The 223,354-nt window shown below is 68.8% G+C and carries 204 protein-coding genes and 1 pseudogene (1 of these 205 cut by a window edge); 105 read left to right on the top strand and 100 right to left on the bottom strand.

Annotated elements, in window-relative coordinates; all coding sequences use genetic code 11:
- Positions 1 to 571, bottom strand: the 5' portion of a protein-coding gene (locus tag RZE77_RS02530; RefSeq protein ID WP_319440555.1) for a M14 family metallopeptidase. Its footprint begins 437 nt before the window's first position; the window shows 571 of its 1,008 coding nt (coding positions 1–571); the start codon lies at positions 569 to 571; its stop codon lies beyond the left edge, outside the window.
- Between the two features lie 192 nt (positions 572 to 763).
- Between RZE77_RS02530 and RZE77_RS02525 the strand changes: the two genes are divergently transcribed.
- Entirely contained in the window at positions 764 to 1,036 is a 273-nt protein-coding gene (locus RZE77_RS02525) for a hypothetical protein (RefSeq protein WP_319440554.1), read from the top strand.
- 16 nt (positions 1,037 to 1,052) lie between these two features.
- Here RZE77_RS02525 and rpe read toward each other — a convergent pair whose 3' ends face one another.
- Positions 1,053 to 1,748: a ribulose-phosphate 3-epimerase gene (rpe, locus tag RZE77_RS02520; RefSeq protein WP_319440553.1), complete on the bottom strand. Its 696-nt coding sequence runs from the start codon at positions 1,746 to 1,748 to the stop codon at positions 1,053 to 1,055.
- 71 nt (positions 1,749 to 1,819) lie between these two features.
- Between rpe and apaG the strand changes: the two genes are divergently transcribed.
- The 4 genes from apaG (at position 1,820) to RZE77_RS02500 (ending at position 6,779) form a co-directional block, all read left to right on the top strand.
- On the top strand, positions 1,820 to 2,215 hold the full coding sequence (gene apaG / locus RZE77_RS02515; protein WP_012745656.1) for a Co2+/Mg2+ efflux protein ApaG: 396 nt from the start codon (positions 1,820 to 1,822) through the stop codon (positions 2,213 to 2,215).
- A gap of 126 nt (positions 2,216 to 2,341) precedes the next feature.
- Positions 2,342 to 4,315: a site-specific recombinase gene (locus tag RZE77_RS02510; RefSeq protein WP_319440552.1), complete on the top strand. Its 1,974-nt coding sequence runs from the start codon at positions 2,342 to 2,344 to the stop codon at positions 4,313 to 4,315.
- Positions 4,312 to 5,583 (top strand): cation:proton antiporter, encoded by a 1,272-nt coding sequence (locus RZE77_RS02505; protein WP_012745654.1) that lies wholly within the window; start codon positions 4,312 to 4,314, stop codon positions 5,581 to 5,583. Before RZE77_RS02510 ends, RZE77_RS02505 begins: the two co-directional genes overlap by 4 nt.
- 8 nt (positions 5,584 to 5,591) lie before the next feature.
- Positions 5,592 to 6,779 (top strand): YbdK family carboxylate-amine ligase, encoded by a 1,188-nt coding sequence (locus tag RZE77_RS02500; RefSeq protein WP_405546877.1) that lies wholly within the window; start codon positions 5,592 to 5,594, stop codon positions 6,777 to 6,779.
- Here the strand turns inward: RZE77_RS02500 and RZE77_RS02495 are convergent.
- Complete coding sequence (locus tag RZE77_RS02495) at positions 6,776 to 7,753, bottom strand: GlxA family transcriptional regulator (RefSeq protein ID WP_319440550.1); 978 nt, start codon at positions 7,751 to 7,753, stop codon at positions 6,776 to 6,778. The two genes, RZE77_RS02500 and RZE77_RS02495, sit on opposite strands and share 4 nt — an antisense overlap.
- Positions 7,754 to 7,856: 103 nt before the next feature.
- Here RZE77_RS02495 and RZE77_RS02490 point away from each other — a divergent pair, with 103 nt between their 5' ends.
- Together RZE77_RS02490 and thiL are read left to right on the top strand one after the other, a co-directional pair.
- Positions 7,857 to 8,486: an isochorismatase family protein gene (locus tag RZE77_RS02490; protein ID WP_319440549.1), complete on the top strand. Its 630-nt coding sequence runs from the start codon at positions 7,857 to 7,859 to the stop codon at positions 8,484 to 8,486.
- Between the two features lie 25 nt (positions 8,487 to 8,511).
- Positions 8,512 to 9,471, top strand: a complete 960-nt coding sequence (gene thiL, locus RZE77_RS02485) for a thiamine-phosphate kinase (protein WP_319440548.1) — start codon at positions 8,512 to 8,514, stop codon at positions 9,469 to 9,471.
- Between the two features lie 125 nt (positions 9,472 to 9,596).
- Here the strand turns inward: thiL and RZE77_RS02480 are convergent, their stop codons facing one another.
- Positions 9,597 to 10,307, bottom strand: coding sequence for a DUF3053 domain-containing protein (locus RZE77_RS02480; RefSeq protein ID WP_319440547.1), 711 nt, complete (start codon positions 10,305 to 10,307; stop codon positions 9,597 to 9,599).
- An 87-nt stretch (positions 10,308 to 10,394) separates the two neighbouring features.
- Positions 10,395 to 11,879: an MFS transporter gene (locus RZE77_RS02475; protein WP_319440546.1), complete on the bottom strand. Its 1,485-nt coding sequence runs from the start codon at positions 11,877 to 11,879 to the stop codon at positions 10,395 to 10,397.
- A gap of 166 nt (positions 11,880 to 12,045) precedes the next feature.
- Here RZE77_RS02475 and RZE77_RS02470 point away from each other — a divergent pair, with 166 nt between their 5' ends.
- From RZE77_RS02470 to RZE77_RS02455, 4 genes are read left to right on the top strand one after another with little or no spacing between them, the layout of a single operon-like run.
- Positions 12,046 to 12,573, top strand: a complete 528-nt coding sequence (locus tag RZE77_RS02470) for a phosphatidylglycerophosphatase A family protein (RefSeq protein ID WP_319440545.1) — start codon at positions 12,046 to 12,048, stop codon at positions 12,571 to 12,573.
- Positions 12,567 to 13,121 carry a CinA family protein gene (locus RZE77_RS02465; RefSeq protein ID WP_319440544.1) on the top strand — a complete coding sequence of 185 codons (555 nt, stop codon included), beginning with the start codon at positions 12,567 to 12,569 and terminating at the stop codon, positions 13,119 to 13,121. Before RZE77_RS02470 ends, RZE77_RS02465 begins: the two co-directional genes overlap by 7 nt.
- 1 nt (position 13,122) lies before the next feature.
- Positions 13,123 to 13,626 carry a nuclear transport factor 2 family protein gene (locus RZE77_RS02460; protein ID WP_319440543.1) on the top strand — a complete coding sequence of 168 codons (504 nt, stop codon included), beginning with the start codon at positions 13,123 to 13,125 and terminating at the stop codon, positions 13,624 to 13,626.
- Complete coding sequence (locus RZE77_RS02455; RefSeq protein WP_319429067.1) at positions 13,623 to 13,937, top strand: GNAT family N-acetyltransferase; 315 nt, start codon at positions 13,623 to 13,625, stop codon at positions 13,935 to 13,937. The genes RZE77_RS02460 and RZE77_RS02455 overlap by 4 nt, the downstream gene beginning before the upstream one ends.
- On the opposite strand, the gene RZE77_RS02450 is transcribed toward RZE77_RS02455, so the two are convergent.
- The gene (locus RZE77_RS02450) at positions 13,927 to 15,114 is read right to left on the bottom strand and encodes an MFS transporter (RefSeq protein WP_319442289.1); all 1,188 of its coding nucleotides are present in this window, start codon (positions 15,112 to 15,114) and stop codon (positions 13,927 to 13,929) included. The two genes, RZE77_RS02455 and RZE77_RS02450, sit on opposite strands and share 11 nt — an antisense overlap.
- Positions 15,115 to 15,160: 46 nt before the next feature.
- On the bottom strand, positions 15,161 to 15,943 hold the full coding sequence (locus tag RZE77_RS02445; RefSeq protein WP_319440542.1) for a UPF0149 family protein: 783 nt from the start codon (positions 15,941 to 15,943) through the stop codon (positions 15,161 to 15,163).
- A 55-nt stretch (positions 15,944 to 15,998) separates the two neighbouring features.
- Between RZE77_RS02445 and RZE77_RS02440 the strand changes: the two genes are divergently transcribed.
- Together RZE77_RS02440 and RZE77_RS02435 are read left to right on the top strand one after the other, a co-directional pair.
- Positions 15,999 to 17,723 carry an FMN-binding glutamate synthase family protein gene (locus tag RZE77_RS02440; RefSeq protein WP_319440541.1) on the top strand — a complete coding sequence of 575 codons (1,725 nt, stop codon included), beginning with the start codon at positions 15,999 to 16,001 and terminating at the stop codon, positions 17,721 to 17,723.
- Positions 17,720 to 18,637, top strand: coding sequence for a BUD32 family EKC/KEOPS complex subunit (locus RZE77_RS02435; RefSeq protein WP_319440540.1), 918 nt, complete (start codon positions 17,720 to 17,722; stop codon positions 18,635 to 18,637). Before RZE77_RS02440 ends, RZE77_RS02435 begins: the two co-directional genes overlap by 4 nt.
- Here the strand turns inward: RZE77_RS02435 and RZE77_RS02430 are convergent.
- The 7 genes from RZE77_RS02430 to RZE77_RS02400 all read right to left on the bottom strand — a co-directional run bounded on the left by RZE77_RS02430 (position 18,634) and on the right by RZE77_RS02400 (position 22,881).
- Entirely contained in the window at positions 18,634 to 19,584 is a 951-nt protein-coding gene (locus tag RZE77_RS02430; RefSeq protein WP_319439115.1) for an IS481 family transposase, read from the bottom strand. The genes RZE77_RS02435 and RZE77_RS02430 overlap by 4 nt on opposite strands.
- A 112-nt stretch (positions 19,585 to 19,696) precedes the next feature.
- Positions 19,697 to 19,951, bottom strand: a complete 255-nt coding sequence (locus tag RZE77_RS02425) for a hypothetical protein (protein WP_319440539.1) — start codon at positions 19,949 to 19,951, stop codon at positions 19,697 to 19,699.
- A gap of 32 nt (positions 19,952 to 19,983) precedes the next feature.
- Complete coding sequence (locus tag RZE77_RS02420) at positions 19,984 to 20,229, bottom strand: hypothetical protein (protein ID WP_319440538.1); 246 nt, start codon at positions 20,227 to 20,229, stop codon at positions 19,984 to 19,986.
- Positions 20,230 to 20,261: 32 nt separating this feature from the next.
- On the bottom strand, positions 20,262 to 20,504 hold the full coding sequence (locus RZE77_RS02415; protein WP_319440537.1) for a hypothetical protein: 243 nt from the start codon (positions 20,502 to 20,504) through the stop codon (positions 20,262 to 20,264).
- Complete coding sequence (locus tag RZE77_RS02410) at positions 20,501 to 20,983, bottom strand: type VI secretion system amidase effector protein Tae4 (protein ID WP_319440536.1); 483 nt, start codon at positions 20,981 to 20,983, stop codon at positions 20,501 to 20,503. The genes RZE77_RS02415 and RZE77_RS02410 overlap by 4 nt, the downstream gene beginning before the upstream one ends.
- Positions 20,984 to 21,157: 174 nt before the next feature.
- Positions 21,158 to 21,601: a putative toxin-antitoxin system toxin component, PIN family gene (locus tag RZE77_RS02405; protein WP_319440535.1), complete on the bottom strand. Its 444-nt coding sequence runs from the start codon at positions 21,599 to 21,601 to the stop codon at positions 21,158 to 21,160.
- Positions 21,602 to 21,639: 38 nt separating this feature from the next.
- Positions 21,640 to 22,881, bottom strand: coding sequence for a THUMP domain-containing class I SAM-dependent RNA methyltransferase (locus RZE77_RS02400; RefSeq protein WP_319440534.1), 1,242 nt, complete (start codon positions 22,879 to 22,881; stop codon positions 21,640 to 21,642).
- A 787-nt stretch (positions 22,882 to 23,668) separates the two neighbouring features.
- Between RZE77_RS02400 and RZE77_RS02395 the strand changes: the two genes are divergently transcribed.
- The 4 genes from RZE77_RS02395 to RZE77_RS02380 are packed head-to-tail and all read left to right on the top strand — an operon-like array spanning position 23,669 to position 26,192.
- Positions 23,669 to 24,298 carry a cytochrome b gene (locus RZE77_RS02395; protein WP_319442288.1) on the top strand — a complete coding sequence of 210 codons (630 nt, stop codon included), beginning with the start codon at positions 23,669 to 23,671 and terminating at the stop codon, positions 24,296 to 24,298.
- A complete protein-coding gene (locus RZE77_RS02390; protein ID WP_319440533.1) occupies positions 24,295 to 24,867 on the top strand; it encodes a YceI family protein in 573 nt (190 codons plus the stop codon). The genes RZE77_RS02395 and RZE77_RS02390 overlap by 4 nt, the downstream gene beginning before the upstream one ends.
- Positions 24,868 to 24,907: 40 nt before the next feature.
- Positions 24,908 to 25,543 carry a YceI family protein gene (locus RZE77_RS02385; protein WP_319440532.1) on the top strand — a complete coding sequence of 212 codons (636 nt, stop codon included), beginning with the start codon at positions 24,908 to 24,910 and terminating at the stop codon, positions 25,541 to 25,543.
- A 4-nt stretch (positions 25,544 to 25,547) separates the two neighbouring features.
- Positions 25,548 to 26,192 carry a LysE family translocator gene (locus RZE77_RS02380; RefSeq protein WP_319440531.1) on the top strand — a complete coding sequence of 215 codons (645 nt, stop codon included), beginning with the start codon at positions 25,548 to 25,550 and terminating at the stop codon, positions 26,190 to 26,192.
- Positions 26,193 to 26,202: 10 nt separating this feature from the next.
- Here RZE77_RS02380 and RZE77_RS02375 read toward each other — a convergent pair whose 3' ends face one another.
- The 7 genes from RZE77_RS02375 to argS all read right to left on the bottom strand — a co-directional run bounded on the left by RZE77_RS02375 (position 26,203) and on the right by argS (position 34,297).
- Positions 26,203 to 27,807 (bottom strand): phospholipase D family protein, encoded by a 1,605-nt coding sequence (locus RZE77_RS02375; protein ID WP_319440530.1) that lies wholly within the window; start codon positions 27,805 to 27,807, stop codon positions 26,203 to 26,205.
- A 10-nt stretch (positions 27,808 to 27,817) separates the two neighbouring features.
- Positions 27,818 to 29,410 (bottom strand): RNA polymerase factor sigma-54, encoded by a 1,593-nt coding sequence (locus RZE77_RS02370; RefSeq protein ID WP_319440529.1) that lies wholly within the window; start codon positions 29,408 to 29,410, stop codon positions 27,818 to 27,820.
- Positions 29,411 to 29,427: 17 nt separating this feature from the next.
- On the bottom strand, positions 29,428 to 30,222 hold the full coding sequence (lptB, locus tag RZE77_RS02365) for an LPS export ABC transporter ATP-binding protein (protein ID WP_307656391.1): 795 nt from the start codon (positions 30,220 to 30,222) through the stop codon (positions 29,428 to 29,430).
- The gene (gene lptA / locus RZE77_RS02360) at positions 30,219 to 30,938 is read right to left on the bottom strand and encodes a lipopolysaccharide transport periplasmic protein LptA (protein WP_319440528.1); all 720 of its coding nucleotides are present in this window, start codon (positions 30,936 to 30,938) and stop codon (positions 30,219 to 30,221) included. Before lptA ends, lptB begins: the two co-directional genes overlap by 4 nt.
- 148 nt (positions 30,939 to 31,086) lie before the next feature.
- Positions 31,087 to 31,734 (bottom strand): thiol:disulfide interchange protein DsbA/DsbL, encoded by a 648-nt coding sequence (locus RZE77_RS02355; RefSeq protein WP_319440527.1) that lies wholly within the window; start codon positions 31,732 to 31,734, stop codon positions 31,087 to 31,089.
- Between the two features lie 144 nt (positions 31,735 to 31,878).
- Positions 31,879 to 32,604, bottom strand: coding sequence for an SPOR domain-containing protein (locus RZE77_RS02350; protein WP_319440526.1), 726 nt, complete (start codon positions 32,602 to 32,604; stop codon positions 31,879 to 31,881).
- 7 nt (positions 32,605 to 32,611) lie between these two features.
- Positions 32,612 to 34,297, bottom strand: a complete 1,686-nt coding sequence (argS, locus tag RZE77_RS02345) for an arginine--tRNA ligase (protein ID WP_319440525.1) — start codon at positions 34,295 to 34,297, stop codon at positions 32,612 to 32,614.
- A 131-nt stretch (positions 34,298 to 34,428) separates the two neighbouring features.
- On the opposite strand from argS, the gene RZE77_RS02340 reads away from it, so the two are divergent.
- Positions 34,429 to 34,761: a hypothetical protein gene (locus tag RZE77_RS02340; RefSeq protein WP_319429028.1), complete on the top strand. Its 333-nt coding sequence runs from the start codon at positions 34,429 to 34,431 to the stop codon at positions 34,759 to 34,761.
- 85 nt (positions 34,762 to 34,846) lie between these two features.
- On the opposite strand, the gene RZE77_RS02335 is transcribed toward RZE77_RS02340, so the two are convergent.
- The 5 genes from RZE77_RS02335 to RZE77_RS02315 all read right to left on the bottom strand — a co-directional run bounded on the left by RZE77_RS02335 (position 34,847) and on the right by RZE77_RS02315 (position 40,546).
- Positions 34,847 to 36,892 (bottom strand): spermidine synthase, encoded by a 2,046-nt coding sequence (locus RZE77_RS02335; protein WP_319440524.1) that lies wholly within the window; start codon positions 36,890 to 36,892, stop codon positions 34,847 to 34,849.
- Between the two features lie 6 nt (positions 36,893 to 36,898).
- Positions 36,899 to 37,351 (bottom strand): DUF2214 family protein, encoded by a 453-nt coding sequence (locus RZE77_RS02330; protein WP_047784255.1) that lies wholly within the window; start codon positions 37,349 to 37,351, stop codon positions 36,899 to 36,901.
- A gap of 62 nt (positions 37,352 to 37,413) precedes the next feature.
- Positions 37,414 to 38,385 carry a LysR family transcriptional regulator gene (locus RZE77_RS02325; protein ID WP_319440523.1) on the bottom strand — a complete coding sequence of 324 codons (972 nt, stop codon included), beginning with the start codon at positions 38,383 to 38,385 and terminating at the stop codon, positions 37,414 to 37,416.
- Between the two features lie 36 nt (positions 38,386 to 38,421).
- Positions 38,422 to 39,612: a CaiB/BaiF CoA transferase family protein gene (locus RZE77_RS02320; protein WP_319440522.1), complete on the bottom strand. Its 1,191-nt coding sequence runs from the start codon at positions 39,610 to 39,612 to the stop codon at positions 38,422 to 38,424.
- The gene (locus tag RZE77_RS02315) at positions 39,605 to 40,546 is read right to left on the bottom strand and encodes a hydroxymethylglutaryl-CoA lyase (RefSeq protein WP_319440521.1); all 942 of its coding nucleotides are present in this window, start codon (positions 40,544 to 40,546) and stop codon (positions 39,605 to 39,607) included. The genes RZE77_RS02320 and RZE77_RS02315 overlap by 8 nt, the downstream gene beginning before the upstream one ends.
- Positions 40,547 to 40,670: 124 nt before the next feature.
- Between RZE77_RS02315 and RZE77_RS02310 the strand changes: the two genes are divergently transcribed.
- The 4 genes and pseudogenes from RZE77_RS02310 (at position 40,671) to RZE77_RS02295 (ending at position 45,774) form a co-directional block, all read left to right on the top strand.
- Positions 40,671 to 41,411, top strand: coding sequence for an IclR family transcriptional regulator (locus RZE77_RS02310; RefSeq protein WP_319440520.1), 741 nt, complete (start codon positions 40,671 to 40,673; stop codon positions 41,409 to 41,411).
- 111 nt (positions 41,412 to 41,522) lie between these two features.
- Positions 41,523 to 42,200, top strand: a complete 678-nt coding sequence (locus RZE77_RS02305; RefSeq protein WP_319440519.1) for a haloacid dehalogenase type II — start codon at positions 41,523 to 41,525, stop codon at positions 42,198 to 42,200.
- 55 nt (positions 42,201 to 42,255) lie between these two features.
- The gene (locus RZE77_RS02300) at positions 42,256 to 44,430 is read left to right on the top strand and encodes a malate synthase G (RefSeq protein WP_319440518.1); all 2,175 of its coding nucleotides are present in this window, start codon (positions 42,256 to 42,258) and stop codon (positions 44,428 to 44,430) included.
- Between the two features lie 106 nt (positions 44,431 to 44,536).
- A pseudogene (locus tag RZE77_RS02295) lies at positions 44,537 to 45,774 on the top strand (MFS transporter).
- 22 nt (positions 45,775 to 45,796) lie between these two features.
- Here the strand turns inward: RZE77_RS02295 and RZE77_RS02290 are convergent.
- From RZE77_RS02290 to RZE77_RS02280, 3 genes are all read right to left on the bottom strand, one after another.
- Positions 45,797 to 46,588: a hypothetical protein gene (locus RZE77_RS02290; RefSeq protein WP_319440517.1), complete on the bottom strand. Its 792-nt coding sequence runs from the start codon at positions 46,586 to 46,588 to the stop codon at positions 45,797 to 45,799.
- A gap of 2 nt (positions 46,589 to 46,590) precedes the next feature.
- Complete coding sequence (locus RZE77_RS02285) at positions 46,591 to 47,052, bottom strand: hypothetical protein (RefSeq protein WP_319440516.1); 462 nt, start codon at positions 47,050 to 47,052, stop codon at positions 46,591 to 46,593.
- A gap of 76 nt (positions 47,053 to 47,128) precedes the next feature.
- Positions 47,129 to 48,064 carry a LysR substrate-binding domain-containing protein gene (locus RZE77_RS02280; protein WP_319440515.1) on the bottom strand — a complete coding sequence of 312 codons (936 nt, stop codon included), beginning with the start codon at positions 48,062 to 48,064 and terminating at the stop codon, positions 47,129 to 47,131.
- Between the two features lie 82 nt (positions 48,065 to 48,146).
- Here RZE77_RS02280 and RZE77_RS02275 point away from each other — a divergent pair, with 82 nt between their 5' ends.
- The 6 genes from RZE77_RS02275 to RZE77_RS02250 all read left to right on the top strand — a co-directional run bounded on the left by RZE77_RS02275 (position 48,147) and on the right by RZE77_RS02250 (position 53,294).
- A complete protein-coding gene (locus RZE77_RS02275) occupies positions 48,147 to 48,464 on the top strand; it encodes a DUF2917 domain-containing protein (protein WP_319440514.1) in 318 nt (105 codons plus the stop codon).
- A gap of 133 nt (positions 48,465 to 48,597) precedes the next feature.
- Positions 48,598 to 49,776 carry an acetyl-CoA C-acetyltransferase gene (locus RZE77_RS02270; protein WP_319440513.1) on the top strand — a complete coding sequence of 393 codons (1,179 nt, stop codon included), beginning with the start codon at positions 48,598 to 48,600 and terminating at the stop codon, positions 49,774 to 49,776.
- On the top strand, positions 49,776 to 50,582 hold the full coding sequence (locus RZE77_RS02265; RefSeq protein WP_319440512.1) for an enoyl-CoA hydratase-related protein: 807 nt from the start codon (positions 49,776 to 49,778) through the stop codon (positions 50,580 to 50,582). Before RZE77_RS02270 ends, RZE77_RS02265 begins: the two co-directional genes overlap by 1 nt.
- A gap of 4 nt (positions 50,583 to 50,586) precedes the next feature.
- Positions 50,587 to 51,750 carry an acyl-CoA dehydrogenase family protein gene (locus RZE77_RS02260; RefSeq protein ID WP_319440511.1) on the top strand — a complete coding sequence of 388 codons (1,164 nt, stop codon included), beginning with the start codon at positions 50,587 to 50,589 and terminating at the stop codon, positions 51,748 to 51,750.
- 46 nt (positions 51,751 to 51,796) lie between these two features.
- The gene (locus RZE77_RS02255) at positions 51,797 to 53,053 is read left to right on the top strand and encodes a 6-phosphofructokinase (protein ID WP_319440510.1); all 1,257 of its coding nucleotides are present in this window, start codon (positions 51,797 to 51,799) and stop codon (positions 53,051 to 53,053) included.
- Positions 53,054 to 53,057: 4 nt separating this feature from the next.
- Positions 53,058 to 53,294: a cysteine-rich CWC family protein gene (locus RZE77_RS02250; RefSeq protein WP_319440509.1), complete on the top strand. Its 237-nt coding sequence runs from the start codon at positions 53,058 to 53,060 to the stop codon at positions 53,292 to 53,294.
- Here RZE77_RS02250 and RZE77_RS02245 read toward each other — a convergent pair.
- Complete coding sequence (locus RZE77_RS02245) at positions 53,285 to 54,658, bottom strand: zinc-binding metallopeptidase family protein (RefSeq protein WP_319440508.1); 1,374 nt, start codon at positions 54,656 to 54,658, stop codon at positions 53,285 to 53,287. The genes RZE77_RS02250 and RZE77_RS02245 overlap by 10 nt on opposite strands.
- A gap of 132 nt (positions 54,659 to 54,790) precedes the next feature.
- Between RZE77_RS02245 and RZE77_RS02240 the strand changes: the two genes are divergently transcribed.
- The 5 genes from RZE77_RS02240 (at position 54,791) to RZE77_RS02220 (ending at position 62,012) form a co-directional block, all read left to right on the top strand.
- Positions 54,791 to 56,275 (top strand): DHA2 family efflux MFS transporter permease subunit, encoded by a 1,485-nt coding sequence (locus RZE77_RS02240; protein WP_319440507.1) that lies wholly within the window; start codon positions 54,791 to 54,793, stop codon positions 56,273 to 56,275.
- Positions 56,276 to 56,347: 72 nt separating this feature from the next.
- On the top strand, positions 56,348 to 57,487 hold the full coding sequence (locus tag RZE77_RS02235) for an ABC transporter substrate-binding protein (protein WP_319440506.1): 1,140 nt from the start codon (positions 56,348 to 56,350) through the stop codon (positions 57,485 to 57,487).
- Between the two features lie 50 nt (positions 57,488 to 57,537).
- Positions 57,538 to 58,305 carry a class II glutamine amidotransferase gene (locus RZE77_RS02230; RefSeq protein WP_319440505.1) on the top strand — a complete coding sequence of 256 codons (768 nt, stop codon included), beginning with the start codon at positions 57,538 to 57,540 and terminating at the stop codon, positions 58,303 to 58,305.
- Between the two features lie 138 nt (positions 58,306 to 58,443).
- Positions 58,444 to 60,711: a TonB-dependent receptor gene (locus tag RZE77_RS02225; protein WP_319440504.1), complete on the top strand. Its 2,268-nt coding sequence runs from the start codon at positions 58,444 to 58,446 to the stop codon at positions 60,709 to 60,711.
- The gene (locus tag RZE77_RS02220) at positions 60,711 to 62,012 is read left to right on the top strand and encodes a PepSY-associated TM helix domain-containing protein (RefSeq protein ID WP_319440503.1); all 1,302 of its coding nucleotides are present in this window, start codon (positions 60,711 to 60,713) and stop codon (positions 62,010 to 62,012) included. Before RZE77_RS02225 ends, RZE77_RS02220 begins: the two co-directional genes overlap by 1 nt.
- On the opposite strand, the gene gshB is transcribed toward RZE77_RS02220, so the two are convergent.
- The 5 genes from gshB to RZE77_RS02195 are packed head-to-tail and all read right to left on the bottom strand — an operon-like array spanning position 61,975 to position 68,826.
- A complete protein-coding gene (gene gshB / locus RZE77_RS02215) occupies positions 61,975 to 62,928 on the bottom strand; it encodes a glutathione synthase (RefSeq protein ID WP_319440502.1) in 954 nt (317 codons plus the stop codon). The genes RZE77_RS02220 and gshB overlap by 38 nt on opposite strands.
- On the bottom strand, positions 62,925 to 64,190 hold the full coding sequence (locus tag RZE77_RS02210) for a benzoate/H(+) symporter BenE family transporter (RefSeq protein ID WP_319440501.1): 1,266 nt from the start codon (positions 64,188 to 64,190) through the stop codon (positions 62,925 to 62,927). The genes gshB and RZE77_RS02210 overlap by 4 nt, the downstream gene beginning before the upstream one ends.
- Before the next feature lie 47 nt (positions 64,191 to 64,237).
- Positions 64,238 to 66,748: a branched-chain amino acid ABC transporter ATP-binding protein/permease gene (locus RZE77_RS02205; protein WP_319440500.1), complete on the bottom strand. Its 2,511-nt coding sequence runs from the start codon at positions 66,746 to 66,748 to the stop codon at positions 64,238 to 64,240.
- Entirely contained in the window at positions 66,745 to 67,620 is an 876-nt protein-coding gene (locus RZE77_RS02200) for a branched-chain amino acid ABC transporter permease (protein WP_319440499.1), read from the bottom strand. The genes RZE77_RS02205 and RZE77_RS02200 overlap by 4 nt, the downstream gene beginning before the upstream one ends.
- Positions 67,621 to 67,641: 21 nt before the next feature.
- Positions 67,642 to 68,826 carry an ABC transporter substrate-binding protein gene (locus RZE77_RS02195; RefSeq protein WP_319440498.1) on the bottom strand — a complete coding sequence of 395 codons (1,185 nt, stop codon included), beginning with the start codon at positions 68,824 to 68,826 and terminating at the stop codon, positions 67,642 to 67,644.
- Between the two features lie 230 nt (positions 68,827 to 69,056).
- Here RZE77_RS02195 and RZE77_RS02190 point away from each other — a divergent pair, with 230 nt between their 5' ends.
- The 3 genes from RZE77_RS02190 to RZE77_RS02180 are packed head-to-tail and all read left to right on the top strand — an operon-like array spanning position 69,057 to position 71,258.
- On the top strand, positions 69,057 to 69,497 hold the full coding sequence (locus RZE77_RS02190; protein ID WP_319428979.1) for a nuclear transport factor 2 family protein: 441 nt from the start codon (positions 69,057 to 69,059) through the stop codon (positions 69,495 to 69,497).
- 10 nt (positions 69,498 to 69,507) lie between these two features.
- Complete coding sequence (locus RZE77_RS02185; protein ID WP_319440497.1) at positions 69,508 to 70,431, top strand: polysaccharide deacetylase family protein; 924 nt, start codon at positions 69,508 to 69,510, stop codon at positions 70,429 to 70,431.
- A gap of 59 nt (positions 70,432 to 70,490) precedes the next feature.
- The gene (locus tag RZE77_RS02180) at positions 70,491 to 71,258 is read left to right on the top strand and encodes a GntR family transcriptional regulator (protein WP_319440496.1); all 768 of its coding nucleotides are present in this window, start codon (positions 70,491 to 70,493) and stop codon (positions 71,256 to 71,258) included.
- Between the two features lie 39 nt (positions 71,259 to 71,297).
- Here the strand turns inward: RZE77_RS02180 and RZE77_RS02175 are convergent, their stop codons facing one another.
- The 6 genes from RZE77_RS02175 to leuS all read right to left on the bottom strand — a co-directional run bounded on the left by RZE77_RS02175 (position 71,298) and on the right by leuS (position 80,495).
- Positions 71,298 to 73,166, bottom strand: coding sequence for a potassium transporter Kup (locus tag RZE77_RS02175; protein WP_319440495.1), 1,869 nt, complete (start codon positions 73,164 to 73,166; stop codon positions 71,298 to 71,300).
- Positions 73,167 to 73,339: 173 nt separating this feature from the next.
- On the bottom strand, positions 73,340 to 74,653 hold the full coding sequence (gshA, locus tag RZE77_RS02170; protein ID WP_319440494.1) for a glutamate--cysteine ligase: 1,314 nt from the start codon (positions 74,651 to 74,653) through the stop codon (positions 73,340 to 73,342).
- 121 nt (positions 74,654 to 74,774) lie between these two features.
- Positions 74,775 to 76,070, bottom strand: a complete 1,296-nt coding sequence (locus tag RZE77_RS02165) for a glutamate-5-semialdehyde dehydrogenase (protein ID WP_319440493.1) — start codon at positions 76,068 to 76,070, stop codon at positions 74,775 to 74,777.
- 134 nt (positions 76,071 to 76,204) lie between these two features.
- On the bottom strand, positions 76,205 to 77,293 hold the full coding sequence (gene holA / locus RZE77_RS02160; protein WP_319440492.1) for a DNA polymerase III subunit delta: 1,089 nt from the start codon (positions 77,291 to 77,293) through the stop codon (positions 76,205 to 76,207).
- 29 nt (positions 77,294 to 77,322) lie between these two features.
- A complete protein-coding gene (locus RZE77_RS02155; RefSeq protein ID WP_319440491.1) occupies positions 77,323 to 77,844 on the bottom strand; it encodes an LPS-assembly lipoprotein LptE in 522 nt (173 codons plus the stop codon).
- 20 nt (positions 77,845 to 77,864) lie between these two features.
- Positions 77,865 to 80,495, bottom strand: coding sequence for a leucine--tRNA ligase (gene leuS, locus RZE77_RS02150; RefSeq protein WP_319440490.1), 2,631 nt, complete (start codon positions 80,493 to 80,495; stop codon positions 77,865 to 77,867).
- A 159-nt stretch (positions 80,496 to 80,654) separates the two neighbouring features.
- On the opposite strand from leuS, the gene RZE77_RS02145 reads away from it, so the two are divergent.
- Both RZE77_RS02145 and RZE77_RS02140 read left to right on the top strand, forming a co-directional pair.
- Complete coding sequence (locus RZE77_RS02145) at positions 80,655 to 81,632, top strand: Bug family tripartite tricarboxylate transporter substrate binding protein (RefSeq protein WP_319440489.1); 978 nt, start codon at positions 80,655 to 80,657, stop codon at positions 81,630 to 81,632.
- The gene (locus RZE77_RS02140) at positions 81,625 to 82,698 is read left to right on the top strand and encodes an NAD/NADP octopine/nopaline dehydrogenase family protein (RefSeq protein ID WP_319440488.1); all 1,074 of its coding nucleotides are present in this window, start codon (positions 81,625 to 81,627) and stop codon (positions 82,696 to 82,698) included. Before RZE77_RS02145 ends, RZE77_RS02140 begins: the two co-directional genes overlap by 8 nt.
- Here RZE77_RS02140 and RZE77_RS02135 read toward each other — a convergent pair.
- The 3 genes from RZE77_RS02135 to RZE77_RS02125 are packed head-to-tail and all read right to left on the bottom strand — an operon-like array spanning position 82,693 to position 85,335.
- Positions 82,693 to 83,319 carry a peroxidase-related enzyme gene (locus tag RZE77_RS02135; RefSeq protein ID WP_319440487.1) on the bottom strand — a complete coding sequence of 209 codons (627 nt, stop codon included), beginning with the start codon at positions 83,317 to 83,319 and terminating at the stop codon, positions 82,693 to 82,695. The genes RZE77_RS02140 and RZE77_RS02135 overlap by 6 nt on opposite strands.
- A complete protein-coding gene (locus tag RZE77_RS02130) occupies positions 83,316 to 83,837 on the bottom strand; it encodes a CMD domain-containing protein (RefSeq protein ID WP_319440486.1) in 522 nt (173 codons plus the stop codon). Before RZE77_RS02130 ends, RZE77_RS02135 begins: the two co-directional genes overlap by 4 nt.
- A gap of 25 nt (positions 83,838 to 83,862) precedes the next feature.
- On the bottom strand, positions 83,863 to 85,335 hold the full coding sequence (locus tag RZE77_RS02125) for an NAD(P)/FAD-dependent oxidoreductase (RefSeq protein ID WP_319440485.1): 1,473 nt from the start codon (positions 85,333 to 85,335) through the stop codon (positions 83,863 to 83,865).
- Between the two features lie 141 nt (positions 85,336 to 85,476).
- Here RZE77_RS02125 and RZE77_RS02120 point away from each other — a divergent pair, with 141 nt between their 5' ends.
- The 6 genes from RZE77_RS02120 to RZE77_RS02095 all read left to right on the top strand — a co-directional run bounded on the left by RZE77_RS02120 (position 85,477) and on the right by RZE77_RS02095 (position 96,852).
- Positions 85,477 to 87,150: an alpha-amylase family glycosyl hydrolase gene (locus RZE77_RS02120; RefSeq protein WP_319440484.1), complete on the top strand. Its 1,674-nt coding sequence runs from the start codon at positions 85,477 to 85,479 to the stop codon at positions 87,148 to 87,150.
- Positions 87,151 to 87,158: 8 nt separating this feature from the next.
- A complete protein-coding gene (glgB, locus tag RZE77_RS02115) occupies positions 87,159 to 89,330 on the top strand; it encodes a 1,4-alpha-glucan branching protein GlgB (protein ID WP_319440483.1) in 2,172 nt (723 codons plus the stop codon).
- 4 nt (positions 89,331 to 89,334) lie between these two features.
- Positions 89,335 to 91,416 (top strand): glycogen debranching protein GlgX, encoded by a 2,082-nt coding sequence (gene glgX / locus RZE77_RS02110; RefSeq protein WP_319440482.1) that lies wholly within the window; start codon positions 89,335 to 89,337, stop codon positions 91,414 to 91,416.
- Positions 91,417 to 91,510: 94 nt separating this feature from the next.
- Positions 91,511 to 92,818, top strand: coding sequence for a glucose-1-phosphate adenylyltransferase (gene glgC, locus RZE77_RS02105; protein WP_319440481.1), 1,308 nt, complete (start codon positions 91,511 to 91,513; stop codon positions 92,816 to 92,818).
- Between the two features lie 17 nt (positions 92,819 to 92,835).
- On the top strand, positions 92,836 to 94,323 hold the full coding sequence (gene glgA / locus RZE77_RS02100; RefSeq protein ID WP_319440480.1) for a glycogen synthase GlgA: 1,488 nt from the start codon (positions 92,836 to 92,838) through the stop codon (positions 94,321 to 94,323).
- Positions 94,324 to 94,368: 45 nt separating this feature from the next.
- Complete coding sequence (locus tag RZE77_RS02095; RefSeq protein WP_319440479.1) at positions 94,369 to 96,852, top strand: glycogen/starch/alpha-glucan phosphorylase; 2,484 nt, start codon at positions 94,369 to 94,371, stop codon at positions 96,850 to 96,852.
- A gap of 18 nt (positions 96,853 to 96,870) precedes the next feature.
- On the opposite strand, the gene RZE77_RS02090 is transcribed toward RZE77_RS02095, so the two are convergent.
- The 4 genes from RZE77_RS02090 to RZE77_RS02075 all read right to left on the bottom strand — a co-directional run bounded on the left by RZE77_RS02090 (position 96,871) and on the right by RZE77_RS02075 (position 99,588).
- On the bottom strand, positions 96,871 to 97,341 hold the full coding sequence (locus RZE77_RS02090) for an ExbD/TolR family protein (RefSeq protein ID WP_319440478.1): 471 nt from the start codon (positions 97,339 to 97,341) through the stop codon (positions 96,871 to 96,873).
- Positions 97,342 to 97,363: 22 nt separating this feature from the next.
- Positions 97,364 to 98,074: a MotA/TolQ/ExbB proton channel family protein gene (locus RZE77_RS02085; RefSeq protein ID WP_319440477.1), complete on the bottom strand. Its 711-nt coding sequence runs from the start codon at positions 98,072 to 98,074 to the stop codon at positions 97,364 to 97,366.
- A 7-nt stretch (positions 98,075 to 98,081) separates the two neighbouring features.
- Positions 98,082 to 98,846 carry a 4-hydroxy-tetrahydrodipicolinate reductase gene (dapB, locus tag RZE77_RS02080; RefSeq protein WP_012745571.1) on the bottom strand — a complete coding sequence of 255 codons (765 nt, stop codon included), beginning with the start codon at positions 98,844 to 98,846 and terminating at the stop codon, positions 98,082 to 98,084.
- Between the two features lie 181 nt (positions 98,847 to 99,027).
- A complete protein-coding gene (locus tag RZE77_RS02075; protein WP_319440476.1) occupies positions 99,028 to 99,588 on the bottom strand; it encodes an outer membrane protein assembly factor BamE in 561 nt (186 codons plus the stop codon).
- A 91-nt stretch (positions 99,589 to 99,679) separates the two neighbouring features.
- Here RZE77_RS02075 and fur point away from each other — a divergent pair, with 91 nt between their 5' ends.
- Complete coding sequence (gene fur, locus RZE77_RS02070) at positions 99,680 to 100,099, top strand: ferric iron uptake transcriptional regulator (protein ID WP_012745569.1); 420 nt, start codon at positions 99,680 to 99,682, stop codon at positions 100,097 to 100,099.
- Between the two features lie 4 nt (positions 100,100 to 100,103).
- On the opposite strand, the gene hprK is transcribed toward fur, so the two are convergent.
- The 4 genes from hprK to RZE77_RS02050 all read right to left on the bottom strand — a co-directional run bounded on the left by hprK (position 100,104) and on the right by RZE77_RS02050 (position 104,586).
- On the bottom strand, positions 100,104 to 101,063 hold the full coding sequence (hprK, locus tag RZE77_RS02065) for an HPr(Ser) kinase/phosphatase (protein WP_012745568.1): 960 nt from the start codon (positions 101,061 to 101,063) through the stop codon (positions 100,104 to 100,106).
- Positions 101,064 to 101,157: 94 nt separating this feature from the next.
- Positions 101,158 to 101,625 carry a PTS sugar transporter subunit IIA gene (locus RZE77_RS02060; RefSeq protein WP_012745567.1) on the bottom strand — a complete coding sequence of 156 codons (468 nt, stop codon included), beginning with the start codon at positions 101,623 to 101,625 and terminating at the stop codon, positions 101,158 to 101,160.
- Between the two features lie 189 nt (positions 101,626 to 101,814).
- Positions 101,815 to 102,144, bottom strand: a complete 330-nt coding sequence (gene hpf / locus RZE77_RS02055) for a ribosome hibernation-promoting factor, HPF/YfiA family (RefSeq protein ID WP_012745566.1) — start codon at positions 102,142 to 102,144, stop codon at positions 101,815 to 101,817.
- A gap of 315 nt (positions 102,145 to 102,459) precedes the next feature.
- Complete coding sequence (locus tag RZE77_RS02050) at positions 102,460 to 104,586, bottom strand: ATP-dependent helicase (protein WP_319440475.1); 2,127 nt, start codon at positions 104,584 to 104,586, stop codon at positions 102,460 to 102,462.
- 229 nt (positions 104,587 to 104,815) lie between these two features.
- Here RZE77_RS02050 and corA point away from each other — a divergent pair, with 229 nt between their 5' ends.
- On the top strand, positions 104,816 to 105,802 hold the full coding sequence (gene corA / locus RZE77_RS02045; protein ID WP_124958484.1) for a magnesium/cobalt transporter CorA: 987 nt from the start codon (positions 104,816 to 104,818) through the stop codon (positions 105,800 to 105,802).
- Here corA and RZE77_RS02040 read toward each other — a convergent pair.
- The 10 genes from RZE77_RS02040 to RZE77_RS01995 all read right to left on the bottom strand — a co-directional run bounded on the left by RZE77_RS02040 (position 105,795) and on the right by RZE77_RS01995 (position 116,985).
- Positions 105,795 to 106,577 carry a 5'-methylthioadenosine/adenosylhomocysteine nucleosidase gene (locus RZE77_RS02040; protein WP_319440474.1) on the bottom strand — a complete coding sequence of 261 codons (783 nt, stop codon included), beginning with the start codon at positions 106,575 to 106,577 and terminating at the stop codon, positions 105,795 to 105,797. The two genes, corA and RZE77_RS02040, sit on opposite strands and share 8 nt — an antisense overlap.
- A gap of 3 nt (positions 106,578 to 106,580) precedes the next feature.
- Positions 106,581 to 108,221: an ABC transporter substrate-binding protein gene (locus tag RZE77_RS02035; RefSeq protein WP_319440473.1), complete on the bottom strand. Its 1,641-nt coding sequence runs from the start codon at positions 108,219 to 108,221 to the stop codon at positions 106,581 to 106,583.
- A gap of 30 nt (positions 108,222 to 108,251) precedes the next feature.
- Positions 108,252 to 109,298: a peptide ABC transporter ATP-binding protein gene (locus RZE77_RS02030; protein ID WP_319440472.1), complete on the bottom strand. Its 1,047-nt coding sequence runs from the start codon at positions 109,296 to 109,298 to the stop codon at positions 108,252 to 108,254.
- Positions 109,295 to 110,332 carry an ABC transporter ATP-binding protein gene (locus RZE77_RS02025; RefSeq protein WP_319440471.1) on the bottom strand — a complete coding sequence of 346 codons (1,038 nt, stop codon included), beginning with the start codon at positions 110,330 to 110,332 and terminating at the stop codon, positions 109,295 to 109,297. The genes RZE77_RS02030 and RZE77_RS02025 overlap by 4 nt, the downstream gene beginning before the upstream one ends.
- Positions 110,329 to 111,246 carry an ABC transporter permease subunit gene (locus RZE77_RS02020; protein ID WP_405547572.1) on the bottom strand — a complete coding sequence of 306 codons (918 nt, stop codon included), beginning with the start codon at positions 111,244 to 111,246 and terminating at the stop codon, positions 110,329 to 110,331. The genes RZE77_RS02025 and RZE77_RS02020 overlap by 4 nt, the downstream gene beginning before the upstream one ends.
- Positions 111,243 to 112,247, bottom strand: a complete 1,005-nt coding sequence (locus RZE77_RS02015) for an ABC transporter permease subunit (RefSeq protein WP_319440469.1) — start codon at positions 112,245 to 112,247, stop codon at positions 111,243 to 111,245. The genes RZE77_RS02020 and RZE77_RS02015 overlap by 4 nt, the downstream gene beginning before the upstream one ends.
- A gap of 50 nt (positions 112,248 to 112,297) precedes the next feature.
- Entirely contained in the window at positions 112,298 to 113,977 is a 1,680-nt protein-coding gene (locus RZE77_RS02010) for a long-chain-fatty-acid--CoA ligase (protein ID WP_319440468.1), read from the bottom strand.
- Positions 113,978 to 114,076: 99 nt separating this feature from the next.
- Positions 114,077 to 115,504, bottom strand: a complete 1,428-nt coding sequence (locus RZE77_RS02005) for an NAD(P)(+) transhydrogenase (Re/Si-specific) subunit beta (RefSeq protein ID WP_319440467.1) — start codon at positions 115,502 to 115,504, stop codon at positions 114,077 to 114,079.
- Positions 115,501 to 115,830: an NAD(P) transhydrogenase subunit alpha part 2 gene (locus RZE77_RS02000; protein ID WP_012745555.1), complete on the bottom strand. Its 330-nt coding sequence runs from the start codon at positions 115,828 to 115,830 to the stop codon at positions 115,501 to 115,503. The genes RZE77_RS02005 and RZE77_RS02000 overlap by 4 nt, the downstream gene beginning before the upstream one ends.
- Positions 115,831 to 115,854: 24 nt before the next feature.
- Positions 115,855 to 116,985, bottom strand: a complete 1,131-nt coding sequence (locus RZE77_RS01995; protein WP_319440466.1) for a Re/Si-specific NAD(P)(+) transhydrogenase subunit alpha — start codon at positions 116,983 to 116,985, stop codon at positions 115,855 to 115,857.
- A 418-nt stretch (positions 116,986 to 117,403) separates the two neighbouring features.
- On the opposite strand from RZE77_RS01995, the gene RZE77_RS01990 reads away from it, so the two are divergent.
- The 3 genes from RZE77_RS01990 (at position 117,404) to RZE77_RS01980 (ending at position 119,134) form a co-directional block, all read left to right on the top strand.
- A complete protein-coding gene (locus tag RZE77_RS01990) occupies positions 117,404 to 118,117 on the top strand; it encodes a response regulator transcription factor (RefSeq protein ID WP_319440465.1) in 714 nt (237 codons plus the stop codon).
- Positions 118,118 to 118,198: 81 nt separating this feature from the next.
- Complete coding sequence (locus RZE77_RS01985) at positions 118,199 to 118,633, top strand: DUF4019 domain-containing protein (protein ID WP_319440464.1); 435 nt, start codon at positions 118,199 to 118,201, stop codon at positions 118,631 to 118,633.
- 21 nt (positions 118,634 to 118,654) lie between these two features.
- The gene (locus RZE77_RS01980; protein ID WP_319428902.1) at positions 118,655 to 119,134 is read left to right on the top strand and encodes an NUDIX hydrolase; all 480 of its coding nucleotides are present in this window, start codon (positions 118,655 to 118,657) and stop codon (positions 119,132 to 119,134) included.
- A gap of 27 nt (positions 119,135 to 119,161) precedes the next feature.
- Here RZE77_RS01980 and mnmA read toward each other — a convergent pair whose 3' ends face one another.
- The 5 genes from mnmA to RZE77_RS01955 all read right to left on the bottom strand — a co-directional run bounded on the left by mnmA (position 119,162) and on the right by RZE77_RS01955 (position 122,734).
- On the bottom strand, positions 119,162 to 120,274 hold the full coding sequence (mnmA, locus tag RZE77_RS01975; RefSeq protein ID WP_319440463.1) for a tRNA 2-thiouridine(34) synthase MnmA: 1,113 nt from the start codon (positions 120,272 to 120,274) through the stop codon (positions 119,162 to 119,164).
- 49 nt (positions 120,275 to 120,323) lie between these two features.
- Positions 120,324 to 121,310, bottom strand: a complete 987-nt coding sequence (locus RZE77_RS01970) for an LLM class flavin-dependent oxidoreductase (RefSeq protein WP_319440462.1) — start codon at positions 121,308 to 121,310, stop codon at positions 120,324 to 120,326.
- Between the two features lie 82 nt (positions 121,311 to 121,392).
- Positions 121,393 to 121,992 carry a DUF6891 domain-containing protein gene (locus RZE77_RS01965; protein ID WP_012745548.1) on the bottom strand — a complete coding sequence of 200 codons (600 nt, stop codon included), beginning with the start codon at positions 121,990 to 121,992 and terminating at the stop codon, positions 121,393 to 121,395.
- A gap of 11 nt (positions 121,993 to 122,003) precedes the next feature.
- On the bottom strand, positions 122,004 to 122,297 hold the full coding sequence (locus tag RZE77_RS01960; protein WP_319440461.1) for a hypothetical protein: 294 nt from the start codon (positions 122,295 to 122,297) through the stop codon (positions 122,004 to 122,006).
- Between the two features lie 56 nt (positions 122,298 to 122,353).
- Positions 122,354 to 122,734: a hypothetical protein gene (locus RZE77_RS01955; protein WP_018903959.1), complete on the bottom strand. Its 381-nt coding sequence runs from the start codon at positions 122,732 to 122,734 to the stop codon at positions 122,354 to 122,356.
- 354 nt (positions 122,735 to 123,088) lie between these two features.
- On the opposite strand from RZE77_RS01955, the gene RZE77_RS01950 reads away from it, so the two are divergent.
- Positions 123,089 to 123,802: a YebC/PmpR family DNA-binding transcriptional regulator gene (locus RZE77_RS01950; protein ID WP_021005153.1), complete on the top strand. Its 714-nt coding sequence runs from the start codon at positions 123,089 to 123,091 to the stop codon at positions 123,800 to 123,802.
- 18 nt (positions 123,803 to 123,820) lie between these two features.
- The gene (locus RZE77_RS01945; protein WP_319440460.1) at positions 123,821 to 124,261 is read left to right on the top strand and encodes a GFA family protein; all 441 of its coding nucleotides are present in this window, start codon (positions 123,821 to 123,823) and stop codon (positions 124,259 to 124,261) included.
- Between the two features lie 12 nt (positions 124,262 to 124,273).
- On the opposite strand, the gene RZE77_RS01940 is transcribed toward RZE77_RS01945, so the two are convergent.
- Together RZE77_RS01940 and ssb are read right to left on the bottom strand one after the other, a co-directional pair.
- Positions 124,274 to 126,253, bottom strand: coding sequence for a sensor histidine kinase (locus RZE77_RS01940; protein WP_319440459.1), 1,980 nt, complete (start codon positions 126,251 to 126,253; stop codon positions 124,274 to 124,276).
- Positions 126,254 to 126,311: 58 nt separating this feature from the next.
- Positions 126,312 to 126,863, bottom strand: coding sequence for a single-stranded DNA-binding protein (gene ssb / locus RZE77_RS01935; RefSeq protein ID WP_319440458.1), 552 nt, complete (start codon positions 126,861 to 126,863; stop codon positions 126,312 to 126,314).
- Between the two features lie 150 nt (positions 126,864 to 127,013).
- Here ssb and uvrA point away from each other — a divergent pair, with 150 nt between their 5' ends.
- Together uvrA and RZE77_RS01925 are read left to right on the top strand one after the other, a co-directional pair.
- Complete coding sequence (uvrA, locus tag RZE77_RS01930) at positions 127,014 to 130,157, top strand: excinuclease ABC subunit UvrA (protein ID WP_319440457.1); 3,144 nt, start codon at positions 127,014 to 127,016, stop codon at positions 130,155 to 130,157.
- A gap of 51 nt (positions 130,158 to 130,208) precedes the next feature.
- Positions 130,209 to 131,099: a DMT family transporter gene (locus tag RZE77_RS01925; protein ID WP_319440456.1), complete on the top strand. Its 891-nt coding sequence runs from the start codon at positions 130,209 to 130,211 to the stop codon at positions 131,097 to 131,099.
- Positions 131,100 to 131,106: 7 nt separating this feature from the next.
- Here RZE77_RS01925 and RZE77_RS01920 read toward each other — a convergent pair whose 3' ends face one another.
- The 3 genes from RZE77_RS01920 to RZE77_RS01910 are packed head-to-tail and all read right to left on the bottom strand — an operon-like array spanning position 131,107 to position 135,112.
- Positions 131,107 to 131,862, bottom strand: coding sequence for a GntR family transcriptional regulator (locus tag RZE77_RS01920; RefSeq protein WP_319440455.1), 756 nt, complete (start codon positions 131,860 to 131,862; stop codon positions 131,107 to 131,109).
- A gap of 2 nt (positions 131,863 to 131,864) precedes the next feature.
- Positions 131,865 to 133,628, bottom strand: a complete 1,764-nt coding sequence (locus RZE77_RS01915; RefSeq protein WP_319440454.1) for a glycerol-3-phosphate dehydrogenase/oxidase — start codon at positions 133,626 to 133,628, stop codon at positions 131,865 to 131,867.
- The gene (locus RZE77_RS01910) at positions 133,625 to 135,112 is read right to left on the bottom strand and encodes an FGGY family carbohydrate kinase (RefSeq protein WP_319440453.1); all 1,488 of its coding nucleotides are present in this window, start codon (positions 135,110 to 135,112) and stop codon (positions 133,625 to 133,627) included. The genes RZE77_RS01915 and RZE77_RS01910 overlap by 4 nt, the downstream gene beginning before the upstream one ends.
- 177 nt (positions 135,113 to 135,289) lie before the next feature.
- Between RZE77_RS01910 and RZE77_RS01905 the strand changes: the two genes are divergently transcribed.
- From RZE77_RS01905 to RZE77_RS01850, 12 genes are all read left to right on the top strand, one after another.
- Positions 135,290 to 136,330 carry a substrate-binding domain-containing protein gene (locus RZE77_RS01905; protein ID WP_028259126.1) on the top strand — a complete coding sequence of 347 codons (1,041 nt, stop codon included), beginning with the start codon at positions 135,290 to 135,292 and terminating at the stop codon, positions 136,328 to 136,330.
- Positions 136,327 to 137,841, top strand: coding sequence for a sugar ABC transporter ATP-binding protein (locus RZE77_RS01900; RefSeq protein ID WP_319440452.1), 1,515 nt, complete (start codon positions 136,327 to 136,329; stop codon positions 137,839 to 137,841). Before RZE77_RS01905 ends, RZE77_RS01900 begins: the two co-directional genes overlap by 4 nt.
- A complete protein-coding gene (locus RZE77_RS01895; protein WP_319440451.1) occupies positions 137,838 to 138,854 on the top strand; it encodes an ABC transporter permease in 1,017 nt (338 codons plus the stop codon). The genes RZE77_RS01900 and RZE77_RS01895 overlap by 4 nt, the downstream gene beginning before the upstream one ends.
- A gap of 2 nt (positions 138,855 to 138,856) precedes the next feature.
- Positions 138,857 to 139,843, top strand: a complete 987-nt coding sequence (locus RZE77_RS01890; RefSeq protein WP_319442287.1) for an aldo/keto reductase — start codon at positions 138,857 to 138,859, stop codon at positions 139,841 to 139,843.
- A 47-nt stretch (positions 139,844 to 139,890) separates the two neighbouring features.
- Complete coding sequence (locus RZE77_RS01885) at positions 139,891 to 140,742, top strand: class I fructose-bisphosphate aldolase (protein ID WP_026283913.1); 852 nt, start codon at positions 139,891 to 139,893, stop codon at positions 140,740 to 140,742.
- A 126-nt stretch (positions 140,743 to 140,868) separates the two neighbouring features.
- Positions 140,869 to 145,602: a LamG-like jellyroll fold domain-containing protein gene (locus tag RZE77_RS01880; RefSeq protein WP_319440450.1), complete on the top strand. Its 4,734-nt coding sequence runs from the start codon at positions 140,869 to 140,871 to the stop codon at positions 145,600 to 145,602.
- A 436-nt stretch (positions 145,603 to 146,038) separates the two neighbouring features.
- The gene (gene atpE, locus RZE77_RS01875; RefSeq protein ID WP_319440449.1) at positions 146,039 to 146,278 is read left to right on the top strand and encodes a F0F1 ATP synthase subunit C; all 240 of its coding nucleotides are present in this window, start codon (positions 146,039 to 146,041) and stop codon (positions 146,276 to 146,278) included.
- 194 nt (positions 146,279 to 146,472) lie between these two features.
- The gene (locus tag RZE77_RS01870; protein WP_319440448.1) at positions 146,473 to 147,678 is read left to right on the top strand and encodes an ABC transporter substrate-binding protein; all 1,206 of its coding nucleotides are present in this window, start codon (positions 146,473 to 146,475) and stop codon (positions 147,676 to 147,678) included.
- On the top strand, positions 147,675 to 148,595 hold the full coding sequence (locus tag RZE77_RS01865) for a branched-chain amino acid ABC transporter permease (RefSeq protein ID WP_319440447.1): 921 nt from the start codon (positions 147,675 to 147,677) through the stop codon (positions 148,593 to 148,595). The genes RZE77_RS01870 and RZE77_RS01865 overlap by 4 nt, the downstream gene beginning before the upstream one ends.
- Complete coding sequence (locus tag RZE77_RS01860) at positions 148,592 to 149,572, top strand: branched-chain amino acid ABC transporter permease (RefSeq protein ID WP_319440446.1); 981 nt, start codon at positions 148,592 to 148,594, stop codon at positions 149,570 to 149,572. Before RZE77_RS01865 ends, RZE77_RS01860 begins: the two co-directional genes overlap by 4 nt.
- Positions 149,569 to 150,324 carry an ABC transporter ATP-binding protein gene (locus tag RZE77_RS01855; protein ID WP_319428847.1) on the top strand — a complete coding sequence of 252 codons (756 nt, stop codon included), beginning with the start codon at positions 149,569 to 149,571 and terminating at the stop codon, positions 150,322 to 150,324. Before RZE77_RS01860 ends, RZE77_RS01855 begins: the two co-directional genes overlap by 4 nt.
- Positions 150,321 to 151,040 (top strand): ABC transporter ATP-binding protein, encoded by a 720-nt coding sequence (locus RZE77_RS01850; RefSeq protein WP_319440445.1) that lies wholly within the window; start codon positions 150,321 to 150,323, stop codon positions 151,038 to 151,040. The genes RZE77_RS01855 and RZE77_RS01850 overlap by 4 nt, the downstream gene beginning before the upstream one ends.
- 11 nt (positions 151,041 to 151,051) lie before the next feature.
- On the opposite strand, the gene RZE77_RS01845 is transcribed toward RZE77_RS01850, so the two are convergent.
- The 10 genes from RZE77_RS01845 to gtdA form a co-directional block, all read right to left on the bottom strand.
- Positions 151,052 to 151,660 carry a class I SAM-dependent DNA methyltransferase gene (locus RZE77_RS01845; protein ID WP_319440444.1) on the bottom strand — a complete coding sequence of 203 codons (609 nt, stop codon included), beginning with the start codon at positions 151,658 to 151,660 and terminating at the stop codon, positions 151,052 to 151,054.
- 91 nt (positions 151,661 to 151,751) lie between these two features.
- Complete coding sequence (locus RZE77_RS01840; protein ID WP_319440443.1) at positions 151,752 to 153,209, bottom strand: SulP family inorganic anion transporter; 1,458 nt, start codon at positions 153,207 to 153,209, stop codon at positions 151,752 to 151,754.
- A 107-nt stretch (positions 153,210 to 153,316) separates the two neighbouring features.
- Positions 153,317 to 154,030 carry an SDR family oxidoreductase gene (locus RZE77_RS01835; protein WP_319440442.1) on the bottom strand — a complete coding sequence of 238 codons (714 nt, stop codon included), beginning with the start codon at positions 154,028 to 154,030 and terminating at the stop codon, positions 153,317 to 153,319.
- 359 nt (positions 154,031 to 154,389) lie between these two features.
- Positions 154,390 to 155,268, bottom strand: a complete 879-nt coding sequence (locus RZE77_RS01830; protein WP_319440441.1) for an acyl-CoA thioesterase — start codon at positions 155,266 to 155,268, stop codon at positions 154,390 to 154,392.
- A 106-nt stretch (positions 155,269 to 155,374) separates the two neighbouring features.
- A complete protein-coding gene (locus tag RZE77_RS01825) occupies positions 155,375 to 156,742 on the bottom strand; it encodes an FAD-dependent oxidoreductase (protein WP_319440440.1) in 1,368 nt (455 codons plus the stop codon).
- Positions 156,742 to 157,719: a Bug family tripartite tricarboxylate transporter substrate binding protein gene (locus RZE77_RS01820; RefSeq protein WP_319440439.1), complete on the bottom strand. Its 978-nt coding sequence runs from the start codon at positions 157,717 to 157,719 to the stop codon at positions 156,742 to 156,744. The genes RZE77_RS01825 and RZE77_RS01820 overlap by 1 nt, the downstream gene beginning before the upstream one ends.
- 46 nt (positions 157,720 to 157,765) lie before the next feature.
- Positions 157,766 to 158,755 carry a Bug family tripartite tricarboxylate transporter substrate binding protein gene (locus RZE77_RS01815; RefSeq protein WP_319440438.1) on the bottom strand — a complete coding sequence of 330 codons (990 nt, stop codon included), beginning with the start codon at positions 158,753 to 158,755 and terminating at the stop codon, positions 157,766 to 157,768.
- A gap of 59 nt (positions 158,756 to 158,814) precedes the next feature.
- Positions 158,815 to 160,098, bottom strand: a complete 1,284-nt coding sequence (locus RZE77_RS01810; protein ID WP_319440437.1) for a 3-hydroxybenzoate 6-monooxygenase — start codon at positions 160,096 to 160,098, stop codon at positions 158,815 to 158,817.
- A 25-nt stretch (positions 160,099 to 160,123) separates the two neighbouring features.
- Entirely contained in the window at positions 160,124 to 160,828 is a 705-nt protein-coding gene (locus tag RZE77_RS01805) for a fumarylacetoacetate hydrolase family protein (RefSeq protein ID WP_319440436.1), read from the bottom strand.
- A 73-nt stretch (positions 160,829 to 160,901) separates the two neighbouring features.
- Positions 160,902 to 161,987, bottom strand: coding sequence for a gentisate 1,2-dioxygenase (gene gtdA, locus RZE77_RS01800; RefSeq protein WP_319440435.1), 1,086 nt, complete (start codon positions 161,985 to 161,987; stop codon positions 160,902 to 160,904).
- Between the two features lie 144 nt (positions 161,988 to 162,131).
- On the opposite strand from gtdA, the gene RZE77_RS01795 reads away from it, so the two are divergent.
- The 6 genes from RZE77_RS01795 to RZE77_RS01770 all read left to right on the top strand — a co-directional run bounded on the left by RZE77_RS01795 (position 162,132) and on the right by RZE77_RS01770 (position 166,174).
- A complete protein-coding gene (locus RZE77_RS01795; RefSeq protein WP_319440434.1) occupies positions 162,132 to 163,031 on the top strand; it encodes a LysR family transcriptional regulator in 900 nt (299 codons plus the stop codon).
- A gap of 93 nt (positions 163,032 to 163,124) precedes the next feature.
- Positions 163,125 to 163,574, top strand: a complete 450-nt coding sequence (locus tag RZE77_RS01790) for an acyl-CoA thioesterase (protein WP_018903932.1) — start codon at positions 163,125 to 163,127, stop codon at positions 163,572 to 163,574.
- An 81-nt stretch (positions 163,575 to 163,655) separates the two neighbouring features.
- Positions 163,656 to 164,162 carry a phasin family protein gene (locus RZE77_RS01785; protein WP_319440433.1) on the top strand — a complete coding sequence of 169 codons (507 nt, stop codon included), beginning with the start codon at positions 163,656 to 163,658 and terminating at the stop codon, positions 164,160 to 164,162.
- A 126-nt stretch (positions 164,163 to 164,288) separates the two neighbouring features.
- Positions 164,289 to 165,005 (top strand): TetR/AcrR family transcriptional regulator, encoded by a 717-nt coding sequence (locus tag RZE77_RS01780; RefSeq protein ID WP_319440432.1) that lies wholly within the window; start codon positions 164,289 to 164,291, stop codon positions 165,003 to 165,005.
- 4 nt (positions 165,006 to 165,009) lie between these two features.
- On the top strand, positions 165,010 to 165,846 hold the full coding sequence (locus RZE77_RS01775; protein ID WP_319440431.1) for a tetratricopeptide repeat protein: 837 nt from the start codon (positions 165,010 to 165,012) through the stop codon (positions 165,844 to 165,846).
- A 70-nt stretch (positions 165,847 to 165,916) separates the two neighbouring features.
- Positions 165,917 to 166,174, top strand: a complete 258-nt coding sequence (locus RZE77_RS01770) for an acyl-CoA-binding protein (RefSeq protein ID WP_319428811.1) — start codon at positions 165,917 to 165,919, stop codon at positions 166,172 to 166,174.
- A 10-nt stretch (positions 166,175 to 166,184) separates the two neighbouring features.
- Here RZE77_RS01770 and RZE77_RS01765 read toward each other — a convergent pair whose 3' ends face one another.
- The 4 genes from RZE77_RS01765 to RZE77_RS01750 are packed head-to-tail and all read right to left on the bottom strand — an operon-like array spanning position 166,185 to position 171,002.
- Positions 166,185 to 167,423 (bottom strand): CaiB/BaiF CoA transferase family protein, encoded by a 1,239-nt coding sequence (locus tag RZE77_RS01765; protein ID WP_319440430.1) that lies wholly within the window; start codon positions 167,421 to 167,423, stop codon positions 166,185 to 166,187.
- 48 nt (positions 167,424 to 167,471) lie between these two features.
- Positions 167,472 to 167,789 carry a polyhydroxyalkanoic acid system family protein gene (locus RZE77_RS01760; RefSeq protein WP_319440429.1) on the bottom strand — a complete coding sequence of 106 codons (318 nt, stop codon included), beginning with the start codon at positions 167,787 to 167,789 and terminating at the stop codon, positions 167,472 to 167,474.
- Positions 167,782 to 168,915: an aminopeptidase gene (locus RZE77_RS01755; protein ID WP_319440428.1), complete on the bottom strand. Its 1,134-nt coding sequence runs from the start codon at positions 168,913 to 168,915 to the stop codon at positions 167,782 to 167,784. The genes RZE77_RS01760 and RZE77_RS01755 overlap by 8 nt, the downstream gene beginning before the upstream one ends.
- A complete protein-coding gene (locus RZE77_RS01750; protein WP_319440427.1) occupies positions 168,912 to 171,002 on the bottom strand; it encodes a molybdopterin-containing oxidoreductase family protein in 2,091 nt (696 codons plus the stop codon). The genes RZE77_RS01755 and RZE77_RS01750 overlap by 4 nt, the downstream gene beginning before the upstream one ends.
- Positions 171,003 to 171,059: 57 nt before the next feature.
- On the opposite strand from RZE77_RS01750, the gene RZE77_RS01745 reads away from it, so the two are divergent.
- Complete coding sequence (locus tag RZE77_RS01745; protein ID WP_319440426.1) at positions 171,060 to 172,184, top strand: ABC transporter substrate-binding protein; 1,125 nt, start codon at positions 171,060 to 171,062, stop codon at positions 172,182 to 172,184.
- On the opposite strand, the gene RZE77_RS01740 is transcribed toward RZE77_RS01745, so the two are convergent.
- From RZE77_RS01740 to RZE77_RS01730, 3 genes are all read right to left on the bottom strand, one after another.
- Positions 172,181 to 173,275 (bottom strand): M14 family metallopeptidase, encoded by a 1,095-nt coding sequence (locus tag RZE77_RS01740; RefSeq protein WP_319440425.1) that lies wholly within the window; start codon positions 173,273 to 173,275, stop codon positions 172,181 to 172,183. The two genes, RZE77_RS01745 and RZE77_RS01740, sit on opposite strands and share 4 nt — an antisense overlap.
- Positions 173,272 to 174,474, bottom strand: a complete 1,203-nt coding sequence (locus RZE77_RS01735; RefSeq protein ID WP_319440424.1) for a M20 aminoacylase family protein — start codon at positions 174,472 to 174,474, stop codon at positions 173,272 to 173,274. The genes RZE77_RS01740 and RZE77_RS01735 overlap by 4 nt, the downstream gene beginning before the upstream one ends.
- 78 nt (positions 174,475 to 174,552) lie before the next feature.
- A complete protein-coding gene (locus RZE77_RS01730) occupies positions 174,553 to 175,740 on the bottom strand; it encodes a glycerophosphodiester phosphodiesterase (RefSeq protein ID WP_319440423.1) in 1,188 nt (395 codons plus the stop codon).
- A 100-nt stretch (positions 175,741 to 175,840) separates the two neighbouring features.
- Between RZE77_RS01730 and argE the strand changes: the two genes are divergently transcribed.
- The 9 genes from argE (at position 175,841) to RZE77_RS01685 (ending at position 187,840) form a co-directional block, all read left to right on the top strand.
- The gene (gene argE, locus RZE77_RS01725; protein ID WP_319440422.1) at positions 175,841 to 177,007 is read left to right on the top strand and encodes an acetylornithine deacetylase; all 1,167 of its coding nucleotides are present in this window, start codon (positions 175,841 to 175,843) and stop codon (positions 177,005 to 177,007) included.
- Complete coding sequence (locus tag RZE77_RS01720; RefSeq protein WP_319440421.1) at positions 177,000 to 178,262, top strand: DUF445 domain-containing protein; 1,263 nt, start codon at positions 177,000 to 177,002, stop codon at positions 178,260 to 178,262. Before argE ends, RZE77_RS01720 begins: the two co-directional genes overlap by 8 nt.
- Positions 178,263 to 178,377: 115 nt before the next feature.
- Positions 178,378 to 180,033, top strand: coding sequence for an NHL repeat-containing protein (locus tag RZE77_RS01715; protein ID WP_319440420.1), 1,656 nt, complete (start codon positions 178,378 to 178,380; stop codon positions 180,031 to 180,033).
- A 146-nt stretch (positions 180,034 to 180,179) separates the two neighbouring features.
- Positions 180,180 to 180,953, top strand: coding sequence for an MHYT domain-containing protein (locus RZE77_RS01710; RefSeq protein WP_319428790.1), 774 nt, complete (start codon positions 180,180 to 180,182; stop codon positions 180,951 to 180,953).
- A gap of 72 nt (positions 180,954 to 181,025) precedes the next feature.
- Complete coding sequence (locus RZE77_RS01705) at positions 181,026 to 182,636, top strand: acyl-CoA carboxylase subunit beta (RefSeq protein WP_319440419.1); 1,611 nt, start codon at positions 181,026 to 181,028, stop codon at positions 182,634 to 182,636.
- Positions 182,633 to 184,582: an acetyl/propionyl/methylcrotonyl-CoA carboxylase subunit alpha gene (locus RZE77_RS01700; RefSeq protein WP_319440418.1), complete on the top strand. Its 1,950-nt coding sequence runs from the start codon at positions 182,633 to 182,635 to the stop codon at positions 184,580 to 184,582. Before RZE77_RS01705 ends, RZE77_RS01700 begins: the two co-directional genes overlap by 4 nt.
- Complete coding sequence (locus tag RZE77_RS01695) at positions 184,579 to 185,493, top strand: SDR family oxidoreductase (RefSeq protein WP_319440417.1); 915 nt, start codon at positions 184,579 to 184,581, stop codon at positions 185,491 to 185,493. Before RZE77_RS01700 ends, RZE77_RS01695 begins: the two co-directional genes overlap by 4 nt.
- Positions 185,494 to 185,507: 14 nt before the next feature.
- Complete coding sequence (locus RZE77_RS01690) at positions 185,508 to 186,668, top strand: acyl-CoA dehydrogenase family protein (protein ID WP_319440416.1); 1,161 nt, start codon at positions 185,508 to 185,510, stop codon at positions 186,666 to 186,668.
- A 5-nt stretch (positions 186,669 to 186,673) separates the two neighbouring features.
- The gene (locus tag RZE77_RS01685; RefSeq protein WP_319440415.1) at positions 186,674 to 187,840 is read left to right on the top strand and encodes an acyl-CoA dehydrogenase family protein; all 1,167 of its coding nucleotides are present in this window, start codon (positions 186,674 to 186,676) and stop codon (positions 187,838 to 187,840) included.
- Between the two features lie 15 nt (positions 187,841 to 187,855).
- On the opposite strand, the gene RZE77_RS01680 is transcribed toward RZE77_RS01685, so the two are convergent.
- A complete protein-coding gene (locus RZE77_RS01680) occupies positions 187,856 to 189,133 on the bottom strand; it encodes a DEAD/DEAH box helicase (RefSeq protein WP_319440414.1) in 1,278 nt (425 codons plus the stop codon).
- A 64-nt stretch (positions 189,134 to 189,197) separates the two neighbouring features.
- Here RZE77_RS01680 and RZE77_RS01675 point away from each other — a divergent pair, with 64 nt between their 5' ends.
- From RZE77_RS01675 to RZE77_RS01655, 5 genes are all read left to right on the top strand, one after another.
- Positions 189,198 to 189,572 (top strand): translation initiation factor Sui1, encoded by a 375-nt coding sequence (locus RZE77_RS01675; RefSeq protein WP_319440413.1) that lies wholly within the window; start codon positions 189,198 to 189,200, stop codon positions 189,570 to 189,572.
- Between the two features lie 5 nt (positions 189,573 to 189,577).
- Positions 189,578 to 189,811: a DUF3820 family protein gene (locus RZE77_RS01670; RefSeq protein WP_012745483.1), complete on the top strand. Its 234-nt coding sequence runs from the start codon at positions 189,578 to 189,580 to the stop codon at positions 189,809 to 189,811.
- 181 nt (positions 189,812 to 189,992) lie between these two features.
- On the top strand, positions 189,993 to 190,409 hold the full coding sequence (locus RZE77_RS01665) for an RNA recognition motif domain-containing protein (protein WP_319440412.1): 417 nt from the start codon (positions 189,993 to 189,995) through the stop codon (positions 190,407 to 190,409).
- Positions 190,410 to 190,604: 195 nt separating this feature from the next.
- Complete coding sequence (locus RZE77_RS01660; RefSeq protein ID WP_124958416.1) at positions 190,605 to 191,093, top strand: tripartite tricarboxylate transporter TctB family protein; 489 nt, start codon at positions 190,605 to 190,607, stop codon at positions 191,091 to 191,093.
- A gap of 13 nt (positions 191,094 to 191,106) precedes the next feature.
- A complete protein-coding gene (locus tag RZE77_RS01655; RefSeq protein ID WP_319440411.1) occupies positions 191,107 to 192,618 on the top strand; it encodes a tripartite tricarboxylate transporter permease in 1,512 nt (503 codons plus the stop codon).
- A gap of 217 nt (positions 192,619 to 192,835) precedes the next feature.
- On the opposite strand, the gene chrA is transcribed toward RZE77_RS01655, so the two are convergent.
- Positions 192,836 to 194,182: a chromate efflux transporter gene (chrA, locus tag RZE77_RS01650; RefSeq protein ID WP_319440410.1), complete on the bottom strand. Its 1,347-nt coding sequence runs from the start codon at positions 194,180 to 194,182 to the stop codon at positions 192,836 to 192,838.
- A 22-nt stretch (positions 194,183 to 194,204) separates the two neighbouring features.
- Positions 194,205 to 194,963: a sulfite exporter TauE/SafE family protein gene (locus tag RZE77_RS01645; RefSeq protein ID WP_319440409.1), complete on the bottom strand. Its 759-nt coding sequence runs from the start codon at positions 194,961 to 194,963 to the stop codon at positions 194,205 to 194,207.
- A gap of 406 nt (positions 194,964 to 195,369) precedes the next feature.
- Here RZE77_RS01645 and RZE77_RS01640 point away from each other — a divergent pair, with 406 nt between their 5' ends.
- A complete protein-coding gene (locus RZE77_RS01640) occupies positions 195,370 to 195,669 on the top strand; it encodes a hypothetical protein (protein WP_012745477.1) in 300 nt (99 codons plus the stop codon).
- Between the two features lie 8 nt (positions 195,670 to 195,677).
- Here the strand turns inward: RZE77_RS01640 and RZE77_RS01635 are convergent, their stop codons facing one another.
- The 5 genes from RZE77_RS01635 to RZE77_RS01615 form a co-directional block, all read right to left on the bottom strand.
- A complete protein-coding gene (locus RZE77_RS01635) occupies positions 195,678 to 197,351 on the bottom strand; it encodes a thiamine pyrophosphate-binding protein (RefSeq protein ID WP_319440408.1) in 1,674 nt (557 codons plus the stop codon).
- Positions 197,352 to 197,370: 19 nt separating this feature from the next.
- Complete coding sequence (locus RZE77_RS01630) at positions 197,371 to 198,597, bottom strand: pyridoxal phosphate-dependent aminotransferase (RefSeq protein WP_319440407.1); 1,227 nt, start codon at positions 198,595 to 198,597, stop codon at positions 197,371 to 197,373.
- A complete protein-coding gene (locus RZE77_RS01625) occupies positions 198,594 to 199,499 on the bottom strand; it encodes an amino acid ABC transporter substrate-binding protein (RefSeq protein WP_319440406.1) in 906 nt (301 codons plus the stop codon). Before RZE77_RS01625 ends, RZE77_RS01630 begins: the two co-directional genes overlap by 4 nt.
- Before the next feature lie 92 nt (positions 199,500 to 199,591).
- Entirely contained in the window at positions 199,592 to 201,130 is a 1,539-nt protein-coding gene (amaB, locus tag RZE77_RS01620) for an L-piperidine-6-carboxylate dehydrogenase (RefSeq protein ID WP_319440405.1), read from the bottom strand.
- A 171-nt stretch (positions 201,131 to 201,301) separates the two neighbouring features.
- Positions 201,302 to 202,162, bottom strand: coding sequence for an IclR family transcriptional regulator (locus RZE77_RS01615; protein WP_319440404.1), 861 nt, complete (start codon positions 202,160 to 202,162; stop codon positions 201,302 to 201,304).
- A 205-nt stretch (positions 202,163 to 202,367) separates the two neighbouring features.
- On the opposite strand from RZE77_RS01615, the gene RZE77_RS01610 reads away from it, so the two are divergent.
- Genes RZE77_RS01610 through RZE77_RS01580 form a run of 7 tightly spaced genes read left to right on the top strand, consistent with a single transcriptional unit; the run spans position 202,368 to position 209,022 of the window.
- The gene (locus tag RZE77_RS01610) at positions 202,368 to 203,438 is read left to right on the top strand and encodes an ABC transporter ATP-binding protein (protein WP_319440403.1); all 1,071 of its coding nucleotides are present in this window, start codon (positions 202,368 to 202,370) and stop codon (positions 203,436 to 203,438) included.
- Complete coding sequence (locus RZE77_RS01605) at positions 203,435 to 204,286, top strand: ABC transporter permease (protein WP_319440402.1); 852 nt, start codon at positions 203,435 to 203,437, stop codon at positions 204,284 to 204,286. Before RZE77_RS01610 ends, RZE77_RS01605 begins: the two co-directional genes overlap by 4 nt.
- 4 nt (positions 204,287 to 204,290) lie before the next feature.
- Positions 204,291 to 205,085: an ABC transporter permease gene (locus RZE77_RS01600; protein WP_319440401.1), complete on the top strand. Its 795-nt coding sequence runs from the start codon at positions 204,291 to 204,293 to the stop codon at positions 205,083 to 205,085.
- Complete coding sequence (locus tag RZE77_RS01595; RefSeq protein ID WP_319440400.1) at positions 205,086 to 205,391, top strand: (2Fe-2S)-binding protein; 306 nt, start codon at positions 205,086 to 205,088, stop codon at positions 205,389 to 205,391.
- Positions 205,388 to 206,806, top strand: coding sequence for an FAD/NAD(P)-dependent oxidoreductase (locus RZE77_RS01590; protein ID WP_319440399.1), 1,419 nt, complete (start codon positions 205,388 to 205,390; stop codon positions 206,804 to 206,806). The genes RZE77_RS01595 and RZE77_RS01590 overlap by 4 nt, the downstream gene beginning before the upstream one ends.
- Positions 206,803 to 207,933: an NAD(P)/FAD-dependent oxidoreductase gene (locus RZE77_RS01585; protein WP_319440398.1), complete on the top strand. Its 1,131-nt coding sequence runs from the start codon at positions 206,803 to 206,805 to the stop codon at positions 207,931 to 207,933. Before RZE77_RS01590 ends, RZE77_RS01585 begins: the two co-directional genes overlap by 4 nt.
- Positions 207,934 to 207,945: 12 nt before the next feature.
- Positions 207,946 to 209,022, top strand: coding sequence for an ABC transporter substrate-binding protein (locus tag RZE77_RS01580; RefSeq protein WP_319440397.1), 1,077 nt, complete (start codon positions 207,946 to 207,948; stop codon positions 209,020 to 209,022).
- Positions 209,023 to 209,332: 310 nt separating this feature from the next.
- Here RZE77_RS01580 and RZE77_RS01575 read toward each other — a convergent pair whose 3' ends face one another.
- Complete coding sequence (locus tag RZE77_RS01575; RefSeq protein ID WP_319440396.1) at positions 209,333 to 210,961, bottom strand: GMC family oxidoreductase; 1,629 nt, start codon at positions 210,959 to 210,961, stop codon at positions 209,333 to 209,335.
- A 138-nt stretch (positions 210,962 to 211,099) separates the two neighbouring features.
- On the opposite strand from RZE77_RS01575, the gene RZE77_RS01570 reads away from it, so the two are divergent.
- The 6 genes from RZE77_RS01570 to RZE77_RS01545 all read left to right on the top strand — a co-directional run bounded on the left by RZE77_RS01570 (position 211,100) and on the right by RZE77_RS01545 (position 216,074).
- Positions 211,100 to 212,002 carry a LysR family transcriptional regulator gene (locus tag RZE77_RS01570; protein WP_319440395.1) on the top strand — a complete coding sequence of 301 codons (903 nt, stop codon included), beginning with the start codon at positions 211,100 to 211,102 and terminating at the stop codon, positions 212,000 to 212,002.
- Between the two features lie 148 nt (positions 212,003 to 212,150).
- The gene (locus RZE77_RS01565; protein WP_319440394.1) at positions 212,151 to 213,317 is read left to right on the top strand and encodes an MlaE family ABC transporter permease; all 1,167 of its coding nucleotides are present in this window, start codon (positions 212,151 to 212,153) and stop codon (positions 213,315 to 213,317) included.
- Positions 213,314 to 214,135: an ABC transporter ATP-binding protein gene (locus RZE77_RS01560; RefSeq protein WP_319440393.1), complete on the top strand. Its 822-nt coding sequence runs from the start codon at positions 213,314 to 213,316 to the stop codon at positions 214,133 to 214,135. The genes RZE77_RS01565 and RZE77_RS01560 overlap by 4 nt, the downstream gene beginning before the upstream one ends.
- A 14-nt stretch (positions 214,136 to 214,149) precedes the next feature.
- The gene (locus RZE77_RS01555) at positions 214,150 to 215,121 is read left to right on the top strand and encodes an MlaD family protein (protein WP_319440392.1); all 972 of its coding nucleotides are present in this window, start codon (positions 214,150 to 214,152) and stop codon (positions 215,119 to 215,121) included.
- A gap of 14 nt (positions 215,122 to 215,135) precedes the next feature.
- Positions 215,136 to 215,807, top strand: coding sequence for an ABC-type transport auxiliary lipoprotein family protein (locus RZE77_RS01550; protein WP_405546821.1), 672 nt, complete (start codon positions 215,136 to 215,138; stop codon positions 215,805 to 215,807).
- Between the two features lie 45 nt (positions 215,808 to 215,852).
- Entirely contained in the window at positions 215,853 to 216,074 is a 222-nt protein-coding gene (locus RZE77_RS01545) for a hypothetical protein (protein ID WP_021005054.1), read from the top strand.
- A 10-nt stretch (positions 216,075 to 216,084) separates the two neighbouring features.
- Here RZE77_RS01545 and RZE77_RS01540 read toward each other — a convergent pair whose 3' ends face one another.
- Both RZE77_RS01540 and RZE77_RS01535 read right to left on the bottom strand, forming a co-directional pair.
- Complete coding sequence (locus tag RZE77_RS01540; protein ID WP_319440390.1) at positions 216,085 to 216,834, bottom strand: SIR2 family NAD-dependent protein deacylase; 750 nt, start codon at positions 216,832 to 216,834, stop codon at positions 216,085 to 216,087.
- Entirely contained in the window at positions 216,831 to 217,694 is an 864-nt protein-coding gene (locus RZE77_RS01535; protein WP_319440389.1) for an IclR family transcriptional regulator, read from the bottom strand. The genes RZE77_RS01540 and RZE77_RS01535 overlap by 4 nt, the downstream gene beginning before the upstream one ends.
- Positions 217,695 to 217,838: 144 nt before the next feature.
- On the opposite strand from RZE77_RS01535, the gene RZE77_RS01530 reads away from it, so the two are divergent.
- The 5 genes from RZE77_RS01530 to fahA are packed head-to-tail and all read left to right on the top strand — an operon-like array spanning position 217,839 to position 223,341.
- On the top strand, positions 217,839 to 218,798 hold the full coding sequence (locus tag RZE77_RS01530; RefSeq protein WP_319440388.1) for an MBL fold metallo-hydrolase: 960 nt from the start codon (positions 217,839 to 217,841) through the stop codon (positions 218,796 to 218,798).
- Positions 218,799 to 218,832: 34 nt separating this feature from the next.
- Positions 218,833 to 220,470 carry an FAD-dependent oxidoreductase gene (locus RZE77_RS01525; RefSeq protein WP_319440387.1) on the top strand — a complete coding sequence of 546 codons (1,638 nt, stop codon included), beginning with the start codon at positions 218,833 to 218,835 and terminating at the stop codon, positions 220,468 to 220,470.
- A gap of 8 nt (positions 220,471 to 220,478) precedes the next feature.
- On the top strand, positions 220,479 to 220,679 hold the full coding sequence (locus tag RZE77_RS01520; protein WP_319440386.1) for a DUF2783 domain-containing protein: 201 nt from the start codon (positions 220,479 to 220,481) through the stop codon (positions 220,677 to 220,679).
- A 42-nt stretch (positions 220,680 to 220,721) separates the two neighbouring features.
- A complete protein-coding gene (gene hmgA, locus RZE77_RS01515) occupies positions 220,722 to 222,035 on the top strand; it encodes a homogentisate 1,2-dioxygenase (RefSeq protein WP_319440385.1) in 1,314 nt (437 codons plus the stop codon).
- Positions 222,036 to 222,063: 28 nt separating this feature from the next.
- Complete coding sequence (gene fahA, locus RZE77_RS01510; protein ID WP_319440384.1) at positions 222,064 to 223,341, top strand: fumarylacetoacetase; 1,278 nt, start codon at positions 222,064 to 222,066, stop codon at positions 223,339 to 223,341.
- Positions 223,342 to 223,354: the final 13 nt, after the last annotated feature.

The raw sequence follows: 223,354 nt of genomic DNA, 5'->3' as shown, positions 1-223,354 counted from the left end.
TCGCGTCATCGCCCACCGCGATGCCCGCGGAGCGCTGCGCGAGCCCCGCGGCATAGATGTCGAGCCAGCCCTCCACCACGATGGGCGTGCCCAGGTGCAGCGCAAGCAGCCCCTCCTCGCTGGCGCGCGCAAAGGGCTCGAGCGAGCCGGTGTTGTCGCGCGGGCCGATCATTGCGAAGGCCTCGCCCTCGCTCTGGAAGGAATGCAGGTCGAGCAGCACGTCGTGCCGCTCGATCAGCGGGCACAGCACGTTGGTGACCCGGTCTTCGTAGTCCGCGGGCTCCGCGCTCGGCTTGAACAGGCGGTTGAGGTTGCGCTCGCCCTCGCGCTGCAGGCGCCGCCGCGCCAGCGGGTTGGCAACCGGCACCAGCGTGAGCTGCCCGCGCCGCAGCCGGAAAGTGCCGCCGTCGAGCTCGGCCAGCACGCGCTCGATGCCCGCGGTGCCGCAGGTTTCGTCGCCATGCACCCCGCCCATCACGAGCAGCCGCGGGCCCGGCTCCAGCGCGGCGAAGGTGTGGATGCGCAGGTTGTCGGTGGTGGCGGCAGCAGCGGCAAGAGGATCGGAGGACATCCGGGCGATTATTGCGGAGGCCTTCCCCTGTGCGCAAAGCCGCTACTCGTTTCATAGCAGCACATTGCGTGCGTGCGGCCCGGCGCGCCGTGCCTACAGGGCATGCCTGGGCTGTCCTACCGGCTGCGGCCGGCGCGCCATGCAGGCTCGTCGTGAATGCACACAGACACCGCGAAGAAGGAACCGAGCGCCATGAGCAGCACCAAGCCCCGTACCAAGGACCCGGCCGAACCGAGCGACCCGCTGCGGGACGCCGGCGGCGGCGACACCAAGACCCAGCAGGGCGGCGATTCGGCGCCGCGCCTGCCGCACGAGCGCGACGAGTCTTCCGACAGCCAGGAGACGCCGAACGGAAAGCCGCCCGAGATCGGCCGCAAGGGCCACGAGGACATCGAGCGCGGCGTCGTGGACACCGACCGCGGGCCGGTCACGGACCGCGTCTACAACGACAAGGTCAAGCGCTGAGCCGCGCCCTTGCTTCTTACTTTCGGGCCACGCCCGCCAGCTGGTCGCGCATCGACGAGATCACCGCCGCGTAGTCCTTGGCGTTGAAGATCGCGCTGCCTGCCACGAAGGTGTCGGCGCCGGCGGACGCCACGCGCGCAATGTTGTCGGCCTTGATGCCGCCGTCCACCTCCAGCCGGATGTCGCGCCCGCTCTGCTCGATGCGCTTGCGCGCGAGCTCGATCTTGCGCAGCGCCGAATCGATGAAGCTCTGCCCGCCGAAGCCGGGGTTCACCGACATGATCAGGATCAGGTCGATGTCGTCGATCGCCCAGTCGAGCGCCTCCAGCCCCAGCCCCGGATTGAACACCAGCCCCGCCTTGCAGCCCGCGGCCTTGATGGCCTGGATGCTGCGGTTCACGTGCGGCGAGGCATCGGGGTGGAAGCTGATGTAGTCGGCGCCCGCTTCGGCGAAGGAGGCGGCCAGTGCGTCGACCGGCTGGATCATCAGGTGCACGTCGATCGGCACCGCCTCGCCGTCGGCCGTCTTGGCGTAGGGCTTGAGGGCCTTGCAGATCATCGGGCCGAAGGTCAGGTTCGGCACGTAATGGTTGTCCATCACGTCGAAATGGATCCAGTCGGCGCCGGCGGCGATGACCTTGGCCAGTTCGTCGCCCAGGTGGGCGAAATCGGCCGAAAGAATGGAGGGGGCGATGCGGAACGGCGTGCTCATGCCCCGATTGTCGCAGCCGGCGGAAAACCCGGAAAGCAGTGCAAGAGAAGGCTCCAGTTACCATCGCGCGCATGCCGCACAGCCCCATCCGCGTCCAGGTCGAACCGCGCTATCTCGCAGACCAGTCCTCGCCCAAGGACAAGATCTACACCTTCGCCTATACCGTCACCGTGACCAACGAGGGCGAGACGAGCGCCCAGCTCATCGCCCGCCACTGGCTCATCAACGACGCCTCGGGCCATGCGCAGGAGGTCAAGGGCCTGGGCGTGATCGGCCAGCAGCCGCTGCTGGCGCCCGGCGAATCGTTCCGCTACACCAGCGGCTGCCGCCTGCAGGCGCCCAGCGGCACCATGCACGGCAGCTACTTCATGGTGACGGAAGACGGCGAGCGCTTCGACGTGCCGATTCCGATGTTCGTGCTGGAGGCGGACATCGGCGGGGCACCCGTTTCGCGCGTACTTCACTAGCACTCCCCCAGGCTTCGCGCACTTCGTGTCGCTTCTCCCTCCCCCTCGCCGGGGGCAACACCAGCGGCCCGGCAAAGCCGGTTCCGCGGTGTTTCTGGTATTTGGTTCTCCTTTTTGATTTTTTTCATGGCTGCTGCATCGCTTGACCTGCAGGGGCTGCTGGCCCGGCTCGATCCGACGGCGGATGTGGCGCAGCGCCACATCTGGCTGATCGACGTCTTCGACTGGCTGCGCGGCGACCGTGCGTCGCCGCAGGCCGCGGTGGGGCGCGTGTCGCTGCTGCTCGACGCGGTCGAGGCGCGGCCCGAACTGCGCGAGCGCCTGCGCGCGTGGTGGCGCGCCTTCACGCAGGCGGTCGACCTGACCACGCTGCTCGCGGACTACGGCTTTGCGCCGCGCACCGCCTTCGTGAGCGAGCTCACCGAACGGCTGCGCCGCAAGATCCTGCCTGGCACGCCTGAGACCACCGATGCCTCGGATCTGTTCCGCATGGTGTTGCCCGGCGCGTTCGACGCAGGCTGGATCGCATTGCTCGACGACGCACAGCTCGCGCGCATCGGCAATCTGCTGGCCGACGCCGCGCTCGACGACATCGACGGCGCCCCGCGCTGGCGCCACACCGTGATGGACGCCGTCACCTACTGCAGCAGCCAGGTGGTGGCGGCCGGCTTCTCGCCCGAATTGCGGCTGCGCATGAGCGCAGCGAGCGAGAGCCGCGCCTTCCATGCGCTGATGTCCGATCTCGACGCGTTGCGCGAACAGATGTTCCGGGCCCCCCGCGACGAAGACGCGCTGCAGGCCGCGTTCGTGGCCTTCCGCGACCGGCTCGACGCCTGCCGCGCCAGCGCCTCCTCGGTCTACACGCACCTGGAGGACAACGGCATCTCGGTCGGCCTGGTGTTCCGGCTGCGCCAGCTGCGCGAGCGGGTGCTGCGCATCCGCGAGCTGCTCGACTGCCTGATCTCGCCCGCACCCGCCCCCAGCGTGGCGCGGCTGGTGGGCCGGCTGGTGCTGGCCGGCGGCGAGCGCAACAGCATCCGCGCGCTGATCGCGTCGAACTCCTCGATGCTGGCGGCCAAGGTGACCGAGCGCAGCGCCGAGACCGGCGAGCACTACATCACGCGCGACCGCGCCAGCTACCTGCAGATGGTGCGCAAGGCCGCGGGCGGCGGCGCGCTCACCGCGCTGACGGTGCTGCTCAAGTTCGGCATCTATTCGCTCGCGCTGTCGGCCTTCTGGAGCGGGCTCTGGTCGGGCCTGATGTATGCCGCGAGCTTTGTCGCGATCCAGCTGCTGCACCTGACGCTGGCCACCAAGCAGCCCGCGATGACGGCGCCCGCCATGGCGGCACGGCTGCGCGACATCAAGACCGATGCCGCGGTGGCCGATTTCGTCGACGAAGTGGCCAATCTGGTGCGTTCGCAGGTGGCGGCCGTGCTGGGCAACGTGGGCCTGGTGGTGCCCGCGATGCTGGCGCTCGCCCTCCTGGTGCAGTTCGCGCTCGGGCGGCCGCTGCTGGACGCGGCGCATGCCGCGGCCACGCTGCAATCGCTCTCGCTGGCGGGCCCGACCGCGGCCTTCGCGGCCTTGACCGGCGTGCTGCTGTTCGCGGCCAGCATCGTCGCGGGCTGGACAGAAAACGCCTTTGTCCTGCATCGCCTGGACTCCGCCATGCGTTACAACCCTCGCATCGGCGCTTTTCTGGGTGCCGCCCGCGCCCGCCGCTGGGCCACCTTCATGCGCACGCACATATCGGGCTTTGCCTCCAACATCTCGCTCGGGCTCATGCTCGGACTGCTGCCCGCATTCGCGGGTTTCTTCGGGCTCGGGCTGGACGTGCGCCACGTGACACTGTCGGCCGGGCAGATCGCGGCGGCCGCGGCCTCCACGGGCATGGCGGTGCTCCAGCAGCCCGCGCTGTGGTGGGCGGTGGCGGCCATCCCGGTGATCGGCGCGCTCAATGTGAGCGTGAGTTTCTATTTCGCATTCCGGCTGGCGCTGCGCGCGCACAGCGTCAGCCTGGGTGACCGTGCACGCATCCGCAGCGCCATCTGGGCGCGCTGGCGCAGCCGGCCCATCAGCTTTTTTCTACCTGCATGAATTTGACGAATCTCATCAACGATCTGCTGGGCTTCTGGTCCGAATGGCTGCGCCCTTCGGCGGGCCTGCCCACGGTGCTGTGGTCGCTGCTGCTGGCGGCGGCGGCGGCCTCCGGCCACCTGGTGCAGCGCTACCTGGGCCTGCCCAAGGTGGTGGGCTATTCGATGGTCGGCGCGGTGGCCGGCCTGGCCGGTTTCGAAGGCGCGATCTGGCCGCTGCGCGGCATCAGCCTGTTCCTGCTGGAGCTCGGCGCGGCCGTGGTGCTGTTCGAAGCCGGCGGCCGGCTGCCGCTGCGCTGGTTCCGCCACAACCCGATGGTGCTGGTGCAGAGCCTGCTCGAAGCCACGCTCACCTACTTCGGCGTGTTCTGGATGCTGCAGCTGCTGGGCCTGCCCGATCCGGTGGCCAACCCCATCGCGCTGATGGCCATCGTCGCCTCGCCGGCGGTGCTGAGCCGCGTGATCATCGACACCCGCGCCTCGGGGCCGGTGACCGAGCGCGCCATGACGCTGGCCACGCTCAACACCTTCTATGCGCTGGCGCTCGGCTATGCGCAGGCCGGCCTGATCGAGCGGGCGCCGCAGACGCTGCTGCAGAAGCTCTATCCGGTGGCGGTGGTGCTGGGCCTGTCGTTCGTGGTCGGCGCCATCCTCGCACTGGCGCTGCGCACGGCGCTGCGCTTCATGAGCCCGACGAGCGAGAACACCTCGATCCTGCTGCTCGCGCTCATTGCGGCCGCGAGCGCGCTCACCGCCCACGTCGGCGGCTCCGCGCCACTGGCCGCGCTGATCGGCGGGGTGCTGCTCAAGACGCTGAATCCCAAGCCCTGGGCCTGGCAGCGGCAGCTCGGCACGGCCTCGTCGCTGCTCACCATGCTGATGTTCGTGCTGGTGTCCATCGTGGCGGCGCAGGCCGACTGGACGCTGCCCGTGGCCAGCGTGGTGCTGGCCGTGATCGGCATCCGCCTGTTCGCCAAGATCGCCGGCGTGGCCATTGCCAACCCGGGCAGCGGCGCGAGCTGGAATCAGGCCTTCTGGGTGGGCTGCGCGATGTCGCCGCTGTCGTCGATCGCGCTGCTCATCGCCTCGAACTTCACCACCGCGTCGCCGCTGCTCGGCACCATGATCACGCAGGTGGCCCTGCCCTCGATTCTCCTGATGGAAGTGATGGGCGCCGTGCTCGCCACCGTGGCCATCCACGCGGTGGGCGAAAGCTCGGTGCCCTGGACGCCCCAGGCCTTCAGCACCACGGAGGACACTCAGCGATGACCGCGGCCATGCCTTTGCCAGACAGCGACGACTTCCGCTCCGCCGCGCTGCCCGCGGACCCCGCGAGCCGCGTGGTCAAGCTCGAGCCCTTCAACCGCTCCGAAGCGCTGTCGCTCGGCGTGGAGCTCGAGCTGCAGCTCGTCAACACGCACGACTACGACCTCGCGCCCTATGCGGAAGACATGCTTCGGCTGATGGCGCAGACGCCGCTGCCCGGCAGCGTGGTGCCCGAGATGACCTCGAGCATGATCGAGATCTCCACCGACATCTGCCATTCGGCGCAGGACGTGATCACGCAGCTCTCGCCGATCCGCGAGGCGCTGATCAAGAACGCCGACAAGCTCAACATCGCGGTGGTGGGCGGCGGCACGCATGCCTTCCAGCAGTGGCACGAGCGGCGCATCTACGACAAGCCGCGCTTTCGCGAGCTGTCGGAGCTGTACGGCTACCTGAGCAAGCAGTTCACCATCTTCGGCCAGCACGTGCACATCGGCTGCCCCGATGCCGATTCGGCGCTTTTGATGCTGCACCGCATGTCGCGCTACATCCCGCACTTCATTGCGCTGTCGGCCTCGTCGCCGTTCGTGCAGGGGCAGGACACGCAGTTCGACTCGGCCCGGCTCAACTCGGTGTTCGCATTCCCGCTCTCGGGCCGCGCACCGTTCACGCTGAGCTGGAAGGAGTTCGAAGCGTACTTCGAGCGCATGACCCGCACCGGCGTCGTGCGCAGCATGAAAGACTTCTACTGGGACATCCGGCCCAAGCCGGAGTTCGGCACCATCGAGATCCGCGTGTTCGACACGCCGCTCACCGTCGAGCGCGCGGCCGCGCTCGCGGGCTACGTGCAGTCGCTGGCCGCATGGTTCCTGCAGGAGCAGCCCTTCGAGCCGACCGAGGACGACTACCTCGTCTACACCTACAACCGCTTCCAGGCCTGCCGCTTCGGGCTCGACGCGGTGTACGTGGACCCGGCCAGCGGCCAGCACATGCCGCTGCGCGACCACATCCTCATGACCATGACGCAGCTCGAATGGCACAGCGAGGCGCTCAACGCCACGCAGGCGCTCGGCGAGCTGCGCACCAGCGTGGAAGCCAACCGCAACGACGCGCGCTGGCTGCGCGAGAAGCAGGGCAAGGAGCGCCTCCTGGCCGAGGTGGTGCGGCAGGCAGCGCTGCGCTTTCGCGGCGGGGCCTAGGCCGCCACCGCCGCCTGCGAGAACTGCCTGCGGTAGGCCGTGGGCGACACCTTGAACGCCGCCGCGAAGTGCTTTCGCAGCGACACCGCCGAGCCGAAGCCCACGTCGGTGGCCACGCGTTCGACCGGCCGGTCGGTGGTCTCCAGCAGCCGCTGCGCCAGCGCAAGCCGCTGGTTCTGCAGCCATTGGCCCACGGTGGTGCCCGTGGCCTCGCGAAAGCGCCGCGTGAAGGTGCGCCGGCTCATCAGCGCGCGCCGCGCGAGGCTGTCGAGCTCATGCGGGCTCTGAAGGTGGCGGCCCATCCATTCGAGCAGCGGCGCAAGGCGGTCGCTCTCGGCCGCGGCGGGCATCGGCTGGCGGATGTACTGCGCCTGCCCGCCCTGCCGGTGCGGCGCCACGACCATGCGCCGCGCCGCAAGGTTCGCCGCCTCGGCGCCATGGCGCACGCGCAGCAGGTGAAGGCAGCAGTCGATGCCCGCGGCCGTGCCGGCGGAAGTGAGCACATCGCCATCGTCGACGTACAGCACCTCGGGCTGCAGCCTGACCTTCGGATATTGCCTGGCAAAGGCTTCGGCCAGGTTCCAGTGCGTGGTGGCCGGGCGGCCGTCGAGCAGGCCCGCCTCGGCCAGCACGAAGGCGCCCAGGCACAACCCGACCACGATGGCGCCGCGCCGGTGCGCCGCCTGCAGCGCGCGGATCAGCGCCGGCGGTGCGGGCCGGCCGTCGTCGCGCCATGAAGGCACGATCACGATCTGCGCGCGCCGGATCGCCTCGAGCCCGTGCGGCACCCCGAGCGTGAAGCCCGCATTGGTGTGCAGCGGGCCCGGCTCGGTGCCGCACACCAGCAGGCGAAAACGCGGGTCGCCCGCTTCCGTACGGTCTTCGCCGAAGACCATGCACGGCACCGACAGGTGAAAGGGGCTGATGCCGTCGAAGGCGATGACGGCGATGGTTTCCGCGGTTTTTCGAGCCATGGCCCGATTTTATCGATGAATGGCTTTCGGGCCACTTTCTCCCAAGGGCTCCAGCGCGAACAATCGCGCCATCCCAACCACTTGCAACACGGAGCCAACCACCATGAGCAACCACCCTGCCCCGCGCCGCGCCCTCGTCGTGATCGACGTGCAGAACGAATACTTCGAAGGCGGCGGCCTGCCCATCGAGTACCCGCCGGTCGAAAGCTCGCTGCCGAAGATCGCGCAGGCCATGGACGCCGCGCGCGCGGCCGGCACGCCGGTGGTCGTGGTGCAGCACCACGCACCCAAGGGCGCGCCGGTGTTCCAGGCCGACACGCACAACGGCCAGCTGCATCCGGAAATTGCCAGGCGGCCGCGCGACCAGCTGATCACAAAGACCTTCCCGAGCGTGTTCACCGGCACCGACTTTGCCGACTGGATCGCGCGCCACCAGATCGACACGCTCAGCGTGGTGGGCTACATGACCCACAACTGCGATGCGTCCACCGTGTTCGAGGCCATGCACCGCGGCCTCAACGTGGAGTTCCTGTCGGACGCGAGCGGCGCGCTGCCCTACTCGAATGCGGCCGGACAGGTCAGCGCCGAGGAGATCCACCGCGTCTTCAGCGTCGTGTTCCACAGCAACTTCGCGGCCGTGGCAAGCACCGAGGCCTGGATCGCGGCGCTGCAGGCTGGCCAGGCGATCGAGAAGGACAACGTGGTGATGTCGAACCGGCGCGCGCGGGGCTGAGCGGTTCAGCGCTTATGCTCGCCCCATGGGTGAATTCGACCTGATCACACGCTACTTCCAGCGCCCCGCCAAGCGCTCCCCGCTCGGCGTGGGCGACGACTGCGCATTGCTCGCGCCGGCGCCCGGCATGCAGCTTGCCGTGTCCTGCGACATGCTGGTCGAGGGCCGGCACTTTCTCTCGACCGTCGATCCCGCGCGGCTTGGCCACAAGGCGCTGGCGGTGAACCTCAGCGACCTGGCGGCCTGCGGCGCAAAGCCGCTGGCCTTCACGCTCGCGCTCGCGCTGCCCGGTGTCGACGAGCCCTGGCTCGAAGCTTTTTCGCGCGGCCTGTTCGCACTGGCCGACGAACACGGCTGCGAGCTCGTGGGCGGCGACACCACGCGCGGCCCGCTCAACATCTGCATCACGGTGTTCGGCGAAGTGCCGGCCGGTGCGGCGCTGCTGCGCTCGGGCGCGCACGCGGGCGACGACATCTGGGTCAGCGGCACGCTCGGCGATGCACGGCTCGCGCTCGAGATGTTCCGCGGCACGCTCACGCTGCCCGCCGATGTGTTCGCGCAGGCGCGCATGCGCATGGAGCAGCCCGCGCCGCGCGTGGCGCTGGGCCAGGCGCTGCGCGGTACCGCTTCCGCGGCGGTGGACGTGAGCGACGGCCTCGTGGGCGACCTGGGCCACATCCTCGCGTCGAGCAAGGTGGGCGCCACGCTCGATGCCGATGCGGCCACCGGCCTGATCGCCGTGGCCGCGTCCTGCGGCCTCGGCACCGAGATGCTGCGCACCTGCGCGCTTTCAGGCGGCGACGACTACGAGCTGGTCTTCACCGCACCGCCCGCGGCGCGCGCCGCGGTCGAACAGGCCGGCAGGGAAAGCGCCACGCGCGTGACGCGCATCGGCCGCATCGACGCCGAAGCCGGCCTGCGCATCGTGGACGCCGGCGGCGCGCCGGTGGCGCAGCGCTTCGGCTCCTTCGACCACTTCATATAAGCCTTCTTCAGGCCTAAAGGCTTATTCCAGAAACACCGCGGAACCGGCTTCGCCGGGCCGCTGGTGTTGCCCCCGGTAGGGGGTTGGCGTAGCGACACGAAGTGCGCGAAGACTGGGGGCGAGCCTCATCCTCCGCGGACCATCGCCTGCATCTTGGCTTGGGCGGCGTTGATGTCCTTCGAGTGGGCATTGAGCTCCTGTAGCATCTTGTTGAGCTGCGCCTGCACGGCCGGATCGCTCACGCTGACCGACGATCCCGAGACCTGGATCTTCGACTTGTTCTTCTCGAGGTAGTCGCCCACCGCGAGCGCGCCGTCGAACACCTTGTCGAGGGCCGGGAACACTTCCTTGAACGTGGCGGCCGGCGCCGAGACGGTCTTCTCGTAGGCCTTGTCGTAGACCTGCTTCAGGTCGTCGGGCTGCTTGAGCTTCGTGTGCGCGGCATCGGCCTTGGCCAGTTCCTGGTCGAGCGCGGTGCGCAGGCCGCCCAGGCCGTCCTTGGCGGCCTTGAGGTCGTCGCGGCGCGACCCCAGGTCGGCAATCGAGCGCAGCGCGCCCTTGGCCATGACCTGGCCCATCGGCTGGCTGACCGACTTGTTCATGCCCTCGTTGAAGTCGGCAATCACCGCGTAGTGCTGCGCATAGTCGCCGAAGGAGGCCTTCTCGTCGGCGGTGGGCGTGGGCACGCGCAGGCCGGGCTTGTCGAGCACGCGGGCCTGCAGGAAGCCGATGAAGGCGGTGCGCTGCTCGGCCTCCTTGTTGCCGCAGGCGGCGAGCAGAAGGCTGAACGCAAGGCACAACCACAATGCGTTGAAACGGACCATGGCTCTGTTCATGATGATGGGCTCTCGCGCTTGAATGGGCCACCAAGCATACGATGCGCATTGCCGCGGGCGAATACACCGGACGGCATGCAGGAAGGCCTAGAGCGATTGCTTGAGTGCGCCAGTCAGGCTGCGCGCGGCAACGAAGCGGGCCACCAGCCATGCCGCCAGCGCGGGCGCGAACGCGAAGCTCGCGAACAGCCAGGCCGCGGCCGAGCGCGCGCCCGCCGCGCCGCCGGGCTCGCTGAGGCCGGCCGCATTGGCCACCAGCCCCGCCACCGCCGCACCCACGGCCATGCCGTAGAGCTGCACGGTCGTGATCGAGGCCGAGGCCAGGCCCTCCTGCCCGGCCGGTGCGAGCGACATCACGCGCGTGACCAGGTGCGGCCATCCGATGCCAACGCCCAGCCCCACGGCCGCCAGCGCAATGGCGGCCAGCAGCATCTCGAGCCCCGGCGCGAAGCGCCCGGGCGCCGGCAGCAGCAGCGCGAGCGCGGCAAGCCCCAGCGTGCAGGCCACCGGCCCGGCGCGCAGCATGCGGTCGGCGCCCGCGCCGCTGCGCCCCGACGACAGCAGCGAGCCCGCGCTCCAGCCGCCGGCCATCGCGGCCGTGAGATAGCCGGCCGACAGCGGCGAATGGCCGTGCAGCAGCTGCAGGAAGTACGGCACGAAGATCTCGGTGGTGGTGCCGATCAGGAGCAGCACCACGCTCGCATAGATGGCGCCCATCGGCGTGCGCAGCGCATAGGCGCCGGCGGGCAGCAACCGCACCGCGGCATGCCGGTCGATGCGCGTGGCGGCCACGCCGAGCGCCAGGCCCAGCGCCACGCCGGCGGCCTGCCAAGCCATTGCCGACAAGAACTCGCTGGCCGCGATCACCAGCACCGAGGCCGCCAGCAAGCCGATCTGCAGCGCCGGGATGCGCGGCATGGCCGCCGGCCGTTCGTGCCGCACGCCGGCCGCGGGCCGCAACTGCACCGCGACCAGGAGCGCCTGCACCGCAGCCAGCGGCAGCAGCGACCAGAAGGCCCAGCGCCAGTGCCCCGCCTGCGCGAACAGGCCGCCGACCGCCGGCCCGCAGAGCGTGGCCACGCCCCACATGCCCGACACCAGCGCCACCGCGCGCGGCCACAGCCGCGGCGCGAACACCAACTGGATCAGCGCATAGCTCAGGGCCGCGAGCAGGCCGCCGCCCAGCCCCTGCACCGTGCGGCCCGCGAGCAGCCAGGGCATGGCCGGCGCCAGCGCGCAAGCCATCGAACCCGCGCCGAAGACCACGAGCGCCGCCAGGCAGGCGCCGCGCGGGCCCAGCCTCGCCAGCAGCCGCACCGACAGCGTGGCGCCGAGGATCGATCCCACCACGAACAGCGTGGTGCTCCAGGCATACCAGTCGAGCCCGCCGATCTCGTTCACCACCGAGGGCAGCACGGTCGTCACGATGTGCACGTTGACCGCATGCAGCGCAACGCCGCCCGTGAGCGCCAGCGCGCGCCAGCCGTTGCGGCCGCTGAACAGTTCGCTCCAGCCGGCGGCGGGCGAAGCGGGGTGGAGCGAGGCAGGGGCGTTGGATGAGGCAGCAGGCATATGGCGCGGTCCTTGGCGGACGACGGGTGGAAAGGCAAGGCCCGGATACTAGGCCGGCCTCGCGAATTAAACAAGCTATTGCTTTGATAAATAGAGGGTCTTGGACAGCCCCTCGAATGCGCGACACTCTGGCCTGATGCAAGCTGCTTCTTCCTCCGCAGGCCCCATGCCGCCAGCCACGCCCCGCCGCCCTTCGATCGCTTTCCTGTTGTCCCACCCGGCGCACTTCATCGCCATGGGCTTCGGCTCCGGCCTGCCGCGCGTGGCGCCCGGCACCGTCGGCACGCTCTGGGCCTGGGCCGCCTTTGCCGTGATGCAGCTGTGGTTCACGCCCGCCGCCATCGGCTGGATCATCCTGGCCTCGCTGCCGATCGGCTGGTGGGCCTGCAGCATCACCGCGCGCGACATGGGCGTGGCCGACCCGGGCAGCATCGTGTGGGACGAGGTGATCGCCTTCTGGATCGTGCTGTGGCTCGTCACGCCCGCGGGCCTGTTCGCGCAGGCCATCGCGTTCGGCCTGTTCCGCTTCTTCGATGCCGCCAAGCCGGGGCCGGTGGCCTGGGCCGATGCGCTGTTCAAGCAGCGCGACGCCGCCCAGGTGCGCTGGTGGCGCGCGGGCTTCGGCATCATCCTCGACGACCTGGTGGCGGCGTTCTGCACGCTCTTGGTCATCGCGCTCTGGCGCGCATGGTGAACTTGATGGAAGCTTCGACCCCTGCGAATTTTCTTGCCGACCAGGACACGCCCGCGCTCGTCGCGGCCTTGGCCGACCTGCTGCTGAAGAAGGGCTGGATGCTGGCCACCGCCGAAAGCTGCACCGGCGGGCTCATTGCCGGCGCATGCACCGAACTCGCGGGCTCCAGCGCATGGTTCGAGCGCGGCTTCGTCACGTATTCCAACGCCGCCAAGACCGAACTGCTGGGCGTCGATGCCGCGCTGATCGAAGCCCATGGCGCGGTCAGCGAGCCGGTGGCGCGCGCCATGGCCGAAGGCGCCGTCGCGCGTTCGGCAGCACGCGCCGCGGTGGCCGTGACCGGCGTGGCCGGCCCCACCAGCGGCAGCCCCGAAAAGCCGGTCGGCACCGTGTGGTTCGGCTGGTCGGTCGACGGGCAGGTGCGCACCGAGCGCCGCCGCTTCGACGGCGACCGCGCCGCGGTGCGCGCGGCCACGGTGCACTACGCGCTCCAGACACTGGTGGGCCTGCTCGGCCCGCACCTTGGCACCACAACAAAGGCCCCATGACATGACATCAGCAGCCGCAACCGCCAATGCCCAGACCATCGAGCGCTTCTACGAGGCCTTCTCCAGGCTCGACGCCCGCGCCATGGCCGCCTGCTACGCCAGCGACGCGGCCTTCGACGACGAGGCCTTCTCGCTGCGCGGCCGGCAACAGGTGGGCGGCATGTGGCGCATGCTCTGCGACGCCACGCGGGCCAAGGGCGCCGACGTCTGGCGGCTGACCTGGCGCGACGTGCAGGCCGACGACACCAGCGGCCAGGCCCACTGGGACGCGCACTATCGCTTCGGCGCCACCGGCCGCCTGGTCGACAACAGCATCGACGCACGCTTCGGCTTCACGCCCGACGGGCTGATTGCCACCCACCGCGACAGCTTTGCCTTCTGGACCTGGTCACGCCAGGCGCTGGGCGCGCCGGGCCTGCTGCTCGGCTGGACGCCGATGCTGCGCAACAAGGTACGCGCCACCGCGGCCGCCAATCTCGCCACTTATCTCGCACGCCAACCATGAGCAACAGCAACCTGATCATCACCAACAACGAAGCCCTGCACCGCTACGAAGCCGCGCTCGAGGGCCAGCTCGCGGCCTACGCCGAATACAACCTGCTGACCGACGCCATCATGTTCACCCACACCGAGGTGCTGCCCGAGCACGAGGGCAAGGGCGTGGGCTCGGGCATTGCACGGCATGTGCTCGACGAGGCGCGCGCCAAGGGGCTGCATGTGATTCCGGTGTGCCAGTTCATTGCGGGCTACATCCGCAAGCACCGCGAATACGCCGAACTCGTGCGGCCCGACATCCAGCGCGCCTTCAAGATCTGAGGGCGTCGGCCTTCGGCGCGGGCAGCCACGCGAAGGCCGCGATGCCGAGCAGCAGCAGCGCGGCAATGGTGGCCAGCACGGCCATGAGCGGATCGCCGCCATGCGCCGCGGCCACCGAGGCCGCCACGCCGGTGCCCCATTGCATGAGCGCGACGCCGAGGAACATCGCCATGGTGAAGACCGCCATCGCGCGGCCCGTGAGCGTGACCGGGTAGGCCACGCGCACGTCGGCGTACTGCCAGACAATGAAGCCCGAGAGCACGCCGATCAGCACCATGCCGCCGATGTCCAGCCAGGCCGAATGCGTGAAGGCGATGAGCGCGAACAGCGCCGCATAGCCGAGCGCGCACACCACGATCCAGCGCCGGCGCGCGGCACCGTCGCGGTCGAAGCGGCCGAACAGCGGCGCACCGAACAGCGAGATCACCGACACCGCGATGGCGACGTTGCCGCTCTGCACCAGCGAGTAGCCGTGGCGCTCCATCATGAGCGGCCCGAGCCAGAGCCCGCGCAGCGAGATGAAGGCGGCGTAGGTCACGGCCCCGAGCACCACGATGCCGAGCGTGTGCGGCATCGCGAGCAGTGCGCCGAACTGGCGGATGGCCTCGGGAATCGATTCGTTCGCCCGTGGAACGGCCGAAGCGGGCTCGCGCACCCAGCGCCAGATCGCGAGCCACGCCAGCGCCGAGGCCACGGCCAGCACCAGGAAGCCCGCGCGCCAAGAATACGCCTGCACCAGCCACGCGAGCGGCGTGCCGGTGGCCAGCATGCCGAGGCCGCCGATGGCCAGCACCAGGCCCGAGACGGTGGCAAAGCGCGCGGCGGGAAAGTGCCGCGCAATGAACACGGTGCACACCAGGAAGGCCGGCGCGCAGCCGATGCCGATCAGCGCCTGCCCCGCCACCAGCACCGCGTAGCTGGGCGCGAACGCCGACAGCAGCGCGCCCGCGATGGCGACCGGAAAGGCCACCAGCACCGTGCGCCGCACCCCATGCAGGTCGATGCCGATGCCCATGAAGAGCTGCATCGCACCAAAGGCGAAATGAAAGGCGCCCGAGAAAATGCCCAGCGCCTGGGCCGACAGCCTGAAGTCGGCCTGCAGCGGGCTCGCCATGATGGCGCCCACGGTACGGAAGGCCTGGCTCAGCGCCACGCCGGCGCACAGCGCCAGCACCATGACCCACGCCGCGCGTGGCGTCAGCGGTGCGCTGGCGGGGTCGCTGTCAGGCACCGTGGCACTTCTTGTATTTTTTTCCGCTGCCGCAGGGGCAGGGGTCGTTGCGGCCGGGCGTGGCTTCCTTGCGCACGGTCTCGACCTTCGGGCCCAGGCTCTTCCAGAGCTGGCGCAGGTCGTACACGGCCCAGATGGCGGCGCCGAAATCGTCCAGCCGCTGCTGGCTCACGCTCGGCGGGCCGTCGTCGCTGAACATCGAGAGCGTGGGCTTGGCCTTGTCGTCCTCGGTCAGCGCCACGATGTTGTCGAGCGCATCGTCCAGCATCTGGGCGGCTTCCTTGTCGCGCGGCGCGGCCCAGTCCTCGGGCCAGTTCTCGACCGCGTACATGAAGCCCAGCGCCCAGACCTGCGCGAACGAGGGAATCTCCTCGCCCGCCACCTCGGCGCGCTCTTCCTCGGGCAGCGAGGCAATGGCGCCGCGGGTGTCGAGCACCTCGGGCTGCCAGCTGCGCTCGTCGTCGAGCGACTGCACGTCGGCATCCAGGCCCTCCTCGATCTCGAGCCAGCGGCGCTTCCAGTTCCAGACGAACTCCATGTGCTGGGCCGGCACGAAGCCCTCGCCCAGCAGCACGGGCCAGTATTCGGCCGGCTCGATGGGCCGGCGGGTGCAGATCAGCGCGGCCATGAAGCCTTCGCAGAACTCCCACTGGGGAATTTCCTCGTCATGCTCGCGCATGGCGTCCAGCGCCTGGTCGAGGGCGTCGAAATCGTCGGGGCCGAGGGGGGCGGAAGCGGCCGCTTCGGCCTGGGGGGTGTCGTGGTTGTTGGTCATGGCAAGTTCGGGGCAGCCCTCTATGATGCAGCAGGCTCCGGTCGACACTATTTCTATGCCCACGATTATTCCGTTTCCGACGCGCTACAGCGCCTTCGCCCTGTGCGTGGTCGGCCTGGCGGCCTGCATCGCCCTGGTGCTGGTGTCGCCGCACCTGTGGCTGGCCTGGGTGGGCGTGGCCGTCTTCGCGGTGCTTTCGGGCACCGGCGTGCACGACCTGCGGCAGGCGCGCCATGCCATCCTGCGCAACTACCCCGTCATCGGCCACCTGCGCTTCCTGCTCGAATTCATCCGGCCGGAAATGCGGCAGTACTTCATCGAGAGCGATTCCGAGGCCGCCCCGTTCTCGCGCGCGCAGCGCTCGCTGGTGTACCAGCGCGCCAAGGGCGAGCCCGACAACCGGCCCTTCGGCACGCAGCTCGACGTGACCATTGCGGGCTACGAGTGGATCAACCACTCGATGCAGCCGACCAAGCTGGATAACCACGATTTCCGCATCGTGATCGGCGGCACGCCGCACACCGCCGACGCGAATCCACCGCCATCGGGCGCGGCCGGGACGTCGCACCATCCGTGCACGCAGCCCTACAGCGCGAGCGTGTTCAACATCTCGGCCATGAGCTTCGGCGCGCTGTCGGCCAACGCGATCCTCGCGCTCAACCAGGGCGCCAGGCTGGGCGGCTTTGCGCACGACACCGGCGAAGGCTCCATCTCGCAGCACCACCGCGTGCATGGCGGCGACCTGATCTGGGAAATCGGCTCGGGCTACTTCGGCTGCCGCAACGAGGACGGCACCTTCAACGCCGAGCGCTTCAGCGCCAACGCGCGCGATCCGCAGGTGAAGATGATCGAGATCAAGCTGAGCCAGGGCGCCAAGCCCGGGCACGGCGGCGTGCTGCCCGCGCCCAAGGTCACGCCCGAGATCGCGGCCGCGCGCGGCGTGCCGATCGGCATCGACTGCGTTTCGCCCTCGTCGCACAGCGCGTTCAGCACGCCCGTCGAGATGATGCATTTCATCGCGAAGCTGCGGGAGCTCTCGGGCGGCAAGCCGACCGGCTTCAAGTTCTGCCTCGGCCATCCGTGGGAATGGTTCGCGATCGTCAAGGCCATGCAGGCGACGGGCATCACGCCCGACTTCATCGTGGTCGATGGCGCCGAGGGCGGCACGGGCGCCGCGCCGGTCGAGTTCAGCGACCACGTGGGCGCGCCGCTGCAGGAAGGCCTGCTGCTGGTGCACAACACGCTCGTCGGCGTGAACCTGCGCCACCGCATCAAGCTGGGCTGCGCGGGCAAGGTGATCACGGCCTTCGACGTGGCGCGCATGATGGCGCTCGGCGCCGACTGGTGCAACGCGGCGCGCGGCTTCATGATGGCCCTGGGCTGCATCCAGGCGCAAAGCTGCCACACCGGCCACTGCCCCACCGGCGTGACCACGCAGGACCCGGTGCGCCAGCAGGCGCTGGTGGTGCCGACCAAGGCCGAGCGCGTGCGCAACTTCCACCGCAGCACGCTGCATGCGCTGCAGGAGCTGGTGCAGGCCGCCGGCCTCGACCATCCGCAGCAGATCACCGCGCACCACATCGTGCGGCGCATTTCGGACACCGAGGTGCGCCTCTTGAGCAACCTGGTGATGCAGGTGCAGCCGGGCGCGCTGCTCGGCCCGCTCGACAAGCAGCACAACGTGTTCCGCACCTACTGGCCGCTGGCCAGCGCCGAGAGCTTCCAGCCCCTGACGCAAGGGCCGCACGGCCTGGTGTCGAACCTTCCGCTGGCCGCATGAACCCCTTGCGACGCGGGGCTTCGGCGCGGCTGCACAGCGCCAAGGGCGCGGCCTCCGCGCCCGCGCCGCTGGACGCGCAGCCCTTCGTGCCGGCGCCGGGCGACTACGCCGAATTCCTGCGCCTCATGCTGCCCAGGCAGCAGAAGAACGTCGCCAGCCACCGCCTGGGCAGCGAGCGCGTGTGGCTCAAGAAGGCCGGCCCGCGCCACGGCAAGTGGGGCTACCGCGTGATGGCGGCGGTCGCGCGCATGGCCCGGCTGGACATCATCAAGCCGGTGCCCAACCCGGGCGGCGAGGCCGCCATTGCCACCGAGGCGCGGCGCCTGCGGCAGCTCGCGGCCGCGGGCCTGCGCGTGCCGGCGGTGCTGGCGCAGCAGCCCGACGGCCTGCTGATTTCGGACCTCGGCCAAAGCGGCCGCACCACCGTCGTGCTGCAGGAGCGGCTCGACCAAGCCGCCGCGGCCGGGCCGGCTGCGCTGCTCGCGGTCTGGCGCGAAGGGCTGGCCGCGATCGCCAAGGTGCATGTGCGCGGCCAGCACCTGAGCCAGGCCTTCGACCGCAACCTGGTGCAGTGCCCCGACGGCGTGATCGGCTACATCGACTTCGAGGACGACCCGTCCGAGGTCATGGCCCTGTCCGAGTGCCAGGCCCGCGACTGGCTCAGCTATCTGCACTCCACGGCCATGATGCTGGAGGCCGCCGCACCCGAAGCCGCCGGCCTGCACTGGCACGCCGCGCTGGCCGAGGTGGACGCGCAGGTGCGCGAGCGCATCGCCGAGGCGGCGCGGCGCATGAAATGGGCGCAGAAGCTGCCCGCCAGCCGCCGCTGGGGCCGCGACACGCAGCGGGTGCGCGCGGTGGCGCGGCTGCTGGGGCGCTGGCACCTGGGGCCGGCCGCTGGGCTGCAGGGCTAGCTGTGAAGCGTCAAGAGGTTGTTTCTTGACGAGTTGAGTCTGGACATGGGCGCGATGCCGCCGATACCGCTGTGCGGGCGATGCCAGTTGTAGTGGTGTTGCCAGCTTGCCAGGGCATCGGTTCGATGGGCCGAGTTCTGGTAGGTCCAGCCGTAGGCCCACTCTCGCAACGCGGACTGGATGAACCTCTCTGCCTTGCCGTTGGTCTGCGGCCGGTAGGGCCGCGTGAAGCTGTGCTTGATGCCCAGTTCAATGCAGGTTGCCCGGAAGTCGCGCGAGCGGAAGGCTGAACCGTTGTCCGTCAGCAACCGCTTTACGATGATGCCCAGGCGGGCGTAGTAGGCCACCGCATTGCGCAGGAACAGGACCGCCTGCGCTTGCTTCTCGTCCGGGTGCATGGCGGTGAACGCCAGCCTGGCGTGGTCATCGATGGCCACGAACAGCGTCTCCCAGCCCGCGCCGTCGACCGAATCTCGCCGATTGCCGGTGACGCGGTGGCTGGGCCGCTCGATGCGCCCGAGCTTCTTGGTGTCGATATGCAGCAGATCGCCGGGTGCTTCGTGCTCGTAGCGCACGACGGGCTCCACAGGCTGCAGGTCGCTCAGCTTGGACATGCCGGCGCGTGCCAGGACGCGGCTGACCGTGGACTCCGAGACGCCCACGCTGCGCGCAATGCGAGCCTGCAGCATTCGACGTTTGCGCAGTTCGACGATCAGCAGGGCCTTGCCCGCATCGATGGCCCTGGGAGAGCGCATGGGCCTGGAGGACGCATCGGCCAAGGCGGCCTCACCGCCCGCAAGGTAACGGCCAAGCCACTTCCTGGCCGTTGGCGCAGTGACGCCGTGTGCAGCCGCGGCTCGCACGGCATCCAAGCCTTCACGAGTCATCTGTTTGACCATCTCAAGTCGGCGGGCAAAGGTAAGTCGGGCATGCTTATGGGTGTTCATCCGGTTGGGCGTCCTGAGTGGATTGGGTGTTTGGCGACTTCCAGTCTCTCAAACCCAATCCGGATGAACACCGGATACAACCTATTGGAGCTTCACAGCTAGCGGCGGTCTTTTACGAGCGCTGTTGGCGGCCGAGTTGCTTGTGCCGCCACCTGCGGAATGCGCGGTCGCCGAGCCAGCCGCCGGCAATGACGCAAAGGGCCTGCACTGCAAGAGCAATGACGAAGGCTTGCGACAAATCGCTCTCGCTTTGGGCCCTGTTCATTTCGTACCACTGCCCAATGGGGACGAGCACGACCTTCGCAACAAGGAAACTGAGTGCGAGCGCGCCGGCCAAAATGCAGAGTAGTCGAATGAGTATCTTCATGGGATTCGGCCAATCGGCAGTCGCCACATGAGCTACGGGCGATCAGGCTGCTTGTGCCGCCACTTGCGAAATACCCAGTCGCCGAGCCAGCCGCCTGCAACGGCGAAGATCGCTTGCACGGCAAGAGCGAGAACGAAGGCGTCGGATACATCGTCGAAGCTCCGGGCATTGTTCATTTCGTACCATTGCCCAATGGGAGCGAGCACACCTTTGGCAGCAAGAAAGCTGAGGGTCAGCGCTCCGCCCAGAATACAGAGCAGTCGAATGAGTATCTTCATGGAACTCGGCCGATCCGTGATTGCCACATGAGCTACGGGCGATCAGGCTGCCTCTGCCGCCACTTGCGAAATGCCCAGTCGCCAAGCCAACCGCCCGCGATCAATGCGAGGAGTTGAACGGCGAGCGCGACCATGTACGCCTGGCCCAAGTCACCGTCGTTCCTTGCAAAGTTGAGCTCATACCAATGGCCCACAGGGCCAATGAGCTTGTAGAAAATAAAGCCGAGCGCAGTTGCTCCGACAACGATGGAGAAGAGGCGTGCAATAAATCTCATGGCACGTACCAGAACCAAATGGCAGAGCCCTTTCGGTAGTCTGTCATGAAGCCCTCCCACGACATGTTCAGTTGGATGCGGAACCACGACGACAAGGCCGTCAGCCGCGAGCCATTCCAGAGGTCGATGTGGTCGCCTTGCCGCCCCTCGCCCCAGTAATTCTGGATGAATACGATCCCCGTGCGGTTGGCGATTTTCTCGAAGCCTTCTTTTCCCGTGTATTTTTCGGTCCGGGACATCAGCCCGGCCTTGCCGGAATCCAGCCAGTTCGCCAATTCTTGCGCCCTGATCGGGTACTTCGGCTTGTCCTTCTGCCAGGAGAAGACACCGGGGAAGCTCTCAAGGCTCAGGCTGGATCGCATGAATGCTGCGCCCACGTTGATGGCGCATTGATCCGTGTAGACGTCCTTGTCCAGCAAAGTGCCGTCGCCCTTGATGTGGGGATGATTCGCCCAGAGCGTCGCGAAAGATGGTTGCATGTTTTCCCGTCGAAACAAGAATTGAAGGGGTGGCGCCAGTGAAAGCTAACACCGCCCCTCGCAGGTGTCGATGAGTCGGAAGTTGTCAATCCGCCGGTTTTCGCGCGTTTTTGCGCGCAGCGGCAATCGACCGGTCCCATGGGTGCAGTTGGCGCGGCATGGGCCGATGCGCCGTCACTGCGCCGGCCGCGAAAGCCCAAGCGCCGCCTGCACCACCACGCCGCGCAAGGCCAGCCGCTTCTTCATCGACAGCACCGCGCGGTCCTTGCTGAGCAGCAGCGCGCGGTGCGCCACCGCAAGATCGATGAAGACCTGGTCGTCGGGGTCGCTGCAGACGCAGGGTGCGCGCGACGGAACGCCTTCGATCATGCGCACGCGTGCATCGAAGTCGGCCAGCACCGTAGGCACTTGCAGGCCGCGCTGCGCCATGCGGCGGGCGATCAGCGGATAGCCGAGCACGCGCTCGAGTTCGACGCGCATCGCAGCTGTCGCGAGCCAGCGCAGTTCGCCCGCGGCCAGCATGGCGATCAGCGGCACCCAGGCGGGGTCTTCGAAGACCAGCAGGTCGAGCGCGATGTTGGTGTCGATGACGACGAGGCCGGATTCCGGAACAGTCATGGTGGCGTGCGATCGCGCACCCGCAGGTGCACGCAGTGCTACTTCCTGGCCGAACCCGCAACCATGTCGAAGCGGAACAGCCGGCACTCGATGGGCCCGTTCCACATCGGCACGCGGCGCGATTCCTTCAGCCGCATCTGCCTGGGCAGCTTCAGGTCGGGCGTGAGCACCCAGGCGGTCCAGCCGGCGTAGTTCTTCTTCCAGTGGGTGGCGAGCTGCGGAAAGAAATCGCCGCCGCCATCGCCGCCTTCACCGCTGCCCTCGCCCGGGGTCTGCGCGGCCTCGCGGGCGCCGAAGCGCGCCACGCCGCCGACCTCGATGCGCTCGCCGTACGGCGGGTTGAGCATGATCACCCCGCCCTCGGCCGGCGGCATGCGCTGCAGTGCGTCGCCGCCGCGGAACTCGATGGCATCGGCGACGCCGGCGCGCTCCGCGTTGCGCTCGGCAAAATCGACCATGCGGTGCGAGACGTCGGAGCCGAAGATGGCGACATCGCGCGGCACCGCCGACGATTGGGCTTCCTTCCTGATGGCCTCCCACACATGCGCCTGGAATGGCAGCAGCTTCTCGAAGCCGAAGCGCCTGAGCGAGCCGGCCGCAATGCCGCGCGCGATCTGCGCCGCCTCGATGGCGATGGTGCCGCTGCCGCAGCAGGGGTCGTACAGCGGCTCGGCGGCCACGGCGCCGGTTTCGGGGTTCCACCAGCCGCTGGCGGCCAGCATGGCGGCGGCCAGCGTTTCCTTCAGCGGCGCATCGCCCTTGTCCTGGCGCCAGCCGCGCTTGAAGAGCGGCTCGCCGGAGGTGTCGATGTAGAGCGTGCAGTGCTCGGTGGTCAGGTGGGCAAACACGCGGCAGTCGGGCCACTGGGTCTCGATGCTCGGGCGCACGCCGCCTGCCTTGGCGCGGAAGCGGTCGGCAATGGCGTCCTTGATGCGCAGGGTGGCGAAGTTCAGGCTCTGCAGCGGGCTGTGCTGCGCCGTGGTCTCGATCTTGAAGGTCTGCTTGGGCGTGAACCAGATCTCCCAGGCCACGCCGCTCGCGATGGCGTAGAGGTCGTTCTCGCTGCGGTAGGGCGCGTGGGCCAGCTCGACGAGCACGCGCTGCGCTAGCCGGCTGTGCAGGTTGAGCTTGAGCGCGTCGCGCCATTCGGCGCGCACCCGCACGCCGCCGCGCAGCGTGAGCAGGTCCTGGCCGACGCGGCCGGTGAGCGCATGGACTTCCTGCGCCAGGAATTCCTCGACGCCGGCGGCGCAAGGCAAAAAGAGAGAGAGATCGTTCACAGGGGGTTCGCCATCATTCGGCCGGCTGGGGAGCACCATTGTCGCCGCGCCGGGCCGCTTCTCCATATAGTGGATCGGCCGATGAATTCCACCACCGCGCCCATGGTTGCTCCGGCCGCCGGCGATGGCCGCTTTGCCATCCAATGCGAGGTGCTGCGGCGGTCGATCCGCCCGATCGGGCCGGTGCTGCTGGCGCAATACCTGCTGAACTGCACACGTGTTCAACCCCGGCCAGCCCGAGCAGCAGCTGCTGCTCGGGCTGATGCTGATGGGCATGACGCTGTCCTCGGCGTTCTCGGTGTCGTTCTACGTTCCGGCCACGCAGCTGGCGATCACGCTGTTGCTGGCGCCGGTGATCGTGACCGGCCTCTGGCTCGGCGCGCCGGCCATGAAGGCGGTGGCGCTCATCGGCATCGGCCTGACCGCGATGATGTGGAAGCTGGTGGCCGGGCTGCGCGCCTCCGAACAGGCGCAGGCCGAGCGGCTGAGCTTCTTCTCGGCCGCCAACCACGACCCGCGCGCGCTCGACATGGCGCTGGGCGACATCCGGCTGCCGGGCGCGCTCGGCGGCATCGCACTGGTCTCGGCCGACATCGGCGAAGCCACCCAGCGGCTGGCATGCGCTGCGCAAGCCGGTGCAGCCGGCCGAGCTGCATGCGGTGCTGCTGCAGGCGCAGCAGGCGGCATCGGGGCGCTGAACGGGCGGCTGGTGCGTCTGGCACGGCTCGTGCGATGCCTTCGCTGCTTCCGATATATGCTCCGCGCACAGGCCCCGGTCCTGCCTCCGATGTCCATCGACACCCCTTCCCACCCCGCCGCCATGGCCGATGCGCCCGCCGATTTGCGCGGCCTGCGCGAACTGCGCTATGGCCCGGTCGCGATCGCGCTGCACTGGCTGCTTGCGGCCATGATCGTCGGCTCGCTCGGCATCGGCCTCTACATGACCGGCCTGCCGCTCTCGCCGGGGCGCATCAAGCTCTACAACTGGCACAAATGGGCCGGCGTGACGATCCTGCTGCTGTCGGCCGTGCGCCTGCTGTGGCGGCTGCGCCATCCGCCGCCGCCGCTGCCGGCCGATGCGGCGGCGGCCATGCCGCGCTGGCAGCGCAGCGCCCATCGGGCGAGCCACGCGCTGATGTACCTGCTGTTCTTCGCGGTGCCGCTGTTCGGCTGGGCCTACAGTTCGGCGCTGGGCTTTCCGGTCGTGTGGTTCGGCGTGCTGCCGCTGCCCGACTTCGTGCCGGTCGACAAGGAATGGGCCGAGGCCGTGCTCAAGCCGCTGCACAAGGGCAGCGCCTTCACGCTGGCCGCGATGGCGCTGCTGCACGTGGCGGCGGTTCTCAAGCACCACTGGATCGACCGCGATGGCATCTTGAAACGCATGTGGCCCGCGCCACGCAAGGAATCCGCCGGATGAAGCGCATCTTCTGTCTTGCCGCCCTGGCGTTCGCCGCCCTGGCGCCCGCGCTCGCCGAGCCTGCAGCGGCCACCCGGCTGGTCGCGGACAAGAGCCAGATCGCCTTCGTGAGCAAGCAGATGGGCGTGCCCGTGGAGGGCACGTTCAAGAAGTTCGATGCGCAGGTGGCCTTCGATCCGCGCAAGCCCGAAGGCGGCAGCGTCGCATTGCAGATCGACACGGCCAGCGCATCGCTCGGCGTTCCGATGAGCGATGCCGAACTGCCCAAGGCGCCTTGGTTCGACACGGCGCATTTTCCGCGGGCCAGCTTCCAGTCGAGCGCGATCAAGGCGCTGGGCGACGGCCGCTTCGAGATGGCGGGCAAGCTCACCATCAAGAACATCTCGCGCCAGGTCACGGTGCCGGTGAGCATTGCGCCGGCCAACGGCCACGCGGTGGCCAGCGGAAGCTTTACGATCCAGCGGCTCGACTACAAGGTGGGCGACGGCGAATGGACGGACACCTCGGTGGTCGGCAACGAAGTGCTGGTTCGCTTCAGGTTCACGCTCGCGGGGTTCGGCCCGCTATGAAATTCTTTACTTCGTTCTCACGCCACGCACGCCCATTGCCATGAAGAAGCTCCTCCTCGCTGCCGCGCTGTCTGCCGCGGCGGCCCTTGCCACCCCCGCCCTGGCACAGGACTACACCGCGCCGCCCGTCGCCGCCAAGCCCGCGGCCGGCCCGGTGAAGAACGCCAGCTACGTGATCGATCCCACGCACACCTTCGTGATGTACGAGATGGGGCATTACGGCACCACCACCAACCGCGGCCGCTTCAGCACCAAGGACGGCTCGGTGCAGATCGACGCCACCGGCAGCAGCGGCAAGGTCGACATCACGATGGACATCAGCTCCATCAACACCGGCGTCGACCTGCTCAACCGCCACGTGCAGAGCAAGGATTTCTTCAACGTGGCCGAATTCCCGACCGGCCGCTTCGTGGCGGACCGCATCGAATTCAGCGGCGACAAGGTGGTCGACGTGCCGGGCACGCTCACGCTGATGGGGCAGGCCAGGCCGGTCACGCTCAAGGCCGTGCGCTTCAACTGCTACCTGAACCCGCTCATCAACCGCCAGGTCTGCGGCGGCGATTTCGAGACGACGGTGCAGCGCAGCGACTGGGGCATCACCTGGGGCCTGAACTTCGGCTTCGAGAACAAGGTGAAGCTGCTGGTGCAGGTCGAAGCGGTCAACGTGCAGCAATAAAGCCATGAACGACATCACGGTTCCACTGCTGGGCATCGCGGGCGCGATGATCGTCGGGGCCATGAGCCCCGGCCCGAGCTTCGTCATGGTGGCGCGCACCGCCGTGTCGTCGTCGCGCGGCGATGGCCTGGCCGCGGCGTTGGGCATGGGCGCGGGCGGCGTGGTGTTCGCGATTGCGGCGCTGGTCGGGCTGCAAGCGGCATTCCTCGCGGTTCCGGCGCTGTACCTGGCGGTGAAGCTGCTTGGCGGCGCCTACCTTGTGTACCTGGGCATCCGCATCTGGCGCGGTGCGCGTGAGCCGCTGTCCGCTGCGCAGGACGAACGCGCGGCCGCAGGCACGGGCAATGCACGGCGCGCGTTCCTCCTGGGCATGGGCACGCAGGTCAGCAACCCGAAGACTGCGGTGGTCTACGCCAGCATCTTCGCGGCCTTCCTGCCGCGCGAGGTGCCGCTGGCGCTGGCGCTCGCGGTGCCGGCGGTGATCTTCTGCATAGAGACCGGCTGGTACGCGGTCGTCGCGCTGGCGCTATCGTCGGCGGCGCCGCGCTCGGCCTACCTGCGCTACAAGGCCTGGATCGACCGCGCGGCCGGCGGCGTGATGGTGCTGCTGGGTCTCAAGCTGCTGTCGGGCGTGCGCAGCAGCAGCTGAGGCGCGCGGACTACAGCAGGCTCTCGGGCGTCAGCGGCGCCAGCAGCTCGAGCATGGTGCGGCCCCAGAAATCGGAGTCGGGCTCCTCGGCCAGCACCGTGGTCCGGCCGGCCTCCTCCTCGCTGATCCACTCGATGCGCGCATTGCCACTACCCTTCGCAAAGCGCAGCCGGTAGGCGCCCTGCTGCTTCAGCACCTCGATGAGCTTGAGCGTCTGCTGCGCCATCTCGGGGCTGCGGATGAACAGGCCGATCTCGGTGTTGTGCGTTTCGGAGCGCGGGTCGAAGTTCATCGAGCCTACAAAGAGAACCTGCCGATCGATCACCGCCGACTTGGCATGCAGCCGCCCCACCGAAGTGCCGAACAGGCCGAGGCGCACGCTGCGCCGCGTGCGCGTGGTGCTCAGTTCGTACAGCTCGGCGCCGAGCTCGAGCATCTCGGGCCGGTAGCGGCGGTAGGCGGTGTGGACCAGCGGCTCGTCGGTGGCGGCGAAGGAATTGGTGACGATGCTGATCTTCACATTGCGGCGGCGGATCTCGCGCATCACTTCGAGCCCCGCCTTGCCTGGAATCAGGTAGGGCGAGACCAGCGTCACCTCGGAGCGCGCGCGGCGCATCTGCTCGACCACGTTGTAGCGCACGCTGTCTACGTCGAGCAGCGGCACGCCGCCGTACGAGGCGGTCTTGCCGATCACGCGCTCGGGCGAATCGGCGTACGCCTCGGCCAGGGCCCAGATCAGGTTGAGCTTGCCGGCATCCAGGTCTTCGGCGATCGGGCTGTAGCCGAGCAGGTCGTTGGGCGCGGGCCTGGGCGGCGGCGGCGTGGTGCCGGGGCCGGTGGCGGCCTCGAAACGCTTCTGCAGCTCGTCTTGCGGCAGCTCGCTGGCCACCACCGACTGGACCGGCCGCACGTAGGCGCTGTTCCAGTACTGGTCGAACAGCGCGCCCAGGCGCGGAATCAGCGCACCGGCCACGAAGGTGTCGAGATCGAGAAAATTCTCGCCCGCCGTGCGCCTGAAATACTGGTTGCCGATGTTGCGCCCGCCCGCCACCGCCATGGCGCCATCGGCGATGAAGAGCTTGTTGTGCATGCGCCGGTTGACGCGGCTGAAGTCGAACAGCGAGGCGGTGAAGCGCCTGAGCAGGCTGCCGCGCCCGGCCGGAAACGGGTTGAACAGGCGCAGTTCGACGTTCGGCGTGGCGGCCAGGCCGAGCAGCAGTTCGTCCTCGCCCGAGGTGTAGAGATCGTCCATCAGCAGCCGCACGCGCACGCCGCGCCGGGCCGCATCGCGCAGCGTGCGCAGCAGGTAGCGGCCGGTCTCGTCGTTCTCGATCTGGTAGTACTGCACGTCGAGCGTGCGCTGGGCGCGGCGCGCGAGCTGGATGCGGGTGTCGAAGGCGAAGTCGCCGCCCGGCATCAGGCGAAAGCCGCTGAGGTCGGGGTCGGGCTGCGAAGCCAGCGCGATCCTGCCGAGCGCGGTGTCGGCCGAGGCGGCCATGGCCTTGGTGGGCGGGCGCGGCGCCTCGTCGGGCAGGGTGGCGCAGCCGGCGAAGAGCAGCGCCGCCGCCATGGCGAAGGCCCATTGCCCACAGCGCGACAGCAGGCGGCGGGCCATCGGCGGCTTTCTACAGCGCCTTGCGAAGGTTGGCCGGCGCGATGCGCAGGGCCTCGCGGTACTTGGCCACGGTGCGGCGCGCGCACTCGATGCCCTGCTCCTTGAGCATCTCGGAGATCTGGCTGTCGGACAGCGGCTTCTTGATGCTCTCGGAGCTCACGAACTGCTTGATCAGCGCGCGCACCGCGGTGCTCGACGCATTGCCGCCGGTCTCGGTGCCGAGCGCCGAGCCGAAGAAGTACTTGAGCTCGACGGTGCCGAAAGGCGTGGACATGTACTTGGCCGTGGTCACGCGCGAGATGGTCGATTCGTGCAGGCCGAGTTCGTCGGCAATCTCGCGCAGCACCAGCGGCCGCATCGCGAGCTCGCCGTGCACGAAGAAGCTCTTCTGCCGCTCGACGATGGCGTTGCTCACGCGCAGGATGGTGTCGAAGCGCTGCTGGATGTTCTTGATGAACCAGCGCGCCTCCTGCAGCCGCTGCGACAGCGCCTGGCTGCCCTCGCCCTTGTGCGACTTGAGCGCGCCGGCATAGATGTCGTGCACGCGCAGCCGCGGCATCACCTCGGGGTTGAGCATGACGCGGAACTTGGCATTGGTGCCGCGGCCGACCTTGGTGACGATCACGTCGGGAATGACGATGTTGCGCTCGACGTCGACAAAACGGCGGCCCGGCTTGGGCTCCAGGCGCGAGATGACCTGCAGCGCCGAGCGCACCAGCTCTTCGTTGGTGCGCGTGAGCGTGGCCAGGCGCTTGAAGTCGCGCCGCGCGAGCAGCTCCATCTGCTGCTTGCAGATGGCGATGGCGGTCTTGCGCACCAGCGCCTGTTCCTCGGTCTCGCTTTCGCTCGCGAGTGCGCGCAGCTGGATGCAAAGGCATTCGCCCAGGTCGCGCGCGCCCACGCCGGCCGGCTCCAGGCTCTGCAGCAGGCCGAGCGCCACCTGGAAGTGGTGCACCAGCTCGTCGAACTGGTCGTTGTCGTCGCCCGCCAGGCCCGAGGCCAGCGCCGGCAGCGAATCCTCCAGGTAGCCGTCGTCGTTCAGCGATTCGATCAGGAAGCGCAGCGCGGCGCTGTCGTTCTCGTTGAGCCGCAGGCTCAGCGCCTGCCGGTGCAGGAAGGACTGCAGCGACTCCTGGCTGCGCGCGAGCTCGGTGGCGTCGGCGCGCTCGTCGTCGCCCAGGTTGTTCTGGCGCGCGGGGGCATCGCTGCCCCATTCGCTGTCGTCGGGCGCCATGTCGACGGTGCCGTCGCCTTCCCAGTCGGGCTCGCGCTCGGTGGCATCGGCGGCGGGAACATCGGACTCGGCCGTGGAGGCGGTTTCGCTGGACGTGCTGGTCGTGCTGCTGGCCGGGGCCGAGGCGAATTCGCCCTCGGCGGCTTCACCGGCCTCGTCGCGCGGCACCGGCGTGTCGATGGCATCGAGCCCGAATTCCTCGCGCGCGGCTTCTTCCGCGGTGCGTTCGAGGAACGGGTTCTCGTCCAGCATCTGCTCCACTTCCTGGCTCAGTTCGAGCGTGGACAGCTGCAGCAGCCGGATCGACTGCTGCAGCTGGGGCGTGAGCGCCAGGTGCTGCGAAACGCGAAGGGACAGCCCTTGCTTCATGGAGACCGACTCCTCCCTTACATCCGGAAGTGCTCGCCGAGGTACACCCTGCGTACTTCGGCGTTGTCGACGATCTCCGAGGGTGTGCCTTGTGCCAGCACGTGCCCGTCGCTGATGATGAACGCGTGATCGCAGATGCCCAGCGTCTCACGCACGTTGTGGTCGGTGATGAGCACGCCGATGCCGCGCTCCTTCAGGAAGCTGATGATCCGCTGGATCTCGATGACCGCGATCGGGTCGATGCCGGCAAAGGGCTCGTCCAGCAGGATGAAGCGCGGCTGCGTGGCCAGCGCGCGGGCAATCTCGACCCGGCGCCGCTCGCCGCCCGAGAGCGCGAGCGCGGGCGAATCGCGGAGATGGTCCACCCGCAGGTCGGCCAGCAGGCCGGAGAGACGCTCCTCGATGCGCTGCTTGGTCAGCGGCGCGGGCTTGCCGCTGGCGTCGGGTTCGCGCTGGAGCTCGAGCACGGCGCGCACGTTTTCCTCGACCGTGAGCTTGCGGAAGATGGACGCTTCCTGCGGCAGGTAGCTCAGGCCCATGCGCGCGCGCCGGTGGATCGGCATGTGGGCGATGGGCTCGCCGTCGATGGTGATCTCGCCCGCGTCGGCCCGCACCAGCCCCACGATCATGTAGAACGAGGTGGTCTTGCCGGCGCCGTTGGGGCCGAGCAGCCCCACGACCTCGCCCTTTTGCACGTCGAGCGAGACATCCCGCACGACCTTGCGGCTGCCGTAGCTTTTCTGCAGGCCGCGCACCACCAGGCGGCTGCCCGGCGTGCCATCGGCGTTCTGGGTTCCAGCGGTTTCGATCACTTGCGCCTTTCCCCTTCGCCGCCCAGCGTGGTGGTCGAGCGCAGGCCGGCGCCGGGCGCCGGCTGGGGCGCGGCCGCCGCCGGCGCAGCGCGGCCGCCGGCGGCCGCCGAGGCACCGGGGGCCGGCGCGGTGGCGCTCTTGGGCGTGAGGATGGTCCGCACGCGCCCGCCCGCCGGTGCGTTCACGCCCGTGTTGGGCGGCACGGTGGAACCGTTGACCGTGTAGGTGTCGTTGCTCTGGTCGTAGACGATGAGCGCGCCGGTGCTCTCGTCGTTGGGCGTGGCGCCGATCAGCCGGCGCATGACGGCATTGCGGATGAACTTGACGTTGTCGGCGCGGCTGTCGTACTCGATGACCTCGGATTCGCCCTCGATCCACTCGTCGGGCGCGTTGCGCTTCTGCTTGTAGTAGGCCCGCTTGCCGGGCGCCGCCGTGACCACGCCGTACTGGTAGCCCTCGGCATCCTGGCGCACGTCGATGCGCGCGCCGCGGATGATGATCGTGCCCTTGGTGACCAGCACGTTGCCCGTGAACACGCTCGTCTGTTTGAGATCGTCGTAGCGCATCGCATCGGATTCGATGTTCATCGGCTTGCTGCGGTCGGCGGTCTCGGCCAGCGCGCCCGAGGCGAGGCCGGCCAGCAGCAGCGCGCCGGCGGCCAGGCGACCGATGCGGCGAACGAAGGGGATGGTGTGAGGATAGGAGGGCAATGTCATAGAGGCACGAAACTTGCTCTGAACCATTGTATGCGGCGGATCAACCCCAGCCACCAACGCCGATGAAAAAGGCCCGCCGAGGCGGGCCGGTGTCGCCCCCTGCAAGGGGGTGGGCGCAGCGGACACGAAGTGCCGCGCAGCTTGGGGGTCAGCCCTTTTTCGCTTCGCCGACCAGGTAGTTGGTGACCTGCAGCGCCTTGGTCATGTTGCCGGCCAGTTCGCCGTCCACGTACCAGCGGCCGGCCACGGCCAGCGCTGGAACGCCGGCCACCTTGTAGGCGTCGGTCAGCTGCGCGGCGCGCTTGGCCTTGCTGGCCACGCCGAAGGAGGTGAAGACTTCCTTGAACTTGGCGCTGTCTAGGCCGTTGGCTCCAGCCCAGGCAATGATGTTGGCATCGCCGTTCACGTTCTGGCGCTGCTTGTGGATCGCGTTGAAGACCTTCGGCTGGAATTCTTCGATCTTGCCCATGGCTTCGAGCGCGTAGTACAGGCGCTGCTTGGCCTCGACGTCGTTGCCCACGAAAGGCACGGGCACGCGGCGGAAAGCCACTTCCTTGGGGGCCGTCTTGAGCCAGGCTTCCAGCTGCGGCTCGAAGTCGTTGCAGTGCGGGCAGTTGTACGAGAAGAACTCGATCACCTCGACCTTGCCCGCCGGTGCGTCGACCGGCACGCGCTTGTCGAGCACCAGGTACTCGGTGCCGGCCTTGGGTACGCGCGCCTGGGCGTGCGCGGTGTTGCCAGCCAGCGAAAGCAGGCCCAGCGAGGTGGCGGCCAGCGAAAAGTCACGACGTTTCATTGAAAGAGTTCTCCTGTTGGGTACGGCAGACTGAGCCGGCGCGCCGCGCGGAGTTCCCGCTTGCGGCATGCCCAGGACGATCCTGGCGGCGGCCCGTGCCGCGCGGCGAAGCTTAAAGAATATCCGCAGCGGCTGCCGGCGAGCTCAGCGCTGCACGCGCACGAGCGCCGATTCGAGGCCGCCGCTGTCGAGCCGTTCCTTCAGGCGATCGGCATCGTCCTTCTTGTTGAACGGACCCGCGCGCACCCGGTAGACCGTGCGGCCGGCCTGCTCGCGCTCAGTGACCCGGGCCTCGACGCCCATCAGCGACAGCTTGGCGCGCTGGGCCTCGGCATCGTCGGTGGTGCGGAAAGCGCCCGCCTGCACGAAGTACATGAACGGATCGGCACCCGGCGCCGCGCTGTTGCTGCTGGGCGCGGCAGAGGCCGTGGTGGTGCTGCCGCCAGAGCGCGCGCGGGCCAGGTCGCCGAGCGGATCGTTCGACGGCGGCAGGGAATTGGCCTCGGCCGGCACCGGGGCCGGACGTGCGGGTTTCGGAGCCACCACCACCGGCACCGGCGGAGCGGGCGGCGCCGCACCCGGCGCCACGGCCGCGGTGTCGCCGCCGGCCGGTGGCGCCACCGGGCCGGCCGCGGCCGGCGGCTTGGGCGCGCCGGCCTTGCCGGCCAGCGGCGCGTTGGGGTCCCAGTCGCGGTTCTTGCGGGCTTCGGCTTCGTCCTGCTCGGCGCCGCCGCGCTGGGTCTTGGTCACGAACGGGATCGGCACCTTGGTCACGTAGACCGCGATGCCCAGCGCGACACCCAACCCCAGCACCAGGCCGACGATGAGCCCGATGACGATGTTGCCGCGTTGTCTGGTTGTCTTCTTCATAGTCAGTTCACATCTTGCTCGGCGCACTGACGCCGAGAATCGCGAGGCCATTGTGCAGCACCTGCGCGGTGGCTGCGACGAGCGCGAGCCGCGCCAGCTTGACCGGCTCGTCGTCGACCAGGATGCGCTCGGCGTCGTAGTAGCTGTGGTAGCTGGCCGCCAGTTCGCGCAGGTAGAAAGTGACGTCGTGCGGCGCGAAATCCTTGGCGGCGGCCGTGAGCATGGCCGGGTACTTGGCCAAGAGCAGCATGAGCGCCTGCGCGGCCGTGCTTTCGAGCGGCGACAGGTCCACGTCCTTGAGCGCGGCCGCATCGCCGCCCCAGCCCGCCAGCACCGAGCAGATGCGCGCATGGGCGTACTGCACGTAATAAACCGGGTTGTCGTTGTTCTTGGTCACGGCCAGGTCGACGTCGAAGGTGTATTCGGTGTCGGGCTTGCGGCTCAGGAGGAAGAAGCGCACGGCGTCGGTGCTGGTCCACTCGATCAGGTCGCGCAGCGTGACGTAGCTGCCGGCGCGCTTGCTGATCTTGACCTCTTCGCCGCCCTTCATCACGCGCACCATGGTGTGCAGCACGTAGTCGGGATAGCCCTCGGGAATGCCCACGCCCGCGGCCTGCAGGCCGGCGCGCACGCGCGCGATGGTGCCGTGGTGGTCGGTGCCCTGGATGTTGACCACCTTGTGGAAGCCGCGCTCCCACTTGGCGATGTGGTAGGCGACGTCGGGCACGAAGTAGGTGTACGTGCCGTCCTGCTTCTTCATCACGCGGTCCTTGTCGTCGCCGTAGTCGGTCGACTTCAGCCACAGCGCGCCGTCCTGCTCGTAGGTCTTGCCGGCGGCCACGAGCTTGCGCACCGCCTCCTCGACCCGGCCGCTGGTGTAGAGGCTCGATTCGAGGTAGTAGTTGTCGAAGCGCACGCGGAAGGCCTGCAGGTCCAGGTCCTGTTCGCGGCGCAGGTAGGCCACGGCGAATTCGCGGATGGAGTCGAGGTCGTCGATGTTGCCGCTGGCGGTGTATTCGCGGTCGTCCGACTTGACGGTCTTCTTCGCCTTGAAGTCTTCGGCGATGTCGGCGATGTAGTCGCCGTTGTAGGCGGGCGCCTTTTCGCCGCTCGGCCATTCGGGGTCGCCGGGCTTGAAGCCGCGGGCGCGCAGCTGGGTGCTGTTGGCCAGCGTCTGGATCTGCACGCCGGCGTCGTTGTAATAGAACTCGCGCCAGACCGTGTCGCCCTGCGAGGCGCGCAGGTTGCAGATGGCGTCGCCGAGCGCGGCCTGGCGGCCGTGGCCGACGTGCAGCGGCCCGGTCGGGTTGGCCGAGACGAACTCGACCAGCACCTTTTCGCCGGTGGCGGGCTGTTGCCCGAAGGCGCCGGCGGCGGCCAGCACTTCGCGCACGATCTGCTGCTTGGCAGCGGTCTTGAGGCGGATGTTGAGGAAGCCGGGGCCGGCGATCTCGATGGCTTCGACCCACTGGCCGAAAACCGGGGTGGCGAGCAGCGCGGCACTGAGCTCCTCGGCCAGTTCGCGCGGCTTGCGCCCGAGCGGCTTGGCGAGTTGCATGGCGGCCGTGCTGGCGAAATCGCCGTGGGCAGCCACCTTGGGCGACTCGAACGCGGCTTTGGAGCCAGCGCCGGGCGAGAGGGATTCGAGCGTGTTCGCGAGCGCCGCGAGCAGCTCCTGTTTGACCAATAGCATCTGCGAATTTTACCGGGGGGCCAACCCGCGCCAGTTAACGATCGTCATCCGATGCGCAGCATCGCCCGTTACGATGGGCAGCCCCGGGGCGGGGCACCTGTCAAAAACCACACTTGCAAGGACATGTCACCATGAAGAAGTTCCTTTCCCTGGTCGCCCTGGGCGCCTGCCTTTCCTTCGGCGCAGCACAGGCACAAGACAAGGCCCCCGCGCCGGCAGCCGCACCGGCCGCCACGGCCGCCGCCGCAGGCACCGGCTGCGAGGCCAAGGCCATCGACAAGAACGGCAAGGCCCTGGCCGGCGCCGCCAAGACCAGTTTCGTCAAGAAGTGCGAAAAGGACGCCAAGGCAGCCGCGGCGCCCGCCTGCGCGGCCAAGGCGGTCGACAAGAATGGCAAGGCGCTGGCGGGTGCCGCCAAGAACAGCTTCATGAAGAAGTGCGAAGCGGATGCCGCCAAGGCCTGACGCCACGGCGCGCTGAAGATTGCGCGCCAAGAAGGAAAGAGCCCGCCGCGCGCGGGCTTTTTTCATGGGGCCGCGCCGGCGGCTGCTACTTCAGTACGCCCAGCAGATTGTTGAAATCGTCGGTCCAGGGACGGGCGCCGGCGCGCAGCGCAACGGGCGAGACCGCGCCGCGCAAGGGCTCCCGCGCCAGCACGGCCGGGTCGCGCGCCACCAGCACCCAGTCGGTCGGGTCGAGCGATCTGGAGGCTTGCGCGTCGTCGCTCACGAGCACCGCATGCAGGCCCTTCAGCTCGGCAATCCGCGCGACCACGGGCGCCAGCTCGAGGAAGCGGTTGGTCACGTGAAAGGCCACGACGCCGTCCGGCTTCATGTGCCGCAGGTAGACGTCCATGGCCTGCGCCGTGAGCAGGTGGACCGGCACCGCATCGCCCGAGAAGGCGTCCACCGCGAGCAGGTCGAAGCCCTGCGGCGGCTCGCGCTCCAGCGCCAGCCGCGCATCGCCGAGCACGCGCTCGATGCGCGCCGGGCTGTCGCGCAGGAAGGTGAATTCGCTGTCCGCGAGCTCGAACACCTGCGGATTGATCTCGTAGATCCGGTAGACGTCGCCGCTTCGGCCGTAGCTCGCGAGCGTGCCAGCGCCCAGGCCGATCAGCCCCACGCGGCGCGGCCCGGCTGGTGCGGCGGCCATCGCGCGGCCGATGCCGGAGGTGGCGCCGTAGTAGGTGGTGGGTTCGCGCCGGCGGGACGGGTCCAGGAACTGCTCGCCATGCTTGATGGAGCCGTGCGACAGCAGCCGCACGCTGTCCGTGGGATGGAGGCGCCGCACGTCGAAGGTGATCAGCGCGCCATGGAAATTGCGCATCAGGTGGCGCGCGTCCGATCTGTCGCTCGCGATCTGCGCCATCAGGAAGTACGCGCAGCCGGCCGCCAACGCCACGCCGGAAATCCGCAGCCAGATCCGCTGGCGCAGAACGGCGGCCGCCGCGAGCGCCGTCAGCACCAGGCCGATGCCCAGTTCGTAATACGCCGGCAGCACATGCGGCGCCACCAGCCCGACCGTGGCGCCGCCCAGCGCGCCGCCGAGCGCGAGCATCAGGTAGAAGCGCGTGAGATAGCGCGGCGCCGGCCGCAGCCGGGCGGTTTCGCCGTGCAGGAACATGCACAGCACGAACAGGCCGCCGACATAGATCGGCAGCCCCGTGCGCACATCCGAGCCGACGTGGTTCTGCAGCCCGAAGGCGCACAGCAGCAGCACGCCCGCCGCCAGCGGCAGGAAGACGCCGCGCCGGTACCAGCGGTCGCTCTCGAAGCACAGCACGAAGGTGAACAGGTACAGCGACAGCGGCAGCACCCAGAGAAACGGAACCGCCGCAACGTTCTGGGTGATGTGGTTGGTCACGGCCAGCAACAGCCACGAGGCCAGCGCCGGCAGCGCGAGCCAGAGCAGGCTGTCGGACCAGCGCGGCGGCTTCTCGCTGACGTCGGCGGCCGTGGCCTGGCCCTGCGCCTGCGGCGCCGGCACGGCCGCGGGCCAGCGGTAGGCCACGAGCAATGTCGTGCCGGCGCACAGCAGCACGAACAGGCCGTAGCCCCACGACCATCCCGCTGCCTGCTGCAGCAGCGAGCTGCGCGGCTCGATCAGCACCGGATAGCTCAGCAGCGACAGCAGCGACGCCAGGTTGGAAAGCGAGAAATACCGGTACACCCGCGCGCTCCAGGGCGTGCGCGCCACCCACGACTGCACCAGCGGGCCGGTGGTCGACAGAAGAAAGTACGGAAGGCCGATGGTCGCGAGCAGCAGCCCGAGGATCAGCCACGCCGGGTCTTCGGCGCCGGTTGGCTTCCAGCGCGCGGCCACCACGATCGGAAGGAACGCCAGGCTCGCCAGCAGCAGCCCCACGTGCAGCGTGGCCTGCGCCCGCACGCGAAGGCGGCGCGTGACCCAGTCGGAGTACGCATAGCCCGCGAGCAGCACGGCCTGGAAGAACACCATGCAGATCGACCACACGGCGGCCGAGCCGCCGAACCAGGGCAGGATCTGCTTGGCGATCAGCGGCTGGACCAGGAACAGCAGGAACGCGCTGCTGAAGATGGTGCCGGCAAACAGAAGCTGGATGCCGGTGCGTCCCATGCAGGCCTACTTGCCGAAGCCGCGCGCGAGGAACACGGCGACCAGCGGAATCAGCGCGATCAGGTGGGCCTGCACCATCACCAGCCTGCGCGTCTTGCGGATGTCGGCCTCGGCCGGCAGCGTGCCGTTGGCGCGCAGCGCCTTGCGCCAGCGGAAGTAGGTGAGCGTCGGGAAGATCGAGAGCACGCCGATGATGATGAACAAGCCGAGCTTCACATGCAACAGCGGGTTGGTCCAATACCACGCCGTGCCCTTCACGCCCCACACCGTGCGGGCAATGCCGGTGGCCAGCACCGCGATGGCGGCCATGCCGTAGACCATGTCGACCTTGGCGAGCCGCTCCACCACGGCGGCATTGAGCCACTGCACGCGGCACAGCGCCGCTTCGCTCGAGATGAAGACGACCATCGTGAGGATGGCCAGCAAGTGCAGGTAGGCGAGGATGGCTTCGAGGGTCATCGATGGCTTTCTTCTTCAATGGGGTTGCAAATGCTTGCAGATTGTGACGCCGCTCGCGCGCTTTACCCCCTGCCGCCCCAGAATTCGGGCCGCCCGTACTGCTCCTTGAGGAAATCAAGCCACAGTCGCACCCGCAGCGGCAGGTGCTTGGTGCCCGCGAAGACCGCGTAGATGCCGTTGGGCGGCGCGGCGAATTCGTCCAGCAGCGGCACCAGCAGGCCGGCATCGATCTCGGCTTCCACTTCCCAGGTGCTGCGCCACGCGATGCCGTGGCCGGCCAGGCACCAGTCGTGCAGCACCTGGCCGTCGGAGCAATCGAGCGGGCCTTCGGGCCGCAGGTAGATCAGCGCTTCGCCGCCCTCCTCGCCAGCGCCCGACGGGGCGCGCTCCGGATCGCGCTCCTGGGCGGCGCGCGGAACGCGGAACGCCCAGCCGCGCGTCTGCGAGGCATCGCTCGACAGCGTGAGGCAGGCAAAGCGCGACAGCTCGTTCGGATGCCGCGGCATGCCGTGGCGGCGCACGAACTCCGGCGTGGCGACGCAGCGGCGGCGGTTGTCGGCCAGCCGCACGCTGACCAAAGACGAGTCGGGCATGTCGCCCACGCGCACCGCGCAGTCGAAGCTCTCGCCGCGCACGTCGACCACGCGATCGCTGAGGTTCAGCGAGATCGTGACCTCTGGGTGCAGCGCATGGAAGCGCGGCACCAGCGGCGCCACGTGGCGGCGGCCGAAGCCGGCCGGTGCCGTGACGCGCAGGTGGCCGCTGGCCTTGACGCCGCCGGCGCTCACGCTCGCTTCGGCATTGGCGAATTCGGTCAGCAGGCGCTGGCAGTCCTCGAGAAAGGCGCTGCCTTCGTGGGTGAGCGTGATGCGCCGCGTGGTGCGCACCAGCAGCTTGACGCCCAGCCGCGCCTCCAGCGCGTCGAGCCGGCGCCCCATGATGGCGGGCGCCACGCCCTCGGCCTTGGCCGCGGCCGTGAGACCGCCGCGGGTCGCGACCGAGACGAAGGATTCGAGTTGCTTCAGGCGGTCCATGGCGCCCGAACTATATATCCCGGGTTTCGCGCGGGTTCAGCCGGCGGCGCCGGCTTGGCGCGACTCGAACGCGGCGATCTCTTCCTCGCTGTAGCCCACTTCCCTCAGCAGCTCGCCCGTGTGCTCGCCGACGCGCGGCGGCTGCAGGCGGATGCCGAGGCGCTCGCCGTCGAGCGTGAAGGGCATCAGCGGCACCTTGGCCATGTGGCCGTCGTTCATGCGCACGGGGGCGAGGCCGCCGGTGGCGTTGAGGTGCGGGTCGTCGAACAGCGCCTGCGGCTTGGTGATGGGCGCGAAGGGCAGCTCGTTCTGCTCGAACACCGCGCTGAGTTCGGCCGCGCTGTAGCCGGCCAGGTGCGAGCGCAGGATCGGCATCATCCAGTCGCGCGCGAGCACGCGGTCGTTGTTGGTCTTCAGGCGCGGATCGGCCAGCATTTCTTCCAGGCCGAAGGCCTTGCAGAAGATCGCCCACTGCTTGTCGCTCACGGCGGCGAGGAATATCTGCTCGCCGTCCTTCACGGTGAACACGTCGTACACGGCCCAGGCCGAGATGCGGCTGGGCATCGGGTCGGCCGCCTTGCCGGTGGCGGCGAACTGCATCATGTGCTGCGCGACCAGGAACACGTTGTTCTCGAACAGCGCGGACTGCACCTCGCAGCCCTTGCCGGTGAGCTCGCGCTGGCGCAGCGCGGCCATCGCGCCGATGGCGCCGAACATGCCGCCCATGATGTCGTTCACGCTGGTGCCCGCGCGCAGCGGGTCGCCGGCGCGGCCGGTCATGTAGGCCAGGCCGCCCATCATCTGCACCACTTCGTCCAGAGCCGTGCGATGGTCGTACGGGCCGGGCAGGAAGCCCTTGTGGCTCACGTAGATGAGGCGCGGGTTGAGCTGCTTCAGGCTGTCGTAGTCCAGGCCCAGCTTCTTCATGGTGCCGGGCTTGAAGTTCTCGCTCACGATGTCGGCCGTGGCGACGAGGCGCAGCGCGGCCTCCACGCCCTCCCGTGTCTTGAGGTCGAGCGCGATGCTCTTCTTGTTGCGGTTGAAGGTCGGGAAGAAGCCCGAGCCCGAGCCGAGCAGGCGGCGCGTGCTGTCGCCCTCGATGGGCTCGACCTTGATGACCTCGGCACCGAGGTCGGCCAGCAGCAGGCCGCAGGTGGGGCCCATCACCATGTGGGTGAACTCGACGACGCGGACGCCGGCGTACGGCAGGGGTTGGGATTCAGGCATGCGGGGAGGTTTCCTGTTGAACGGCAAAGCCCTTGGGCAGGCCGGCTTCAGGCGTCATGCCGTAGACCGGTTCGCCGGGCAGGCCGGCCATGAGCGGCGCGCGCGCCGCAATGAGCTTTTGAATGTCGATGCCGGTGCGAACGCCCATGGCCTCGAACATGAAGACGAGGTCTTCGGTGACCGCGTTGCCCGAGGCGCCGGGTGCATAGGGGCAGCCGCCGAGGCCGCCGAGCGAGGCGTCGAAGGTGCGCACGCCCTCGTCCCAGGCGGCCAGGCAGTTCGCAATGCCGAGGCCGCGCGTGTTGTGCATGTGGGCGGCGCCGGCGTGCGTGCCGAGCTCGGCGCGCAGGCGCCTGAAGAGCCGGCGCACCTGTGCGGGGTTGGCATAGCCCACCGTGTCCGAGAGGCCCGCTTCTTCCGCGCCGGCCTCGATGCACTGCGCGGCGAGGCGGATCACGTCGTCCTCCGGCACCAGCCCCTGCAGCGTGCAGCCGAAGGCAGTGGAGATGCCGGCCTCGAGCCTCACATGCGGTGCCATCGCGCGGCGCAGCTCGGAGATGGCGCGCACCTCCTCGACCATCTCGGTCGGCGTCTTGCGCACGTTGGCAAGCGAGTGCGCCACGCTGGCCGAAACCGGCATCGTGAGCTTGTGCACGCCCGCTTCGAGCGCGGCCTGCGCGCCCTTGCGGTTGGGCACCAGCGCCATCACGGTGAGGCCGGGCAGGGTGATGGCGTGGCGCACCACCTCGGCCGCGTCGGCCATCTGCGGCAGCAATCTGGCAGGCACGAAGGACGCGACCTCGATCTCGCGCACGCCGGCCGCGTAAAGCGCATCGATCCAGCGCAGCTTGTCAGCCGTGGGCATGGTGGCCTTGACCGATTGCAGGCCGTCGCGCGGGCCGACCTCGCTGATGAGGACATCGGGGGGTGTCATCGGTTTCGTCTCCTTGGAGCGATCGGGCGATGGGCACTGACCGCTTGACAGTTCTATCTTGCAGAACTAAATTCCGTTAAACAGAATTAAACCGCCGAACGACTTGCCCTGTCAAGCGAACGCCATGCCCCGCAAAGCCCAGACCGAATCGGTTTCAGACCTCAATGCCGCGCCCGGCGGCGCCGCCGCGGTCGACCGCGCGCTGAGCCTGCTCTCGGCGTTCCAGCCCGGCGACGAGGCGCTGTCGCTCGCGCAGTTCGCCGAGCGCACGCAGCTCTACAAAAGCACGGTGCTGCGGCTGCTCGCCTCGCTCGAACATGCGCGGCTGATCCGCCGGCAGGACGACGGGCGCTATGCGCTGGGCGCGGAGATCGCGCGGCTGCACGGCCTCTATGCGGCGTCGCTTTCGCTCGAGCGCATCGTGCTGCCGGTGCTGCGCGCGCTGGCCGCGGCCACGGGCGAGAGCGCGGCGTATCACGTGCGGCAGGAACAGGGCGACAGCTGGGTGCGGCTGTGCCAGTTCCGCGTCGACTCCTCGCACGTGGTGCGCGACCACGTGCGCGCGGGCGACCTGCTGCCCAACGACCGCGGTGCGGGCGCGCGCGTGCTGATCGCCTTCGGCCCCGAGGCCGATCGCCCGCGCGGCGCCAGGGAGCGCAAGCTGCACGACGCGATCCGCGCCCAGGGCTACTGCGCGCTGGTGGGCGACCGCACGGCCGAGCTGGCCGGCATTTCGGCGCCGGTGTTCCATGCCGACGGCCGCCTCGCCGCGGCGGTCACGCTGACGATGCCGGCGCACCGCTACGACGCGCGCCACATCGAGCCGGTGCGCGCGGCGGCCCGCGAGCTGAGTGGAACCCTCTGACAAAAAGAAGGAGAAAACGCAGGTCTTCCTGCGATTACCTTCATTTTTGTCACTGATAAATCCCGATCCTGGTTATTACTAACCGGCAAAGTATCGAATAAAGTCCAAGCCATGGATCAACCCGGCGCAGTGCTCTTCGATGCCTACGGCACCCTGTTCGACGTCTACAGCGTCGGGCAGACGGCCGAGCGGCTGTTCGCGGGTCACGGCCAAGCGCTTGCCGCGGGCTGGCGCGACAAGCAGATCGAATACACGCGCCTCGTCACCACCAGCAACCACGGCGCGCACTACCGGCCCTTCGGCGAACTCACGCGCGCCGCGCTGCGCTACACCTGCAAGCGGCTGGGCCTCGACCTGACCGAAGCCGCCGAGCAGCAGCTGATGGACCAGTACCGCACGCTCACGGCCTTTCCCGAATGCCGCGAAGTGCTTCAGGCGCTCAAGGACCGCGGCGTGGCCACCGGCATCCTCTCGAACGGCGACCCCGGCATGCTCGATGCCGCCGTGCGCAGCGCCGGGCTCGACGGTCTGCTGGACCACGTGCTGAGCGTCGATGGCATCCGCAAGTACAAGACGCATCCCGATGCGTACCAGCTCGGCGTTGCCGCCACCGGCCTGCCGCCCGGGCGCATCGCCTTCGTGAGCTGCAACGGCTGGGACGCGCTCGGCGCCACCTGGTTCGGCTTCCGCACGCTCTGGGTCAACCGCTACCAGCTCCCGTTCGAAGAACTCGGCACGCAGCCCGAACGCATCGGCAGCAGCCTGCGCGACGTGCTCGGGTTCTTCTGACAGACACCGCTCCTCATTTCATTCAGCATTGCACCGTTCTCAAGGAGAGAAAAACATGACCGCCCGCACCACCACCCACGGCCTCCAGGTTGCGACCGAGCTTCACCGCTTCATCGAAGACAAGGTCCTGCCCGCCAGCGGCGTGGCCAGCGATGTTTTCTGGAAGGGCTTCGACGCCATCGTCCATGACCTCGCGCCGAAGAACATCGCGCTGCTCGCAGAACGCGACCGCCTGCAGGCCGAGCTCGACGCCTGGCACAAGAAGAACCCCGGCCCGATCGCCGATATGCCGGCCTACCGCGCCTTCCTCGAGAAGATCGGCTACCTGCTGCCGCAGCCCAAGGGCGCGAAGGCCACCACCGCGAACGTCGATTCCGAGCTCGCGCTGCAGGCCGGCCCGCAGTTGGTGGTGCCCATCCTCAACGCCCGCTACGCGCTCAACGCCGCCAATGCGCGCTGGGGCTCGCTGTACGACGCGCTCTACGGCACCGATGCCATTCCCGAAACCGGCGGCGCCGAAAAGGGCAAGGGCTACAACCCCGTGCGCGGCGCCAAGGTCATCGAATTCGCGCGCAACGTGCTCGACCAGGCCGCGCCGCTCGAAAACGGCTCGCACAAGATGGCGACCGGCTACAGCGTGAAGGACGGCAAGCTCGTCGTCGCGCTGCAAAGCAGCAGCACCGGCCTGGCCGACCCCGCGCAGTTCGTCGGCTACCAAGGCGATGCGGCCGCGCCGTCGTCGGTGCTGCTGAAGCACAACGGCATCCACCTGGACATCCGCATCGACCGCAGCACGCCGATCGGCAAGGGCGATGCCGCCGGCGTCAGCGACCTGGTGCTCGAAGCCGCGCTCTCGACCATCCTCGACCTCGAAGACTCGGTGGCCGTGGTCGACGCGGCCGACAAGGTGGTCGCCTATTCCAACTGGCTCGGCATCGTCGAGGGCACGCTCACCGAAGAAGTCGCCAAGGGCGGCAAGACCTTCACGCGCGGCCTCAACCCCGACCGCGAGTACACCGGCGCCGACGGCCGCCCCGTGAAGCTGCACGGCCGCTCGCTGATGTTCCTGCGCAATGTGGGCCACCTGATGACCAACCCGGCCGTGCTGTATGCGGGCGGCAAGGAAATTCCCGAAGGCATCCTCGATGCCGTGGTGACCACCACCATTGCGATGATCGACCTGAAGCGCAAGGGCAACTCGCGCACCGGCAGCATCTACATCGTCAAGCCCAAGATGCACGGCCCGGCCGAAGTGGCCTTTGCGAGCGAGCTGTTCGGCCGCGTCGAGCGGCTGCTCGGCCTGCCCGCCAACACCGTGAAGCTTGGCATCATGGACGAGGAGCGCCGCACCAGCGTGAACCTCAAGGCCTGCATCGCCGAGGCCGCCGCGCGCGTGGCCTTCATCAACACCGGTTTTCTCGACCGCACCGGCGACGAGATGCACACCGCCATGCACGGCGGCCCGATGATCCGCAAGGGCGACATGAAGTCCAGCGCCTGGATCGGCGCGTACGAGAAGAACAACGTGCTGGTCGGCCTCTCGTGCGGCCTGCGCGGCAAGGCGCAGATCGGCAAGGGCATGTGGGCCATGCCCGACCTGATGGCCGCCATGCTCGAGCAGAAGATCGCGCACCCCAAGGCCGGCGCCAACACCGCCTGGGTGCCCTCGCCCACCGCCGCCACGCTGCATGCGCTGCACTACCACCAGGTCAGCGTCACGGCCGTGCAGCAGGAGCTCGAGAAGATCGACGCCGACGCGGAGCGCGACAACATCCTGAATGCGCTGCTGCAGGTGCCCATCGCGCCCGCGGCCAACTGGACCGAGGCCGAGAAGCAGCAGGAGATCGACAACAACGTGCAGGGCATCCTCGGCTACGTGGTGCGCTGGATCGACCAGGGCGTGGGCTGCTCCAAGGTGCCCGACATCCACAACGTGGGCCTGATGGAGGACCGCGCCACGCTGCGCATCTCGAGCCAGCACATCGCCAACTGGCTGCTGCACGGCGTGGTGACCAAGGCGCAGGTCGACGAGACCTTCCAGCGCATGGCCAAGGTGGTCGACGAACAGAACGCCGGCGACCCGGTGTACCAGCCGATGGCCGGCCACTTCGCAACCTCGGCCGCGTACAAGGCGGCGCAGGACCTGGTGTTCAAGGGCATCGAGCAGCCGAGCGGCTACACCGAGCCGCTGCTGCATGCGTGGCGGCTGAAGGTGAAGGGCGAAGCCTGATCGCGCCTGCGCATCGGCTTGAAAACGACGGCGCCTCGGGCGCCGTTTTTCTTTGGCATGCCGTTAGGATTCGTGCTGCCTCGGTCTCCAGCGCCGCGCCTCCCCCATGACCCACTCCCCTGCCTCGGCACGTTCGGCCACATCGATGCTGATCGTGCTGGCCTCCGCTTTTGCTCTGAGCCAGGCCTTTCGCACCGTCGGCGCGATGATGGCCACGCCGCTCGCACAGCATTTCGGCCTCACGGCCCAGGCGCTGGGCTTGTGGGCCGGCACCTTCCATTTCGTGTTCGGCGCCACGCAGCTCGCGATGGGTGTGTCGATCGACATCTACGGCGTGCGGCGCACGGTGCTCACAGCCTTTCCGCTTGCCATTGCGGGCGCGGTGCTGTGTGCAGCCGCGCCCAGCTTCCATGCGCTGCTGCTCGGTCAGGCCATGATCGGCGTCGGCTGCGCGCCGGCCTTTCTTGCCTGCACCGTGTTCATCGCACGGCACTTCGAGGCCGCGCGCTTCACGGCCATGTCGGGTCTCGTGATGAGCATGGCGGGACTGGGCATCCTGTTTACCGGCACGCCGCTCGCGCTGCTGATCGAAGCCGCGAGCTGGCGCGCGGGCTACGCCTGCCTCGCGGGCTTCGCGGTGCTGTCGTGGGGCTTCGTGTTCTGGCGCGTGCACGAACCACCGCGCGCGGCGCCGCACGAACGCCAGACGATCGCCAAGGCCGTGCGCGAACTGCTGCCGCTCTTTGCCATGCCGCACACGCTGGGCCGCTGTGCTTTGCCTGCGTGTCATATGCGGCCTTCATCACCCTGCGCGGCCTTTGGCTCGGCCCCGTGCTGCACGACCGCCATGGGCTGTCGCTGGTCGGCAGCGGCAATGTGGCGCTGGTGATGACCATCGCCGGCATGATCAGCCCCGCCATGTTCGGCCGCCTCGACCCGGGCGGCGCGCGGCGCGGCCGCTGGCTCATGGGCTGCGCGTTTGCGGCCGCGGTGATCTTCGCGTTCATGGCGTTCACGCATTCGCTCGCCGTCGACATCGGCCTGCCGATCCTCTATGGCCTGCTCTCGGGCTACTCGGTGCTGCAGTATTCGTACACGCGCGCCGCCTATCCGGCGGCCATGACGGGGCGCGCGCTGTCGCTGCTCAACATGGCGATGTTCCTCGGCGTGTCGCTGATGCAGTGGACCACGGGCGTGGCGGCGTCGTGGGCCGCGTCGAACGGCGTGGAGCCGTTTCGCGCGGTGTTCCTCACGATCACGGCCATGCTGGCGGTGGGCACCCTGGCGTTCCTGTTGCTGCCGCGTGCGCACGAAAAATCGGGCCTCGCCTGCGCGCAGCCCTGAGCGGCATCGCGCAGGCGCAAGCTCAACCGCGCTCGCCCAGCCGCGAGCGAACCTCCGCGCGGCCGAGCTTGCGCATGCACTCCGCATACACGTTGGGCCGGCCATACATCGCCATGGTGTCGGCGGTGCCGAAGGCGGGCGGCTCGCAGCCGCGGCGCGTGACCAGGCAGCGCCGCAGCACGTCGTAGCAGCGCGGCGCGGGCTCCAGCCGGCGCACCTCGGGCACACGCGCGAGCGTCACCTCCCACCAGCAGCCGTCGATGCGATGCCACTGCGTGACGGCGTCGATCGCATGGTAGGGCGCGTAGGGCTTCACCACCCCTTGCGCCGCCGCCACCTTCGCCTCGCGTTCGGCCTTGCGGCGCTGCGCCGAGCCGCGCCGATACCGGTTGGGCAACAGGATGCCGGTGCCCGGATGCACGAAGAGTTCGACGTGGGGCGCCTCGCGCAGCGGCACGCGGTCGCTGCCCGCCCACCACCGCGAACGCACCAGCACCTCGCCGCCGTGCATCACCGCATCGCGCACGACGAAGTCGTCGATGTGCAGGAAGATGTGCGCCTGCACCGTGCTGCGCCGGTCGATGCCCTGGCAGAGCTCGCTCCACACCTTGTCCCACGGCCGGTGCACCTGCTTGTGCAGCCAGCGCCTGAGCGGCTGGAGGTTCTCGTTGAGCCCCTTCGGGTGGTCGTAGCCACGCTTCATGCCGAGGTGCGACCCGCGCTCCCTGCTGTTTCGAAACACGCGTCCGTCGCCCTGCACGCCACCGCCGCGGCGCGGCCGTTCGACGATGAGCTTGTCCATGTCTTCGCGCATCGTCAGCCCTCCCGCCCGAGGCTGCGCGCAGCCTTCTGCAACGCGACCTTCTGCGCGCGCCGTTCCGCACGGTGCGTGCGCAGGTGGCGGCCCGCCTTCTGATTGGATTCGCCGCGCGCGATCGCGGCCACCACGGGGTTGCGAGGTGCCGCATTCGGCACCGAAAAATAAAACCGGCCCAGACGCTTGTCGTCGTCGCGGGCCTTTCGTTGAGCACTCATGTGCGCACACTCCAGAAACAAGAAAGCCCCGGCGAATGGCTGCGCGGGGCCTTTGTCGATGGGCCTCGGCGGATGCGTGGATGCACACGCGGCCGGGGCGGTCGGTGTGCGGGTCAGGTGTTCAGGAAACGGTTCATTGAATGTGTTGTGCCGCCCGGGAGGTTGGTCGTCGCCAGGCGCGGATGAAAAACTGTTGCTGAAAAACGAAGGGCGGATTCTGGCGAGCACGCGCGCTGTGTGCAAGCGCGGCGCCTGCGGCTGTGGCGCAAAGCCCACGCATCGCGCCGCGCCGCATGCGCAAGGAGCTCCTTCGAATTCGTCAGCTCCGCTGCGCCGCCTCGGCTTCGTCGCGCAGCCATTGCGCGAACTCCTGCGCATCGCGGTTGCCCGCGGCGCGCCGCGAGGCCTCGATGAAGTAGCCACGGTGCGAAGCCGCGCCCTCGCCGAGCGGCGCGACCAGCCGGCCGTCCTGCACCAGCTCGCGCAGCAGCGGCAGCCGGCCGATCACCACGCCCTGCCCGGCCACGGCGGCGGCCACCGCATCGGCGTACTGGGTGAAGCGCAGCGTGCTCTTCATGCGCACGTCGTCGAGCCCCATCACCTTGAGCCAGGGCTCCCAATCGGCGGTGGGCGCTTCGCTGTGGTCCGGGTATTCGACGGTGAGCAGGGTGAGCTTCGAAAAATCGGACAGCGCGCGCAGCGAGGCGGCAAGCTGCGGCGAGCACAGCGGGATCACCGATTCCTCGAACAGCGCCGGGCCGATGCCGCGGCCGATCGGCGCAAAGCGCACCGCCAGGTCGAGGCGGCTGCTCTCCAGGTCGAGCACGTCGAGCGTGGCCGACACGCGCACGTCGACCTGCGGATGGCTGCCGGTGAAGCGCGCCAGCTTCGGAATGAGCCAGAGCGACGCGAAACCCGGCGTCGTGGTGATGGCCACCTGGCGCGGCGCGGAACTGGCACGCACCCGCGCGGTGGCATCGCGCAGCCGCTCCAGGCTGTCGGTCACGGCCCGCTGCATCACGCCGCCCGCCTCGGTGAGCGCCAGCGCGCGGTGCCGGCGCTCGAACAGCAGCACGCCCAGGCTGGCTTCGAGCTGCTGGATCTGGCGGCTCACGGCCGACTGGGTCAGGTGCAGTTCGCCGGCCGCGAGCGTGAAGCTCAGCCGGCGCGCGGCGGCCTCGAAACTGCGCAGCAGCTCGAGCGGCGGCAGTTCGCCGGACCCGGCGCCTAGGGCTTTCGCATTCTCTGGAGGCATGCAACGAGTTCCAATTTACCGTGTGCAAGAGGGAGGACGCCTCACTATATTCATTCGTATCACGAATGCAATGGAGCTTGCCATGAGCACCCAGCCTCTTTCTTCTTCCCACTTCCAGGTCAGCCTGCCGACCCGTTCCATCTTCTCGGTGCCCGATGGCGCCGGCGTGGGCATCGAATGCCGCAGCGGCTCGGTCTGGGTGACGCTCGACCGCGATCCGCGCGACATCGTGCTCGCGCCGGGCGAGCGCTTCGAGGGCAGCGAGCACCGGCGCATGCTGGTGTCGGCGCTCGAAGCCTCGTGCATCACGGTGTCGGACGCGCAGCCCGCGGCCATACCGCTGCCGGCGCGGCGCCGGTCGCCTTGGCGACTGCTGCCGCTCGGGTTGTCCCCGGCTTGACCTGGGCGGCCGCGGCATCGAACCTCGATGCCATGGACCTTTCAAGCACCGAACGCCGCCGCCGTGACGGGCGGCTTTTTTGCGTTGGGCGCCGCGCGGTTCACGCTGATTTCTTTTCTGAAGGGACATGACCATGGCAGAGGCATACATCGTGGCGGCCGCGCGCACGGCCGGCGGGCGGCGCGGCGGCAAGCTCGCGGGCTGGCATCCGGCCGACCTGGCTGCGCAGGTGATCGACGCATTGGTGGCGAAGAGCGGCATCGACCCGGCCGCGGTGGAGGACGTGATCCTGGGCTGCGTGAGCCAGGTGGGCGAGCAGGCGACCAACGTCGCGCGCAACGCGGTGCTGGCCTCGAAGCTGCCCGAGTCGGTGCCGGGCACCTCGGTCGACCGGCAGTGCGGCTCGTCGCAGCAGGCGCTGCACTTTGCGGCACAGGCCGTGATGTCGGGCGCCATGGACGCGGTGATCGCAGGCGGCGTCGAAAGCATGACGCGCGTGCCGATGTTCACGCCCAACGCGCTGCCGGCCAAGGCGGGCCTGGGCACCTACATGAGCCCGGCCATGAAAAGGCGCTACCCCGGCGTGGAGTTCAGCCAGTTCACCGGCGCCGAGATGATCGCGAAGAACTACGGCATCGAGAAGGACGCGCTCGACCGCTACGCGCTCGAAAGCCATCGCCGAGCCATGGCCGCGACGCGCGCGGGCGCATTCGGCGACGAGATCGTGCCCATCGAAATCCTGCAGGCCGACGGCAATGGCACGGGCGAGCAGCACACGGTCGACGAAGGCATCCGCTTCGATGCCACGCTCGAAGGCATTGCGGGCGTCAAGCTGATTGCCGAAGGCGGACGCTGCACCGCGGCCACCGCGAGCCAGATCTGCGACGGCGCAAGCGGCGTGCTGGTGGTGAACGAACGCGGCCTCAAGGCCCTGGGCGTGAAGCCGCTCGCGCGCATCCACCACATGAGCGTAATGGGGCACGACCCGGTGATCATGCTGGAAGCCCCGCTGCCCGCCACGCTGCGCGCGCTCAAGAAGGCCGGCATGCGCATCCAGGACATCGATCTCTATGAAGTGAACGAAGCCTTCGCGCCCGTGCCCATCGCCTGGCTGGAGGCGCTGGATGCCGACCCCGCGCGGCTCAACGTGAACGGCGGCGCGATCGCACTCGGCCATCCGCTGGGCGCCTCGGGGACCAAGCTCATGGCCACGCTGGTCCACGCACTCGGCCGGCGCGGCAAACGCTACGGCCTGCAGACGATGTGCGAAGGCGGCGGCATGGCCAACGTCACCATCGTGGAGAGGCTCTGATGAACGCACCGCAGCCTTATGTGCTCTACGAGCTGGCCGACGGCATCGCCACGCTCACGCTGAACCTGCCGGCCAAGCTGAACCCGATTGCGCGCGAACTGCAGGTCGAGCTGCGCGACACGCTGGAGCGCATCCGCGACGACCGCGCGGTGCGCGCCGTGATCCTGACCGGCGCCGGCAAGGCCTTTTGCGTGGGCGCCGATTTGAGCGCAATGGCGCCCGGCGACGAAGGCAAGTCGCTCGGCGCGCAGACCGCGGAGTGGATGCAGTCGCTCAGCAATCCGCTGATCGAGACGCTGCGCACCCTGCCCGTGCCGGTGGTGGCGGCCGTCAACGGCGCCGCAGCCGGCGCCGGCGTGGGCCTGGCGCTGGCGGCCGACGTGACGATTGCGGCGCGCAGCGCGTACTTCTACCTGCCCTTCCTGCCCAAGCTCGGCATCGTGCCGGACCTGGGCTGCACCTGGGCCATTCCGCGGCGCGCCGGCCGGGCGCGTGCGATGGGCATGGCGCTGCTCGACGAGCGCCTGGGCGCCGAGCAGGCGGTGCAATGGGGCCTGATCTGGGCCTGCGCGGACGACGAAAAGTTGCTCGACGAAGCACGCGCCATCGCGCAGCGGCTCGCCCGCCTGCCGGCGCATGCGGTGGTCGAGGCGCGCGAAGCCTTCGAGGCCGCCGAGCGCCACACGCTGGCCGAGCAACTGCACTACGAAAGCGAACGCCAGCGCGAGCTGATCGATCGCCCCACTTTCCGCGAAGGCGTGAGCGCCTTCCTGCAGAAGCGGCCTCCAAGCTTCCCCGGGCGCTGAGGCCATGATCGAACGCACGCTTTTCAGCGCCGACCACGAGGCCTTCCGCGACAGCTTCCGCCGCTTCATGGACAAGGAGATCGCGCCCTTCCACGAGGCCTGGGAAGAACAGGGCTACGTGGACCGCGCCGTCTGGTCCAAGGCCGGCGAGAACGGCTTTCTCTGCATGGCGCTGCCCGAGGAATACGGCGGCGCGGGCGCCGACCTGCTCTATTCGGTGATCCAGTTCGAGGAGCTCTGGGCGCGCGGCTTCACGGGGATCGGCTTCGGGCTGCACAGCGAGATCGTGGCGCCCTACATCCTGCGCTACGGCACCGAGGCGCAGAAGCAGCACTACCTGCCCCAACTCGCGAGCGGCGAGATGGTCGGCGCCATCGCGATGAGCGAGCCCGGCGCGGGCAGCGACCTGCAGGCGGTGAAGACCAGCGCCATCCGCCAGCCCGGCGGCAGCTACCTGCTCAATGGCAGCAAGACCTTCATCACCAACGGCTGGCATGCCGACCTCGTGATCGTGGTCGCCAAGACCGATCCGGCCGCGGGCGCCAAGGGCACCAGCCTGTTCCTGGTCGAGCGCGGCATGCCGGGCTTCGAGAAGGGCAAGCGGCTCAAGAAACTGGGGCTGAAGGCGCAGGACACCTCCGAGCTATTCTTCGACGACGTGCGGTTGCCGGCCGACGCATTGCTTGGCGATGCCGCGCAGCTGAACCGCGGTTTCGTCTGCCTGATGGAGCAGCTGCCGTGGGAGCGGCTGCAGATCGCGATCAGCGCCGTGGCCGCGTCGCAGGCCGCCATCGACCAGACCGTAACTTATGTGAAGGAGCGCAAGGTGTTCGGCCAGCCGGTGGGCAGCTACCAGAACACGCGCTACACGCTCGCCGAACTGCAGACCGAGGTGCAGGTGGCGCAGGTGTTCGTCGACAAGTGCATCGAGCTGCTGATGGCCGAGAAGCTCGATACCGCCACCGCCAGCATGGCCAAGTACTGGACCACCGACCTGCAGTGCAAGGTGATGGACGCCTGCGTGCAGCTGCACGGCGGCTACGGCTTCATGTGGGAGTACCCGATCACGCGCGCGTATGCCGATGCGCGGGTGCAGCGCATCTATGGCGGCACGAACGAGATCATGAAAGAGGTGATCACGCGGGCGATGGGCCTCGGCGGGCGCTGAAACAGCACCACTGGCGCCTGCCTCGAGGCTGCGGGAGAATGGCCGCATGCCCATCCTCAACGCCTTCTACGCCCAGTCGGGCGGCGTCACCTCGGTCATCAATGCGTCGGCCTGCGGCGTGATCGAGACGGCACGAAAACATCCGGACCGCATCGGCAACGTCTACGCCGGGCGCAACGGCATCATCGGCGCGCTGACCGAAGAGCTGATCGACACCGGCGCCGAGCCGGCCGAGGCGATTGCGGCGCTGCGCAGCACGCCCTCTGGCGCCTTCGGCTCGTGCCGCTACAAGCTCAAGTCGCTCGAGAAGAACCGGCGTGAATACGAGCGGCTGATCGAGGTGTTCAAGGCGCACGGCATCGGCTATTTCTTCTACAACGGCGGCGGCGATTCGGCCGACACCTGCTTCAAGGTGAGCCAGCTGTCGCAGTCGCTCGGCTACCCGCTGCAGGCCATCCACGTGCCCAAGACCATCGACAACGACCTGCCGCTGACCGACTGCTGCCCGGGCTTCGGCTCGGTCGCCAAGTACGTGGCAGTGTCGACGCTCGAGGCTTCGTTCGACGTGCGCTCGATGGCCGCCACTTCCACCAAGGTGTTCGTGCTCGAGGTGATGGGGCGCCATGCGGGCTGGATCGCGGCGGCCGGCGGGCTGGTGGCCGACCATGGCATTCCAGTGGTGGTGCTGTTCCCCGAGATCGAGTTCGACAAGGCGCGCTTTCTCGCGCGCGTGGACGAACTGGTGAAGCTGCATGGTTACTGCTCGGTGGTGGTGTCCGAGGGCTGCCACTACCCCGACGGCACCTTCCTGGCCGAGCAGGGCACGCGCGACGCCTTCGGCCATGCGCAGCTCGGCGGCGCGGCGCCGGTGGTGGCGCAGATGGTCAAGGAGGCGCTGGGCCACAAGTTCCACTGGGCCGTGGCCGACTACCTGCAGCGCGCGGCGCGGCACATTGCCTCGGCCACCGACGTGAAGCAGGCCTACGAACTGGGGCAGCGTGCGGTCGAGCTCGCGCTCGAAGGCCGCAACGCGGTGATGCCGACCATCGAGCGCACTTCCGATGCGCCCTATACCTACCGCATCGGCAGCGCGCCGCTCGACGCGGTGGCGAACGTCGAAAAGCCCATGCCGCGCGACTTCATCTCGGACGACGGCTGGGGCATCACCGACAAGTGCAGGCGCTACCTGCTGCCGCTGATCGAGGGCGAGGACTACCCCGCCTACCGCAGCGGCCTGCCGGTGTACGCAACCCTGCGCAACGTGGCCGTGCCCAGGAAGCTGCCGGCCTTCGAGCTCGCCTGACGCGATGGAAACCGCCGCCACCATCATCGACACCACGCGCTGTCCGCTGTGCGGCGAGGAGAACCGCTGCGCGATGGAAACCGCACGCGAGACCGGCCAGCCACAGCCGCCCTGCTGGTGCATGGCGGCCGACTTCGGCAAGGCGCCGTTTGGGGCCCTGCCGCCGGCATCGCGCGGCAAGGCCTGCATGTGCGCCCGCTGCGCCGCGGGGATAGCAGCCGCCGAACCTCGTCAGGACTGAGCCGCGCCCTGCTGCTGGTTCTGGGCCTGCGGTATTTGCGTGGGCGCCGCTTCGGAAGCGGGTGCGGGGGCTTTCGCCTCCGGCGGCAGCGGCACGCCGGGCGACGCGGCTGCCGACACGCCGCGGTCGCGCTGCTGCGTGATCACGCAGTGGATGAACTGCAGCTTGCCGACGGCCACGCGCGGCAGCACGAAGGGGTAGTAGTCGGGCTGGCCCATGCTGCGCGAAAGCTCGTTGAGCACGTTGGTGAGCAGCACCCAGCCGTTGAGAAAATCCAGGAACTTGGCGGCGCCGGGATGCTCGGGCTGCCAGAGGTCTTCCGCGGTGAAGAGGTCGGTCGCAAGCTCGACGTTGGTGGCGTCCACGCCAAAGCTCATCGCCGTGTCGGCGGTGTCGGCCATGTGCAGGTAGTGGGCCCAGGTCTCGGCCCAGTCTTCCCAGGGATGCATGCTCGCGTAGCTGCTCACGAAGCGGTTGGCCCAGTCAGGCGGCGGGCCCTGCTCGTAGTGCTGCTGGAGCGCCGCGGCGTAGTCGGCGCGCTCGTCGCCGAAGAGCGTGCGGAACCCGTCGAGCCACGGCGTGGGCTGCACCAGCAGGTCCCAGTAGTAATGGCCGACCTCGTGGCGGAAATGCCCGAGCAGCGTCCGGTAGGGTTCGCGCATTTCGGCGCGGATGCGCTCGCGCACCGCGTCTTCGGCCTCTTCGGCGTTGAGGGTGATCACGCCCTGTTCATGCCCGGTCATCACGTGCGGGCCGCCCGGCATGTTGCTCAGGAAGTCGAAGGCCAGGCCGTGCGCGGGATCGGCATGGCGGCTGACCACCGGCAACCCGAGCGCGAGCAGCTGCGAGATGAGCCGGCGCTTCGCATGCTCGAGCTTGCGCCAGAGTTCGCCGTTGCTCTCCACCGAAAGATCGGGGATGGTGCGGGTGACGCTGCAGGCCAGGCAGTAGCCGGGCGCGAGGCCGTCGGTGTTGAACGAGGGGTCGTCGCCCTCGCGCGGGGCCGGCACCATCCAGTTGCAGCTGGCAGCGGTCATGAGGTTGGCGCAGCGGCGGTAGGTGCGGCCATCGGGGTTGCCGAACACGGTGAAGAGCTGTTGTTCTTCTTCAGGCTCGGCGCCGTCGCCCGCGCCGCCTTCGGCCTGGTCGTCGGTCTCGACGGGCGCCAGCGGCACGACGCCCAGGCGCTCGATCACGTAGCCCAGCGGCGTGCGGCAGGCCAGGCACTGGCTGTTGCGCAGGAACACCGGCCGGCCGCACTGGCAGCGGTAGGCGCGGCTCACGGTGGGCGCCGCGAGTTCGGCGGCAAGGTGGGAGGGCGCGCCCGGCTCGGGAGCGCCGGCGGGGTCAGGTGGCGTATTCATTTCATTGTTCTGGAAAGGCAGCGCGGGACAGCGGTGCATTGTGGGACGCGCAGGCCCCGGCCCCGCCGCGCAAAGCCCGATATGCTTGTAGGACGACGGACCCGCATCGAAAAAAAGCCGGGACCACCGCCCATGACCACCACTCCCAAGCCCGAAGCCGCCTCGCCGGCCCCGCCTTCCATCGGCACCCTGCGCGAACGCTACGGCCCGCGCTACCGCTGGTACCTGCTGCTCTCGGTGATGGTGGGCGTGATGGCGTCGATCATGTCCTCGACCATCGTCAACGTCGCGATCCCGGGCATGAGCCACCATTTCTCGCTGGGCCAGGAACGTGCGCAGTGGGTGAGTTCGGGCTTCATGGTGGCGATGACGGTCTCGATGCTGACCACGCCCTGGCTGCTGTCGCGCTACGGCTACCGGCGCACCTACGTGGGCACGATGGTGCTGCTGCTCGCGGGCGGCATTGCGGGCGGGCTGGCCAACAACTTCTCGCTGGTGCTGCTGGCGCGCGTGGCCGAAGGGCTTGCGGCGGGCGTGGTGCAGCCGATTCCGGCCATCATCATCCTGCGTGCCTTCGAGCCGCACGAGCAGGGACGCGCGAGCGGCATCTTCGGCATGGGCGTGGTGCTGGCGCCGGCCATCGGCCCGAGCATCGGCGGCGTGCTGGTCGACCTGTTCGGCTGGCGCTCGATCTTCTTCATGGTGGTGCCGTTCTGCCTGGCCTCGCTCTGGCTGGCCTACAGGTTCGTGCCCACCACGGCGCCCGGCGGCGTGGCAGCCACGCGCGGCAACGGGCTCGACTGGCGCGGCCTTGCGCTGGGCACCGTGGGCACGCTCTGCCTGCTGAACGGCCTGGTCGAGCTGCGCGGCGATTCGCCGGTGCAGGCCGGCCTGCTGCTGGCGGCCGCGGTGCTGGCCTTTGGCGCCTTCGTCTGGTGGCAGCGCCGCTACGCGGCCGGCGGCGGCGAACCGCTGATGAACCTGGGGCTGTTCCAGTACCGCCAGTTCGCCATGGGCAGCGTGGTCGCCTTCATCTACGGCACGGCGCTGTTCGGCTCCACTTACCTGCTGCCGGTGTACATGCAGGTCGGGCTGCAGCTGTCCGCGTCGCACGTGGGCACCATCCTGCTGCCGGCGGGCATCGTGCTGGCCCTGACCATCGCGGGCGTGGGCCGGCTGGCCGACCGGCAGCCGACCTGGATGCTGGTGAGCATCGGACTGGTGCTGCTGGCGGCTTCGTTCGCGCTGATGGTGGTGCTCCGGCTCGACAGCGCGCTCTGGCTGCTGGTGGCGTTTGCGATCATCGGGCGCATCGGGCTCGGCTTCATCCTGCCCTCGCTCAACCTCGGCTCGATGCGGCCGCTGGCCAAGCCGCTGATTCCGCAGGGCGCCAGCGCGATCAACTTCCTGCGCATGCTGGGCGGCGCGGCCGGCGTGAGCCTGTGCGCCATCGTGCTCGAGTGGCGGCTGGCGGCGCATGGCGATTCGCTGGCCAATGCCGCGAGCAGCCCCGCGCGGCTGGCGGCCTTCGACGAGGTGTTCCTGATGCTGGCCGCGCTGTGCGCGCTGGCCATCTGCGCGGCCTGGCAGCTTCGGCAACCCGATCCGCAAGGGTAAGCACTTAGTAATACTTAAGCACCCATCGTTTCTAATTGTTAGCATTTGTTAGCTAATGATGGGATGAGTTTCATGCAACGCAGAAGTTTTGTCGCCGGAACGGCGGTTTTCGCAGCGGGCCTGGCCCATCTCTCGTCCGCGCAGGCGGCCGAGGCCGGGGTGACCGACACCGAGATCGTGCTCGGCAGTTCGGCCGTGCTGAGCGGTCCGCTCGGCTCGCAGATCAAGGTGGTGCACAACGGCGCCGCGCTGGCTTTCGATGCCATCAACGAACAGGGCGGCGTGGGCGGACGCAAGATCAAGCTGGTGGCGCTGGACGACGAGCTCAAGCCTGAGAAGGCGGTCGAGAACTATGGCAAGCTGCTGAACGACCACCGCGTGTTCGCCTTCTTCGGCTGCGTGGGCTCGGGCACCACGGCCGCCGCAGCCAAGCTGCTGCAGCAGAGCGGTGCGCCCAGCGTGGGCGGCTATGGCGTGGGCGACAGCGCGCGCGAGCGCGTGGCGGGTTCGGCCTACTTCGTGCGCGCCAGCAATGCACGCGAGGCGCAGGCGCTGGTCGAGCACCTGTCGACCATCGGCGTGAACAAGATCGCGATCGCCCACCTGGACAATCCCGGCGGCGTCGAGGCGGTGAAGCTGATCGAGGCGGCCATGGCCACGCACAAGCAGGCGCCCGCGCTGGTGGTGTCGGTGAAGGGCGACGGCTCGACCTCCGCGGCCGCCGGCAAGTTGCTGGCCGACAGCCAGTCCCAGGCCGTGCTGATGTACCTGGCCGGCACCGTGGCCGGCGAGGTGATCAAGGCGACCTACGCGGCCGGCAGCAAGCCGATGTTCTACGGCATGTCGATCGTGCCGGGCGAGGTCACGGCCAAGGTGGTGCAGCTGCAGGCCAGCGGCCTGGCCATCTCGCAGGTCACGCCCTACCCCTGGGGCGAGGTGGAATCCGTCACGCGCGACTACCGCCGGCTGGCCGAACGCGCGCAGGTGCCGGTGGGCTACGGCAGCTTCGAGGGCTACCTGAACGCGCTGGTGATGATCGAGGCGCTCAAGCGCACCGGCCGCGACCTGACGCGGGCCCGCCTGCATGCAACGCTGCGGGCATTCAGGCTGCGCCTGGCCGGCATGGACATCGACTTCTCCACCGGCGCCAATGCCGGCTCGCGCTTCATCGAGATGGTGCGCGTCACGCCCGAAGGCCGCTTCGTGCGCTGAACGGGCGGCCGGGTTCGCCGGGAGGGCGGCGCTCGCGCTCTAATAGCGCCATGTGCCAACTGCTTGGAATGAACTGCAACACGCCCACGGACGTGACCTTCAGCTTTACGGGCTTCGCGCAGCGCGGCGGGCGCACCGACCACCATGCCGACGGCTGGGGCATCGCCTTCTTCGAGGACCGGGGGCTGCGCCACTTCGTCGACCACATGCCCGCGAGCGAGTCGCCGGTGGCCGAGCTGATCCGGCGCTACCCGATCCAGAGCCGCAACGTCATTGCGCACATCCGCAAGGCCACGCAGGGCGCCGTCAACCTGCAGAACTGCCACCCCTTCGTGCGCGAGCTGTGGGGCCGCTACTGGGTGTTCGCCCACAACGGCGACCTGAAGGACTTCCGCCCGCGGCTGCACGGCAACTTCCACCCGGTGGGCAACACCGACAGCGAGCACGCCTTCTGCTGGATCATGCAGGAACTGGCCAAGTCGCATGCGGGCGTGCCGAGCATCGAGGAGCTCACGCTCACGCTGCGGGAGCTGGCGCCGCAGCTTGCGGGCCACGGCACCTTCAACTTCATGCTGTCGAACGGCCAGGCACTCTGGGCCCATGCCTCCACGCATCTCTGGTACGTGGAACGGCGCCATCCCTTCGTCACGGCGCAGCTGTCGGACGAAGACCTGGAGATCGACTTCGCAAAGCACACCACGCCGAACGACCGCGTGGCGGTGGTCGTGACCGCGCCGCTCACCACCAACGAAAGCTGGACCGCCTTCGCGCCCGGCGAACTGCACGTGTTCGTGGACGGGCAGCTGGCGCCGTTCTGAAACGGCCCTGCCCAGCAAGCCTCCGATTGACGACTTTTCTCTGACACTTTTCCGCAACATGGCGGGAAAGTTTCGAAATCATGGGCTTTGTTATCGAATAATAACGGTTCTCATTTGTATTACATATTGAACCGTTCCATGTCCGCTGCTCCGTTTCTCCGGCTTCGCCCGACTGTGGCCGCCTCGCTGCTGGCCCTACACGCAGTGGCCGCCCTTGCCCAGACCACCCCGGCGCAGCCGGCTCCCGCAGCGCCGGCAGCCTCGCCGTCGACAACCGGCACGCTGGCCACCATCACCGTCGAAGCCAGCGCCGACGCCTCGGCCGAAGGCCTGACCAAGCCCTACGCGGGCGGCCAGGTGGCGCGCGGCGGGCGGGTCGGCATCCTGGGCAACCAGGACATGATGAGCACGCCGTTCTCGAGCACCAGCTACACCAACGAGCTGATCCAGAACCAGCAGGCCAGGAGCGTGGCCGACGTGCTGCAGAACGACCCGACGGTGCGCGTGGCGCGCGGCTTCGGCAACTTCCAGGAGTCGTATTTCATCCGCGGCTTCATCGTCAATTCGGATGACATCGCCTACAACGGGCTCTACGGCCTGCTGCCGCGGCAGTACATCTCGTCCGAGCTGTTCGAGCGCGTGGAAGTGTTCCGCGGTGCGAGCGCGTTCCTGAACGGCGCCACGCCCTCGGGCGGTGGTATCGGCGGCAACATCAACCTGCTGCCCAAGCGCGCGCCGAACGATCCGCTCACGCAGGTCACGCTGGGCACGGCCAGCGGCTCGCAGGCCTATGCCGCGACCGACATCGCGCGCCGCTTCGGCCCCGACCAGAGCGTGGGCGTGCGCCTGAACGCCGCGCACCGCGACGGCGGCACGGGCGTGGACGGCGAAGGCGTCAAGCTCGACGTGCTCTCGGTGGGCCTGGACTGGCGCAGCCGCGATGCACGCATCTCGGCCGACATCGGCCACCAGGAGCACCGCCTGCGCAACACGCGTCCCAACGTGACGCTCGGCAGCGGCGTCACGGTGGTACCCAGGGCGCCCGACAACCGCACGAACTTCGCGCAGCCCTGGACCTATTCCTACGAGCGCGACACCTTCGGCTCGGTGCGCGGCGAGTACGACATCACGCCGGACATCACGGCCTGGGCCGCCGCCGGCGCGCGCAGCAGCTACGAGAACAACTCCCTCGCGGGCCCGACGGTCTTCAACGGCCTCACCGGAGCGGCCACCATGACCCGCTTCGACAACACGCGCGAGGACAAGGTCAAGACGGCCGAGATCGGCGTGCGCGGCAAGCTGCGCACCGGCAGCGTGGGCCACGAATGGGTGCTGGGCTATTCCTACTTCGACCTCGAGAAGAAGAACGCCTACGGCATGGGCCTGGGCGCCGGCGGCACGCTCAACACCGGCATCTACTATCCGCGCAGCTATTTCCCGCCGGCGCTGACCTACCTGGGCAACGACCTTGCCAACCCCGCGCTCAACGGCACCACCACGCTCAAGAGCCTGGCCATCGGCGACACGCTGTCCTTCATGGACGACCGCCTGCGCCTGACGCTCGGCGCGCGCCACCAGACGATCGAGACCGGCGACATCAGCTACCGCATCGTGAGCAACGGCCGGCAGACCGCCGCCGGCGGCACCGTCACCTCGTACGACCAGAGCCGCACCAGCCCGCTGGCGGGCATCGTGTTCAAGGCCAACGACCAGCTGTCGGTCTACGCGAACTACATCGAAGGGCTGGCACAGGGCGAGAGCGCGCCCGCGCAGTCCGGCGGCCAGCCGGTGCTCAACGCCGGCCAGCAGCTGCGCCCCTACGTCTCCAAGCAGAAGGAAGTCGGCATCAAGTACGACGCCGGCCAGGTCGGCGGCACCCTCGCCTTCTTCTCCACCGAGAAGCCGCGCGCCTTCGTGGAAGGCAACTACTTCTCCGCGAACGGCAAGGACCGCCACCAGGGCGCCGAGCTCAGCGTCTTCGGCCAGGTCAGCAAGGGCCTGCGGCTGCTGGGCGGCGCGACCTGGCTGGACGCCAAGCAGAAGGACACGGGCAGCAGCATCACCGACGGCAAGCGCGTGATCGGCGTGCCCAAGGCGCAGGGCAGCATCGGCGTCGAATGGGACGTGCCGGGCGTGCAGGGCCTTTCGCTCGACGGCCGCGTGGTGGCGAGCGGATCGAGCTACGCCAATGCCGCCAACACGCTGCGCGTGCCGGGCTGGACCCGCATGGACATCGGCGCGCGCTACGTGACCGAAGTGAGCGGCAAGCTGCTCACCCTGCGCGCGCGCATCGAGAACCTGGCCGACCGCAACTACTGGTCCTCGGTCGGCGGCTATCCCGGCTCCGGCTACCTGGTGCTCGGCGCGCCCCGCACGTTCAACCTCTCGGCCACGCTCGAGTTCTGATGCGCGCCCTTGCGACCGCCGTACACCGCTGGGCGGGACTGGCGGTGGCCCTGTTCCTCGTCGTCTCGGGGCTGACCGGCGCCGTCATCTCGTGGGACCACGAGATCGACGGCTGGCTCAACCGCAAGCTCTACGACACCACGAGCCGCGGCCCCTTCAAGGATCCGTTCGAGCTGGCCGCCGCGGTCGAGGCGCACGATCCGCGCGCGCGTGTCGCCTACCTTCCGCTGGGTTTCGAGGAAGGCCACGCCGCCGGCTACTTCGTGCAGCCGCGCACCGATCCGGCCACCGGCAAGCCCTTCAGGCTCGGCTACAACCAGGTGTTCGTCGACCCGGTGACCGCCGAGGTGCGCGGCCGCCGCGACTCGACCGCGATCTCGCTCAAGCCCGAGACGCTGATGCCGTTCCTGCGCAAGCTGCACTACATGCTGCACGTGCCGGCGATGTGGGGCACCGACCGGCTGGGCTACTGGATCATGGGCACGGTGGCGCTGGTGTGGCTGCTCGACAGCTTCGTCGCGCTCTACCTCACGACGCCGCGCCGGCTGCGCCGGGCGGTGCATCCGGAGCACCGGCCCGCGGGCGTCTGGTGGCAGCGCTGGAAGCCGGCCTGGACGGTGCGCTGGGCGGCCGGCGGCTACAGGCTCAACTTCGACCTGCACCGCGCGGGCGGGTTGTGGATGTGGCTGCTGATCATCGTCATCGCCTTCACCTCGTTCTCGCTGAACCTCTACAAGGAGGTGTTCCACCCAATGCTCTCGCTGGTGTCGAAGACCACGCCGGGTCCGTCGGCGCTGGTGCCGCTCGCGCCGCTGGGCACGCGCATCGAGCCCGCCATCGGCTTTCGCGAGATCGTGGCGCAGGCCGATGCCGAGGCCCGGCGCCGCGGCTGGACGACGCCGCTGGGCGGCGTGTTCTACAACGCGCGCGGCGGCTTCTACAACATCTCGTTCTTCGACCGTGCCTCGCACGACGACAGCGACGGCATGGGTTTGTCGAATCTCTACCTCGACGGGCGCGACGGCCACCTGATCGGCAGCAACCGGCCGTGGCACGGCACCGCGGCCGACGTGTTCGCGCAGCTGCAGCTGCCGCTGCATGGCGGGCGCATCCTCGGGCTGCCGGGACGCATCCTGATGTCGGCCATGGGGCTTGCGGTGGCGATGCTGTCGATCACGGGCATCGTGATCTGGGCGCGCAAGCTGCGCTCGCGGCGGCTGCAGGACCGGCGCGAGCGCGAACCGGCCGGCGCGGCGCCGGCGCTCAGGCAGGGCGCAGGGTTTTCTCCAGCGCGTCGATGAACATCGCCGGCACGTCGAAGCCGGTCTGTTCGGTGATCTCCTGGAAGCAGGTCGGGCTGGTCACGTTGATCTCGGTCACGGAATCGCCGATCACGTCGAGCCCGATCAGCAGCAGGCCGCGCGGCGCGAGGGCGCGGCCCACGGTTTCGGCGATCTCGCGGTTGCGCGGCGTGAGCGGCTGCGCCACGCCCTTGCCGCCGGCCGCCAGGTTGCCGCGCACTTCGGAGCCCTGCGGAATGCGCGCCAGCACGAAGGGCGCCGGCTCGCCCGCGATGATCAGGATGCGCTTGTCGCCCTGCACGATGTCGGGCACGAAGCGCTGCACCATGATGGTCTCGGCGCCGTTCTTGTTGAGCGTCTCGACAATGGAGCCGAGGTTCAGCGCGTCCTGCCTGACGCGGAAGATGCCCATGCCGCCCATGCCGTCGAGCGGCTTGAGGATGATGTCGCCGTGCTCGGCATGGAAGTCGCGCACGGCCTGCGCGCTGCGCGTGACCAGCGTGGGCGTGGTGAACTGCGGAAACTCCATGATCGCGAGCTTCTCGGGATGGTCGCGCAGCGCGCGCGGCTTGTTGACCACGTGCGCGCCTTCGCGCTCGGCCTGCTCGAGCAGGTGGGTGGCGTAGATGTACTCGGCGTCGAAGGGCGGGTCCTTGCGCATGAGCACCGCGTCGAAGTCCTTCAGCGCCTTCGACTCGCGGATGTCCTCGCGGTACCAGGCCTTGCTGTCGCCGGTGAGCGTGATCTGCTGCACGTTGGCCGTGACCAGCCCGCCCGACACCCACTGCAGGTCTTCCGGCAGGCAGGCCGCGATGCGGTGCCCGCGGCGCTGGGCCTCGCGCATCATCGAGAAGGTGGTGTCCTTGTAGATCTTGAAATGATCGAGCGGATCGGCGACGAAGAGGATGTTTTTCATCTGGGAGTCTTTCCGGCGCCGGGGGTGGCCGCCATGTTGCTGCTGTCTGGCGCGATGTTGCCGGAAGCGGCGATGCCCTTGCCGGCGGAGGCCTTTGTGCGCCCGGCCTGCTGCACGGCGAGCGCGAGAGCGCCCGCCACCACGCCCCAGAAGGCCGAGCCGATGCCCGCGATCGCCACGCCCGAGAGCGTGACCAGGAAGGTGATGACCGCGGCCTCGCGGTGCGGCTCGTCGCGCACCGCGGCAGCCAGCCCGCTGCCGATGGTGCCCAGCAGCGCCAGGCCGGCAATGGCGGCGACCAGCTCTTTCGGAAAGGCCGTGAGCAAGCCGGTGACCGCCGCGCCGAAGAATGCGATCACCACGTAGAGGGCGCCGCAGCTCACCGCGGCCGTGTAGCGGCGCGCCGGGTCTTCGTGCGCCTCGCGGCCCATGCAGATGGCGGCGGTGATGGCGCCCAGGTTCAGGGCAAAGGCGCCGAAGGGCGCGAGCACCAGCGTGGCAAGGCCGGTCGCCGTGATGAGCTTGCTGACCGGCAGGTCGCCATAGCCCGCGGCGCGGATGGCCGCCACGCCCGGCAGGTTCTGCGATGCCATGGTGACGATGAAGAGCGGCAGCGCCAGGCTCACGATGGCCTGCCAGCTGAACACCGGCATGGTGAACACCGGCCAGGTGAGCGAGAACTGCACCGCCGACCCGCTCATCTCGCCGCGCGCCGCCACGAAGGCAATGGCCACCAGCAGCGTGAGCGGCACCGCATAGCGCGGCAGCAGGCGCCTGGCCACCAGGTAGGTGCCGAGCATCAGCAGCACCAGCGGCAGCGCGGTTCTCGCGGCGATGAACGCGTCGAGCCCGAAGCGCGCGAGCACCCCGGCCAGCAGGGCGGCGGCAATGGCCATCGGGATCCTGTTCATCACGCGCTCGAACCATCCCGTGGCGCCCGCCAGCACGACCAGCACGGCGCAGGCGATGAAGGCGCCGACCGCCTCGCCCATGCCATAGCTGCCGGCCGCCACGGCGAGCACCGCGGCGCCGGGCGTGCTCCAGGCGATCATCACCGGCTTGCGCCACCACAGCGACAGCACGATGGACGGCAGGCCCATGCCGATGCCCAGCGCCCACATCCACGAGGCCGCAAGCTCGGGCGTGGCGCCGAAGGCCTGCGCGGCCTGGAACACGATGGCCACCGAACTCGTGAAGCCCACGAGCACCGCGACGAAGCCCGCGGTGAAGGCCGAGAGGCTCAGATCCTTGAAAAAACGCATCGGGCGATTGTGCCGGGGACGCCCCGGCTCCGCCCAACGGCCCTGGTTCAGGCCGCGCCCAGGTAGGCCTTGGCCAGCGCGCCATCGGCGGCGATCTCGGATGCACTGCCCTCTGCCACGATGCGGCCGCCCTCGATCACATAGGCCCGGTCGCACAGCGCCAGCGCGAGCGCCGCCATCTGGTCGACCAGCACCACCGTGAGACCCTCGCCGCGCAGCGCATCGAGCGCCCCGAACAGCTCCAGGATGACCTTCGGCGCCAGGCCCAGCGAAGGCTCGTCCAGCAGCAGCACGCGCGGCTTCGACATCAACCCGCGCGCAATGGCGAGCATCTGCTGCTCGCCGCCTGAAAGCAGGCCGGCGCGCTGGTGCAGGCGCTCGCGCAGCCGCGGAAAGCGCTCGAGCATGCTTTCCGTCCGCGCTTCGATGTCGCGGCTGTCAAGGAACGCCCCGAGCCGGATGTTGTCGCGCACGCTGAGCTCCGGAAACACCTGCCGGCCCTCGGGCACCAGCACCAGACCGCGCGCCACGATGCGCTCCGCCGGCAGGCCCGCGAGCTCGGTGCCTTCGAGATGGATGCCGCCCCGCACCGGGCGATGCAGCCCGGCCAGCGCCCGCATGAGCGTGGACTTGCCTGCGCCGTTGGCGCCCAGCAGCGCCACCAGCTCGCCGCGGCGCACGCGAAGATCGATGCCGTGCAGCACCGGCTCGGCGCCGTAGCCGGCGACGAGCGCGCCGACCCCGAGCAGCTCGGGCGCGTCGACCGGCAACACGGCGCGCGGAGCCTTGTCCATGGAGGCGTCCGCCGCCAGCGCGTCGCCGAGATAGGCCTTGCGCACCGCCGGGTCGGACTGGATCGCGGCCACGTCGCCCACCGCCAGCCGGTGGCCTGCATCGAGCACCACGATGTGGTCCGAGATTCCCATGACCAGCTCCATGTCGTGCTCGACCAGCAGCACGCCGATGCCCGCCGCCGCGATGCGCCCGAGCAGTTGCGCGAGCCGCGCCTTGTCTTCGCGCGAAAGGCCGGCCGCGGGCTCGTCGAGCAGCAGCGCCTGCGGGGCAGTGGCCAAGGCCCGCGCGATCTCCACCAGCCGCCGGTCGACGTGCGCGAGGTCCGCGGCGGGCGCATCGGGCGAGCCCGCATAGCCGCAGAAGGCCAGCAACTGCCGCGCCTGCGTGCGCGCGGCAGCCGAGCGGAAACGGCGCGCACCCAGCAACGGCCCGAGCGCGCCGCGGCCGAGCGCCAGCGCGACGTTGTCCTCCACGCTCAGGCTGCCGAACAGCTGCGAGGTCTGGTAGGTGCGCGCCACGCCGGCACGCGCGATGCGGAAGGCGCGCAATCCCTGCAGCGCCGTGCCGCCCAGCCGGAAAGCGCCGCCGGTGGGCCGGTAGAAGCCGCTCAGCATGTTGAGCACCGTGGTCTTGCCGGCGCCGTTCGGCCCGATCAGGCTCGTGATGCCGCCCGCGCGGGAGGCAAAGGCCAGGCCGCTCACCGCGCGCACGCCGCCGAACTGCATCGTGAGCCCTTCGGTGCTGATGGGTTCGCCCGTGCCGCGCCACGGCAGCGCCGCGGCTTCGTTCGCCGGAGCCGGCAGCGGCCCGGCCGGCTTCGAGAAACGGGCCACCGCGCGCCGCCAGAGCCCGGCGGCGCCGTCGGGTGCCGCCCACAGCACCACCAGCAGCAGCAGGCCGAAGAAGAGCAGCCGGTATTCCTCGAGGCTCGCGAGCACTTCCGGCAGCAGGCCGACGACCAGTGCGCCGACCAGCGGCCCGCCCACCGAGCCGGCGCCGCCGATCATCACCACCAGCACGAAGAGAATCGACTGGCCGAAGCCGAAGGTATGTGGCGTGACAAAGCCCGAGAGCGGCGCGAACAGCCCACCCGCCACACCCGCGCACAGCGCGGAAATCGCGAAGGCCACGGTCTTGATGCGCAGCGGATCGAGGCCGATGGATTCGGCCGCCGTCTCGCTGTCGCGCACCGCGCGCATGGCCGCGCCCCAGCCGCCGCGCGACAGCAGCGCGAACGCCGCCAGCGCCACGCCGGCCGTGAGCACCGCCAGCATGGCAGCGGCGCGCTCGCCCTGCGCCAGGCCGCCGAGCACCGGACCCGCAATGCCCATGATGCCGTTCTGCCCGCCGGTGAGATCGCGCGCCTCGACGATCGCATGCTCCACGATGAAGCCGAAGGCGATGGTGATCATCGCGAGGTACGGCCCCTTCGCGCGCAGGGCCGGCAGCGCCAGCAGCGCGCCCATGGCCCCCGCAATGAGCGCGCCTGCCGGCCAGGCGGCCCAGAAGCTCCACCCGGCCTTGCTCGTGAGAACGGCGACCGCATACGCGCCGATGGCATAGAAACCCACATGGCCGAACGACATCTGCCCCGTCAGCCCGAGCAGCACGTTGAGGCCGATGCCGACAATCGCGAGCAGCGCGACGTTGGCAAGCACGAACACGTAGTACCCGTTGACGGTGGCAGCGAGCGCAACGCCCGCTGCCATGGCCAGTGCAAGGGCGATCAGCGCGGGCCAGCGCATGCCGGTTGCGCGGCTCATACCTTCTTCACCGCCGCGCGTCCGAAGAGCCCCTGGGGCCGCAGCGCGAGCACCAGGATCACCAGGCCGAAGGTCAGGATCTGCGTGTAGCCCGAGCCCAGGGTGGCGGTGATCAGCGCCTCGGCCAGCCCGAACAGCAGGCCCGCGACCATCACGCCCCACGCACTCGTGATGCCGCCGAGGATGGCCACCGCAAAGGCCTTGAGGCCGAAGAGCGTGCCCATGTCCGCCTGCACGTTGAAGAGCGGCGCAATCAGCACCCCCGCCACGCCCGCGAACAGCGCCGACAGCGCAAAGGCCGCAGCCACCGCCCGCCGGATCGGTATGCCCATGAGCCGCGCCGCCGCCGGGTTCTGCACCACGGCGAGCATGCCGATGCCCCAGCGCGTGCGGCGCGCCACCACATGCAGCGCGGCAGCCAGCGCGAGCCCCACCGCCGGGATCAGCAGCTGCAGCGGATACACGCCCAGGCCGACCTCGCCCAGCTGCAGCGGCGTCAGTGCCAGCGAGGACGGCAGGCTGCGCGGCTCCTTGCCGAAAGTGAACATCACGAGGTTGTCGACCACGATGCCGAGCGCCACCGTGGCCATGAGCCAGGCTTCGGAGCCGCGGCTCGCGAACGGTCGCACGGCCACGAACTCGACCACCAGCCCGTACGCGCCGCACAGCAGCAGCGCGAACAGCACCGCCAGCGGCATCGGCCAGCCGAGCGTCTGCGCGAACCAGAAGGTGAAGACCGCGCCGAGCATCATCGCGCTGCCCTGCGCGAAGTTGACCGTGCCCGAAACGGCGAAGGTGACGTAGAAGCCGAGGGCGATCAGCCCGTACATGCTTCCGAGCCCCAGCCCGCTGATCCATGCGGAAAGCAGCATTGCGCGCGGTGCCGTTCTCTTTTATTTCGCAGCGACCATGCCCACCGGCAGGATGCGGTTGTCGATGAACTGTGCCCACACGTAGTCGCTCGCGGTGACGGCGTCGTGCACGGTGGGCGAAAAGGGCTTGTCGTAGGTCTTGATGAGGCCTTCGTACTTGCCGATCCTGTAGAAGCCCTGGCGCACCGCATCGCCATCGGTCGAGCCGGCGGCGGCGATGGCGAGCGCGGCAAGCTGCATGCCGTCATAGGCATTGGCCACGCCCACGGCCGGCGTGATGTCATCCGGGCCCTTGATGGCCGGGTACCTGGCCTTGAGCGCGGAAATCACCTTTTCTCCGACCGGCGACTGCTTGCCGAAGAAGCTGTAGGTCTGCACGAAGTGCACGTTCTTTCCATTGGGGCCGGCCAGTTCCGTGAAGCGCCCGCCCGCGGGGCCCCAATGCGAGACGATGGGCACCTGCCAGCCCATGCGATCGAGCGACTTCACCACCTGTGCCGAGGGGCCGACGTTGCCCACCATGAAAAGCGTGTCGGCGCCGGCAGCCTTCAGGCGCGTGAGCTGGGGCACCACGTCGACGTCGTTGCCGTCGAACTTCTCGACGCCCACCGCCTTCAGCCCCTTGGCCGCGAGTGCGGCGTGCAGGCCCTTCTCATTCGACTCGCCCCATGGGTTGTTGACGAGAATCATGCCGAACTTGCTTGTCTTGAAGTTCTTCTGCGCGTAGTCGAGCATGCCGACGTTGACGATCTCGTCGACCGCCGACACGCGGAAGGCGTAGTTGGGATTCGCGCCGTTCTTCGTGATCGGCGTGCCCGCGGCCCAGGGGCCCATGAACGGCACCTTCTCCTGGTTGGCGACCGGCACGATCGCCATCGACACCGGCGTGTCGAGCCCGCCGAACAGCACGGCCACCTTTTCCTTGAAGATCAGCTCGCGCGCCGCCACCACGCCCTTGGCGGGATTGGCCTCATCGTCGCGGCGCACCAGTTCGAGCTTGCGGCCACCGAGCAGGCCGCCCTTGGCATTGATCTCGTCGATGGCCACCGCGAGCCCGCGCGTGATGGCTTCGCCGGCCAGCGCCGATTGGCCCGAGAGGGCCGTGACAAGCCCGATCCTGATGGGATCGGCAGCGAACGCGGTGCCGGATGCGAGGCAGGCCGCAGCGACGGCAAGGCAAAGATGGCGACGGTTGAGGCGGGTCATGGCGGACTCCTGATCGAACGGGGGACAGCAGGTGGTGCACCCAACAGGGTGCATTGGAATTCGCCGAAGCGAGTGGCCCGATCGAATGCAAGCGCCATGCCAAGTCAACAATTTCCAATACAAATTGTCGACAATCCATTGCCATTCGCGTTGACGATCGGCATGAGAATTGCTGCAGCACCGTCGTGCTTCCCGCCATGCACCGCCATGGCCTACCTGCTGGAGAACCCATGAATACGCCTGCTTCGTCCGACGCGCACACATTGCCGCTCCCTTCCACGCCTGCCGAGGTGGTCGACGAATTCCTTCGCCTCGTGATGATTCCCGACCCGCAATCGGCATCGCGCTTCACCGCGCCCGACATCCGCATCCGCTTCACCGGCAACCGCGAGATGCAGGCGCCCGGCGACACCTCGGCCTTCAATGCGAAGCGCTACGCCTGGGTGAAGAAGAAGATCGAGCGCACCGAAGTGGTGGCGGGCGGCACGCCCGAGGAAACCGTGGTCTACAGCCTCGGCACGCTCTACGGCGCCTGGCCCGACGGCACCGCCTTCGAGGGCAACCGCTATGTCGACCGCTACGTGGTGCGCCACGGCCTCATCAGCCGCATGGACGTGTGGAACGACAGCGCCGAGTGGCTGCTGGCGCGCGCCGGCCTGGCGGTGCTGTGAGGCGGGGCGCATGACCGCACGCTGGCCCGAGCGGCTGCCCACGCATGGCCGCTTCGGCTACAGCCCGATCACGCGGCGGCCCGACTACACCTGGCCGAACGGCGCACGGCTGGCCGTGTACATCGGCTTCAACATCGAGCATTTCGCGTTCGGCGACGGCCTGGGCGCCTGCATCGGCCCGGCCTCGCCGCAGCCCGACGTGCTGAACCACGGCTGGCGCGAATACGGCAACCGCGTGGGCGCCTGGCGCTGCCTCGAACTGTTCGATGCGCTGGCCCTGCCGGCGGGTGCGCTCATCAATACGGCGCTCTACGACCACTGCCCGGAACTGGTGCAGGCCTGCGTCGCGCGCGGCGACGAGCTGATCGGCCACGGCCACAGCAACGCGGAGCGCCAGGGCGCATGGGACGAGGCGCACGAGCGCGCACTGCTGTCGCGCTGCCGCGAACGCATGCAGCGCGAAAGCGGCCAGGCGCCGGCCGGATGGCTGTCGCCGTGGATCTCGGAAAGCGCCGTGACGCCCGACCTGCTGGCCGAGACCGGCTACGGCTACACGCTCAACTGGTGCCACGACGACCAGCCGGTGCGCATGCGCACGCGCGGCGGCGGCTCGATCTGGTCGGTGCCGTATCCGCAGGAGCTCAACGACATTCCGATGATCGTGGGCCGCCTCATGGACGCCAGGGACTTCAGCGCGATGGTGATCGACAACTTCGACGAGATGCGCGAGCAGTCGCGCGCGCAGCCGCTGGTGATGGGCCTCGCGCTGCATCCCTACATCGTCGGCCAGCCCTACCGGCTGCGCCACCTGCGCACTGCGCTGGCGCACCTGGCGCGTGCGCGCGACCGCGGCGACGTCTGGTTCACCACGCCCGGGGCGATCGCGTCGCACATGCAGCAGCTTGCAGCGGACCGGCCGGCGGACTTCGGATGAGCCGCCGGATGCACGCCGCACGCGCTCGATAATGAGCGGATTCCCTCATCGCCTGTTCCATGCCCCGCTCCTCCTTGCCAGCCAAGCCCGCCATCGCATCGCGCCCCGCGCGGCGCAAGCTCCCGTCCACCGACGGCACCGCAGCGAAGAATGACGACCACGGCGACGTCGAGGAACGCATCTACCGCTCGGTCTTCGAAGGCGTGACCAGCCAGCGCCTCGCGCCCGGCACCAAGCTGCCGGAGGCCTCGCTGTGCGAGCTGTTCGGCGTCAGCCGCGCGCTGGTGCGCAAGGTGCTGCAGCGGCTCGCGCACGACCACATCGTGGAACTGCGGCCGAACCGCGGCGCCATCGTTGCCATGCCCTCGCCCGAGGAAACGCGGCAGATCTTCGAAGCGCGCCGCGCGCTCGAGGCCGCGCTGGTGCGCATGGCGGTGCGCAACGCCACGCGCCCCGAAATCGCCGAGCTGCGGCGCCACCTGAAGGAAGAGCATGCGGCGATGCACCGTTATGCGCAGCCCGAGTGGGCGCGCCTGGCCAGCACCTTTCACCTGCGCGTGGCAAAGCTCGCGCGCAATCCGATCCTGGAGCGCTACCTGAGCGAACTCATGTCGCGCTGCTCGCTGATCGTGGCGCTCTACGAACCGCCCGGCAACGCATCGTGCGAGCACGGCGAGCATGCGAGCGTGGTCGATGCCATTGCGCGCGGCGACGCGGACGAGGCCGTGCGCCTGATGGAAGAGCACCTGCTGGTGCTCGAGAAGAACATCGCGCTCGACCGGCCCGCTTCGCAGCGCAGCCTGGGGCAGATGCTGGGGCTGGGCTGAGCGGCGGGCTGCCTGCCGCCGCCGGGCCCACCGTCATCATCAGATCTCGATCTTCGAGCCCAGCTCCACCACCGCGTTGTTCGGCAGCCCGAGGAACGCGGCGGCACCGCTCGCGTTGTGGTGCATCTGCGCGAACAGCTTCTCGCGCCATGGCGCCATGCCGCTGCCCAGCGTGGGAATGACGACGTCGCGCGAGAGGAAGTAGCTCGTCGTCATGGGCTCGAGCTGGCAGCCGCGCAGGCGCGCGTTGTCGAGCGCGCGCGGCAGGTCGATGTCGTTCTTGAAGCCGTAGTGCACGATGACCTGCCAGCAATGGTGGCCGAGCGCCTCGATCTCGATGCGCTTGTCCATCGGTATCCAGGGCACCTCGTGGTTGCGCACGGTCACGAACAGGTTCTGCTCGTGCAGCACCTTGTTGTGCTTGAGGTTGTGCAGCAGCGCGTTGGGCACCACGCCGGGTTCGGCGGTGAGGAACACCGCGGTGCCGTCCACGCGCGCGGGCGGGCTCTCGAACACCGAATCGAGAAAGGCCTTCAGCTCGATCGCGTCGGCGCGCTGCACCTCGCCCATCAGGCGGCGGCCTTCCTTCCAGGTGATCATCAGGGTGAACACGGCGCCACCGATCACCAGCGGGAACCAGCCGCCCTCGAACAGCTTGAGCAGGTTCGACGCGAAGAACAGGAAGTCGACCACGAAGAACACCGCGGTCGACGCAATGCACAGCGCCAGCGGCAGCTTCCAGGCGTAGCGGATCACGAAGAAGGTCAGGATCGTGGTGATCAGCATGTCGGTGGTCACGGCGATGCCGTAGGCCGCGGCCAGGCTGCTCGACGAACGGAACATGACCACCGCCAGCACGATGGCCACGAACAGCCCCCAGTTGACCAGCGGAATGTAGATCTGCCCCGCCGTGCGCACGCTCGTGTGCTCGATGTTCAGGCGCGGCAGGTAGCCCAGCTGGATGACCTGGCGCGTGACGCTGAAGGCGCCCGTGATGAGCGCCTGCGACGCGATAACCGTGGCCGCCGTGGCCAGCAGCACCAGCGGAATGAGCGCCCATTCGGGCGCCATCATGAAGAACGGGTTCTTCACGGCCTCGGGGTTCTCCAGCAGCAGCGCGCCCTGGCCGAAGTAGTTGAGCGTGAGCGCCGGCATCACGACCGTGAACCACGCCACGCGGATCGGCCGCTTGCCGAAGTGGCCCAGGTCGGCGTAGAGCGCCTCGGCGCCCGTCACGCACAGCACCGTGGCGCCCAGCAGGATGAAGCTGGTGCCCGGGTTGTCCCACATGAATTTCAGCGCGAACCAGGGGTTCAGCGACTTGAGGATTTCAGGGTGGTGAATGATCTGCGACACGCCGAGCACCGCAATTGCCAGGAACCACGCGAGCGTGATGGGCCCGAAGAACTTGCCGATGCCCGCCGTGCCGCGCTTTTGCACCACGAAGAGGCCGAACAGCACCACCAGCGTGACCGGCAGCACATAGTGCTTGAAGTGGGGCGACACCACTTCGAGGCCTTCGACCGCCGAAAGCACCGAGATGGCCGGCGTGATGACGCCGTCGCCATAGAAGAGCGAGGTGCCGAAGATGCCCACCAGCAGCAGCACGTGGCGCAGCCTGGGCTTGTCGGCCACTGCGCGCGAGGCCAGCGCCAGCATGGCGACCAGGCCGCCCTCGCCTTCGTTGTCGGCGCGCAGCACCAGCACCACGTACTTGATCGACACGATGACGGTGAGCGTCCAGAAGAACATCGACAAGATGCCGTAGACGTTCTCGACAGTGAAAGGCAGGTGGCCGTGGCCGAACACTTCCTTGACTGCATACAACACGCTGGTGCCGATGTCGCCATAGACGACACCGATGGTGCCGATGATCAAGGCGGCGGCGGAGGATTTGGGAGGTGACACGAAGTCGATGGGAAAAAGGGAGGTTGCCCGCGCGTAACCAGACGTCACACGCACCGAGACGCTGCCGCGGTGGAATTTCCAGCCGCTGCACGCGCCCTCCGCCCTTTTGTTTCCTTTGCTGTGGGGCCGCTATTTTGCCGCCGACCGACGCCCGCGCAAGCCGCCCCGGAAAATCATTCGTAGATTTCGGCGTCCGGATCGGTAGCTTCCATTTCGTAGCTCGCAGCCACCATGGCCAGGCGGCCCACCACGCCATACATGTAGAAGCGGTTCGGGGCGCTCGCGCCGGGCTTGGCGCCGGGCTGCGGCAGATGCGCGCTTTCGGAGAACGCCAGCGGCACGAAGCTCGCGCCCGGGAGCTTGAGGTTCTCGTCGGGGTTGCGCTCGGCATGCACGCGGTAGAAGCCGCCCACCACGTAGCGGTCCATCATGTAGACCACCGGCTCGGCCACGCCGTTGTGCACGCGCTCGTTGGTCAGCACGCCTTCCTGCACGATCACCTCGCGGGGCTCGCGCAGCTCCCTGGCGGCCGCGGCCGCCTTGCTGCCCGCCGAGGCCCCACGCGGCTTGCCGAGCAGGCCTTCGACTTCCTTCGCATCGCGCACCGTGACCACGCCCGGGCCGTCGCCGCCGGCATGGCCCTTGACGACGACGAAGGGCTTCTCGTTGATGCCGTATTCCTTGTACTTGCGGCGCACCTTGGTCAGCACCGCGTCCACATGGCTGGTCAGCACGTCGATGCCGCGGCCTTCGGAAAAATCGACGCCGTCGGCGCGCGCATAGATCGGGTTGATCAGCCAGGGGTCGATGCCCAGCAGCTTGCCGAAGCGCTTGGACAGCTCCTCGTAGCTGTGCAGGTGATTGCTCTTGCGCCGCACCGACCAGCCCGCGTGCAGCGGCGGCAGCAGGTACTGCTCGTGCAGGTCTTCGAGGATGCCCGGCGTGCCGGCCGACAGCTCGTTGTTGAGCAGGATGGTGCAGGGATCGAAGTTCTTGAGCCCGAGGCGGCGCTTGCTGCGCACCACCGGCTCCAGGCACACGGTTTCGCCGTTGGGCAGCTCGATCTTCTTGGGCGACTTAATGGCCGGATCGATCGACCCCACGCGCACGTTGAGTCCCGCCATGTGGAAGATCCGCACCAGCTGGGCGACGTTGGCGAGGTAGAAGGTGTTCTTCGAGTGGTTCTCGGGAATGACGAGCAGGTTGCGCGCCTCCGGGCAGATCTTCTCGATGGCCGCCTGCGCGGCCTGCACTGCCAGCGGCAGCATCTCCTTGGTGAGATTGTTCCAGCCGCCCGGGAACAGATTGGTGTCGACCGGCGCCAGCTTGAAGCCCGCGTTGCGGATGTCGACCGCGCTGTAGAACGGCGGCGTGTGCTCCATCCATTCGAGGCGGAACCAGCGCTCGATGGCGGGCGTGGAGTCGAGTACCCGCTGTTCCAGTTCGTTGATCGGGCCGGTCAGGGCGGTGACGAGATGCGGAACCATGCGGCGGCCTTGTTGGATTTGTACTTGAAAGGTAGAGCGGAATTGTAGGATTTGGGGATGGCCGCCCCAATGACAAGACTACGTAGAGCGGACTTGGTTCAGTCCGCCCGCTTCCGGTGCATCAGCTGCGCACTTCGCCCTGCCCGAGCACCACGTACTTGAGCGAGGTCAGCCCTTCGATGCCGACCGGTCCGCGCGCATGGAACTTGTCGGTGCTGATGCCGATTTCCGCCCCCAGGCCGAACTCGAAACCGTCCGCGAAGCGTGTGCTCGCATTGACCATGACGCTGGCCGAATCGACCTCGCGCAGGAAACGCTGCGCATGCACGTGGTCGCGCGTGACGATCGCGTCGGTGTGGTGGCTCGAGTAGCGGTTGATGTGCGCAATGGCCTTGTCGACCCCTTCGACCACCTTGATGCTGATCACCGCGGCCAGGTATTCCTCGGACCAGTCGGATTCGACCGCGTCGACGACTCTTGCGCCCGAGCCGGCCAATGCCTCGTCGGCGCGCAGGATGCGGGCCGCCACGGGGTCGCAGCGCATTTCGACGCCCTTGGCCGCGAAGATGGCGGCGATGCGGGGCAGGAAGTCTTCCGCCACCACCGCCGACACCAGCAGGCCTTCGGCCGCATTGCAGGGGCTGTATTTCTGCGTCTTGGCGTTGTCGACGATGCGCAGCGCCATCTCGAACTCGGCCGTGTCGTCCACGTAGACATGGCAATTGCCGTCCAGGTGCTTGATGACCGGCACCTTGGCATCGCGGCTGATGCGCTCGATCAGGCCCTTGCCGCCGCGCGGGATGATCACGTCGACGAACTCGGGCATGGCGATGAGCTGGCCCACGGCTTCGCGGTCGGTGGTCTGCACCAGTTGCACCGCGTCGACCGGCAGGCCGGCCTCGGCCAGCGCGCCGGACACCAGCAGCGCCAGCGCCTTGTTCGACTCGATGGCTTCGGAGCCGCCGCGCAGGATGGCGGCGTTGCCGCTCTTGATGGCCAGGCTCGCGGCCTCGATGGTCACGTTGGGGCGGCTCTCGTAGATCATGCCGAAGACGCCGATCGGCACGCGCATCTGGCCCACGCGGATGCCGCTGGGCTGCTGCTTCATGCCGATGATCTCGCCGATCACGTCGGCCATGCCGGCGAGCTGCTCGCAGCCCAGCGCCACGGTCTCGATGACCTTGGGCATGAGCTTGAGGCGGTCGACCATCGGCGCCGAAAGACCGGCGGCCGTGGCGCGCGCCAGATCCTTCTCGTTGGCCTCGGCCAGGCCCGGGCCGGCTTCGCGCAGGCGCTTGGCCAGGGCCTTCAATGCTCTGTTTTTGGTAGCTGCATCCGCACGGGCCATGAGGAATGCGGCGGTTTTTGCCTGCAGGCCGAGGGTCTGCATGTGCTCGCTGACGTTGAACGCGTTCATGCGGGCATTTTCCTGCATTTGGATCAACCCCAGGCTTCGCCCATTTGCCGTGTTGTCCCCTCTCCCTCCGGGAGAGGGCTAGGGTGAGGGCCGCGGCACCAGAAGACGCGCGATGCGATGAAGGCCGCCGGCCCTCACCCCAACAACCCTCTCCCGGAGGGAGAGGGAGCTGGGCCGCTGCTGCAGGCGCGGCACAGCATCAGCGCCAGCCGCTGCAGCGCCTGCCAGCCGCCGGCGGGCCAGTCGGGCTGCTTCAGCCCCTTGCAGATGCCGTCCACCACATGGGCCGCGCGCAGCAGCCGGGCCAGCAGGCGGTCGTCGAGGCGGGGCAGCACGCGCTCGAAGGCGCGCTCGCGCGGGCCCCAGATGCGGTTCTCGCGCAGCGCCATGGGCAGCGGCCGGCCCGCGGCCATGGCGTCCTTCACGCGCTTGAGCGCGCGGATGTCCTCCGCGATCGTGTAGTGCACCAGCACCTCGGCCTCGCCTTCGGCCTGCAGGCCGTCGAGCATGCGCGCCACGCGCTGCGGGTTGCCGGCCAGCACGGCCTCGGAGAGCTTGAAGACGTCGTAGCGCGCCACGTTGTTGACCGCGCCTTCGACCTGCTCCCAGCTCAGCTCGCCGGCCGGATGCAGCAGGGCGAGCTTCTGGATTTCCTGGTGGGCGGCCAGCAGGTTGCCCTCGACGCGGTCGGCAAAGAACTGCAGCGTGCGCTGGCCTTCGTCGCCGGGCATCACGCGCTGGCCCTGCAGGCCCAGGCGCTGCGCGATCCACTGCGGCAGCGCGTTGCGTTCGATCGGGTCGACCTGCAGGCTCACGCCGTTGTTCTCGAGCGCCGAGAACCAGGCGCCGGTGCGCGTAGCCTTGTCCAGCCGCGGCAGCATCACCAGCGTGAGCGTGCTGTCGTTGCCCTGCGCGGCCTCGGCCAGCTGCTGCAGCGCGGTGCTGCCGTCCTTGCCGGGCTTGCCCGAGGGAATGCGGATCTCGACGATCTGCTTGTCGGCGAACAGCGAGAGCGAGCCGCCCGCGGCAAGCACCGCGCTCCAGTCGAAGTGCGCGCCGGCCACGGTGTAGGAGCTGCGCTCCGTATAGCCCGCCACGCGTGCCGCGGCGCGGATGGCGTCGGCCGCCTCCTGCGCGAGCAGCGGCTCGTCGCCATGGATCGTGTAGAGGGACTTCAGCCCCTTCTGCAGATGGGAGCCCAGTTGGGCACTGGCAAGTTGCATGGAATGTGCGGCAGGCGCGCTCGTGCCGCCTAGAGTTCCTTGACGGCCGCGAGGCGGCGCATCAGCTGCTGTGCAATGTCGGCCTGCATGTCGCGGTACAGCAGCTCGGCTTCGCCTTCCTTGGCAAGCGCGTTGGTTTCGTTGAAGCTCAGGTCGCGCGTCTGCGACACCTCGGTGGGCGCGAGCAGCATCTTGCCGCCCGGCGTGCGCAGGCTGAAGCGAACGCGCAATTGCAGCTGCAGCTCGCGCAGCAGGCCCGCCGAATTGGTCGAGATCACGATGCGGTCGCGGCTCTCGCCCAGGATCTCGAGGATCGCGTCGGCGCTCTGGGCCTGCTCGGGCGGCACCAGCGTGACGGTGCCGGCGGCGCGCATCTCGCGCCGCAGCCGGTTGATCAGTTCCGAATTGCCCGACAGCGACAGCGTCTTGAACGCGAACACCGGCGCCTTGCGCAGTTCGAACCCGCAGCCGGCCAGCGCGAGGCTGGCACCCGCGGCGGCCAGGCCCATGAGAAAGCCGCGGCGCGGCAGCGGGGCGTTGCGATTGTTCATGCTTCTATCGTTCGTTTCGTTCAGATGACCACGTTGACCAGCCGGCCGGGAACCACGATGACGCGCTTGGCCGGCGCGCCTTCGGCGAACTTGACGAAGTCGTCGCACGAGAGCGCGAGCGATTCGATCTCGGCCTTGGAGGCGCCGGCCGGCACGCGCAGCGCGCCGCGCAGCTTGCCGTTGACCTGCAGCATGAGCTCGATCTCGTCCTGCTCGAGCGCGGCCACGTCCACCACGGGCCAGGGCGCGTCGAGCAGGTCGCCCAGTTCCTTGTCGTAGCCGAGCTGCTGCCAGAGCTGGCAGGCGATGTGCGGCGTGGCCGGATACAGGCAGCGCAGCAGGATGCCCAGGCCTTCGCGCAGCGCGGCGGCATCGCCGGCGCTGCCGTCGGGCTTGAAGCCTTCCAGCGCGTTCAGGAGCTTCATCGCGCCCGACACCACCGTGTTGTATTGCATGCGCTGGTAGTCGTAGTCGACCTGGCGCAGCACGGTGTGCACTTCGCGGCGCAGCGCCTGCGCGGCCTTGCCGAAAGCCTGGCCGCCGAACGCCACCGGGGCCACGTCCGCCTGCGCCACGCCGAAGTTCCAGACCCGGCGCAGGAAGCGGTAGCTGCCCTCGACGGCCGCGTCGTTCCACTCGAGCGTGGCCTCGGGCGGCGCGGTGAACATGGTGTACAGGCGCGCGGTGTCGGCGCCGTACTTCTCGATCAGGTCCTGCGGGTCGACGCCGTTGCGTTCGCTCTTGCCCATCTTGCCGACACCGCCGTACTCGACCTTGGTGCCGTCCGCGGTGGTGCCGCCGACGATGCGGCCCTGCGCGTCGAGCGTGGGCGTGACCTCCAGCGGCGGGTGGTAGCTCTTGCCGCCCCGCTCGTCGCGGTGGTAGTAGATGTGGTTGAGCACCATGCCCTGCGTGAGCAGCTTGCTGAAGGGCTCGTCGACCTTCACCAGGCCCAGGTCGCGCATCACCTTGGTCCAGAAGCGCGCATACAGCAGGTGGAGGATCGCGTGCTCGATGCCGCCGATGTACTGGTCCATCGGCATCCAGTAGTCGGCGCCCTCGGCGACCATGGCCTGGTCGTTCTTCGGGTCGCAGTAGCGCATGAAGTACCACGAGCTGTCGACGAAGGTGTCCATGGTGTCGGTCTCGCGCCGCGCGGGCTTGCCGCAGACCGGGCAGACGACGCCGGCATGGAAGCCTTCATGCTTGTGCAGCGGGTTGCCGGAGCCGTCGGGCACGCAATCCGTCGGAAGCACCACGGGCAGGTCCTGCTCGGGCACCGGCACCGCGCCGTGCTCGTCGCAATGGATGATCGGGATCGGCGTGCCCCAGTAGCGCTGGCGGCTCACGCCCCAGTCGCGCAGGCGCCAGGTGGTCTGCATCTCGCCCAGGCCCTTCTGGGCGAGCGCATGCGCCACGGCGGCCACGGCCTCCTTGTGGGTCATGCCGCTGAAGTTGTCGGAGTTGATGGTGACGCCGCGCTGCTTGTCGCCGTACCAGTCCTGCCACTTGTGATAGTCGAAGTGCGGCTCGTCGTCGACCAGCACCACCTGGATGATCTGGATGCCGTACTTGTTGGCGAAGGCGAAGTCGCGCTCGTCGTGCGCGGGCACGCCCATCACGGCGCCGTCGCCGTAGTTGATGAGCACGTAGTTGCCGACCCACACCGGCACCTGCTCGTCGGTGATCGGGTGCGTCACGGTCAGGCCCGTGGGCACGCCTTTTTTCTCCTGCGTGGCGAGCTCGGCCTCGGTGGTGCCGCCGGCCTTGCATTCCTCGATGAAGGCCGCGACCTTGGGATCGAGCGTGGCGGCGTGCGCGGCCAGCGGATGCTCGGGCGCCACGGCGCAGAAGGTGACGCCCATGATGGTGTCGGCGCGCGTGGTGAACACGTACATGCGGCCGTCCTGGATCAGCCGGCCGCTCGCGTCCTTGATGTCGTGCGTGAAGGCGAAGCGCACGCCCTCGCTCTTGCCGATCCAGTTCTCCTGCATCAGCTTGACGCGCTCGGGCCAGCCCGGCAGCTTGTGCTGGGTGTGCTCGAGCAGTTCCTCGGCGTAGTCGCTGATCTTCAGGTAGTAGCCCGGGATCTCGCGGCGCTCGACCGTGGCGCCGGTGCGCCAGCCCTTGCCGTCGATCACCTGCTCGTTGGCCAGCACGGTCTGGTCGACCGGGTCCCAGTTGACGACCTGGGTCTTGCGGTAGGCAATGCCCTTTTCGAGCATCTTGAGGAACAGCCACTGGTTCCACTTGTAGTAGCTGGGATCGCAGGTGGCGATCTCGCGGCTCCAGTCGATCGCCAGGCCCATGGCCTGGAGCTGGCCGCGCATGTAGTCGATGTTCTCGTAGGTCCACTTGGCCGGCGGCACGCCGTTCTTCAGCGCCGCGTTCTCGGCCGGCAGGCCGAAGGCGTCCCAGCCCATGGGCATCAGCACGTTGTAGCCGCTCATGCGCAGGTAGCGCGTGAGCATGTCGTTGATGGTGTAGTTGCGCACGTGGCCCATGTGCAGCTTGCCGCTGGGGTACGGCAGCATCGAGCAGGCGTAGTACTTTTTACGGCTCGCGTCTTCGGTGACGCGGTAGGCATCGGCGGCGCTCCATTGCGCCTGGGCAGCGGACTCGACGTCGCTGGGTTTGTAGCTGGGGTTCATGGCGGTTCGGCAAGACCCGGCGCGGGGTGGCCGGGGAAGGCGGATTATCGCGCCCGGGCGGCCGCCCGGCCGGCAGACTCTAGACTTGAGGCACGTAACCTGCGTGTTGCCCAGGGCAATGCCGGCCTTTCGGCAGATTTTCGTACCGCCTGGAATGCCATGAAACTGTTCCTGAAACACCTCGCCCTGGGCCTTGCGGCCGCCGCCGGCCTGGCCGTGATGCCGCTCCATGCGCAGCCGAGCGGCGACAGGCCGCTGCGCATCGTGGTGCCCTTCGCCCCCGGCGGGGCGCAGGACGTGATCGCCCGCTACCTGGGCACCAAGCTCACCGAGAAGCTCGGCGGCAGCGTGATCGTCGACAACAAGGCGGGCGCAGGCGGCATCCTGGCGGCCGATGCGGTGGCCAAGGCGACCGACGGCGCCACCGTGCTGCTGGCCACCGGGGGCGCCGTCACCATCGCGCCCCACCTGCAGGCCAGGCTGCCCTACGACCCGGTGAACGACCTCGCGCCCGTGGCCCTGGTCGGCGACACGCCGATGACCGTGGCCGTGCGCACCGAAAGCCCCTACAAGACGCTGGCCGACGTGCTGCGCGACGCCAAGGCGAAGCCGGGGCAGCTGACCTACGCCTCCACCGGCAACGGCACCGTCTCGCACCTGACGGGGGCGCTGCTGGCGCAGGCGAGCGGCGTGGACCTGCTGCACGTGCCCTACCGCGGCGCGGCGCCGGCGCTGACCGACCTGCTGGGCGGCCAGGTGGCGCTGATCGTGACCAGCGCCGCCTCCATCGAGCCGATGGTCGCGAGCGGCAAGGCCCGCGTGCTCGGCACCTTTTCGCGCGCGGCCCTGCCCGGCCTCGGCACGCCGCCGACGGTCGCGGACGCGGCGGGCCTTGCGGGCATGGACGTGCCGGTCTGGGTCGGCGTGATGGCACCTGCGCGCATGCCCTCGGCCAGCGTCGAGAAGCTCTCGGCGGCGCTGGTCGAGGTATGCAATCTGCCCGAGACCAGGCAGCGCTTCGCCCAGTTGGGCGCGGTGAACACCTGCGGCGGCGGCGCGGCGCTGGGCAAGGTGATTGCCGAGGACAGCCAGCGCTGGGCGAAGGTCATCAAACAAGGCGGGATCAAGATTGACTGAGCCTGGGCACCTGCGGGTCGGCATCGCGGGCACCGGGGCGATCGCCCTGGCCAGCGCGGCGTGGCTGCGCCAGGCGGGCCACGGCGTGATGCTCTGGTCGCCGGGCGGCCAGGGTGCCGAGGCCCTGCGCACGCAGCCGCTCGAAGCCGTCGGCGTGCAGCCCTGCCGCGTGGCGGTCGAAGTGGCCGACACTGCGGCGCAGCTTTGCGGCGCATCGGACGTGCTGCTGATTGCCCTGCCGGTCAACGGCCACAGGCGCGTGATGGATGCACTGCTGCCCTTCCTGCGCGACGGGCAGACCGTGATCGTCAGCTCGATGGCCTCGCTGTCGTCGCTCTATCTGCACGAAGGCGCACGGCGCGCGGGCAAGCGGGTGACGGTCGCCAGCTTCGGCACGACGGTGCTGACGGCGCGCCGCGAATCCGCCACGCAGGTCAGGGTGATGACACGGCGGCAGGCGGTCGGCGTGTCCACGCTGCCGAGCACGGAAATAGAGAGCGCGATCGCACTGTGCACCGTGCTGTTCGGCGGCGGCTTCTTCGCGCAGGAAAACACGCTCGCCAGCGCGCTCGCCAACGTCAATCCGCAGTCCCACGGCCCGCTGGCCGTCTTCAATTGGACCCGCATCGAGCATGCGGAGAACTGGCCGCAGTACCACTGCATGACGCCCGGCGTGTCCCGAGCGATCGAGGCGCTGGACCTGGAACGGCGGGCCGTGGCCCAGGCCTTCGGCATCGCGCTCGGGCCCATCGAGGCGCATTTCGCGCGTTCCTTCGGCACCGCGTCGGCCCGGCTCGAGGACATCGCGGCGGAGCTGCATGCCAAGCGCGGCGGGCCGCCCGGGCCGGTGCGCACCGACACCCGCTATGTGTCCGAGGACATGCCTTACGGCCTGGCTTTCGTGGAAGCGCTGGGGCGGATTGCCGGCGTGCCCACGCCCGCGACGCGCACCATCGTCGATGCCGCCTCGCTGGTCAACGGCATCGACTACCGGCAGCAAAACGATCTGCTGGCGCCGCTCGGCCTGGCCGACGAAACAGTCGCCGGGCTGCTCGCCCGCCTATGACGCGGCGGCCGCCGCTGCCGGAAAGACCGGCTCGCCCAGGTTGAGCATCAGCCGGTTGGCCCAGGCGAAGAGCGCCACGGAGTGGACCAGGTCGAGGATCTCGAGCTCGCTCAGCCCCACCTCCTTGAGCATTCGCACATCCTCGGCCGACACCTTGCCGGGCTCGGCGCCGAGCCGGATGGAGAATTCGACGATGGCCTTCTCGCGCGCCGTGGTGCCCGCGGAGGCCGGCTCCTCGAACACCTGCGAGATCACGTCGCTGCGCTTGGCGAGCTGCTCGAAGCGCTGCGCATGCACCGACGCGCAGTACACGCAGCCGTTGACGCGCGACTCCACCGTGGCTCCGAGCTCGCGCTCCGCGCGCGGCATGCCGCCCGGCGCGAACATGATCGCGTTGAAGGCGATGGAGCGCTGCAGCAGCATCTCGGGCTGATGCGCGAGCAGCAGGAAATACGGCGAGGTGCGGGCCTGCGGGCTCATCTCGTCGAGCGCGGCCAGCTGGGCCGGCGTGGCCGTGGCAACGTCGACCGGGTCGAGCCAGGGCTTCCAGCTCAGCACCTCGTTGGTGAAGCCCTTGATGCGGATCGGCGCGTTCGTGCTCGTGCTCGTGCTCGTGCTCATGCTGCAACCTCCGCGGCGGCCAGCGCCTGCAGCCCCGCGACCACGCGGACCTGGTAGGAGAGAAAGGCGACCAGCTGGCCCAGCGCGACGATGGCGGGCGTAGAGAGGCCCGCCTCCGCCAGCGACTGCACCGCGGCCTTGTCGCCCTCGATGGGCCGCTCGATCAGGCTCGCGGTGAATGCCAGCACCGTGCGCAGCCGCGCATCGGCCACCGGTGCGCCGCTGCCCACGGCCGCGATCAGTTCGCGGTCCACGCCCTCGGCCAGCAATTGCTCGCGGTAGTGCGCGGCGAGCGTCGCGGCCTTCGAGACGCTGCATGCATGCAGCGCGACCAGCAGGCGCTCGGCCACCGAGAGGCCTTCGACCGATGGCGAGAACATCGCGTCGTAGCTGCCCTGCGTGGCCGCCACGACCTTGTCGCGCTGCTGGCGCAGCAGGCGGGTGGCGTGGCCGGGCAGCAATGGCACCGTGGCATCGATCACGTCGATGGCAAGAGGAGATTCGGAAAGAGTGGTCATGCGTCTCGATGGAGAAGTCTGGAGTTCAGCGTTCGGCCGGCGGCGGCGCGGGCACCCATTCGTCGCCGAACAGTTCGGGCTCGCTGTAGGCCTCGAGGTTGGCGAAGTGCTGCTCGAAGTCCTCGCGGTAGAACAGGCTTGCCATGCCGCTCGCAAGCCGCCTGGCGCCATCGCTGATCGCGGGAATGTCGCCCGACACCGTGCCGTGCGACAAGGCCGCCGGATAGCAGAAGCAATGGATGCGGTCCAGGCCCGGGCACTGGCCCGCTGTGCGCTCGCGGAATTCGAACACCGGCCCGAGATCGGGCGAATCGGCCAGCTCCTGGTCTTCGTCGCCGGGCGCGGGTACGAAGCGGTCCTTCCAGGTGCGCACATGCGATGCAATGGTGTCGAACTCGGGACGGCAGCGCCAGTCGATCTTGAAACCGGTGGAAACAACGAGGAAGTCGAACACGAAGTCTCCCCTGGGCGTGGCCACGCGCATCGCCGCGCCCTGTGGCTCGATCGAGAGCACCGGGCAGCCGAAATTGAAGAACGCGTTCGGATGGCGCGACACACGCAGCGTGCTGCCATGCGGCGGCGGCACGTTGGCCACGTTGATGTAGTGGCGGATGCGCCACTTGAACGCATCGGGCAGGTCGTAGTGGCCCTGCGTCAGGCCCGGCACACCGGCGCCCTTGCCCTTGTTGACGCGCGGCAGGTCGGGCCGGCGGATCAGCAGCTCGACGCTGTGCGCGCCGGCCTCCAGCGCGGTGGCCGCGCTGTCCATGGCCGATGAGCCCGCGCCGACCACGCCCACGCGCAGCCCGGCCAGCTTGCCGTAGTCCATCTCGTCGGACGAGTGCGCCCACTGCGAGCGCGGCAGCGCGTTGACGAACGCGGGGACCGCGGGGCCGCCGAGCCCGTCACGGCCCGTGGCAAGCACGACGCGGCGCGCCAGCACCTGCTCTGCACCGGCCGGCGTGCGCAGCGCGAGCCGCACCGCCGCGGCATCGGCGAGCGGCTGGATGCCGGTGACGGCCGTGTCGTTGTGCACATCGACGTTCATCACGCGGCGGTACCAGCGCAGGTAGTCCATCCACTGCAGGCGCGGGATCTTGTCCATCGCAGTCCAGGCCTCGGCGCCGAACCGGGCCTCGAACCAGGCGCGGAAGGTCAGCGCGGGCAGCCCCAGCGCGGGCCCGGTCAGTTCCTTGGGCGAGCGCAGGGTTTCCATGCGCGCCGTGGTGGCCCACGGCCCTTCGCTGCCCGCGGGCGCGCGGTCGAACACCACGGCCCGGATGCCCTGCTGGGCCAGCGCGGCCGCGGCCGCGAGCCCGGCCTGGCCGGCACCGATGATGGCCACGTCCAGCACGGGCTCGCCGCCGTGCGTGCGAACCGGCATCCATGCGCGCGCGGGCCAGCCGAGGCATTCGAGATCCCGGGCGAGCCGCTGCTCGAGCGCGGCAAGGGCTTGCGGGCGGGGGGATGGGGCAGGGGAAGCGGCGTCGGTGGTCATCTTGCAAAACGAAACGGGAAGCGGGTTCGCATGGAACCCCGCCCAGTGTAGAAAGCTTTTCAGGCGGGACCGGGACAGGCCCATGCACGGACCGGGCCCGGATCTCGCATGCCACAATGATTTTCAGACCACAGGGGCAGCATGCGCAGCAACAACAGCAGCAACGGCGAATGGTGGCGCGGCGCGGTGATCTACCAGATCTACCCGCGCAGCTTCATGGACAGCAACGGCGACGGCATCGGCGACCTGCCCGGCATCACCTCGCGGCTCGATCATGTGGCGAGCCTGGGGGTCGATGCGATCTGGGTGTCGCCCTTCTTCCGCTCGCCGATGAAGGACTTCGGCTACGACGTGGCCGACTACCGCGCGGTCGATCCGATCTTCGGCACGCTGGCCGATTTCGACGAGATGCTGGCGCGCGCCCATGCGCTCGGCCTCAAGATCATCATCGACCAGGTGCTTTCGCACACCTCCGACCAGCACGCCTGGTTCGCCGAAAGCCGCGCGAGCCGCGACAACCCCAAGGCCGACTGGTACGTGTGGGCCGACCCGCGGCCCGATGGCACGCCGCCCACCAACTGGCTGTCGGTGTTCGGCGGGCCGGCCTGGCAATGGGATTCGCGCCGCCGCCAGTACTACCTGCACAGCTTCCTCCAGGAGCAGCCCGACCTGAACTTCCATTGCGCCGAGGTGCAGGAGGCGCTGCTCGGCGAAGTGCGCTTCTGGTGCGAGCGCGGCGTGGACGGCTTCCGCTTCGATGCCTGCAACCACCAGTTCCACGATGCGCTGCTGCGCGACAACCCGCCGGCCAGCGCCGCCTCGCTGGACGAGGTGAGCACCGTGCGGGCCGACAACCCCTATGCCATGCAGCAGCACCTCTACGACAAGAGCCAGATGGAGAACCTGCGCTTCCTGGAAAGCCTGCGCGGGCTGCTCGACGACTACGGTGCGGTCGCGCTCGGCGAGGTCGGCGACGAGAACGCGCCGCCCGTCATGGCGCAGTACACCGAGCTGGGCAAGCGCCTGCACCTGGCCTACAGCTTCAGCCTGCTGACGGCCGAGCACAGCGCCCGGCACCTGCGCCACCAGGTCGAGACGCTCGACCAGGCGCTCGCGCCGACCGGCGGCTGGGGCTGCTGGGCCGTCTCCAACCACGACGTGCCGCGCGTGGCCACGCGCTGGAGCGGCGGCGGCCCGGAAGACACGCGGCGCGACCGGCTCTGGCTCGCGCTGCTGCTCGCGCTGCGCGGCAGCGCCAGCATCTACCAGGGCGAGGAGCTCGGCCTGCCCGAGGCCGAGGTGCCGTTCGAGCTGCTGCAAGACCCCTACGGCCGCGCCTTCTGGCCCGAATTCAAGGGCCGCGACGGCTGCCGCACGCCCATGCCCTGGAAGGCCGACGAGCTGCACGCCGGTTTCACCACCGGCGGGCCCTGGCTGCCGGTCTACGGCCGCCACCTGCCGCTGGCGGTCGACCGCCAGTCCACCGATCCCGACTCGATGCTCGCATTCAGCCGCGCGCTGCTGCGCTGGCGCCGCACCCAGCCGCTGCTGCGCACCGGCAGCATCGCCTTCATCGATGCGCCGGAGCCCGTGCTGTGGTTCGAGCGGCGCGAACGGAACCAATCGCTGCAGGCCGTCTTCAACCTGGGAGGCGAGTCTGTGTCCATCGCGCTGCGCGAAGCGCTCGAGCCGCTCGCGGGGCGTCCGCTGGCATCGTCGTCGTCCCTGCAGGCCGGCGCCGAAAGGCGCATGCTGAAGCTGGCGCCCTACGGCGTCTTTTTCGGTCGTCCCGCCGGTGAAGAAAAACAGATGTGAAGAACAACATGCCTTCCCTGCTGCTGCCCGAACGCGAAGTCCATGCGCTGATGCGCGCCGAGCACGGCGATCCGTTCGCGGTGCTCGGCCCCCACGAGACACGCGACGGCCTGCTGGTGCGCGCGCTGCTGCCGGGCGCGCAAAGCGTGGCCGTGGTGCACACGCGCACGGGCTGGCCGCTGGCGCTGCTGTCGCGGCAGGAAGGCTCCGACCTGTTCGCGGGCCTGGTGCCCGCGGCGGAGGCGCTGCTGGGCTATTCGTTCCAGGTCGACTGGGGCACGCACAGCTCGCGGCTCGAAGACCCGTACCGCTTTGCGTTCGTGCTGGGCGCCACCGACGTGTGGCTGCTGGCCGAAGGCACGCACCTGCGGCCCTGGGAGCGGCTGGGCGCGCACCTGTGCGAGATGGATGGCGTCAAGGGCGTGGCCTTCGCGGTCTGGGCGCCCAATGCGCGGCGCGTTTCGGTGGTCGGCGACTTCAACAACTGGGACGGCCGGCGCCACATGATGCGGCTGCGCCGCGAATGCGGCGTGTGGGAGATCTTCGCGCCGCAGCTGGCCACGGGCGACAGCTACGAATTCGAGATCCTCTCGGCCCAGGGCGAGGTGCTGCGCAAGGCCGATCCCTTCGCCTTCTCCTCGCGCCTGCGGCCCGAGACCGCCTGCGTGGTCGCGCCGCTGCCCGCGCCGGTGGCCATGCCGCCCGGACGCGCAGCCGCCAACGGCCGCCATGCGCCGATGAGCATCTACGAGGTGCACCTGGGCTCCTGGCGCCGCAAGAACGGCCACGAATGGCTCGACTACCGCGAGCTGGCCGACACGCTGGTGCCGTACGCGCGCGACATGGGCTTCACGCACATCGAGCTGCTGCCGGTCAGCGAGCATCCGTTCGACGGCTCCTGGGGCTACCAGCCCATCGGCCTGTATGCGCCCACCTCGCGCTTCGGCACGCCCGGCGACTTCCGCCATCTGGTCGAAGCCGCGCATGCCGCGGGGCTGGGCGTGATCCTCGACTGGGTGCCCGCGCACTTTCCTACCGACGCGCATGGCCTCGGCCGCTTCGACGGCACCGCGCTCTACGAATACGCCGATCCGCGCGAGGGCTTCCACAACGACTGGAAGACCTTCATCTTCAACTATGGCCGCACCGAGGTGCGCAACTACCTGGTCGGCAATGCGCTGTACTGGCTCGAACGCTACGGCGTGGACGGGCTGCGCGTCGACGCCGTGGCCTCCATGCTCTACCGCGACTACAGCCGCGAGCCCGGCGAATGGGTGCCCAACATCCACGGCGGACGCGAGAACCTCGAGGCCATCGACTTCCTGCGGCGCATGAACCGGGTGGTGGGCGTCGAGCGCCCGGGCGCCATCACGCTGGCCGAGGAGTCGACCAGCTTTCCGGGCGTGACGCGGCCACCCGAGGACGGTGGCCTCGGCTTCCACTACAAATGGAACATGGGCTGGATGAACGACACGCTCGCCTATGCGGGCATCGACCCGGTCCACCGCAAGCACCACCACCAGCAGATCACCTTCGGCCTGATGTATGCGCACAGCGAGAACTTCGTGCTGCCGCTCTCGCACGACGAGGTGGTGCACGGCAAGGGCTCGATGTTCGGGCGCATGCCCGGCGACGAGTGGCAGAAGCTCGCGGGCCTGCGCAATCTTTATGGCTACCTCTGGGCCTATCCGGGCAAGAAGCTGCTGTTCATGGGCAATGAATTCGCCCAGGTGGCGGAGTGGAACGCCGACCGCAGCCTCGACTGGCACCTGCTCGAGCAGGCGCCGCACCAGGGCATGCGGCGGCTGGTGCGCGACCTCAACAACGTGTACCGGCACTTCCCCGCGCTGCACGAGCTCGACACCGAAAGGGCCGGCTTCGAATGGCTGGTGCATGACGACCGGGAGCAGTCGGTGTTCGCCTTCGTGCGCCGGGCCCAGGGCGGCTCCTTCGTGGTGGCGGTGTGCAACTTCACGCCGCTGCCGCGCCACGGCTACCGGCTCGGCGTGCCGGCGGCGGGCGCCTACCGCGAGGCCATCAACACCGACGGCGCCGTGTACGGCGGCAGCGGCGTCGGCAATGGCGTGGTCGACAGCGAACCGGTGCCCTGGCACGGCAGGGCCGATTCGATTCTGATCAGCGTGCCGCCCCTGGCCACCGTGATGTGGGTGCTGGCCTGACACGATGCTGAGTCCGGGTTCCCCCTTCCCCCTTGGCGCGACGCTCTCGCCGAACGGCGTGAACTTCGCGCTCGTCGCGCCCAGTGCCGAAGCCGTCGAGCTCTGCCTTTTCGACGGCACGGGCCAGCACGAGCAGCAGCGCATCCGGCTGCCGGCCTTCACCGACGGTGTCTGGCACGGGCTGCTGCCGAGCGGGCGCGCCGGGCTGGTCTACGGCTTTCGCGTGCACGGCCCGTGGACGCCGCACGAGGGAAAACGCTTCAATCCTGCGAGGCTGCTGCTCGACCCGTATGCGCGCGAGATCGTCGGCAAATACGACGGCAGCGAGCTGTTCCTCGGGCACGATCCCGCGAATCCGGAACAGCGCAACACACGCGACAACGGCGCCGTGGCACTCAAGGCGCGCGTGGCGGCCACCGCCGATGCCTCGGCCGCACCGGGCCATGCCCGCATCCCGGCCGGCGAGCGCGTGCTCTACGAACTGCATGTGCGCGGACAGACCCGGCTGCACCCGGCCGTGCCCGCGGCCTTGCGCGGCACCTATGCCGGCCTGGCCGAACCCGCGGTGCTCGACCATCTGCAGGGCCTGGGCGTCACCACGCTGAGCCTGATGCCGGTGCAGCACCGCGCCGACGAACAGCGGCTGCTCGCCATGGGCCTCAGCAACTACTGGGGCTACAACACCATCGGCTGGTTCGCGCCCGAGGCGCGCTACTGGAGCGGCCGCGCCGGCACCACGCCGGCCAGCGAATTCCGCGCCATGGCCGATGCGGTGCATGCGCGCGGCATGGAGCTGGTGATCGACGTGGTCTACAACCACAGCGCCGAGAGCGACGAACTCGGTCCGACGCTTTCGCTGCGCGGCATCGACAATGCCCTGTACTACCACCTGCGCGCAGACGACCGGGCCCTGTACGAGAACTGGGCCGGCACCGGCAACTGCCTCAACCTCGGCGAGCCGCGCGTGCTGCAGCTCGTGATGGACAGCCTGCGCTTCTGGGCCTGCGAGATGGGCGTCGACGGCTTCCGCTTCGACCTCGCGCCCGTGCTGGGGCGCGGCGCCGATGGCCATTTCGACCCGCGCGCCCCCTTCTTCGCGGCCATCGCGCAAGACCCCGTGCTCTCGCGCACGCTGCTGATCGCGGAGCCCTGGGACATCGGGCCGGGCGGCTACCGCCTGGGCGAGTTCCCGCCGGGCTGGCTCGAATGGAACGACCGCTACCGCGACACGCAGCGCGGCTTCTGGCTGCGGCAGGGGCGCGAGGGCGCCGCCGGCCTGGGCGACTTCGCGCACCGCTTCACCGCCTCGAGCGCGCAGTTCGCCCACCATGGCCGCGCGCCCACCGCCAGCGTCAACTTCATCACCGCGCACGACGGCTTCACGCTGCGCGACCTGCTCTGCTACGAAGAGCGGCACAACCTGGCCAATGGCGAGAACAACCGAGACGGCCATGCGCACAACCTGAGCAACAATTGCGGCGTCGAGGGGCCGAGCGACGACCCCGCCGTGCAGGCCGAGCGCGGGCGCCTGCAGCGCGCGCTGCTCGCCGTGCTGCTGCTGTCGAAGGGCACGCCCATGCTGCTGGCCGGCGACGAGCTCGGCCACAGCCAGCAAGGCAACAACAACGCCTACTGCCAGGACAACGAAACCACCTGGCTCGCCTGGATCGGCGCGCACGATCCCGCGAGCGAAGCAGCGCGCCTGAGCGCCTTCGTCGCCCGGCTCGTTGCGCTGCGCCGCGAAGCGCCCGTGCTGCGCAGCACGCGCTGGTGGCCGGCCGAGCCGGCAGAAGGCGCGCCGGGCATCCGCTGGCTGCGGCCCGACGGCCAGCCGATGCGCGAGGCCGACTGGCACGGCGGCACGGCGCTTGCGATCCTTTTCGAAGCCACGGCCGCGGATGCGGGCGCCTGGCTGGTGCTGGTGAATGCGGGACCGGCGGCCGTGCCGTTCGCGCTGCCCGCGGGTTCGTGGCAGTGGCGGCTCGCGACCGACGATCCGGCGCCCGATGCCGCCATCGCCCTGCAGCAGCCCCATGCCGGCACGGTGGAGGTACCGCGTTCGAGCATCCGGATTGCAAGAAGGTAGCAGCCAGCCGCGCCGCGCGGTGCTAGGCTGGCTGCAGGAACGCTGAAGACGAAGAAGACAAGACGACAAACCGCCAAACGAACGGAGACACAGGATGGAAAACAACAGCATCAGCACGCCGCAAGCTCCCCTGCAGGCGCATCAACTGGTCCGCCGCACCATCGCCCTGGTGCTGGCCGGCGGCCGGGGCTCCCGCCTCAAGCAGCTGACCGACCGGCGCGCCAAGCCGGCGGTGTACTTCGGTGGCAAGTTCCGCATCATCGACTTCGCGCTGTCGAACTGCCTGAATTCGGGCATCCGGCGCATGGCGGTGGTCACGCAGTACAAGTCGCATTCGCTGATGCGCCACCTGCAGCGCGGCTGGAGCTTCCTGCGCGCCGAACTCAACGAGATGGTCGACGTGCTGCCCGCGCAGCAGCGCACGGGCGACGAGCACTGGTACCGCGGCACGGCCGATGCGGTGTACCAGAACCTGGACATCATCCAGACCCGCTCCACCAAGCACGACTACGTGGTGGTGCTGGCCGGCGACCACATCTACAAGATGGACTACTCGATCATGGTCAAGGACCATGCCGAGCGCGGCCTGGGCTGCACGGTCGGCTGCATCGAGGTGCCGCGCATGGAGGCCACCGCCTTCGGCGTGATGGCCGTCGACGACGGCCGCCAGATCACGGCCTTTCTCGAAAAGCCGGCCGATCCGCCCGCCATGCCGGGCCATCCCGACGTGGCGCTGGCCAGCATGGGCATCTACGTGTTCGATTCCGAGTACCTCTACCAGCTGCTCGAGGAAGACGCCGCCAATCCCGATTCGAGCCACGATTTCGGCAAGGACATCATCCCGCGCGCCGTGGCGCAGGGCCGCGCGCTCGCGCATCCCTTCGGCATGTCCTGCGTCACGCGCGCCTCGCGCGGGCCCGACGCCAAGGCCTACTGGCGCGACGTGGGCACGATTGATGCATTCTGGGCAGCCAACCTCGACCTGGCCTCCATCACGCCCGAACTCGACATCTATGACACAGACTGGCCCATCTGGACCTACCAGCGGCAGCTGCCGCCGGCCAAGTTCGTGCTCGACCGCGAGGGCCGGCACGGCATGACGGTCAACACCATCGTCTCGGGCGGCTGCATCGTCTCGGGCTCCAAGGTCAGCAGCTCGGTGCTGTTCTCGGGCGTGCGCATCCACTCGTTCTGCGACATCAACGAGGCCGTGCTGCTGCCCGACGTCGAGGTGGGCCGCGGCGCCCGGCTCAACCGCGTGGTGGTCGACCGCGGCTGCGTCATTCCGGACGAGATGGTGATCGGCGAAGACGCCGACGCCGATGCCGCGCGCTTCGAGCGCACCGACAACGGCGTGGTGCTGGTCACCCGCGAAATGCTCAAGCGCCTGCTGGCTGCCTGAGGCCGCACCCTTCCCCGATGCGAATCCTCCAGGTCAGCGCCGAACTCTTCCCCCTGCTCAAGACCGGTGGCCTCGCCGACGTGGCCGGCGCGCTGCCGCTCGCGCTCATGGCCGCCGGACAGGACGCGCGCGTGCTGCTGCCCGGCTTTCCGGCCATCCTGGCCGGCGTGCGCGAGCTGGCGCCGGTAGCCGAGTTCACGGCGCCCTGGGGCCCGGAACGCTTCGGCCTGCGCGCGGGCCGCATCGCGATCGACGGCGCGGCGGCGCCGATCACCGCCTACGTGATCGATGCGCCGGCGCTCTACGACCGGCCCGGCAACCCTTATGAAGACGCCACGCGCCAGCCCTATGGCGACAACCACCGGCGCTTCGCGCTGCTGGGCTGGGCCGCAGCGCAGCTGGCGCAGGGGCTCGATCCCACCTGGCAGCCCGAGGTCGTGCATGCGCACGACTGGCATGCGGGGCTCGCGCCGGCCTACCTGCATTTCGCGCGCGAGGCCGGCACCACCCGCGCGGGCAGCGTGTTCACGGTGCACAACCTGGCCTACCAGGGCATCTCGGCGCCATGGAACTTTGCCGATCTCGGCCTGCCCGCGCCGGCGTTCCACATGAACGGGCTCGAATACCACGGGCAGGTGTCGTTCATGAAGGGCGGCCTCTACTTTGCCGACCGCCTGACCACCGTGAGCCCGACCTACGCCCGCGAGATCCAGACGCCCGAGCAGGGCTTCGGCCTGGACGGCCTGCTGCGCCTGCGCGGCGGCGTGCTCACGGGCATCCTCAACGCGGTCGACGACCAGGTCTGGAACCCGGCCACCGACAGCGCGCTGGTGCAGGGCTACCACACGCCCGAAGGCCGCCACATGGCGGGCAAGGCGCGCTGCAAGGCGGTGCTGCAGCACCAGCTCGGCCTGGCCGAGCGCCCCGATGCGCCGCTCTTCATCCTGGTGAGCCGGCTCACCGAGCAGAAGGGCCTGCACCTCGTGCTCGGCGGCCTCGACACGCTGCTGGCCGAAGGCGGCCAGCTCGCGCTGCTGGGCAATGGCGAGGCCTGGCTCGAGCAAGCCTTCCGCCAGCGCGCCGCGGCCGCGCCGCGCTCGGTCGGCGTCACCATCGGCTACAACGAAACGCTGGCGCACCAGCTCTTCGGCGGCGGCGACGTGACGCTGGTGCCGTCGCTGTTCGAGCCCTGCGGCCTCACGCAGATGTACGGCCTGAAGTACGGCAGCCTGCCGCTGGTGCGCCGCGTCGGCGGCCTGGCCGACACGGTGGTCGACTGCACGCTCGAGGACATGGCCAGCGGCGACGCCACCGGCTTCGTCTTCGACCGCTTCGACGCCGCCGACTACGATCGCGCGCTGCGGCGCGCCTTCGCGCTCTACCAGCGCGCGCCCGACTGGCGCCGCGTGCGCGGCAATGCCATGCGGCGCCCGGCCGACTGGGCCAGCGCCGCCGGCCAGTACATCGAGGTCTACCGGCAGGCGCTCGAGTCCGCCGGCACCTGAACCAAGCGCCACGGCGCACAACCCCACCACTCTTCACCGAAGCCCATGACCATCAAAGACTTCGCCTACGACCATCCCGACCGCGACGTGGCCGCGTTCAAGCGCGCCGTCGCCAACAAGCTGATCTATGCGGTCGGCAAGGACCCCGTCGCGGCCAGCCAGGACGACTGGCTGCACGCCACCGCTCTGGCCGTGCGCGACCAGCTGGTCGAGCGCTGGATGGCGACCACGCGCGCCAACTATGCGCAGGACCTGAAGCGCGTCTACTACCTCTCGATGGAGTTCCTCATCGGGCGCACCTTCACCAATGCGCTGCTGGCGGTCGACCTCTACGACACGGTGCGCGAAGCGCTGGCCGACTTCGGCGTCGACATGGCGGCGCTCGCCGAGCGCGAGCCCGACGCGGCGCTGGGCAACGGCGGCCTCGGCCGGCTCGCGGCCTGCTTTCTCGACTCGATGGCCACGCTCGGCGTGCCGGGCATGGGCTATGGCATCCGCTACGAATACGGCATGTTCCGCCAGCGCATCGTCGACGGCCAGCAGGTCGAGACGCCCGACTACTGGCTCACGCGCGGCAACCCCTGGGAATTCCAGCGGCCCGAGGTGAACTACCGCGTGCGCTTCGGCGGCCGTGTGCAAAAGCGCGAGGGAAAGAACGCGCCCTACGGCGCGGCCGACTGGGTCGACACGCACGACGTGCTGGCCGTGGCCTACGACACCATCATTCCGGGCTACGGCACGCAGGCCACCAACACGCTGCGCCTGTGGTCGGCGCGCGCCACCGAGGAGATCGACCTCTCGGCCTTCAACCGCGGCAACTACATGGCGGCGGTGGAAAGCAAGAACCACTCCGAGAACGTCTCGCGCGTGCTCTACCCCGACGACTCCACGCCCTCGGGCCGCGAGCTGCGGCTGCACCAGGAATACTTCTTCTGCAGCGCGAGCGTGCAGGACCTGCTGCGGCGCTACCTGCGCAACCACAAGAGCTTCGACCAGCTGGCCGACAAGGTCAGCATCCACCTGAACGACACGCACCCGGTGCTCGCGGTGCCCGAGCTCATGCGCCTCCTGCTCGACGAGCACGGCCTGGCGTGGGACGCGGCCTGGGCCCACACGCAGAAGGTGTTCAGCTACACCAACCACACGCTGATGCACGAGGCGCTGGAGACCTGGCCGGTCGAGATGCTCGGGCGCATCCTGCCGCGGCACCTGCAGATCATCTACGACATGAACGCGAAGTTCCTCGCGGCCGTGACGCAGAAGGCCGGCAACGACGTCGAGCTGCTGCGCCGGCTCTCGCTGGTGGACGAAGCGGGCGAGCGCCGCGTGCGCATGGCCTACGTGGCGGTGCTCGCGAGCCATTCGATCAACGGCGTGTCGGGCCTGCATTCGGAACTCATGAAGCAATCGATCTTCGCGGACTTCGCAAAGATCTTCCCCGAGCGCTTCAACAACAAGACCAACGGCGTCACGCCGCGGCGCTGGCTCGCACAGGCCAACCCGCCGCTCGCGAGCCTGCTCGACCAGCGCCTGGGCAAGGGCTGGCGGCGCGACCTCTCGCAGTTCGAGGCGCTGCGGCCGATGGCGGCCCAGCCGCCCTTCGCACGCGCCTTCCGCCATGCCAAGCGCGAGAACAAGCTGCGCCTGGCCAACTGGGTCGAGCAGCACATGGGCCTGGTGCTCGACACCGACGCGATGTTCGACGTGCAGGTCAAGCGCATCCACGAATACAAGCGGCAGCTGCTCAACGTGCTGCACGTGATCACGCGCTACCACCGCATCCTCGATGCGCAGGCCGCGGGCGGGCCGATCGACATCGTGCCGCGCGTGGTGGTGTTCGCGGGCAAGGCGGCCTCGGCCTACCAGATGGCCAAGCTCGTGATCCGGCTGGTCAACGACGTGGCCCACACCATCAACAACGACAGCCGCGTCGGCAAGCTGCTGAAGGTGGTGTTCCTGCCCAACTACAGCGTGAGCCTGGCCGAGGTGATCATGCCCGCGGCCGATTTGTCGGAGCAGATCTCCACCGCGGGCACCGAGGCCTCGGGCACCGGCAACATGAAGTTCGCGCTCAACGGCGCTCTCACCATCGGCACGCTCGACGGCGCCAACGTGGAGATGCGCGACAACGTGGGCGCGGAGAACATCTTCATCTTCGGCAACACCACGCCGGAGGTGGCCGACATCCGCGCCCACGGCTACCAGCCGCGCGACATCTACGAAGAGAACGCCGAGCTCAAGCGCGTGCTCGATGCGATCCGCGACGGCGCCTTCTCCGCCGGCGAGCCCTCGCGCTACCAGGGCATCTACGACGCGCTGGTGAACTGGGGCGACCACTACCTGCTGCTGGCCGACTACGCGAGCTACGTCGCGAAGCAGGCCGAGGTCGATGCGCTGTACCGCGACCCGGACGCCTGGACGCACATGGCCATCCTCAACGTGGCGGGCATGGGCGCGTTCTCGTCGGACCGCACGATTGCGCAGTACGCGCACGAGATCTGGCACACCAAGCCGGTGGTGCTGGGCTGAGCGAGCGGGCCGCTGTCCTTATCTCGGCGGCTGGCCTGGCGCGGGCGCCTCGGTCACAAAGCCGATGCGGTTCAACCCCGCCTTGTTCGCGATGCCCATCAGCGCGACCAGCTTGCCGTAGGGCACCGTCTGGTCGGCGCGCAGCTGCACCTCGGTGTCCTTGCTGTCGGCGGCGGCCTGCTGCAGCCGGGCGGCCAGTTCCTCGTCGGTCACGGCCTGGTCGTTGAGGAAGGTCTTGCCCGCGGCATCGACCGACACGCTCACGAACTTGGGCGTGTCGTTGGGCTGGCCGGCATCGGTCTGCGGCAGGTCGAGCTTGATCGAGCTCGCCATCAGCGGCGCGGTGATGATGAAGATCACCAGCAGCACCAGCATCACGTCGACCAGCGGCGTGACGTTGATGTCGGACAGCGGCCGCTGGCCGCCCGCCCCCGTCGCGCGCCCGCCGCCGGCGGCACTGCTGCCCAGGGAGGTGCGACCGAAGGCCATGGCTCTGCCTTGCTCCGTTCGGCTAGGCCGACACCGGCATGGGCCGCGCGGGCGGCGGCGCGGCCGGTGGCGGCGGGCTGCCGAAGCTGCCGAGCAGGTCGTGCGCAAAGCCCTCGAGCTCGGCTTCGATGCGGCCGATGACGCGGCCGAACACGTTGTAGGCCAGCACGGCCGGAATGGCCACGGCCAGGCCGAAGGCCGTCATCACCAGCGCCTCGCCCACCGGTCCGGCCACCTTGTCGATGGTGAAGCCGCCGGTCTGGCCGGCAATGCCCGACAGCGCACCGTAGATGCCCCACACGGTGCCGAGCAGGCCCACGAAGGGCGCCGTGGCGCCAACGGTGGCCAGCAGGATCTGGCCGGACTGCAGGCGCCGCAGCGCGCCATGCAGCGCGCCGCGCAGCGCCCGCGTGAGCCGCTGGTTGCGGTCGCCGGTGGTGGCGCCGAGGGTGGCGTCGCCGGCATCTGCTGCCGCTGCCGCATTCCTGATGGCGCTCACGGCCGGCCCCACCAGCGTCGCGCGGTCGAAAGCCTGGAGCCGCTGCTGCGCATCGGCGAGCGTGGCCGATTGCCAGAATGCCGCAATGCTGCGCAGCACGTCGCGCGTGCCGCCGCGCAGCAGCCAGGCCTTCCACAGAATCACCACCCAGCTGGCGATCGACATCGCGAGCAGCAGCGCCGCCACCGAGCGGCTCACGCCGTCGCCCTGGGTCAGCAGTTCGAGGACGCTCATCGTTCGTTCAGCGCAAACCCAGCACGTCGAACATGTCGAACAGGCCCGCCTTCTGGCCGGCCAGGAAGCGCACGGCGCGCAGCGCGCCCTGCGCGTAGGTGACGCGGCTCGCCGACTTGTGGGTGATCTCGATGCGCTCGCCGGTGCCCGCGAACAGCACGGTGTGGTCGCCCACGATGTCGCCGCCGCGGATCGCGGAGAAGCCGATGGTGGACGGGTCGCGCTCGCCGGTGATGCCTTCGCGCGCGTACACGGCGCAGTCCTTCAGGTCGCGGCCCAGCGCCCCGGCGATCACTTCGCCCATCTTGAGCGCGGTGCCCGAGGGCGCATCGACCTTGTGGCGGTGGTGCGCCTCGATGATCTCGATGTCGTAGCCCGTCGAGAGCGCCTTGGCCGCCATTTCAAGCAGCTTGAAGGTGACGTTGACGCCCACGCTCATGTTGGGCGAGACCATGATCGCGATGTCCTTCGCGATCTCGGCGATCTCGGCCTTCTGCGCATCGCTGAAGCCGGTGGTGCCGATCACGGCCTGCACGCCGAGTTCGCGGCAAGCCGCGAGGTGTGCGAGCGTGCCTTCGGGGCGGGTGAAGTCGATGAGCACCTGCGCGTCCTTGAGGCCGGTGCGCAGGTCGGCCACGATCGGCACGCCGCTCGTGAAGCCGAGGAACGCGGCCGCATCGGCGCCGATGGCGTTGCTGCCCGCCATGTCGAGCGCGCCGGCCAGCCGGCAATCGGGCGCCTCGCGCACCGCCTCGACCAGCATGCGGCCCATGCGGCCCGAGGCGCCCGCGATCGCGATGCGCCGCAGCGGGGGCGTGGAAGACTCGGAAAGGGACGAAGAAGTGGAAATGGATTCAGTCACGCGGATTCAGCCTTCGAAATTGGCATGGAAGCCGGCACGCCCCGCCTGACCCGGCGGGTGCGCCCGCCCTCGCCCTGTGTTTGGCGCGTGCTCAGCGCGCGGCTTCGAGCGGGGGATATGCGGCGGGAAGCGGCGCCAGGCCGGTGGCCGCGGTGGTGGCATCGGCCTTCTTGCCGTCGTCCTTGGGGGCGAATTTCTTGAGCTCTTCTTCCGATGCCTCGAGCGGCGGCACCTTGCCGCTCTTCTTGCGGGTGTCGAGCGTGGCGACGAATTCTTCCTCGCTGGGCATCGGATCGCCCTCGAAGCGCTCGAGCAGTTCGCCGTTGAAGAAGACGGTCAGGCGGCGCTCCTGCGGATCCACGCCCTGGCGCCTGATCGTGAAGACGTAGTCCCAGCGGTCCTTGTGGAAGACGTCGGTCAGAAGCGAGGTGCCGAGGATTTCACGCACCTGCTGGCGCGACATGCCGGGCTTGAGCGCCTCGACCTGTTCCTTCGACACGAAATTGCCCTGGACCACTTCGACCTTGTAGGGCGTGATGGCCGTCAGCGCGCCACGCGTGCGATCGCTGAAGCCGCTGCAGGCACCGAGGCAGAACGTCGCGGCGACGGCCGCAGCCAGCAGCCAGGGACGGCGTTGGAGAATGGCAGGCATGGGAGGAAAAAGGGGGGTAGCGATATGATCGGCCATTGTAGCGGCTGGCCCTTTTTGGGGCCCGTCTGCAGCCCAGGGCGCAGGAACCATCATGGCCAATATCGACGAACTCAAGAACACCGGCCTCAAGGCCACTCTGCCACGCCTGAAGATCCTCGAGATCTTCCAGACCGGCAGCCAGCGCCACATGACGGCCGAAGACGTTTTCCGCGTGCTCCTGAACGAGCACTCCGACATCGGCCTGGCCACCGTCTACCGCGTGCTGACGCAGTTCGAGCAGGCCGGCATCCTCGAGCGCAGCCATTTCGAAAGCGGCAAGGCGGTCTACGAGCTGAACGAGGGCACCCACCACGACCACCTGATCTGCACCTCGTGCGGCAAGGTCGAGGAGTTCTACGACGCCGAGATCGAGCGCCGCCAGCAGATGATCTCCAAGGACAAGGGCTGGATCCTGCAGGACCACGCGATGTCGCTCTACGGCCTGTGCGGCGACTGTGTAAACAAAAGGTAGCCGGTCAGTCCCCGTCGCGCCCGCTTTCCATCGCCTTGTGGTGGCGCGCCACGAAATCGGCATAAGTGTCGATGCCGCGCAGCTGCAGGATCGAATTGCGCACGGCGGCTTCCACCAGCACGGCGATGTTGCGCCCGGCCACCACCTGGATGATGACCTTGCGCACCGGGATGCCCAGCACGTCCTGCGTGAGCGGCGCCGAGGGCATGCGCTCGTAGTCGCGCTCGAAGCTGTCGCGCCGCACCAGGTGCACGATGAGCTTGAGCCGCATCTTCCGCCGCACCGCCGTCTCGCCGAAGATCGCGCGGATGTCCAGGAGGCCGATGCCGCGCACCTCCAGCAGGTTGAGCAGCAGGTCGGGGCAGCGGCCCTCGATGGTGTTCTGGTTGATTCGGAACAGGTCGACCGCGTCGTCGGCCACCAGGCCGTTGCCGCGCGAAATCAGTTCCAGCCCGAGCTCGCTCTTGCCGAGCCCCGATTCGCCGGTGATCATGACCCCCATGCCCAGGATGTCCATGAACACCCCGTGCATCGAGGTGCGCTCCGCGAAATGCTTGGACAGGTAGGCCCGCAGCAGGTCGATCACGAAGGCCGACGACTCGCGGGTGGCAAACAGCGGCAGCTGGGCGCGCTCGCAAATCGATAGCAGCTCGTCCGGCGCGGCCTGGCCGTCGGCCAGCACCAGCATGGGCGGCTCCAGCGTGACGATGCGGGCGATGCGCCGGGCGCAGTCTTCCTGGCTGCCGCGCGTCAGGTAGGCCACTTCGCGCGCGCCCAGGATCTGCACGCGGTACGGATGGATGTAATTGAGGTAACCGACCAGATCGGCCGCCGACTGGGCGCGGCTGATGACTTCAGGGTCGAACTGGCGCTCTGACGCCCCGAGCCCGGCGAGCCATTCCCAGCGGAGCGACCCGCGGAATTCCTCGAACATGGCGTCGGCACTGATGACGGTCGGCTTCATGCGTAGGGAAATGGCGCTGCGCGCCTAATTGGAGGCCGGCCAGAATACCGCGGAACCGGCCCGGCGGGGCCGCGGGAGCCTGCGGGCAGGCACTTCAGGCGACTTGCGTCGATTGCCAGCCGGCAATGAGTCCGTGCAGTTCGGCCGCGTCGGTGCTCGACTTGATCTGCTCGCGCAGGTTGGCGTCGCTCAGCAGCTCGGCGATCTCGGAGAGGATTTCAAGGTGCTTCTGCGTGGCCGCCTCGGGCACCAGCAGGAAGATCAGGAGCCCGACGGGCTGCTCGTCCGGCGCGTCGAAACCGATCGGGTTCGCCAGCTGGAAGACCGCGGCCATGGGCGCCTTGAGGCCCTTGATGCGGCCGTGCGGAATGGCCACGCCGTGGCCGAGCCCGGTGGAGCCGAGGCGTTCGCGTGCGAACAGGCTGTCGGTGATGAGCGCGCGGCCGAGGCCGTGAAGGCTCTCGAACAGCAAGCCGGCTTCTTCGAAAGCACGTTTCTTGCTGGTAGCGTCAACGCTCACAAGCACTTGAGCGGGCGGCAGGATGGACGCGAGGCGATTCATGGTGGGGGAAGGGCGGGGGCGATTATGCACCCGCTTGGTAAAAACCCCCACTCCCGTTACTTACTTTTTGGCTACATGTTGCCCGGAGGCCTCGCGTCCCTGTCAATGCCGGTAACAGGAACAGGCAGCAAAAAGCCGCCCGGAGGCGGCTTGTCGGCAGGGGCCGCAGCCCTCCTTGCCCGTGGCCTGCTACATCACGCGCTTGGGGGCGGCGTGGTGGTGGTCCTGCAGGCGGTCCTTGTGGCGCACCACCTGGCGGTCGAGCTTGTCGACCAGTTCATCGACCGCAGCATAGAGATCAGCGTGGCTCGACTCCGCGAACATGTCGTTACCCTTGACGTGAATGTTGCACTCCGCCCTTTGGCGGCGTTCCTTTTCCTTCTGCTTTTCCACCGTGAGGAGCACCTTCACATCGACCACCTGGTCGAAGTGCCGTGTGATCCGGTCCAGCTTGCTCGTGACGTAGGTGCGCAAGGCAGGTGTGACGTCGAGGTGATGACCGCTGATCGTCAAATTCATGAATGACCTCCTGAGAATTGACGGTTGGGAAAATGGCCCCGCTCCGGGATGGGGCGTGGCCGGCGAAACAGATATGGGGGTGGCGGAGAAAAGGGGAAGAAGAGAAAAGATGGGACGGTCGATTCACTATGCCCAAGCTGTCACGGTATTGCAATAGCTGACTTCTCCGGGTGGCGGACGCCGGCGGGCCATGCCCTACTTATGCTAGCGATTCCATAGCGGCCCGCGCATGCCGGCCCGCCGATGCGGCGCTTTGGCAGCAAGTGTTTCAGTAGGTCACCAGCGGTGACCCTGCCGGGCAAAGGGCCTGCCGGCTCAGCTCCAGGCGGCGCGCATGCGGTTGCGCAGGTCGATCACCGCGGCCGGCGGCGGCACCGCGGGCGGGCGCTCCGGCGGCGGCGGCCAGGTCTGCTGCTCGAAGCCCGCAAGATCCGATTCGGAAATGAAGCGCGTGCGGTTGGCATACAGGTGCCGGTCGCCGCGCACGGCCTGCTGCGTCACGTAGAAGCGCTGCGGCACCAGGAGATGCAGGTGGTCGCGCGCCCGCGTCATCGCCACGTAGAGCAGCCGCCGCTCCTCCTCGAGTTCGTGCGCGCCCTGCGCCACGTCGGCCGGCAGGCAGCCGTCGACCACGTTGAGCACGTGCACCGAATTCCACTCCTGCCCCTTGGCCGAGTGGATGGTCGAAAGAATCAGGTAATCCTCGTCGAGCGAGGGCGGGCCCGGCCTGTCGCTGGTGGCTTCGGGCGGATCGAGCGTGAGTTCGGTCAGGAAGCGCTCGCGCGAGCCGTAGCCCGAGGCCAGCCGCGCCAGCTGTTCGACGTCGCCGCGCCGCACGCCGGAGGGGTCGTCGTAGAGCCGGTCGAGGTGCGGCAAATACCAGCGCACCGCCAGCTCCACATCGGCCGGCCACGGCAGCGAGGGCGCGCACAGCGCAGCATAGGCTTCGGCAAACACCGCCCATTCCGCGCGCGCGGCCGAGGGCGGCACGAACGCGCGCACCGCCGCCACCGGATCGGCGGCCTGGTCCATGGCATCGAGCAGCCGCGCGCCCGTGGCCGGCCCGATGCCCGGGATGAGCTGCGTGACGCGGAAACCCGCCATGTGGCCACGCGGGTTCTCGGCGAAGCGCAGCACCGCGAGCAGGTCCTTCACATGCGAGGCCTCGAGAAACTTGAGGCCACCATATTTCACGAATGGAATGTTGCGGCGCGCCAGTTCGAGTTCGAGCGGCGCGCTGTGCGTGGCGGCGCGGAACAGCACCGCCTGCGACTTGAGCGCGAGGCCGCCCTCGCGGTGCGCCAGCACCTTGTCGGCCACCCAGACGGCCTGCTGCGCCTCGTCGGGCACCAGCACCAGCTGCGGCCGGCCGGCCGAGGGCTTGTCGGTCCAGAGCGTCTTGGCATGCCGCTCGGCCGCCTGCGCAATGACCCGGTTCGAGACATCGAGAATCGGCTGGGTCGAACGGTAGTTGCGCTCCAGCGTGACCACGCGCGCAGCCTGCGAGAACTGCGACGGAAAGTCGAGGATGTTACGCACGGTTGCGCCGCGAAACGAGTAGATCGACTGCGCATCGTCCCCCACCACCGTCACGCCGCGGCCATCGGGCTTGAGCGCCTGCAGGATCGAGGCCTGCAGCAGGTTGGTGTCCTGGTACTCGTCGACCAGCACGTGGTCGAAGCGCGCGCCGACCAGCGCCGCCAGCGCGGGCTCGGCCACCATGCCGGCCCAGTAGAGCAGCAGGTCGTCGTAGTCGAGCACGTTCTGCTGCTGCTTGGCCTCGACGTAGGCGCCGAACAGGCGCTTGAGTTCGGCTTCCCACTCGGCGCACCACGGAAAGGCCTCGGCCAGCACGTCGGCCAGCGGGGCGCGCGTGTTGACGCAGCGCGAATAGATCGAGAGGCAAGTGCCCTTGCGCGGAAAGCGGTTCACGCTCGACGACAGGCCGAGCTCGTGGCGCACCAGGCCCAGCAGGTCCTCGGCGTCGCCGCGGTCGTGGATCGTGAAGTGGTCGTTCAGGCCGATGTGCGCGGCGTACTCGCGCAGCAGGCGCGCGCCGATGCCGTGGAAAGTGCCGGCCCAGGGCAGCGCGGGCGGCTTGTCGGACTTGAGCCCGAGCACGCGCGCCAGCACCTGGCCCGCGCGGCGCTCCATTTCCTGCGCCGCGCGGCGCGAGAAGGTCAGAAGCAGCAGGCGCTGCGGATCGACGCCGCCGGCGATGAGGTGCGCCACCCGGTGCGCCAGCGTGCTGGTCTTGCCCGAGCCCGCGCCGGCGATCACCAGCAGCGGCCGCTCGTCGCGCCCGGTCAGCGTGCCGACGCCGTGTTCGACGGCGGCGCGCTGCTCGTCGTTGAGCGCGGAGAGCGCCGCGGCCAGGCGCTCGGCCTGGGTGGCGCCGGTGGTGCCGGTGGCGGAAAAAGCGGGGAGCGCAGCGGTCTGCATGCCCGCGACTTTACTGTATGTCCATCCAGATCGATGGGCCTGCCGTCACATGGCCGATGACATAATCGCCGCTCGCTGCAACTGGAGACCGCATCATGGAAACCGCACCGTCTCGGCAGCTTTCAACTCCCGCGTCCTGACGCGCCTCGATCGCTGACACCAGGGCCCGGGGATTGAAAGCACCCCTCCCCTCGCCCCATCGCCTCAGCCATTTCACGGGAGTGAGCCCATGCTCAATATCTTTACGCTCGCCAACGGCCGCCTTGTCCAGGAAGAGATCGAGGCGCTGGAGGAGCTTTCCAAGTTCCAGCCGATCTGGGTCGACCTCGAATCGCCCACGCTCGAGGAAAAGCGTTGGATCAAGCAGTACTACGGCCTCTCGATTCCCGAAGACGCGATGGACGAGGACATCGAGGAGTCGGCCCGCTTCTATGAAGAAGACAACGGCGAGCTGCACATCCGCTCCGACTTCCTGATCGACGACGACGAAGACCCGCGGTCGGTGCGCGTGGCCTTCATCCTGAACCAGCACAACACCGAGCTTCGCAGCCGCGGCGTGCTGTTCTCGATCCACGACGAGGACGTGCCGGTGTTCCGGCTGCTGCGCATGCGTGCGCGCCGCGCACCGGGCCTCATCGAAGATGCCAAGGAAGTGCTGCTCAAGCTGTTCGACGCCGACGCCGAATACTCGGCCGACACGCTCGAGAACATCTACGACGAACTCGAGATCGCGGGCAAGAAGGTGCTCGAAGGCAACGTCAGCGACGAGCTGGCCGGCGAGGTGCTGGGCGCCATCGCGCGCCAGGAAGACTTGAACGGCCGCATCCGCCGCAACGTGATGGACACGCGCCGCGCCGTGAGCTTCATGATGCGCAGCCGCATGCTCAATGCCGAGCAGTTCGAGGAGGCGCGGCAGATCCTGCGCGACATCGAATCGCTGGACAACCACACGGCCTTCCTGTTCGACAAGATCAACTTCCTGATGGATGCGACCGTCGGTTTCATCAACATCAACCAGAACAAGACCATCAAGATCTTCTCGGTGGCCAGCGTGGCGCTGCTGCCGCCCACGCTGATCGCGAGCATCTACGGCATGAACTTCAAGTTCATGCCCGAGCTCGACTGGTCGCTCGGCTATCCCTATGCGCTGGCGCTGATGGCGGCGAGCGCGCTGGTGCCGATGTGGTACTTCCGCCGGCGCGGCTGGCTCAAGTAGCGGCCGGCATTCCGCTCGCAGGCAGCGTGGCCAGCCACGCATCGACCAACGCCAGGCTGTAGCGGCTCGCCACCTCGGCGACGAAGCGCGCGAAGTCGCCATGCGCGGCGTCGTCGGCCCGGTCCGAGATGGTGCGCATGGCCGCGAACGGCACGCCGTAGTCGTGGCACACCTGCGCCACCGCCGCGCCTTCCATCTCGACCGCGAGCGCATCGGGCAGGCTGCGCCGCAAGGCATCGCTCTCGGCGGCCGCCGAGACGAAGCGGTCGCCGCTCACCAGCAGGCCGCGGTGCACCTTCGGCGACCGGAGGCCGAATTCATCGGCGGCCGCCTGCCCCACCAGCGCCACAGGGTCGCGCAGCGCGGCTTCGGCCACGGCGGCCAGCGCATCGCCCATCGAGGCATCGGCCGCGAAGCGTGAAAGGCCCATGAGCGGCACTTCGTACTTCGGGAAGATCGGCGAGGCATCGAGGTCGTGCTGCAGCAACTGCGTTGCGACCACCACGTCGCCGACCTCCACGCCCGGCGCGAGCCCGCCCGCGACGCCCGTGAACACGATCGCGCGCACGCCGAAGCGCTCGAGCAGCACCGTGGCCGTGACCGCCGCCGCGACCTTGCCGATGCGCGACAGCACGGCCACCACCGGCTGGCCGCGCAGGTGGCCGACCCAGAAGTCGCGCCCCGCGGCGCGCACGCGCTGCTCGTCCGGCATCTGCGCGAGGAGCGCGCTCAGCTCCTCGTGCATCGCAGCGACGATGGCGACCGGTGCGCTCATCGGTTACTTGATGTCGACGCCATAGAAGGTGTGGCGGCCGAAGGGGCTCAATTTGAAATCGACCACCTCCTTGCGCACCGGCTTCAGCTGCACCGCATGCGCGATGGTGAACCACGGCGCCTGCTCCTTGAAGATGACTTGCGCCTTCTTGTAGAGCGCATCGCGGTCGGCCTGCTTGGTGGTGCTCTTGGCCTTGAGCACGAGGTCTTCGTACGGCTGGTGGCAGAACTTCGAGATGTTGCTGCCGCTGGCCGACTTGGCCGAGGCGCAGCCCAGCAGCGTGTAGAGGAAGTTGTCGGGGTCGCCGTTGTCGCCGGTCCAGCCCAGCATGCCCATCTGGTGCTCGCCGGCCTGCAGGCGCTTGCGGTACTCGCCCCACTCGAAGCTCTTGATCTCGGCCTTGACGTTGATCTTGGCAAGGTCGGCCTGCATCAGTTCGGCGATGCGCTTGGCATTCGGGTTGTAGGGCCGCTGCACCGGCATGGCCCACAGGTCGGTCGAGAAGCCGTCGGGGAAGCCGGCCTGCGCCAGCAGCTTCTTGGCGGCTTCGGGGTCGTAAGGATCGTCCTTGACCGCGTCGTTGTAGGACCACATGGTCGGCGGAATCGGGTTCTTCGCGGCCACGCCGGTCGACAGGTACACGCCGTCGATGATCGCCTTCTTGTTGATCGCCATGTTGAGGGCCTTGCGCACGCGCACGTCGTCGAAGGGCTTCTTCGTGGTGTTGTACGAGAGATAGCCCACGTTGAGCCCGGGCTGCTCGAGCACCTGCACGTTCGGGTCCTTGCGGATCGCGTCGAGGTCGGCCGGGTTCGGATACGGCATGACGTGGCATTCGCCCTTCTGCAGCTTGGCCCAGCGCACCGAGGCGTCGGGCGTGATCGCGAACACCAGGTCGTCGATCTTCGCCTTGCCGCCCCAGTACTGCGGGAAGGCCTTGAAGCGGATGACCGCGTCCTTCTGGTACTGCACGAGGTAGAACGGGCCGGTGCCGATCGGGTCCTGGTCGACCTTCTCGGGCGTGCCGGCCTTCAGCATCGCAATCGCGTATTCCTTCGACTGGATGCCCGCGTACTGCATGGCCAGGTTGGCAAGGAACGGCGCCTCGGCCTGGTTGAGCGTGATCTTCACCGTGTACTCGTCGATGCGGTCCACCGACTTCAGCAGCTTGGGCATGCCCATGTCGTTGAAGTAGGAGTGGTTCTGGCTCGTGACCTTGAAGAAGGGATCGCTCTCCTTCCACTGCCGCTCGAGCATGAAGATGAAGTCGTCGGCATTGAAGTCGCGCGTGGGCTTGAAGCTCTTGCTGGTGCTGTGCCACTTCACGCCCTTGCGCAGGTGGAAGGTGTAGACCGTGCCGTCGGCCGAGATGTCCCATTTTTCGGCGAGGCCCGGCACGACCTTGGTGCCGCCGCGCTCGAACTCGACGATGGTGTTGTAGACCTGCGTGGTCACGTCGAACGAGGTGCCGGTGGTGTTGACGCCCGGATAGAAATTCTCGGGACTGCCCTCCGAGCAATAGACCAGCGTCTTGGCGGACACGGCGCCCGCGGCCAGTGCGAGCACGGCGAGTGCCGCCGGCGCGAGCAGCGCGGCCAGCCTGGGCGGGCGGCGCGAAACGGATGGCTGGGTGGTCTTCTTCATGGCAACTCCTTGGGACACGGTGGAAGTGAACTAGGGGTTCATCGCCAGGGGCGCGACGAACGGCGGGGACAAGGGCACATCGGCGCTGACCGGCGGCGCGCCGTCGAGGAATTTCTCCGCGTAGTGGCAAGCCACCAGGCGCTCGTCGAGCGCGCGCAGCAGGGGCCGCTCCTCGCGGCAGCGCTGCGTCGCATGCGGACAGCGCGTGTTGAAGACGCAGCCCGTGGGCGGATCGAGCGGCGACGGCAGCTCGCCCTTGAGCACGATGCGCTGGCTGCTGAGCCCCGGCGTGGACGCCAGCAGCGCCTGCGTGTAGGGATGCAGCGGCCGCGCGAAGATGCGCGCCTTGGGCCCCTGCTCCACCGCATGGCCGAGGTACATCACGAGCACCTCGTGCGCGATGTGCCGCACCACGCCCAGGTCGTGCGAGATGAAGAGATAGGCCAGGCCCAGCTCGGCCTGCAGGTCGGCCAGCAGGTTCAGCACCTGCGCCTGGATCGACACGTCGAGCGCCGACACCGGCTCGTCGGCCACCAGCAGGCGCGGCTCCAGCATGAGCGCACGCGCAATGGCGATGCGCTGGCGCTGGCCACCCGAGAACATGTGCGGATAGCGGTTCGCATGCTCGGGCCGCAGGCCCACGCGCGCCAGCATCTCGCGCGCCTTGGCAGCCCGCTCGGGCTTGCCGAGCGCGGTGTTGATGGCGAGCGGATCCTCGAGCACGGCGGAGATCTTCTTGCGCGGATTCAGCGAGCCATAGGGGTTCTGGAACACCAGCTGCACGGCCTGGCGCAGTTCGCGCCGGTAGGCGGGCGGCGTTTCCACCGCGTCGTGGCCGGCCAGCACGAGCTGCCCGGCCGTGGGCTTTTCGATCAATGCGACCATGCGCGCGAGCGTCGACTTGCCGCAGCCCGATTCGCCGACCACCGCGAGCGTGCGGCCGCGCTCGATGCGGAAGGAAATGTCGCCGACCGCGCGCAACTGCGCAGGCGCGCGGAACATGCCGCGCCGCACGGCATAGGTGCGCTGCAGGTTGCGCGCCTCCACGACGACATCGCCGATGGCATCGCCACTCATGGCAGCACCTCCACGGCCTGCGGCCGCGGCCGGTCGGCCTCGATGGCCGCCATCCGCCCCGGCTCGCCGAGCGGGAAATGGCAGCGCACCTCGGCACCGGGCGGCGACGCAACCGTGCGCAGCGCCGGCCGCACGTTGCAGGCCTTGGTCGTCACATAGCTGCAGCGCGGCGCGAACAGGCAGCCGGCCGGCCGGTCGTGCACGCCCGGCACCACGCCCGCGATGGTGGCCAGCCGCCCCTCGGGCGCGGCGCGTTCGGGCAGCGCGGCCAGCAGGGCCTCGGTGTAGGGATGCTGCGGATCCGCGAAGAGCCGGTCGACGCGCTGCTGCTCCATCACCTGGCCCGCATACATCACGGCAATGCGCTGCGCCATCTCGCTGACCACGCCCATGTTGTGCGTGATGAGCACCAGCGCCATGCCGCGCTCCTTCTGCAGCTCGCGCAGCAGGTCGAGGATCTGCGCCTGGATCGTCACGTCGAGCGCGGTGGTCGGCTCGTCGGCGATCAGGAGACGCGGGTTGCAGGCGATGGCCATCGCGATCATCACGCGCTGGTTCATGCCGCCCGAGAGCTGGTGCGGATAGCTGCCCAGGCGCGACGATGCGGCCGGTATGCCGACCTGCTCGAGCAGTTCGGTCGCGCGCTTCTTCGCCGTGCGCCGGTCCAGATGAAGATGCAGCCGCAGCGTTTCCATCAGCTGGAAGCCGATGGTGAAGCAGGGGTTGAGGCTGGTGGTCGGCTCCTGGAAGATCATGGCCACCTCCTTGCCGACCAGCGCGCGGCGGGCCTTGTCGGAAATGCCGAGCAGCTCCTTGCCGGCAAAGCGCATGTGCTGCGCGCGCACGCGGCCCGGAAAGCCCACGAGGCCCATCAGCGCCATCATCGTCACGCTCTTGCCCGAGCCCGACTCGCCGACGATGCCGAGCACCTCGCCCTCCTCGAGCCTGAGGCTCACGCCGTCGACCGCGTGCAGCACGCCGCCTTGCGTCGGAAACTCGACGTGCAGGTCCTTGATGTCCAGCAGCATGTTCATCGTTTCAGCTTGGGGTCGAGCGCATCGCGCAGGCCGTCGCCGAGCAGGTTGAAGGCCAGCACGGCCGCGAGGATCGCGAGCCCCGGAAAAGTCACGACCCACCAGGCGCGCAGCACGAACTCGCGCGCATCGGCCAGCATCGTTCCCCATTCGGGCGACGGCGGCTGCGCGCCCAGGCCGATGAAGCCCAGCGCCGCCGCATCGAGGATGGCCGTGGAGATGCCGAGCGAGGCCTGCACGATCAGCGGCGCCGCGCAGTTGGGCAGCACTTCGCGGAACATCAGGCGCAGCGTGCCGGCGCCGCTCACGCGCGCGGCGGTCACGTAGTCGCGCGAGATCTCGGCAATGACCGCGGCGCGCGTGATGCGCACATAGTGCGGCAGCACGACGATGGCCACCGCCACCATGGCGTTGATCAGCCCCGGCCCGAGGATCGCGACGATCACGATGGCCATCAGCAGGCTCGGCATCGTGAGCACGATGTCCATCAGCCGCATGATCGCGATCTCCAGCACGCCACGGAAGAAGCCCGCGACAAGGCCGAGCACCACGCCGATGACCACCGACAGCGCCACCACCGCCACGCCGATGGACAGCGACAGTCGCGCGCCATACATCAGCCGCGAAAGAATGTCGCGCCCGATGGCGTCGGTGCCCAGCAGATAGCTCGCGGAGCCGCCCTGCTGCCACACCGGCGGCAGCAGGAAGACGGCGCTATTGGTCTCGTTGGGCGCATGCGGCGCGATCCACGGCGCGAACAGCGCGACAACCAACAGCACGGCGATGGTGGCAAGGCCGATCACCGCGCCGCGGTTGGCAGAGAAGGCGGTCCAGAACTCGCGCCAGGGACCGGGAGGCGCCGCCCCCCCGGCGCTGCTCGAAACTGCGTGTGTCGTTGCCATGGGATTGGTCAGTGCCGGATGCGTGGGTTGATGACGCCATAGGTCACGTCGACCAGCAGGTTGACCAGCATCACGATGCCGCCCAGCAGCAGCATGCCGCCCTGCAGCACCGGATAGTCGCGCCGGCCGATGGCCTCGATCAGCCACTTGCCGACACCGGGCCACGAGAAGATGGTCTCGGTGAGGATCGCGCCCGTGAAGAGCACGCCCACCTGCAGCCCGATCACCGTGACCACCGGAATCAGCGCGTTGCGCAGCGCATGCAGCCCCACCACGCGAAGGCGCGAGAGGCCCTTGGCGCGCGCGGTGCGGATGTAGTCTTCGCCCAGCACCTCGAGCATGGCCGAACGTGTCATGCGCGCGATGACGGCCAGCGGCACGGTGCCGAGCACGATGGCCGGCAGGATCAGGTGATGCAGCGCCGACCAGAAAGCGCCGGAATCGCCGGCGCGCAGTGCATCGATCAGCAGAAAGCCTGTTTCAGGCTCGACGAAGTACTGCACCGAGATGCGGCCCGACACGGGCGTCCAGCCCAACTGCACCGAGAAGAACAGGATCAGCAGCAGCCCCCACCAGAAGATCGGCATCGAATAGCCGGTGAGCGAGGTGGCCATCACGCCGTGGTCGAAGATGGAATTGCGCCGCACCGCCGCCAGGATGCCCGCCGGCAGCCCCAGCAGCAGCGCAAAGACGATCGCGCACACGCCGAGCTCGACCGTGGCGGGGAACAGCGCAAGGAACTCGTTGGCGACCGATTCCTGCGTGACCAGCGACTTGCCGAGATCGCCATGCAGCACGCGGCCGATGTAGATGCCGTACTGCACGATCACCGGCTTGTCGAAGCCGTAGGCTGCGCGCAGCTGGGCGTGGCGCTCGGGGTCGATCCCGCGCTCGCCCGCCATGGTTTCGATGGGGTCGCCCGGCACCAGCCGGATCAGGAAAAAAGCAAGCAGCGTCATGCCGATGAAGGTCGGCACCAGCAGGCTCACGCGCGTGAGGAGGAAGCGAAGCATCGACCCGCAATATGCAAGATCGATGCCGCGGCCCTACCCGGGCCGAACCCTTACTTCTTGACGTCGCGCAGCTCGCGCCGCAGGATCTTTCCGACCGGCGTCTTCGGGAGCTCGGTACGAAACTCCACGGTTCGCGGCTGCTTGTAACCCGTAAGGTTTGCTCTGCAGTATTCGCGCACCTGCGCTTCGGTCAGCGACTCGTCCTTCTTGACGAGCACCAGCTTGACGGCCTCGCCGGTCTTGTCGTCGGCCACGCCAACCGCCGCGCATTCGAGCACGCCCGGGATCTGCGCCACCACGTCCTCGATCTCGTTGGGGTACACGTTGAAGCCCGACACCAGGATCATGTCCTTCTTGCGGTCGACCACCTTGAAGTAGCCGCGCTCGTCGACCACGCCGATGTCGCCGCTCTTGAAGTAGCCGTCAGGCGTCATGACCTTGGCGGTTTCGTCGGGGCGCTGCCAATAGCCGGCCATCACCTGCGGCCCTTTGATCGCGATCTCGCCGGGCTGGCCCGGCGGCACTTCGCGGCCCTCGTCGTCGAGCAGCTTGAGCCAGGTGCTCGGCAGCGGCAGGCCGATGGTGCCGGTGTAGGCCTTGCTGTCGGTCGGGTTGCAGGTGGCCGAGGGCGAGGTTTCGGACAGGCCGTAGCCTTCGCAGATCGGGCAGCCGGTCTTCTCGAGCCAGAGCTTCGCGACGGCCGCCTGCACGGCCATGCCGCCGCCGACCGAGACCTTGAGGTTCTTCCAGTTGACGGTGTTGAAGTCCGGGTGGTTGGCCAGCCCGTTGAACAGCGTGTTGACCGCGGGAAAGCTGTGGATCGTGTGCTTGGACAGTTCCTTGAGCACGCCCGCGAGGTCGCGCGGATTCGGAATGAGGATCAGCTTGCCGCCCGTGCGCATGTTCAGCATCATGCCCACGGTGAAGGCGAAGATGTGATAGAGCGGCAGCGCGCACACGCTCGTGGGCTGCTCGCCCGCCGGCACCTGCGCCATCGCGGGTTCGTTCCAGGCTTCGGACTGCAGCACGTTCGCAATGACGTTGCGGTGCAGCAGCACCGCGCCCTTGGAGACGCCGGTGGTGCCGCCGGTGTACTGCAGCACGGCCACGTCGTCGGGGCCGATGGCCGGCAGCTGCAGGGTGCGGCTCGCGCCCTGGTCGAGCGCATCGTTGAAGCGCACCGCGCCCGGCAGGCTGTAGTGCGGCACCAGCTTCTTCACGTTGCGCACCACGTAGTTGACGAGCGCGCCCTTGAGAAACCCGAGCCGGTCGCCCATGGCGGCGAGCACGATGTGCTTGATCGGCGTGGCCGCGATGCACTGCTGCAGCGTGGTGCCGAAGTTCTCCATGATGACGATGGCCTTGGCGCCCGAGTCCTTGAGCTGGTGCTCGAGCTCGCGCGGCGTGTACAGCGGATTCACGTTCACGAGGATCAGGCCGGCGCGCAGGATGGCCGCGACCGCGACCGGGTACTGCGGGCAGTTGGGCATCATGACCGCGACGCGGTCGCCCTTGGCGAGGCCGAGCCCCTGCAGGTAGGCGCCGAAGGCCTTGCTGAGCTTGTCGGTCTCCGCATAGCTGACGTCCTTGCCCATGAAACTGTAGGCCGTGCGGTCGGCGTACTTGGCAAAGCTCTCCTCCATGAGACCGACCAGCGAGGAATACTGCGAAGCGTCGACGTCGGCGGGAACGCCTTGCGGGTAGCTGCTGAGCCAGGGGCGGTCGGTCATGGGTTGTCTCCTCGGAATCGCGTGTTTTGAAACGACAGCGGCGCACAGGTGCGCCGCGGTGATGATCTGGTCCGCACTGCGCAGGTGCGGCCCTTGGGCCTATTCGATGGCCTTGCCCATATCTTCCACTACTTTCTTCGCATCCCCAAAGACCATCATGGTCTTGTCCATGTAGAAGAGTTCGTTGTCCAGGCCGGCATAGCCCGCCGCCATGGAGCGCTTGTTCACGATCACCGTCTTGGCCTTGTAGGCCTCCAGGATGGGCATGCCGTAGATCGGGCTGCCCTTGGTGAGCGCGGCCGGGTTCACCACGTCGTTGGCGCCCAGGATGATCGCCACGTCGGCCTGGCCGAACTCGCCGTTGATGTCTTCCATCTCGAACACCTGGTCGTAGGGCACCTCGGCCTCGGCCAGGAGCACGTTCATGTGGCCCGGCATGCGCCCGGCCACCGGGTGGATCGCGTACTTCACGGTGATGCCCTTGTGCGTGAGCTTCTCGGCGAGTTCCTTCACCGCATGCTGGGCGCGCGCCACCGCCAGGCCGTAGCCCGGCACGATCACCACCGTCTCGGCATTGCCCAGCACGAAGGCCGCGTCGTCGGCGCTGCCGCTCTTGACCGGCCGCTGCTCCTTGGCCGCGCCGCCGGCCGTGACCGCCTCGCCGCCGAAGCCGCCCAGGATCACGTTGAAGAACGAGCGGTTCATGGCCTTGCACATGATGTAGCTCAGGATCGCACCCGACGAGCCCACCAGCGAACCGGCCACGATCAGCATCGCGTTGTTCAGGCTGAAGCCGATGCCCGCGGCCGCCCAGCCCGAGTAGCTGTTGAGCATCGACACCACCACCGGCATGTCGGCGCCGCCGATCGGGATGATGATGAGTACCCCCATCACGAAGGCCAGCGCCAGCATCGCGAAGAACGCCGGCCAGCTTTCGGTGGCCATGAACACCAGCCCCAGGCCGATCATGGCCAGGCCGAGCACCAGGTTGAGCATGTGCTGGCCCGCGAACTGCACCGGCGCGCCCTGGAACAGCCGGAACTTGTAGGTGCCCGAGAGCTTGCCGAAGGCGATCACCGAGCCGCTGAAGGTGATGGCGCCGATGGCCGCGCCCAGGAACAGCTCGAGGCGGTTGCCGGCGGGAATGGGCGCGCCCTTGGCGATGCCTTCGAGCATGGCCGCGGGTTCGACCACGGCCGCGACCGCGATGAACACCGCCGCCAGGCCGATCATGCTGTGGAAGAAGGCCACCAGCTCGGGCATCTTGGTCATCTCGACCGTCTTGGCGCGGTAGGCGCCGTAGCCGCCGCCGGCCACCAGCCCCAGCAGCACCCAGGCCAGGCCCGTGAGCTGGCCGCCGGCCAGCTTGTAGATCAGCGCACCGGTGGTGACCACCGCGATGGCCATGCCGGCCATGCCGAAGAGGTTGCCGCGGATCGAGGTGGTGGGGTGGCTCAGGCCCTTCAAGGCCTGGATGAAGCAGACGCTGGCAATCAGGTACAGCAGCGTGACGACGTTCATGCTCATTGCGAGGCTCCCGCTTCGGCCTTGGGTGCGGCCTTCTTCTCTTTCTTCTTGAACATCTCGAGCATGCGCCGCGTGACCAGGAAGCCGCCGAAGATGTTCACCGCCGCGAGCGCCACCGCGAGCACGCCCATGGTCTTGCCCAGCGGGGTTTCGGTGAGCGCGGCCGCCAGCATGGCGCCGACGACCACGATGGCCGAGATCGCGTTGGTCACGGCCATCAGCGGCGTGTGCAGCGCGGGCGTGACAGTCCACACCACGTGGTAGCCCACGTAGATGGCCAGCACGAAGATGATGAGGTTGATGACGGTATGGGAAACGGGATCCATGATTTCTTCTCCTCGCGTGACCGCTTATTGCTTCGTGACCTGGCCGTCCTGCGCGACGCGGCAGGCGGCGACGATGTCGTCCTCGAGGTCGATCTTCAGGCCGCCCTCCTTGGTGACGATGAGCTTGAGGAAGTCGAGCACGTTGCGCGCATAAAGCGCCGACGCATCGGCCGCCACCAGCGCCGGCAGGTTGGTCTCGCCGACGATGGTCACGCCGTGCTTGACCACCGTCTTGTCGGCCTCCGACAGCGGGCAGTTGCCACCGATGCCATCGGCGCCCTTGCCGGCCGCGATGTCGACGATCACCGAGCCGGGCTTCATGGCCTTGACCATGTCCTCGGTGATGAGCGTGGGCGCCGCACGTCCGGGAATGAGCGCGGTGCTGATGACGATGTCGGCCAGCGCCACGCGCTTGGCCACCTCGACCTGCTGGCGCGCGAGCCAGCTCGGGGGCATCGGCCGGGCGTAGCCGCCGACGCCGACCGCGGCTTCCTTCTCCTCGTCGGTGTCGTAGGACACCTCGATGAACTTGCCGCCGAGCGACTCGATCTGCTCCTTCACGCTCGGACGCACGTCGGAAGCCTCGATCACGGCCCCCAGGCGCTTGGCGGTGGCAATGGCCTGCAGGCCCGCCACGCCCACGCCCAGGATGACCACGCGCGCCGCCTTCACGGTGCCGGCGGCGGTCATGAGCATCGGGAAGAAGCGCTGGTACTTGTCGGCCGCGATCATCACGGCCTTGTAGCCCGCGATATTGGCCTGCGACGAGAGCACGTCCATGCTCTGGGCGCGGGTGGTGCGCGGCGCGGCTTCGAGCGCGAAGGCCGTCAGGCCGGCCGTGGCCAGGCGCTGCAGGCCGGCCGCATCGAAGGGGTTGAGCATGCCGATGACCACGGTGCCGGGCTTCATGAGCGCGGTTTCGGCATCGCTGGGCGTGCGCACCTTGAGCACCATGTCGGCCGCGAAGGCGGCGTTCATGTTGACGATCTCGGCACCGGCGGCCTGGTAGGCGGCATCGGTGACGCTGGCGGCAATGCCGGCCCCGGACTGCACGCGCACGGTGTGCCCGGAAGCGGCCAGTTTCTTCACCGTCTCGGGCGTTACGGCCACGCGGGTTTCGCCGGCCATCGTCTCGGCAGGCACGCCTATCAGCATAGAGATCTCCTCAGGGCAAGGGCAATACGGGAACGCGGGCAGAGCTTACAGCAAGATTACGGCTGCGCTGTCGCCAAAATCCACCGCCTGTTCGCCGCTTGATGACCGTAGTCATTGCATGTGTAGCTATATAAATGGTAGCGAGGCCGGCGGCATCGGAACCGGCAGGCCGGTACATCGGTTGTTTCCCCAGCACCTGAGCTCTCACACGTGAGCGTGCCCGGCCGCTCGGCATCGGCGTCCGGCAATCCTTGTCGTCAAATAGCACGCATTTGTTTGCAATTGCCATCAACTCCAAGAAAGATACCTTCATTTCGTGCATTAGTTACGCGAAGGCTTTTTTCTCAAGACGCAGATAGATACACTTCTTTCACTCAAAAGCCCGCAGAGGCAAATTCGGCAGGAAGAAGGGGATGGAATGCGTATTGCAGTACTTGATCACGAGCCCGATCAGCTTCAGCTGATCGTCCAGGGGATGTCGGGGCTCGGCCACGAATGTCACTCGTACACCGAAGGGCGTCCTTTGCTCCAGGCGCTGCGCCGGCAGACCTTCGATCTTCTGATCCTCGAATGGAACCCGCCGGACATGCGCGGCCTCGAGCTCGTGAAGACCGCCCGCAACGAGCTGCGAAGCCGCGCCCCCATTCTTTTCGTGACCACGACGCGCGACGAGACCGCCGTGGTCGAAGGGCTCAACGCGGGCGCCGACGATTTCATGGTCGCGCCGGTACGCGTCACCGAGCTCGAAGCCCGCGTCAATGCGCTGCTGCGCCGGTCCTATCCCGCGCAGCACGAGACCGAGCTGGTGTTCGGCCCTTATCACTTCTACCCGCCCGCGCGCGTCCTCAAGGTGAATGGCGCGACGGTCGAGCTGAAGAACCGCGAATACGCGCTCGCGCTGTTCCTGTTCCAGAACCTCGGCCGGCTGCTGTCGCGCGAGCACCTGCACGAGGCGGTGTGGGGCGTTGGCACGGCGGCACTGTCGCGGTCGCTGGACACGCACGTCTCCCGCCTGCGGACCAAGCTGGGCCTCGGGCCCTCGAGCGGCTTCCTGCTGCTGGCCATCTATGGGCTGGGCTACCGGCTCGAAGTGGTCGACGCCAGCACGCACCCCGACAGCCTCGCGCGCTGAGGCTCGCCCGGGAATCTCCGCCCCGATACGGGCTCCAAACGGCTTCGGGCTCCTGTGGGCCTCACACAAGGAATGAAGCCGATGAAAGTTCTCACGAGGCTGCTGCTGGCCGCCGCATTGTGCTGGGGCGCCTTCGGCACGGCCGCCGCGCAGGACGTGGAAGCCAGCGACATGGTGCAGGGCGGCATGCAGGCCATCCGGATGATCGACCAGGGCCGGACCGGCGAGCTCTGGGACGGCGCCACGGCCGCCACCCGCAAGCGCATCGCGCGCGCCGACTTCGCCGCCAAGGTTTCCAGCAGCCGTTCGCCGCTGGGCGCGCCGCTGCAGCGCACCTGGGTGGCGGTCAAGCGCCGGGCCGTGGCCGACCCTGATGCCGAGGCGGCCGGACAATATGTCAGCATCGAGTACGAGACCCGCTTCAGCAACAAGCCGGATGGCACACTGCGCGAACTCGTGAGCTTCCATCTCGACAGCGACCGCATCTGGCGCTTCAGCGGCTACGCGCTGCATTGAGTAGTCAAAAGGGCCAAGACAATGACGACCCCGCGCTGGAAACCCAATGTCACCGTGGCCGCCGTGATCGAGCAGGACGGCCGCTTCCTGCTGGTCGAGGAAAACACGGCCCAGGGGCTCAGGCTCAACACCCCGGCGGGGCACCTCGACCCGGGCGAATCGCCCATCGAAGGCTGCGCCCGCGAAACGCTCGAGGAAACCGCCCACGCCTTCACGCCCACCGCGCTGGTCGGCATCTACATGGCGCGATCGAGCCACCGCACGGGCAGCAAGGAAGACGTGACCTATTTGCGCTTTGCCTTTGCCGGCACGCTCGGCGCGCAGGAAGCGGGCCGAGCGCTCGACGAAGGCATCGTGCGCACGGTCTGGATGAGTGCCGACGAGATCCGCGCCAGCGTGCCGCGGCACCGCAGCCCGCTGCTGCTGCAGTGCGTCGAGGACCACCTGGCCGGCAAGCGCTATCCGCTCGACCTGATCCACGTCCACGAATCGGTGCGCTGAAGGCTGCCGCGCGCCGGCCTCAGGCGCTCAGACGATGACCCCGCCGCCAAGGCAGCGCTCGCCGTCGTAGAGCACGGCCGACTGCCCCGGCGTGACGGCCCATTGCGGCTCGCCGAAGCGCAGGCTGAAGCTCGCCGCAGGGTCGCCACCGCCGTCTTCTTCCAGCTCGCAGGCCGCATCGGCCTGGCGGTAGCGCGCCTTCGATCCATAGCGGCCCGGCGCGGGCGCTTCGCCCGAGACCCAGCTCGCATCGCCGGCCGCGAGCGCCGAGGACAGCAGCCAGGGATGGTCGTGGCCCTGCACCACCCAGAGCGTGTTCTTCTCGACGTCCTTGCGCGCCACGAACCATGGCGAGTGGTCGCCCGAGCCGCGCTGCGCGCCCTTCTCCTTGACGCCGCCGATGCCCAGCCCCTGGCGCTGGCCCAGCGTGTAGAAGCTCAGGCCCTGGTGCTCGCCGAGCTTGCGGCCGCGGTCGTCCTTGATGGGGCCCGGCTCCTTCGAGATGTAGCGGTTGAGGAATTCGCGGAACGGCCGCTCGCCGATGAAGCAGATGCCGGTCGAATCCTTCTTCTTCGCGTTGGGCAGGCCGATCTCTTCCGCGATGCGGCGCACCTCGGTCTTGTGCAGCTCGCCCACGGGAAACAGCGTCTTCGACAGCTGCGCCTGGTTCAGCCGGTGCAGGAAGTAGCTCTGGTCCTTGGAGGGGTCGAGCCCCTTGAGCAGCTCGTGCCGGCCCGTGGCCTCGTTCAGCCGCACGCGCGCGTAGTGGCCGGTGGCGATCTTCTCGGCCCCCAGGCGCATCGCATGGTCGAGGAAGGCCTTGAACTTGATCTCGGCGTTGCACAGAACGTCGGGGTTGGGCGTGCGGCCGGCCTTGTATTCGCGCAGGAACTCGGCGAACACGCGGTCCTTGTAGTCGGCCGCGAAGTTGACGTGCTCGATCTCGATGCCCAGCACGTCGGCCACGCTGGCGGCGTCCACGAAGTCGATGTTCGACGAGCAGTATTCGCTGTCGTCGTCGTCTTCCCAGTTCTTCATGAAGATGCCGACCACCTCGTGCCCCTGCTGCTTGAGCAGGTGCGCCGTGACCGCGGAATCGACCCCGCCGCTCAGTCCCACCACGATCCGTTGCTTTGCCATAAGCCCGCCATTGTCCCAGCCCGGCGCCCGGGCGGCCGGCGTGGGGGAATCAGGCCTGGCTGCGCAAGCCGGCCAGCAGCTCGTAGGAGCGCAGCCGCGCCGCGTGATCGAACACCTGCGAAGTGATCATCAGCTCGTCGGCGCCCGTGCGCTCGATGAAGGCCTGCACGCCTTCGCGCACCCGGGCGGGCGAGCCCACGGCCGAGCACGACAGCACCGAATCGAGCAGCGCGTTCTCGGCCGGGCCGACCTTCTGCCGGTAGCCCTCGACCGGCGGCGGCAGGCGCCCTGGCCGGCCGCTGCGCAGGTTCACGAAGGCCTGCTGCCATGAGGTGGCGCGGAATTCGGCCTCTTCGTCGGTGTCGGCCACGAACACGTTGAAGCCCAGCATCACATGGGGCTTCTGCAGCTGCGCCGAAGGCTTGAAGGTCTCGCGGTAGATCTGGATCGCCTGCATCAGCTGCTGCGGCGCGAAATGCGAGGCAAAGGCGTAGGGCAGGCCCAGGTGCGCGGCCAGCTGGACGCCGAAGGTGCTCGACCCGAGGATCCACACCGGCACCTCGAGCCCCGCGCCCGGCACCGCGCGCACGGGCTGCTGCGGCGCCTTCGACATGAAGTCCATGAGCTCGACCACGTCCTGCGGAAACTGGTCGGCATCGGATTCGAGGTTGCGGCGCAGCGCGCGCGCCGTGCGCTGGTCGGAGCCGGGCGCGCGGCCCAGGCCCAGGTCGATGCGCCCCGGATACAGCGACTCCAGCGTGCCGAACTGCTCGGCGATCACCAGCGGCGAATGGTTGGGCAGCATCACGCCGCCGGCGCCGATGCGGATGGTCGAAGTGCCGGCGCCCACGTAGGCGAGCAGCACCGCGGTGGCCGCGCTCGCGATGCCCGGCATGCCGTGGTGCTCGGCCAGCCAGTAGCGCCGGTAGCCCAGCTTCTCCCCGTGCTGCGCGAGCGAAAGCGAGTTGCGGAACGACTGCGCGGCGTCGCTGCCTTCGGTGATGGGGGAGAGGTCGAGGATCGAGAACGGAATCATGGGCCGGATGATGGCGCGATCCGGCGATCCCTGCTCGTGCAAGCCATTGCCCGCTCTGCTAGGGCTGGCCGATGCCAGGCGGCTACGGGCTTCGCTTGCGCCACTGGCCCAGGTCGGCCTCGATGCGCTCGTTGATGTTGCCGCTCCATTGGGCGCCGAAGCCGGCCGCGCGCAGCAGCTCGACGATGCGCCGGCCGACCGCGACGGTGTTGGCTTCGCGCTGGTCGATCTCGGGAATCATGCCGCCGCTGAACGCCAGGTAGAGGCGGCCGGTGCGCACGGCGGTGTCGAGATCCTGCGCGTGATAGAAGCAGCAGCCGCGAATGCCCGAGGCGAGCCGGCCCGCGGCGCGCCACTGCTCGCGCACGTCGTCATGGCCGTCGGCCAGCGAGTTGCCGGCGCGGTGCAGCGCAATGATCTTCTCGCTGCGCAACTGGGCGAACACCGCTTCGAGCCGGTCGTATTCGGTCTGGGCGGGCCAGGAAGCCTCGGCGGCCCGCTTGGCGGCGCAGGCGCGCGCCGCCTCAGCCTTGACCCAGGCACGGTCTTCGGCCGTGAGCTCATCGGGGTCGAGGTACTCGTCGGTGATCATCCATTCGATGTCGCCGTCGGGATGGAAGCCGCACCACGCGAGGCCGTGGATGCGTTCGCGCGTGTCTTCAGGGTCGAGCGTGAGGGCCATGCGTGCTCGGTTCAACCTGCCAGGCATGCGAAGGCATCGGCTTCGAAGCGGCCGGCGGCGTCTTTCAGAACCAGGGTGCAGCTCACGTTGTGGGTATCTTGCGGATGGGAGGCCATCGAAGCCGCGCCGGCCAGCCCCGCCGCGGCGGGCACCATCGTACCGGGCTGCGGCCAAAGCTCGATGTCCGCCCGCGGGGGCGGCGGCCGATTTGTAAGGCGAAAGCATTTGCCTGCGTGGCAAATCAACCACGCCCGGGCCGCGGCCATTGCCTCCGGGATGGCCAGCGCGGCAAAAAGCCGGCCCATGCTTTCGCATGGCCGGCTTCCGGAGGACTGGCGCTCGCCGAGCGCCGAGGCCGTTTTTACAGCGGCAGTGCGTCGCCGCGGGCAGCAGCGCGGGCTGCGGCGCGCACCGTGGCGCGGTCCACCGTGCTGGCGACGATCGGGGCCACGCCCGACGAGGCGCCTTCGGCGTACGGGTCGGCGCTGCGGGCCGCGACAGCGGCTTCGGCACGGACCGCGTCGCGGCTGTTCGACGAGACGAGCACCTGGGCCGGGCCTGCATTGGCACCGGTGGCGTACGGGTTGGCGCTGTGCGCGGCAACCACGGCCTGGCCGGCGACGTCGGCGCGGCTGGCGGCCGAGGTCAGCTGATGCACGCCTTCGTAGGTTTCGGCGTGGGCGGCACCGGCGACGGCCATGAGGGCAACAGCAACGGCGGAGAGGATCTTCGAGGCGGTCATTTTGATTTCCTTCAATTCAGTTCAGTTTTGACTTGGATGATTTCGAACCGGTCTTGGGTGGGTCACCGTCCCGTCGGGGGGCGGCCACCTCGCTCGGGGCCCTGTTCACCCAGATCGGCTTGGGGGCCGGTCCGTGAGATGAATTGTGCGCCGTCTTCTACGTAAAAACCCTTAGCAAAAGGAACCACGGCGTTCACGGAAAGGAAACAATCGCACCGCCAAAGCGGTGGACCAGGGCCATGGCGACACCGGCCTTCGCGGATTGGAAAAAACCGCCGCCCTCGAGCGCTGCGGCTAAAGTAGTCGCCCCAAACGGCCCATCCAGCCACACACACAACACAAGGAACATCAGCCATGGGCGCACAGTGGAAAGCAAAGCACAAGGACCTGGCGGCCAATGCCAAGGGTCGCCTGTTCGGAAAACTGGCCAAGGAAATCATGGTGGCCGCGCGCAGCGGCGCCGATCCGGCCTCCAATGCGCGCCTGCGGCTGGTGGTGGAGCAGGCCCGCAAGGTCTCGATGCCCAAGGACACGCTGGACCGCGCCATCAAGAAGGGCGCGGGGCTCACCGGCGAGGCGGTGCACTTCGAGCATGTGATCTACGAAGGCTTTGCGCCGCACCAGGTGCCGGTGATGGTCGAGTGCCTGACCGACAACGTGAACCGCACCGCGCCTGAAATGCGCGTGCTGTTCCGCAAGGGCCAGCTCGGCACCTCGGGCTCGGTGTCGTGGGACTTCGACCACGTGGGCATGATCGAGGCCGAGCCTTCGCGTGCCGATGCCGATGCCGAAGTGGCGGCCATCGAAGCGGGCGCACAGGACTTCGAGGCGGCCGGCGAAGGCGGCGCCACGGTATTCCTGACCGACCCGACCGACCTCGACCTGGTGAGCCGCGCGCTGCCGGCCCAGGGGTTCACCGTGCTGTCGGCCAAGCTGGGCTACAAGCCCAGGAACCCGGTCGATCCGGCCAGCCTCAGCGCGGAGCACCTCGAAGAGGTCGAAGTGTTCCTCGCGGCCATCGATGCGAACGACGACGTGCAGAACGTGTTCGTGGGCCTGGCGGGCTGAGCCGCTGCCTCTCGTTCGATGGAGAGTCCGGTGACCCGCCCCGAGAACGCGGCCGCCCGCACCCTGGCCGGCCAATGCCTCTGCGGCGCGGTGCGCTACACAGTGGCCGACGCGTTCGCCTATGCGCTGAACTGCCACTGCGCCGACTGCCGGCGCACGACCGGCTCGGCCTTCAAGCCCTTCGCCGGCATCGAGCGGCACAAGCTGGCCATCGCCCAAGGCCAGGACGAACTCCTGGTCTTCGGCGAGCAAGACGCCGGCAATGTGCACTGCCGCCATTGCGGCTCGCTGCTCTATTCGGTGGTGCGGGACGGCCTGTTCGTGCACGTGACGCTGGGCACGCTGACCGACGAGCCGTCGATCCGACCGCGCGCGCACATCTTCGTGGGCTCGAAGGCGCCCTGGTTCACGATCACCGACGACCTGCCCCAATTCGCGGGCCACGCCGACGCCGGCTGAATCTCGCCCTTCCTACGACGCCGTCCGCCCGCCGCGCTTGAGCGGCAGCCAGAGCGTGAACAGCGTGCCTCCCGGCCCCGAGCGCCACGAGACTTCGCCCCCGACGGCCTGCGCCCGGCGCTGCTGGTTCTGCATGCCGCGGCCCCCGGCGACGGACAAGGCTTTCTCGACGTCGAAGCCCTGCCCGTTGTCCTCGATGCTCACCCGCACGCCCGACGCTTCGCGCTCGGTGGCCACCCGGATCTCTGTGGCGCGGGTATGGCGCAGCACGTTGGCGATGCTCTCCTGCACGATGCGCAGGATGTGCAGCGCGCTGGTCGGGTCGAGCCAGTCCAGCGCCGGCAGTTCCTGCACCTGCCACTGCAGTGCCACGCCCGAGCTCTCGAGCCGCGGGCCGAGCCGGTAGCGCAGCGTGGCCAGAAGCAGCAACAGGTCGTCCTCCAGCGGCTCCATCGAATCGATGGTGAGCTTGAGATCGTCCAGGCAGCTCTTGAGCACCTGCGAGACCTTGTCGTCGCTCATGCTGCCGCCCTCCACGGAGCGGATGGCGCTGATCAGCGAGGAGCCCAGGCCGTCGTGCATGTCCTGCATCAGGCGCTGGCGCTCGTCGCTGATGGTCTGCTTCCTCTCGACCTCGCGCAGCCGCCGGTGGCTGAGTTCGAGCTCGGCTTCGCGGGCCGCAAGGCGCTGGGCCAGGCTGGCGTTGACCCGCTCGACCTCGGCAATGGCATTGACGTAGCGCCGGTACAGCATCACCCCGAACACGCTGAACGTGACGGCATTGGTGTAGGCGCCCAGGTACCAGCCTTCGGGGCTCACGAAATTGTTCTGCAGCAGCCAGTCGGACACCCCCAGCAGCACGCACACGCCGATGCCCACGGCCACCAGCCGCCCCTCGCTGGAGCGGCGCCAGGCACTGAGCCCGCCCACCAGCGCAACGGCGACACCCATCAGTGCCGCGCCGAGGTAGATCAGCGGCGTCACCTGCGGCGTGTTCCTCAGCACGGCAAGGCCCGGCAGCGTCAGCACGCCGATCAGCACCGTCCACGCCACCACCGCGCCGGTCAGCCACCTGAGCGGACGGCCATGCAGCTGGCGCAACGCGAAGTGCACCACCGCCACCAGCCAGAACAGGGAGTTGACGGTGAGCCAGGCGAACCAGTCGTTGGCAATCGGAACGTCCACGTAGAAATGCAGGCTGCGCAGGAAGGACGTGGTCGCCAGGTTGAAGAAGAGCAGATAGCCGGTTTCGTGGCTGCGCCTGAACCACACGAACAGCGCGAACACGCCCACGGCCATGAAGGCCGCGCTGAGCATGGCCGGCAGCTCCTGCTGCAGCCACTGCCGCGTGCGATGGCGCGCTTCCAGCGCTTCGGCGGGCCCCAGCCACATCGACGAAACCGCCACCTGCGCGCCGCGCGTGTGCTCCATGCGCACCAGGATCTCGTTCAGCGGCGCGCCGTCGGTCGTCCTGCCCAGCAGCACCCACAGCGGCGTGCGGGTGCTGTTCCACAGCGGGCCCTGCACCTGCGCGCGGTGGACCAGCCGCCCGTTGGCATACACCGCGATGGTGCCGTCCGTCTTGATGCGCGCGCCATAGAGCGCGAGCGGCGCCGGCGTGTCGGGCAGGCCGCGCGTGGAAAGCCGCAGCCAGGTGATGCGGGTTGCGCCCGTCGACACGCTGCCGTCGGCTTGGCGCAGCAGCGCAATGGGCAGGGCCAGCGGCAGCTCGACGGGCTGCCAGGCGGAAGGCAAAGCCTTGCTGTCGACCGCAAGCGGCAGTGCACGGAAGCCGGGTGCGTCCTGCACCTGCCAATCGGCCTGCGTCAGGTGCAGCGCCGCGTTGTGCTGCGCGGCGCCGGTCGTGCCAAAAAAGGCGGCCATGGCCACCAGCAGCGCCACGGACGCGGCGAGCACCACGTTCGCCCAGAAGGAGGCAAGGCGGTATCTGGAGAATTGTTCGAGCAGCCGGCGCGCAGATCCGAGGCTCATGCGAGGCTCATCTGCGTGCGGCCTGCCCGGTCCAGCTCAGGAAACGGTGCGATTCAGCTCAGAAAGGAATGTCGTCGTCCATGTCGTCGAAGCCCGACGACGACTTGGCCGGAGCCTGGCGCGGTGCCGGCGCCGGAGCGCGCGGTGCCGCGGCCGGTGCGCGGGGGGCATAGCCGCCGCCACCGCCACCACCGCCTTGCGAGTAGCCGCCGCCACCGCCGCCCTGCGAATAGCCGCCGTCGTCCTCGGGACCGCCCGAGGGGCCGCCCTGGCCCTGGCGGCTGCCCAGCATCTGCATCTGGTCGGCGCGGATTTCGGTGGTGTATTTCTCGATGCCGTCCTTGTCGGTCCACTTGCGCGTGCGCAGGCTGCCTTCGACGTACACCTGCGAGCCCTTGCGCAGGTACTGGCCGGCGATTTCGGCCAGTCGGCCGTTGAAGACGATGCGGTGCCACTCGGTGGCCTCGCGCATTTCGCCGCTTTGCTTGTCTTTCCAGCGATCGGTGGTGGCCACGGTGACGTTCGCGACCTGGTCGCCGCTCGGGAAGGTACGCATTTCGGGGTCGCGCCCCAGATTGCCGACGACGATGACTTTGTTGACCGATGCCATATGCACTGCCCCTGATAAGTAGATGAAGGAGAAGGAGGAAGAGAACCCTAGATTGTGCCCGATGCCGGCCGGCCGGAACCCCTTCGAAGCACCGCTTCGGTAAAACCGCCGCAACCCGCCCGCTCGCCATGAAATGCCGCTCGGACTATCATGTCCGGTTGCCCTCGGACGATCGCCCCCTTGAATTCCAAAGCCATTGAATACGCCGACGACGACGCGCAGCGCGCACGCGACGCGGAACTCGAACGCGACACCTACCTCGGCGCGGTGCTCGCGCAGCAGCGCATCAGCATCCGCGGTGCGCGCACCCACAACCTGAAGAATGTCGACCTCGACATTCCGCGCAACAAGCTGGTGGTGATCACCGGCCTGTCGGGCTCGGGCAAGTCGAGCCTGGCCTTCGACACGCTGTATGCCGAAGGCCAGCGGCGCTACGTGGAGAGCCTCTCTGCCTATGCGCGGCAGTTCCTGCAGCTCATGGACAAGCCCGACGTCGATGTGATCGAAGGCCTGTCACCCGCCATCAGCATCGAGCAGAAGGCCACCAGCCACAACCCGCGCTCCACCGTGGGCACGGTGACCGAGATCCACGACTACCTGCGCCTGCTCTACGCCCGCGCCGGCACGCCCTACTGCCCCGAGCATCACCTGCCGCTGCAGGCGCAGACCGTGTCGCAGATGGTCGATGCCACGCTCGCGATTCCCGACGAGCCGCGGCTGATGATCCTGGCGCCGGTGGCGCGCGAGAAGAAAGGCGAGTTCCTCGAGCTCTTCGCCGAGATGCAGGCCGCGGGCTACGTGCGCTTTCGCGTCGACGGCCAGACCTACGAATACAACGACCTGCCCAAGCTCAAGAAGACCGAGAAGCACGACATCGACGTGGTGATCGACCGGCTGCGCGCGCGCCCCGACATGCAGCAGCGCCTGGCCGAGAGCTTCGAGGCCGCGCTGCGGCTGGCCGAGGGCCGCGCCATCGCGCTGGAGCTGGGCGCAAGGCCGGAAGGCAGCGCCGATGGCGCTGCGGGCGCGCCCGACAAGGAGCACCTGTTCAACGCCAAGTTCGCCTGCCCGATCTGCCACTACTCGCTGTCGGAGCTGGAGCCGCGCCTCTTTTCGTTCAACTCGCCCGTGGGCGCCTGCCCGAGCTGCGATGGCCTCGGCCACCGCGAGGTGTTCGACCCGGCGCGTGTGGTCGCCTTTCCGTCGCTCTCGCTCGCGAGCGGCGCCATCAAGGGCTGGGACCGCCGCAACGGCTACTACTTCAGCATGATCGAGAGCGTTGCGAAGCACTACAAGTTCGACGTCGACGCGCCCTTCGAATCCTTGCCCGCCTCGGTGCAGCAGGTGCTGCTGCACGGCTCGGCGGCCGAGGAGATCAAGTTCAACTACACCATGGAATCGGGCAACTTCGCGGGCAAGAAGCTCACGAAGAAGCATCCCTTCGAAGGGATCATCCCGAACATGACGCGGCGCTACCGCGAGACCGATTCGGTGATGGTGCGCGAAGACCTCGCGCGCTTTCGCAACCTGCAGCCCTGTCCCGACTGCGGCGGCTCGCGGCTGCGGCCCGAGGCGCGCAACGTGTTCCTGGTCGATGAATCGGCCCGGCCCGCGGATGGCGGCGAGCCGCCGCGCATGGCGATCTTCGAACTCAGCCATCTCACCTTGCGCGATTCGCTCGCCTGGTTCCAGACGCTCAAGCTGCGCGGCGCCAAGGCCGACATCGCCGACAAGGTGGTGCGCGAGATCGGCCTGCGCCTCAAGTTCCTGAACGACGTGGGCCTCAATTACCTGAGCCTGGACCGCAGCGCCGAGACGCTCTCGGGTGGCGAGGCGCAGCGCATCCGGCTGGCCTCGCAGATCGGCTCGGGCCTGACGGGCGTGATGTACGTGCTCGACGAGCCCAGCATCGGCCTGCACCAGCGCGACAACGACCGGCTGATCGGCACGCTCAAGCATCTGCGCGACATCGGCAACAGCGTGATCGTGGTCGAGCACGACGAGGACATGATCCACGCCGCCGACCACGTGATCGACATGGGCCCGGGCGCGGGCGTGCACGGCGGGCGCGTGATGGCGCAGGGCAGCTACGCCCAGGTGGCGGCCAACCCCGATTCGCTGACCGGCCAGTACCTGTCGGGCACGAAGAAGATCGAAGTGCCCAAGCGCCGCACCGCCTGGCTGCCGGCCGTGAAGAAGCCGGCCTTCAACGAAGGCAAGAAGGCCTCGCGCTTTCCGCAGAGTCCCGCGGCCGAGCGGCGCGCCGCGCGCGAAGCGGCGCACCTGGCCTCGCAGACCGACCTGCAGGAAATCCGCGTGGTCGGCGCCACCGGCAACAACCTGCAGAACGTGAGCGTGGCCTTCCCGGTCGGCCTGCTCACCTGCGTGACGGGCGTCTCGGGCTCGGGCAAGTCGACGCTGGTGAACGACACGCTCTACACCGCCGTGGCGCGCACGCTCTACCGCGCGCACGAGGAGCCGGCGGCGCATGAATCGGTCGAGGGCATCGAGTATTTCGACAAGGTCATCAACGTCGACCAGAGCCCCATCGGCCGCACGCCGCGCAGCAACCCGGCCACCTATACGGGCCTGTTCACGCCGATCCGCGAGCTGATGGCCGAGACCAACACCGCGCGCGAACGCGGCTACGGCCCGGGCCGCTTCAGCTTCAACGTGGCCGGCGGGCGCTGCGAGGCCTGCCAGGGCGACGGCGTGGTGAAGGTCGAGATGCACTTCCTGCCCGACGTGTACGTGCCCTGCGAGGTGTGCCACGGCCAGCGCTACAACCGCGAGACGCTCGAGGTGCTCTACAAGGGCAAGAACATCGCGCAGATCCTCGAGATGACGGTAGAGACCGCGCATGAATTTTTGAAAGCCGTGCCGACCATCGAGCGCAAGCTGCGCACGCTGCTGGACGTGGGCCTCAGCTACATCAAGCTCGGCCAGTCGGCCACCACGCTCTCGGGCGGCGAGGCGCAGCGCGTGAAGCTCGCGCTGGAGCTCAGCAAGCGCGACACCGGCCGCACGCTCTACATCCTCGACGAGCCGACCACCGGCCTGCACTTTGCCGACATCGAGCTGCTGCTCAAGGTGCTGCACCAGCTGCGCGACGCGGGCAACACCATCGTCGTGATCGAGCACAACCTGGACGTCATCAAGACGGCCGACTGGCTGATCGACATGGGCCCCGAAGGCGGCGCCGGCGGCGGCACGGTGGTGGGCGAAGGCACGCCCGAAGACATCGCGGCCAACGAGGCGAGCCACACGGGGCGCTACCTCAAGCGGCTGCTGTAGCGCGCGCCCGCTTCCTGCACGAATGCGCGGGCCGCGCCACAATCGCGGCCCATGCCCTCCTTCACGCCGCGCCAGTTCGTCCTGCTCGTTCTCCTGACGCTTGCATGGGGCCTCAACTGGCCCGTGATGAAGCTCGGCGTGGCGGACTATCCGCCGCTGGCCTTCCGCGCGATCTCGATCTGGCTCGGCGTGCCGGTGCTGGGGCTTGCGCTGGCGTGGATGAAGGTGCCGTTCCACGTGCCGCGCCGCGCATGGCCCGAACTGGTCTGGCTGGGTGCCACCAACATGTTCATCTGGCACGCCTGCATCATCCTCGCGGTGAAGGCGCTCTCGGGCGGGCGCGCGGCGATCCTGGGCTACACGATGCCGGTGTTCTCCGCGGTGATCGGCGCGCTGCTGTTCTCGGCCGTGCTCACGCGGCGCTCATGGATCGGCGTGGGCGCCTGCGCGATCGGCGTGGGTCTCTTGCTGTCGCACGAGCTCACCGACTTCTCGGGACGGCCCGGCTACGTGGCGCTCGCACTGGTGGCGGCCGCGACATGGGCGCTCGGCACGCAGCTGCTGCGCCGCTCGCGCATCGGGCTGCCGACGCTCACGCTCTCGTTCTGGATGACGGCGATGACGGCCGTGGTGATGACGGTGCTGTCGCTGCTGTTCGAGCGCGATCCATGGCGCTGGCCCGGCCCCGTGACCTGGGGCTCGATCGCCTACAACGCGGTGCTGATCTTCGGCTTCGCGCATGCGGCCTGGTTCTACCTGGCGCGCGGCCTGCCGCCGGTGGCCTCGACCCTGAGCGTGATGTTCATTCCGGTGCTGGGCGTGTTCAGCGGCGCGGTGTGGCTCGGCGAAGTGGTGCACTGGCAGGACTGGGTGGCCGTCGCGCTGATGATGGTCGCGATTGCCTCGGTGCTCTGGCCCTCGCGCAGCGCCGCCAAGGCCTGATGAACGATCAGGTGGTCGTCTGCACGTGCAGGCGGCTGGTCTTGCAGCGGTGCAGTGCGCGGTAGTGTTCCAGCGGCCGGCCATTGGCGCCGTAGGCAATCGACTCGATGCGCAGCAGCGGCTCGGGCTGCGGCAGGTCGAGCAGGCGGCAGGTTTCGGCATCGGGCAGCACCGCGTCGATCCAGCGCTCGGCGCGCACCAGGCGCAGGCCGTACTGCCGGCGCAGCACGTCGTAGAGCGAGCGGTCTTCCAGCCGCGCACGGTGCAGGCCCGGCGCCAGGTCCGCCGGCACCGCCGTCTCGACCAGCAGGCGCAGCTCGCCATCCACGCTGCGCAGGCGCCTGAGGGCCACCACCTGCGTGTCGTCGGCCAGGCCCAGCGCTGCGGCCTCGTGCTCGGTGGGTGCGCGCAGTTCCTGCGCGAGGATCTGCGTGCGCACCGAGCGGCCCTTGCGCTCCATTTCGTCGGAGAAGCCGAGCACGGTGGAAACGAAATCCTCGTCGCGTTCGCGCGCCGACACGAAGGCGCCGCGGCCCTTGATCTTGTAGATGAGGTTGTTGCGCACCAGGTCGGCCAAGGCCTCGCGCACCACGATGCGCGAGATGCCGAACTGCTCGCCGAGCTCCGCCTCCGAAGGCAGCTTGGCGCCGATGGGCAGCACGCCCTGCAATATCTGCAGCCGGATGGCGTCGCGGAACTGCGCCCACAGCGGCGATTCGGAATTGCGGTCGAGCACGGTCGAGATGTCGTTGGGACTGTTCACTTTTAGGCTTGGCCGAGGACTGAGCTGGCCATCAATGATGCATCGAAAGAAGGTGCCTCGCCGGCCGCCACCGCGTGCAGCCGCACGTTGTGCCGCTCGCGCAGCGCGGTGGCGCAGGCGCACAGCTCGTTGTGGGCGTGGATGGCGTCCCAGCCCAGCGCCTCGGCCGCAACGCCCGCGATCTCGGCAAGCGCGGCGTCGGTGACGAGGCCGCGAATGGCCAGCAGCGTGCGGCGGATCACGAGGTCGTCGAGATGCACCACGCCGGTCTCGAGGCACAGGTAGGAGAGCTCGGCGGCCGAGTAGTCCGGCGCATGCTGCAGCGGCACGTCGCCCGAGGCCGCGAGCCGCTGCGCGAGCGGCAGCGCCTTCGAGCCATAGCGGCCGAGCAGGGTCAGTGCGCGTGCGCGGCTCATGCCGCAGGCCGCCATCATCTTCTCGACGAAGCGGTCGGCCGCGGCCGCATCGGCCGGCAGTTCCGCGCCGCCGCCGATGGGCAGCAGCTCGGTCGATGCGGTGCGCGAACGGCCGAGCAGCTGCAGCACTTCGTCGGTGGCCTCCTCGGCCAGCGAGCGGAAGGTGGTCCACTTGCCGCCGACGAGGCCGACGATGGCGATGTCGCGCGTCGCGTTCGGCGGATCGACCGCCACCGAATGGTCGCGCGAGATCTGGCCCGGCTTGTCGGCCTCCGAACGCGCGAGCGGCCGCACGCCGACGTAGGTGTAGACCACGTCGCCGCGGCCGAAAGCCATGTTGGGGAAGACCTCGCGCAGCACGTCGATGAGGTAGTCGACCTCGGCCGGCTCGGTGACGATCTGGTCCGGGTCTTCGACCGGGATGTCGGTGGAGCCCACCAGCACGCGGTCCAGGAACGGATAGACGATGCACACGCGCCCGTCGACCGCCTCGAAGTAGGCCATGCGGCCGTCGAGCGCATCGCGCAGCGCGGGATGGTCGAGCACGAGGTGCGAACCCTTGGTGCCCATCACGCGCGGGCCGGCGCCGCCGAGCACGGCCGCGCTGCGGTCGAGCCAGGCGCCGGTGGCGTTCACCACCGTGTCGGCGGTCACGCGCACGAGCTCGCCGGTGATCTCGTCGCGCAGGGTGAGGATGTTGCCCGCGCAGCCCATCACGCGGCAGTAGTTGGCGGCGGCGGAGCGCGGCTGGTCGCGGCAGGCATCGCCGATCAGCTCGAGGATGAGCCATTCGGGGTGGCTGATCCACGCATCGAAGAAGGTGGCGGTCCAGCGGATGGCCGTGCGGAACAGGCCGCGGTCGGCCGGCGGCACGCGGCTGATGCGGTGCCCCGGCATCACGCGCTGGCGGCGGCCCAGGATGTCGTAGAGCCGCAGGCCCAGCGCCACGGCCAGCAGGCCGCGCGTGCGCTGCGGCGGGGTACGGCCGAAGAACTTGAGCGCGCTGCTCATCAGGCCGCCGAAGAAGCTCGCGAGCGGCACCACCGTCTTGAGCGGCCGCACCAGGTGCGGCGCATTGCGCAGCAGCAGGTTGCGCTCGCGCGTGGCTTCGGCCACCAGTGAAAAGCTGCCGTTCTCCAGGTAGCGCAGGCCGCCGTGGATCATGCGCGAGGGCGCGCTGCTGGCGCCGGCGCCGAAGTCGCCCTTGTCGACGATCAGGCAATCGACGCGCTGCAGCGACAGGTCGCGGAACACGCCCACGCCGTTGATGCCGGCGCCCACGATCACGGTGGAGAAATGCCGGCCCGCGAGCGAGGCCGGGCGCACGAAGGGAAGTTGCCAGGCGCTCATTTCGCGCTTTCCGCGATGTGGGTGAATACAGGTGACATGCTGTCGATCAGTTCGTTGAAACCGGCGTTGAAATCCGCATGGGCGCGTGCCTCGCGTGCATCGGGCTCGATCACGTCGCAGGGCGCGAGCAGTGCGCTGTCCTGCGACGCGTCGCCCAGGCCCTGCGACATGGCGGCGTAGATCGCGGCGCCGCGCGCGCCGGTCTCGTCGTCGGCGCAGCGCTCGACCGGGCGCCCGAGGAAGGCAGCGAGCAGCCGCACGAGGCGCGCATCGCCTGCACCGCCGCCGAGCACCGTCGTCTCGCCCACCGCGAGGCCGGCTGCGGCCAGGCGCGCCGTGTGCCGCGCATGCAGCGCCGCCACGGCATCGACCACGGCGCGGGCCATGTCGGCGCGCGTGTGATGGCTCTTGAGTCCCACGAAGCCGGCCGTCACGCCGCCGCCGCCATTGACGAAGGGCAGGAAGCGCAGGCCGCTGGCACCGAGCGGCACCGTCATGGCCAGGTCGACCACCGCGCGCGCATCGGGCAGCGCAAGCACGCCGGCCAGCCAGGCGATGTTGGCCATCGAGGACGGGCTGTTTTCCATGTAGAGCCGCGCGTTGCCGCGGCCGAAATTCACGATGGCGGCAACGGCAGGCTTGGGTGCCATCACCGGCCCGACGACCGCGTTCACGCACCAGGTGCCGAGCACCGACACCGCGCGGCCGCGCCCTTCCGCGCGGATCGCGGTCATCGAGGCGAGCAGGTCGATGGCGCCCATCGCCACCGGAATGCCCGCGGGCAGGCCGCACAGCGCGGCCTCGGCGGGCAGCAGCTTTCCGATCGTGATGCCGCTCGGCACGATGGGGCCGAAGGCGCCCGCGCCGAGCTCCGCGATGCCCGAGGCCTCGAGGGCCGTGTGCGACCAGCTGCCGGTGGCAAGCGACACCAAGCCGGCGGTGCTCGCATCGCTGGCGTCGGTGGCGATCTGGCCGGTGAGCAGGAAGCCGAGGTAGTCCTTGGCGAACAGCAGGCGGTGCAGTTCGCCGCGCTGCACGGCATCCGCACCCAGCAGCTCGGCCGCGATCACCGTGGGCTGCCCGGGCCAGGGGCTGCAGCCCACGTCCTCGAACAACTGCGCGCCGTGGCTCGCCGCCAGCGCACGCGCCCGGGCATCGGCGCGCTGGTCGGTGGAGGCGACGGCGCGGCCGCCGGCGAGCTGGTTGCCGGCATCGAGCGCATAGAGGCCGGCGCCGTGGCCGGTGCAGGCCATGGCACGGACTTCGGCCGTGCGCGGGCCGAGCTGGCGGGCGACATCACGCAGCACATGCGTCAGCGCGGCGCGGATCGCAGGCGCGCCCACCTCGCAGCCTCCGCCAGGCAGCCGGTCGTGCGGCAGGGGCATGCGGGACAAGGCGACGGTACGGCCGCTTCCGGCTTCGAGGGCCAGCGCCTTCAGGCTGCTCGAGCCCATGTCGACGCCGATCAATATGTTGGACTTCATGTCATAACAGCTTCGGCGAGTTGAAAGCCGCTTGCCAGTAGCGTTTCCCCTAGTTATCGCGGCGAACAACCCGCGATTACATTCTACCTGTCATAACAACTGTCGTGACAACGAGGTCCGAAGATCTGCTCGCAAGGCAGGTCGCAAGCTCTGCCAGTCAACGCGAGGAGACACAAGATGAGGCGAAATTTCCTGAAGTCCGCTGCGGCCGCCGGTATCGGCCTGGCCGGCACCAGCGCATTTGCGCAGTCCACCCCCACGGCCGCCGCCACCGGATTGCGCGGCAACGCGAGCGACGTCTACGTGATGAACGTGATGGTGTCGGGCGTCGAATACTGGTTTCCGGTCTACGAGATGATGAAGCAGTTGGGCCGCACGCTGGGCGTGCGCACGCGCTACACCGGCACGCCCGAGTACGACGTCAACAAGCAGCTGGCCTCGTTCGAGCAGGAGCTGGCGCGCAAGCCCGCGGGCATCCTGCTGCATCCGATGAACCCGGACCCGTTCATCGAGCCGATCAACCGGGCGGTGGCCATGGGCATCCCGGTCGTGACCTTCGCGGCCGACTCGCCCAACTCCAAGCGCGCCTCCTTCGTCACTTCGGACAACGACCGCGAGGGCACGCAGGCAGCCGACGCGATTGCCGCGGCGCTGGGCGGCAAGGGCGAATACGCGGTGCTCGAGAACCCCGGCCAAGACAACCACGACCGCCGCATCGCGGCCTTCGTCAACCGCATGAAGACCAAGCACGCGGGCATGAAGCTGGTCGGCCGCGCCGCCAGCAACCAGGACCCGAGCAAGGCCTACCAGGCGGTGCTGAGCCTGGCGCAGGCCAACCCGAACCTGGGTGCGCTGTTCATGCCCGAGGCCAACTCTGCCCTGGGCGCCGCGCAGGCGAAGATCGAATCGAAGAAGAACATCCGCGTGATGTGCTGCGACGTGAACGCCAAGATCCTCGACATGATCAAGGCCGGCGACGTGTTCGGCGCCATCAACCCGAACCAGGGCATGCAGGGCTACATGGGCATGATGATGCTGTTCCTGGCCAAGAACCCCTCGCTCATCGACCCGATGAACGACGCCAAGCGCAACGGCACCAATCCGATGTCGGTGCCGTTCCTGGACAACGGCCTGTCGGTGGTCAGCAAGGCCAACGCGGACGACTTCTACTGGGACAAGTACCTCGCGCGCCGCGGCACCAAGGGAATCGGCGAGTGAGCGCACTGCTCGAACTGCGCGGCATCAGCAAGCGCTTCGGCGCTTCGCGCGCGCTCTCGGGCGTGGACTTCTCGCTGCATGCGGGCGAGATCCACGCCCTGTGCGGCGAGAACGGCGCGGGCAAGTCGACGCTGATGAACATCATCGACGGCATCCACCGCCCCGACGAAGGCGACATCGTTCTCAACGGCCAGAAGGTGGTGATCGACGGCCCGGCGCATGCGATGCGCCTGGGCATCGGCCTGGTGCACCAGGAGATCGCGCTGTGCGCCGACGCCACGGTGGCCGAGAACATCTTCATGCCGGAGATCAACGCCGGCAAGCAGGCCTGGATGAACTACGCCAGCCTGAACGCGCGCGCCGCCCAGGTGCTGGCGCGGCTCGGGCAGGACATCGCTCCCGGCACGCCCGTGCGCGAGCTGAGCATCTCGAGCCAGCAGCTGGTGGAGATTGCCAAGGCGCTCACGCTGGACTGCAAGGTGCTGATCCTCGACGAGCCCACGGCCGCGCTCACCGACAACGAGTCGGCCGCGCTCTTCCGCGTGCTGCACGACCTGAAGGCGCAGGGCATCGGCATCATCTACATCAGCCACCGCATGGCTGAAATATTCACGCACTGCGACCGCGTCACGGTGCTACGCGACGGGCGCAACGTGCACAGCGGACCGCTGGCCGGCATGACCGCCGACGAGCTGGTGCGCCGCATGGTGGGGCGCGACCTCGGCAACTACTACCCGCCCAAGCAAGGCCCGTCCGAATCGTCCGGGCCGGTGCTCGAGGCGGTGGACATCGCCGACGGCGAGCGCGTGCACGGCATCTCGTTTGCGCTCCAGCGCGGCGAGATCCTCGGCATTGCCGGGCTCATGGGTGCCGGCCGCAGCGAACTGGCCGAGACCCTCTGCGGCCTGCGCCCTGCCACGCGCGGCACGCTGCGCCTGCACGGCAAGGCGCTTGCCATCCGCAAGTACAGCGATGCGCTGCGCGAAGGCATCGCCTACCTCAGCGAAGACCGCAAGGCGGCGGGCGTGTACCTGGACCTGCCGATCGCGCAGAACATCTCGTCGATGGCGCTGCGGCGCGTGAGCTCCGGCTGGGGCCTGTTGCAGCGCGCGGCCGAGCACCGCCTGGCCCGCGAGCTCGGCGCCAGGCTCAACCTCAAGTCGGACGGCGTGGCGATCGAGGTGTCGAGCCTGTCGGGCGGCAACCAGCAGAAGGTGGCGATTGCCAAGCTGCTGGCCACCAACCCCGTGGTGCTGCTGATGGACGAGCCCACGCGCGGCGTGGACGTGGGCGCCAAGTCGGAGATCCACCACATCCTGCGCGAGCTCGCGAACCAGGGCGTGGGCGTGATCGTGATCTCTTCGGAGCTGCCCGAGATCATCGGCTTGTGCGACCGGGCGCTGGTGATCCGCGACGGCCGGCTGGCCGGCGAATTGAATTCCAACGATATGACGGAGGAGGCCCTCTTGCGGCTCGCCTCCGGACTCTGCGAACAGGAGGAGATGGCATGAACTACCCGGCACAACTCGATGCGGGCCTGGCACCGCACCCATCGGGAGGCGGCCCCGCGAAGCCCGCCAACAGGCTCACGAGCATGCGCGAGATGGGCCTGCTGCTGATCATTGCGGTGCTGTGCGTGGCGATGAGCTTCGCGTCGCCCTACTTCCTCACCTGGGACAACGTGCGCGCCATGCTGCTGTCCTTCTCGATCGAAGGCATCGTGGTGGTGGGCATGACCATCCTGCTGATCGTCGGCGGCATCGACCTGTCGGTGGGCTCGGTGGTCTGCTTCGCGATGGTGGTCACGGGCAAGCTGTTCCTGATGGGCGTGGACCCATGGATCGCGAGCCTGGTGGCCATCGGCGCGAGCGGGCTGGTCGGCGCGATGATCGGCGGCTGCGTCACGCGCATCGGGCTGAACCACTTCATCGCCTCGTTGGCCTTCATGGTGATCGTGCGCGGGCTGTGCCTGGCGCTCACGCAGGGCACGCCGCAGTCGCTGTTCTCGCTGCCGGCCGAGTTCAAGTTCATCGGGCAGGGCACGCTGTTCGGCGTTCCGGCCGTGATCCTGATCTTCGTGGCGATCGTCGTGGTGAGCGACTTCGTGCTGCGCCGCTCGACCTTGCTGCGGCGCGTTTTCTACACCGGCAGCAACGAGAAGGCCGCGCTGTACTCGGGCATCCGCGTGGGGCGCGTGAAGTTCTGGGTCACGGTGCTGTGCTCCGCATCGGCGGGCCTGGCCGGCGTGATCTACACGGCGCGCTTCGGCGCGGCCACGCCCACCTTCGGCGTGGGCATGGAACTCAACGTGATTGCCGCGGCGGTGATCGGCGGCGCGAGCCTCAAGGGCGGCTCCGGCACCGTGCTGGGCGCGGTGCTGGGCCTCGCGCTGCTCTCGGTGGTGACCAGCTCGCTGATCCTGCTCGACGTGTCGCCCTATTGGCAGGACGTGATCAAGGGCCTGATCCTGCTCGCGGCCGTGACCATCGACCACCTCCTGAACACGAGAAAGACGACGCGATGACGATGAAGATGAAAAAGACGACCCTGGGCCCCTCGGGCATCGAGTGCTCGGCCATCGGCCTGGGCACCTGGGCGATGGGCGGATGGATGTGGGGCGGCGGCGACAACGCGGCGGCCGAGGCGGCGATCCAGGCTTCGCTGGATGCGGGCGTGAACCTGATCGACACCGCGCCGGCCTACGGCCTGGGGCGCTCCGAAAGCATCGTGGGCACCGCGCTCAAGGGGCGCCGCCACGAGGCCGTGATCGCGACCAAGTGCGGGCTGGTGTGGCACACGCAACAAGGCACGCACTTCTTCGAGGAAGACGGGCATCCCGTGTACCGCCATCTCGGCCGCGAATCGATCTTCCATGAATGCGAAGAGAGCCTGAAGCGCCTGCAGACCGACTACATCGATCTCTACATCACGCACTGGCAGGACAGCACCACGCCCGTGGCCGAGACCATGGACGCGCTGCTCGCGCTCAAGAAGCAGGGAAAGATCCGCGCCATCGGCGTGAGCAACGTGAGCCCCGAAACGCTCGCCGAATACCTGCGCCACGGCCCCGTCGATGCGGCGCAGGAGCGCTACAGCCTGATCGACCGCGAGATCGAAGCCACGCTCGCGCCCCTGTGCAGCGAGCACAACGTGGCGGTGCTCGGCTATTCGTCGCTGGCGCTCGGCCTGCTCGCGGGGCCCATCGATCCGGCACGCGAGTTCAAGGGCGACGACCAGCGCGCGAGCAATCCGCGCTTCAGCGAAGCCAACCGTTCGAAGCTCAAGGCCTTCTTCGAGGCGCTCGATCCGCTGCGCGAACAGCTCGGCTGTTCCTTCGGCCAGATGATGATCGCGTGGACCGTCGCGCGCGGCACCGTGGCTGTCGCGCTGTGCGGCGCACGCGTGCGCCAGCAGGCCATCGAGAACGCCGGCGCCGGTGCGGTCGAGCTGAACGGCGAAGCCCTGCAGCTTATCGACGCCGCGGCCAGGCGCCACCTGGACGCGCTCGCCTGAGCCTTACTTCTTTTTTTCGATTCCCCCCCAACAAGGAGTTCTTTCCCATGTCGAAAGACAAGACAGCGCGGCTCAACCGCTTGCTCACCAACGGCCGCTGCCTGGACATCGCCCTGGACCACGGCGTGTGCAACGAGCCCTCCTTTCTCGACGGCCTGGAAGACATGCCCCAGGTCATGGAGAAGCTCCTGGCCGCCGGCCCCGATGCGATCCAGCTCAACTACGGCCAGTCCGACCTGCTGCAGGACCGCCCGGGCCGCAACAAGCCCGCGCTGGTGATGCGCATCGACATGGGCAATCCCTACAACGCCACGCTGCACCGCGTGATGTGGGCCCAGCTCCAGAACGAGCACGACCCGGTGCTGCCGGCCGTGCAGCGCGACGCGGCCTGCGTGGTGGTCAACCTCTTCATGCTGCCGAACGAGCCCGACCTGTTCCGCCAGTGCGTGCAGAACATCGCGCGCGTGCGCGCCGACTGCGACCGCTACGGGATGCCGCTGATGATCGAGCCGCTGGTGATGCAGTCGCCCACGCCCGGCAGCCGCTACCAGGTCGACGGCGACGCCGAGAAGATCGTCACGCTGGTGCGCCTTGCGCGCGAGATGGGCGCCGACATCGTCAAGGCCGACCCGACCAGCGACCCGAAGGACTTCCACCGCGTGGTGCAAGCCGCGCGCTGCCCCGTGCTCGTGCGCGGCGGCGGGCGCGAAGACCTGCAGCAGGTGTTCGCGCGCTCTCGCGCGCTGCTGGACCAGGGCGCCGTCGGCATGGTGTACGGGCGCAATGTCTACCAGCACGCCAACCCTTCCGCGGTGGTGAGTGCGCTGATGGCCATGATCCACCGCGGCGCGAGCGCCGAGGCGGCCTGGGCCCTCTACGAATCGGGCGGCGCGAAGTAAGACAAAAGAAGAAATCAGCACGGCAGGCGATGCACCCGTCGCCAGCCGGGGTGCGTCCTGCGCGCGCACTGGAGAGGGATCGAGCAATGGGTTGCCCTGCGAATTTCCAACAACCTGGAGGCGACGATGAAGATCCGGTATTTCCTGATGGCGTTCCTGGCCCCGCTCGTCACATTGCTGACGCATGCGGCCATCACCGGGGTCAGCCCGATGACCACCCTCGGCAACATGGCAACGGCGGTTTCCGAAGCCGTCGCCGATCCGCTCCCGCTGCAGGGGCCGGGCCTGGGCAACCTCAGCTACACATCGGCGGAACTGTTCAAGCCGGTGTCGATGATCACGAGCCTCGCGCACCCGCTCGATCCGGCCCACAGCAGCGCCTACGAGGCGCGCGACGTGCCCGCCACGTACCCGGGCCGCAAGGACTACGGCATGAACGCCGGCATCATGGTCAACGGCTACTTCCTGACCTCCTTCGCGCCGGACAGCGGCCTGGGCCCGGGCGGCTTCCTGCTGTACGACGTGTCGAACCCGCGCCAGATCCGGCTGGTCAAGAAGATCTACGAACCCGATGACGCGACAGGTGGCCGCACCAAGGAGTTCCGCGAGACGCACTCCTTCGGCACCGCGAAGATCGGCGGCAAGACGTACGTGGTGCTGCCCAGCATCAACGGCGTGGAGTTCTGGGACTTCACCGACGTCAACGACATCAAGCAGGTGAAGAAGCTGGCGCTGCCCGGCGTCAACGCGGGCGACTACGAGAACGTCGCCTGGCAGCTCTGGTGGCAGGCGCCCTACCTGTACGTGGCCTCGGCGGGCCGCGGCATGTTCATCGTCGACGCCAGGGACCCCGCGAACGCCGTGGTGGCGAACCGCGGCGCCGGCAAGCCCAACCCGGTGCCCACGGGCGAACTCGGCAACTTCCGGATCGGTCCGATCTTCACCATGGGCAACCACATGGTGCTGACCGCGATGGAAAGCAACGGCGGGTTTGCGAGCCTGGACATCTCCGACCCGCTCAACCCCAAGGTGCTCGATTCCATCGTGGGCACCACGCCGTTCTACTACGCCACCTGCTTCGACGGCAGGAGCCTGCACGCCTCGACGCGCGGCAGCGGCGCGAAGATGTACAGCTACGACCTGGGCGACCGCTCGCGCTTCGTGGCCGAGGACAATCGGCTGGTGATCGACGAGCAGCTGTACTGCGCCACGCAGGACAACTACGTGATCCAGGGCGCGCAGACGCGCATCCACAAGGTCGACGTGAGCAATCCGCTCAATCACGTGGAGGTGGGCCGCGGCAGCATCCTGCGCGAGGACGATCCCAACTATTCGCATTCGGACAACGGCCAGGTCGCGATGTTCGGCAACCTCGTTTTCGTGGGCAACGACCACGGCTCGGGCAGCGGTTTCGTCGTGCATGCGGTGGACCCCGACACCACGCGGCCTGAAGTGAAACAGGTTTCTCCGGCCAACGGCGCGAAGCAGCAGGCCCTCACCTCGCGCATCGGCCTGGGCTTGACGGACAGCATCCGCCCCGAGAGCGTGAACGCCAACACCTTCATCGTGCGCCCGGTGGGCGGCAACACGCTCGCGGGCACCTACAGCGTGCAGCTGGGCATCATCAACTTCCACCCCGAGCAGCCGCTTTCGCCGGGCACCAGCTATGAAGTGTTCCTGCCCGCCAACGGCGTGAAGGACTATGCGGGCAACGCCATCGGTGCCGACTTCAAGTCGACCTTCAACACCGGCAACGCGACCGACATCAACCTGCAGCACTACTGGACGCTGGCCGGCAACCTGTCCGACCCGATCGGCAGCAACAACGGCACGCCGGCGTCGGGCGATGCCTTCGAAAGCATCGGCATGAACTTCGCGAACCGCACCACCGGCGTGCCGCTGAAGAACGACAGCGTCGCCACCGTGCTCGGCGGCACCGCATCGCTGAGCTTCTACATGAAGACCACGCAGGCCGGCAGCGCGAACCCATGGACCGCGCCGGGCATCTTCGGGCGCGACCAGGCCAGCGGAGCGGACGACGTGTTCTGGGGCTGGATCGACGGCAGCGGCTTCATGAATCTCTCGGTCGCGAACAAGGCCACCAACAACCCGGGCACCCGCTCGCAGGCCGCGGTGAACGACGGCAACTGGCACCACGTGGTGATGACGCGCGACGCGGCCTCGGGCGCGCAGGCCATGTACGTGGACGGCGTGAAGACCAGCTCCACGGGCCTGACCGGCACCAAGGGACTCGCGAACAAGTTCCAGGTCATGGGCCAGATCCAGGGCAACGCCGACCTGTTCAAGGGCACGCTGGCGGAAGTGCGCGTGTACAGCCGCGTGCTCACCGACGGCGAGGTGGCCACGCTGCGCGGCCAGGCCGTCATCGGCGACCCGGGCATCGGCGGCGGTCCGAAGATCGTCAACGGCCAGCTGGTGTTCGCCCCCGCCACGCTCGGCAGCAGCGGCGCGCAGTTCCGCTGGAACTTCGGCGACGGCACGCAGACGGCCTACTCCACCCAGCCGGGCTACACCTACACCTACACGCGGCCGGGCCACTACACCGTGACGCTGACGGTGCGCGACGCGAGCGGCCGCGAGACCTTCTACACCTACAACCTCACGGTGATCGTCCCGGTCACGGCGCGGGCGCCCACGCACACGACCAACATCGCGGGCGATGCGAATTCGGTCTACTCGCTCAACCCCGACAGCGGCACGGTCGCCGCCATCGACGCACAGACCCTGGCCAGGCGCTGGGAAGTGCGCGTGGGCGACGAGCCGAAGACGCTGGCCGTGGGCCCCGATGGACGCATCTGGGTCGCGGTGCAGGGCGAGGACAAGCTGGTGGCGCTCAGCGCGGCCGACGGCAGCCTCTCGGCCACCGTGCCGCTGGCCTACGGCAGCGGCCCCTATGGCGTGGCCTTCACGCCCGACGGCGCGAAGGGCTTGCTGACGCTGGAGAGCAAGTCGGTGCTGATGAGCTTCGACCCGAGCAACGGCGCCACCACCGGCGCGGTCGCGCTCGAAGGCAACCTGCGCGGCATTGCCGTGAGCTCCGATGCGCAGGTGGCCTACGTCACGCGCTTCAAGTCGAAGCTGACGGGCGGCCAGCTGCACAAGGTGAACCTGCAGAGCATGAGCGCGATGCCCACGATCGCGCTGCCGGTGGACACCACCACGGTGGACACCGAGAGCCGCGCGCGCGGCGTGGCCAACTACCTGAGCCAGGTGGTGATCTCGCCCGACGGCCGGCGCGCGGTGCTGCCTTCGAAGAAGGACAACATCGTGCGTGGCCGCTTCCGCGACGGCGTGGACCTGACGCACGACCAGAGCGTGCGCTCCATCCTCTCGCAGGTCGACCTGCAGGCAGCCGCGGAAGTGTTCGACGAGCAGATCGACTTCGACGACCGTGCCCCGGCGCGCGCGGCGCTGTTCTCTCCGCCCGGCGACTACCTGTTCGTGGCGCAGATGGAGGGCAACCGCGTCGCCATCGTCGACCCGTACAGCCGGGCAGTGCGCGGCGAGATCAACGCGAGCAGCGCGCCGCACGGCCTGTACCTGGACGCGGCGCGCAAGCGGCTGTTCGTCAACAACTTCCTTGCGCGCTCCGTGTCGGTGCACGACGTGGCGCTGGTGCTGTCGTCGGAATCGGCGGCCGCGACCTTCCTGCAGAACGTGGCGACGGTCGCGCAGGAGCCGATGGCGGCCGCGGCGCTGCGCGGCAAGCAGGTGTTCTACAACGCCTCCGACCGGCGCATGAGCAAGGACAACTACATCTCCTGCGCGAGCTGCCATGCGGACGGCGGCGACGACGGCATGGTGTGGGACTTCACGCAGCGCGGCGAAGGCTTGCGCCGCACCATCAGCCTCATGGGCAAGCGCGGTGCGAGCCACGGCAAGATGCACTGGACCGCCAACTTCGACGAGGTGCAGGACTTCGAGAACGACATCCGCAACGAGTTCGGCGGCACCGGCTTTTTGACGAATGCGGATTTCGCCGCCACGGCCGACCCCTTGGGCGCGCCCAAGGCCGGCAAGAGCGCGCAGCTCGACGACCTTGCGGCCTACCTGAGCTCGCTGAACAAGTACATGCGCAGCCCGGCGCGCGCGGCAGACGGCAGCCTGAGCGTGGAAGCGGTGCGCGGCCAGACGGTGTTCAACACCGCGCAGTGCGCCACCTGCCACACTGGCGGCACCTTGCGCGATGGCCTGCGGCACGACGTGGGCACGATCCAGCTCTCGTCGGGCAAGGGCCACAACCAGCCGCTCGCGGGGCTGGGCTTCGACACGCCGACGCTCTCGGGCACCTGGAACACGACGGCCTTCTTCCACAACGGGCAGGCCGCGACATTGCAGGACGTGCTGAACAGCGGGCACGGCAACGCATCGAGCTTGCCGGCGCCGGACGTGGTGGCGCTGCGCGAGTACGTGCGCTCGCTGGACACGGCGCCGGCGGTGGTCACGCGGCTGCGCTCGGACCTCAACCCGACGATGTGCGTGAACATCAAGGGCGGGGCGACGGCGAGCGGCACGGTGGCGGTGCAGTGGCCCTGCGGCACGGCGAGCAACGAGAAGTTCACGGTGACGTCGATCACGGGCGGCTATGTGCAGCTGGTGGCCGAGCACAGTGGCCTGTGCCTGGCGCAGAACGGCACCGCGACGACGAACGCGCCGGTGGTGCAGCTGGCATGCACGGTGGGCAACACGGCGCAGTGGAGCCTGGTCGGCGGCACGCTCCGCAATCGCGCCTCGGGTTCGTGCCTCGACGTGCCCAACGGCTCGACGACGCAGGACACGGCGCTGATCACGTGGACCTGCAATGGGGGGAACAACCAGAACTGGACGCAGCTGCCTTAGGGCTTGCTCCTGTTTCTGGGCGCTCTTGTTTTGGGGCGCTCTGGTTCAGGGCGCTGTTGTTCAGGGCGCTGTTGTTCAGGGCGCTGTTGTTCAGGGCGCGTGCACAGGCCACCGGGTACTCCCCTCCGCGAATGTCCCCCGGCCTGCGGCCTCCTCCTTGATTTCGCTGCGGGGAGCACCCGATGCCCTGTGCACCGGGGCACGCTCGTGTTGCACCGCTGATCAACAACCGCTCTGCCCGGCGATCACGCCGATGGGGTGCCTTGCGCAGCGAAATTAAGGAGGAGCCCGAAGGGCGGGGGACATTCGCGGAGCAAGGCACCCCGTCGGCGGGAGCGCGCCCACGATTCATCCCAAACATGACCTCCCAGGTCATCGACCACACGCACCCGCTCTGGGAAAGTACCTCCATCGATCAACCACTGGAGAAAACACCATGACCGGCTTCAACATCCTTCCCCTCGCAGTCGCCCTGCTCATCGGCGTGGCAGCGCTCGGCTCCTGCCTGGGCATCGGGCTGGTCGGCCAGAAGTTTCTCGAAAGCACGGCGCGCCAGCCCGAACTGGCCGACACGCTGCAGACCAAGTTCTTCCTGGTGGCGGGCGTGACCGACGGCGCATTCATCATCGCCACCGGCATCGGCCTGTGGTTTGCAACGGCCAATCCCTTCGGCTGAAGCAGGGGAAAGGGCCCACCGGAACGGGCCCCGCGCACCAGGAAGTGACACGAACCATTGGCACCATTCGTGCTAGTACCGTTGACAGCGAATTGTTTATGGTTAAAGTATTTAGCTATCAACGGTTCGACATCTTCGGTGCTGCATGGCGCGGCGCCGGGGCGCCGTTTCACCCTTCCTCTGCCGGAGAATCCATGAGCCACCCGTCCCCGAAGTCGCCCGCGCTGCCGCGCACCCTGCTTTCGCTGCTGCTCTGCGGCGCAGCCCTTGGTGGCGCGGCATCGGCCGTGGCCGCGCCCGTGAAGGTGGGCCTGGCGCTCGACATCTCCGGCCCGTTCGCGGCCTTGGGCGCCGAGGCGCGCGACGGCTTCGCGCTCGGTATCAAGCAGCTGGGCGGCAAGCTCGGCGGGCAGGACGTGGAGTTCGTGCAGGCCGACATGGCGGGCAGCCCCGACCAGGCCAAGCAGCTGGTCGACCGCATGATCCAGCGCGACAAGATCGACCTCTTCAGCGGCCCGATCGGCTCCAACGTGGCGCTGGCCGTGGGCCCGACGCTGTTCAATGCCAAGGTGCCGTACCTCTCGGCCAATGCCGGCCCGAGCCAGTTCGCGGGCGCGCAGTGCAATGCCTACTTCTTCGGCACCGCCTACCAGAACGACCAGTTCCACGAGGCCGCCGGCAAGTTCGCGCAGGACCGCGGCTTCAAGAAAACCGTGCTGATCGCGCCCAACTATCCGGCCGGCAAGGATGCGCTGGGCGGCTTCAAGCGCCAGTTCAAGGGCCAGGTGGCCGACGAGCTCTACACCAAGCTCGGCCAGATCGACTACGCCGCCGAACTCGCGCAGCTGCGCGCGGCCAAGCCCGATTCCATCTACTTCTTCCTGCCCGGCGCGATGGGCATCAACTTCATCAAGCAGTTCGTGGGCGCGGGCCTGTCGAAGGACATCACGCTCGTGACCAGCGGCTTCTCGGCCGACGAGGACGTGATCGGCGCGGTGGGCGAGCCGATGCTGGGCCTCTTCAACACCTCGCACTGGGCGCACGACCTCGACAATGCCGCCAACAAGGCCTTCGTGGCTGCGTTCCGCAAGGAATACAACGGCCGCTATCCGTCGGTGTACGCGGCGCAGGCCTATGACGCGATCCTGGCGATGGATGCGGCCGTGAAGCAATCGGGCGGCAACGCCCAGAACCGCGAAGCCGTGGTGGCCGCGCTCAAGAAGGCCAACTACGCGTCGACCCGCGGCAGCTTCAAGTACGCGAACAACCACTATCCGGTGGAGAACTTCTACCTGCGCGTGATCGGCAAGGACGCGCAGGGCAAGGTCACGAACAAGCTGATCAACACGGTTCTCACGAACTACGGCGACTCGTACGCCGACAAGTGTCCCCTCAAGTGAGCGGCATCCTCGTTCTCGAGCAGCTGCTCAATGGCCTCGGCTATGGGCTGATGCTGTTCCTGCTGGCGGCGGGGCTCACGCTGGTGTTCGGCATCATGGACGTGCTGAACCTCGCGCATGGCTCGCTCTTCATGTCGGGCGCGTACGTGGCGGCCGAGGCGCACACGCGCACCGGCTCGTTCACGGCGGCCATCGTCATCGCGGTGGCGGTCACGGTGGTGGTGGCGCTGCTGCTCGAGGTGCTGCTGATGCGCCGCCTCTACACGCGCGACCACCTGGCGCAGGTGCTCGCCACCTTCGGCGTGATCCTGGTGGCCGACGACATCGTCAAGATGGCCTGGGGCCCGTCGCCGGTGATGGCGCCGACGCCGGCCGCGCTGTCGGGGCCGATCGAGCTGGTGGACGGCCTGCCCTACCCGTCCTACCGCCTCGTGATCCTCGCCGGCGGGCTGCTGGTGGCGCTCGCGCTCTACCTGCTGGTCAACCACACGCGCATCGGCATGCGGGTGCGCGCGGGCGCGTCCGACCGGCCGATGGCCGAGCTGATGGGCGTGCGCGTGGGCCGCATCTTCAACGGCGTGTTCCTGCTCGGCGCGGCGCTGGCCGCGCTGGCCGGCGCGCTGATGGGGCCGATCGTCGCGGTGCAGGTGGGTATGGGCGAAGCCATCCTGATCCCGGCGCTGGTGGTGCTGGTGATCGGCGGCATCGGTTCGGTGCGCGGCGCCTTCGTGGCCGCACTGATGGTGGGCGTGGTCGACACGGTCGGACGCGCCTTCGTGCCGATGCTGCTGCGCGCCACGCTGCCGCCGGCCACCGCGGCCGACCTGGGACCGCTGTTCGCCGAAGTCGCGATGTACGCGCTGATGGTGATCGTCCTGATCTTCCGGCCTTCGGGCCTTTTCTCGGCCCGGTCATGAAGCTTTCCTCACGCTCTCTCGGCCTCGGCCTGCTCCTCCTGCTGCTCGCGGCCTTTCCGCTGGTCGCGCCGCTGTTCGGGCTCGAGTTCTACATCGGCTTCGTGCGGCGCGTGCTCGTGGTGGCGCTGGCTGCCGCCAGCCTCAACTTCATCCTGGGCTTCGGCGGCATGGTGGCGCTCGGACATGCGGGCTTCATCGGCATGGGTGCCTACACGGTGGTGGCGCTCAGCGATGCGGGCGTGATGTCCGCATGGGTGATGTGGCCGCTGGCCGCGCTCGTGGCCGGCCTCGTCGCCGCGCTGATCGGCACGGTGGCGCTGCGCACGCGCGGCGTCTACTTCATCATGACCACGCTGGCCTTTGCGCAGATGCTGTACTTCGTGGTGGTGTCGCTGCGCCGCTATGGCGGCGACGACGGCTACACGCTGATGAGCCGTCCCACGCTGCTGCCGGGGCTCGACCTCGGCAACGAATCGAACTTCTACTGGGTGGTGCTGGCCATCGTGGCGCTCGCGCTCTGGTGGCTGCACCGCGCGACGCAATCGCGCTTCGGCCATGCGCTGATGGGCATCCGGGACAACGAGACGCGCATGCGGGCGCTGGGCTACCCGGTGTTCAAGCTGCAGCTCGTGGCCTTTGCGATTGCCGGCGCCATCGCGGGGCTGGCGGGCGCGCTGCTCGCGGGCGGCAATGGCTTCGTGAGCCCGGCGACGATGCACTGGACGCAGTCGGCCACGCTGCTGGTGATGGTGGTGATCGGCGGACTGGGACGCAGCTGGGGCGGGCCGGTGGGCGCCGTGGTCTGGCTGGTGCTCGAGGAGGCGCTGAAGCAGCACACGGAGCATTGGCACATGCCGCTCGGGTTGCTGTTGATTGCTGTTGCGTTGTGGGCGCCTAAAGGGCTTGCTGCCTTGTACAAGCGCCGCTTGCCCCTCACCCCAACCCTCTCCCCAGAAGGGCGAGGGAGTAAAGCATGAGCCTCTTCAGAATCGAAGGGTTGGTCAAGCGCTTCGGCGGCTTGCTCGCAACCGACCATGTGAACCTCACCGTGGAGCGCGGCGAAGTGCATGCGCTGATCGGCCCGAACGGCGCGGGCAAGACCACGCTCGTGAACCTGATCACGGGGCTGCTCAAGGCCGACGCCGGGCGCATCCTGCTCGACGAGAAGGACATCACCGGCTTCAAGGACCACCAGCGCGTGGCGGCCGGCATGTCGCGCTGCTTCCAGGTGACGCGCGTGTTTGCCAAGGAAACGGTGCACGACAACCTCATGCTCGCGGCGCAGGCCCATGCGGGCAGCAGCCTGCGCTTCATGGCGCCGCGCGCGACGGAACGCGGCCTGGTGGAACGCGCCGTGGCGCTGGCCGACCGCGTGGGCCTCGGCAGCGAACGCCACCGCATCGCGGGCACCTTGCCGCACGGCGCGCAGCGCGCGCTCGACGTGGCGCTGGCGCTTGCGGCCGAACCCAAGCTGCTGCTGCTCGACGAGCCGATGGCCGGCATGGGCCCGGACGAGTCGGCACGCATGGTGGAACTGATCGAGTCGCTGCGCGAATCGATGGCCATCCTCCTGATCGAGCACGACATGGACGCGGTGTTCCGCCTGGCCGACCGGCTCACGGTGCTGGTGCAGGGGCGCGTGCTGATGAGCGGCACGGCCGACGAAGTGCGCGGGCATCCCGATGTGCAGGCGGTGTACCTCGGTACGGAAGCGGAGGGACACGCATGAATGCAGCCACCACATTGCTCGACGCGAAATCCGTCGAGGCCGGCTACGGCGCCAGCCAGGTGCTGTTCGGCATCGACCTGCGTATTGGCGCGGGCGAAGTGCTCGCGCTGCTGGGCCGCAACGGCATGGGCAAGAGCACGCTGCTGAAGGTGCTGACCGGCACGCTTTCGCCGATGCGCGGCAGCGTGCATTTCGGCGGCGATGCCATCGGCGGACACAAGCCCGACGCCATTGCACGGCGCGGCGTGGCCATCGTGCCCGAGGGCCGGCACGTGTTTCCGAATCTCAGCGTCGACGAGCACCTGCGCGCCTTCGCACGGCCGCGGCCGGGCAGCGCACCGCGCTGGACGGTCGAGGCGCTGTACGGCCTGTTTCCGCGCCTCGCGGAGCGCAAGGCCAATGCGGGCAACCAGCTCTCGGGCGGCGAGCAGCAGATGCTGGCGATTGCACGCGCGCTGTCGACGCATCCGCGCCTGCTGATCCTCGACGAAGCCACCGAGGGCCTGGCCCCGGTGATCCGCGAGGAGATCTGGCACTGCATTTCCACGCTCAAGGCCGAGGGCGAGGCGATCCTGGTGGTCGACAAGTACGTGCAGCGCCTGCTGCCGCTGGCCGACCGCCACGTGATCCTCGAACGCGGGCGCGTGGTGTGGCAGGGCGACTCGGCCGCGCTCGACGCCGACCGCTCGCTCTGGACGCGCTACCTGGGCGTGTAGATCGCGGCTCGCTACAGCGGACGGCGCGCCAGGAAGTTGGCCCACGTCACGTTGTCGCGGCCGATCCACTGGTTGCTCCACTGCATGCGCAGACCCGCCGCCTCGAGCTGCTCGGCGAAGCGGTCCTTCGCCCAGTAGACGGTCTGGTAGTCGCCGTTGGTCTCGCCTTCGCCGATGCGCATGGCCACCAGGAAGACCCCGCCGGGCTCGAGTGCGTCGAACACCTTGCGCAGGACCGGGGCGATCTGCGCGCGATCGACATGGATCAGCACGCACATCGCGACGATCGCGTTGTAGGGCCCGCCCAGCGCATCCGTGACGACGTTGAGCAGATCGCCCTTCTTGCCGCGCTCCGCCTGCAGGTCGAGAAACGCCTGGACCGCATCGGTGCGCCTGACGACCCCGCCCAGCGCCTCGACGAAGTCGGCGTCCTGCCCCGTTCCGGAGCCGATCTCGAGCACGCTGCCGCCTGCCGGCACGAGCTGCATCATGCGGCGCAGCGCATCCTCGATCTCGGCCGGCCGGTGGCCCGCCACGATCGCGTTGTATTCGCGGGCGGACGCTTCGTAGGACTCGATGGTGCGGCGCATGTTCTCCTGCGCCAGGTCGGGAATCTTCATGGAAGCCTTTCCAGTCGTCCATCGGCCATCCGACGGAACTGCAAAGGCTAGGGCCAAGGCACCGCCCGGCTCATGAGGAAAATCACCTAGCTCACTCGGGCGCGGCGTCCAGCTGCACGATCAGGTCGCGGCTCGCCTGGTTGAGCCCGGCAACCTCCACCGCGCTGCCGTGCTTGCGCAGCCGCTCGACCACCTTGTTGAGTGCGGCCACCGCGGTCACGTCCCAGAAATGGGCCTGCGACACGTCGATGTGCACCGGCGCGCCGTCGATCTCGCGCACGTCGAAGGCATCCACCAGCATGTCGGCCGAGGCGAAGAACACCTGGCCCGTGACGCGGTAGACGCGCGTGCCGCCGTCGCCGGCTTCGGCATGCACGTGCAGCAGCCGCGCCACCTTGAAGGTGAAGAACACGCCGCTCAGCATCACGCCGGTGGCAACGCCCGCGGCCAGGTTGTCGGTGGCGACGGTGACGGCCACCGTCGCGAGCATCACCGCGCTGGACATGCGCGGATGGCGCACCAGCGCGCGCAGCGAGCCCCAGTCGAAGGTCGAGGCCGAGACCATCACCATGATCGCCACCAGCGCCGCCACCGGCACCTGCGACACCCAGGGCTTGAGCAGCACCATGAGGATCAGCAGGAAGGCGCCCGCGAACAGCGTCGACAGCCGCCCGCGGCCGCCGTAGCGCACGTTGCTCACGGTCTGGCCGATCATTCCGCAGCCCGCAATGCCACCAAAGAAGCTGGCCGCCACGTTGGCCACGCCCAGGCCGCTGCATTCGCGGTTCTTGGAGCTCGGCGTGTCGGTGAGCTCGTCCACCACGCTGGCGGTCATCATCGATTCGAGCAGGCCGACCATCGCGATGGCGAAGGCCGGCAGCGCAATGATGCGCAGGGTGTCGAGCGTGAGCGGCACCGAGGGGAGGGCGAATGCGGGCAGCGCATCGGGCAGGTGCCCCAGGTCGGCCACGGTCTTGAGCGGCAGGCCCAGCCATTGCCCGGCCAGCGTCACCACCACGATGCACACCAGCGGCGACGGCACGGCCGTGGTGATGCGCGGCAGCAGGTAGATGATGGCCAGCCCCAGGCCCACCATGGCCCAGGTCGCGGTGTTGGCGCCGATGAAGTGCGGCATCTGCGCCGCGAAGATCAGGATCGCGAGCGCATTGACGAAGCCCGTGCGCACCGAGGTCGAGACGAAGCGCATCAGCACGCCCAGGCGCAGCAGCCCGAACACGATCTGCATCGCACCCGCGAGCACGCCGGCCGCCAGCAGGTACTGCAGCCCGTGCGCATGCACCAGCGGCGCGGCCACGAGAGCCACCGAGCCGGCCGCGGCCGACACCATGGCGGGCCTGCCGCCGGCGAAGGCAATGACGATGCCGATCACGAACGAAGCGAACAGCCCGACCGCCGGATCGACACCGGCCACGAAGGAAAAGGCGATGACCTCGGGAATGAGCGCGAAGGTGGCGACGGCGCCGGCCATGAGTTCGCGCGGGATGCTCGGGCACCACTCGGTGCGCAGGCGGCTGTGTGGAGATGACATGGATGAGGAGTGGCCCGCACGCGGCGACAAGAAAGGCCGCGCCGCGCCTCACGGGCAGATGTCCTCGATTGTAAGAAGGAGCGGCTACCGGCCCCGCTCGGGCTTCTTCACACCGAGCGCGTGATGCCGCCGTCGACGCGCAGGTTCTGCCCCGTGATGTAGCCCGCGCCTTCGGATGCGAGAAAGCCGATCACGGCCGCGATCTCGCTGCTCTTGCCGTAGCGGCCCATCGGAATGCGCGAGCGGAACTCGGGCTTCTCGGGCAGGCTGTCGATGAAGCCGGGCAGCACGTTGTTCATGCGCACGTTGTCCGCCGCGTACTTGTCGGCGAAGAGCTTGGTGAAGGCCGCGAGGCCGGCGCGGAACACGCCCGAGGTCGGGAACACGGGGTCGGGCTCGAAGGCGGCGAAGGTCGAGATGTTGATGATCGTGCCGCCGCCTTGCTTGACCATGAGCGGTGCCACGAGCCGTGCGGGGCGCACCGCGCTCAGCAGGTAGACGTCCATGCCGCGGTGCCACTCTTCGTCGCTGATGTCGAGGATCGGCGCGCGCGGGCCATGGCCCGCGCTGTTGACCAGCACGTCGACGCGGCCCCATGTGTCGGTCACCTTGTCGACGAGTCGCTGGAGGTCGTCGTTCGATTGGTTGGAGCCGGTCACGCCGATGCCGCCAAGCTCGGCGGCGAGCGCCTCGCCCTTGCCCGATGACGAGAGGATGGCGACGCGAAAGCCGTCGTCCGCGAGCTTGCGCGCCGCGGCCGCGCCCATGCCGCTGCCACCGGCGGTGACGATGGCTACTTTTTTCTGTGCTTCGGAAGACATGTGGGTCCTTGGTTCATTCAAAGCTCGCAATTTAGCCAAGGATTCGGGGGCTTGCACGGGCTGTGCTCGGGCGCCGTTGTTCGGGGCGCGTGCACAGGCCACCGGGTACTCCCCTCCGCGAATGTCCCCCGGGGCTGCGCCCCTCCTCCTTGATTTCGCTGCGGGGAGCACCCGATGCCCTGTGCACCTGGGCATGCTGCTGGTGTATCGCTGATCAACGACTGCTCTGAATCACGCTCCCGCCGATGGGGTGCCTTGCGCAGCGAAATCAAGGGGGAGGCCGAAGGCCGGAGGACATTCGCGGAGCAAGGTACCCCGTCGGCGGGAGCGCGCCCTGAACAGCAGCATCGAACACTTCCTCAGCGCTTGACCCGCAGCATCCCCTCTTGCGCCGTAGAAGCCACCAGCCGCCCGTCACGCGTGAACAGGCTGCCGCGGCACAGGCCGCGCGCGCCGCTGGCGCTTGGCGAATCGAGCACGTAGAGCAGCCAGTCGTCCATGCGGAAATCGCGGTGGAACCACATCGCGTGGTCGAGGCTCGCGGGGCGCACCTGGCCGCTCATGAAGCTCAGGCCGTGCGGCAGCATCGCGGCGCGCAGCAGGCCGTGGTCGGAGGCGTAGGCCAGCAGCGCGCGGTGCACCACCGGGTCGTCCGGCAGCGGCGCGATGGCGCGCATCCAGATGGCGCTTTCGGACGAGCGCACCGCCGGCGCCAGCAGGTCGTCGGCCTCGACGCCGCGGTATTCGATGCCGTGCGGCTCCAGGCCCTTGATGCGCCAGCGTTCGGGCAGGCGCTCGCCGAGCGCGAGGCGTTGGTCGAGTTCGCTCGCGAGGCCCTCGGGGCCAACGGCGGCGGGCATGGCGAACTGGTGCTCGACGCCGTCATCCACCGTCTGGAACGAGGCCGACATCTCGAAGATGATGCGCTCCTGCTGGCGCGCCACCACGTGCCGCGTGGTGAAGCTGCGGCCGTCGCGCACGCGGTCCACGCTGTATTCGATGGGGGCATGTTCGCCCGGCAGCAGGAAGTAGGCGTGCATCGAATGCACCGGCCGGTCGGCGCCCACCGTGAGGCTCGCGGCCGCGAGCGACTGGCCGAGCACCTGGCCGCCGAACACGGCGGGCGTGCCGATGTCTTCGCTCTGGGCCAGGAATTTGTCGCCTCCGAGCGGCTCGAGTTGCATGAGCGCGACGAGTTCGGCGACAAGGCGGGCGGCGGTGGCGGGATCGGTGGTCATCGGAGGAAGAGCGTTCAATGCGAAGGAAGCAACCCTCGACCATAGCAAAGGCCGCGCCCGCGGGCTGTCGCGGGGCAGTCAGTGCGCCGCCAGGGCGCAATTCGGCTCAGCGGTCGAGATCGGCGCCGTCGGCGGCCAGCTTCTCCTGGAGCGCCGACACGTCGACGTCCGCGAACTTCGCGCTGGCACCCAGCGAAGCCGCGGCCGTGCCTGCCGCCTGCCCCATCACGAAGCAGCCGCCGCTCGCGCGCGCGGCCGACTGGCCTTCGTGCGTCATGGCGGCGCAGCGGCCGGCCACCAGCAGATTGTCGACGGTGCGGGGCACCAGCATGCGCCAGGGCAGCTGGTTGTAGGTGCGGCTCTCGTCGCGCGGAAAGGCCCACTCGATGCGGCCGTCGGCATGCATCTCCATGGGCCAGGCGTTGATGCCGATGCTGTCGTCGAAGCTGGCCGACGACAGGATGTCCTCGCCCGTGAGTGCATAGAGGCCCTCGATGCGGCGCGTTTCGCGGATGCCGACCTGCGGCGCGATCTCGACGATGGCCGAGCGCGCGAAGCCCGGCACCTCGGCCTTCATGAACCTGAAGTACTCGGCAATCTGGCGCCGGCCTTCGAGCTCGCCTTCGGTGAGCTCGCGCGCATCGACGCCGTTCATCGCGCGGCCGGCCGCATTGCGGATCTGCGTGACGTTGGCGCGCCATTCGCGCGGGTCGATGTTGGGCCGCAGGATCGCGCCTTCGCGCGGAAACTTGTAGGCGCCCGGCTTCTGCGCCTGCACCCGTGCCATCAGGTCGTTGATGGCCTTGAATTCGCCGACGGCCGCGAGTGCCGGTTGCGCATCGACCTGGCCGACGCGGAACATGGTGGTCGGGAACAGGCCGCTGCCGTGGCCGTCGCCCACTTCGAAGGGCACGCCCGCAAAGGCCGCCACGTCGGCATCGCCGCTGGCATCGACAAAAGCATTGGCGCGGATCGCCTGCCGGCCCGACTTGGTCTCGACCACCAGCGCCGCGATGCGGTCGCCCTCGCACACCACCGCGGCGGCCCAGGCATGGAACAGCAGGTGCACGCCGGCGTCGAGCAGCAGCTGGTCGGCCGCGATCTTGTAGGCCGAGGTGTCGTACGAGCGCACGCGGATACGGCCCTGCATGCCGTCCTGCGGGGTGTTGAGGCCGCCCAGCGCATCGATGCGCGCGAGCAGGTCGTCGGCCACGCCGCGCACCAGCAGCGTCATCTCGCCGTTGCGCTTGCCGTAGAGGCCCGCGAAGTTGGTCACGCCGCCCGCGGTGCCCATGCCGCCGAGAAAGCCGTAGCGCTCCACCAGCAGCGTGTTCGCGCCATGGCGCGCCGCGCTCACGGCGGCGGCAATGCCGGCGGGGCCGCCGCCGACCACCACCACGTCGTATTCGCCGAACACCGCCAGCTCGCGCGCCGGCTCGGCCAGAGTCGTCTTCTTGTGCTGGACGGTGGCCATCACTGGATCTTGATTCCGCGGGCCGAGATGATGCGCGTCATGATCGCGGCCTCTTCCTTCACGCGCAGGCGCATGCCGTCGGGCGAGGTGCCGACCGCCTGCCAGCCTTGCTCGAAGAGCTTCCGACGCACTTCGGGCTGCTTCATGATGACCTCGATCTCGCGGCTGATGCGCGCCTGCGCGGTCTTCGAGAGGTCGGCCGGTCCCAGCAGCGCCACCCACACCTCGAGGTTGAAGTCGCGCACGCCGGCTTCGGCCAGCGGCGGCAACTCGGGCACCAGCGCGCTGCGGCCGCCCGTGAGGCCGATGGCCTTGAGCTTGCCGGCGCGCACCTGCGGCATGGCCACGCCCGGCGGGATGAGCGCCATCTGCACCTGGTCGCCGAGCATCGCGGTCACGACCTGCGGGTTGCCCTGGTAGGGCACGTGTTCGGCGTTGAAGCCGGCCACGCGGCTCTTGAGCAGTTCCATGCCCAGGTGCCCGACCGAGCCCACGCCCACCGAACCGTAGTTCCACTTGTCGCCGCCCTTGCGCGCCGCATCGAAGAAGGCGGTGCCCGAGGGGAGGCTGTTCTGCGCCACCAGCACCAGCGGGGCCGTGGCAATCAGCGAGAGGTAGCTGAAATCCTTGGCCGGGTCGTAGGGCAGCCGCGGATACAGCATCTTCGACGAGGTGAGATTGCCGTTGATGACGATGCCCAGCGTGTGGTCGTCGGTAGCCTTGGCCACCATGTCGGCGGCGATGTTGCCCGAGGCGCCGGGCTTGTTGTCCACCACCACGGGCTGGCCGAGCGCCTTGGCGAGCGGCTCGGCGATGGTGCGGGCGGCGATGTCGGGCGTGGAGCCGCCCGGAAAACCGACGAGCAGGCGGATGGGCTTGGTCGGCCAGGCGTTGTTCTGTGCGCTGGCCGCGAGCGGCAGCGCAGCGGCGGCGGCCAGGCCGCAGGCGATCAGGAGGGCTCTCTTGGTGGCGTGCATGGAAGGTGAAAAGGAAATGTGAAAAAACGTAATGGTAATGAGGCCGCTAGTCGAGGCTGATGTTGCCGCGGCGGACCAGCTCGCCATACACCTTGGACTTGGCCTCGGCGTTGCGCTCGATCTCCTCGGGCGACCAGGCCAGCGGCTCGAAGGCGAAGGTGTCGAAGCGCGCGCGGATCTCGGGGTCGGCAATGACCTTGGCCACGTCGGCATTGATCCTGGCCTTGACGGCCGCCGGCACGCCCTTGGGCGCGAGCAGCGAGACAAAGGAGTTGACCTCCAGCGAGGCCGGCCCGCCGGCCTCGGCCATGGTCGGCACCTCGGGCATCTGCGGAATGCGCCTGGGCGCGGCAATGGCCAGGTAGCGCAGCTTGCCGGCCTTGTAGATGCCCTGGCTCGACGGAATGCTGGCAAAGCTCCACGGCACTTCTCCGGTGCCGACGTTGGAGAACAGCTGCGACACCTCGCGGAACGGTGCGTGCCGCATGCGGATGCCGGTGAGCGCCTCCAGCTGCTGCGCGCCCAGGTGGCCCGGGCTGCCCACGCCCCAGGAGCCGTAGACGACGGCGTCGGGGCTCGCCTTGGCGGCCGCGATCAGGTCGCCCATGTTCTTCCACTTCGACTCGCTCGACACCGCCACGAAGAAGGGCGTGCGGAACAGCGAGGCCACCGGGTCGAAGTGCTGCAGCGTCACGAAGTTGCGCGACTTGTACAGGTGCGGCAGCGCCGCAATGTGCTCGCTGTCCAGCTGCAGCAGCGTGTAGCCGTCGGGTGCCGCGCGCCGCGCCTGGTCGATGGCGATGAAGCCGCCGCCGCCCGGCCGGTTGTCGATCAGCACGCGCTGGTTCCAGAGGCGCGAGAGCTTGTCGGAGACCAGCCGCAGCACCGCATCGGGTCCGCTTCCGGCCGCGAAGGGCGTGACCAGCGTGACCGGCTTGTTCGGATAGTCGCCGGCCTGCGCCAAGGCGCCGGTGGTGGCGGCCAGCGACGCCAGGGCCAGGATGCCCGCCCGCAATGCGCGTGGTGAAAAGCTCATGTTGTCTTGTCTCCTGGGCCTGTGGCCTCGAATGGTGATGATGAAGGAAACCCGTCCGCTCAGTGTGGCGAAAGCACGGCGGCTGCCTCGGCGCCGGAGATCGCGACGGAACGCAACAGCGGCTGCGGCGCGTCGTCCAGGCAATGCTCGGGCCGCCAGGCATAGAGCCACTCGACCGCATCGTAGAAGCGTTCGGCCGTGCGGCCTACCCAGAGGCTGTTGCGCACCAGCCGCTCCACGCCCTTGGCGTGATAGAGCCGGCCCATCTCGCGCACCGACAGCACCACGCGCGCGGTGCGCGGAATGCGCGCGGCCTCGTAGAGCTTGAAGGCGGCCGGCATGTCGAAATCGCAGGCCTGCACCGCGGCGCCCAGCGTGACCGCGTCCTCCAATGCCATGCAGGCGCCCTGCGCGAGGTACTGCATCATCGGATGCGCGGCATCGCCCAGCAGCGTGGCCGGGCCGTCGCTCCAGCGCGCCACCGGATCGCGGTCGGCCGTGCTCCAGCGCCGCCACGAGCTTGGCCGGTCGAGCAGCTGGCGCGGGCGCGCATGCACGCCCTCGAAGTAGGACAGCACTTCTTCCTTGCTGCCTTCGGAAACGCCCCACTCCTCCTGCTCGCGGCTGTGGAAGGTGACGACCAGGTTGTATTGCTCGCCATGGCGCAGCGGATAGTGCACCAGGTGGCAGTCGGGGCCGGCCCAGACCACGGGCGCATTCCAGCGCAGATCGGCCGGCATGTCGGCCACCGGCACCACCGCGCGGTACACCACGTGGCCCGAGACGCGCGCCTCGTCGCCCACCAGCCTGGCGCGCACCACCGACTTCACGCCGTCGCAGCCCACGATCGCATCGGCCTTGAAGCGCCGGCCGTCGCGCGTGGTGGCGACCACGCCTTGCGTCTTGCCCGTGCCGATGTCGAGGGTCTCGACCTGCGCCGAGGTGTGGAAGCGGATCAGCGGATGCTGCTTCACGGCCTCGTGGATGGCACCGTGCAGGTCGGCGCGGTGGCTCACCGCATACGGGTTCCTGAAGCGCGCGCGGAAGGCTTCGCCCACGGGCACCGAGGCCACTTCGCCGCAGTCGACCGCGTCCATCATCACGAGCCGGTCGGTGAAGACCGAGTTGCGGCGCACCGCCTCGCCCACGCCGAGCGCGTCGAGCGCCGCGAAGGCGTTGGGCCCGAGCTGCAGGCCGGCGCCGATCTCGCCGATGGTCGCGCTCTGCTCGAGCAGGTCGATGGAAACGCCGAGCCGCGCGAGCGCCAGCGCGGCCGCCATGCCGCCGATGCCGCCGCCGACGAGCAGCACGGTGGGAGGGTTCTTCGGGGGGAGTGTGCTCATCGCGTGGCCTCTGCGCTGCGCTTGCTCAGTCGATTCGCACGGTGAGCGAAGGCAGCTTGTCGATGCTCACCTTGAGGGTCTGGCCGGGCTTCACCGCGCCCACGCCTTCGGGCGTGCCGGTGAAGATCAGGTCGCCGGGCTGCAGCGTGAACAGCGTCGAGAGATTGGCGATCACTTCGTTGACGGACCAGATCAGGTGCGTGATGTCGCTGTTCTGGCGCACCTGGCCGTCCACTTCGAGCCGGATCGCGCCGGCATTGATCTCGCCCACGTCGGCCAGCGTGCGCAGCGGCGCGATGGGCGCCGAGAAATCGAAGGCCTTGCCGATTTCCCACGGCCGGCCGGCTTCGCGCATCTTCATCTGCAGGTCGCGCCGCGTCATGTCCAGGCCCACGGCGTAGCTGTGGATGTGGCTGGGGGCCTCTGCCACCGCAATGTCCTTGCCGCCCTTGCCGATGGCCACGACGAGCTCGGCTTCGTAGTGGTAGTTGCTCGTGAGTGGCGGATACGGAATGGCGCCGGTCTCGCCCTCGGCCACGGGCACCACCGAGGCGTCGTCGTTGGGCTTGCAGAAGAAGAACGGCGGTTCGCGGTCGGGGTCGAAGCCCATCTCGCGCGCATGCGCCGCGTAGTTGCGGCCCACGCAGTAGACCCGGCGCACCGGGAACAGCTCGCTCGAACCCACGATGGGCAGGCCGACGATGGAAGGAGGCGTGAAGACGAAGGACATGTGGGCTCCTGCCGCGCGCGGCGGCACAGGGTCAAGACAAGAGAAGAGAAGAACGAAAAAATGCGGACGGTTTTCAGGCGTCTTCGAGAAAGGCTTCGCGCAGGATGCCCATGGCCTGCTGCACGGGACGGTCCGAAAAGCTGAAGAGCACCACGTCCTCGGCGGGCGCCGACAGGCGCAGCGGCGCCCACGAAGGCACCACGAAGGTGTCGCGCGGCCCGAACTCGAAGCGCCGGCCCGCGATCTCCGCGATGCCGCGGCCTTCGACCACGCTGTAGACGGTGCCGTCGGTGGCACGGTGCGCCTTGCCCGTGAAGCCTTGGGGCAGCAGCTGCAGCTGGGTGCCGATGGTGGGCATGGGCGCGCCGCCCGTCAGCGGGTTGATGTAGCGCAGCTTGTGGCCCAGCCAGGCATCGGACGCCTCCTGCTTCTGCAGCAGGGCCAGCGCCTCGCGGCTGCGGGCGTAGGGATAGTTGAAGATCGGCGAGGTGGGCGACGCGTGGTCGTGGCGCACCGGCACCATGTTGTGGCCGAAGCGCGCGAGGCTGTTGCCCTCGGGGCGTGCCACGTGCTGCACCTTGGCGTCGTCGTTCTCGGCAAAGCCGGCGTCGAAGAAGCGCAGCATCGGAATGTCGAGCCCGTCGAGCCAGACCACCGGCTCCACCGTGCCGCCGACGCCCTCGTTGCCGTGGTCGTGCCAGGCCCACGAAGGCGTGATGATGAAGTCGCCCGGGTACATGGTGGTGCGCTCGCCGCCCACCGTGGTGTAGGCGCCCTTGCCGTCGACGATGAAGCGCAGCGCCGACTGCACGTGGCGGTGCGAGGGCGCCACCTCGCCCGGCATGATGAGCTGCAGGCCCGCGTAGATCGACTGCGTGATCGACGAGTTGCCGGGCAGCGCCGGGTTCTCGAGCACGAGCACGCGGCGCACCGCTTCCTCGGCGGTGATGAGGTCCGCCGATTCCATCAGCAGCGGCCGGATCTCGTCGTAGCGCCAGAGCGCCGGCACGCAGGGCGTGGCGGGCTCGCGCGGCACCAGCGCATGCAGCGACTCCCACAACGGCGTGAGGTGGAGCGGGCGGATGCGCTCGTAGTAGCCGCGGCGTTCCGCGGCATTGGCGGGCGCCGGGGCGGCAGGTTTCTGGGCGGTGGGGTTCATGGGCAGCAGCAGCTCCGGCCGTCGTGCGGCGGTTGTCTCCGGGGGAACGCGGATCTTCCGCCGGTACTACTATTGGCGCAATGGGGCCATGGCGATAGGCCCGATCTTGTTTCTTGATAGTGGTCGCCGCAAAGGAGTTGTTTCATGGCCCAGCTCGATCTCGAATGGCTGCTGGTGTTCGACGAGGTCTACAAGACCGCCAACGTGTCGAGCGCGGCCGAGCGGCTGGGCCTTTCGCAGTCGGCGGCCAGCACCGCGCTGGCCCGGCTGCGCACGCATTTCGGCGACAAGCTGTTCGTGCGCACCTCGCGCGGCATGGAGCCCACGCCCTATGCGCGGCAGATCCAGCCGCTGGTGCTCGACATCCTCGACCGGCTGAACCGGGCCAAGGGCGGGCGCGCAAGCTTCGATCCCGCGAGCGCGGCGCGCAGCTTCCGCATCTGCATGACCGACATCAGCGAGGTGGTGCTGCTGCCCGGCCTGCTCGACCACCTGCGCCGCACGGCACCCGGCGTGCGCATCGAGACCGAGATCATCTCCACCGAGAGCGGGCGCCGGCTCGAGGACGGCGCGGTGGACCTGGCCGTGGGCTTCATGCCGCAGCTGGACGCGGGCTTCTACCAGCAGACGCTGTTCATGCAGAACTTCGTCTGCCTGGCCGCGCGCAACCACCCGCGCATCGGCGAGCGGCTCACGCGCAAGCGCTTCGAGACCGAGGCGCATGCGGTGGTGGCCTCGTCGGGTACCGGCCATGCCATTGTCGACAAGACCATCGCGCGGCTGGGGCTCAGGCGCAACGTGGTGGCCAGCCTGTCGAGCTTCCTGAGCGTGGCGCGCATCGTGGCGCACACGGAGCTGATCGTGATCGTGCCCAGCATCCTCGGCAAGGTGCTGGCCACGCAGGAGCCGGTGAAGCTGCTGGAGCCGCCCTTCGAGCTGCCGGCCTATGCCGTCAAGCAGCACTGGCACGAGCGCTTCCATGCGGACGCCGGCAATGCCTGGCTGCGGCGCACGCTGGCGGAGCTGTTCGGCGGCGGCGGCTGAGCGTGTGCGCCGCGCCGACCGGCGGCGCGCGCCGCGGTGGGCGCTCGCTCGCATAATCGGAACCCCACCCACGGCCCACACAAAAGGCGGCGCATGTCCTCCATCACCCTTCGATTCCTGGCCGAGCCCAGCACCGTCAACTTCGGCGGAAAGGTCCACGGCGGCACCGTCATGAAATGGATCGACGAAGCCGGCTACGCCTGCGCCACCAGTTGGGCCAAGCGCTACTGCGTGACGGCCTTCATCGGCAGCATCCGCTTCCACCATCCGATCATGATCGGCGACCTGGTCGAGGTCGAGGCCCGGCTGGCCTACACCGGCACCACCAGCATGAACATCTCGGTCGAGGTGCGCAGCGGCGACATGAAGGGCGGCACCATGGACAAGACCACCGAATGCCTGATCGTCTTCGTCTCGGTCGATTCGCACGGCCGGCCGCTGCCGGTGCAGCCCTTCGTGCCCGGCACGCCGGGCGAAATGGCGCTTGCCGAACGGGCCAAGACCCATTTGGACGCCAGCCGCGCCGCCGGAGCCACCGTTTAGCCCGTGGCCATAGATACAAAGCTCTAAAAACGAGCGGGACGAGCGGCTAGAGTCGCTCGTTGGTTTCACAGGAATATTCGCATGGCTACCCAGGACGACGACGGCAACAAGGGCTCCGACCGCATCAAGGACTCGGCCCAGCAGATCTGGCTTGCCGGGCTTGGCGCCTTCGCCAAGATGCAGCAGGAAGGCAGCAAGGCCTTCGAGGCGCTGGTGAAGGACGGCGCCGGCTTGCAGAAGAAAACCCAGCAGGCCGCCGAGGAAACCCTCACGCAGGCGCAGACGCGCATGGCCGGCTTCGCGAACGAGTTCGGCACCAAGGCCGCGGGCCAATGGGGCAAGCTCGAGAACATCTTCGAAGAGCGCGTGGCGCGCGCGCTCGAAAAGCTGGGCGTGCCCTCGGCCGCCGAGCACGCCGCGCTGCAGGCCCGCGTGGCCGCGCTCGAGGCCGAACTGCAGCGCCGCCCGGGCAAGAGCGCCGCCGCCCCGGCGCGCACCGCAAGCCGCAAGACCGCGGGCCGCAGCGCCGCACCCGCCACCGCCGCCAAGAAGACCGTGCGGCGCAGCAGCAGCACCAAGCCGGGCTGAGCGCCTCCCGAGCCCCGTTTTTGCGGCAGTGCACAACACGCGCCGCGCAAAACATTGCGCTGGCGCATTCATGGTGCAGTGCACATACGCTAGAGTGTCCCCAAGAGACAAAAAACGGGGACTGACATGGCCAAGAAGGCGCCACGCCGCACAGCGCAACGCATCCTCGAAGCCGCACTCGAGCTGTTCAACCGCTTCGGCGAGCCGAACGTCTCCACCACGCTGGTGGCGGGCGAGCTCAACATCAGCCCCGGCAATCTCTACTACCACTACCCCGCCAAGGAAGAGCTGATCAACAAGCTCTACGAAGGCTACGAGGCAGAGCTCAACGAGCTGCTGCATGCCAGCGAAGGCGTGCACGATGTGGAAGACGCCTGGTTCTTCATGCACAGCCTGTTCGAGCTGATCTGGCGCTACCGCTTTCTCTACCGCGACCTGAACGACCTGCTGAGCAAGAACCGGCATCTCGAAACGCAGTTCCAGCTGGTGCTCAAGAACAAGACCCGCGCGATCCGCATGCTGATCGCGGGGCTGAGCCGGGCCGGGCACCTGGACATCGATGCCCACGAGGTCGACACCCTCGCCCAGAGCATGGTGGTGGTGCTGACCTACTGGCTCAGCTACGAGTACGTGCGCAATCCGCGCGAGGCGCTCGAACCCGCGCACGCCCAGGGCGCGCTGATGCGCGGCGGCCAGCACACGCTGCATCTGCTCGCGCCGTATCTCGGAGGCGAGCAGCGGCGGCATTTGCTGACACTCAGCCATGCCTACAGCGGCGATGATCCCGCAAGCGCGCGGCCTCCTCCGGAGGCCACCGCCGATTTGGCAGCCGAGGCCCGTTAACGCCATGCCCCATCCAGATTTCAAGCCGCTCTCGCTGATGTCCGCCAGCCCGGTCGCCGCAACCGCGCAATCCTGGACACCGCTGCCCTATGCCGACCTGCCGCGCTACGACGCGCACAGCCTCCTGCCGCACTGGCCCCGGCTGCACGCCGGCCACGCCCTGCCGCCGCCGCCGAACGGGCATCCGCTGGCCGACGGCTGGGCGCTCTATCACAACGGCGAGTTCGAGCGCGCCGCCGCGCTCGGCCTGGCGCACGGGCCGGACGGCCTGGTGCTGGCCAACCAGGCCACCGCCGTCTATGCCAACTACCTCGAGCCGCGCGAATCGGTCCGGCTTTCGATGTTCCGCCAGGTCATCGAGCGCGCCGCCGCCCAGGCCGGCACCGAGCCCGACAACTGCCATGCGCTCTACTGGCAGGCCTATGCGCTCGGGCGCTACAGCCAGGGCATCAGCGTGGCGCGCGCGCTGGCGCAGGGCCTCGGCAGCAAGCTCAAGGGGGCGCTCGAGCGCGTGATCGAGCTGCAGCCGCAGCATGCCGATGCGCACATCGCGCTGGCCGCCTTCCATGCCGAGGTGATCGACAAGGTGGGCGCGCTGGTCGGCCGCATGACCTACGGCGTGCGCGCCGAAATGTCGGTCGAGCTGTTCGAGCGCGGCCTCGAACTGCACCCCCATTCACCCAGCGCCCTCATGGAATACGGCCGCGCGCTGCTCATGCTGCACGGCGACGCGCGCCTGGGCGAGGCCACGCAGCTCTACGAGAAGGCCGCCGCGCTGAAGCCGGCGGACGCCAAGGAGCGGCTCGACGTGGAATTGGCGCGCGCCGGCCTGACGGACTGAGCCGCGCGCTGGTACCCGCGGGTACCGCGCACTTTAAGATGCGGGTTTCCTGCTTTTCAAACCGACCGCCATGTCCGATCTCGACACCCTCTTCGAAGCCGCCCAGGCCAACTCCAAGCTGCTGCCGGAGCGCCCCGACAACCCCACGCTGCTCAAGATCTACGGCCTCTTCAAGCAGGCCACCGAGGGCGACAACACGGCCAAGAAGCCGAGCTTCAGCGACATCGTCGCGCGCGCCAAGTGGGACGCCTGGACCGCGCAAAAGGGCCTCGGCGCCGACGAGGCGAAGCAGAAGTACATCGACCTGATCGAATCGCTGCGCGCCTGAGCCGCAGCGCTCAGCCGACGATCCCGCGCGCATGCAGCGCGGCGATCTGCCCGGCGCTCAGGCCGATCTCCTTCAGGACCGCGTCGGTGTCCGCGCCCAGCGCGGGCGCGTTGCGCCGGTGGCTGGCCGGCGTGAGCGAGAGCTTGGGCACGAAGCCGGGCACCGCGAGCGCGCTGCCGTCCGGCATTGGCACCTGCTGCAGCATGCCGCGCGCGGCGTAGTGCGGGTCGGCCGCGATGTCGGCGATGGTGTAGATGCGGCCGGCCGGCACCTGCGCCGCATCGAGCGCGGCCAGCACCTCGTCCACCGTGCGCTCCGCGGCCCAGTCGCCGATGGCGGCGTCGAGCATTTCCACCTGCGCCACCCGACCCGTGTTGCCAGCCAGTGACGGATCGGCCGCGAGGTCTGGCCGGCCGATGCATGCCATCAGCCGGCGGAAGATGCTGTCGCCATTGCCCGCCACGATGGCGTAGCCGCCGTCGGCGCAGCGGTAGGCGTTGGTCGGCGCAATGCCGGGCAGCGCGCTGCCGGCCGCCTCGCGCACCGCGCCGAACGCGCCGTACTCGGGCAGCAGACTTTCCATGCAGTTGAAGACCGCCTCGTAGAGCGCCACGTCGACCACCTGGCCCCTGCCCTTCGGATACTCGGCGCTGACGGTGGCATGGCGGTGCTGCATCGCCATCAGCACGCCGATCACGCCGTGCAGCGAGGCCAGCGTGTCGCCGATCGACACGCCCACGCGCACCGGCACGCGGCCGGGCTCGCCCGTGAGGTGGCGCAGCCCGCCCATGGCCTCGGCCACCACGCCGAAGCCCGGCCGGTCGCGGTAGGGGCCGGTCTGGCCGTAGCCGCTGATGCGCAGCATCACGAGCGCGGGGTTGGCGGCCAGCAGTTGGTCCGGGCCAAGGCCCCAGCCTTCCATGGCGCCGGGGCGGAAGTTCTCGACCAGCACGTCGGCCTCGGCGGCCAGCTGCCGCACCACGGCCTGTGCCTCGGCCTGGCGCAGATCGAGCGCGAGCGAGCGCTTGTTGCGCGACTGCACCTGCCACCACACCGAGGTGCCGTCCTTCAGGAGCCGCCAGCTGCGCAGCGGATCGCCCGCGCCCGGCGGCTCGATCTTGATGACCTCGGCGCCGAAGTCGGCCAGCGTGCGCGCCGCGAAAGGCCCGGCAATGAGCTGCCCGAGTTCGACGACCTTGAGGCCGGCCAGCGGGCCCGCGGCCGGGAGAGAAGAAGATGCGTGCGTCATGGCGCCAGAGTGTGCCGTGCCGCCGGTCATCGCCTGACCGACCGCCGCTCAGGCGAAGCGGGCACCGCCGCCACCGGGCGACGCCAGCAAGGCATCGAGCTTGCGCGATATCTTCTGCTCGATCTGGCCGCTGAAGCTGCTGAACAAAAAGCCCAGCGTCGCCTCCAGCGTCAGCGTGTCGGCCGTGACCTCCACCGTGCCGTCGATGCCCATGCGGCTGAACTGCGCGACGTCGCAGGCCTCGCCCTCGGTGTAGGTGCACTCCAGGCCGTAGTCCTGCCCGACCTGCTCGATCCACTGGCGTGCGACTTCGCGGGCGCCGGCAATGCCGAGTGCGTGGTTTCGTTCGATATGGATGTCAGGCACCTTGGCCTCCGTTGTTGTCGTTGTGGTCGTGGCGGGAATTCGTCTGCAGGATGCCGGTCGCGGTCTGCAATGCGTGGCGCCGCTCTTCCATCGTCGGCAGCGCGGCAATGCGGCGCACCTCCTTGTAGAAGCGCGGCCAGTTGCGGCTCTCGCGCACGAACAGGGCCTCGAAGCCCGGCACCAGGTCGTCGTAGGCACCCTGGGCCCCGAACGTCGCATTGTTGGCGCGCGCCACCCACAGGTCGTAGGCGCCCTGCCGCGGCCCCTGCCATTGCGCGCGCAGCATCGCGTAGCGCTCGCGAAAGGCATCCATCGCCGCCTTCTTCATGGCGTCGACCGCGGGCCAGTCGCCGGCCTTGGCCTCGGCGGATTCGTAGGCCCGGTTGAGCGCACGGCGCGTCTCGAGGGCCAGCGCGCGAAACTGCTGACGCTGCGCGTCGAAGCGCGCGTAGTCGCTGCGCGCCGCCTCGCCGGCCTCGCGCTCCAGCCACATCGCGCCGCCGATGCGCTCCACCGCGGTGGCGTACGACTCGTTGAAGACGATGTCGCCGGGCACATAGAGCACCTGGTGCGCGAGCTCGTGGAACACGATGCGCGCCAGCTCGCCTTCGGGGTAGCCGATGAAGGTGGAAAGCAGCGGATCGCCGCCGGCCCAGTTCATCCAGCCCAGTGTGGAATACGCCGGCACCGGGTACACGGCCGCTTCCAGCCCCTTGGCGCGCTGCGCCTCGGCCTCGGCCCGGGCGGCGGCCTCGTCGTAGTAGCCGCGGTAGCCCACGCAGCCGGCCACCGGAAAGCACCAGCTCTTGAGCGTGAGCGAATACGGCGGCGCGGCCACCACGTTCCACACCGCCGCGGGGCGGTGCAGATCGGCGTACGAGGTGTAGCTGGGGTTGTCGGGCAGCGCCAGTTCGGTGACGGCGAAGCGGCGGATGCGCTGCGCGAGTTCGAGCTTGGCCTTCAAGGGCGCGGAAACGGCGGGGTCCGCGAGCCATTCGGGCACCGGCTTGGCCACCCGCAGGATGCCGAGGTGGCCGCTGGCCGACTGCCAGTAGTAGCCGAGGTCGGCACAGCCGCCGAGCATCAGCAGCGCGCCGGCCAGGGCGAATGCGGGGGCAGCCCTCACCCCAACCCGCTCCCGGAGGGAGAGGGAGCAATACGCTCCACTTCGACCAGGCAGTCGTAGAAGGTCGGCCCGCGGCCGATGTCGGTCAGGCGCTGGCTGGTGAGCTGGTTGACGTTGGTGCCGTCCATGCCGAGCTTGCGCCACCAGATGCCCATGCCGTGCACCACGCCGGGCCGCGCGCGGCGCGACACCTCGGCGCGGCAGCGGTGCTCGCCGCGCTTGTTGAAGACGCGGACCACGGCGCCGTCCTCGATGCCGCGGGCGGCCGCGTCGGCCTCGTGGATCTCGAGCAGCGGCTCGCCCTCGATGGCGCGCAGGCTGGTCACGTTGACGAAGGTCGAATTGAGGAAATTGCGCGCCGGCGGCGAGATCATGGCCAGCGGAAACTCGCTGGAGCTGCCCGCCGCTTCGTAGTTGGGCACATGGTCGGGCAGGCCGTCCATGCCCTGCGCCTGCAGGCGCGCGCTGAAGAATTCGCAGCGGCCCGAGGGCGTCGGGAAGCGGCCCTCGGCAAAAGGCGCCTCGGGCAGCGCGAGGCTGGTGAAGCCTTGTTCCAGCAGCTGCGCGTAGTCGATGGCGCCCGGCGCAAAGGCGCTGCGGCACAGCGCCTCGTCGTCGTCCGAGAAGCAGGGCTCGTCGAAGCCCATGCGGCGCGCGAGCTCGCGGAACACCCAGGCATTGCTGCGCGCTTCGCCGCGCGGCGCCACCGCGGGCCGATTGAGCAGCACGTCGGTATGGCCGTAGCTGGTGTGGATGTCCCAGTGCTCGAGCTGGGTGGTGGCGGGCAGCAGGTAGTCGGCGTAGTCGGCGGTGTCGGTGCGGAACTGCTCGAGCACCACGGTAAAGAGGTCTTCGCGCGCGAAGCCCGCCACCACCTTGCCCGACTCGGGCGCCACCGCGACCGGGTTGCTGTTGTAGACCACGATGGCCTTCACCGGCTTTGCCTGGCCGTCGAGCAGCGCGTCGCCGATGGTGCTCATGTTGATGGTGCGCGGCTGACGGCCCGCGAGCAGGTCGGGGCGCTGCAGCGCGGCGCGGTCGACCGGAAAGTGGCCCGAGCTGCTCAGGAGGAGCCCGCCCGCGCGGTCGCGCCAGGCCCCCACCAGCGCGGGCAGGCAGGCGATGGCGCGCGCCGCGTTGCCGCCGCCGCGCACGCGCTGCATGCCGTAGTTCAGGCGGATCGCGGCCGGCCGGGTGGTGCCGTAGGCCTGCGCCAGCGCCACGATCTGCGCCTCGGGCACGCCGCACACGGCGGCCGCGCGCGAGGGCGGCCATTGCAGTGCGCGCTCCTTCAGCTGCTCCCAGCCGAGCGTGTGGTTGGCGATGAAGTCGTGGTCGAGCCAGCCGTGCACGATGAGCTCGTGCATCAGCGCCAGGGCCAGCGCGGCATCGGTGCCGGGCAGCAGGGCGATGTGCTCGTCGCACTTGTCGGCGGTTTCGGTCTTGCGCGGGTCGATGCACACCAGCCGCGCACCGGCGCGCCGGGCGGCCTGGGCGTGGCGCCAGAAATGCAGGTTGCTGGCAATGGAGTTGCTGCCCCAGATCAGGATCAGCTTCGCCTCGGCGAAGAACTCGATCCGCATGCCGGTCTTGGCGCCCAGGGTGTGGACCATGGCCTCGCCGCCGGCCATGGAGCAGATCGTGCGGTCCAGCAGCGTGGCGCCCAATTTGTGGAAAAAACGTCGATCCATCGACTCGCCCTGCACCAGACCCATCGTGCCTGCGTAACTATAAGGCACAATTGTTTCCGGATCTGTCTGCAATGCACGGAGATGCGCGGCGATGTCGTCAAGAGCGGCCTCCCAGCTCACAGGTTCGAACTGGCCGCTGCCCTTGGGACCAGTCCGCCTCATCGGCTGGACGAGCCTTTCGGCGTGGTCGTTGCGTTCGATGTAGCGCGAAACCTTGGTGCAGAGAACGCCACCGGTGTGCGAATGGGCCGGATTGCCCTGCAGCTTCACGGCCACGCCGTCCTTGACGGTGGTGACCAGCGCGCAGGTGTCCGGGCAGTCGTGCGGACAGGCGCCCAGGACCGTGGACGTAGGGGTGGGGAGAACAGCAGTTGTGGGGACCGGGGCATCGACCATCCGGCAAGTCTAAAGTTTTCCAGGCAGTGGCGCGGCAAGGCGCAAAGGAGGTTTCACATGATCAATCGCAGACATTTTTCCCTGGCCACCGGCGCGGCGGCGCTCGGCGGCTTCCAGTTGGCGCGGGCGCAGGGCGACGTGCCGCTGGTGCTGGGCCAATCGGCACCGTTCACCGGCCCGGCCGCGCAGCTCGGCATCCAGTTCCACCAGGGCGCCAAGCTGTTCCTTGACCAATACAACGCCCAGGCCGGCCGGCGCAACGTGGTCATCAAGAACCTGGACGACGGCTACGAGCCCGACCGCTGCGCCGCCAACACGCAAAAGCTGATCGAGGAAGACGTTTTCGCGCTGTTCGGCTACATCGGCACGCCCACCAGCATGGCGGCGCTGCCGCTCGCGGTGAAGGAGAAGGTGCCTTTCGTCGCGCCGTTCACCGGCGCGATGTCGCTGCGCGAGCCCTTCCACAGGAACGTGTTCCACTTGCGCGCCTCGTACAACGACGAGACCGCGCTGATCGTGAAGCAGCTCACGCACCTGGGGCTGAAGAAGATCGCGGTCTTCTACCAGAACGACGCCTACGGCAAGGCCGGGCTCGACGGCGTCACGCTGGCGCTGTCGCAGCAGGACCTCAAGCCGGTGGCGCTGGCCACGGTGGAGCGCAATTCGGTCGACGTGGCGTCGGCGGTGAAAAGCATCACGGCGGCGCGGCCCGACGCGGTGGTCCAGGTGGGCGCCTACAAGGCCTGCGCGGCCTTCATCCGCCAGGCGCGCAAGGCGGGCTACGGCGGCACTTTCTTCAACGTGTCGTTCGTGGGCACCCAGGCGCTGGCCGACGAGCTCGGCAAGGAGGGCGCGGGCGTGATGGTGACGCAGGTGGTGCCCTCGCCCTACAACCCGGCCAATGCGATCACGCGCGAATTCAGCGAGGCGGTGAAGAAGGCCGGCGCCGGCACGAGCGCCAACTTCTCGAGCATGGAAGGCTACATTGCCGCCAAGGTGCTGACCGAGGGCCTGCGCCGCGCGCCGGGCAAGGCCTCACGCGACGGCCTCATCGCGGGGCTCGAAAGCATCGACCGGCAGCAGTTCGGCGGCTTCGAGGTGTCTTTCTCGGCCAGGAACCACGTGGCATCGAAGTTCGTCGAGCTGTCGATGCTGACGGGCGACGGGCGGGTCCGCACCTAATTGCAGAGGCCGTCCACGGCCTGGAACATCGCCTGCCGCGCCTGGCTGATGACCTGGCCGCGCCAGGCGTCGGTGTCTGTATAGAAGGCCTCGAGCATGCGCGCGCGGATGCCGTCGGCCAGGTCGGCCGGCGCCTCGGGATGCTTGTGCAGCCAGTGGTCGGCGCGCAGGGCGGCCAGCACTTCCAGCATGGGCAGCGTGCCGTATTCGAGCGCAATGCCGGTGTATTCGGCCTGCGGGCACTCCTGGTATGCGGCGTCCGACATCTGGCCGCGCAGCAGCGCCGAGCTCGAGGAACCGTCGTAGATCGAGGTGACGGGCGCCGCGGGTGTGCCCCACCAGGCATTGGCGCGCGCGTAGGCGGCCTTGTCGTCGCGGCAGGCGAAGATGCGCTCGCCCAGGCCATTGGGCCCAAGCCCCGTGTGCAGGTCGATCCAGGCCAGCCGGCGCGCGCTGGCGGCATGCCGGCGCAGCACGCCGCGCAAGGTCTTGTTGCTCCAGGTTTGCGCCTTGCCGCCGAAGAACAGGCCGTCCTCGAACTGGTATTGCCCGCTGGTGATGGCCTCCTGGTAGGCAGCGGCGCCATGTTTGCCGATCCATTTCTCGATGGCGGCCTCGTTCTCGGGCGTGGGCGGCCAGGTGTCGGGCACGAGCAGCGGGTGCAGCTTGGCGTAGGGCTCGTTGGCCGGCAGCGGCTTCGAGAAATCGACGAAGTTGCGGTTCAGGTCGACCTTCTCCTGCGTGACGCGCCGGCCGTACGAAAAGCCATGCGGATTGAGCGCATGCACATAGAGCACCGCCACGCCCTGCGCCCGGGCCTTCTCGCGCCATTCGGCGTCGTGCAGCGCGAACACCTGCACGCCGCTGCCGCAGTGGCCTTCCACGCCGTGGCAACCGCTGGTGACGATCAGCAGGCGCTCGGCGTCCGCCGCGCCGTCGAGCGCCACGTCCATCGAAAGCTCCTCGCCGTCCCGCCCCTTGCCCGGATGCGCATGCGGCAGCGCCGCGAGGCCCGCGCTCACGCAGGCCTGCAGGAACTTCTGGCGGGCCTGGGCGTAGCGCGGCGAAAACGCCTCGCCGATGCCGATCAAGGCGCGGCTCCCCCGGGCTTGAGGAACTGCTGGGCCAGTTGCACCCAGCAGGTGGCGCCCAGGGGAATGAGGTCGTCGTTGAAGTCGTAGCTCGCGTTGTGCAGCGTGCACGGCCCTTCGCCGTGGTGCACGTCGCGGTGCGCGCCGTCGCCGTTGCCGATGAAGGCATAGGCACCGGGCTTGGCCTGCAGCATGAAGGCGAAGTCTTCCGAGGTCATGGCGGCTTCCTGCCGCAGCACGTTCTCGGCGCCCACGATCTCGCCCATCACGCGGCGCGCGAAGTTGGCCTCGGCCTCGGTGTTGATGGTGGGCGGGTAGTAGCGCTCGAAGCGGAAGTCGCAGCTCGCGTCGTGCGCCGCGCAGATGTGCTCGGCGATCTGCCTCATGCGCGACTCGATCATGTCGAGCACCTCGATCGAGAAGGTGCGCACCGTGCCCGTCATCTCGCAGTTGTCGGGAATCACGTTGTTGGTTTCGCCGGCATGGATGGTGGTGACCGAGATCACGGCCGAGTCGGTCGGCTTCATCTTGCGCGTGAGGATGGTCTGGAAGGCCTGCACGATCTCGCAGGCGATCGGCACCGGGTCGATGCCGGTCTGCGGCAGCGCGGCATGGCCGCCTTTGCCGATCACGTTGACGTAGAACTTGTTGCCCGACGCCATCACCGGTCCCGGGCTCACCGCGAACTGGCCGGCCTTCATGCCGGGCCAGTTGTGCATGCCGAAGACGGCGTCCATCGGGAACTGCTCGAACAGTCCCTCCTTGATCATCTCGCGCGCGCCGCCGCCGCCCTCTTCGGCCGGCTGGAAGATCAGGTAGACGGTGCCGTCGAAATTGCGGTGCTTGGCCAGGTGCTGCGCAGCCGCGAGCAGCATGGCGGTGTGGCCGTCGTGCCCGCAGGCGTGCATCTTGCCGTGGTGCTTGCTGGCATGCGCGAAGGTGTTGAGCTCGGTGACGGGCAGCGCGTCCATGTCGGCGCGCAGGCCCACGGCGCGGCTGCTGGTGCCGTTCTTGACGATGCCCACCACGCCGGTGGTGCCCAGGCCCCGGTGGATGGGAATGCCCCATTCGGTGAGCTTGCCTGCCACCACGTCGGCGGTGCGGACTTCTTCGAAGCAGAGTTCGGGATGGGCGTGGAGGTCACGCCGCACGGCGGCGATGCCGGCCGCTTGCGTGACGAGCGAATCGATGAGTTTCATAGAGCACAGTCTAGGCTTTGAAAGAACCCCCGCAAAGACCGTGCCGGGCAAACCCTCAGGCTGCGTTCAGGAACCCGCTCAGCGCCCCATGCTCTTCAGGTAGTCGGCACGGGCAGCGATCGCCGTGTCGGTGAAGTCGGTGAACACCCCGTCCACGCCCAGCTTGTAGTAGACCGCGTACTCGTTCCTGCCGTCCTTGTTGTAGTCGGCCGCCAGCCGGCGCGATTCGTTGCGGAAGGTAAACGGGTGCACGAAGAGCCCGGCCTTGTGCGCATCGGCAATGAGCGTGGTGGGCGAGACCGAGGTGGCGTCGGCATCGTTGATCTTGCCGTCCTTGTTGACGTCGAGCGGCTTGCCGTCGGCGCCGACGCTGCCCTTGATGCTCACGATGTAGCGCTTCCACGGGCCGATGCCGTCGGCATAGGTCTTGATCTCGGCCAGGCCCGCGGGCGTGACCATGACGTCGAAGTTGCGCTTGTCGCCGGCCTTGGTCCATTCGTAGGGGCGGTCGACCGGCACGGCGTAGGTCATGGCGCCGGTCTTCATGTCGATGCCGTCGCCGTCGATCAGCTGGATGAGCCGGGTGTTCAGGCCCTTGGCCTTCATGTACTTGAGACTGCCGGGCTCGAAGGACTGCACGTAGATGGGCGCGGTCTTGCTGTTCCAGCCGGCGGCGTTGATGGCTGCGATGACCTTGTCTTCCATCGGCAGCCCGAGGTCGCGGAAATAGGTCGGGTTCTTGGTCTCGGGGTAGATCGCGATGGTGCGGCCGGTTTCCTTCGACTTGGCCTTGGCAAAGTCGATGATCTCCTGGAAGGTCGGGATCTTGAACTTGCCGTTGAATTCCTGCGGGCGCTCGGGGTCGGTCGAGATGCCGCCCAGCGTCTTGATCTCGGCCAGCGTGAAGTCGTTGCTGAACCAGCCGGTCTGGGTTTCGCCGTCGACCTTGATGGTCTTCTTGCGCGAGGCGAAGCGCGGGTGCTTCGCCACGTCGGTGCTGATGGCCAGGTTGGGGTCGTGGCGGGCGATGAGCACGCCGTCCTTGGTGGAGACCAGGTCCATCTCGATCACGTCGGCCCCGAGTTCGATGGCGCGCGCATAGGCTTCGAGCGTCTGCTCGGGCAGCTGGCCCGAGGCACCGCGGTGCGCAATGACCAGCGGCGGGTTGCCGTCGAGCGTGAGCAGCTTGGGGGCAGGACCGGTGGTGCTGCAGGCCGCCAGGCCAAGGACGGCGGTCGCGGCAAGGGCGAAGTGAACGGTGCGCATCGTCTTTTTCTCCATCCAAAAGAGGCGCAGGGTACCCGCTGCGCATGACAGCCCGGGCGCCCGCCGGCGTCCGGCACCGACTTCTTGGACAATGTGTTGCATGCCCCATACGCTTTCCCCCCAAAGCCTCGCACTGGCCCAGACGCTGGTGCGCATGAACACCGTCAGTGCCAACAGCAACCTCCAGCTGATCGACCTCGCGCAAAGCCACCTGGCCGCGCTGGGCGTGAAGAGCCGCATCACCTACAACGCCGAGCGCACCAAGGCCAACCTGTTCGCCACCCTCGGCGAGGGCAAGCCGGCCGGCGTGATCATCTCGGGCCACACCGACACGGTGCCCTGGGACGGGCAGGACTGGAGCGTCGACCCGCTCTCCGCCACCGTGCGGAACGAATGCCTCTACGGGCGCGGCTCGGCCGACATGAAGAGCTTCATTGCCATCGCGCTGTCCAATGCCCGGCGCTTCCTCGAAAGCGATTCGCCCTTCGCGGTGCACTTTGCCTTCAGCTATGAAGAAGAGATCGGCTGCTTCGGCGTGAAGGAGCTCATCGCCGACATGCGCGACGCCGGCATCAAGCCCCTCGCCTGCATCGTGGGCGAGCCCACCAGCATGGTGCCGGCCATCGCGCACAAGGGCGTGTACCGCTACCGCTGCTGCGTGCGCGGCAAGGAGGCGCATTCGTCGCTCACGCCGCAGTCGGTCAATGCCATCGAGATGGCCGCGCGCGTGGTCGGCAAGGTGCGCGACATGGCCGAAGGCTTCGAGCGCAGCGAACCGCGCTACGAAGGCTTCGACGTGCCCTTCAGCACCGCGAGCGTGGGCCAGTTCCACGGCGGCATCGCCGACAACGTGGTGCCGCGCGACGCCGAGTTCCGCTACGAATTCCGCGACCTGCCGACCGCCGACGCCCAGAAGATGCAGGACGAGGTGGTCTCCTATGCCGGCAGCCTCGAGGCGTCGATGAAGAAGGTGGCGCCCGACGCGGGCTTCAGGTTCGAGACCATCTGCGAGATTCCGAGCTTCCTGGGCGCGGCCGGCGATCCGGTCACGCAGCTGGCCCAGCGCCTGGCGGGCGAGGAGCGCACCACACTGGTGGCCTTCGGCACCGAAGCGGGCCTGTTCAAGAACGCCGGCATCCCCACCGTGGTGTGCGGCCCGGGCAGCATCGAACAGGCGCACCAGCCCGACGAGTTCGTAAGCCTCGAGCAGCTGGCGCGCTGCGAACTGTTCATGGAACGCCTTGCCGCCACGCCCACCATTGGCTGAAGACAGCCACGGCAGCGGCGCGCTGCAGCGCATGAAGCGCGTCGCGCTCGGCCTGCTGTGCGCGGCGGCGCTGCTCTATGCGCTGGCCAGCGCGCTGCACGGCGGGCATCCGGCCTGGGGCTACGTGGCCGCCTTTGCCGAAGCCGCGATGGTCGGCGCCATTGCCGACTGGTTCGCGGTGGTGGCGCTGTTCCGGCATCCGCTCGGCCTGCCGATCCCGCACACCGCGATCATCCCGAGCAACAAGGACCGCATCGGCGCCAAGCTGGCCGGCTTCATCTGCAACAACTTCCTCGGCACGGAGCAGGTGCTCGCCAAGCTGCGCGAGTTCGACGCGGCCGGGCGCATTGCCGACTGGCTGGCGCGGCCCGCGAGCGGCCAGAAGCTCGGCGAGTGGGGCGTGGCGGCCACCCGCTACGGGCTTTCTGCATTCGACGACGAGCGCGTGCGCGCCTTCATGGGCCGCGCCGCGGCGGCGGGCCTGCAGAAGATCGACCTCTCGCGCCTGACCGGCCAGGCGCTCGATGCGCTCACGGCCGGCGGGCGCCACCAGGCGCTGCTCGACGACGTGCTGCAGCAGGTGGCCGGCCTGCTCGAAGGCGAGGAGGTGCAGGCGCACATCACCGAAGCCATTGCACGCGAGATAAAAACGCTGCGCTACGTGGGCCTGGACCAGGTGGCCGCCAAGCTCGCCACGCGCAAGATCGTGGCGGCCGTGGCACGCACCATCGCCGAACTCGCGGCGGAGCCCGAGCATCCGATGCGCCGGCGCTTCGACCATTTCGTCGACGACTTCGTGGTGCGGCTCAAGCTCGACCCCGAGTTCCAGCAGCGCGGCGAGCAGATCCGCGCCGAGCTGATGGCGCATCCCGCGCTCGGCGATTACCTGCACGGCATCTGGGGCGAGCTGCTGGCCTGGCTGCATGACGACCTGGGCCGGGGCGACTCCACCATCCGCCAGCGCATCGCATCGATGGCCGGCGCGCTCGGCACGCGGCTGCAGGCCGACGAGGCGATCCGCCGCTGGATCAACGAGCAGATCGAGGCGGCCGCGCCGCTGGCCATCGAGCGCTACCGCGAGGACATCCGCCGCTACATCGAGGAGCGCGTCGCCGAATGGAACGCCGGCGAGATGACCAGCGAACTGGAGCGCCACATCGGGCGCGACCTGCAGTTCATCCGCATCAACGGCACGCTGGTGGGCGGGCTGGTGGGGCTCTCGATCCACACGGCGACGCAGCTTCTGCGCGCTTGAGCCGGCGTGGTCGGAAGGCCGCATGTCGCGGGAGCGACTGCCCTGCCCCCCGCGCCTGCTTCTAGACTGCCTGCACATCGCAAGACAAGATGCATCCACAAGAAGGAGAGAAGACATGCCCCGCCGCCCCCTCCGCGCCGCCGCACTCATCGCCATCCTCGCCCTGCTGGCCGCCTGCAGCAGCATCGTGCCGCCATCGCCACCGCCCACCCGCCCCGCCGCGTGGTCCGAGCCCGAAGTGCTGGTCGCGCCCTCCTCGTTCGCGGGCGTGCACGGCCTGGCCATCGACCCGAAGGGCCGCCTGCTCGCGGGCTCGGTGCTCGGCAACACGCTGTGGGAGGTCGACCGCGGCACCGGCGCGGCCAAGGTCCTGATCGACGCGCCCGAAGGCCAGGCCGACGACATCGCGGTCGGCCCCAAGGGCGAGCTGGCGTGGACCAACTACCTCATGGGCATGCTGCGCTACCGCGAAAGCGACGGCGCGCCGATGCGCGTGCTCGCCAAGGACCTGCCCGGCCTCAACTCGCTGGACTTCGACCGCAGCAGCGGCAAGCTCTACGCCTCCCAGGTGTTCCTGGGCGACGCGCTCTGGGAAATCGACCGCACGGGCCAGAAGCCGCCGCGGCTCATCAAGAAGGACATGGGCGGCTTCAACGGCTTCGAGGTCGGGCCCGACGGCATGCTCTACGGGCCGCTGTGGTTCAAGGGCCAGGTGGTGAAGATCGATCCGGCCGGCGGCGCCATGACCGTGATCGCCGGCGGTTTCAAGATTCCGGCGGCCGCCAACCTCGACGGCAAGGGCAACCTCTGGGTGGTCGATGCGCGCAGCGGCGAGCTGGTCAAGGTGGACCTCGCCACGGGCCGCAAGACGGTCGCGAAGCAGCTGCGTCCGTCGCTCGACAACCTGGCCATCGCCCCCGACGGAACGATCTACGTCTCGAACATGGCCAACAACGAAGTGCAGGTCTTCGACCCCGCCACCGGCGTGCTGCGCACGCTCACCAGCGGCAAGCTCGCCGCACCGGCAGGGCTCAAGATCGAGGGCCGCACGCTCTGGGTGGCCGATGTGTTCGGCTTCCGGCAGGTGGACGTGCGCACGGGCGAGGTGCGCGACGTGTTCCGCATGCAGCGCGACCCGGAGCTCGACTATCCGTTCGCCATCGGCCTGTCGGGCACGCGCTTCGCGCTGACCTCGTGGTTCACCGGCACCGTGCAGCTGGTCGACCGCCAGACGCTTCGGACCGTCGAAACCATCCACGGGCTGAAGGCGCCGTTCGATGCCATTCCCATGGCCGACGGCAGCGTGATCTATGCCGAGATCGCCACCGGCAGCATCACCCGCGCGAGCGGCCCGCGTTTTGCCGAGAAGCAAGTGCTCGCCAGCGGGCTGGGCGGCCCGGTGCAGATGATCGTCGGCCGGGACGGCGCGCTCTACGTCACCGAGGCCGCGGGCAAGCTGACCCGCATTCCGCTCGATGCCAGCGCCCCGCTGCGCGCGATTGCCGAAGGCCTGGCATTGCCCGAAGGCGTGGCCGAGACGCCCTGGGGCAGCTTCATCGTGGCCGAGAGCGCGGCGCGCCGGCTGGTGGAGATCGACCCGGCCAATGGCTCGCGCCGCACCGTCGCGGAAAACCTGCCGATCGGGCTGGCCGCTGGACCGGGCCTGCCGCCGCCTTACGTGGTCACGGGCGTCGCGGTGGGCAGCGACGGGACCATCTACATGGCGGCCGACCGGAACAATGCGATCTACCGCATTCGTCCGAAAAACTGACAGCAAAAAATGGGAGTAAATCCCATGAAATCGGGTTTACTTTTGAAAACAACTATTACAAACTCCTGAGCGGACGTCTCGTTACATTTTTGGCCGGCCGGGTGGCCGGCGGCGGCGAGTCGTTCCTTTTCAGGAGAAAAAAAGACATGACTCCCCTCGTCGTTGGCCAACTGCTGTCGCCCGAGTATTCGCTCGGGCTGGTGGCGCTCTCGTTCCTCATCTCGTTCGCGGGCTCCCTGGTGGCGCTGATCTGCGCGGGGCGCATGGTCGGCGCCGACGGCAAACCCAACCTCGCGGTCGTCGCCTGCGCCGCGGTGGCGCTGGGCGGCATCGGCATCTGGTCGATGCACTTCATCGGCATGCTGGCCTACCGCCTGCCGGTGGGCATTTCCTACAACGTGCCGCTCACGGTCGTCTCGCTGGTGGCGGCCATCCTGATCTCGGGCATTGCGCTGTACATGGCGGGCGGCCGGCGCAAGTTCAGCCGGGCCGGCTGGCTGGCCGGAAGCCTGCTCGCGGGGCTGGGCGTGTGCGTGATGCACTACATGGGCATGTTCGCGATGAACATGCGCGCCTCGATGGACTTCGACCCCACCATCGTGGCGCTGTCGGTGGCCATTGCCATCACCGCCGCCGGCGCGGCCCTGTGGCTGGCCTTCAACCTGCGCCGGCTGAGCCACCAGATTGCCGCGGCGGCCGTGATGGGCGTGGCCGTCTGCACCATGCACTACGTGGGCATGAGCGCGGCCAGCATGATCTGCATCGCGGCCGCGCCCACCGACGCGCTGGCCATCGGCGGCAACTACATGGGCCTGTCGGTGTTCGGCACGGCCGGCGCGGTGCTGATCTTCATCTACTGGGTGATCACGGGCACCAGCCTGGACGCGCCCGCTGCGCCGCGGCGGGCCCGCACCAGCTAATTGGCGCAAGCCGGGCGCGCATCCGCGCCCTAGAGTCGGTGCAGAGCGAAAGCGATCTGCACTGACTCTTCCATGCCCGCCATCGAATCCCGGCTGAACGCGGCCAGCGAATCCTTCCAGGCCCATCGCGCCGGCATGCTGGCCTTGCTCGGGCAGGTGCGCGCGCACGAGGCCCGCGCGGCCGCGGCATCGAACGCCTCGGCCGAGCGCTTTGCCAGGCGCGGCCAGTTGCTGCCGCGCGAACGGCTCGCGCTGCTGCTGGACACCGGCGCGCCCTTTCTGCCATTGGCCTCGCTCGCGGGACTCGGGCACGACAACGAAGACCTCGGCCGGAGCGTGCCCGGCGGCGGCGTGATCGCGGGCATCGGCCGGGTCGCGGGCGTGCGCTGCATGGTCAGCGCCTCCGACTCGGGCATCGACGCCGGCGCGCTGCAGCCCATGGGCCTGGACAAGCAGCTGCGCGTGCAGGAGATCGCGCTGGAAAACAAGCTGCCCTACGTGCAGCTGGTGGAAAGCGCGGGCGCCAATCTCATGCAGTACCGGGTGCAGGACTTCGTGCGCGGCGGCGGCATCTTCCGCAACCTGGCGCGGCTCTCCGCCGCGGGCCTGCCGGTGGTGACGGTGACGCACGGCTCCTCGACCGCGGGCGGTGCCTACCAGACGGGCCTGTCAGACTACATCGTGATGGTGCGCGACCGCACGCGCGCCTTCCTGGCCGGCCCGCCGCTGCTGAAGGCCGCCACCGGCGAAATCGCCACCGAAGAAGAACTGGGCGGCGCCGTGATGCACACCCACATTTCGGGCCTGGGCGACTACCTGGCCGAGGACGACCGCGACGCCATCCGCATCGCGCGCGCGATCCTCGGCGGCATCGACTGGGCGCGCGACGAGGCACCGCGCAAGTTCGCACCGCCGCTCTACGCGGCCGAGGAACTGCTGGGCATCATGCCGAGCGACGGCCGCCGGCCGGTCGACATGCGCGAGGTGATCGCGCGCCTTGCCGACGGCTCCGAGTTCCTCGAATTCGGCGTGCACTACGGCAGTGCCACGCTGTGCGGGCACATGCGGCTCGAAGGCCACGCGGTGGGCATCGTCAGCAACAACGGGCCCATCGACTCCGACGGCGCCACCAAGGCCACGCACTTCATCCAGGCCTGCTGCCAGTCGCGCACGCCCATCGTGTATTTGCAGAACATCACGGGCTACATGGTGGGCCGCGCGCACGAGGAGGCCGGCATCATCAAGCACGGCGCCAAGATGATCCAGGCCGTGACCAGCGCCACGGTGCCGCAGGTCACGCTGCACTGCGGCGCTTCCTACGGCGCGGGCAACTACGGCATGTGCGGCCGAGGCTTCGCGCCGCGCTTCTGCTTCTCGTGGCCCAACGCGCGCACCGCGGTGATGGGCGGCGAGCAGGCGGCGCAGACCATGGCCATGGTGATGGAAGCGGGCATGGCGCGAAAAGGTGCCGTCGACCGCGCGAAGATCGACGCCATGCAACGGCAGATCGTCGAACGCTTCGAACGGCAGACCAGCGTCTTCACCACCAGCGCGCTGCTGCTCGACGACGGTGTGATCGATCCGCGCGATACGCGCGCGGTGCTGGCCGAAGTGCTGTCAGTGTGCCGCGACGGCGATGCGCGCGTGCCGCAGGCGATGCAGTTCTCGGTGGCGCGGCCATGAGCTTCCACAAGATCCTCATCGCCAACCGCGGCGAGATCGCGCTGCGCGTGATGCGCACGGCGCGCGCGATGGGCTGCCGCACGGTCGCCGTGTATTCGAGCGCCGATGCCGATGCGGAGCATGTGCGGCAGGCCGACCAGTCGGTGTGGATCGGCGAGCCGCTGCCTGCGCAGAGCTACCTGGACATCGCCGCGATCGTCGAAGCCGCGCGCTCGAGCGGCGCGCAAGCGGTCCATCCCGGCTACGGCTTCCTCGCCGAGAACGCGGATTTCGCACAAGCCTGCCGCGATGCGGGCCTCGTCTTCATCGGCCCCTCGCCCGAGGCCATCCGCGCCATGGGCGACAAGGCCGCAGCGAAGCGGCTGATGCTGGCTGCCGGCGTGCCCTGCATTCCCGGCTACCAGGGCGAAGACCAGCGCACGATCACGCTCGCCGCCGAAGCCGCGCGCATCGGCTGGCCCGTGATGATCAAGGCCACGGCCGGCGGCGGTGGGCGCGGCATGCGGCTCGCGCCTTCGGCCGAGGCCTTTGCCGAGCTGCTGCAGAGCGCGCAGTCCGAGGCGCTCCATGCCTTCGGCGACAGGACGGTGATCCTCGAGCGCGCCATTGCCGCGCCGCGCCACATCGAGATCCAGGTGTTCGCCGACCGGCATGGCAACGCGATCCACCTGGGCGAGCGCGACTGCTCGGTGCAGCGCCGGCATCAGAAGCTGATCGAGGAATCGCCCTCGCCCGCGGTGTCCACCGAACTGCGCGAACGCATGGGTGCTACGGCCGTGGCGGCGACGAAAGCCATCGGCTACGAAGGTGCGGGCACGCTCGAATTCCTGCTCGATGCGAAGGGGCAGTACTGGTTCATGGAGATGAACACGCGGCTGCAGGTGGAGCATCCGGTGACCGAGGCCGTGACCGGGCTCGACCTGGTCGAGCTGCAGCTGCGCGTGGCGGCGGGCGAGCCGCTGCCTCTTGCGCAGCAGGACGTGCGCCTGAGCGGCCATGCCATCGAAGTGCGGCTGTGTGCCGAAGATCCGCGGCAGGGCTTCATGCCGCAGAGCGGCACGCTCGCCGCGTGGCGGCCTTCGCCGGCCCTGCGCGTCGAACACGCGCTGCGGGACGGCGCCGCGGTGCCGCCCTTCTACGATTCGATGATCGCCAAGCTCGTGGCCCATGGCTCCACGCGCGAAGAAGCCAGGCGCCGGCTGGTCGCGGGGCTGCAGGACACGGTGGTCCTGGGCCTTGCGACCAACCAGCAGTTCCTTCAGCGCACGCTGTCGCATCCGGTGTTTGCCGACGGTTCGGCGACGACGGCGTTCATTGCCGAACACGCCGACGCATTGCTGGCACCCGACCCCGCCACGGAGCGCCGCGCCGCATGGCTCGCGGCGCTGCTGCTCCAGCTGGGTGAACGCGGATGGCCCTCGCCGCTCGCGCACACGCTGCCCAACGCGCTGCGCTTTTCGCTCGATGGCCAGGTGCATGCTGCGCGCGTGACGCCTCGGGGCGCGGGCCGCTTCGATGTCGCGCTCGATGCGGCAGAACCGGTATCGATCGAGCTGCTTTCGCTGACCGGCGACGGCGCCTTGCGCTTCTCGTGCGATGGCGTCTCGGAACGGGCCATGGCGGTGCGCGAATCTGCGCTGCGCCTGTGGCTCCACTTCCATGGCCGGGCCTTCGACCTGCAGGATCTCACGCATGCCGCGGTGCCGCGCGCCGAGGCTGCGGGCGGCGACGGCCTGCTGCGCGCCTCGATGAACGGCCGCGTCATCGCGCTGCTGGTGGCCGAAGGCGAGGCCGTCGCCGCCGGCCAGCCGATCGCCACGCTCGAGGCGATGAAGATGGAACATGTGCACTGCGCGCCACGCGCGGGCCGTGTCGCCGCGTTGCATGTGGCGGTGGGCGCGCAGGTGGCCGCGCGCCATGTGGTGGCCGAGATTGCCGACGCATGAATGCCTCTTCCCGTTATCGCTCCGTGTTCTCGCCCGGCCTGTTCGCCGGGCAGGTGATCCTCGTCACGGGCGGTGGCTCGGGCATCGGCCGCTGCACGGCGCACGAGCTTGCATCGCTCGGCGCGCAGGTGGTACTGGCCGGCCGCAAGCCCGACAAGCTGCAGCGAGTGCAGGCCGAGATCGCCGATGCGGGCGGCAAGGCCGGCACCCAGGCCTTCGACATCCGGCAGGAAGAAGCGGTGCGCGCCGCCATCGCCGAGATCGTTGCAACGCACGGCCGCATCGACGGCCTCGTCAACAACGCGGGCGGCCAGTACCTCACGCCGCTCGCGGCCATCTCGGCCAAGGGCTGGGAGGCGGTGATCCACACCAACCTCACGGGCGGCTTCCTGGTGGCGCGCGAATGCTTCGTGCAGAGCATGCAGGCGCATGGCGGCGCCATCGTCAACATCGTGGCCGACATGTGGGGCTCGATGCCGCACATGGGCCACAGCGGCGCGGCGCGCGCGGGCATGGTGAGCTTCACCGAGACCGCTGCGCTCGAATGGGCCGCGAGCGGCGTGCGCGTGAACGCCGTGGCGCCGGGCTACATCGCGTCGAGCGGCATGGACCACTACCCGCCCGAGGCCGGCGAGATGCTGCGCGCCATGCGCGACACCGTGCCCGCGGGCCGCTTCGGCAACGAGGCCGAAACCTCCGCCGCCATCGCCTTCCTGCTGAGCCCCGCGGCGAGCTTCATCAGCGGCAGCGTGCTGCGCGTGGACGGCGCGCGGCCGCAGGTGCGCATGGGCTGGCCGATGGCGCTGCCCGATGCGCAGGTGCGGCAGCGCGCCGCCGTGCGGCCCTTCGGCGGCTTTCACCTGGCCGAGACGCCGCGCGTTTTCCGGGACGGCGGCGAGGCGAACGACTGATTGGAGACCACCGCATGCAGTACACCCACGAGCACCTCGAGATCCAGAAGACGCTGCGCCGCTTCATCGACAACGAAATCAATCCGCATGTGGACGAATGGGAAGAGGCCGAGATCTTTCCCGCGCACCAGGTCTTCAAGAAGCTTGGCGAGCTGGGCATGCTGGGCCTCAACAGGCCCGAGGCCTTCGGCGGCGCCGGGCTCGACTATTCGTATGCGATGGCCATGGCCGAGGCGCTCGGCCATGTGAGCTGCGGCGGCGTGCCGATGGCGATTGGCGTGCAGACCGACATGTGCACGCCCGCACTCGCGCGCTTCGGCAGCGACGCGCTGCGCCGCGAATTCCTGGCGCCCGCCATCGCGGGCGACACGGTCGGCTGCATCGGCGTGAGCGAACCCGGCGCGGGCAGCGACGTGGCCGGCCTCAAGAGCCATGCACGCAAGGACGGCGGCGACTACCTCATCAGCGGCCAGAAGATGTGGATCACCAACAGCCTGCAGGCCGACTGGATGTGCATGCTGGTCAACACCAGCGATGGACCGGTGCATCGCAACAAGTCGCTCGTGATGGTGCCGATGGACAGCCCCGGCATCGAGAAGGCGAAGAAGATCCGCAAGATCGGCATGCACTCGAGCGACACCGGCCTGATTCATTTCGACAACGTGCGCGTGCCGCAGCACTACCGCATCGGCGAGGAGGGCCAGGGCTTCGTCTACCAGATGCAGCAGTTCCAGGAAGAGCGCCTGTGGGCCGCCGCGAGCTCGCTCGAGCCGATGGAGGACTGCATCGCGCAGACCATCGAATGGGCGCAGCAGCGCCAGATGTTCGGCGCCACGCTGGCCGACCAGCAGTGGGTGCAGTTCAAGCTGGCCGAACTCAAGACCGAGGTGGAAGCGCTGCGCGCCCTGACCTACCGCGCCTGCGACCTGCACGTGCAGGGCCAGGACGTGCTCGAGCTGGCCTCCATGGCCAAGCTCAAGACCGGCCGTCTCACGCGCCAGGTGGCCGACACCTGCCTGCAGTTCTGGGGCGGCATGGGCTTCACGCTCGAGAACCGCGTCTCGCGGCTGTACCGCGACGGGCGTCTCGGCTCCATCGGCGGCGGCGCGGACGAAGTGATGCTGGGCATCCTCGCCAAGACCATGGGCATCGCCAAGCGGCCGCCGCGCGGATGAAGCGCATGGACGCCGAACTTCGGGCCGACCGCGCGGCGCTCGCCGACACGGTGCGGCGCTTTGCCGAAAGCGAGATCGCGCCGCATGTCGAGGCCTGGGACGACGCGGGCGAATTCCCGCGTGCGCTCTACACGCGCGCCGCGCAGCTGGGGCTGCTCGGTCTCGGCTACCCCGAGGCACTGGGCGGCACGCCGGCCTCGTATGCGCTGAAGCTGCCAGCCTGGATCGCGCTCGCGCGCCACGGCAGGAGCGGCGGCGTGCTCGCGAGCCTGTTCTCGCACAACATCGGCCTGCCGCCCGTGGTGCTGCATGCGAGCGCGGCGGTGCGCAGCGAGGTCGTTCCGCCCGTGCTGCGCGGCGAGAAGATCGCCGCGCTCGCCATCACCGAACCCGGCGGCGGCTCCGACGTGGCGGCGCTGCGCACCACCGCGCGGCGCGACGGCGAGCACTACGTGCTGAACGGCGAAAAGACCTTCATCACCTCGGGCATGCGCGCCGACTGGATCACGGTGGCGGTGCGCACCGGCGAGGAGCGCGGCGCGCGCGGCCTCTCGATGCTGCTGGTGCCCGGCGATTCGGCCGGCCTCGGGCGCACGCGGCTCGCCAAGATGGGCTGGTGGTGCTCCGACACCGCGCAGCTGCACTTCGACAACGTGCGCGTGCCCGCGCGCTACCTGCTCGGCGAGGAAGGCGCGGGTTTCCGCATGGTCATGGGCAACTTCAACGGCGAGCGCATCGGCCTGGCGGCGGGCGCGCTCGGCTTTGCACAGGCCTGCCTCGACGAGGCGCTGGCCTGGTCGCAGGGACGCAGGACCTTCGGCGCCGCGCTCGTCGAGCACCAGGCGGTGCGCCACAAGCTGGTGGACATGCGGATGCGCATCGCGTCCACCGAAGCCTGGCTCGAGGCGGTGTCGGCCGAAGGCGATGTGCTCGAGGCGGCCGGCCGTGCCAATGCGCCGGAGTGGGTCGCCGAAGTCTGCATGCTCAAGAACCACGCCACGCAAACCATGCAGTTCTGCGCCGACCAGGCAGTGCAGATCCTGGGCGGCATGGGCTTCATGCGCGGCACGGTGAGCGAGCGCATCTACCGCGAAGTGAAGGTGATGATGATCGGCGGCGGCGCCGAGGACATCATGAAGGAGCTGGCCGCGCGGCAGCTGGGCTGGCTGTAGCCACCCGGCCCGCGCTCAATCGTTCTGCTCGCCCTCGCCCTCGCCCGGCCTGGCCGCGGCCAGCGCATTCGCCGCGCGCAGCTTGTCCTTCTTGCTCGGCCGCTTGCCCTTGATGCCGCCGGTGCCCGAGGCATCGGCCATCGGCACGGGCGCCTCGGTGGGCTCGAAGCCTTCGATGCGCTCGCGCGGCAGGCTGAGCCCCTGGCGCTTCTCGATCAGGCGGAAGTGCGCCTCGGTGGCCGCGCTCACGAAGCTGATCGCCAGCCCGCTTTCGCCGGCGCGGCCCGTGCGGCCGATGCGGTGGATGTAGTCGGTGGGCGAGCGCGGCAGGTCGTAGTTGATGACCACCGGCAGCTGCGCAATGTCGATGCCGCGCGCGGCCAGGTCGGTGGCAATCACCACGTCCCAGCGGCTCTCCTTGAACTGCGCGAGGATGCCGGTGCGCGTGCCCTGCGCGATGTCGCCGTGGAAGGGCACCGCATACACGCCGTTCTTGTAGAGCTTCTCGGCCACGGTCTGCGCCGCATGCTGGGTGGCGACGAAGACCAGCACGCGGTCCCAGTCGTTTTCCTTCAGCAGATGGCGCAGCAGCTGCGTGCGGCGGTTCGCGTCGACCTCGATCACGCGTTGCACGATGGCGGGCTCGGTACCGGGCTCGCCCTGCACGTCGATCACCGCGGGGTCGCGCAGCGTGGCGTCGGCCAGCGCCTGGATGGCGGGCGGGAAGGTGGCCGAGAACAGCAGGTTCTGGCGCTGCGCCGGCAGCAGCGCGAGGATGCGGCCCAGCTCCTCGGCAAAGCCGAGGTCGAACAGGCGGTCGGCCTCGTCGAGCACGAGCATCGACACGGCGCCGAGCTTCAGCGCGTTGTGCTCCACCAGGTCGAGCAGGCGGCCCGGCGTGGCCACCACGATGTCGGCGCCGCCGCGCAGGCTCATCATCTGCGGGTTGATCGACACACCGCCGAAGGCGATCGCGATCTTGAGCCGCTCGGGCAGGTGCTGCGCCAGGCTGCGCAGGGTCTCGCCGACCTGGGCCGCGAGTTCGCGCGTGGGCACGAGCACCAGCGCGCGCACGCGCCGCGGCGCCTGTGCCTGTTCTGCAGCCAGCCGCTGCAGCAGCGGGAGGGAAAATGCGGCGGTCTTGCCGGAACCGGTCTGCGCCGAGCCCCGCACGTCGCGGCCTTGCAGAATGGCGGGAATGGCCGCGGCCTGGATGGCGGTCGGCGCGGCATAGCCGCTTTCGGCGGCAGCCTGCACGAGCGCGGGGGCCAGGCCCAGTGAGTCGAATGGCATGTGAGCAGACAGAGGGATGAACCGGGGACAGTGAAGAAGTGAAGAAGACGAAGAGATCGATCGAATGGCAACGATGAAAAGCAATCCGGCCAGCACCCTGGTGTACTCCACCGAGGCGGGCGGCCGCATGTGCCCTGATTGCGGCGCGCCGATGGCGCAGTGCCGCTGCAAGCAGATCAAGGCGCGCGCGCCGGCCACCGACGGCATTGTGCGTGTATCGCACGAGACCAAGGGCCGCAAGGGCAAGGGCGTGACCGTGGTCAAGGGCCTGGCGCTCGATGCGGCGGCGCTCGCGGCCCTGGGCAAGCAGCTCAAGACGGCCTGCGGTTCGGGCGGCACGGTGAAGGACGGCCTCATCGAAATCCAGGGCGACCACCGCGAGCTGGTGATCGCGGCACTCTCGAAGCAGGGCCACACCGTCAAGCGCGCAGGAGGCTGAATTCAATGAAACCCGAAGACCTACAGCGCCTCGTCACGCTCGAAATGCCCTTTGGCAAGCACAAGGGCACGCTGATTGCCGATTTGCCCGGAAATTACCTGAATTGGTTCGCCCGCGAGGGTTTTCCCTCGGGCGAAATTGGCCGGCTGCTCCATTTGATGCATGAAATAGACCACAACGGCCTCTCCGGCCTGCTGCAACCGTTGCGAAACCGCCCGTCAGGACGTGATGTTTCGTAATAAGCGCTGATTTCGATACGCTTTTTCCGGAACGGCTTGATAATCCGGCCTACGTGTCTGTGAGCTTGTCTCCCGTGCACGTAATTCGGTGATCGGTCAGTTTCGCGCCACAGCGCATTTGTTTGTTGTGATTCTGGGACTCCATCGCTTTGTCTTGTTGGTTTGAATTAGGAGTCCCTCAATGGGCAAGAAACTCTACGTAGGCAACCTCGCCTACTCCGTGCGTGACAACGACCTGGAACAGGCTTTCGGCGAGTTCGGCTCGATCGTCAGCGCCAAGGTCATGATGGAACGCGACACCGGCCGCTCCAAGGGCTTCGGTTTCGTGGAAATGGGCACCGACGCTGAAGCGCTGGCAGCCGTTGAAGCCATGAACGGCCATTCGCTCCAGGGCCGCGCCCTGACCGTGAACGAAGCACGTCCGATGGAAGCTCGTCCCCCCCGTACCGGTGGTGGCGGCGGCTACGGCGGCGGCGGCGGTGGTGGTGGTTACGGCGGTGGTGGTGGCGGCGGCGGCGGCTACGGTGGTGGCGGCGGTGGCCGCAGCGGTGGTGGCGGCGGCTACGGCGGCGGCGGCGGTGGTCGCGGCGGCTACTAAGCCCTCCCCCCGAGACCTCGCTCTCAAATGAAAAAGCTCCTTCGGGAGCTTTTTTCGTTTCTGCCTCGCTCTCGGCGCCTGCCTGCGCAAGGCGCGCGGGAGAACCCTTGTACGCATTTGTCCTTACCGGGCCGGTCAGCCAACGGTCAGCCCTGGGCGACGACCCTCACCCGTCCAATCAAGAGGGTCGAGACAATGCGTATCAAGAGTCAGGCTGACTTCTTCTCGGGAGTCATGTTCACAGCCGTGGGCGGCGCCTTCGCCATCGGCGCCACCACCTACAACATCGGCGACGGTGCCCGCATGGGCCCCGGCTACTTCCCGCTCATGCTGGGCATCCTGCTGGCCGTGCTCGGCGCGCTCATCATGTTCCAGGCGATGGTGGTCGAAACTGCGGGCGGCGATCCGATCGGCAAATGGGCCTGGAAGCCGCTGGCCTTCGTGCTCGGCGCCAACCTGGCGTTCGGCGTGCTGCTCGGGGGCCTGCCGAGCATCGGCCTGCCCGCCATGGGAATGATCGTCGCGATCTACGCGCTCACCATCATCTCGAGCATGGCCGGCCAGCATTTCAAGCTGCGCGACGTGCTGGTGCTGTCCACCATCCTGGCGGCCGGCAGCTACGTGGCCTTCATCTGGGCTCTCAAGCTGCAGATCCAGGTCTGGCCTACTTTCATTTCGGGCTGAGGAGCACGCCGCCATGGAACTGTTCCACAACCTCGCGACCGGCTTCGGCGTCGCGTTCACCTTCACCAACCTGCTGTACTGCCTGGTCGGCTGCATCCTGGGCACCTTGATCGGCGTGCTGCCGGGCATCGGCCCGGTCGCGACCATCGCGATGCTGCTGCCCGCCACCTATGCGCTGCCGCCCGTGTCGGCGCTGATCATGCTGGCGGGCATCTACTACGGCGCGCAGTACGGCGGCTCGACCACGGCGATTCTGGTGAACCTGCCCGGGGAGTCGTCATCGGTGGTCACCTGCATCGACGGCTACCAGATGGCAAGGCAGGGCCGCGCAGGCCCCGCCCTCGCGGCTGCGGGCCTGGGCTCGTTCTTTGCGGGCTGCGTGGGCACGCTGATCCTCGCGGCCTTCGCGCCACCGCTGACCGAACTGGCCTTCAAGTTCGGCCCGGCCGAGTATTTCTCGCTGATGACCCTGGGCCTGATCGGCGCGGTGGTGCTGGCCTCGGGCTCGCTGCTCAAGGCGGTGGCGATGATCGTGCTGGGCCTGCTGCTCGGCATCGTGGGCACCGACGTCAATTCGGGCGTGGCGCGCTTCAGCTTCGACATTCCCGAGCTCACCGACGGCATCGGCTTCGTGGTGATTGCCATGGGCGTGTTCGGCTACGGCGAAATCATCGGCAACCTCTCGCAGCCCGACGACGAGCGCGAGGTGTTCACGCACAAGGTCAGGGGCCTGTGGCCCACCAAGGACGACTTCAAGCGCATGACGCCCGCGGTGCTGCGCGGCACGGCGCTGGGTTCGGCGCTCGGCATCCTGCCCGGCGGCGGTGCGCTGCTGGCGGCCTTCGCGGCCTACGCGCTCGAGAAGAAGATCAAGATGCGCCCCGGTGAAGTGGCCTTCGGCAAGGGCAACATCCGCGGCGTGGCATCGCCCGAATCGGCCAACAACGCCGGTGCGCAGACCTCCTTCATTCCGCTGCTGACGCTGGGCATTCCGCCCAACGCGGTGATGGCGCTGATGGTGGGCGCGATGACGATCCACAACATCCAGCCCGGCCCGCAGGTGATGACCAGCAACCCCGAACTCTTCTGGGGCCTGATCGCCTCGATGTGGATCGGCAATGCGATGCTGATCGTGCTGAACCTGCCGCTGATCGGGATGTGGATCAAGCTGCTGACGGTGCCCTACAAGTTCCTGTTCCCTGCCATCGTGCTGTTCTGCGCGATTGGCGTTTACTCGACCAACAACAACACCTTCGACGTGTGGATGGTCGCGATCTTCGGCTTCATCGGCTACCTGTTCCTGAAGCTCAAGACCGAGCCGGCGCCGCTGCTGCTGGGCTTCATCCTCGGGCCGATGATGGAAGAGAACCTGCGGCGCGCGCTGCTGCTGTCGCGCGGCACGTGGAGCGTGTTCGTCACGCGGCCGCTGTCGGCCGGCCTGCTGGTGGCCGCGGCGCTGCTGCTGGGCATCGTGCTGCTGCCTTCCATCAAGGCCAAGCGCGAAGAAGCCTTCGTCGAGGAATAACCCACCCCCGTCCCTCGCTCACTTCGTGTAGCTCGACTCCCCCCTCAAGGGGGCAACACCAGCGGCCCGGCAAAGCCGGTTCCGCGGTGGCACTTGGCTCGCCCCCAGTCTTCGCGCACTTCGTGTCGCTGCGCCAACCCCCTACCGGGGGCAACACCAGCGGCCCGGCAAAGCCGGTTCCGCGGTGTTCCTGGAATGTCCCGCCTCAAGTTCCGGGTCAGCGCACGAGCAGTTGCCAGGCCATGCCGGCGAGTGCGGAGGCGAGCACCACCGGAATCACGCCGGCCTTGAAGCGGAAGAGCGCGATGGCCGCGAGGACGCCGATCACGGCGGAGGGAATCTCGAAGGGCCCGGACAGGCCCGCGGGCCAGAGCACGTGGTAGGCGAAGAAGACCGCCAGGTTGACGATCACGCCGACCACGGCCGCGGTGATGGCGGTGAGCGGCGCGGTGAACTTCAGGTTGCCGTGGGTCGATTCGATGAAGGGGCCGCCCAGCAGGATGAACAGGAACGACGGCAGGAAGGTGAAGAAGGTCACCACCGCCGCCGCCACCGCACCCGCCGCGAACAGCGCCTGCGGGCCGAACAGCGCCTGGCCCCAGCCGCCCACGAAGCCCACGAACGACACCACCATGATCAGCGGGCCGGGCGTGGTTTCGCCGAGCGCCAGTCCGTCGATCATCTGCGTGGCGCTGAGCCAGTGGTAGTGGTCGACCGCGCCCTGGAACACATAAGGCAGCACCGCGTACGCGCCGCCAAAGGTCAAAAGCGCCGCCTTGGTGAAGAACCACGCCATCTGCGTGAGCGCGCCGTTCCAGCCGTACAGCGCCGTGAGTGCGCCAAGGGCGCCGAGCCACAGCACGAAAAACACCGCCAGCACGCGCACGAAGCGGCCCCAGCCGAAAAGCGCGTGCTCCGGCGTCGGCGTGTGGTCGTCGATCAGCGCCGGCCCGGCCGATGCCGCGGCGCTGCCGTGCCCGCCGCCCGCCGCAAAGTACGCCGGCGCGAACCGGCTGCCGAAGTAGCCGATGGCACCGGCGGCCAGCACGATCAGCGGGAACGGCAGGCGCAGCGCGAAGATCGCCACGAAGGCCGCCACGGCAATCGCCCAGAGCCATGCGTTCTTGAGCACCCGCGAGCCGATGCGCCAGGCGGCGAACAGCACGATGGCCGTCACCGCGGGCTTCACGCCGTAGAGCAGGCCCGCCACGGCCGGCACGTGGCCGTAGGCCATGTAGGCCCACGACAGGCCGATCAGGATGAAGAGCGACGGCAGCACGAAGAGCACGCCCGCCGCGATGCCGCCCCAGGTGCGGTGCATGAGCCAGCCGATGTAGGTGGCCAGCTGCTGGGCCTCGGGGCCGGGCAGCAGCATGCAGTAGTTCAGCGCATGCAGGAAGCGCTTCTCCGAGATCCAGCGCCGGCGCTCGACCAGTTCCTGGTGCATCAGCGCGATCTGTCCGGCCGGCCCGCCGAAGCTGATGAAGCCGAGCTTGAGCCAGTAGGCGAAGGCCTGCCAGAAGCTGACGGGTGCGGGAGATTCGACGGGCTCTGGTGGCGGCATGCAGCAGGACTTTCGGGTTTGGCTATTTCAGGAATGCGTCATAGGCGGTCTTCAGGATCAGCGCGCTCACCACGACGATGAACACCACCCGCACGAAACCGGCCCCGTGCTTCAGCGCAACACGCGTGCCCAGCAGGCTGCCCGCCACGTTGGCCACCGCCATCACCAGCCCATAGTGCCACCAGACGTGCCCCTTGAGCGCAAGCAGCAGCAGGGCCGCGGCGTTGGTGAGCGTGTTGATGATCTTGGCCGAGGCCGAGGCGTTCAGGAAGTCGTAGCCCATCCAGCGCACGAACAGGAAGACCAGGAAGCTGCCCGCGCCGGGGCCGAAGAAACCGTCGTAGAACCCGATCGACAGCCCGATGGCGCAGGCCGCCAGCGTTTCGGCCCGGCCGCCGAAGCGCGGGACATGGTTGCGGCCCAGGTCCTTGCGCGCCAGCGTGTAGAGCAGCACGCCCAGCAGCACGACGGGCAGCGCGCGGCGCAGGAAGTCGCCCGGGAACACGGTCACGCCCCAGGCGCCCAGCATCGAGCCCGCGAAACCGAGCAGCGCGGCCGGCCACAGGGCGCCCCAGCGCATCTGGACGCGCTGGCTGAACTGGGCGGCCGCGGCCGCCGTGCCCCAAATGGACGCACTCTTGTTGGTGCCCAGCAAGGTGGCCGGCGGCGCGCCCGGAAAGACGGCAAAGAGCGCCGGCACGAGGATCAGTCCTCCGCCGCCCACGATCGAATCGACAAAACCCGCGAGCAGCGAGGCGCCCGTCACCACCAGCATTTCCATGGCGGGATTGTCGCACCCGGATTGCTATCAAAAAAGGAGCTTCAACCAGAAGCAGGACGGGCACAAGCGCGCTCTTCGGCTGGAAGAAAATGCCTCGGCGGGGGGTTGCGGCAGGCAAAAAAAAAGACGCCGACCAGCGGCGCCTTTCAAGTTCAGCACGGCTTCTCGATCGGAAGCCTTGAAGAATTTTTGTTGTAGACCGAATTTGTCTCCTCGGACCCTCGGCAGTACGAGCTGGGCCCGTTCGCGAGTGGGCAGACTTTAGGCGGTGCACCGCCCCAGTGCATTGGGAATTACCCGCTTTGCCTTACCTCCGGGGGCGGTTCGCAAACCAAAGTGTTTCGGACCGTTAACGGCATGGCATGACTTGTGCACGCTGATGCTTGATCCATCCATGGAGACCGTCATGTCCATGTCCGAAAGCGAACGCATTGCGCTGGCCGCGCGCCTGCACGTGGCGCTCAGGCGAAAGCACGGGCGCGTGACCGACACCGAATGGATGGCCACCAATGCCGAGTACGCCACGGAGATCGTGCGCATGACGCGCGCGCATGCGGTCGAGACCAAGGACGAAGACCTGTACCTGCTCGCCACCCGGCTGGAGCAGGCCATGGAGCCGCTGGCGCGCGCCGCGCGGCTGGCGGCGCGTGCGCCTGACGGCCATCTGCCCAACCCGCTGCCGCGCTATGCGGACGGGCTGGGCTGATTTCTTCTTCAGCCCGCCGCGAGAGCGGCCTTGCGGATCGACTGCAGCGTGCTGGCCGGCGTGATGGCTTCGGGATCGAGCAGGCAATGCAGGATCGCGGGCTTGCCGCTGGCACGCGCCCGTGCCAGCGCGGGACCGAACTCCTCGGTGCTGGCCACGCGCTCGCCGTGGCCGCCGAACACCTCGGCATAGCCGCGGAAGTCGGGGTTCTTCAGCTGCGTGGCGCTCACGCGGCCCGGGTAGTGCTTTTCCTGGTGCATGCGGATGGTGCCGTACATGGCGTTGTCGAGCAGCACCACGAGGATCGGCAGGCCGTACTGCACCGCGGTGGCGAACTCCTGGCCGTGCATCATGAAATCGCCGTCACCCGCGAACACCACCACCTCGCGCTGCGGCCAGAGGCGCTTGGCGCCCACGCCGGCCGGCAGGCCGTAGCCCATCGATCCGCTGGTGGGCGCCAGCTGGCTCGCGAACGCGCGGAACGGCCAGAAGCGGTGCACCCAGGTCGCGAAGTTGCCTGCGCCGTTGCAGAAGATGGTGTCGGCCGGCAGCACCTCGCGCAGGTGCCGCATGACCTCGCCCATCTGCAGCGGGCCCGGAATGCGGATCGGCGCCGGATCGCTCCAGCGCAGGAAGTCCTCGCGCGCGGCCTTCGTCTCGGCCTGCCAGGCGGGCGGCGCGGTCGGGCGCAGCGCGGACACCGCCTCGGCGAAGGCCTGCGGCGTGGCGTGGATGCCCTGGGCCGGGCGATAGAGCTTGCCGAGCTCGTCGGCATCGGCATGCACATGCACCAGCGCCTGCCTGGGCTGCGGGATGGCGAGCAGCTCGTAGCCCTGCGATGGCACTTCCGACAAACGCCCGCCCACCAGCAGCACCAGGTCGGCGTTGCGGATGCGCTCGAGCATGCGCGGATTCGCACCCAGGCCCAGGTCGCCCGCGTAGCAGGGGTGCTCGGCCGACAGCAGCATCTGGCGGCGGAACGAGCAATACACCGGCAGCGAGAACGCCTCGGCGAAAGCCGCGAACTGCTGCGTGGCGGCCTCGGACCAGCGGCTACCGCCCAGGATGACCACGGGCCGCTCGGCCTGCGACAGGCGCTGCTGCAGCTCGGCGACCTGCGCCGCGCCCGGATGGGTCTCGACCACTGCATAGGGCTGCGCATCGGCCACCGTGGCGGCTTCGGTCAGCATGTCCTCGGGCAGCGCGATCACCACCGGACCGGGCCGGCCCGAGGTGGCGACGTGGAAGGCGCGCGAGACCAGCTCGGGCACGCGGGCGGGATCGTCGATCTGCACCACCCACTTGGCCATGGTGCCGAACACCGCGCCGTAGTCCAGCTCCTGGAAAGCTTCGCGGCCCAGCGCCTCGCGCGCCACCTGGCCCACGAACAGCAGGAGCGGCGTCGAGTCTTGGTGCGCGATGTGCACACCGGCCGCCGCGTTGGTCGCGCCCGGACCGCGCGTGACAAAGCACACGCCGGGCTGGCCCGTGAGCTTGCCCTGCGCCTCGGCCATCATCGTGGCGCCGCCTTCCTGGCGGCACACGGTGACGTCGATGGCGGCATCGTGCAGCGCATCGAGCACGGCCAGAAAGCTTTCGCCGGGCACGCAGAAGAGCTGCTTGACGCCGTGGGTGATGAGCTGGTCGACCAGGATCTGGCCGCCGGTGCGGGGAGAAGTCATGCTGTGTCCAATCAGAAATTCATTCGAGAGCTTCGCATGCCGCCGCAATGCGCGCACACGCCTCCTCGAGCTGCGCCATCGACGTGGCATACGAAATGCGGAAGTACGGCGCGAGCCCGAACACGCTGCCCGGCACCACCGCCACTTCGAAATCCTGCAGCAGGTAATTGCAGAAGTCGCTGTCGGTCTGCAGCAGCATTCCACTGCGGGTACGCCGCCCGAGCAGGCCCGCGCAGCTCGCAAAGGCATAGAAGGCGCCTTCGGGCACGCGGCAATGCAGGCCCGGCGCACGGTTCAAGGCGGCCACGACGAAGTCGCGCCGCGCTTGGAAGTCGTCGCGCCGCTCGGCCACCACGTGCTGCGGCCCCGTGAGCGCCTCGATCGCGGCGGCCTGGCTCACCGACGATGGGCACGAGGTCGACTGGCTCTGCACCACCGCCATGGCCGCGATCAGCGCGCGCGGCCCTGCCCCGTAGCCCACGCGCCAGCCGGTCATCGCGTACGCCTTCGACACGCCGTTGACGGTGAGCGTGCGTTCGCGCAGCCGCGGCTCGACGGCCGCGGGCGTGGCGAAGGCGAGGCCGTCGTAGAGGATGTGCTCGTAGATGTCGTCGGCCAGCACCCACACCGCGGGATGCCGCAGCAGCACCTCGCACAGCGGCGCGAGCTGCGCCGCGCTGTAGGCCGCGCCGCAGGGGTTGGACGGCGAATTCAGGAAGAGCCAGCGCGTGCGCGGCGTGATGGCCGCCTCGAGCTGCGCGGCATCGAGCCTGAAGCCGTTGGCCTCGCTGCAGGGCACGCTCACCGGCACGCCGCCGCAGATCTGCACGATGTCGGCGTAGGAGGTCCAGTACGGTGCGGGCAGGATCACCTCGTCGCCCGGGTTCAGGCTCGCCATCAGCGCGTTGAAGATCACCTGCTTGGCGCCCGCGCCCACGCTGATTTCGTCCAACGCAAACTCCAGCGCGTTGTCGCGCCTGAACTTCAGCTGCACCGCGGCCTTCATGGCCGGGCTGCCGTCGAGCACGGTGTAGCGCGTGTCGCCGCGCTCCATCGCACGGGCCGCGGCGGCGCGGATCGGCTCGGGCGTGTCGAAGTCCGGCTCGCCCGCGCCCAGCACGATCACCGGCCGGCCAGCACGCTTGAGCGCATTGGCATGGTCGGTGATGCGCAGGATTTCCGAGACGCCGATGGCGCGCACGCGCTGCGCGGGCTCGAATGCGGAACCGGGAACGGCGGAGGTCACTTCGCGTAGGCCTCCAGCGGCTTGTCGTTGGGCTCGGCAATGAGCTGCTTCAGCGCCGTGCTCATCGGCAGGTTCAGGCTGGTGTTCTTCGGCGGAATCGGCGCGACGAACCACCTGGTGTAGATCTTCTCGAGCTCGCCGCTCTTCATGAGGCGGCGCAGCGCATCGTCCACCGCGGCCTTGAAGGTGGCATCGTCCTTGCGGAACAGCAGCGCGATCGGCTCGGAGCCCAGCGCATCGCCGACGATGCGGTAGGCCGACGGGTTCTTCGCGTTCGCGATGATGCCCGCGAGCAGGTTGTCGTCGAGCACGAAGGCATCGGCGCGGCCCGACTCCATCAGCAAAAAGCTTTCGAGGTGGTCCTTGCCGAGCATCGTGGTGATGGTGGTGTTCTGCGCGCGCTCGCGCTTGCGCAGCAGCTGCACGGCGGTGGTGCCGGTGGAAGCCGACACGGTGCGGCCCGCCAATTGGTCGAGCGAGCTGATGCCCGAATCGACGCGCGTCGCCATGCGCACCTCGCTCACGTAGGTGGTGAGCGCGAACGCCACCTGCTGCTGGCGCGCGGTGTTGTTGGTGGTCGGGCCGCAGCCGATGTCGAGCGTGCCGTTCTGCACCAGCGGGATGGTGTTCTGCGCGGTCACGGCCATGTATTCGAGCTTGGCCTGCGGCGCGATGTCCTTGAGCACGCGCTCGCACAGCTCGACGTGGTAGCCCACGTATTTCTCGTTCGCGCCCAGCATGTAGGCCATGGGCGGCGAGGCTTCGCGCACGCCGAGCACGGCCTTGCCGCTGCTCCGGATCTTGTCGAGCGTGCCGCCGGCCGGCGCCTGCTGCGCGGCGGCGCCGAAAGCGAGCGCGAGCAGCGCTGCGGTGGCGGCGAGGGTCTTCAATTGCATCTTCATTTCTCTGTCTCCTGGTTGTTTTTCTTGGGCACGGCCACCGTCCGGCCGCGGCAGCGGAACGCCGCGCGGCAAGGCCACAAGGCCGGGGTCGGTCAGTCGTTGATCTCGAAGGTCACGCCCTGGGCGAGCGGCAACGCGGTCGAGTAGTTGATGGTGTTGGTGGCGCGGCGCATGTACGCCTTCCAGCTGTCGGAGCCGGCCTCGCGGCCGCCGCCGGTTTCCTTTTCGCCGCCGAAGGCGCCGCCGATCTCGGCACCGCTCGGGCCGATGTTGACGTTGGCAATGCCGCAGTCCGAGCCCGCGCTCGACAGGAAGCGCTCGGCCTCGCGCACGTTGAGCGTGAAGATCGACGACGACAGGCCCGCGCCCACCGCGTTGTGCCATTCGATGGCGTCGTCCAGCGCGCTGTAGCGCACCACATAGAGAATGGGCGCGAAGGTTTCGCGCAGCACCGGGCCGTCGTGCGACTTGAGCTCGACCAGCGCCGGGCGCACGTAGAAGGCGTCCTTCGTGCCGATGCCCTCCACGCGCTGGCCGCCATGTACCGTGGCGCCGATCTCGCGGCTTTCGCCGAGCGCCTTCTGCATGCCGTCGAAGGCCGCGCGGTCGATCAGCGGGCCGACCAGCGTGCCGGCCTCGCGCGGATCGCCCACCTGCACGTTGCCATACACCTTGGCGAGCTTGGGCACCAGCGCGTCGTACACGCTGTCGTGCACGAACAGCCGGCGCAGCGTGGTGCAGCGCTGGCCGGCCGTGCCCATGGCCGAGAACGCGATGGCGCGCAGCGTGAGGTCGAGGTCGGCCGAGGGCGTGACGATGGCCGCGTTGTTGCCGCCGAGTTCGAGAATGGCGCGCGCGAAGCGCGCGGCCAGCTTAGGCCCCACCTGGCGGCCCATCGCGGTGGAGCCGGTGGCCGAGAGAATGGGCACGCGGTGGTCCTCCACCAGCACCTCGCCGATGTCGCGCTGGCCCAGCAGCAGGCCGAGCAGCCCTTCGGGCGCATCGCCGAAGCGTGCAAGGGCGCGCTGCGCAATGGCGTGCACGGCCAGCGCCGTGAGCGGCGTTTTTTCGGACGGCTTCCACACCACCGAATCGCCGCACACCAGCGCCAGCGCCGCATTCCACGACCACACGGCCACCGGAAAGTTGAAGGCCGAGATCACGCCGCACACGCCCAGCGGATGCCAGGTTTCCATCATGCGGTGCTCGGCGCGCTCGGTGGCGAGCGTGAGGCCGTAGAGCTGGCGCGAGAGGCCGACCGCGAAGTCGCAGATGTCGATCATCTCCTGCACTTCGCCCGCGCCTTCGGACGGGATCTTGCCGGCCTCGAGCGTGACGAGGCGGCCGAGGTCTGCCTTGGCGGCGCGCAGCTCTTCGCCGAGCAGGCGCACCAGTTCGCCGCGGCGCGGCGCGGGCACGCTGCGCCAGGCCTTGAAGGCCTCGTGCGCCTGGCCGATGGCCGCGGCCGCTTCGGCGGCACTGGTCTGCCGCACCTGCGCGACCACCTCGCCGGTGACCGGCGAGCGCACCGTGAGTTCGCCGCCGCCATGGGCGGAACCCGGAACGCCGAGGCGCTGCAGCAGCTGCGCGATTTCGGCGGCAACGGAAAGGGAGGCTTGGGCTTCTGGCATGGCGGCTCCGGCGGGGAGAAGAGAGAACAGGAAAGATGGGCAGCAGGAATGCGGCAACAGCTCAATATCTGCGAACAGGGCCTGCTTGCATAGCGAAAAAACGGAAGGACTTGGTGCGTTTCAGGAATGAACTACCGCACCATTCGTGCATTCAGTGCACAAACAACACCTTCAAGCGGCGGGCCCGGGCGGCTCGGGCAGGCTGATGCGCTGCCCCGCCGGCGAGCCCGCGAGGCTCTGCGCCGGCCGCCGCAAGGTCGCATCGAAGGGATTGATCTTCGGCCCGATGGCCGCCGCCTCGCGCTTGAGCAGCTCCACCACCGTGGGCATGCGGTCGGCATTGAGCCGGTCGGCGATGGTGCCCACGCTGAGCGCGGCCACCGCGTGGCCTTCGCGGTCGAGGATGGGCACGGCCACGCCGGCCATGCCTTCGAGCAGGCCGGTGTTGCGCCCTGCATAGCCGGCCTGGCGCACGCGCTCGATCTCGGTGCGCAGGTAGACCTCGTCGTACACGCCGTACTCGCGCACGCGCGAGAGATTGAAGCGGATCACCTCCTCGCGCTCCGCCTCCGGCAAAAAGGCCAGGATCGCGAGCGCACCCTGCCCCACGCCCAGCGCGATGCGCCCGCCGATGTCGCCCGTGAACGAGCGGATCGGGAACGGCCCTTCGCTGCGGTCGAGGCAGATCGCGTCGAAGCCGCTGCGCGCCAGCAAAAAGATGCTGTCGCCCAGGCTCGCGCACAGGCGCAGCAGCACCGGGCGGCAGATGGAGCGCAGGTCGCCCGGGTTGCCGGCGCTGGCCGCGAGCGCGAAGAAATCGATGCTCAGCCGGTAGAGCTTGCTGCGCTCGTCCTGCTCGACCATGCCCTCGGCCATGAGCGACTGCAGCAGGCGGTGCGTAGTCGCCTGCGTGAGGCCCACGGACCGTGCGATCTGGGTCACGCGCCCGCCCTCGGCCTGCACCGCGCCGAGCGCGCGGATCACCGAAAAGACACGCGGCACGCCGCCGCTGGCCGCCGAGGGGGTTTCCATACCTTGCTCCTGTGGAATTCCTGAGATCGATTTTTCGCATGATATTCCATTGAACGGAATAAATTCTATAAAGATTCTGATTAATGGAATACCCGAGGCGTTCTGGCCTGATCGTTGCAATAGAGTGAATTGAAAGTTCTCTCTTTGTCCGCGGCGTGCACCAAGGTGCTGCACGCCATCAAGACCCCCGCAGAAAGGCCCTTCCATGTCGTTCCTACGGCTCACCGACCTGACCAAGTTCTACGGCGCCACGCGCGCCGTGTCGGCCATGAACCTCGCGGTGGAGAAGGGCGAGTTCGTCTCGCTGCTCGGCCCTTCGGGCTGCGGCAAGACCACCACGCTGCAGATGATTGCGGGCTTCGAGGCGGTGTCGAGCGGGCGCATCGAGCTCGCGGGCAAGGACATCACGCATGCCAAGGCCAACACGCGCGGCCTGGGCATCGTGTTCCAGACCTACGCGCTGTTCCCGCACATGACGGTGGCCGACAACGTGAGCTTCGGCCTCGAGATGCGCAAGATGCCGAAGTCCGAGCGCGCCGATTGCGTCAGGCAGGCGCTCGCGCTGGTGCACCTGGAAGCGCATGCCGCGCGCTACCCGCGCGAGCTCTCGGGCGGGCAGCGCCAGCGCGTGGCACTGGCCCGCGCGCTCGTGATCGAGCCGCCGGTGCTGCTGCTGGACGAACCGCTCTCCAACCTGGACGCCAAGCTGCGCGAGGAAATGCAGTTCGAGCTGCGCCAGATCCAGCGCAAGGTCGGCACCACCACGGTGATGGTCACGCACGACCAGAGCGAGGCCATGTCGATCAGCGACCGCGTGGTGGTGATGGAAGGCGGCTGCGCCACGCAGATCGACCATCCGCACCGCGTCTACGAGCATCCGAGCACGCGCTTCATCTCCACCTTCGTGGGCAAGGCCAACCTGCTGGACGGGCGCGTCACGGCCAGCGGCGCGCGCAGCTGCCATGTGGCGGTGGGCGCGCTCGCGGTCGAGGTCGACGACACCGGCTACATGCCGGGCGATGCGGTGCTGATGAGCGTGCGCCCCGAAAAGCTGCAGTTGGTGGAGGCCGGCCGCGGCCGCCTCGACGGCCGGGTGCTGGAGCGCTTCTTCCTCGGCAGCCAGTGGCTCTACCGCCTGGGCACGCCCGCCGGCGACCTGATGGTGCTGAGCCCCAACGACGGCCGCGATGCGCTCGACGAAGGCCATGCCGCCGGCATCGACTGGCCCGCACATTGCACACGCCTGCTGCCGGCCGGCGAGGCGGTGGCCGCATGAAGAGCAAGGCCACGCCCTGGTGGCTGTCGGGGCCCGCGCTGCTGCTGTTCGCGGCCCTGCTGGTGGTGCCGCTCGCGCTCACCGCGGTGCTGTCGTTCAACGTCTACGACCCGGCCACGGGACCGAAGGCCGGCGAGTTCACGCTCGAGCACTACACGCACGTATTCACCGACTCGTACTACCACGGCATCTTCTGGCGCACCTTCTGGATCTCGGGCCTCGTCACGCTGATCTGCGTGCTGGTCGGCGCGCCCGAGGCCTATGTGCTGAGCCGCATGCGCAACCCGTGGCGCTCGGTGCTGCTGCTGGTGGTGCTGGCGCCGCTTTTGGTGTCGGTGGTGGTGCGCGCCTTCGGCTGGAGCATGCTGCTCGGGCCCGAAGGCGCGGTGAACGGGCTGCTGCGGCTGGTGGGCATCGGGCCGGTGAAGATGCTCTACACCGAGACCGCAGTGATCGTCGCGCTGGTCCACGTGATGCTGCCCTTCATGGTGATTCCGGTCTGGACCTCGCTGCAGAAGCTGGATGCGGGCGTGGAGAACGCGGCGCTCTCGCTCAGGGCCTCGCCCTTCACCACGCTCAGGCGCATCGTGCTGCCGCAGGTGATGCCGGGCATTCTCTCGGGCAGCCTGATCGTGTTCGGCCTGGCCGCGAGTTCGTTCGCGATTCCGGGGCTGCTCGGCGGGCGCCGCCTGAAGATGGTCGCGACGGTCGTGTACGACGAGTACCTGCACGAACTCAACTGGCCGCTCGGCGCCGCCGTCGCGCTCACGCTGCTCGCTGCGAACCTGATCGTGATGCTGAGCTACAACCGCCTCGTCGAAGGCCGCTACAAGAAAGCGCTCGGGTGATCCGATGAGCAAGAACGGCCCCCTCGCCCTCGCGTTCAACGCGCTGGTCATCGCCTTCATGCTGGCGCCGCTCGTGGTGGTGTGCATCGTCGCGTTCACGCCCGAGAACACGCTGACGATTCCCACCACGCACTTCTCGCTGCGCTGGTTCAAGGCGGTGTTCGCGCACCCGGACTTCATGCAGTCGTTCTGGAACAGCCTGTGGCTCGCGCTGGCCTCGGCCACCATCGCCACGCTGCTCGCGGTGCCGGCGGGCATGGCGATCACGCGCTACGAATTTCCCGGGCGCGACTTCCTCAACGGCCTGTTCCTCTCGCCGCTGATCATTCCGCACCTGGTGCTGGGCGTGGCCCTGCTGCGCCTGTTCGCGCTGGTGGGCGGCACGGGCAGCTTCGGCTGGCTGGTGATGGCGCATGCGCTGATCGTCACGCCCTACACGCTGCGGCTCGTGGTGGCCGCGCTGGTGGGCTTCGACCGCAGCGCCGAGCAGGCCGCGCTCTCGCTGGGTGCGAGCCAGGCCACGGTGTTCCGGCGCATCACGCTGCCGATGATCCTGCCGGGCGTCACGGGCGGCTGGCTGCTGTCCTTCATCAACAGCTTCGACGAAGTGACGATGTCGATCTTCGTCACCTCGCCCAGCACGGTGACGCTGCCGGTGCGCATGTACATGTATGCCACCGAGTCGATCGATCCGCTGATGGCGGCGGTGTCGGCGCTGATGGTGGCGGTGACGGCCGTCGCGATGGTGGTGCTCGACCGCGTCTACGGGCTGGACCGCGTGCTGGTGGGGCGCCGATAGATGAGCTTGCCAAAGCTTCAACCGCTGCTGCATCGCGTGGCCGAGACGGGTCGCGCCGCGGTGTCCTTCACGCTCGACGGCCAGCCCGCCTCCGCGCTTGCGGGCGACACGGTGCTGACCGCGGTGCTCACGCAGGCCGCCCAGCTGCGGCGCAACGAATTCAGCGGCGCCCCGCGCGCGGGCTTCTGCATGATGGGCGCCTGCCAGGATTGCTGGATCGCCACCGAGCAGGGCGAGCGCCTGCGCGCCTGCTCCACCTTCATCGCGCCGGGCATGGCGCTGGTCACGGGAAGGAGCGGCGCATGACGGCTTCTTCTTCTGCCGCATTGCAGCCGGTGATCGTCGGCGCGGGGCCGGCGGGCGTGCGCGCCGCACAGGCGCTGGCGGCGCACGGCCTGCGGCCCGTGGTGATCGACGAGGCTTCGCGCGCCGGCGGGCAGATCTACCGGCGGCCGCCCGCGAGCCTGGTCCAGCGCAGCGCGCAGGCGCTCTATGGCTTCGAGGCCGGCCGCGCCGATGCGCTGCATGCCACCTTCGATTCCTTGCGCGAGCGCATCGACTACCGTCCCGACAGCCTGGTGTGGAATGCGCAAGGCGGCCGGCTCGACGTGCTGCACGGCCCGACGCGCAGCACTTCGAGCCTTTCGTACGGCCAGCTGATCGTCGCCACCGGCGCCACCGACCGCGTGCTGCCGGTTCCGGGCTGGACGCTGCCCGGCGTCTACACGCTGGGCGGCGCGCAGGTGGCGCTCAAGTTCCAGGGCTGCGCCATCGGCGAGCGCGTGGTGTTCATGGGCACCGGCCCGCTGCTCTATCTGGTGGCTTACCAGTACGCCAAGGCCGGCGCAAAGGTGGCCGCGGTGCTCGACACCGCGCGGCTCGCCGACCAGCTGGCCGCCACGCCCGCGATGCTGCGGCAGCCCGCCGTGTTCGCGAAGGGCGTGTACTACGTGGCCTGGCTGCGCGCACACGGCGTGGCGCTGCACGGCGGCGTGCGGCCGTTGCGCGTGCTCGGCGATGCACAAGACAACCGCGTGGCCGGCGTGGCGTGGCACGACGGCCGCGAAGAACGCACGCTGGCCTGCGATGCCGTCGGCTTCGGCCATGCACTGCGCTCCGAAACCCAGCTGGCCGACCTGCTCGGCTGCCGCTTCGAATTCGCGCCGCTGCACCGCGCCCACCTGCCGGTGCGCGATTCCGCCGGCCGCTCCAGCGTGCGGGGCGTGTACCTTGCGGGCGACGGCGCCGGCATCATGGGTGCCGATGGGGCAGAGTGGGCCGGAGAACGCGCCGCGCTCGCGCTGCTGGCCGACAACGGCGTGGCGGTCGATGCGATGCGCGCCGCCGAACTCGAACGCAAGCTCGGCAAGCTCGCCGGATTCCGCGAGGGCTTGGAGCGCGCCTTCCCCGTGCCGCAGGACTGGGCCACGCATGCACCCGACGAGCTCGTGGTCTGCCGCTGCGAGAACATCACGGCCGGCACTTTGCGCCAGACCGTCGCGACCGCCGGCGCCGACGAGATGAACCGCCTGAAGGCGCTGTCGCGCGTCGGCATGGGCCGCTGCCAGGGCCGCATGTGCGGCGCGGCGGCGGCCGAAATCCTCGCGCATGCCACGGGGCTGCCGCTGCAGCAGGTGGGCCGGCTGCGCGGTCAAGCGCCGATCAAGCCGATTCCGATCCACCTGGCCGCTGCGCCATCTGCCGAAGGAGCCGGCGAATGAGCGGGCGCCAGACATTGCGCACCGACGTTGCGATCGTCGGCGGCGGCATCGTCGGCGCGTCCGCCGCATTGGCCTTGCGGCAGATGGGCATCGGCGTGGTGCTGCTGGAGCGCGACCTGTGCGGCTCGCGATCGAGCGGCGTGAACTACGGCGGCGTGCGGCGCCAGGGCCGCCCGATCGATCAGTTGCCGCTCGCGCAGCGCGCGCACCGCATCTGGGGCCGCCTGCGCGAAACCATCGGCACCGACGGCGAGTACCTGCGCTCGGGCCACTTCAAGATCGCGCGCAGCGAGGCCGACATGGCGTCGCTGGAACGCTACCGTGCGCAAAGCAGCGACTTCGACCTGGGGCTGGAGCTGATCTCCGACGCCCGCCTGCGCGAGCGCTGCCCCTGGCTCGGCACGCGCGCCGTCGGCGGCTCGCTGTGCGCGGAAGACGGGCAGGCCAATCCGCGGCTGGTGTCGCCGGCCTTCGCGCTCGCGGCGCAGCGCGCGGGCGCGCAGGTCTTCGAGCGCCACCAGGTCGACGAGGTGGCGCACGACGGCCAGGCGTTCATGCTGCGCTCGGGCAATGCGCTCGAAGTGCATGCGCCGGCGCTGCTCAACTGCGCGGGCGCATGGGCCGGGCCGATCGCCACGGAGTTCGGCGAAGAGGTGCCGCTGCAATCGGGCCATCCCGCCATGGCAGTGACGGAGCCGCTGCCCTTCTTCATGGACTGGAGCCTCGGCGTGGAGGGCGGCGGCATCTACTGCCGCCAGGTGGCGCGCGGCAACCTCGTGCTGGGCGGCGGCGGCAAGGGCGTGGCGCTCGATGCCGACCGCGCGCGCTCGGACCGCGACGCCATCGCCTCGCTCTCCGCTCAGGCCGTCGAGCTGCTGCCCGCGCTGCGCCATGCGCATTTCATCCGCACCTGGAGTGGCACCGAAGGCTACCTGCCCGACCGCCAGCCGGTGCTCGGCCCGAGCCGCACCACGCCCGGCCTGTTCCATGGCTTCGGCTTTTCTGGCGCGGGCTTCCAGATCGGCCCGGCCGCCGGCGAAGTGCTGGCCGAACTCGTGCGCGACGGCCGCAGCAGCACGCCGATCGAGAGCTTCTCGATCGAACGCTTCACCCCCACCCCACCCTGAAAGGAAAACACCATGTCCCGTTTCCAGAAGATTTGTTCTTTCTTCTCTCTTCGCCGGACCGTGACCGGTGCGGCGGCGGTGGCCGCGCTCGCGGCCGGCGGCGCGGCCGGTGCGCAGACCAAGACGCTCTACATCGGCATGAACGGCGGCACCATGGAGAAGGCATACACGCAGTACGTGTTCCCGGCCTTCGAGAAGCTCCACGGCGCCAAGGTGGTGGTGGTGCCGGGCACTTCGTCCGACATCCTCGCGAAGGCGCAGGCCAACAAGGACCGCCCGCAGATGCACGTGATGTTCCTGGACGACGGCATCATGGTGCGCGCCATCGGCATGGGCCTGTGCCAGAAGCAGCGGCCCAATCCGTCGCTGGCCGAGATCTACCCGGCCGCGCGCTTCAAGGACGACATGGCCAGCGGCGTGAGCCTGGGCATGACGGGCCTGGCCTACAACGCGAAGATGTTCAAGGACAAGGGCTGGGCGGCGCCCACCTCGTGGATGGACCTGGCCGATCCCAAGTACAAGGGCAAGGTGGTGTTCCAGTCGATGTCGTCATCGTCCTTCGGGCTGCACGGCTTTTTGATGTTCAACCGCATCCAGGGCGGCAACGACAAGAACGTGGAACCCGGCTTCAAGGCCTGGCCCACCACCATCGGCCCGAACGTGCTGGAGTACATCCCGAGCTCGGCCAAGCTGTCGGAGATGGTGCAGACCGGCGAGGCCGCGATCTTCCCGCTCACGCCCACCGCGGTGGCCGCGCTCAAGACCAAGGGCATCCCGGTGGAGTACGCACCGCCGAAGGAAGGCGCGGTGGTGCTGATGGTGGGCCAGTGCGTGATTGCGAACAACAGCGAACCCGAGCTGTCGCAAAAGCTCGCCGAGTTCCTGCTGAGCCCGCTGGCCCAGGCCAACGTGCTTCAGTACGGCGCGCAGATTCCCACCAACCCCAAGGCTCCGGCGGTGGGCGATGGCGTGAAGCAGGTGGCCGACATCAACCAATGGATGAAGACGGCGGTCACCATCGACTGGGATAGCATCAATGCGAATCGTCCTGCTTGGAATGCGCGTTGGAACAAGACTGTCGAGAAGTAATTCAAAGACGGGGACGTTCAGGGCGCGCTCCCGCCGACGGGGTACCTTGCTCCGCGAATGTCCCCCGCGCTTCGCGCTCCTCCTTTATTTCGCTGCGCAAGGCACCCCATCAGCGGGAGCGTTGGACAGAGCAGTCGTTGATCAGCGATACACCAGCAGCGTGCCCCATGCACAGAGCATCGGGTGCTCCCCGCAGCGAAATCAAGGAGGAGGCCGCAGGCCGGGGGACATTCGCGGAGGGGAGTACCCGGTGATCTGTGCACGCGCCCTGAACAACAGCGCCAAGAACAAACGCCCCGAAGAACGCGCCTCAGCCGTTCGCCTCCAGAATCCACCCCGCAGCCTTCTCGGCCATCATCAAGGTAGGGCTGTTGGTATTGCCGCTCGTGATGGTCGGCATCGCGCCCGCATCGACCACGCGCAGCCCCTGCACGCCGCGCACGCGCAGCTTCGAATCGAGCACCGCCATCGGGTCGCCGTCCGCACCCATCTTGGTCGTGCCGACCGGATGGAAGATCGTGGTCGCGATGTCGCCGGCCAGGCGCGCCAAGTCTTCGTCGCTCTGGTATTGAACGCCGGGCTTCCATTCCTCCGGCTTGTACTTGGCAAGCGCCGGCTGCGAGGCGATGCGGCGCGTCACGCGCAGCGAATCGGCCGCCACCTTGCGGTCTTCGTCGGTGCTCAGGTAGTTGGGCGCGATCGCGGGTGCATCCTGGAAGCGCGGGCTCTTGATGCGCACGCTGCCGCGACTCGTGGGGTTGAGGTTGCACACGCTCGCGGTAAAGGCCGGAAAGCTGTGCAGCGGATCGCCGAAGGCGTCGAGCGACAGCGGCTGCACGTGGTATTCGAGATTCGGCCACTCATGCTCGGGCGAACTGCGCGTGAAGGCGCCCAGCTGCGACGGCGCCATGCTCATCGGCCCGCTGCGCTTCATCAGGTATTCGAGGCCGATTTTCGCCTTGCCGTACATCGAGGAGGCCAGCACGTTGAGCGTGGGCGCGCCGTTGATCTTGTAGACCGCGCGGATCTGCAGGTGGTCCTGCAGGTTGGCGCCGACGCCGGGTGCGTCGATCACCACGTCGATGCCGTGCTGGCGCAGCAGATCGGCCGGGCCGATGCCCGAGAGCTGCAGGATCTGCGGCGAGCCGATGCTGCCGGCGCACAGCACCACCTCGCGCGTGGCATGGGCGGTGACCAGCTCGTGGCCGTCCCACACCTGCACGCCGGTGCAGCGCCGGCTGCCGTCGGGCTGGGTCTCGACGATCAGCCTGGTCACATGCGCATTGACCCACATCTCGAAATTGGGCCGGCCGTAGCAGACCGGCCGCAGGAACGCCTTGGCCGTGTTCCAGCGCCAGCCGTTCTTCTGGTTGACCTGGAAGTAGCCGACGCCTTCGTTGCTGCCGCGGTTGAAATCGGTGCTGTGCGGCACGCCGGCCTGCACCGCGGCCTCGGCAAAGGCGTCGAGGATGTCCCAGCGCAGGCGCTGCTTCTCCACCCGCCATTCGCCGCCGGCGCCATGCAGCTCGTCGGCGCCGAGGTAGTAGTCCTCGTGCTTCTTGAAATCGGGCAGCACGTTCTGCCAGCGCCAGGCATCGTCGCCCGTGAGCTGCGCCCACTGGTCGTAGTCGCGCGACTGGCCGCGCATGTAGATCATGCCGTTGATGCTGGAGCAGCCGCCCAGCGTCTTGCCGCGCGGATAGCGCAGCACGCGCCCGTTGAGGCCGGCGTCGGGCTCGGTGCTGTAGAGCCAGTCGGTGCGCGGATTGCCGATGCAGTACAGGTAGCCCACCGGAATGTGGATCCAGTGGTAGTCGTCCTTGCGGCCGGCCTCGATCAGCAGCGTGCGCTGCTGCGATTTGCGGGTCAGCCGGTTGCACATCAATGCGCCGGCCGTGCCGCCGCCGATGACGATGTAGTCGAATGTGTTGTCGCTCATGGCGCTGGCTTGTCTCCGAGGGTCAACGGTATTTATTGTGCTCATGGGCCCGGCGAAGGGCTTCGGCGCGCAGTTTCTCCCAAGCCATGCGCAAAAAGCCAATGATTTCGCAGCGATTGGCATATAAATCGTCCTTATATGACTGCCGCCGCCTTGGACCTCCAGATTCTGCGTGCCTTCGTGCTGGCGGCGCGCGAGGGCAATGTGTCGCGCGCGGCCGAACGGCTGCACCTGACGCAGCCGGCGGTGAGCCTGCAGCTCAAGCGCCTGGCGGAGGAAACCGGGCTGCAGCTCTTCACGCGCACGCCGCACGGGCTGGCGCTCACGGCCGACGGCGCCGCGCTGCTGCCGCAGGCCGAGCGCGTGCTCGCGGCCGTGGGCGACCTGCAGCAGGCCGCGCGCAACCTGCAGGGCACGGTGCGCGGGGCGCTGCGCATCGGCACCATCCTCGATGCGGAGTTCACCCGGCTCGGCATGTTCCTGCGCGAGCTGGTGGAATCAGCCCCGCAGATCGAGACCGAACTGCGCCACGGCATGAGCGGCACGGTGCTGGCCCAGGTGCTGCGCGGCGAGCTCGACGTGGGTTTCCACCTCGACACAGACGGCGATGCCGCCGCGCCGGCGCCGCTCGCGGCGCGCACGCTCACGCGCTTCACCTACCGCGTGGTCGCGCCCGCGGGCTGGGGCCCGCAGGTGCTGGGCCGCGACTGGAAGGCGCTGGCCGCGCTGCCCTGGCTGGCCACGCCGCCCGAGTCGGCGCACCACCGGCTGCTGGAAAAAGTGTTCGGCCCGCTCGGGCTGTCGCCGCGCCGCGTGGCGCTGGTCGACCAGGAGGCCTCGATGCTCGACCTGCTGAAATCGGGCGTGGGCCTGAGCCTGCTGCGCGATTCGATCGCCATCCGCGAAAGCCAGTCGCACGGCCTCGTGATGGCTGACCGCGTGCAGCTGGACTGCGCACTGCGCTTCGTCTCGCTGGCGGCGCGGCGCAACGAGCCGGTGATCGCGAGTGCATGGAACGCGCTCGCGCGGGCCTGGAATTGAGCGGAAAAGGGTTACGAATGACCGGCGAAACGGCGTTCCGCCCTACGCGAAGCGGCGCCGGTGCGCACCGGGAATGTCGATTCATCCGGTTACGATGCGCCCTTCCGGACCGCCTCTTTCTTCTTACTTCGCCCTCCATCGCCGCATCATGCCCATAGCAACCCCGACTGCCGACGCATCCGACGCCGACAGCGTGTTGCCGCGCATCGACGAACGCGAGCAGGACGGCCGCCGCTGGACCGTGGCCAGCGGCCGCTGGACCACGCTGGCCATGTCGTCGCGCAGCGCATGGCAGGCGCTTTCCAGGGACCTGGCGGGCGCGCCGCCGGCCGAAGACCGCGCCTGGGACCTGCGCCCCATCGAGCAGCTCGACCATATCGGCGCGCAGCTGCTCTGGGACCACTGGCGCCACGGCTGGCCGGCCACGCTCGAGATGTCGCCGCAGCACAAGGCGGTGCTCGACCAGGTGGCGCAGTACACCGTGGGCACGCCCGAGGAGCCACCGCCCACGCTGGCCGAGCGGCTGCGGCATTTCTCGCACACCGGCGCGCGCGGGCTGGAGGTCGCGCGCGACTTCGTGGGGCTGATCGGCCAGCTCGCGCTCGACGCCGGCACGCTGCTGCGCGCGCCGCACCGCGCGCCCTGGCGCGATTTCTCGGGGCACCTCTACCAGTTCGGCGCCACCGCGCTGCACATCACGGCGCTGGTCGGGCTCTTGATCGGCGTGGTGCTGGCCTACCTGATCTCGCAGCAGCTGCGCCAGTACGGCGCCGAGGCCTTCGTGGTCAACATCCTCGGGCTGTCGCTGATCCGCGAACTCGGGCCGGTGCTGGCGGCAGTGCTGATCGCAGGGCGCTCGGGCTCGGCCATCACGGCGCAGATCGGCGTGATGCGCGTGACCGAAGAGCTCGACGCGATGCGCGTGATGGGCATTCCGCACGGCTTCAGGCTGGTGATGCCGCGCGTGCTGGCGCTGGCCATCGCGATGCCGCTGATCAGCCTCTGGACCTCGATGGCGGCGCTCCTGGGCGGCATGCTCGCGGCCGACGCCGCGCTCGACATTTCGCCGGCCTACTTCCTGTCGGCGCTGCCGCGCGCGGTGCCGATTGCCAACCTCTGGCTCGCGCTCGCGAAGTCGGCGGTGTTCGGCATTTTGATTGCGCTGATCGGCTGCTACTTCGGCATGAAGGTCAAGCCCAACACCGAGAGCCTGGGCCGCGGCACCACCTCGTCGGTGGTGACCTCGATCACCGCGGTGATCCTGGTCGACGCGCTGTTCGCGGTGCTGTTCAAGGGCGTGGGGTTTCGCGCATGAGCGATTCTTCAAACACCGTCGTCGACATCCACAAGCTCTGGACGGTGTTCAAGAGCGCCGACGGCGAGGTCGTGGTGCACCGCGACCTCGAACTGCGCATCGAGCGCGGCGAGGTGCTGTCGCTGGTGGGCGGCTCGGGCACCGGCAAGACGGTGCTGCTGCGCCAGATCCTCGGGCTCGAAAAGCCGACCAAGGGCACGGTCGAGGTTCTGGGCCGGGCGCCGGGCGAGCTCAGCGCCAAGGGCGCGGCCAACGTCGGCATGCTGTTCCAGCACGGCGCGCTGTTCTCGGCCTTCAGCGTGCTCGAGAACATTGCCTTCCCGCTGCGCGAGCTCAAGCTGCTGCCCGACGAGCTGATCCGCAACGCGGCGCTGGTGAAGCTGCAGATGGTGGGCCTGGAGCCGCGGCATGCCAACATGAGCCCGGCGGACCTCTCGGGCGGCATGATCAAGCGCGTGGCGCTGGCGCGGGCGCTCATCATGGACCCGCCGCTGCTGCTGCTGGACGAACCCACCGCGGGCCTGGACCCCGAGGCCTCCGACAGCTTCTGCGACCTGCTGCGCGGCCTGCACCGCGAACTGGGCCTGACGGTGGTGATGGTCACGCACGACCTGGACACCCTGTTCGACCTGAGCACCCGCATCGCGGTGCTGGCCGACCACAAGGTCATCGTCAGCGGCTCGGCGCGCGAGGTGATCGCCTATCCGCATCCGTTCATCCACGAATATTTCCTGGGCGGGCGCGGCCAGCGCGCCCTGGAGGCCCTGCATGACAAACCCGCCAAAGCCCCGCCGCCATCCGCCGGCGCGGCCCGTTGAAAGGTAGCCACACCATGGAAAACAAAGCCCATGCCATCGCCGCCGGCGCCTTCGTGCTCGGCCTCATCGCCGTGCTCGTGGGGCTGGTGGTCTGGTTCACGCGCGACAGCACCGTGCGCAACATCTACGAACTCTCCACGCGCGACCCGGTCAGCGGGCTGCAGCCGCAGGCCATGGTGCGCTACCGCGGCATCGCGGTCGGCAAGGTGACCTCGATCGACTTCGACCCCAAGACGAAGGGCAACGTGCGCGTGCGCATCACGGTCGACCAGCGCGTGCCGCTCACCACCTCGAGCTTTGCCACGCTGAGCTACCAGGGTGTGACCGGCCTGGCCTTCATCGCGCTGGACGACAAGGGCGAATCGAGCGTGGCGCTCGCGCCCAACAACGAGGATCCGCCGCGCATTCCGCTCAAGCCCTCGATGCTGGCACAGCTGCAGGACCGCGGCGAAGCCATCATCAACCAGGTCGACGAGGCGACGAAGCGCGCCAACCAGCTGCTGGGCGACGACAACCAGAAGCGCGCGGCCGAGGCGCTGGAGAACATCGCGGCGGCCTCGGCCAGCGCCAACACGCTGCTCAAGCAGCTCGACAGCACGGTGAAGACCGGGCTGAACCCGGCGCTCGCGGCGCTGCCGAACACGCTCTCGTCGGTGAAGACGGCCGCCGGCGACGTCTCGCGCGTGGCCAACAACTTCAACACCACCGTGGGCCGGCTCAACGCGCCCGACGGCCCGATCGAGCGGCTCAGCGATGGCACCAAGGCGCTGGCGCAGTCGGTCGATTCGTTCAACGCCGCCACGCTGCCGCGCGTGAACCGCGTGGCCGACGACACCTCGCGCGCGGTGCGCCGGCTCGGCCGCGCGGCCGACAGCATCAACGACAACCCGCAGTCGCTGCTGTTCGGCAACGGCGGCACCGCCGCGGGGCCCGGCGAGCCCGGTTTTTCCGCGCCGCCCGCCACCCATTCGCTGGCACGTCCCTGAACCTGATGATGACCATGAAGAACGCCATTCACCTCCATCCGCGCCGGGCCGCCTGCGCCGGCCTCGCGCTGCTGGTGCTGCTGCTCGCCGGCTGCGGCGCGCTGCCCGACAAGCCCGCGCGCGCCACGCTGTACGACTTCGGGCCCGGGCCGGCTGCATCGGCCGCGGCCGCCAGCCCGGCCGCAGCCGCATTGCCCACGCTCGCGCTGGCCGAGATCGAGAGCAACACGCGGCTCGACGGCACGCAGATCCTCTACCGGCTCGGCTATGCCGATGCCAACGAACTGCGTCCCTACGGGCAGTCGCGCTGGAGCCTGCCGCCGGCGCAACTGCTGCGCCAGCGGCTGCGCGACGCACTCGCCGAGCGGCGTACCGTGCTCGGCCCCGAAGAAGCCGCGACCATCGCGCGCGCCGAGGGCAAGGTGCCCGACACGCTGCGCATCTCGCTCGACGAATTCAGCCACTATTTCGAATCGGCCGGCAGCAGCGTCGGCCTGGTGCGCATGCGCGCCACGCTGATCCGCGGCACCACGGGCGGCGACCGCGTGCTGGGCCAGCGCAGCTTCACCGTGCGCCGCCCCGCGCCAAGCGCCGATGCAGCGGGCGGCGTCAAGGCGCTGGCCGCGGCCACCGACACGGCGGTGGCCGAGATCGTGCAGTGGGTGGACCAGCAGCCGCGGCAGTAAGCTCGGCTCGACACGCTTTTTTCCATCAACGGAGGAGACCCCACCATGAACGCCACACGCATCATCGGCATCCTGCTCGTCGTCGCAGGCATCGCGGGCCTCGGGCTCGGCGGCTTCAGCTTCACGAAGGAAACGCACCAGGCCAAGCTGGGGCCGCTGGAGTTCTCGGTGAAGGAAAAGCAGCAGGTCAACTTCCCGGCCTGGGCCAGCGTGGCCGCCATCGTGGTGGGCGGGGCGCTGGTGCTGCTGGGGGGCAAGAAAGGCTGAGCGCGAGCGCTCAGCCGCCGATCCCCGCCAGCAACTGCGGCAGCAGAACCTCCGCCGCGCCGCGCAGGACCACCGCGGCCGCCGCGTCCAGCTGCGGCAGCGGCTCCATGTTGAGCGTGACCAGCCGGGCGCCACGCGATATCGCCAGCTGGGGCAGCTCGGCCGCCGGATAGACCACCGCCGTGCTGCCGACCACCATGAACACGTCCGATTCCTGCGCCGCCACCTGCGCGTCGTGCAGCACGCCGTGGTTCAGCATCTCGCCGAACATCACGACATCGGGCCGGGCGCGCGAGGCGCAACGCATGCAGCGATGAAAGGGCCAGGGTCCGCGGCGGTTGCCGCAGTGGTCGCAGCGCCAGCGGCGCAGCGAGCCGTGCAGCTCGAGCACGTCCAGCCCGCCTGCGATCGAGAGCAGCCCGTCGACGTTCTGCGTGATGAGGCGCGTGGCGGGGCGCAGCCGCTGCAGCTGCGCGAGCGCCGTGTGGCCGGGGTTCGGCTGCGCGGCCTCGACGGTGGAAAGCCGCCGGGCCCAGAAGCGGGTGAAGCCCTTGGGGTCGCGCTGCAGGTCTTCGGCGTGGGAGAACTGCAGCGCGTTCTGGTTCATCCAGAGGCCGTCGGCGTCGCGGTAGGTCGGAATGCCCGAAGCCCTGGACAGCCCCGCGCCGGACAGCACGGCGATGCGCCGGGCGGCGCCCAGCAGGGCGATGGCGGATTCGACGGGCGATGTGGAAGAGGAAGCGGTGCCCAGGCTGCTCATGGATCCAGGGGTGCGGAAGCCTTTCTTCCGGCAGACGTTGCGCCCAGCCGCGCGGACACAGTGCCCGCGCAGGCCTTGAGCGCGCGTGCGATTTCGCCGTCCCAGGCGGTGTCGAAGATGGCGGCCGGGCCGATGGCCGTGACCGACAGCACGATGGCGCCCGTGTGGTCGAACACCGGCGCCGCCATGGCGCTCACGCCCTCGATCACCTCGCCCTCCGAGCGGCTGATGCCGTGCGCGCGCACTTCCTGCAGCTGGCGCTCGAATTCGCTCCACGAAGGCAGCGGCGGCTGCGGCGGCATGCCGGCCGCGGGTGGTTCTTCGCCGGCCTTGCGCTGCTTCTGCCGCTGGCGCTCGGCGTCGAGCAGCTGCCGCACCGCATCGGCCGCCAGGTAGGCGGCGAAGACCCGGCCCGAGGCCGTGTTGGTGAGCGAGAACACCGTGCCGTGCCGCATGTTCACGTGCACCGGCGACGGCGACTCGGCCGTGCGCACGATGGTGGCGCCGCGCGCGCCCCAGACCGCGAGCGCCACCGTGTGGCCGATGCGCTGCGCCACCTCGGCGATCAGCGGCGTCGCAATGTGCACGGGGTCTGCCTGCTGCAGGCTGATGAGCCCCAGTTGCAAGGCCAGCGGCCCGAGCAGATAGTGGCCGCTGGCGCGGTCCTGCTCGATCAGGCCGAGCCGCCCGAAGCTCACCATGTAGGGATGGGCCTTGGCGGCCGTCATGTCGGCTTCGCGCGCCAGGTCTTTCAGCGCCATCGGCCGGCCGTGGTGCACCAGCGCGCGCAGCAGCTGGCCACCCACTTCGATGCTCTGGATGCCGCGCTGGGCGGCGCGGTCGGTGTCATTGGCTGCCATGGCCCGCCTTGGCGTCTGGTTGTTCGTTCATGAAGAAGGGATTAGACATGAACTGATCTCGGGCTTACACTCCAGGAATTCGTTAACCGCGAATTCATTTGCTTTAGACGAATCAAATTTCGATCCACCCGACGGAGACACACGATGAGCCAAGCCAAGAAGTTCGCCAGCCAGGCCGACATGGAAGAAAAGAAGATCACCTTCAGCCAGATCTCGGCGCACGCCTGGGCCTACACGGCCGAGGGCGACCCCAACACCGGCATCGTGATCGGCGACGATTGCGTGCTGGTGGCCGACACCCAGGCCACGCCCGCCATGGCGGCCGACGTGGTGCGCCGCATCCGCGAGGTGACCGACAAGCCCATCAGGTACGTGGTGCTCACGCACTACCACGCGGTGCGCGTGCTGGGCGCGGCCGGCTACGGTGCCGAGCACATCCTGGCCAGCGAGGACACGCGCGACCTGATCGTGGAGCGCGGCGAGGCCGACAAGGCCAGCGAGATCGGCCGCTTCCCGCGCCTGTTCCAGAACGTCGAGACGGTGCCGCCGGGCCTGACCTGGCCCACCATGACCTTCACCGGCAAGATGACCTTGTGGCTCGGCAAGCTCGAGGTGCAGCTGATCCAGCTGGGCCGCGGCCACACCAAGGGCGACACCGTCGTCTGGCTGCCCGAGGAGCGCACGCTGCTGTCGGGCGACCTGGTCGAGTTCGGCGCCACGCCGTACGCCGGCGACGCCTACTTCCAGGACTGGCCGCAGACGCTGGACAACATCGCCGCGCTCAAGCCCGCCGCGCTGGTGCCGGGCCGCGGCGCCGCGCTCACCACGTCGGCCGAAGTGGCCGAGGGCCTGCGCGGCACGCGCGACTTCATCTCCGACGTGTACGCCAGCGTGCAGGAAGGCGTGAAGGCCGGGCGCGACCTGAACACCGTCTACAAGGACACCTACGCGAAGCTCAAGCCCAAGTACAGCCAGTGGGTGATCTTCGACCACTGCATGCCCTTCGACGTGAGCCGCGCGTACGACGAGGCCTCGGGCCACGCCGACCCGCGCGTGTGGACGGCCGAGCGCGACATCGAGATGTGGAAGGCGCTGGAAGGCTGATCGCGCGGAACGGCAGAAGACACGGAGACAAGACGTGATCGACTATCAAAGCCTGCGCTTCGACTACAAGCGCCACGCCGACCAGGACGCGGCCACGCCCGCCCGCCACCCCGTGGTGGTCGTCGGCGCCGGCCCGGTCGGCCTCGCGCTCGCCATCGACCTGGCGCTGCGCGAGGTTCCCGTGGTGCTGCTCGACAACGACAACACCCTGTCCAGCGGCTCGCGCGCGATCTGCTTCGCCAAACGCACGCTCGAGGTGTTCGACCGCCTCGGCTGCGGCGACCGCATGGTCGACAAGGGCGTGTCGTGGCACGTGGGCAAGGTGTTCTTCCACGACGAGCAGGTCTACCGCTTCGACCTGCTGCCCGAGCCCGGCCACGAGCGCCCCGCCTTCATCAACCTGCAGCAGTACTACGTCGAGGGCTACCTCGTGGAGCGCGCCGTCACGCTGCCGCTGATCGACCTGCGCTGGAACCACAAGGTCACGGGCATCGAGCCGCGCGAAGACGGCGCGCTGCTCACCATCGAAACGCCCGAGGGCGAGTACCGGCTGTCGGCCGGCTACGTCGCCGCCTGCGACGGCTCGCGCTCCAACCTGCGGCAGCTGATGGGCCTCGAAGCCAAGGGCCGCGTGTTCCGCGATCGCTTCCTGATCGCCGACATCACGATGGACGCCGACCTGCCGACGGAGCGGCGCTTCTGGTTCGATCCGCCGTTCCACCCAGGCCAGAGCGTGCTGCTGCACAAGCAGGCCGACGGCATGTGGCGCGTCGACTTCCAGCTCGGCTGGGACGCCGACCCGGTGCAGGAGCGCAAGCCCGAGAACATCACGCCGCGCGTGCGCGCGCTGCTCGACAGCATCGGCTTCGAGGGCGTGCAGTTCCAGATCGGCTGGGCCAGCGTCTACACCTTTGCCTGCCAGCGCATGGAGCGCTTCCGCCATGGCCGCGTGCTGTTCGCGGGCGACTCGGCGCACGGCGTGTCGCCCTTCGGCGCGCGCGGTGCCAACTCGGGCGTGCAGGACGCCGACAACCTCGCCTGGAAGCTCGCGGCTGTGCTCAAGCGCGAGGCGCCCGACGCGCTGCTCGACAGCTATGCGAGCGAGCGCGAATACGCAGCCGACGAGAACATCCGCCATTCCACGCGCGCCACCGACTTCATCACGCCCAAGAGCGAAGTGAGCCGGCTGTTCCGCGACGCGGTGCTGGAGCTCACCAAGCGCCACGCCTTCGCGCGCACGCTGGTCAACAGCGGACGGCTCTCGTTGCCCGCGGTGCTGCGCGATTCGCCGCTCAACACGCCCGATTCCGATGTGTTTGCGGGTGCGATGGTGCCCGGTGCCGCGGCGGCCGATGCGCCCATCGTGCGCGCCGACGGCAGCAGCGGCTGGCTGCTGCGCGAATGCCATGTGGCGCAGTTCACGGCGCTGCTGTTCGGCACGGGCGAGGCGGCCGAGCGCAGCCTGCAGGCGCTGAAGGCCTGCGACCTTCCGCTGCACGTGGTGCGCGTGGAAGGTGCGACGCCCGCAGGCGAACTCGCCACGCAGCGCTACGACGCGCAGCCCGGCACCGTCTACCTGCTGCGGCCCGACCAGCACGTGTGCGCGCGCTGGCGGCAACCCACGGCAGAAAACATCCGCGCAGCCATCGGCCGCGCACTGGCCAAGGCATGAGGACCACCATGCAACAGCAACAACAACTGATCACCGCCCCGAATCTCGAAGCGCCCGACGATTTCTACGAGGCGCTGATCGAGGCGCACCAGGGGCTTTCCACCGAGGAGAGCCATGCCTTCAACGCGCGGCTCGTGCTGGTGCTGGCCAACCACATCGGCTCGCTGGCCGTGCTGCGCGAGGCCTTCGAGGCCGCGCGCGGCAGCTGAACACGGGCCGGCTCATCGCCCTGATTTTCGAAAGAGAGCACCATGACCAACCCAACCGCCCCTACCGAACGGCGCTACCAGAGCGGCTTCGGCAACGAGTACGCCTCCGAAGCCGTCGCCGGCGCCCTGCCGCAGGGCCGCAACAATCCGCAGCGCGCACCCTTCGACCTCTACACCGAGCTGCTCTCGGGCACCGCCTTCACCGCGCCGCGCCACGAGAACCGCCGCACCTGGCTGTATCGCCGCCAGCCTTCGGTGGTCTCGGGCCGCTACCAGCCATATGCGCAGGCGCACTGGACCACCGGCGCCGACCGCGAGATCGCGCTGCCGCCCGAGCCGCTGCGCTGGCATCCGATGCCGCTCGACGCCGGCGCGGCCGAAGCCGACTTCATCGACGGCATGCACACGGTCGCGGCCAACGGCGATGCCGAATCGCAGGTCGGCATCGGCTCGCTCATGTACCTGGCGGGCCGCTCGATGGAGCACCGCGCCTTCGTCAACGCCGACGGCGAGATGCTGGTGGTGCCGCAGCAGGGCCGCCTCGTGATCACCACCGAGCTCGGCGTGCTCGACGTGAAGCCCGGCGAAATCGCGCTGCTGCCGCGCGGCATGGCCTTCAAGGTGGCCTTGCCCGACGGGCTCTCGCGCGGCTACGTCTGCGAGAACTACGGCGCGCAATTCCGCCTGCCCGAACTGGGCCCGATCGGCTCCAACGGCCTGGCCAACGCGCGCGACTTCCAGGCCCCCGTAGCGGCCTTCGAGGAAGACGGCGGCGCCTACGAACTCATCAAGAAATTCGGCGGCCGTTTCTGGAAGGCGCCGGCCAAGCAGTCGCCTTTCAACGTGGTCGCCTGGCACGGCAACCTGGCGCCGGTGAAGTACGACACGGCCAATTTCATGGTGATCGGCTCCATCAGCTTCGACCACCCCGATCCGTCGATCTTCACCGTGCTGACTTCGCCGAGCGACACGCCCGGCACTGCGAACTGCGATTTCGTGATCTTCCCGCCGCGCTGGATGGTGATGGAAAACACCTTCCGTCCGCCATGGTTCCATCGCAACCTCATGAGCGAATTCATGGGCCTGGTGCTCGGCGAGTACGACGCCAAGCCGGGCGGCTTCAAGCCCGGCGGCGCGAGCCTGCACAACTGCATGGTGCCGCACGGCCCCGACGAGGAGGCCTTCGACAAGGCCACGCATGCCGACCTCAAGCCGCACAAGCTGGACAACACGCTGGCCTTCATGTTCGAGAGCCGCTACCGCTTCATTCCGACGAACTTCGCGCTCAAGAGCCCTGCGCTCGACACCGACTACGCCGATTGCTGGGCCGGTCTCCAGGACCAGTTCAAGCCCTGACCGCCGACTCAAATAAAGAAAGACATCCATGACCATCGCACTGAACGCCACCCATGACCCGAAGCTGCGCAGCTGGGTCGCCTCCGCCAACCAAGCCGGCTGCGACTTCCCGATCCAGAACCTGCCTTTCGGCCGCTTCCGCACGGCGGGCAGCAGCAGCGAGGCTTTCCGCATCGGCGTGGCCATCGGCGACCAGGTGCTCGACCTGAAGGCTGCCGGCCTCGTCGACAGCGACGACATGAATGCGCTGATGAACGCGAGCGTGAAGGAAGGCCAGGCCCTGCGTGCGGCAATCTCCGCGGGCCTGGCCGAAGGCAGCAGCCAGCAGCCCGCATGGTCCAGGGCGCTGCTGCCGCAATCGAAGGCCGAAATGACCGTGCCCTGCCGCATCGGCGACTACACCGACTTCTACACCGGCATCCACCACGCCACCACCATCGGCAAACTGTTCCGCCCCGACCAGCCGCTGATGCCCAACTACAAGTGGGTGCCGATCGGCTACCACGGCCGCGCCTCGTCCATCGGCGTGAGCGGGCAGGCCTTCAAGCGCCCGCAGGGCCAGACCAGGGCGCCCGATGCCGCCGAGCCCGGCTTCGGTCCCTCGAAGCGGCTCGACTACGAACTGGAGCTGGGCTTCTTCGTCGGCCGCGGCAACACGCTCGGCGAGCCGATTGCGATCGCCGAGGCCGAAGACCACCTGTTCGGCGTGGCGCTGCTCAACGACTGGTCGGCGCGCGATATCCAGGCCTGGGAGTACCAGCCGCTCGGCCCCTTCCTTTCGAAGAACTTCGCGAGCACGCTGTCGCCGTGGATCGTGACGATGGAAGCGCTGGCGCCGTTCCGCGCCCGCTTCGAGCGGCCCGCGGGAGATCCGCAGCCGCTCGCGTACCTCGACGCGCCCTCGAACCGCGAAGGCGGCGCGCTCGACATCACGCTCGAAGTGCTGCTGCAGACCGCGAAGATGCGCGCCGAGGGCTTGGCGCCTGCGCGCCTCACGCGCGGCAACACCACCGAGGCCGCTTACTGGACCGCCGCGCAGCTGGTCGCGCACCACACGGTGAACGGCTGCAACCTGCAGCCTGGCGACCTGCTGGGCTCGGGCACGCTGTCGGGCCCCAAGCCCGACGAGGCCGGCTCGCTGATCGAGCTCACGCAGGGCGGCAAGCAGCCGATCACGCTGCCCAATGGCGAGAAGCGCACCTTCCTCGAGGACGGCGACACGCTGGTGATCCGCGGCTATTGCGAGCGCGCGGGCGCGGTGCGCATCGGGCTGGGCGAGGTCAGCGGAACGGTGACTGGGGCTTGAGGTGTTGTTCCCT

This window comes from Variovorax sp. SPNA7 (genome assembly GCF_033807855.1).
GTDB lineage: Bacteria > Pseudomonadota > Gammaproteobacteria > Burkholderiales > Burkholderiaceae_C > Variovorax > Variovorax beijingensis.
Note: the sequence above shows the minus strand (reverse complement) of the source record. Positions and strands in the feature narration are given on the sequence as shown.

Excerpts from the sequence above, each read along its gene's own strand:
- RZE77_RS02010 (WP_319440468.1), bottom strand. The coding sequence starts at position 113,977 with ATGACCGACCGCCCCTGGCTCAGCAGCTACCCGCAAGGCGTTCCCGCC.
- RZE77_RS01705 (WP_319440419.1), top strand. The coding sequence starts at position 181,026 with ATGCCCGCCATCGAATCCCGGCTGAACGCGGCCAGCGAATCCTTCCAG.
- RZE77_RS02290 (WP_319440517.1), bottom strand. The coding sequence starts at position 46,588 with ATGCGCGAAGACATGGACAAGCTCATCGTCGAACGGCCGCGCCGCGGC.
- RZE77_RS01520 (WP_319440386.1), top strand. The coding sequence starts at position 220,479 with ATGCAACAGCAACAACAACTGATCACCGCCCCGAATCTCGAAGCGCCC.
- RZE77_RS02480 (WP_319440547.1), bottom strand. The coding sequence starts at position 10,307 with ATGAACAGAGCCATGGTCCGTTTCAACGCATTGTGGTTGTGCCTTGCG.
- RZE77_RS02130 (WP_319440486.1), bottom strand. The coding sequence starts at position 83,837 with ATGACCACTCTTTCCGAATCTCCTCTTGCCATCGACGTGATCGATGCC.
- argS (WP_319440525.1), bottom strand. The coding sequence starts at position 34,297 with ATGCTATTGGTCAAACAGGAGCTGCTCGCGGCGCTCGCGAACACGCTC.
- RZE77_RS01845 (WP_319440444.1), bottom strand. The coding sequence starts at position 151,660 with ATGAAGATTCCCGACCTGGCGCAGGAGAACATGCGCCGCACCATCGAG.
- RZE77_RS02350 (WP_319440526.1), bottom strand. The coding sequence starts at position 32,604 with ATGAAGAAGACAACCAGACAACGCGGCAACATCGTCATCGGGCTCATC.
- RZE77_RS01625 (WP_319440406.1), bottom strand. The coding sequence starts at position 199,499 with ATGAAGATGCAATTGAAGACCCTCGCCGCCACCGCAGCGCTGCTCGCG.
- RZE77_RS01600 (WP_319440401.1), top strand. The coding sequence starts at position 204,291 with ATGAGCAAGAACGGCCCCCTCGCCCTCGCGTTCAACGCGCTGGTCATC.
- RZE77_RS01785 (WP_319440433.1), top strand. The coding sequence starts at position 163,656 with ATGGCTACCCAGGACGACGACGGCAACAAGGGCTCCGACCGCATCAAG.
- RZE77_RS02120 (WP_319440484.1), top strand. The coding sequence starts at position 85,477 with ATGCGCAGCAACAACAGCAGCAACGGCGAATGGTGGCGCGGCGCGGTG.
- RZE77_RS02415 (WP_319440537.1), bottom strand. The coding sequence starts at position 20,504 with ATGAGATTTATTGCACGCCTCTTCTCCATCGTTGTCGGAGCAACTGCG.
- RZE77_RS01840 (WP_319440443.1), bottom strand. The coding sequence starts at position 153,209 with ATGTCATCTCCACACAGCCGCCTGCGCACCGAGTGGTGCCCGAGCATC.
- RZE77_RS02500 (WP_405546877.1), top strand. The coding sequence starts at position 5,592 with ATGCCTTTGCCAGACAGCGACGACTTCCGCTCCGCCGCGCTGCCCGCG.
- RZE77_RS02320 (WP_319440522.1), bottom strand. The coding sequence starts at position 39,612 with ATGCCTGAATCCCAACCCCTGCCGTACGCCGGCGTCCGCGTCGTCGAG.
- RZE77_RS01545 (WP_021005054.1), top strand. The coding sequence starts at position 215,853 with ATGAACGCCACACGCATCATCGGCATCCTGCTCGTCGTCGCAGGCATC.
- RZE77_RS01825 (WP_319440440.1), bottom strand. The coding sequence starts at position 156,742 with ATGGCCACCGTCCAGCACAAGAAGACGACTCTGGCCGAGCCGGCGCGC.
- chrA (WP_319440410.1), bottom strand. The coding sequence starts at position 194,182 with ATGCCGCCACCAGAGCCCGTCGAATCTCCCGCACCCGTCAGCTTCTGG.
- RZE77_RS01610 (WP_319440403.1), top strand. The coding sequence starts at position 202,368 with ATGTCGTTCCTACGGCTCACCGACCTGACCAAGTTCTACGGCGCCACG.
- RZE77_RS01700 (WP_319440418.1), top strand. The coding sequence starts at position 182,633 with ATGAGCTTCCACAAGATCCTCATCGCCAACCGCGGCGAGATCGCGCTG.
- RZE77_RS01985 (WP_319440464.1), top strand. The coding sequence starts at position 118,199 with ATGAAAGTTCTCACGAGGCTGCTGCTGGCCGCCGCATTGTGCTGGGGC.
- RZE77_RS01560 (WP_319440393.1), top strand. The coding sequence starts at position 213,314 with ATGAGCGATTCTTCAAACACCGTCGTCGACATCCACAAGCTCTGGACG.
- RZE77_RS01950 (WP_021005153.1), top strand. The coding sequence starts at position 123,089 with ATGGGCGCACAGTGGAAAGCAAAGCACAAGGACCTGGCGGCCAATGCC.
- RZE77_RS01715 (WP_319440420.1), top strand. The coding sequence starts at position 178,378 with ATGCCCCGCCGCCCCCTCCGCGCCGCCGCACTCATCGCCATCCTCGCC.
- hmgA (WP_319440385.1), top strand. The coding sequence starts at position 220,722 with ATGACCAACCCAACCGCCCCTACCGAACGGCGCTACCAGAGCGGCTTC.
- RZE77_RS02455 (WP_319429067.1), top strand. The coding sequence starts at position 13,623 with ATGAGCAACAGCAACCTGATCATCACCAACAACGAAGCCCTGCACCGC.
- RZE77_RS02195 (WP_319440498.1), bottom strand. The coding sequence starts at position 68,826 with ATGACCCGCCTCAACCGTCGCCATCTTTGCCTTGCCGTCGCTGCGGCC.
- RZE77_RS01885 (WP_026283913.1), top strand. The coding sequence starts at position 139,891 with ATGTCGAAAGACAAGACAGCGCGGCTCAACCGCTTGCTCACCAACGGC.
- RZE77_RS02325 (WP_319440523.1), bottom strand. The coding sequence starts at position 38,385 with ATGGACCGCCTGAAGCAACTCGAATCCTTCGTCTCGGTCGCGACCCGC.
- RZE77_RS01550 (WP_405546821.1), top strand. The coding sequence starts at position 215,136 with ATGAAGAACGCCATTCACCTCCATCCGCGCCGGGCCGCCTGCGCCGGC.
- RZE77_RS01925 (WP_319440456.1), top strand. The coding sequence starts at position 130,209 with ATGCCCTCCTTCACGCCGCGCCAGTTCGTCCTGCTCGTTCTCCTGACG.
- RZE77_RS01670 (WP_012745483.1), top strand. The coding sequence starts at position 189,578 with ATGAAACCCGAAGACCTACAGCGCCTCGTCACGCTCGAAATGCCCTTT.
- RZE77_RS02465 (WP_319440544.1), top strand. The coding sequence starts at position 12,567 with ATGGTGAACTTGATGGAAGCTTCGACCCCTGCGAATTTTCTTGCCGAC.
- RZE77_RS01590 (WP_319440399.1), top strand. The coding sequence starts at position 205,388 with ATGACGGCTTCTTCTTCTGCCGCATTGCAGCCGGTGATCGTCGGCGCG.
- RZE77_RS02205 (WP_319440500.1), bottom strand. The coding sequence starts at position 66,748 with ATGAGCCGCGCAACCGGCATGCGCTGGCCCGCGCTGATCGCCCTTGCA.
- RZE77_RS01680 (WP_319440414.1), bottom strand. The coding sequence starts at position 189,133 with ATGCCATTCGACTCACTGGGCCTGGCCCCCGCGCTCGTGCAGGCTGCC.
- RZE77_RS02460 (WP_319440543.1), top strand. The coding sequence starts at position 13,123 with ATGACATCAGCAGCCGCAACCGCCAATGCCCAGACCATCGAGCGCTTC.
- RZE77_RS02280 (WP_319440515.1), bottom strand. The coding sequence starts at position 48,064 with ATGCCTCCAGAGAATGCGAAAGCCCTAGGCGCCGGGTCCGGCGAACTG.
- RZE77_RS01585 (WP_319440398.1), top strand. The coding sequence starts at position 206,803 with ATGAGCGGGCGCCAGACATTGCGCACCGACGTTGCGATCGTCGGCGGC.
- RZE77_RS02270 (WP_319440513.1), top strand. The coding sequence starts at position 48,598 with ATGGCAGAGGCATACATCGTGGCGGCCGCGCGCACGGCCGGCGGGCGG.
- RZE77_RS01815 (WP_319440438.1), bottom strand. The coding sequence starts at position 158,755 with ATGAGCTTTTCACCACGCGCATTGCGGGCGGGCATCCTGGCCCTGGCG.
- uvrA (WP_319440457.1), top strand. The coding sequence starts at position 127,014 with ATGTCCGGTTGCCCTCGGACGATCGCCCCCTTGAATTCCAAAGCCATT.
- gshB (WP_319440502.1), bottom strand. The coding sequence starts at position 62,928 with ATGAAAAACATCCTCTTCGTCGCCGATCCGCTCGATCATTTCAAGATC.
- RZE77_RS02210 (WP_319440501.1), bottom strand. The coding sequence starts at position 64,190 with ATGCGTTTTTTCAAGGATCTGAGCCTCTCGGCCTTCACCGCGGGCTTC.
- RZE77_RS02450 (WP_319442289.1), bottom strand. The coding sequence starts at position 15,114 with ATGGTGCTGGCGCTGTGCGCCGGCGTGGCGCTGAGCCAGGCCTTCCGT.
- RZE77_RS02335 (WP_319440524.1), bottom strand. The coding sequence starts at position 36,892 with ATGGGACGCACCGGCATCCAGCTTCTGTTTGCCGGCACCATCTTCAGC.
- RZE77_RS01915 (WP_319440454.1), bottom strand. The coding sequence starts at position 133,628 with ATGAGCGCCTGGCAACTTCCCTTCGTGCGCCCGGCCTCGCTCGCGGGC.
- RZE77_RS01575 (WP_319440396.1), bottom strand. The coding sequence starts at position 210,961 with ATGAGCGACAACACATTCGACTACATCGTCATCGGCGGCGGCACGGCC.
- RZE77_RS02300 (WP_319440518.1), top strand. The coding sequence starts at position 42,256 with ATGACCGCCCGCACCACCACCCACGGCCTCCAGGTTGCGACCGAGCTT.
- RZE77_RS02000 (WP_012745555.1), bottom strand. The coding sequence starts at position 115,830 with ATGGATCCCGTTTCCCATACCGTCATCAACCTCATCATCTTCGTGCTG.
- hpf (WP_012745566.1), bottom strand. The coding sequence starts at position 102,144 with ATGAATTTGACGATCAGCGGTCATCACCTCGACGTCACACCTGCCTTG.
- RZE77_RS01830 (WP_319440441.1), bottom strand. The coding sequence starts at position 155,268 with ATGACCACCGATCCCGCCACCGCCGCCCGCCTTGTCGCCGAACTCGTC.
- RZE77_RS02145 (WP_319440489.1), top strand. The coding sequence starts at position 80,655 with ATGAAACTGTTCCTGAAACACCTCGCCCTGGGCCTTGCGGCCGCCGCC.
- RZE77_RS02190 (WP_319428979.1), top strand. The coding sequence starts at position 69,057 with ATGAATACGCCTGCTTCGTCCGACGCGCACACATTGCCGCTCCCTTCC.
- RZE77_RS01860 (WP_319440446.1), top strand. The coding sequence starts at position 148,592 with ATGAAGCTTTCCTCACGCTCTCTCGGCCTCGGCCTGCTCCTCCTGCTG.
- RZE77_RS01810 (WP_319440437.1), bottom strand. The coding sequence starts at position 160,098 with ATGAGCACACTCCCCCCGAAGAACCCTCCCACCGTGCTGCTCGTCGGC.
- RZE77_RS02370 (WP_319440529.1), bottom strand. The coding sequence starts at position 29,410 with ATGAAGCAAGGGCTGTCCCTTCGCGTTTCGCAGCACCTGGCGCTCACG.
- fahA (WP_319440384.1), top strand. The coding sequence starts at position 222,064 with ATGACCATCGCACTGAACGCCACCCATGACCCGAAGCTGCGCAGCTGG.
- RZE77_RS02405 (WP_319440535.1), bottom strand. The coding sequence starts at position 21,601 with ATGACTGTTCCGGAATCCGGCCTCGTCGTCATCGACACCAACATCGCG.
- RZE77_RS02390 (WP_319440533.1), top strand. The coding sequence starts at position 24,295 with ATGAAGCGCATCTTCTGTCTTGCCGCCCTGGCGTTCGCCGCCCTGGCG.
- RZE77_RS01870 (WP_319440448.1), top strand. The coding sequence starts at position 146,473 with ATGAGCCACCCGTCCCCGAAGTCGCCCGCGCTGCCGCGCACCCTGCTT.
- RZE77_RS01665 (WP_319440412.1), top strand. The coding sequence starts at position 189,993 with ATGGGCAAGAAACTCTACGTAGGCAACCTCGCCTACTCCGTGCGTGAC.
- RZE77_RS02395 (WP_319442288.1), top strand. The coding sequence starts at position 23,669 with ATGTCCATCGACACCCCTTCCCACCCCGCCGCCATGGCCGATGCGCCC.
- RZE77_RS01735 (WP_319440424.1), bottom strand. The coding sequence starts at position 174,474 with ATGAAACTCATCGATTCGCTCGTCACGCAAGCGGCCGGCATCGCCGCC.
- RZE77_RS01750 (WP_319440427.1), bottom strand. The coding sequence starts at position 171,002 with ATGGTCGATGCCCCGGTCCCCACAACTGCTGTTCTCCCCACCCCTACG.
- holA (WP_319440492.1), bottom strand. The coding sequence starts at position 77,293 with ATGCAACTTGCCAGTGCCCAACTGGGCTCCCATCTGCAGAAGGGGCTG.
- RZE77_RS01530 (WP_319440388.1), top strand. The coding sequence starts at position 217,839 with ATGAGCCAAGCCAAGAAGTTCGCCAGCCAGGCCGACATGGAAGAAAAG.
- gtdA (WP_319440435.1), bottom strand. The coding sequence starts at position 161,987 with ATGAACCCCACCGCCCAGAAACCTGCCGCCCCGGCGCCCGCCAATGCC.
- RZE77_RS02050 (WP_319440475.1), bottom strand. The coding sequence starts at position 104,586 with ATGCAGACCGCTGCGCTCCCCGCTTTTTCCGCCACCGGCACCACCGGC.
- glgX (WP_319440482.1), top strand. The coding sequence starts at position 89,335 with ATGCTGAGTCCGGGTTCCCCCTTCCCCCTTGGCGCGACGCTCTCGCCG.
- RZE77_RS02060 (WP_012745567.1), bottom strand. The coding sequence starts at position 101,625 with ATGAATCGCCTCGCGTCCATCCTGCCGCCCGCTCAAGTGCTTGTGAGC.
- RZE77_RS02495 (WP_319440550.1), bottom strand. The coding sequence starts at position 7,753 with ATGGCTCGAAAAACCGCGGAAACCATCGCCGTCATCGCCTTCGACGGC.
- RZE77_RS02025 (WP_319440471.1), bottom strand. The coding sequence starts at position 110,332 with ATGAACATGCTGCTGGACATCAAGGACCTGCACGTCGAGTTTCCGACG.
- RZE77_RS01565 (WP_319440394.1), top strand. The coding sequence starts at position 212,151 with ATGCCCATAGCAACCCCGACTGCCGACGCATCCGACGCCGACAGCGTG.
- RZE77_RS01595 (WP_319440400.1), top strand. The coding sequence starts at position 205,086 with ATGAGCTTGCCAAAGCTTCAACCGCTGCTGCATCGCGTGGCCGAGACG.
- RZE77_RS01580 (WP_319440397.1), top strand. The coding sequence starts at position 207,946 with ATGTCCCGTTTCCAGAAGATTTGTTCTTTCTTCTCTCTTCGCCGGACC.
- RZE77_RS01835 (WP_319440442.1), bottom strand. The coding sequence starts at position 154,030 with ATGTCTTCCGAAGCACAGAAAAAAGTAGCCATCGTCACCGCCGGTGGC.
- RZE77_RS02180 (WP_319440496.1), top strand. The coding sequence starts at position 70,491 with ATGCCCCGCTCCTCCTTGCCAGCCAAGCCCGCCATCGCATCGCGCCCC.
- RZE77_RS01780 (WP_319440432.1), top strand. The coding sequence starts at position 164,289 with ATGGCCAAGAAGGCGCCACGCCGCACAGCGCAACGCATCCTCGAAGCC.
- RZE77_RS02220 (WP_319440503.1), top strand. The coding sequence starts at position 60,711 with ATGCGCGCCCTTGCGACCGCCGTACACCGCTGGGCGGGACTGGCGGTG.
- atpE (WP_319440449.1), top strand. The coding sequence starts at position 146,039 with ATGACCGGCTTCAACATCCTTCCCCTCGCAGTCGCCCTGCTCATCGGC.
- RZE77_RS01980 (WP_319428902.1), top strand. The coding sequence starts at position 118,655 with ATGACGACCCCGCGCTGGAAACCCAATGTCACCGTGGCCGCCGTGATC.
- RZE77_RS01850 (WP_319440445.1), top strand. The coding sequence starts at position 150,321 with ATGAATGCAGCCACCACATTGCTCGACGCGAAATCCGTCGAGGCCGGC.
- RZE77_RS02430 (WP_319439115.1), bottom strand. The coding sequence starts at position 19,584 with ATGAACACCCATAAGCATGCCCGACTTACCTTTGCCCGCCGACTTGAG.
- rpe (WP_319440553.1), bottom strand. The coding sequence starts at position 1,748 with ATGAGCACGCCGTTCCGCATCGCCCCCTCCATTCTTTCGGCCGATTTC.
- glgA (WP_319440480.1), top strand. The coding sequence starts at position 92,836 with ATGCGAATCCTCCAGGTCAGCGCCGAACTCTTCCCCCTGCTCAAGACC.
- RZE77_RS02240 (WP_319440507.1), top strand. The coding sequence starts at position 54,791 with ATGACCACCACTCCCAAGCCCGAAGCCGCCTCGCCGGCCCCGCCTTCC.
- RZE77_RS02275 (WP_319440514.1), top strand. The coding sequence starts at position 48,147 with ATGAGCACCCAGCCTCTTTCTTCTTCCCACTTCCAGGTCAGCCTGCCG.
- thiL (WP_319440548.1), top strand. The coding sequence starts at position 8,512 with ATGGGTGAATTCGACCTGATCACACGCTACTTCCAGCGCCCCGCCAAG.
- RZE77_RS02440 (WP_319440541.1), top strand. The coding sequence starts at position 15,999 with ATGCCCACGATTATTCCGTTTCCGACGCGCTACAGCGCCTTCGCCCTG.
- mnmA (WP_319440463.1), bottom strand. The coding sequence starts at position 120,274 with ATGGCAAAGCAACGGATCGTGGTGGGACTGAGCGGCGGGGTCGATTCC.
- RZE77_RS02030 (WP_319440472.1), bottom strand. The coding sequence starts at position 109,298 with ATGAGTGGCGATGCCATCGGCGATGTCGTCGTGGAGGCGCGCAACCTG.
- ssb (WP_319440458.1), bottom strand. The coding sequence starts at position 126,863 with ATGGCATCGGTCAACAAAGTCATCGTCGTCGGCAATCTGGGGCGCGAC.
- RZE77_RS01940 (WP_319440459.1), bottom strand. The coding sequence starts at position 126,253 with ATGAGCCTCGGATCTGCGCGCCGGCTGCTCGAACAATTCTCCAGATAC.
- RZE77_RS02380 (WP_319440531.1), top strand. The coding sequence starts at position 25,548 with ATGAACGACATCACGGTTCCACTGCTGGGCATCGCGGGCGCGATGATC.
- RZE77_RS01660 (WP_124958416.1), top strand. The coding sequence starts at position 190,605 with ATGCGTATCAAGAGTCAGGCTGACTTCTTCTCGGGAGTCATGTTCACA.
- RZE77_RS02235 (WP_319440506.1), top strand. The coding sequence starts at position 56,348 with ATGCAACGCAGAAGTTTTGTCGCCGGAACGGCGGTTTTCGCAGCGGGC.
- RZE77_RS02490 (WP_319440549.1), top strand. The coding sequence starts at position 7,857 with ATGAGCAACCACCCTGCCCCGCGCCGCGCCCTCGTCGTGATCGACGTG.
- RZE77_RS01805 (WP_319440436.1), bottom strand. The coding sequence starts at position 160,828 with ATGTCCTTCGTCTTCACGCCTCCTTCCATCGTCGGCCTGCCCATCGTG.
- RZE77_RS01960 (WP_319440461.1), bottom strand. The coding sequence starts at position 122,297 with ATGGGCCGGCTTTTTGCCGCGCTGGCCATCCCGGAGGCAATGGCCGCG.
- RZE77_RS01820 (WP_319440439.1), bottom strand. The coding sequence starts at position 157,719 with ATGCACGCCACCAAGAGAGCCCTCCTGATCGCCTGCGGCCTGGCCGCC.
- RZE77_RS01675 (WP_319440413.1), top strand. The coding sequence starts at position 189,198 with ATGGCAACGATGAAAAGCAATCCGGCCAGCACCCTGGTGTACTCCACC.
- RZE77_RS01895 (WP_319440451.1), top strand. The coding sequence starts at position 137,838 with ATGAACTACCCGGCACAACTCGATGCGGGCCTGGCACCGCACCCATCG.
- RZE77_RS01770 (WP_319428811.1), top strand. The coding sequence starts at position 165,917 with ATGTCCGATCTCGACACCCTCTTCGAAGCCGCCCAGGCCAACTCCAAG.
- RZE77_RS02355 (WP_319440527.1), bottom strand. The coding sequence starts at position 31,734 with ATGAAACGTCGTGACTTTTCGCTGGCCGCCACCTCGCTGGGCCTGCTT.
- RZE77_RS02435 (WP_319440540.1), top strand. The coding sequence starts at position 17,720 with ATGAACCCCTTGCGACGCGGGGCTTCGGCGCGGCTGCACAGCGCCAAG.
- RZE77_RS02165 (WP_319440493.1), bottom strand. The coding sequence starts at position 76,070 with ATGAACGCGTTCAACGTCAGCGAGCACATGCAGACCCTCGGCCTGCAG.
- RZE77_RS01570 (WP_319440395.1), top strand. The coding sequence starts at position 211,100 with ATGACTGCCGCCGCCTTGGACCTCCAGATTCTGCGTGCCTTCGTGCTG.
- RZE77_RS01635 (WP_319440408.1), bottom strand. The coding sequence starts at position 197,351 with ATGACTTCTCCCCGCACCGGCGGCCAGATCCTGGTCGACCAGCTCATC.
- RZE77_RS01730 (WP_319440423.1), bottom strand. The coding sequence starts at position 175,740 with ATGCGCACCGTTCACTTCGCCCTTGCCGCGACCGCCGTCCTTGGCCTG.
- RZE77_RS02200 (WP_319440499.1), bottom strand. The coding sequence starts at position 67,620 with ATGCTGCTTTCCGCATGGATCAGCGGGCTGGGGCTCGGAAGCATGTAC.
- RZE77_RS02340 (WP_319429028.1), top strand. The coding sequence starts at position 34,429 with ATGAAGAAGTTCCTTTCCCTGGTCGCCCTGGGCGCCTGCCTTTCCTTC.
- glgC (WP_319440481.1), top strand. The coding sequence starts at position 91,511 with ATGGAAAACAACAGCATCAGCACGCCGCAAGCTCCCCTGCAGGCGCAT.
- RZE77_RS01710 (WP_319428790.1), top strand. The coding sequence starts at position 180,180 with ATGACTCCCCTCGTCGTTGGCCAACTGCTGTCGCCCGAGTATTCGCTC.
- RZE77_RS01945 (WP_319440460.1), top strand. The coding sequence starts at position 123,821 with ATGGAGAGTCCGGTGACCCGCCCCGAGAACGCGGCCGCCCGCACCCTG.
- RZE77_RS02310 (WP_319440520.1), top strand. The coding sequence starts at position 40,671 with ATGCCCCGCAAAGCCCAGACCGAATCGGTTTCAGACCTCAATGCCGCG.
- RZE77_RS01645 (WP_319440409.1), bottom strand. The coding sequence starts at position 194,963 with ATGGAAATGCTGGTGGTGACGGGCGCCTCGCTGCTCGCGGGTTTTGTC.
- amaB (WP_319440405.1), bottom strand. The coding sequence starts at position 201,130 with ATGCCAGAAGCCCAAGCCTCCCTTTCCGTTGCCGCCGAAATCGCGCAG.
- RZE77_RS02095 (WP_319440479.1), top strand. The coding sequence starts at position 94,369 with ATGACCATCAAAGACTTCGCCTACGACCATCCCGACCGCGACGTGGCC.
- RZE77_RS01955 (WP_018903959.1), bottom strand. The coding sequence starts at position 122,734 with ATGACCGCCTCGAAGATCCTCTCCGCCGTTGCTGTTGCCCTCATGGCC.
- apaG (WP_012745656.1), top strand. The coding sequence starts at position 1,820 with ATGCCGCACAGCCCCATCCGCGTCCAGGTCGAACCGCGCTATCTCGCA.
- RZE77_RS01880 (WP_319440450.1), top strand. The coding sequence starts at position 140,869 with ATGAAGATCCGGTATTTCCTGATGGCGTTCCTGGCCCCGCTCGTCACA.
- RZE77_RS01995 (WP_319440466.1), bottom strand. The coding sequence starts at position 116,985 with ATGCTGATAGGCGTGCCTGCCGAGACGATGGCCGGCGAAACCCGCGTG.
- glgB (WP_319440483.1), top strand. The coding sequence starts at position 87,159 with ATGCCTTCCCTGCTGCTGCCCGAACGCGAAGTCCATGCGCTGATGCGC.
- RZE77_RS02375 (WP_319440530.1), bottom strand. The coding sequence starts at position 27,807 with ATGGCCCGCCGCCTGCTGTCGCGCTGTGGGCAATGGGCCTTCGCCATG.
- RZE77_RS02085 (WP_319440477.1), bottom strand. The coding sequence starts at position 98,074 with ATGAGCGTCCTCGAACTGCTGACCCAGGGCGACGGCGTGAGCCGCTCG.
- RZE77_RS02315 (WP_319440521.1), bottom strand. The coding sequence starts at position 40,546 with ATGACACCCCCCGATGTCCTCATCAGCGAGGTCGGCCCGCGCGACGGC.
- RZE77_RS02230 (WP_319440505.1), top strand. The coding sequence starts at position 57,538 with ATGTGCCAACTGCTTGGAATGAACTGCAACACGCCCACGGACGTGACC.
- RZE77_RS01690 (WP_319440416.1), top strand. The coding sequence starts at position 185,508 with ATGCAGTACACCCACGAGCACCTCGAGATCCAGAAGACGCTGCGCCGC.
- RZE77_RS02135 (WP_319440487.1), bottom strand. The coding sequence starts at position 83,319 with ATGAGCACGAGCACGAGCACGAGCACGAACGCGCCGATCCGCATCAAG.
- corA (WP_124958484.1), top strand. The coding sequence starts at position 104,816 with ATGCTCAATATCTTTACGCTCGCCAACGGCCGCCTTGTCCAGGAAGAG.
- RZE77_RS02005 (WP_319440467.1), bottom strand. The coding sequence starts at position 115,504 with ATGAGCATGAACGTCGTCACGCTGCTGTACCTGATTGCCAGCGTCTGC.
- RZE77_RS02385 (WP_319440532.1), top strand. The coding sequence starts at position 24,908 with ATGAAGAAGCTCCTCCTCGCTGCCGCGCTGTCTGCCGCGGCGGCCCTT.
- RZE77_RS01795 (WP_319440434.1), top strand. The coding sequence starts at position 162,132 with ATGGCCCAGCTCGATCTCGAATGGCTGCTGGTGTTCGACGAGGTCTAC.
- leuS (WP_319440490.1), bottom strand. The coding sequence starts at position 80,495 with ATGAACCCCAGCTACAAACCCAGCGACGTCGAGTCCGCTGCCCAGGCG.
- RZE77_RS01615 (WP_319440404.1), bottom strand. The coding sequence starts at position 202,162 with ATGGAAACCCCCTCGGCGGCCAGCGGCGGCGTGCCGCGTGTCTTTTCG.
- RZE77_RS02525 (WP_319440554.1), top strand. The coding sequence starts at position 764 with ATGAGCAGCACCAAGCCCCGTACCAAGGACCCGGCCGAACCGAGCGAC.
- RZE77_RS02265 (WP_319440512.1), top strand. The coding sequence starts at position 49,776 with ATGAACGCACCGCAGCCTTATGTGCTCTACGAGCTGGCCGACGGCATC.
- RZE77_RS02090 (WP_319440478.1), bottom strand. The coding sequence starts at position 97,341 with ATGGCCTTCGGTCGCACCTCCCTGGGCAGCAGTGCCGCCGGCGGCGGG.
- dapB (WP_012745571.1), bottom strand. The coding sequence starts at position 98,846 with ATGGGCCGCATGCTGGTCGAGGCGGTGCGCGAGGCGCCCGATTGCCGG.
- RZE77_RS01745 (WP_319440426.1), top strand. The coding sequence starts at position 171,060 with ATGATCAATCGCAGACATTTTTCCCTGGCCACCGGCGCGGCGGCGCTC.
- RZE77_RS01535 (WP_319440389.1), bottom strand. The coding sequence starts at position 217,694 with ATGGCAGCCAATGACACCGACCGCGCCGCCCAGCGCGGCATCCAGAGC.
- RZE77_RS02250 (WP_319440509.1), top strand. The coding sequence starts at position 53,058 with ATGGAAACCGCCGCCACCATCATCGACACCACGCGCTGTCCGCTGTGC.
- RZE77_RS02305 (WP_319440519.1), top strand. The coding sequence starts at position 41,523 with ATGGATCAACCCGGCGCAGTGCTCTTCGATGCCTACGGCACCCTGTTC.
- RZE77_RS02475 (WP_319440546.1), bottom strand. The coding sequence starts at position 11,879 with ATGCCTGCTGCCTCATCCAACGCCCCTGCCTCGCTCCACCCCGCTTCG.
- RZE77_RS02040 (WP_319440474.1), bottom strand. The coding sequence starts at position 106,577 with ATGAGCGCACCGGTCGCCATCGTCGCTGCGATGCACGAGGAGCTGAGC.
- RZE77_RS02505 (WP_012745654.1), top strand. The coding sequence starts at position 4,312 with ATGAATTTGACGAATCTCATCAACGATCTGCTGGGCTTCTGGTCCGAA.
- RZE77_RS01695 (WP_319440417.1), top strand. The coding sequence starts at position 184,579 with ATGAATGCCTCTTCCCGTTATCGCTCCGTGTTCTCGCCCGGCCTGTTC.
- RZE77_RS02425 (WP_319440539.1), bottom strand. The coding sequence starts at position 19,951 with ATGAAGATACTCATTCGACTACTCTGCATTTTGGCCGGCGCGCTCGCA.
- RZE77_RS01775 (WP_319440431.1), top strand. The coding sequence starts at position 165,010 with ATGCCCCATCCAGATTTCAAGCCGCTCTCGCTGATGTCCGCCAGCCCG.
- RZE77_RS01605 (WP_319440402.1), top strand. The coding sequence starts at position 203,435 with ATGAAGAGCAAGGCCACGCCCTGGTGGCTGTCGGGGCCCGCGCTGCTG.
- RZE77_RS01790 (WP_018903932.1), top strand. The coding sequence starts at position 163,125 with ATGTCCTCCATCACCCTTCGATTCCTGGCCGAGCCCAGCACCGTCAAC.
- RZE77_RS01765 (WP_319440430.1), bottom strand. The coding sequence starts at position 167,423 with ATGACGCACGCATCTTCTTCTCTCCCGGCCGCGGGCCCGCTGGCCGGC.
- RZE77_RS02445 (WP_319440542.1), bottom strand. The coding sequence starts at position 15,943 with ATGACCAACAACCACGACACCCCCCAGGCCGAAGCGGCCGCTTCCGCC.
- RZE77_RS02035 (WP_319440473.1), bottom strand. The coding sequence starts at position 108,221 with ATGAAGAAGACCACCCAGCCATCCGTTTCGCGCCGCCCGCCCAGGCTG.
- RZE77_RS02015 (WP_319440469.1), bottom strand. The coding sequence starts at position 112,247 with ATGCTTCGCTTCCTCCTCACGCGCGTGAGCCTGCTGGTGCCGACCTTC.
- gshA (WP_319440494.1), bottom strand. The coding sequence starts at position 74,653 with ATGGTTCCGCATCTCGTCACCGCCCTGACCGGCCCGATCAACGAACTG.
- RZE77_RS01970 (WP_319440462.1), bottom strand. The coding sequence starts at position 121,310 with ATGATTCCGTTCTCGATCCTCGACCTCTCCCCCATCACCGAAGGCAGC.
- RZE77_RS02255 (WP_319440510.1), top strand. The coding sequence starts at position 51,797 with ATGCCCATCCTCAACGCCTTCTACGCCCAGTCGGGCGGCGTCACCTCG.
- RZE77_RS01685 (WP_319440415.1), top strand. The coding sequence starts at position 186,674 with ATGGACGCCGAACTTCGGGCCGACCGCGCGGCGCTCGCCGACACGGTG.
- RZE77_RS02185 (WP_319440497.1), top strand. The coding sequence starts at position 69,508 with ATGACCGCACGCTGGCCCGAGCGGCTGCCCACGCATGGCCGCTTCGGC.
- hprK (WP_012745568.1), bottom strand. The coding sequence starts at position 101,063 with ATGAAGCCGACCGTCATCAGTGCCGACGCCATGTTCGAGGAATTCCGC.
- RZE77_RS02410 (WP_319440536.1), bottom strand. The coding sequence starts at position 20,983 with ATGCAACCATCTTTCGCGACGCTCTGGGCGAATCATCCCCACATCAAG.
- RZE77_RS01555 (WP_319440392.1), top strand. The coding sequence starts at position 214,150 with ATGGAAAACAAAGCCCATGCCATCGCCGCCGGCGCCTTCGTGCTCGGC.
- RZE77_RS01855 (WP_319428847.1), top strand. The coding sequence starts at position 149,569 with ATGAGCCTCTTCAGAATCGAAGGGTTGGTCAAGCGCTTCGGCGGCTTG.
- argE (WP_319440422.1), top strand. The coding sequence starts at position 175,841 with ATGCCCCATACGCTTTCCCCCCAAAGCCTCGCACTGGCCCAGACGCTG.
- RZE77_RS02155 (WP_319440491.1), bottom strand. The coding sequence starts at position 77,844 with ATGAACAATCGCAACGCCCCGCTGCCGCGCCGCGGCTTTCTCATGGGC.
- RZE77_RS02125 (WP_319440485.1), bottom strand. The coding sequence starts at position 85,335 with ATGACCACCGACGCCGCTTCCCCTGCCCCATCCCCCCGCCCGCAAGCC.
- RZE77_RS02420 (WP_319440538.1), bottom strand. The coding sequence starts at position 20,229 with ATGAAGATACTCATTCGACTGCTCTGTATTCTGGGCGGAGCGCTGACC.
- RZE77_RS01990 (WP_319440465.1), top strand. The coding sequence starts at position 117,404 with ATGCGTATTGCAGTACTTGATCACGAGCCCGATCAGCTTCAGCTGATC.
- fur (WP_012745569.1), top strand. The coding sequence starts at position 99,680 with ATGGCCAATATCGACGAACTCAAGAACACCGGCCTCAAGGCCACTCTG.
- RZE77_RS01890 (WP_319442287.1), top strand. The coding sequence starts at position 138,857 with ATGAAGATGAAAAAGACGACCCTGGGCCCCTCGGGCATCGAGTGCTCG.
- RZE77_RS01655 (WP_319440411.1), top strand. The coding sequence starts at position 191,107 with ATGGAACTGTTCCACAACCTCGCGACCGGCTTCGGCGTCGCGTTCACC.
- RZE77_RS01905 (WP_028259126.1), top strand. The coding sequence starts at position 135,290 with ATGAGGCGAAATTTCCTGAAGTCCGCTGCGGCCGCCGGTATCGGCCTG.
- RZE77_RS01910 (WP_319440453.1), bottom strand. The coding sequence starts at position 135,112 with ATGAAGTCCAACATATTGATCGGCGTCGACATGGGCTCGAGCAGCCTG.
- RZE77_RS01540 (WP_319440390.1), bottom strand. The coding sequence starts at position 216,834 with ATGAGCAGCCTGGGCACCGCTTCCTCTTCCACATCGCCCGTCGAATCC.
- RZE77_RS02470 (WP_319440545.1), top strand. The coding sequence starts at position 12,046 with ATGCCGCCAGCCACGCCCCGCCGCCCTTCGATCGCTTTCCTGTTGTCC.
- RZE77_RS01640 (WP_012745477.1), top strand. The coding sequence starts at position 195,370 with ATGTCCATGTCCGAAAGCGAACGCATTGCGCTGGCCGCGCGCCTGCAC.
- RZE77_RS02225 (WP_319440504.1), top strand. The coding sequence starts at position 58,444 with ATGTCCGCTGCTCCGTTTCTCCGGCTTCGCCCGACTGTGGCCGCCTCG.
- RZE77_RS02075 (WP_319440476.1), bottom strand. The coding sequence starts at position 99,588 with ATGCCTGCCATTCTCCAACGCCGTCCCTGGCTGCTGGCTGCGGCCGTC.
- RZE77_RS02330 (WP_047784255.1), bottom strand. The coding sequence starts at position 37,351 with ATGACCCTCGAAGCCATCCTCGCCTACCTGCACTTGCTGGCCATCCTC.
- lptA (WP_319440528.1), bottom strand. The coding sequence starts at position 30,938 with ATGACATTGCCCTCCTATCCTCACACCATCCCCTTCGTTCGCCGCATC.
- RZE77_RS02260 (WP_319440511.1), top strand. The coding sequence starts at position 50,587 with ATGATCGAACGCACGCTTTTCAGCGCCGACCACGAGGCCTTCCGCGAC.
- RZE77_RS02510 (WP_319440552.1), top strand. The coding sequence starts at position 2,342 with ATGGCTGCTGCATCGCTTGACCTGCAGGGGCTGCTGGCCCGGCTCGAT.
- RZE77_RS01965 (WP_012745548.1), bottom strand. The coding sequence starts at position 121,992 with ATGGCCCTCACGCTCGACCCTGAAGACACGCGCGAACGCATCCACGGC.
- RZE77_RS02245 (WP_319440508.1), bottom strand. The coding sequence starts at position 54,658 with ATGAATACGCCACCTGACCCCGCCGGCGCTCCCGAGCCGGGCGCGCCC.